Raw genomic sequence first — 195772 nt, 5'->3', positions numbered from 1 at the left:
AGATGCTTTTAATAGAATTGATATTTGAGCACTATTTTTAATTTTTGAAGAAACAAAATTCGAGAATTCAGTACTTTCGAAAATAGATTTACTTGTTTTTAAACTAATATTTGTACATAAAAATATTCCTTTTTTATAATTCTCTATAAAAAGATCAATTTTTTAATGTCTTCTTGTACTTGTGATTGTGTAGTGTTAGGTGTTGTTTTCACTTCTACCATTAACTCCTGCTCATTAAAGCTTCCTGGTTCATGAATTAAAAAATCTGGAATATAAATTTTCTTTAAGCTAGTTACTCCTGATTTTTTGAGCGTTTCTCTCCATTCTATAGGAATTTTTTTTGACCAACTCTGCTTGTAAAATTGCTTTTCCTTTAAATTTTCTATCTTCCATAAGTATGCGGATTTGATGATAGAGTTCATAGCAAAATACACGCTCATAGTAATTTTCAGATTGGATTAAAAATGCTTCTCTTTGTTTTTGTGTATATTTTTGTGATATAAGTTCTTTTTCTATAGTTTTTCTCCAATTGTTAGAAACGTAATAAGATAATTCAACTTGTTCTAGTGCATCCATCAGTAATGTTTCGTACATTTGTGAGTTCATTTTTAATCACCTCGAAGTATAATCATATTAATAATAATTTAGTAAATCTAAAGTTAAACCGAATCTTAAAGTCGATTATAGCGAACCGATTTCATCGATTTTTAAGACTGAATAGGGTTTGATCGTATTCGGTCAGCACGTTGTTCAGTGTATCCATAAAGTCTGCGCTTATTGCTTCAAGAAGCAAAACTTTTGTTGATTTTTTAAACTTGATTTGTCTGGAAGTCGGATCAACACTAATATTGGCTAAATGGCGTTGCTCTAATCCGATTTGTTTCAAGGCTTGCATCATACGGATTCCCAGACTATTGCTGAATTTAGTCACTTTGCGTTCAATTTCGGTCATTTGAAAGATTCACCTCCTACCAAGATCATTTGACTACTATAACAATCATACACTAGCAAAATGAAAATGCGTCCTTATACCCTCCCCCTATAACCAGCCATACCTTCTTCGTCTAAACGCTTCTACCTCCAACGGTGCTACAATAAAGTGCATTCAATCGTTTCGATCTCACGCAATCACATATTCAATCCCAACACGCATACACCCAAGGAGGACCACCCCCATGACCGATAAATTCCAAATCGTAGGCAGCTTGCTGCGCCCTGACGATCTTCTCAAATACAAAACGCAAATCGAACACCGCGACGATATCCAGTATCCGTTTTACCAAGAGTTCGACGGCTACGAGCAGTGCGAAGCGAAAGCGATCGACTCCGTCGTACAGGACCAAATCAAACACGACCTCTCAATCATCACGGACGGAGAATATTCCAAGTCCATGTGGCATCTCGACTTCGTGTGGGGCTTCGGCGGCATCGAGCGCTATATCGCCGATCACGGGTACTTTTTCCGCGACGTCGACGGCACTTCCAAGTACGAGACGCGCAAAGACATCGGGCTGCGCATCACGGGCGAACTGGGCGGCAAAAACCACCACTTCATCAAATCGTTCAAGCAGCTCAAAAACAGCGCGGGCGACCGCGAAACGAAGCTTTGCGTACCGTCTCCGTCCCATATCTTCGGCGAACTGTCGTGGTCGGACAATATCGGCGGCACGGATTCCGTATACAAAGACGCGACAGAACTGAAAGCCGGACTCGTCAAAGCGTACAAAGAGTTCGTGCAGGACTTCGCGGACGCGGGCGGGGAAATCCTGCAATTCGACGACTGCCTGTGGGAGCTGTTCGCCGACGATAACCCGAACTCCCCGTACACGGGCGAAAATATCAACCAAGAGCAGGTACAGGCGCTCGCGGCCGAATTTATCGACATCAACAACACGGTGATCGACTTCGGGCACGAACTGGGTCTGAAAATGTGGACGCACAACTGCCGCGGCAACTACGATTCGCGCAATATGGGCGGCGGTTCGTACGTGAAGATCGCGAACCTGTTCCTGAAGCAGCTCAAATACGACCGTTTCTTCCTGGAGTGGGACGACGAGCGCGCAGGTTCCCTGGAAGCGCTCGAAGTGTTCAAAGACCGCCCGGACACAGAGATCGTACTCGGCTTGCTGTCTTCCAAAACGAGCACCCTCGACGACGAAGAGCGCGTACTGCGCCTGCTCGACGAAGCATCGAATATCATCGACAAAGACCGTCTGCTGCTGTCCCACCAATGCGGCTTCGCGTCTTGCGACGGCGGCAACGAACTGAGCCAAGCCGAACAATGGGCGAAGATTGACCAGGGACAAAAGATCGCGAAGCAATATTGGGCGAAATAAAATAGGTAAAGCCAAACAGACCCCGAGCATTTCGATGCTCGCAGGGTCTGTTTTTTTGATTGAGAAATGAGTTCGAAGCCGGTTTCTCGCATTCACGGCGCCTGAGAAACCGGAACGCAATGGGCTTCGATCATCGAGGCTAACTGCTGAAAATTAAATCGATGGCTTACCCTATGCACCGTAAAATCTTTAGTTATTTTTGCTTCGATATAGCTTTTTCCGTATAATAATAGGCTAACGCAAACTGCTTTAGGAGGACATCATGGACTTTATCCGCAACCATCTTCAAGGCTACGGCATGAGCGACCTGATGGTCGCGTACCTGTCCAATATCATCATGGTGCTATTCATCGCCGCAGTCTCCGTTATCGCCAATCTAATCACCAAAAAGATCGTATTGAACGTTATCGCCCGAATCGTCCGTAGAGAACGGCATAAATGGGGCGTGATCGTGCTGGAGAAAAACGTGCTGCACAAGCTGTCGCATCTCGTGCCGGCGGTCATCATCTATTTTTCCGCATGGTCTTTTCCTGCTTACCAAATTCTGATCGAACGTCTGGCGGCAGTCTATATGATCGTCGTGACCATCATGGCGCTGAACGCGCTGCTTAACGCTTTCGACGAGATTTACCGTTCGTTCGAAGTGTCCAAGATTCGCCCGATCCGGGGCTATATCCAAGTCATCAAGATCGTGCTGTTTATCATCGGCGGCATTCTGATCGTAGCCGGATTGATCGGGCAGAACCCTCTCATTATTCTCAGCGGCCTGGGCGCTTTGTCGGCGGTGCTGATGCTGGTGTTCAAAGACTCCATTTTGGGTCTGGTAGCGGGCGTGCAGCTTTCGTCCAACGATATGGTGCGCGTAGGCGATTGGATCGAAATGCCCAATTACAACGCCGACGGCGACGTTATCGACATCACGCTCAATACGGTCAAAGTCATGAATTTCGACAAAACGATCACGATGATTCCGAGCTACGCCCTGATTTCCGATTCGTTCCGCAACTGGAGAAGCATGCAGATGTCCGGCGGCAGACGGATCAAGCGCAGCATTCAGATCGATACGAGCAGCATCTCTTTTTGCACGGAACAGATGATCGGGGAGTTCCAAAAGATCCATTACCTGTCCGATTATCTCGCGACGCGAACGAACGAGATCGAAGAATACAACCGCAAACACCAGATCAACCGGGAAAGCCGGGTGAACGGGCGCCAACTGACAAATGTGGGCGTATTCCGGGAATATATCACACAGTATCTGCGCCACCATCCGGGCATCCATCAGCAGATGACGCTCATGGTCAGACAGCTTGCGCCCGGAGACAACGGACTGCCGCTGGAAATCTATGCGTTCAGCAGCGATACGGCGTGGAGCGTGTACGAGACGGTGCAGGCGGATATTTTCGACCATATTTTCGCTGTCGCTCCGATGTTCGGCCTGCGCATTTTCCAGAATCCGACGGGACACGATATCGTGCGGGTTAACGAAAACGGCAAAGCGGCCAAACCGACCGATTTCGATTCGGAAGCGGGATGACCGGGGTATCGCGTTGAAAAGGTCAATTTTCGGTGCAGCGTTCCGCCAGATTCCGATTCTCGAAAAGCCCCGGTTTCCGTTTGGAAATCGAGGCTTTTTTTGCTGAAAACGTTCAAAATTCGATTCGAAACCTTCGCTTCAAAAACGCTTTTCGCTTGTCTGAAGACTCGATTTATTCAAGAAAATAAAAAAAATACGGTTTTATTTTCAACGCGACGAATTTCCAGCAAAAGCGAGTATACAAGTGTATACAACCGTATATACAAGTTCTTTTTTTCTCAACCTTTCCTGGAAACCTGCTAAAATCGCTTTATCCGTTTGTCAATAAAACCAGCCTTTGTTAACCTATATATCGTTGTTAACTTGATGGGTGTCAGCTATTCATTCGTCAAATGTCGTCCGATATTCCGCGGAATCGTCAAGCACAATAGCTTGTCAATGCAAAAACGATTGTAAAGAGGGGATTACAAATGATGAACAAAACAAAAAAATGGATGACTCTGGGCAGTTTGGCTGCCGTATTGGCGTTGGGCGCTTGTTCGTCCTCGAACCCGAGCACAAGCGCGGAAAGTCAAACGGTCGGAGAGCGGTTGAACTACACGATTACCGGTACCGATCCGGGAGCGGGCCTGATGCGTTTGAGCGCGCAGGCGATCGAAGACTACGACCTGTCCGAATGGAAACTGTCGGAAAGCTCCGCTGCCGCGATGACCGCCGCATTGGACAAGGCTTACAAAAAAGAAGAACCGATCGTTATCACGGCTTGGACGCCGCACTGGATGTTCAATACCTACGATCTGAAATATCTGGAAGACCCGAAAAAAACTTACGGCGAACCGGAAGAGATTCATACAATCGCGCGTCTCGGACTGGAAAAAGACCATCCGACGGCTTACGCGTTTTTGGATCGCTTTAACTGGACGGCCGACGATATGGGCGAAGTCATGATCTCGATTCAGGACGGCAAAAGCCCGGAACAAGCCGCAGCGGAATGGGTGGACGGCCACGAGGCGGAAGTGAACGCTTGGACCGAAGGGTTGCAGCCCGTGCAGGGGGACGACTTTACGCTTGCGTTCGTCGCTTGGGATTCCGAGATCGCCAGTACCAACGTTGTGGCGCATGTGCTAAGCGAAAAGCTGGGGTATAACGCCAAAACGTTGCAGGTCGAGATCGGCCCGATGTGGATCGGCGTCGCCGACGGCAGCGTGGACGCCATCGTCGCCGCCTGGCTGCCGATCACGCACGAAAACTATTGGGAGCAGTACAAAAACAAAGTCGAAGACCTCGGCGCGAACATGGTCGACGTCAAATCCGGCCTGGCCGTACCGACTTATATGGAAGACGTCAATTCGATCGAAGATTTGAAGTCTTAAACGTAGTTTGAACGAATCGACGGGCTTTCTCGGCAACCAAGTAGAGCCAGGTGAAGTCAAGCCAAGTCGAGTTCAAAAAGCTTCTATTTGAATAATCTTAAGATGAAAAATAAAATAAGTACGGATATGCACTTAATTTCTTGAAATTCTTCTATTTGAGAAGAATAGGTGCGAATATGCACTTAATTTCTCCGATTCCTGATCTTTTACGCGATCTTTCTTCAAATAAGTGCATATTCGCACTTATCTGAAGATTTGGAAGCCAATCGGAATAAATAAGTGGATTTGAGCACTTATTTCAACGCATCATCGGAAGCTTTTCGAAGCGTCGGTCATGGTGTACCGTTTGCTTGAATAGTCGAATTTGATTCGGTAATACAAACGAAATGCGGCAGTCATGCGAGAATTCGCGCGACTGCCGCATTTTTGCGAAAACAGCATAATCGTCTGACGTCGGCCTCAAATCTTCTACAATTTCGTCAAAAAGTTTCTAAACTTCCTCCGATCTTGGCTCTATGCCCTGTATGCGTATACAAAAATGTGGCATATTGGAGTAGCAACGGCTTTTTCCATCGTAAGTCAGACAAGCTAGCAGGCGGACAGCTCCGCTTCCCTAACTCTTCAACCCTGCTTTAACATACCCCTTATATCCAGGAGGAATTTCGCAATGACGAATGAATTCAACCCAGCTTTGCTCGAAACGCCTGAAATCCGCTCTGCGCTGAAGTTGCTTTACGGCGAAGCGCAGCTTGCCCAGCAAACGGCGCGTTACCGAAATGTGCTGGACACCTACGCCCAAACCTACGGAGCCGAGTCGGTCAAACTGTTCAGCGCGCCGGGACGGACGGAAATCGGCGGCAACCATACGGATCATAACCACGGCAAAGTGCTGACCGGCAGCATCGACCTCGACACCATCGCGGCTGCGGACCAGACGGACGATAACGTGATCACGCTGCGCTCGGAAGGTTACGAGAAGCAGTATGCGATCAACCTCGATCAGTTGGACATCAGCGCCGAAGACGACGGAACGGCGGGTCTGATCCGCGGCATCGCTTCCGGTTTTGTAGAAAAAGGCTACCGCATCGGCGGCTTCCATGCTTATGTATCGAGTAACGTGTACAGCGCGTCGGGACTTAGCTCGTCGGCTTCGTTCGAGATGCTGATTTGCACGATCCTCAACACCTTTTATAATGAAGGAAAGCTCAACGCGGTACAGATGGGCAAGATCGGCAAATACGCGGAAAACAAGTTCTGGAACAAGCCGTCCGGCTTGCTGGATCAGATCGCGTGCGCGCACGGCGGCTTGATCTCGATCGACTTCGAAAACCCGGAGGAGCCGCATATCGAAAAGGTTACGTACCGCTTTGACCAAGACGGCTACTCGCTCGTGATCGTCAATACGGGCGGCAACCATGCGGATCTGACAGAAGACTACGCGGCCGTGCCGGAAGAGATGTTCGCCGTCGCCGAGCTGCTCGGGACGACCTATTGCCGCGGGACGTCGCCGGATGAATTGTACGCCCGCCTGCCGGAAATCCGCGAACAAGCAGGCGACCGTGCCGTGTTGCGCGCGCTGCATTTTTTCGAAGAGAACGATCGCGTAGACGGCCAACTGGCAGCGCTCCGCAACAATGATCTTCAGGCGTTTCTCCCGCTGATTACGGAGTCCGGCAATTCGTCGTGGAAATGGCTGCAAAACGTCTACCGTCCGTCGGTGACGCGTCAGCAGGAAGTCGCGATCGCGCTGGCGATTACGGAACGTTACATCAAGCAGTTTGGAAAAGGGGCTTGCCGCGTGCACGGAGGAGGCTTCGCGGGCGTGATTCTGGCGATTCTGCCTCAAGCTGCCGTTCCGGCGTATCAAGAACTGATCCAAAGCACGCTAGGCACGGAATCGCTGGAAATCCAGGTTCGCGCGCACGGTGCCGTTTGCCTGGATGACGTGAAGTAAAAAGGAGTTTACCGAGATGAGTTTGAGCGCAAGCCGCAAAAACGTCCCGCAAGATGTCGTGATCGAGCAGGTAACGAAAAATTTCGTATGCCGCACCTTGTGGAGCGAAGGCCGACCTTGCTTGGAATACACGAGCGAGGAGCAACTGCGGGAGATCGAAACATATGTGCGAACACAGTTCGATTGGGATCTGTACGACGTGTTTTTTACCGCCGTGCCGACGTTGGATGACGAATAGATAGAGCAGTGGCACCCGATCGAATAGACGCTGCTTATATCCATATCCCCTTAAAAAAAGAACAAGAAAAACGAGCCGCGGAAGAAATTCTGACGGCTCGTTTTTTTGCGACGGCTTCGTGCATCTTCGTACGCCGTTACGGTCGATCTGCCTTTACAATCGCGCCGTGCCGTTTACCGCTGGTCAGATTTTTTCCACCAGAACATCGTTCCGATCGCGCCGATCCCGAACAGCAGAATCAGCATCGCGTAACTGGCTGTTCCGAGCGGAAAAGAAGAAGCCCCGGAGTGGCTCATCGACAGATGCAGCGCCGGGATCGACCAGGGCAGATACGCGCCGAGCGCGGTCGGTCCGGCGGTCAAAGCGACCATCAGCGTGGTAAAAGCGTACGCGATCGGAACGAGATAGCCGCGCGAGATGCCGGCCAGCAGCGCGACCGGCGAGCAGAGCAGCAGATGGAACGCGGCGATAAGCAGCAGTCCGCCGAGCTGGTCGGCGACAATGCGCCACGACAAGCCGGGAATGCCGATCAACAGACCGAGCAGCAGCGAGAAGCCGAAGATCGTAAGCGTCGCGATCACGCACCAACCGGCGATCGCGACGCTTTTGGCGATTACGATTGTTGTGCGGGAGATTGGAAGCGCCAGCAGATCTTTCACTGTGCGATCCGTGTACTCTCGTCCGAATACCCAAGCGGTCAGCGTGCCGAACCCCATCAGGCCGAAAACGGAAGCGAACAAAAACGTCATATTGCCCAAATGTTCGTTCCAATCCGCACCGCCGGAACGGATACCGGTGACGAACAACAGAAAAACCAACATCCCCCACAGCACCGGCGAACGGCTCAATTTTCGATTTTCCACATACACGGCATTCCATAACGACCTCATGACAAAGTTCCTCCTTATGATCGACATTAGTGGCTGACCATTTGCAAAAAGTACGATTCCAGACCTTCTTCGTGCACAGTCAGCTCCGACAGCGGGAGATCTGCGCCGACCAGCAGCTTGGCTATATGTTCCGGTTGCCGGATCGCCGATTCGTCCGCAATCTCGATCCTGCCGTCGTCCGCGATTTGCGTCGCGTAACCGGATTGCCTCAGCAGCTCGCTTGCCTGTTCTCCTTTTTCCAGAACCTTAACCGTCAGGCGCTTGCGCCGGAGCTGTTCGAATTGTTGCGAGCTAATCTCCTGAAGCAGCGCGCCGCCGTGGATAATGCCGATCCGGGACGCCAGCTTGGACATTTCCTCCAAAATATGACTGGAAATAAACACGGTCACGCCTTCTTCTTTCGCCAAATGCCGCAGCAGTTCCCGAATATGCACGATGCCTGCCGGGTCCAGCGCATTGGTCGGTTCGTCGAGAATAAGAACGGAAGGGTTATGGATCATCGCTTTGGCGAGACCGAGCTTCTGCGCGTTGCCGAGCGAGAGGTTTTTGGCTTTGGTATCGGCGTAGCGGACAAGTTGCAGTCGGTCCATGACGGCTTCGGTCGATTTTTTTTCCGGCAGTCCGCGCAGCTTGGCGATCAGCCTCAGATTTTCCCGCACCGTGAAATTCGGGTACGCATACGGCGTCTCGACCATGTACCCGACTTGCTGCCACAGATCGGGATCGGCTCCGATCACGCTCCGGCCGTTGATATACGCTTCGCCGGAAGTCGGCTTAATCATACCCAGCAGCATACGGATCGTGGTTGTTTTTCCGGCTCCGTTCAGACCCAAAAAGCCGTAAATTTCTCCCCGGTACACATTCAGCGAGATACTTTGCAAAACCGAATAGTCGCCGTATCGTTTGGTCAGGGATTCCGTGCGAATGATCTCTTGCATCGTCGATTCTCCTTGTTTGTCATTTTGTTTTACTGAACGATCGTTGAGTGAATTTGTTAAAAAAAGAAGCACCGAAGTGCCTGTAGATCTATGGATCGCAGTTATCTTATTTCGCCCATAATCCCGCGTAAAATTCGGCCAGTTTGACCGCTTCTTCTTGCTGCACTTCATCGTCCCTGAGCAGCTTCTGAATAATCGTAAACACGATATGCGCCAAAAACTGCGAGGAAGCGAGCGAGAAATCCATGTCCCGAACCTCGCCTTGCTTTGCGCGCCGCGATAGATAGTCGGACATCGCTTCGAACGGAAGGGTGGTCAGGCCGTCGAGCGCTTTTTTTTGTTCGTCGTTCAATAGCGAGCGTTCGCGGATCAGAATTCGGAAATAGTCTTGGTCTTCTGTCAGTCTTTGCGCCAAGCCGAGGATCAGTTCAGTCAGCGCGTCGGTCAGGGCAAGATTCGGTTTCGCGAAAATCTGTTGAAAAACAAGCACGATGCCGCCGATCCGTTCTTCTTGCGCCGTTTGCAGCACCGTCGTCAAAATTTCGAATTTGCCGCCGGGAAAATAGTGGTACGTCAACGCGTCCGCCATGCCGATCGCTTTGTTCAGCTCCCGCATAGACACGGCATGATACCCTTTTTCCGCAAAAAGCTGTTTGGCTGCATGAAGAATCTGCTGCTTGCGCTGAGCGGCTTGAAGATCCCGGCTGGTCATGCGTTTACCGGTTTGTTTATAGTCCATAAGCATATCCTCATTTCGCTAAACGTTCGTTGAGCCAATAGTAAATCCTTTTGAAGTCCGAGTCAACCGCGAATTTTGCTCCGACTCATCCAAAGTGCTATCGTAAAATCATACGAGAAGAGGGCTTTTTCCCATGACAACGAATATTCCGAACATCAAATTGAACGACGGGCTTGAGATTCCGGCGATCGGTCTTGGCACGTATTCCATGAATGGGTTTGCGGGCACGGAGTCGATCAAAAGCGGCATCGAAGCCGGCTATCGGCTGATCGACTCGGCGTTCAACTACGAAAACGAAGGCGCGGTCGGCCGGGCGGTACGCGAAGCTTCCGTTCCCCGCGAACAGCTGCGAGTCTGCTCGAAGCTGCCGGGACGCCATCATGCTTACGATCAAGCTCTGGTCACGATCGAAGAATCGCTGCTGCGGACCGGGCTGGATTATTTCGATATGTACATCGTCCATTGGCCGAATCCGAAGCAAGGCAAATACGTCGAAGCGTGGCAGGCCCTGATCGAAGCGAAAAAGCGCGGTTACGTGCGTTCGATCGGCGTCAGCAACTTTTTGCCGGAGCATCTGGACGTAATCGTGAACGAAACGGGCGTCGCGCCGAGCCTCAACCAGGTGGAGTTGCATCCGTATTTCGAACAGGCGCTTCAGCGCGAAGCCAACGCCAAGCACGGAACGGTCACCGAATCGTGGAGCCCGCTCGGACGCGGCAAAGGCGAAGGCGTGCTGGAAGATGCGGCGGTGAAAGCGATCGCGGCTGAATATGGCAAAACGCCGACCCAGGTGGTGCTTCGCTGGCATACCCAACTGGGCGCGATTCCGATTCCGAAAGCGGGTTCGTTGAAGCACCAGCAGGAGAATCTGGATATTTTCGATTTCGAACTGACGGCGGAGCAGATGCAGACGATCTCGGCGTTCAGCAAAGATAATCGGCGGTTATGGGGGCAAGATCCGGCGGAGTATGAGGAGTTTTGATGTTTTGAATATGGTGTATACTCGGAAAATCCAAGAATCGATCTTGGATTTTTTTTGTTTGAGAAAATTTAAAAGTTAACCAGATAGCCTTGAAACTTGAATCAACAATTACCGTACTCCTTATGATATCAATATTATCATTATTTAATTTTAGAATCGAAATTTGGAAAAGGAGGCTTTTTTATTATAGATCTCGTTTTTGAAAATGCACAAATGTTATTTAAGGCTTTCGTCTGTATTGTAGCCGTAGCGATTATGATGCAAGTCCTTCGTTTTTTCATCATCATTATTATTACTCCAAAAATGAAAGAGAGTTTATTGGAATTTAAGCATTCTTCAATTTTCGATCTTTTTTTAAAAGTTATTCTGCCTATAGGTCTTATAGTGATATTAGTTTCTATTCAGCAAAAGTTCTCATGGATTGATTTGGGTAAAGAAGAAAATCGGTTGTCTCTTGTTATTGCATTGCTTACTCTATATGGAATACTATACGCATTTATTCAATTTACTATCAGCTATGCTCAACAAAATAGTCAGGATCAGTATTGGGGAAGAAGCATAGCTAAAGGTCCGTTTATAAAAAGCTTGAATTTACAAGTTTTTAAATCAGAATTTTTTAGCTTTTTGTTAGGGTACGTTTCGATTTTTGTTTTGCTACAGGGAAGCTTGTCTTCTTTTGAATTTTTAGACTTTTTGCCAGATCGATTTCTGGAAAGTTTTTGGGAAGTAAGTTTCTTGATCGTTTTTTCTCTTTGCGTATATGTATTTATCAAAGGCCTTCAAGGTCTGCAAATGATGTTAATTATGCCTTTGGAAAAAAGACCGAAATTGTACAATGATATTGAAACGCAAGTGACTGCGCGATATATTAAATTGTTTAAAGATTGCCTGCGAGACGGGGACCAAAATTATTTTGTTGAAGTTCTATTTCAAGACATAGAGAAAATAGAGGCAAAAGAGAAGCATGTCATGTTGACACATATCATGGAAGGAATATTGGGATCCAATATTTTTTACAAAAAACCAGCAAGAAAGATACTTTGGTTCGAAGATAATGGGTACGCAAAAGAAATGAGAAAGACAGCTTCATTTGTTCTCAGATTGGAGCGCACTTTTTTTGAAAGAATCGAAAAATGTTCATTCTCTATTGAATTTAAAGACTTAGTAGGTTTGTATATTAAAAGTCATAAAATCGTAGATAATCTTTTAGAGCTTCAATTGCAAAGGGATAAAAACTTGAATTATTTCGCAGAATTAAAGGAAACATATCAGGACCATAGGAGAAACGTGTCTTCGAATAATTTCACTTATTTTGTTATTCCTTCGGCAGTTATAAATCAAATTAAGGTAATTGAAGAAATCGAATACCTTCATGAACAAATGAAAAAGACAAAGGGCTATAAAATTTTCTTGAAACTTTGTGGTGTTGAAGATTCCAAATTAAACGAGCAAGAAAATGAATTTTTAGAAGCTTATAAAGAGTATTGGTGTTCGATTTTACAAGCCTATCAGCCTTATGTTGATGAACTGACCTCTCAAAGATATAATTTTTTGTTTTCGCGATGGGATGATGATCCTTATTCAAGAAATGCTGAAAAAGACAAGGAGAACGAAGAATACAGGTTTTTGAAAGAAGAAACGTATTGGTTTGCTATAGATTTAGCTCCTTCTTCAGCAAATAAAAAATATATCTCATTCCTTATGAATAAGTTGGGGTACGCTTACAAAGTATCTATGATTTTTAATCATATGTTATACACTGAATCTAATTGGGGTTGGAAGAAGGAAGTTCTTTATTTTTATAAAATGATTCAAAGCCATACTTATAATGGATTGTTGAGAAATGATGAAAAAATGATTCTTTTTGTACATGAGAAAATTCAAAATAAACGTAGTAATATTGGGCATAGAATTGATTTAAATCTTGTTCAATGGATTTTTGATCATATTGCAATCGAGAAATTAAAGCCTACTATTTTAAAAGATTTAGCAGATGACTCTAGAAGAAAGTATATGTCGTATCCGTTATTACTAAAATTCAAATTTGTTTTTTTACAAAGTCGTAGTTATTTTTTCGATTTTTATAAAGAAGTTGAACATTATACATTTGAACAGAGTGATTATGTAGAAGATTGGAGAATATCTACCTTATGCGAGCTGATTGAAACTCCGGATCTATTAAAAGAAGGATTCTTTAAACAACATATTTATCAGCTTTGCAAAAGAGATTCTTTTAACTTTTCTCTTATCGATTTAAATCGAAGTTTTGAGGTTTTTTACATTAATCCGCATTTGAATGTATCTGTAGAAAATTTTGAAGATATCATTCATACTTTCGCTGGAGATGGAATTATTGAATTTTTAATTTTGAATTTGCACAAAGAAAACTATTTTTATTTAATGCATGGCCAAAACAGATTAGACTTCAGAGAAAAAATCGAAAGAATTATAGATCGCAAAGGATTATCAGTTAGAGATTATGTTCAAGAAATCACTAACCGGGCTCGTGAAATATCCGATGTTCGAGTAATGTCTCCGCGTATTACTTTTATTATCGAAAAAAAGTTAGAAACCATTCTTTATGGTCATGTGTAACCCAACCCCGCTCCCCTCCGTATAACCCGTTAACGATTCACACCACGACTAAAACCTAAGGGGAATGACTATGAGTTTGCCATCATCGATCGAACAGCCCGAATTCGAGCGAACGCCGGAAACGTTGGAAGAGCGGGCACGCGAAGCGTATCGAAGGTCGGAGTTGCGCGCGGAACAGTATTTGCAGGAATTGACGGAGCGCGTGCGGAGCGGAAGGTATGCGGACGAGTTGACGGAAGATTTTCGCGTGTGGAAAAGAAGCCATATCCGCCCGTGGCCTGCGCGACTGTTCGGCGGCCGATCCGGCTCGCAGCCGCGTGATTACGATCGTTATATCCAGTGGATGGACCACGCGGGCAAGCTGGACGATTATCTGGAACGCAGCGTGTCGTATTTGTACCTGCGGGATTTGGGACACGCGCTGGACAACGCCGATACGCAAAGCCGCGTTCGGCGGACGGCGGGCAGTCTCAAGCGTTCGCTTCTGAACGGGGAGCGCCACGAAGGCATGCCGACGGACGGGTTCGATACGGCCGGACTGTACCGCTGGGGCCAGCAGGAGCATATCGAAGACACGGTCATCTGGATGATCGCCAAAATGAAGCGCGTGTCCGAGAACATCCCGGAAGGCATGAACGCGGAACAAGCGCAACGCAAACTGCTGAAGATTATCGCGGGCGTGGTGCTGCATGCTCGGGAAGAGATGGACGAGCAGACGCCGCAGGCAGAACGTTCGCGCCGGATGGACGAAGCGGTGCGGCTCGGCTATTCGTACGGACTTACGTATCCGTTCGTCGACGATCTGCTCGATTCGACGCTGCTCACCGGAGAAGAGAAAGCGAGTTACTCCGATCTGATCCGTAGCGCTTTGCTGACCGGGACCGTGCCGGAATGGGATGCGTGGAGCGGGGCGTTCGAAAGCGGCCATTCCGAGAACTTCGCGCTGATCCGCTATATTCACAGCGAGCTGGGCGAAGCGTTCGAGTATATCAAAGGACGGCAAGCGGGCGGAGGCGGCAGCGTCTTTTTCGAGCAGGCGTACGTCTTTTTCGAATCGCAAGACGTGGACCGGAACAAACGGCTGGACGCCGATACGTATACGGCCAGCCAACTGTACGTCCCCGTTATCCTCAAATCTTCCGGCTCCCGCCTGATCGCGCGTTCGGTCGGGCAAGCGGACGAAGACGGCGGCTTTGAGCGGAGAACGTTTTACTACGGGATCTACAACCAGCTTGCCGACGACTTCGCGGACCTGTTCGACGATCTGGATGCGGGAGCGGTGACGCCGTATACGTATTATTGGAAATACCGCGCCGGGCGCCCGGATTTGCCGAACCCGTTCGAGATGTACTGGGGCGTGATCGCGTATCTGATTCGGGAAGTGTACGGCGGCGATCCCAACACGCGGGAAGTGCTGCTCGACCGGGCGATCAACGGGTTGAAAAGAGCGCGTCAGCGATTGGGCATTCCTCGTTACGAAGAGCTGATGGATATGCTCACTTCGGGCATGCCGGAACTGAACGCGATCGTCCAGCAGATGGTGAACAAAGCCGAAGACGTCGAGTTTTTCGACAAGCTGCTGCGCGACCGGATGCTGACCGAGATGAAAAAGGACCGGGAAGACCGCGAACGGTTCCGTGCGCTGCTCGGCGAAGTTCGCGAAGAAGTCGACCAAGCGCTGCCGATCGCGAACGACTCGCCTGTTCCGTCTGTCGGGGACTCGCTGATCGAAGCGGCGAATTACAGTCTGGCAGGCTCTGGAAAAAGATTGCGGCCGGTTCTGGCGAGGTTGGTGGCGACGGAAGGCTACGGGTTGGATAAAAACGCCGTGCGCCCGATGCTTACGTCGCTGGAATATCTGCATACCGCCTCGCTGATCTTCGACGATCTTCCGTCGCAGGATAACGCGGATACGCGGCGGGGGCGTCAGACGCTGCATGCCCGTTACGACAGCGCGACGGCCGAATTATCGGGTCTGCTGCTGATCCAACAAGGCGTGCGCGAACAATCGTCTTTGCAAGGGTTTAAAGCCGAGACGGTATTGGCGCTCATGCACTACTCGGCGCGCAAAGCGGAAGAATTGTGCATGGGGCAGGCTTTGGATCTCAAATCGCGCGGACAGGAGCTGAGCCTGGAGCGGTTGAACGAGATTTGTTTTTACAAAACGGGCGTGGCGTTCGAAGCATGCCTCATCATGCCGGCGATGCTCGCGAACGCGCCGGAAGCCGAACTTGAGTCGATGAAAAAGTTCGCGTATCATGCGGGCATCGCGTTCCAGATTCGGGACGACCTGCTCGACGCGGAAGGCGAAGCGCTGAATCTCGGCAAACCGGCGGGACAGGACGAAGCCAACGGAAGTTCGACGTTCGTGACGGTACTGGGCCTCGGCGGCGCGAAGCGGGAGATGTGGAACCATTATTGCGAAGCGTCGGACGCGGTGCGGGAACTGCCGGAAAGTTTGCGGTTTTTGAAGCATTTGCTGGATTATTTGGTGCAACGGGAGCGATAAGACATCCATGCTGGAGGATTTTTCAGAAGAAGTCATGGCAGAAGTTTCATTAAAAAGAGCCGTTCAGTTCCCGACTGACGGCTTTTTTCGATGCGTAATCGAACATGTTATTTGTTTTCTTCCGCATAAGGTTCTCCAAGTGCTTCGTCATCTTCGGCGTAATACCACTGACGGTAGACAGGATCGGCGTTTTTTTCGTTGTTCGCGTGCAGTTCAAAGCGACTTAAGGATTCGGGATTTTCGGTGCGAAAAACAACGGAAAAGTTCGGATGTCCGCTCGAAAAATACTTGGCGATCTTCGGGCTTTGAATGATTTCTTCATCGAACTGATCGCTCATCAGAAACCGCCGACTGTCTTCAAAAAGGTTCTCTTTATCTTTTTCGTCAAGCGGCTCTTTGAACACATAGGTCATTCGGAAGGTCAAAGGTTCGAAGGCAAGCGTCATTTTTTCGATGGCAGGATAATCCTGCTTCACTTGCTCGCTGAAATCGTCTACTTGTTGGCCGGATATCGCGATTGTTTTGGAGCAGCCTGTCGTTAATGCAATCGTGATAAGAATGAGGGAAAGAAGTCCGAGTGCTTGGATCCAGGAACGGCGCATACGCGATCCTCCTTACTTATTTAAAATACATGAATCCGCCTCCGAGGGATTTGAGCCTTGTTATAGCTTCGAAGTGTGTTCTGTAATTGATGCTTCTACGGTCTCCCCACGTCGAAACGGCAATCCACCGATTATCGTTGACGTCTCTGTAATACTTTGTAATCGTCATCCAGTGCCATTCATACTCATAATCCGTAAATTTGGACAGATTTAACGTTGCGACCGGAGAATTGAGGCTTAACCCTTTTTTGATATAGGCGGCGGTATTATCTAAAGTGAAGGCCGAATTGTCGCGAACACCGGAAAGCTGTACGTTTTTGTCTTTTGCGTATTTCTCGATGCTGGATGCGAAATCGTGTACGGAAGTTTCTCCGAAAGCGCCTGGATTGATGTAACTGTACATGACATCCATGTGAGCCATAAAATCGCTTTTGGAAGTAGCGACTCCGCTGTATAAGTTGCGATAAGCAGAAGGGTTAGTGATCTTAGCCAGATAAGTCGTTAAATTGGCTGCTGCAACAGGACCGCACCCTCTGTCATATTTAGTCGGATTGACAGGTTTCCACCAACCTTGATCTCCTCCATAACTGTAAGTACCCGAACCGAGATCCACCGGAACGAACCTTTGCTGACTGGCCTCGACCGTAAGCGCATAATCTTCTTTCGTTACGGCTGCCGCTGCCATAAGAGAATTTGTATTCGAACCTTCATCCAGAACTCGCTGCATCCGCTGTTCGTTTTGAGGAGTTTTTAATTCTTGATACTGTTGTTGCAGTTGAAGCTTTTGTTCATTGACCGCTTGGGTTACGTCTTCGACCGATTCGAAATCGTCTTCCAACTGAAGATATCGTTCTTCTTGTCCCTGATCCGCTTGAATCATATACGTCATCGGAGGAACGAAAACAAGCTTGGACGAAGTGCTTTTATCGAAAAAAGCGATCGAAGGGGGCGATAGGCGATCGCGAATCAATTGTACGACTTGATCGTCAATAAAAATATCATAAGCATCATAACTATCTCGCAACGCTCCAATCGAGATGTAACCGATTTCCTCATTGTTTGAAAGCAAAGGAACCATATACGCAATCACATTGTTTTCCAAATCATATAGCGGAATTTGATTGGAGGAAGGAGTCAGGGTCAGGCCTTTCGTTTGCCAATCATCTTTGAGGTAGCCATTGATATGCATATCGGCAATCTTAAGAATTTCTTCCGGGGTCAAAGCGTTGTTTAAGATAGCGGCAGAGCTTTCAACACCTGACTGCAAACCTTTTGAATCAAGCTGTTCTGCATAAGAAGCGTTGATGCTTGAAGATAAAACAAGCATGGATAAGGCCAAACCTATCAATACTTTTTTTAAAAGAAACATTAAAGCACTCCCTCTACATTTATTTTTGGTTCTTTATATAAAAGAAACGTTTCAAATCTTTTTTCGTTTTGGAAAAATTTATTTTCAATCGTTTTTCGATCCTCCAATGATAGAATCCTCGCTCGCGCTTCGTATTATACAATGTCGGTATCGACATCGGCACAAGGAAGGAGACGTGCGTCGGGTGGAACAAGAGCAAGAGCATAGAAGAGATGAATGGGAACAAAAAATCGTACAGCGTATCCGCAATAGGGACGAGCAGGCGCTCCGCGAAATGATCGACCATTACGGCGGACTGCTGAAAGCGATCGTATACCGGCATCTGCCCGGCAGTTTGCAAGATCGCGAGGAGTGTCTGGACGATGTGCTGATTGCGGTATGGAATCATATTGCATCGTTTGATCAGGAGCGGAATTCCTTTAAGCAGTGGATCGCGGCCGTCGCGAAATATCGGGCAATTGACTACAGACGCAGATGGGTCAAAGAAAACGAGCGGCGCGCGGCAGGAGAACCGGATACGCATAGGCTGCACGATACCCGGCACGACGAAGCTTCGCTTCGCAGCGAAACGGATGAGGTATTGGCGCATTTGCCGGAGCAAGAACGCAGGCTGTTCGAGCAGTATTATCTGGACGGCGTGCCGGTTCGGGAAATAGCGCAGGAACATCAGGTCAAAGAATCCTGGATTCATAACAAACTTTCGCGCGGAAGAAAAAAATTGAAAAAGATCGGGATCTCGCGAAACGGGGTGGAACACGAATGAGCTTATACGACGAATTGAATGATTTGCGGATAGATCTGGCGGAATACGAAGCGGAAGCGTTGACGGAACAGCAGCGAAGCGATTGGGAAAGCCGGGTCAAAAGCAAACTGCATGCCGACGCAAAAACGTTCGAAAAAAGAAAATGGAGCCAAGCTGGGTGGCTGGTTCCGGCTGTAGCCGCGCTGCTGCTTGTGATCGGAGCGACGTTGCCGTCCGGTCAGGAAGCGATGGCCAGGCTGCCGTTCATGGCGGGACTGATCGAGCGCTTCACAGGTCAGGGAGACGGAGTGGATTACTCGCCTTACAAGACGCAAATCGGAGAAACGAGGGTCAACGAATACGGGGAATTGACGTTGAAAGAATTGATTATGGATACGGATCAATTGATGATCGCGTTGACGTTCAAGCCGGCGGAAGGCGTTCATTTTAACGGAAACGTCTATTTGAACGAGCACATCGAGATCAACGGCATAACGGACGGCGTGCTGATGCAGAGCCACAAAAGCGTCAAAGAAGCGGACGGAACCTACACGATTTACGAAGATCTTGCGGTCCGGGAAATGCCGGAAAGCGAAAATATCCGCATCTTCATGCGGTACGACCGGATTTTTACAAACAGTAGCGCTTCGCCTTTGATCAAGCTGGACGATCCGTGGATTTTTGAAGTCGATACGTCGCGTCAAGCGATTCTAAGCGATACCGAAACCGTCGGCATGGACAAAAAGGCAACGTTGGTCAACGGCGAGCAGATCCTTATAAAAAAAGTCGTCGTCAGTCCGGTATCCACGCGCGTCTATTTCCAAGTCCTCAAAGAAGCCGCTGCGGATTCGGACTATACGATGTACGGATTCCGGCTGATCGCCGAAAGCGGTAAAGAAGTCGAACAAATCGATTCTTCGGGGGGATCGGACACGTATTCGTATTCCCGTTTTCCCAAAATCGACTTGCAAAGCGAAAAGTACACGCTGATTCCTTACGATTTTGCGAAAAACAAAGAGTTGAGCGAAGGCATCCCGATCAAACGACGCCTTTTCGCCGATCCGCTCGGCGTCTCGAATCGAATCGAAAAAAATTAACGCCGAAAAACCTTGCCGGGGCAAACCCGAGCAAGGTTTTTTCGCGAACAAACGGGTCAGGCTCGTATCCGTGATTCTGCGGGAACGAGCGCTTTGTGAAGCACGGGGGAAGAAAGCGAGATCAGCGTTTTGAAATGCCCGTAAGGCATAGCCTCGTTTTCGAAAATTTCGATTTCGCGATTGGATTCGACCGCGATTTTGATCAGGTAACACGCTTCGCCTGTCACGCGGTGGCACTCGACGACTCTCGGGTTTTGGCGGCAAAACTCCACGAACTCGGTACATTGGAGCGTACTGAACAAAATAAAAGCGGTCGTCGGTTTGCCGATCTTTTCGCCCGACAACACCGTTCGATACTGTTCGATCACTCCTTGTTCTTCCAACCGCCGAACGCGCTCCGTCACGGCGGGTTGCGATAAGCCTACGCGTTTTCCCAGTTCCGTCATCGACAAGCGCGCGTCTTCCTGCAACTGAACCAGTATTTCTTTATCCACGTTATCCATGCCGCACCTCCTCTTCGCAACCAATCTAGCTTTTCTTGCAGACAGTCAGAAAAATTCTAACGATTTACGGTATAAACGTCAATTATGCGGATACACTTTTATTTTTAATTTATTATGAACAAAAAACCTTGCTTTTACAGCTTTCAAGGCGTATATACAGTGAGTTTGCCATGTAAAAGCAAGGTGGGATTATCTAAAATGAACAAGCACGAATATTGAAGGAAAGGCGTGAAAACATGAGAGTCCGATTGCCCGAAAAATGGGAAGAAACCCCGGCATCGAAAAAAACGTCTCCCGCGGATCGATTGCCCTGGATCAATTTGGCGGCGCTGGCGTTGGCAGGATTTCTGGCTATCATGGCCGAAGCTGTCCCAGCAGGATTATTGATTCCGATAGGAGCCGATCTACGCATTTCAAAAGGCGGGGCAGGACAACTCGTTACCGCTTACGCGCTCGGATCGCTGCTGTGCGCCATTCCGATCATGCGAGCCGCGTCGGCCTGGGATCGAAAAAAGCTGCTTATGTTAGGAATGTTCGTTTTATCCGCGGCAAATGCCGTCACGGCCTTGTCTTCTTCTTATGCCGTCATTTTGGCAGCGCGTTTTTGCGCGGGCGTCGCGGCTGCTTTGTTATGGGGAATGCTTGCCGGCTATACCCGATTCATGGTCGCCGAGCATTTGCGCGGCCGTGCGCTAGCTGTCGCGATGAGCGGCACGCCGTTGGCACTCGCGTTCGGCGTACCGCTCGGAACGTTCATCGGAGGATTATGGGGTTGGCGCGCGGTGTTCGGCATTATTTCGCTGATCGCGCTGCTGCTTGCCGCATGGATAAGCCGGAAGTTTGCTTCGGTACCGGGACAGCCCTCGAATGCTCCGCTATCGCTCCGTCAGGCTTTCGTCACGCCCGGCGTTCGTCCGATATTGATCACGGTCGTCGCTTGGATGCTGGCGCATAATATTTTGTATACCTATATCGCTCCTTACCTGGCTTTGTCCGGGCTGGACGGCCGCGTGGACCGGCTGCTGCTGCTGTTCGGCTCTTGCGCGATACTCGGAATCTGGCTGATCGGGATAGGCATCGACCGAAGATTGCGGCAGCTTGTCCTGTCGAGTTTGGCGGGATTTGCTTTATCGGCTCTCGCGCTCGGTATTTGGTCCGATCGTCCCGTCGTCGTGAGCGTCGCGATTGCGGCATGGGGAATCACGTTCGGCGGAGCGGCCACGTTACTGCAAACGGCAGCCGCGGAAGCGGCCGGCTCTGCGGTCGATCTGGTCCAAGCCATGTTGGTTACGGCTTGGAATCTGGCAATCGGAAGCGGCGGAGTCGTCGGGGCGCTGCTGCTGCAAACCGGCGGGGCAGAGCGGCTTCCGACGGTTTGCGTACTCGTCGCGCTCGGCGGTTTGCTGACGGCCGCGACAGCGCGAACACACGGTTTTCCGCTTCGGTCGAAGGGATAAAGCTTTACTTCATCCCCTTTTATTCTTTATAGTGGAGAAAGATGCGCGGTGTGCTCCTGAACTTTACGAAATGGTTTTCGGAAAGCGCGATCAACGATAATTCGGATCGACGCACACAAAGAAACATACGCGTGCCGGAAACACCACACACACAGAATTCGGGAGGGAATATTTTGAGCCAAACAAATGTCGGAGGACCTCTGAAAGGCTTTGCGGAATTCAGCAGAAAGGTAGCCGCTCAAGGCGCCGTGCTGCTTCAAAACGAAAACGAGGCGCTGCCGATCCGGGAAAGCGAAAATGTCGCGATCTTCGGACGCGTGCAGCTTAACTATTACCGTAGCGGCACGGGATCGGGCGGCAGCGTGCATGTGTCGCATACGACCAATCTGCTGGACGGGCTGCGGAGCAAACCTTCGGTGCAAGTGAACGAAGAACTGGCGTCCGTGTACGCGAAATGGATCGAGGAAAACCCGTTCGACAACGGCGGAGGCGGCTGGGCGGCGGAACCGTGGCACCAGAAAGAAATGCCTTTGACGGACGAACGGGTCGCAAGCGCGCGCTCGAACTCGTCCAAAGCGATCGTCGTGATCGGCCGCACGGCGGGCGAAGACCAGGATAACGCGGACGCGCCGGGCAGCTACCGTTTGACGCCGGAAGAGTTGGATATGCTCACTCAAGTCACCAACCATTTCGAAAAAACGATCGTCGTCCTGAACGTCTCGAACATCGTGGACATGAGCTGGGTCAAAGAATCTTCGTACAAGCATCCGATCGCGGCGGTCGTCTATGCGTGGCACGGCGGAATGGAAGGCGGCAACGCGATCGCGGACGTGCTCTCCGGCGACGTGACGCCGAGCGGCAAGCTGACCGATACCATCGCGTATTCGATCGACGATTATCCGTCCACGGGCAACTACGGCAACGAATTCAGAAGCGCGTATGAAGAAGACATTTACGTCGGATATCGGTACTTCGAAACGTTTCTACCGGAAAAAGTTCAGTACGAATTCGGTTTCGGCTTGTCGTACACCACGTTCAGCCAAACGCCGGAAGCCGCAACCGCGATTCAAAAAGACGGCGCGGAATGGATCGAAGTCGGCGTAACGGTCACGAATACGGGCGATACGTTCGAAGGCAAAGAAGTCGTGCAATTGTATGTCGAAGCGCCTCAAGGACGTCTGGGACAACCGGTGCTGAAACTCGTCACGTTCGGCAAAACGAAATCGCTCAAACCGGGCGAATCGGAGCGTCTGACGTTGAGCTTCCCGGTCGACAAATTGGCTTCGTACGACGATTCCGGCGTGACGGGCCATGCGCACGCTTACGTGCTGGAAGAAGGCACGTACCTGCTGCATGTCGGTTCGAGCGCCAAGCAGACCGCGACGGTACAAGTGGACGGCGCCGACGGCTACATCGTGAACGAACTTCGCGTCGTGGCGCAGTTCGAAGAAGCGATGGCTCCGGTGGAAGAGTTTTCCCGTATCAAGCCGGGTACGCGCAACGAGAACGGCACGTACGAGCTGGTCAACGAAGGCGTGCCGACCCGCAAAGTGGACATGGCGCAGCGGATTCAAGATCGTTTGCCGAAATCGCTGGCCGAGACCGGAGACCGGGGCATCAAGCTTCAGGATGTCAAAAACGGTACGGCGTCGATGGACGACTTCGTGGCACAGCTTAGCAACGACGAATTGGCGACGCTGGTACGCGGCGAAGGCATGAGCAGCCCGCTCGTCACGTCAGGCACGGCGTCCGCGTTCGGCGGCGTCAGCGACGCGCTGCTCGGTTACGGCATTCCGGTCGCGTGTACGGCGGACGGCCCTTCCGGTATCCGGATGGACAGCGGCGGCCAGGCGACCCAAGTGTCGATCGGCACGCTGCTCGCGGCGACATGGGATACAGCACTCGTTGAAGAATTGTACGTGCTGGAAGGACAGGAGCTGCTGCTGAACAACGTGGACGCGCTGCTCGGACCGGGTCTGAACATCCGTCGCAGTCCGCTGAACGGACGCAACTTCGAATACTTCTCGGAAGATCCGATCATCTCGGGCGAATTTGCGGCAGCCTGCGTGCGCGGCATTATGAAAGGCGGCTCGAACGCGACGCTGAAGCATTTTGCCTGCAACAACCAAGAGCAGTATCGCAGCAAAGTCAACGCGGTCGTGTCCGAACGCGCTTTGCGCGAGATTTATCTGAAAGGCTTCGAGATCGCGGTCCGCGAAGGCGGCGCTAATTCGATCATGACTTCGTACAACCCGATCAACGGCCACTGGGCGGCGTCGAACTACGATCTCAATACGACGATTCTGCGCGGCGAATGGGGCTTCGACGGCATCGTCATGACCGACTGGTGGGCGATCATGAACGATTCGGTGAACGGCGGCGAAGCGGATCGCAAAAACACCAACTTCATGGTACGCGCGCAAAACGATCTGTACATGGTCGTGATGAACTACGGCGCGGAGACCAACATCTGGGGCGACAACACGATCGAATCATTGGAAAATGGTACGGTCACGCGCGGAGAACTGCAACGCAGCGCGAAAAATATTTGCAGCTTCATCATGAACGCTCCGGTCTTCTCCAGAGAACGCACGGAAGAGAAGATCGAGAAGTTCGCCGCTGACGTATCGCTGACTGCGACGGAAGCGGTCTCGATCGCCGCGGAAGGCGAAGCGACGCCGATCACCGACGGAATCGTCGCGTTGAACGTCGAGCAAGCAGGCGTTTACCGCGTCGCTGTCAACGTGATGTCGCCGGAGCCGGAACTCGCGCAAAGCGCCTGCAACCTGCTGCTGAACGGCAAAGTGCTGACCACCGTGCAGATGAACGGAACGCAAGGCCGTTGGCTGAAGCAGCGTCTGGTTACGATCGAGCTTGAAAAAGGCAGCTACAAACTCGAAGTCGAGTTCACGAAGCCGGGTCTGCAACTGGGCGCGGTGGAGTTTAAAGCAGTTTAACGGTTTAACAGGTTGAGTTGGATCAGATTTCGACTTTTGACTTATAAAGTCTAACGTTTAACTTCCGGCTTCTAGGCCGTGTACGCAAACTCAACGACGTGCATCTTGAGCTGTCTTTTCGCCCTCTTCGGCGTCATTTTCCTTTGATGTGCCCCGGCACACCTTCAGAAAAATTCCTTGCTGAGAACGAAAATCCAGCTCAATCTGCTCCCGGCGGAGTTTGCGTACACGCCCTAATAACTTCTAACTTTTAAATTCTAATGTTTGTTTGAAACAGAATGCGTATTAAAAAACGACCTCTTTTTCCGCGTACATGCGGACTTTGGGGTCGTTTTTGATTTCCGGCTTTTTGAAAAGGGCATGGCGGCGTTGTTGCCGCAATCATTCCTGCCTTTAAGCAACAATTCGGAGCGAATTTCGCACAAACTCGCATCATTCCTGCATATGAGCAACAATTTCGGCCCAAACAGGTCTATTTTATAGATTTCGCGCGCAATTGTTGCTTTTTCGCAGGAATGATCAGTCGATCGACCTGAAGCTCTCTGCATTCTTGCTCGCTAGTCGCTAGTGCAGCCCCGTCCCGCCTGTCAGATAGCGGTCGACCTCCCGCGCAGCTTCGCGGCCTTCGCGGATCGCCCAGGCCACCAGGCTTTGCCCGCGGCGCATATCGCCCGCCGCAAAGATGCCTTCGGCGCTGGTGGCGTACAAGAACGCCACTGGATCACTGCTGCCCGGCCCTCCCAGGCCGGCCGGGCTGGAAGACGCGCCGAATGGAAGGCGCGTCACTCCGCGTCCCGCTCCGCCTGCCTCGGCCGAGCTTGCGCCGAAGCTCGTCGCCCCGCGAGCCCGCCAAGCCGCCGCTTCGCCGCGGCTGGCCCATTCCCGGCCGTGCCCGCCGGTGTGCACGTTGGAGCGCGCATCGCTCTCCAACTCCAGCTGCTGAAGCAGCAGCTGCTCAGGCCCGGTGAAGCCAAGTGCCAGCAGTACCAGCTGCGCCGGGAATACTTCCTCGCTACCGGGCACTTCGTACGGCATCGGCCTGCCGTCAGGTCCGGATCGCCATTCGATCCGGACCGTCTGCACGCCGCAGACGGATTCGCCCGTCTCGCTCAGGAATCGCTTGGCGGACGTCATGTAACGCCGAGGGTCCTGACCCTGCACCGCTTCGGCTTCGCGCTGCCCGTAATCGGTTTTTTTTACCCGCGGATACTCGGGCCACGGATTGTCCGCAGGCCGCGCCGAAGGCGGCTCCGGCATAATCTCCAACTGCACGACGCTGCGGCAGCCCTGGCGCAGCGCCGTCGCCACGCAGTCCGTGCCCGTATCGCCGCCGCCGATCACGACCACGTCGCGTCCCGCGGCGGACAGTTCTTTTTTCGCTGTGAACGCGGAATAGCGTTCGCGATTCGTCGCGCCGTTATTGAGGTCGAGAGTCCGGCGGGTGGCCTGCTTCGCAGGGCCGTCGTCGTTCGTCCGTTTCTCGCCGCTATCGGCGTACGATCCGCTGTCGCTAAGCATCTTCTTCGTGCTTGCCGTCAAATAATCCATCGCCTGATGAATGCCATCCAATCCGCGCCCTTCGATCGTCAATTCCCGGGCCGCTGTCGCTCCGCCCGCCAACACGATCGCGTCATGATGCGCGCGAACCTGCCATACAGGGATATCCCGTCCCACTTCGGTATTGGTGACGAAAACGATCCCTTCCGCCTCCAGTAAATCCACCCGTCGTTGAACCGTCTTTTTTTCCAGCTTCATATTCGGAATCCCGTAGGTCAGCAATCCGCCGATCCGATCGGCCCGTTCGTAGACCGTTACCGTATGACCGGCTTTGTTCAACTGCGCGGCGCAAGCCAATCCGGCAGGACCGGAGCCGATCACGGCGACTTTCCGGCCTGTACGCCGCAGCGGCGGCTCGGGGACGATCCAGCCTTCTTCGAAGCCGCGGTCCACGATCGATTTTTCCAGCGACTTAATCGTTACCGGACTGCCGATCAGCCCGCCGGTACAGGAGCCTTCGCACGGAGCGGGACAGACCCGTCCGGTAAACTCCGGGAAATTATTTCGTTTATGCAGCCGATCCAGTGCATTTCGCCAATCGCCCCGAAACACCAGATCGTTCCACTCCGGAATCAGATTGTTGAGCGGGCAACCCGCGGCCATTCCCGACAAGATCCGTCCGGCGTGACAGTAGGGCGTGCCGCAATCCATGCAGCGTGCCGCTTGTTGGCGCAGATGCTCCCCGTCCATTTTTTCGGCAAACTCATTCCAATGTTCGATCCGTTCAAGTGCCCCGTCTTCGCTTGGCGTCACGCGTGAATAATCCAGAAAGCCCGTCGCTTTTCCCATATCTGCAAACCTCCGATGGATAGAGTCAAAGTATCTTCCGCGTCTGCCCGATGCTTCATTCATGCTGTAAAGGGAGAAAGGATGAGCCGGACATCGACCGTCAGTATTTTAAAATCAACCTTTCCGCTATTTTCTGCGCTCGCGCATTGTTTACCTATGAAATGTATTCAGATTATCAGTTGTATCCGTGAACCGTCATGAAGTAAGTCACGTTGAAGAGAATGGAAGTGATGAAATTTTGAGAATAAGTTCGTTTATACACGTATTGGATTTGAAACTTGCTGTTTAGGGCGTGTACGCAAACTCAGGCGACGTGCATCTTGAGCTGCCTTTTCGCCCTCCTCTACGTCACTTTCCCTTGACGTGCCCCGGCATGCCTTCGGAAAAGTTCCTTGATGAGAACGAAAATTCGGCAAAATCTGCTTCCATCGAGGTTTGAAGACACGCCCTAGAGAAAATAGATATGGATATACATTTAATTTCTCGATCTTATAGGTTTTTACGCGATCTTTCTTAAAATAAGTGTACGAGAGCACTTATTTCGATACCCTTTGCCGAACCAGGAGTTCGACGCCGCTGGATACGTTCACACCCTTGCGCATGGATCTGCTGGGTCCGTGAGTAGCTTTATAAGCCCGGACATAATCTCCCAAAAAACTTTTTTCAATATCGAAATGCGATAACGATTGATACGGATCGCGCGTTAATAGACGGGAGCAATCACAATCCAGATCAAATTCGGGAAAAAGAACAACGAAAAGAGGGTTTCACATGAACACCAAACAGACAAACAAACGAAAAAACACGACGATTATCGGCTTGAGTATCGGATTTCTGTTGTTCGGAGGAACGGCCGCAGCTTCTTCATCGGGGCTAATCGGACAAAAAGTGACGGCGCTGCTGGCGGTGGAGCGCGGCGGAACGCCGGTTGCCGAAGCGATCGCCGTGCAAGGCAAAGCTTATGTGCCGGTTCGCTCGTTGCAAGAAATCGCCGGCGTGAAATATTCGTTGACGGAAAACGGCACGATCAGCTTATCGGAGTCGCCGGATACGATCTCCGGGCAGCTCAAACAGCAAAAACTACGAGCGGAAAGTCTGAAGCGCAGTATAGAATCAACCGAGCAGTCGATCAACAAAGTGCGTATCTTGATGGGAGAAAAGCTCCAAGAGCCGGAAAATGAAACTACGCTTCAAACCGTGATCGACATGGAAAAAAGTCTGGCCGAGGATCATGCCGAGTATGATCGAACGCAAACGGTGATCTCGGTGCTTGAGCAATTGGAAGCCGAACGGAAATCGGCGAATCGTTAACGCTGTTCGATATTGATGTCAGGTAAAATCCCACTGCTTAATTTCGATTTGCAAAAGCCTTGCCAAACGGGGACGCCTCGCGCTTCCGGTTCAAGGCTTTTTTTGCGTATGTAATTTAGGGTTGAAGTTGTACGTACAACACGATATGATTAATCAAAGAATTATATATAACAAATTAATTAACTATTATATTAACTTAAATCAGAAATCTATTACTGATAGGAGAATATTCATGACCTCTTTCCGCGATCAACTCATTGCATGGTACAAGTTTGACGAGTCTTCGACGATCGGGCGGGACCATTCCGGCCGAGAGCAGGATGCGAGACCTTCAGGAAGTCAGCTTCCAGTCGTCTCTAACGTTGCGGGCCGACCTGCGGTAACGTTCGGCGGGGGCCGCAGCGGGTCCTCTTACCTGGAGCTGCCTAGCAATTTGCTCAAAGATGTAAGCGATCACACCGGGGTGACGGTAAGTGCCTGGGTTCGCTTTGACGCAGGCACCAGCGTGTGGGAACGGATATGCGACTTTGGCAAAAGCGAAGGTGCCGCTTCCTTGTTCCTGACCCGTGCCATGCGCGCAACGCTGTCCGCGAGCGGCGATCTGGTTGCCGATCCGGGACGCGGATTCGTGCGCGGCGAATGGATGCACGTGGCAATGAGCGTCATCGGGACGGAAGGCGGAACGCTCAGCAGCGCAGGTCCGATCGTGTACGTCAACGGCGAAGCGGCGGCCGACGGCTCGATCAGCCAGACGTCGAGCGGGAATTATGCGCAGCTCCGTCGTTGGTTCGATACTTTTGCGGAAGAAGGCAACTACACCCGCAACTATATCGGACGTTCGCAGTTTGCGGCGGACGATGATTTCGCGGGTTCGATCTCCGATTTCCGCGTTTACTCAGCAGGACTATCGGCCGACGAAGTGATCGAAGTCATGTGCGAATCGTTGACGGATGAAGAAATCGTACGCTTGGCGGCGGATAAGTATCTGGCGTTCCCGACAAGCATTTTGACTAGCGATGTGTCTTTGCCGACGTCTCTGATGGGTGGGAAAGTCGACGTGAGCTGGACCTCCGATCAACCGGAAGCCGTATCGGACGAAGGCAAAGTATGGCCGCAAGGCGTAGGAGAGCCGCAAGCCGCAACGTTAACCGCCATGTTAACCGTAGGCAACCGACAGGTGGAGCGCAGCTTCGACGTTTCCGTGCTTCCCGCCGAACTTCCGCCGTATACGATCACGGTGCACGGCGGCGAACAGATTGCAGGCGTGGTGGACGTTAGCGAAGTGATGTACGGACTTTTTTACGAGGATATCAACAATGCGGCCGACGGCGGAATTTATGCGGAAATGGTGCAAAACCGTTCGTTTGAAGCTTTCGAATTCGATACCTACTCCCATGCTTCCGGCGCTTGCGGCTGCTCGACCGGACGCAATCGCCAGCCGCTGCTGTGGTGGTACGGCGATATCGATCAGATGACGCCGCAGAATGCGGATACGCTCGGACAATTCCTCGGTTCCTCCGACCCGGACGTGAACAGCTATTATGTCACCGTAGCGGACGGCGCGACGATCTATAACCGAGGATTCAACGATACCAACGGCGGCTACGCAATGAATATCCGTCAGGGTGCCAAGTACGACTTCACGGTCTGGGCCAAAGCCGAGCAAGAAGGGGTTATCACGCTGCAACTGCAAGATCCGTCAGGCGAAGCCGCAAGTGAGATCGTTACCGTGAAGATCGAAGGCGGCGGTACGTGGAAAAAGTACGGCATCCCGTATCCGGCAGGCGGCGTTACGACTTCTACATTGGCGCTTACCGGTTCGCAAAACGTTCTCGGCCAGCTTGCGCTGACCTTCGAAGGCGAGATTTCGATCGAGCTGGTGTCGCTTACGCCGCGAGACGTATGGGGAGCGGACGAAGAACCGGATTCCCCGTCCGCGCACGCCAATTACGTCGGCAATCCCAACTACCGCCTGCGCCGCGATCTGGTCGAAGCACTGGCGGGTCTGCATCCGAAGTTCTTGCGTTTCCCCGGCGGCTGCATTTCCGAAGGTTCGTTTATTTGGGACAATGTGTACGATTGGAAAGACTCCGTGGACACGGTCGAGCTGCGCAAAGAAAACTTCAACGTCTGGGGCTATATGATGACGATGGGCCTCGGTTACATGGAGTATTTCCAATTGGCCGAAGACCTGAACGCGACTCCGCTTCCGGTCATGGCGTGCGGCGTGCTATGTCAGGCCCGTTCCGACTATGCGCATCCGGCTGGTGGCGAGCTGCGCGAAACGTACATCCAAAACTTCACGGATTTGATCGACTTCGCGATCAGCATGGACTTTGAAGGCAATGAATGGGCCGACATGCGCCGGAAAATGGGTCACGAAGCGCCGTTCGACCTGCGTTACCTGGGCGTGGGCAACGAGAACTGGGGCAACGAGTTTTTCGCCAACTTCGAAGTGTTCAAGACGCGGATCGACGAGTATATGGAAAAACACTACCCGGAGCATGAGCTATACGTCATCTCAACGGTTGGCGCGCAGGCCGACGACGACGCGTATCAACAAGGATGGAAGTTCCTGAGCGGCAATCTGGAAGGCTCGGCAGAGGTAGAGTTTGCGGATCGGGACAAGGTGATTGCGGAACAGGTGAGCTGGTACGCCAAGCAGCCGAATTACATGGACACGATCGCCGACGAGCATTATTACCGTTCGAACGATTATCTACTGAACAACGTCGATCGCTACAATTACTACTTCCGTGCGCAACAGGAGGACGGCAGTATCGATTGGCGCGAGACTTCGAAAGTATTCGTCGGCGAATACGCGTCCACGGATAAAAATACGCTGGCGGGCGCGGTGGCGGAAGCGGCGATCATGACCGGATTCGAAAACAACGCGGACGTCGTGCGTCTGGCCGCTTACGCGCCGCTGTTCAACAAAGTGCTGACCGACGGCACCTACCGCTGGACGCCGGACTGCATCTGGTTCGACGACGAAAGCGTCTGGTTCACGCCGAACTATTACGTGCAGCAGATGTACGCGAAATACCTGGGCGACAAGGTGCTGCCGACCTCGTTCTCGACATACCGTGGCGGCAAGCCGACAGATCTGATTCCTCGCGGAGGGATCGAGATTGCGGCGGAAGACGCGGAGATCGCGGTGAAAAGCGTGAAAGTGATTTCGAACGCCGACGGCAAAGTGCTGTTGGATTTTGATTTCAGGGAAAACGTGTTCGATACGGGCAGTTCGAATGCGCGCGAAGATTGGGAGACGCCGTGGGAATTGATCCCAGGGTCGGCCGACTATCGTATCACTGAAAAAGACGGTCTCATTTTGCGGGCGGAAGGAAGCGGATTGAGCGGCCTGTATCTGCTGAACCCGGAATGGACGAATTATACGGTAGAAGTGAACGCCAAGCGTCTGTCCGGTAACGGCGGTTTTTACGTCGGCGTCGGCCTGACCGACATCACGCCGGATAACAAAGACGTGCTGGAATACGCGATTGGCTACGGCGGCAGCGCAACTGGCGTGAAGGTGCACAAGCAGGGGATCGAAGGCTACACGCTCGGCGATTATTCATCCAGCACGGCAGCAGGCAATCTGCGCGCAGCCAGCTATGAAGCGCTTGAAGACGGCCGCGACTATGCCATCACCGTCAACTATGGCGGCCGCGACGGTCGTCATCTGATCTGCTCCTATGCCGATCCGGCAAGCGATTGGACCAGCAAAGTGCTGGATTACAAGCTGGAAGCCTACAACCGCGACGTCTTCCACTCGGTAACGGCAGATGCGCGGCATGTCTATATCAAGCTGGTGAACGCGGACGGCGTGGAGAAACAGACGCGTCTGAATCTCGATGGATTGAACCTCTCCGCCGAAGCCAAGCTCGTGACGCTGACAGGCGACGCTTCGCTGCTTAACGTGCCGAACGTGAATAAGAAAAACGCGGAGCAGGTTGTGCCGGTGGAGAGCGGGTTTATGCTTGAAGCCGCGACGTCAGGCCGCACGGCGGTGCTGAACCTGCCCGCGAATTCGGTGAGCGTGGCGGTGTTGGATCTTATCGGCTAAAAGGTCGGCGCCGGTGAGAGTTTTCCGCTAACCGGAATACGCGCGATAGAAGGTTAGGCAAGGTCGCGCGCAGAAATCCCGGCCGCTCCTCGGTTTTTCCTATATGATGTTCAAGCGCGTCAAAAAGAGCTGTCTCCGAGCCGGAACGCAACCCGGCGCGGGCAGCTCTTTTTCATGTATGTTGGACAGTCTGTTCCAGCTTAAATAAATGCTCAAATGCAACTAATTTGCTCGGATTCCGTCGTTTCGAACAAATAGGTGCGCAGATGCAACTAATTCCGGCTTTTTTCGCGATTTCGCGTTTGGGGCATCGAATAAGTGCATCTGCGCACTTATTTTCTTTTTCGCCCCGATTTTTCGCAAAATAATTGCAATTCCGCACTTGTTTCGTCGTCCTCATTTTCCCCGCTCTCGGAAAAAGACCTTTTTGGCTCCGGCGGCATCGTTTTGGGTTTCTTTTTCATATAAACGCGCTGGCCGAGACGTCCGAAATGTTGCTTCGTTTTGTTCCAGCGAGCCTTTTTCCTCTGCAAAACGGGATCTTGATCCTCATGCTCCCGAATCGCTTCCATCTCTTGTGCGTACAACTCCTCACTCTCGCTGGTCGAAGGAAGAAACGGCTCATGGTTGTAGTCGGTTCGGCGTCCGTAGCGCAGCATGTCGGATATGATCTTGCCGTTATTGGGCTTGCCGTTGGTGGTGCGCATCGGTACGATATCGAACAAGGCGTAATAAAACGCATAAAACACCAGCCGATCCCAAAACGTCTCCCGCCAGTCGATGATCCCGTTGGCCAGCAGCATATTGATCACGAACGCCAGCGTTAAATTCGCTAGGATCGGCCCCGCATACAGGCAGATATAAGCAAAGCGGCTTTCCCGTTTCAATTCGTCGTACGAGAACCAACTGTACAGATGATAATAGCGACGCACGTCGAGGATGCCGATTTTGAACAACCGCGGCCCGGAACCGAGCGTGATCCGCGGATTCACCGCACCGAACAACACACTGCCGAGCAGATACCCCGCTTCCCGGAAAAACACGACGACAGGCAAAATGATAAACGCCGATACGATCAACGAGAGCAGGTCGGACAGTCCGAACATCTTCTCCACTCCTTTTCGTGACAAAAGCTTGTATCCATAACCGGTCTAAAGGGTAAAATACCCGATCACCCATCTTATGAAAAAAAGTGCCGCACGATTCCGTCTGTTTTGTTCGCAAACGATGTTCAGATCGTTCGCGAATCAACGTTAGCGGTTCGGCAGCACTTTTTTCTTGTCACTTCAATCCCGACGAGCGCAGTAATCACATAAGCTGGGAATCTGCATATTCACCTGATCCATCCCGCCAACTTCCCACTCCGATCATACGCTCCACGATAAATTTCGGACGCGCTTTGGTTTCCAGATACGTTTTGCCGATATACTCGCCGATCACGCCGATGCCAAGCAATTGCAGCCCGCCGATCGCCCAGACCGAGATCGCGATCGTCGTCCAGCCCGGCACGGTGCGACCCGCGAAATGGAGAGACAGGAAGTATCCCAACATGACGAGACTCACCGCGAAAATCAAAAAGCCCAGCGTCGTGATCATCCGGATCGGCTTGATGCTGAACGAGGTTATGCCTTCGAGGGCGAACGACAGCATTTTTTTCAGCGGATACTTGGATTCTCCCGCGAACCGTTCGTTGCGTTCATATTCGACGACAGCGGACGGATAGCCGATCAACGGCACGATGCCGCGCAAAAACAGGTTCGTTTCGCCGAATTCGGCAAGTCCTTCCAGCGCGCGGCGGCTCATCAGGCGATAGTCCGCATGGTTGTAGACCAACTCGGCACCCATCAGACGCATCAGCTTGTAAAAGCTTTGGGCCGTCGTGCGCTTGAACCAGGAGTCCTTTTCCCGCATGCGGCGCACGCCGTACACGATGTCGAACCCTTCGTCATGCCGCGCAACGAATGCGTCGATCGCATCGATATCGTCCTGCAAGTCGGCATCGAGGGAAATGACGGCATCCGCATGTGCTTTGACCTGCATCAGACCGGCCAGCAGCGCATGCTGGTGTCCGCGATTGCGTGCCAGATGGATGCCTGCAAACAAAGCGTCCGACGCATGCAGCTGCTCGATTAGGGTCCAGGTCCCGTCCTTCGAGCCGTCGTTGACGAACACGATCCGGCTGTCGGAAGAGATGCGGCCGCTTTGGATAAGCATGTTCATTTTCTTCTTCAGTTGCTTGGCGGTCTCGCCCAGCACCTCCTCTTCGTTAAAGCAGGGAATGACCAGATACAGCTTATTCACGACGACTTCCTCCTGTGAGTGTTCCGTTTTTCGATCAATCTTGATCTCTTATCCACCACGGTACACCTCCGGCATCGTCCGTGCAACACAACCGACAAAGGGTGCAGCCAAAAACCTTTTCGATAAGATGATGTAGAATAAAATGAATATAAAAGTTAATTTAATTTGAATATATCAAAGAAAATGCGATTAAAACTGAACCAATAGGCTTATTTAGTTAATATTTTTGTTATTTATTTTTAAAAATATGAAGGAGAACGAAACGTTATGGCGAAAAGGATAGATGCAACATTCCAATTTCAAAGGAGGAACCGACTATCATGAAGCAAGGCAAGTTCATTCGCAGCTCTTCGCTGTTATTGTCTCTTGTATTACTCGCTCCGCTGGCGTCCGGCTGTGGAAGCGAAGTCAGTGCGGCGGCATCCGACACACCACCGACCTTCTCGAACGTCTCTGTCCATGATCCCTCGATTGTCAAAGACGGCGATACGTATTATGTATTCGGCTCGCATATCGCGGCCGCAAAATCCACGGACCTCATGAACTGGACTTCTTTTGCAAACGGTTACACGACGCCTGGCAATACGTTGTACAGCGATCTATCGAAAAATCTGGCCGGCTCGTTCGAATGGGCGGGCGAAAACGACTCCGACAGCAAAGGCGGATTCTCCGTCTGGGCACCGGATGTGTTCTGGAACAAAGACTATGTGAACAAAAACGGCTCCAAAGGCGCGTATATGATCTATTACAGCGCTTCTTCCACGTATATCCGTTCGGCGATCGGGTACGCGGTGTCGCAAAATATCGAAGGTCCGTACGAATACGGCGGCACGGTCGTCTACTCCGGCTTTACGGAAAACGAAGCGTACGACGCCAACAGCACGGTCAACAAAAAATGGACGAACACGGGTATCGACGAACTGATCGGCGCAGGCAAGCTGAGCGGCGAAAATGAAAACTGGTTCAACGCGGACGGTTCGTACAACAACCAACAGTACCCGAACGCGATCGACGCGGCGTTGTCCTATGATACGAAAGGCAAGCTGTGGATGACGTACGGCTCGTGGTCGGGCGGCATTTTCCTGCTGGAGATCGACAAAAAGACCGGCGAACCGATCTTCCCGGGCAAAGACGGCACTACGAAAGACGGGCGTATGATCGACCGTTACTTCGGCACCAAAATCGCGGGCGGCTACGGCAAGTCCGGCGAAGGCCCGTACATCGAATACAACAAAAGCACGAAATATTATTACCTGTACGAAACGTACGGCGGACTCGGCGCGAGCGGCGGCTACAATATGCGCGTCTACCGTTCGAAAAATATCGACGGCCCGTACACCGATTCGCTCGGTCAAAACGCGGTGCTGCCTGCCGGAACGGAAAACACCGAATACGGCAACAAGCTGATCGGCAACTTCCTGTTCGAGCGCGAAGCGGGCGATCCGGGCACGGGCATCGGCTACGGCTATCTGTCGGCGGGCCATAACTCGGTCTACACGGATAGCAAGACGGGGCAGATGCTGCTGGTGTTCCATACGCGTTTCCCGCAGCAAGGCGAGACGCATGAGCTGCGCATCCATCAGATGTTTATGAACAAAGACGGCTGGCCGGTGGTGGCGCCTTACCGCTACGCAGGCGAGAAGCTGTCCACGGTGAAAAAGGATGATATCGCGGGCGATTACGCCTACGTGAATCATGGCAAAGCCTATTCCGGCGATATCGAAGAAACGCAGTTTATCCGTCTGAACGCGAACGGCACGGTCAGCGGCGTTTTGGAAGGAAAATGGCGCAAAAACGCAAGCAATCAGGCGAAAATCACGATCGGCAAAAACGAGTTCGACGGCGTATTCCTGCGTCAGTGGGACCCGGTTTCGCAGTCGAACGTTATGACCTTTACCGCGGTGTCCGGCTCCGGCGAAACGGCTTGGGGCACGCGTCTGGCCGATCTGAGCGACGAGCAGGTCGTCGCGAATGTCGTATCGGGCTTAACTTTGGGCGATACGAGCAAAGTGACGGCCGACCTGACGCTGCCCGCGACGGGAAGCCGCCATGCGCAGATCACATGGAGCAGTTCGAACGAGAACGTCGTGTCGGCTGAAGGCAAAGTGACCCGGCCGGAAGAAGGACAGCCTGCCGCGACGGCTACGCTGACCGCGAAGATCGTCAAAGGCAGCGCGCAAAAGACGGTAACCTTCGAAGTGACGGTGCTGCCTTACGCGAGCGCGAGCCTGACGGCGCATTACGCGTTCGAAAATGACCTGACCGACGGCGAAGGCGCGTTCGCGGCGGGCGGCGCCATCGGCGACCGCATCGGCAAAGAAGGCGGGAGCCTGAGTTACGCGGCGGGCAAAAACGGTCAAGCGTTGGTGTTCGACGGCGTTTCCGGCGTGAAGCTGCCGGACAACCTGATCCAAAGCGCTTCGTATTCGGTGTCGCTCTGGGTGAAACCGGAGCAGTTGAACACGTACACGACGACGTTCTTCGGAGCGAAAGACGACGCGCATTGGCTCAGCCTGATCCCGAAAGGCCCGGTCGAAGACCAGACGATGCTTTGGTCCGGCAACGCGAACTGGTACGATGGCGTGACGGGCGTCAAAATTCCGGCCGGCCAATGGTCGCATCTGGCGTTCTCCGTCGACGAAGGGACGCTGACCGTTTATGTGAACGGCGAGCGCAAATTCTCGGGAACCGGCTTCCCGGACCTGTTCGCCGCAGGCGCAACCGGCACGTTCGCGCTGGGCGTGAACTGGTGGGACGCGCCGTTCAAAGGGCAGCTCGACGAGCTGCGCGTGTACGAAGGGGCGCTGACGCCGACGCAGGCGGCGGAGTTGGCGGAGTAGGACAAGGCGTCAAGCCATGCTCCGTAGAAGGGATAGGAGCGATGTGGAAATTGATTATAAGATTGGGGAGTCTAGGCCGTTTTGCCGGCTTTTTTAGCGGGAGAAGGGCTTTTTTTTGCGCTTTTTTTAAAAAATAAACCAATCTACCCAGGGGGTAGTGTTCACACAATCGTAACCGTTGTATGCTTGCAAAAAAGCAAGCTATTTGTTCAAAACGGAGGGACGAGCAGTGAAAGAAAAAAGAGTATGGAACGGCGCAATTCGCATACTGCTGGTACTGATTCTGATATCAGGGACTTTATTGGCGAATTTCGCGGCGCCGCGAAACGCGGAGGCTTCGTCTTCGGATGAACCTTATTTGGGTGAGATTCGATTGTTTCCTTATGGATTTGTTCCGAAAGGGTGGGCTTACAGCGACGGACGTATTCTTCAAGTTAACTCTAATTTAGCATTGTATGCTTTGATAGGGGAGAAGTACGGCGGTGGCGGAGGTCAAACATTTGCTTTACCGGATTTGCGCGGTGCTTCTCCGACCCCAGGTACCGCATACTGTATTGCTTTGACTGGTCTATGGCCTAGTGAAGGCTCTTCAAATTCCGATATAGCAGCAGGTGCGTTCACGGGAGAAGTAAAATTATTTCCTTATGGAAGAAAAGACTTGATTCCCGCAGGCTGGCGATTGGCCGATGGACAAGCGTTGAGCCAAACGGAATATCCGGCTTTGTATGCTACGATCGGTAATCGGTACGGAGCGACGGAATCGCATTTTCAGTTACCTGATTTACCTGCTCCCATATTAAACAAGGAATTTTCGAATAGCGAAAAACTTCGCTACATGGTAGCGGTAAAGGGAGAAGACGACCCTGATCAAATCTGGGACTATTTCGGAGCATTAACCTCGTCGCTGTCTGCTTCCCCTCCAAATAAAAATATGCGTATTGCAGAAGGGAAAACGCTGTACAATACATCCCAATATCAAGCTCTTGCCAGTCTGTTATGGAACCGGTTCGGCGGTGATGGCATGACTACTTTTTCTTTGCCGGATTTGAGTTACAGTAAAAATAATATGTATTATTATGTTAATTTTATAGGCGTTTATCCTCAGCGTGACGGAGATGCTCCTTACGAAACGTACGCGGTAAACGACAACTACGAAATGTCTGCGAATCGAACGCTGTCTATCGAATTTTCAGAAGGCCTTCTTGCCAACGACCGCTATGCCAATTCGGTTTACGTAATAAGTCCGCAGCACGGTAGATTCATATTTTGGCAAGGTAATGGTTCGTTTACGTACGTTCCGGACAAAGGTTTTATCGGTCAAGACTCTTTCAAGTATCATGCGATCGGACAAAGAGGCGTGACTTCTACGGCTACCGTCACGATTCAAGTCAAACCGGCACCGCCGGAAATTACGGGTGTGACGCAAGGCGCGATGTACAACAAAGACGTCAAGCCTGCTTTTACGGATGGTACAGCGTTGTTGAACGGGCAGCCTTTTCAAAACGAAAGTACAGTGTCAGGCGAAGGCTTCTATACATTGACCGTGACTAACGCTCAAGGCACCGCGACCGTTTCGTTCACGATCGACAAAACGCCTCCCGTCATTACAGGGGTTACGAACGGCGAAACGTACGGTAACGTTCCTTCGATCACGTTCAACGAAGGGACGGCGAAGTTGAACAAGGAAGCGTTCAGCAGCGGCAGTCCGGTATCGGCGGAAGGCCAGTATGAACTGGTCGTGACCGACCAAGCGGGTAACGTCTCCAAAGTATCTTTCACGGTCAATACGACTATGAACGTATCGTTCGATACCGACGGCGGAACGTCGATCGTACCGCAGAAGATCGGGTACGGCGGGAAATTAACCAAACCTGTTCAGCCGACTAGGGAAGGCTATACTTTTTTGAATTGGTACGAAGATGCCGAGCGCGCGACCGTGTTCGACTTCGATACGAAAACGATCATCCGCGATACGGTTTTGTATGCGGCGTGGACGATCAATCGCTACGACGTTTCTTTCGAAACGAACGGAGCGGGAACGATTCCTGCGCAGGACGTGACTTACGAATCCAAAGCGTTGAAGCCTGACGATCCGCAAAAAACGGGTTACTCGTTCGGCGGCTGGTACGCGAATTCCGAGTTGACTCAGCCTTTCGATTTCGCTGCGACGCCGATTCGCGCCGATACGAAACTGTACGCCAAATGGACGATCAACCGCTACGCGGTAACGTTCGAGAGCCAAGGCGGGACGCCGATCGACGCGCAGAATATCGATTACGGGCAACACGCGGACGAGCCGACAAGCAAGCCGACGCGAACCGGATATGCGTTCGGCGGCTGGTACGCCGACTCCGCCGGAACCCAACTGTTCGATTTTGCGGGAACGCCGATCGAAGCCGCCACGACGTTATACGCGAAATGGACGATCAATACGTACCGGGTGACGTTCGATAGCCGCGAAGGCACGAAGATCGCTGACCGGAATATCGAACACGGGCAAAAAATCGCCGTACCGGAGCCACAGCCGACGCGGGTCGGCTATGCGTTCGGAGGCTGGTACGAAGACGAAACGTTGCAGCAGCCTTTCGATTTTTCGGGAACGGAAATTACGGGCGACAAGACGCTGTACGCCAAATGGACGATCAACACGTATACGGTGGCGTTCACTACGGGCGAAGGCAGTAGTGCGGTTAATTCTCAGTATCCGAAGCACGGCGACAAGCTGCAAAAGCCTGACGATCCTCTGCGGACCGGGTATACCTTCGCGAAATGGCATATGAACGTCGCTTTGACGCAGCCGTTCGATTTTGAGCAGATGAGAGTGACGGACAATCTGATCCTGCATGCGGAATGGACGATCAATTCGTATCCGGTGACGTTCGACAGCGGCGGCGGAACGCCGGTCGATACGCAAAACATCGATTACCGGAAAACGGCGTCGGAACCGAAAAACAAACCGACGCGAACCGGGTATACATTCGACCGTTGGTATGCGGATGCCGACTTGACAGAGCCGTTCGACTTTGCGAAAACGCCGATTCAAAACGCTACGACGTTATACGCCAAATGGACGATCAACCGTTATGCCGTGACGTTCGATACCGGAAACGGGACGTCGGTTCCGGCACAAACGGTGGACTACGGCGGGAAGGCGGCCGAACCGGCAGAGACTCCGACCCGAACCGGCCATACGTTTGAAGGATGGTACGCCGATGCTTCGTTCCATGGCCGATTCGACTTTGACGCGCCGATCGAACAAGCGACGACGGTGTACGCGAAATGGAGCGCGAATACGTACACGGTCACGTTTATGGGCGATGAGGCGCATCCGTGGAGTACCCAACCGGTCATATACGGCGAACAAGCGCTGAAGCCGCTTGATCCGACCCGGCCGAACTACGCGTTCGCAGGCTGGTATAGCGACGAGAGATTGACGTCGTTATTCGATTTTATCCAAACGGCGATTACCGAAGATTTGACTCTGTACGCCAAATGGGCGGATAACCGCGCGCCGCAGGTCGAACTGAGCAGCACGGCGGGAAATCCGACGAATCGTTCGTTCGAAGTGATCGCAGCGTTCGACGAGGATGTTACCGGATTCGACGATCGCAAAGTCGAGGTGACAGGCGGCGTTGCGGGAGCGGCGCGGACGGTAAGCGAGAACGTATACGCATTCGACGTGACGCCGATCGAGCAAGGTCCGGTGACGGTCACACTGCAAAAAGGAACCGTTGTAGACGCGGCGGGCAACGAAAGCACGGCTTCGCAACCGTTAAGCCGGATCTACGACGTCACCGCGCCGACGCTGACGTTGAACGGCGCGGCGCGCATGGCGGTCGCGCTGGATTCGACCTTCGTTGATCCCGGCGCGACCGCGCAAGACGGGCAAGGCGGCGATTTGACGGGAGCGATCGCGGTGACGGGCGACGTGTATACCGATGCGCCCAACACATACGAGCTGACGTACCGGGTCAGCGATCCGGCGGAAAATGTCTCGACCGTCACGCGCTCCGTGTACGTGATCGCTCCGCCGACCGTCCTGCTGAATGGCGATGCGGCGATCACGATCGAAGAAGGTACGGCGTTCGCCGATCCGGGCGCTACGGCGTCGGATACGTTCCACGGCGACCTGAGCGATCTGATCGTCACGGAAGGCGGCGTGGATTCCGGTACGCCGGGCGTGTACAAGCTCAAATACACCGTCACGAATTCGATCGGGCAAAGCGCGCAAGCGGAACGCCAGGTCACCGTAACGAAAAAAGCGGAACCGCCGATCGTCGAGCCTCCGGTGACGCAACCTCCGGTCTCGAATCCGCCGACGGAAACTCCGGTCGCGCAGACACCTACGGTCGTCTCGCCGACCGTACCGACGCCTTCCGTTACGGCTTCTTCGACCAACGGTAGCCTGACGCTCGCGGCGGGACAAGCCGGAGCCGTCAGCCTGGGTAACGAGGTTCGGCTGCGAATTCCGGCAGGCGCGACGAATCAACCGATGCAGATTCGCATGAACGCGTTGACCGCGGCCAATAACGGCCTGACCGCCGACGCCAAGTCGCTGAGCACGGTGTATCAGCTTACCAAGACCATGCCGGGCAACTTCCTGCGTCCGGTCAGTCTGACGCTCTCGTTCGATTCGTCGAAACTGGCAGACGGCGAACAAGCCGTCGTCTTTTACCAAAACGAAGACGGCAGCCCGTGGGTACGGATGGAAGGCGGCATGATCGAACAGGGCCTTACCGTCCTAGGCGCAACCGATTCGGCGAGCGCCGTCATCACCGTGGACACGGATCACTTCACGCGCTTCGCGGTGCTGGCGGTTCGGGAAGCGGAGTCTTCTCCGGCGATCGACTTCGCCGATCTACACGGGCATTGGGCCGAAGCGGCGGTAAATGTCGCCGTTGCCAAAGGCTTCGTGCACGGCTACGGTGACGGAACGTTCCGTCCTGCGGCGCCGGTCACGCGCGCGGAATTCGCCGCGATGCTGGCGGGCGCGCTCAAGCTGCCTGCGGCGTCCGGCTCGCCGGACTTCGCGGACGCCGCGAAGATCGGCGTCTGGGCCAAGCCTGCCGTCGCGAGCGCGGCGGAGGCAGGCCTGATTCACGGCTACGGTGACGGAACGTTCCGTCCGAATGCCGTCGTGACCCGGGCCGAGATGGCGGTGATGCTCGCCGCGGCGCTCGGTTTGCCCGCCTTCGGCGGGGAAGCGGCGTTCTCCGACGCCGCTTCGATCCCGGCCTGGGCGCTCGGCGCGGCCGAAGCGCTGCGCGCAAGCGGCCGGATGCAAGGCAAATCCGGCAACCGCTTCGATGCGGGCGGCCAAGCCAGCCGCGCCGAAACGGTGCAACTGCTGGTGAACGCGGTCGGCACGGATTGACGCAAGCGGAAAAAGCGGGAGCGATCGAAGCTCCCGCTTTTTCTTTTTGTAAACATCAAAAAAATGCTTGCCATCTTCGCGCAAGCATGATATATTATTTCTTGTGCTCGCGAGATAATCGCGAACATCAAGATATGCGGTCGTGGCGGAATTGGCAGACGCGCACGGTTCAGGTCCGTGTGGGCTTACCCCCGTGGAGGTTCGAGTCCTCTCGACCGCATCTTATATTGCCATTAAGGCCCGAGTTTCTGACTTTGATCAGAGGCTCGGGTCTTTTTTCGCATACCGAAACGTTGAAGCGACCCAAAAAAATTTAGCGATCGGAAGAAAGTTGTCACGTTTGGGAGGAGCAAATGGTCTTTAGAGGTAAAGGCATCTTTTGCCTGGGAAGGAGAAAAAGCCATGCCGACTAACGCAGCCTCGCAGTCGATGCGGGAACAAGAGACGGACAAAGCCCGAAATACGCAACGGGACAAGACCGGTTCGAACCGGGCGGAACGCTCCGATTCCATGCTGCCTGCGGAAGAGTGGTACATCCGATACCGCAAGTATGCGTTCGCGATCGCGTACCGCATGTTGGGATCGGCGGAAAGCGCGGAAGACGCGGTGCAGGATTGCTTCGCGGAACTGCATCGGCGCAAGCCGCAGCATGTCGAACATATCAAAAGCTATATCGCCCGCATGATCACGAACGCTTGCCTCAATATGCTGAACTCGGCCCGCTACCGGAAAGAAACGTATCTCGGCGAATGGCTGCCGGAGCCGATCGGCGGCGAAGACGGCGATCCCGAAGCGGTTGCGGAGCGGCGGGATATGTTAAGCTATGCTTATTTGGTGCTGCTGGACCGGCTTTCGCCCGCTGAACGTGCCGTGTTCGTGCTGCGCGAAGCTTTCCAATACGATTACGCGGCCATCGCCGGAATGACGGACCGAACCGAAGCCGGATGCCGCCAAATTTACAGCCGGGTCAAGCGCTCGCTTCAGGCCGAACCCGCCGTAACTGCTGCTCCTTCGCGCCGAAGCGCGGATTTCCGTGAAGCTCGCGCCGGATTGCTGCATCGCTTCGCCGAAGCTTTCGCCGCGCATGATGTCGACGGCATGCTGCAATTGCTCGCCGAGCAGCCCGTTTTCACCGCCGACGGCGGAGGCCGGGAGCTGCGTACGATCGCGCGCCCGATGGTCGGCCGCAAAGGCGTGCTGGCGTTGCTTACGTCCCGCCGCGTTTTCGCGAGTCTGCGTCAGTGGGAATATGCTTTCGAACCGATCGGCGGCGAACCGCAACTCGTTTTCCGTCACCGGGATCGGGTCATGGCGACGTTATGTTTTTCGCTGGATGAATCCGCCGAAGGCGACCTTCGTATTCGCGATCTGTTCCTGATGCTGGCCGACGAAAAATTGAGCCGTATCTGACCGTAAGCCGCACAGTTGCCTATAAGCTTTGACAGATCGTTATAGCACCTAAAATTCCGAAAAGAACTTGCCCACAGAATTCGTGGCAGGTTCTTTTTTTATGCTTAGACTCTTGACAGTTAGAACTCTAACAATTATAGTAATCGCATAGTTAGAAATCTAATAGTTATACACTCAAACAAAGGAGCACTATGTATGTCTGACAACAAACAACAAGAAGCAGCGCCGAACGAAAATTTTCAAGAAGTCGACGAACGTCAACGCGTAGCCACCCCCTACTCCAATCTGTTTCGCGATATCGCGATCCGGATGCGTCCTTCGGCGGACAATCGGCTGACGGAACTGGGTCTAAGCCCTCAGCAAGGCCAGATGCTCGGTTACATTTACATGTTCCAGGAGCGCGGCATCATCCAAAACGACTTGGCCAAGCGCTTCAGCCGGACAAATGCGAGTATCACCAGCATGCTGCAAGGCCTGGAGAAAAAAGGTTACGTCAGACGTGTCGTACCCGAAGGCAACGAACGCAAAAAGATGGTCTATGTTACCGAACAAGCCGCGCCGCTGATCGCCGAGTTCGATAACGTCTTTCTTGAACTGGAGCATCGGGTAACAGCCGGCCTCACACCGGAAGAAGCCGACACTCTGCTCCATCTGCTGGAGAAAGTCCGCGATAACCTGTAAAAACAACGCGTGGAATCGGCCCGTTCAACCATTCGATGCAACTTCCGACAGGATGCCATGAATGATGGATCGGAGCGCCGAGCCCACCGTTTCTCGAATATACATGAATAATTGCGCAAGTAATCATTTTAGATTAACACCATCCAAATTCAAACGGAGGCATTCGCCATGAGCACGACAGAAACCACAGAAGCTACAAATGACAAAAAATCCAACCAATACTACCTGGAAAAATCGCCGATCGGCCGCGCCGTCGCGCATCTCTCGATCCCGATGATGCTCGGCATGTCCGTCGGCACGGTCTATAACGTCATCAACGCCTACTTTATCGGACTGCTGCACAATACGTCGATGCTGTCCGCGATCACGCTTGGGCTACCGATCTTCACCGTACTGATGGCGGCAGGCAATGTGTTCGGCGTCGGCGCAGGCACCTTTATCACTCGGCTTGTCGGAGGCGGAACACCCGAAAAAGGGAAAAAGATCGCCGGTTACGCCTTTTACGGAAGCCTGATCGCCGGACTGCTGATCGCGTTGATTTCTTTCCTGTTTATCGTTCCTTTGGTTAACGGACTCGGCGCGGACGCGTCTACCCACGACTACACCAAGATCTACGCCATGACGCTGATCGGCGGCGGCTTCGTGATCGTCATGAACTTCACGCTGGAACAGCTTGTCCGTTCGGAAGGCGCCTCCAGACAGTCGATGTACGGCATTTTTATCAGCACGGGGCTGAGCCTGATTCTTGATCCGCTGCTTATTCTCGGACTGGATATGCACGTCATGGGGGCTGCTCTCGCCATGATTCTGGCTAATGCGGGTTCGGCGCTTTACTACGTTTACTTTTTACAGAAGAAAAGCGATCACTTGCGAGGCTTCATGAGCCACTTCCGCCTGTCGATCCGCGATCAGTTGGAAGTCTACAAGATCGGCGTGTCCGAGCTGTTCCAGTCCGCGTTCATGATCGTAACGACGCTGCTGTTCAACCATTATATGATCGAATACGGTTCGCAGGTGCTGGCCGGGGCGGGCATTGGACTTCGTATCGTGCAGATTCCGGAATTCCTCGCGATGGGACTGTTTATCGGCATGATTCCGTTCTTTGCTTTTAACTACGCCGGTTCGAACATCGCTCGTTTCAAAGCCGGATTCAAAGCCGCGGCAGGCATCATCGGCGGCGTGGCGGCTGTGTTTGTCGGGCTGGTCTATCTGCTGCGGGAACCTGTGTTGCGATTGTTCTCCGCTGATCCCGCCGTGCTTGAAGTCGGATCGTACATTCTCGGCGCGATGCTGATTTCTGCGCTGTTCAACGGCTTTACCGGACTGTTCCTCACGTTGTTCCAGGCTTCCGGTCAAGGCACGCCGACGATGATCATGTCGATCACGCAGGGCGTGCTGTATATTCCGACGATCATCATCCTGCACGCGTCGTTCGGTCTGCACGGCGTGATCTGGTCGATGACCGTGACGGAGCTGATTACCTGCCTGCTCGGACTGATTCTCTTCATCCCGTTCAGCCGCAAACTCAATGCCCGCCAAGTGGAGCCGGAAGTTCTTCCGGCTTAACGGGTTCGTACGCCGTCTGATTTGCTGCGGCTAAAAGCAACCTCGGCATCGCCTTGTCTTTTCCAATGAATCGTGATATATTGGCGGACGTGGCGGAACTGACAGAACTGACATAGGGTCGAAAATGGCTGTAACAAGCCTATTCGGTACTTGAGTCGCACCCGCAAAGATTGAACGGAACGATTACGATAGTCAGCCACGCTCTCCGGTCTAACCAACCGCGCAGGGCGTTTTTTGTTTTGCGTCGAGAGATTCAAAGTCGGATATTTAGCATTTTCATATTTAAAATTCAGGGAAAAAGAAGGGTTGGAGATGGCAGAAAGCGGCATACGAACGAAGTGGGGAAGCAGGTTGCTTGAGAAGTATTTATCGGGCAGATCGATTGATTACCGGCAGATTATCGCGCTATTTATTCCTCTGTTGGTCGATCAGATCTTTATCGTGGGGTTGAACCTGATCAATACGGCCATGATTAGCTCGGCAGGGGTGGACGCGGTCAGCGCGGTCAATATGGTGGACTCGCTCAACGTGTTCCTGCTCAGCATTTTCGTGGCGGTCGCAACAGGCGGTACGGTCGTCGTGGCGCAGTACAAAGGCAGCGGCAATTCGATTATGGTATCCAAAGCGACGGCAGGCTCGGCTTCGGCCGTATCGCTGCTCGCGGCGGTGATCGGGATTACCATGATCGTGTCCCACAACCCGTTGCTGAACGTGCTGTTCGGATCGGCGGAACCTGCGGTGATGGAGCTGGCGCGCACGTACATCATCGGCAGCGGGTTGTCTTACTTAGGACTCGCGTTCGTCGAAGCGGTCTGCGGCGCGCTGCGCGGCATCGGCCGTTCCCGGGCTTCGCTCGCGCTGTCGCTCGTCATGAACCTTCCGTATGTCGGGCTTAACCTGCTGTTTATCAACGTGCTCGATATGGGCGTGTTCGGCATGACGTTGTCGGTCAATATTTCGCGTTATTTTGCGGCGGCGTGCGCGGTGTATTACCTGATCAAGATCGATGCCGAGCTGCGGATACGCATCGGGGACTTTTTCACGGTCGGCTTCGATATGCTCAAACGGATCTTCACCATCGGCATGCCGTTCGCGGCGGAACAGATGTTTTTCAACGGCGGCAAAATTCTGACCCAGATCTTTATCGTCAGCATGGGCACGTACGCGATCGCGACGAATGCGATCAGCGGCGCGTTGGCGGGCGTGATGCAGATTCCGGCCAATGCGCTGTCGCTTACGCTGATCACCGTCGTCGGCCAATGTATGGGACGCCGGGACGTGAAAGACGCGAAAAAATTGACCAAATCGTTCGTGATTCTGGGCTCTTTTTTCTACGTGATCATGGGGCTGCTTATTCTGCCGTTATTCCATCCGCTGATCGGAATGTTCAATCCTCCGGCGGAGATCGTGGACGACATCTTCCTGATCGTGCTGATCAATACGATCGCGCAGATCCCGCTCTGGTCGATCAGCTTCATGATTCCGTCGGCGCTGCGTGCGGCAGGGGATGCCAAGTTCACGTCGCTGATCTCCATGCTGTCGATGTGGCTGTTCCGCGTCGTGCTCGGTTATCTCCTCGGCATCGTGCTGAACATGGGCATCCTCGGCGTCTGGCTGGCGATGAACGCCGAATGGGCGGTTCGCGGCGGCATCTTCATCTGGCGGTTCGCGGGAAGGAAATGGTATCGGCATAAATTGATTTAAGAAAACGGATCGCATCAACGAATCACATGATCGGATACGGAAAAACAGCCATGCGGAGAGATCGCGACGATCTTTCGGCATGGCTTTTTGGTACGGTCGGATATAATGAATCAGACAACGATTTCGGACGCATGGCTTTCTGAGGCCATGCCGCGTTCGAATCGTCCCATTATTCTCTGCGAAAAGAGGAACCGCCATGACGCGCAAAATAACGCCGCCGCAAATCCGGCCGGAACGGCTGGAACCGGAAACGGATCTCTATATCGAATCGAGGAGCGAAATCACGGATTGCTTGATTGAACAGACCGAGCTTGCCGGATTGGACGCCGATCGCGTTTCGTTCGACCGCACCCTGTTCCGACAAGTTACGATCGCCGAATCGACGCTGCGCGAAGCGGAATTTACGGATACGGTGTTCGAGCGCTGCGACTTTTCCAACGTGAATTTCGCGGACGCGTTTCTCAACCGGGTCACGTTCAAAGACTGCAAGCTGATCGGAACCGACTTCGGCGGCGGACGGATTCAACAGGCGCGGTTTACGGATTGCGTCGCGGACTACGCGAATTTCAGATTGGCGAAGTTCAAGTCCGTCCTGTTCGAGGATTGCTCGCTGACCGGGACGGATTATTACGCCGCGACCGTGCAGCAGTTCGGATTCCAAGACTGCAAGCTCGATCGCGCGAACCTCTCGGAAGTGAAGCTGAACGGCGTCGATCTAAGCACATGCGAATTCGATACGCTGATCGTGAACCCGGAAGATCTGCAAGGGTGCAAAATCGCGCCGAATCAGGCGTCTGTTTTCGTTGGCCTGCTGGGGTTGGTTATCAAGTGAGCGGCCAATCTTGCGAAAAAGCAAGAATTTAAGCCCGGACAGTCCTCGCCCAAATAAAAACCGCACCGCCTTCACCGATCTGTACAAAGGTGAATAGCGGTGCGGTTTTTTCATTAGAACAAGTCGTAATAGTAAGCTCCGTACACCGCGGCAGCTACCAGTACGATGCACATCAAGGTGAATAGCGTGATTTTCCATGGGCTGCGCGGAACCGTACCGGAGACGAGACCCGTTTGGGCATTGACCATGTATTGATAAGGTTTGCTTCGATACGAGTAGGCTGCGCTCCAAACAGGAAGCAGCAGATGCTTGTAGGTCAGACCGAAGTAGCGAGAATTGATGTTGAGTTGACTGATTTCGTCGCCGCCGATTTGCCGTTTAACCGAAGAATCGATCCAGGAATCAATTCGGCTTCGTGCCCGGCGCCAGCCTGCATTGCGACCGATGGTATAACGCTCGGCGACGTAGCCACTCAAGTATTCCGGCTGATACTCGCGAAGCTGACTCAAATTAAAGTTGCTCAGTTCCTTAAGCAGACTCTCGTCGTAGCGGTTCGATGCCGGAATCAATACGTCATTGTACCACTGGGCATAGCTTCCGCTGACTGAGGTCCATACCGTATAGCGAACCTGAACGGTATAGGTTTCCGTTTTGCCGTCGACGGTGCGTGTACGCGTCTCCGTTCGGTAATGGTAATCGCCGCGCTGCGCCGTATATGAAGAAGCGGTATCGGCATCGAATGTCCAGTAGGGAATGTACACCCCGCGCAGAGCCGAATCGACATGGCCGTTTTTAAAAGCATTCGGCACAAACCAGCGTTTCTTTTTCCAGTCGCGGAACGAAGTGAGGGCCTGCTCCATGGATAGTTTGAACGGAATGATGGTCTCGGGTCGAATGCTGCCGGCGTTTTGCCGATTGATGACTTTAGCTGATGCGCAGAACGGACAGATCCCGGCGGTTACGGCTTCCGGAACGATAAATTCACCGCTGCAACTGTCGCAGTGCAGGGTGAATTGCCGTAGTCCCCAGTCCGTGTTGCCGACCAGATGGTCGTCAGGTTCGGATGGATCAAAAGCATGCTCTATCGGCACATGTCCAGCATTCGCAATATCTTCTTCGCGACCGCAGTACAAGCATTTCAGCGTTTGAGTGGCCGAATCGAATCGCATGGAAGCTCCACAACCTTGACAAGGAAACGATTCGGCAGATCCGGAGGTATCCGGTGTACGGGGAAGAGGCATGTTCATCGTCGCCTATACTCTCGTGCCGCATTCGGAGCAGAATTTGACTGCTTCGGCTAGCTTGGCACCACATTCCGAGCAGAACTTTTTGACACCGGGAGTCGGAGCATTGGTCTGATCCTGAGCGTTCGGATTAGAAGTGGAAGCTCCTGCTGGATCTGACGAATCTGAGATTTCCGTTCTGGGGTTGGCACCGTTCTGCGCTCCCGATGTTTGAGGATTCATCATCTGCCCCATCATCTGAGCCATTGCCATTCCCGCGCCGAGACCGGCTCCCGTGCCTGCTGCGCCGCCGCTTGGATTATTTGCCGCTTCGCGAATCGCTTCGGCGGTCTGATACTTCATATATTGGTCGAGATCGCCCGCGATGCCCATCGAGGAACGGCGGTCGATCGCCTGTTCGACTTCGGGCGGTAGCGACAGATTTTCAATGCGCAGCATCGACAGCGACAATCCCATGGCATTGAAATGCGTCTGAATTCTCGCCGAAGCTTCGTTGCTCAACTCTTCAAGAGAAGAAGCCAGATCGACGACAGGAATCTTCGACTCGCCGATCAGATCGCTGACGCCGGTCACGATGATCGACTTCAGGAAATCCGCGATCCGCTGCGGGTTGAAGTCGGAATTCGTGCCGAACAGCTCGCGCAGGAAGGCGGCCGGATCATTGACGCGGATCGCATAACTGCCGAATCCGCGCATGCGTACCGGGCCGAACTCCGGATCGCGCATGATGAACGGATTGGTGGTTCCCCAGCGCAGATTCGTAAAATTAGCCGTGCTGACGAAAAACACATCCGCTTTGAACGGAGAATGGAAGCCGTGCGGCCAGGATTTGAGCGCGGTCAACAGCGGCATGTTTTGCGTAGAAAGCGTATAGGTGCCCGGTCCATATATGTCGGCCAGCTTGCCCTCATTGACGAAGACCGCAGCCTGCGACTCTCGTACGACCAGTTTAGCCCCCATTTTGATCGCGTTATCGTAGGCCGGAAACCGGTACACCATTGACCCTTGGCTGCCCATTCCTTCCATCCACTCGATGACTTCAATAAATTGCCCCTTTAGAAAAGAAAAAAAGCCCATTCCATGTCTCCCCCTGCTTCTCGGATTATTCACGTAAGCTTTATAAAGCAAGCCTACTAATCACCTTCATTATAGCGTAATTTCCTGTTTCATCATGTAAAAAAATAACGAATAAAGTCCATGCAGGAATGAGTTTGCGACATCTGGAAGGCTCAATATTTTGCAACAACGTATGTGATTCTTTTATCTGGATTATGCTTGGCTTCGGTTGAGCACGGCAGGAAGTCAGCAGCGACACGGCACTCTCGCTTTTTTATAGTAGAATATAGAAAAAGAAAAGCTTGGCTGGAGGGAGAAATCTTTATGTACCATTTCATTTTCGATATCGACGACACGGTCTACGACCAGATCATTCCGTTTAAAAAAGCGTTCGACCGAAACTTCGCGCAGTATGCCGGATTGTCGCTGGACGAGCTGTATCGGCATAACCGCCATTTCAGCGATGAAGTCTTCGAGCAGACCGTGCGCGGCGAGATGACGCTGGAGGATATGCACGCTTACCGGATCACGGAAGCTTTTCGCGCGATGGGCATTGATATTTCAAGAGAAGAAGCACTGCAATTCCAGCAAGATTACGCGGCGGCGCAAGGAGAGCTTGAGCCAACGCCGGATATGCGGGCAGCACTGGATTATTGTCGGGATCAGGGACTGAAGTTCGGCGTCATCACCAACGGTCCGGCGAAGCATCAGCGTAAAAAAGTGCAGCAGCTCGGCATCTACGACTGGATCAAGTACGAGAACGTCGTCGTATCCGGCGAACTGGCGTTTATGAAGCCGGATGTGCGGATTTTCCGTCACACGGAGCAACTGCTGGGGATCGAAGCGGAGCAAACGTATTATATCGGCGACTCCTACGCGAACGATATCGTCGGCGCGCACGGCGCAGGGTGGAAGTCGATCTGGATCAACCGCCGCGGCGCGCAGATTCCGGAAAATGGCGTTCAACCGAATGTGACGCTTAATAGTGAAGATTCGATTACGGCGGTTATTCGGGAGTTGTGCGAAAGTCGCGAACGATCGGAGCGAACGTGAAAAATGCCTACTCGAACCGTTGTACGAAAAAATGTTGAGGTTTTGAACACTTTTTGCGCATAAATCGGCCTTGTTTGAGAAAATGTGAGCATAAAGTCAACATTTTTATCAAAAATAAGCCGAAATCCGCGGTAAGCTCGAAAAATATGCACGAAAAGTCAACATTCTGCTTCAAGTCGCTAAAAATCCGGAAAAATGTGAGCGTCACGTCAACATTTTCCGGATTTTTTATGCGATCTGGCATATTGGTTTCGTTATGCTTGCCGAAAAGCCGTTCATCCTCGGCGATAGGCGGCTTTTCGGCGTGGCGTTTATTGGAATGTTCAACCTGCTTGATCTATTCGAAGTGCTCGCTCCGCGCCCGCTCGGCTACTTGCCGGCTTCCGCGTTGCCTGCAACCGCTTGAGTCGCTTTGCGTCCGCTTTTCCGCCCTGTCGTGACAGGAGCGGCGGTCGCCGGAGCCTCCGCTTCGACTTTGCCCGCGAGATCGCTTTGCGTTTCCGCGTCGTCGTCGACGCTGCGAGCTGCCCGCTTCTCCGCGATCTCCCGCTCTTGCTCCTGATTCTCCAGCACCGAAGTCAACAGCGCCAAAGCCAATCCTTGACCCCAGCCCTGCGCCCATTTGCGGTCGATGCCGAGGTAGCCTTCAATATCGTTCATGACCGCGGTACCGCCGGAGACGTTCAGCACGCGCCCTTTGTCGGTGATGTTCGCGACCACGCCTTCCAGCGCTTTTTGCACGTATTTGCCATGCAGCGGGTTGCCCTGGGTGATCATGGCGGCGGCGATCCCGGCGGTGGCGGACACCTCGCCGTAGGCGCCCGGATGATCGAGGATCGTGCCCCAGAGGCCGTCGTCTTGTTGCAGCTTTTTGATCGCCGCCAGTTGGTCGCGCAGCGAGCTCCAGATGTGCATCATCGGCGGATAGAGATAAGCTTCGGGCAAGCCTTTGGCCGCTCTGGACATCGTGTACGCGCCCCAGGCATTCGCCCGCGCCCAATGCAGACCGGACATATGATCTTGCTTGATGTTGTTGTAGCCGTGGTACCACAGACCGTTTTCTTCATCCTGCAAGTAGTTGATATGCCACAGATACTGATGCAGCGCGTCGTCGATCAGGTCTTTGCGCTCCAGCATCACGCCTGCGCGCAGCAGGAAATAAGCGGCCATGAACAGCGTATCCGCCCAGGCCTGCTCGGGGAAATCGTTTTTCGCCGACACCGTATGCTGAAGCACCCGATCGCCGAAGCGAAGCGCGTCTTTTTCCAAATACTCGATTTTGCTCAGGATCAGGTCCAGGTATTTCTGTTCCTTCGTCTCGGCGTACAGCGTCAGCAGCATATGGCCCATCGCGCAGGCATTGACCGTCCAGACCGGAGGCAAGCCTGCTTCGGTATATTCGTCCACCCACGCGATCATGCGCTCCAGATAACGTCGGTTGCCCGTCGCTTCGTACGCCCGGCTTACCCCGTAATACGCGACGCCGCACGGCCAGTCCCAGGTGAGATCCATATCGAGGGTGTAGTCGGCCACGCGTTCGATCAGGACGTTCAAATCCAACTTTTCCGTGTTTAATTTCATTCGCTTTTCGCTCCGTTTTCGTCAAATTTGAGTGAGGATTCGTCAGTGATGTAAGCGTTCTTATATGCGAATATCGTAGCACAATGAACTGTACATATTTTGCGGTTTTATCTGAAATCTTCTCGGATCTTGCGCTCTTGGCGAAGTTGATTATAATGGAAGAAAAGTGCACACCGGAGGAAGGAACGCGTCTATGGATGAGCTGTATTACGACAACGGCAACGAGACTTTTTTGGTGCATTACCGCAACGGGCCGAGCTACCGGATGACGACCAGCCATTTTCATACGACGTACGAGTTTTTTTATATGATGGACGGACAACGGACGTTTTTTATCAAAGACCGTACGCTCGTGATCGAAGCCGGGGATATCGTGGTCGTCGCGCCGAATGTGCTGCACCGGACCACGAGCGCGGAGACGCCGGATTACGAGCGCTTGGTCGTCAACGTGCACGAGAGATACCTGACCGCCGACGGAGCCGCACGGGCCGAGGTGCTGCGTCCGTTGTTCGAGCGGGATTATCTTCTTTTGAAAAAAGGGACGTATGTGTCTGCCGCGATCGACGCTTTGGCGGAACAGATGGTGCGCGAGGTGCAGGAGGAGCGGCCGGGGTACGAAGAGTATGCGCGGGCGCTGACCGTTCAACTGCTCATCTCCTGCTGTCGCCAGCTTCCGGTGGGCGGTGACGAGCAGCCTGCGGCTTTGAGCCCCATGCACGAGCGGATCTTCGAAGTGGTGCGGTATATCAACGAGCATTATATGGAGGAATTGACGTTGGAACGGCTGGCGGAACGGCTGTACGTGAGTCCGTATACCATCAGCCGTTCTTTTAAAGAAGCGACGGGGTTTACGTTCGTGGAATACGTGAACAGCGTGCGGGTAAAAGAAGCGATTGCGCTGCTGCTCGGGACGTCGCTCAAGGTGAATGTGATTGCGCGAAAAGTAGGGTTTGGCAGCGTGACGCATTTTGGGCGGGTGTTCAAGGAAGTGACGGGGCGCGCGCCGCTTTTTTACCGGAAAAGAGGGTAGGTCGCTCGAAACGATAAGCTGGACATCCGGCAGACAGTCGTTTATAATAATCAACTGTAATCGTATAACTTCCAAGGGGAGTCGGAATTGGCCGACCGAGAGTGTGTCCCGCAAGACGCAGACCCTTTGACCTGATCTGGATCATGCCAGCGTAGGGATGGAGAGTAGCGGCTATGCTTTTAGGGCATACGTCCGATTCTTTCCGTTTGTATGCGTCCAGATGACTGGGCGTTTTTTTATTGCTCGAAAAAGGCGTGCGGGATTTCCAATTACATAAGTTCCAAGGGGAGTCGGAATTGGCCGACCGAGAGTGTGTCCCGCAAGACGCAGACCCTTCGACCTGATCTGGATCATGCCAGCGTAGGGATGGAGGGGGAAGCGGTAAGACTTCGGTTAAGGCCTATTCTTTTTCTATCTGCATGCGTCCGGACATCCGGGCGCTTTTTCTTTTGCCCGTGTATTCGTATGACGGTGATTGTTATTGAAAAAGGAGAGAACGAGATGAAAAACAGCAAGCGTGCAGGATTATCTTGGTTGATGATCTGTGTTCTGGCACTCGGAGGATGCAGCGAAAAGATTTCGGAGCAGGGCGTGGAAAACCAAAGATTAAGAACGATTAAAGTGGTTTTGGATTGGACGCCGAACACGAATCATACTGGCCTTTATGTTGCGGCAAATCAAGGGTTTTACGAAGCGGAAGGTCTTCAGGTGGAAATTATTCAGCCTGGAATGGCGGGTGCGGATATGATCGTAGCCGCGAACGAAGCGCCTTTCGGTGTGTATTTTCAAGAAGGAGTGACTCAAGCCAGAACGCAGAACGTGCCGCTTGTTTCGATTGCTGCGGTTATTCAACACAATACGTCGGGATTTGCGGCCCCTGTCGATCGCCATATCCAATCTCCCGAAGACTTCGAAGGTCGGTCCTACGGATCTTGGGGATCGGAAACGGAAGCGGCCGTGATGCAATCTATTATGGAAGAGGCCGGAGCGGATGTATCGAAGGTGAGTCAAGTCAATATCGGAGATTCCGATTTCTTTGCTGCAATGAAGCGAGGGGTAGACTTTTCGTGGATTTTCTATGGATGGATCGGAATCGAAGCTGAATTGCGCAATGAGCCGATCGACATGATGTACGTGAAGGATTATGCCGAAGAATTGGATTATTATACGCCGGTGATCATCACCAACGAGACTACGATTCAAGACGACCCGGAACTCGTGCGTTCATTCATGAAAGCGACGACCGAAGGCTATCTATATACGATCGAACATCCAGAAGAAGCGGCGAATATCTTATTGCAGGCAGAACCGGAACTGGATCAGGATTTGGTCGTCGCCAGTCAAAAATGGTTGAGTTCCCGATATCAGGACGATGCTCCGCGCTGGGGTGAACAAAAAGAAGAAGTCTGGCAAAATTACGCGGATTGGATGTACAACAAACATTTGCTGGATCGAAAACTCGACGTTTCCAAAGCGTATACCAATATCTTTTTGCCCAAATAAATAAAAAAGCGACAAGGAGGAACCTTTGTGTCATTCATGCAAAAAACGATACAGCGCGCGATGCCGTTCTGGGAGGCTTGCGTCGAAACGCCTTTTATTCAAGAGATGAAGTCCGGGCGTCTTCCTATGGACAAGTTCAAACATTATATTATTCAAGACAGTATTTTTCTCAAGCATTATGCTCGTGTCTGCGGAAAGGCAATGTACCATGCTTCTTCTTTTCGCGATATTCAATTTTTATATTCGATTCTCCGGTTTGTCGAAGAAAACGAGAGTTCGATTCGAGTGATCTATTTAAAAAAGTTGGGGTTAAACGATGAAGAGATTAACGTGTTGCAGCCTGCGCACGCCAATCGAAATTCGATTCGTTTTCTGCTGAATATGGCGGAACAAGGAGACACGGATCGAATCTTGATGGCTCTTCTGCCTTGCTTGTTAAGTTATAGCCATATTTTTCGAACGATCGCGGCCGCAAAAGAAATCGAACAGTCCGACTACAAAGACTTCATCATCGATTATGCGGACGAGGGTTATGCGCAAGACTGTTTGTCTTGGATTGCTTTTGTCGACGAACGATTCAGCGATTGGCCTGAAGACAAACAAAACGAATTAGCCACCATTTTTGAAGAGGCCAGTTCGCTAGAAGTGGACTTTTGGCACATGGCCTATCAAGGATAAGTACAGTGAGCGCAGACACTCGGCATCTGGATGGAAACGGGGTAAAATAAAAGAGTATTCACAAATACGGGAGGAAGATGAATTATGCGCCTACAAATGGACGATTACACGGAAAATCAAATCAAAGCCAAAATCGGCGAACGCCCCGGCACGTTGCGGCTCGTCTACGATACGATCAACTGCGGCTGCAACGGCGTGGTGACGCTTCAGATCGCGGACAAACCGTGGGACACGGACATCGCGGTGGAGTCGGAGCCGTTCGAAGTATGGACCGACCGCCAGCAGGAGCAGCAGTTCGATCCGGTCATGAAGCTCGAAGCGGACCGCGATTACCCGTCGTTCAAGCTATCCAGCGACGGAGCGGTGTTCAGCCGGAACATGCGGGTGACGGACGTGCGGGAAGCGTAAACGTCATAGGAAAAAGAAGACCGGCGTTCGCCCTAAGAGGACGAGCGTCGGTCTTTTTGTTGGGCATGCCATGTCGGAAATGCTTCCGTTCAGCGTATAAGCTGATATAACATCCAGCCCGTAACCACTACGATCGCCGCGATTGTCGCGAAAATCTTTATCCTGCTGCGCGGCACGTCCCCGGCGACCGTGCCGTTTTGCCCGTTCACGAGACCGATGAAGCGCCGTCCGCGATGTTCGTGTTCAAAAGCGTAAAAAGGCAACAGCACGCGTCGAAAGCGAGGTCCCGCGTAATCCGTTTGAATCTTCAGATCGCGCACGGAATCGCCGCCGATTTTGCGCGTGATTGCGATTTTCAACAAAAGTCCGATCCGCGTTCTTCCGTTTTCCCAACCTTGAGAAAAAGACACATCCGACGCCGCAAGCACGCAGCCGCGCGTATATTCCGGAAGACACGGAGTAAGCGCCGAAAGATCGAAGCCGGCCGATTTTTCTAGCAAAGACGTATCGAAACGTCCGGAGGCGGAAACATGCAGCGCTTCGAAAATCTGTTCGTGAGTGCCGTCTACCGCATGGTAGTTCGTCACCCTGGTGCTTTCCGTATACGTTTCGGTGTTGCCGTCCGAGTCGGTTCGGGTATTGGTAGTCTCGCTTGTGCTGTCATCGCCGCGTTCTCCTTTGTACGTCGACTGGGTGCCCATCGAAAACGACCAGAACGGCAGATAAATCGGTGTCGGAGAGCGATGACTCGTGCCGCGAACGAAGAAATGAGGCGTAAACCGTCTGCTGCCGCGCCAAAGACGGTATTGTTCTTCGGCCTGCGCACCGGAGAGCGAGAACGGAATTAGCGCATCGGCCCAAGGCTGTGCGTGATTAGGCAAATCCGGCGTATCTTGCGGTCTGGCCGGGTCGAAGCGATGTTCGGCTGGGAGGTGCATGCAATCATCCTTTTCAAAAATAGTGGGATCGTAAGCTATACCCGAATCTGCACTTCATATACCGCTTCCTCCGAGTGCTCGGTCAGCGAAATATCGACTTGAATAATGCTCCATGCGCCGCTTTTGGCTTCCAGTCCTTCGGCATGCAGGTAGCGAAGCAGCTTCTCCAATCCGTCTACGTAATCTTCGAAATCATGCCCCGTATAACGCGTGCAGACGTAATCTCCGGCGGGAGCTTCCTGCGCCCCGGCGCTTCGCCGACTTTGAACGAAAGTAAAGATTGCGCTCGCACTTGCGATTTCAGAGGGGCTTAGAGGAAAGGCAAGAGCCGAAGGCTCCACAAAAAAGCCGAACTGGTTACCTGCAAGAAACGGAAGGGTATCATGCAATCTTTTTTCCAATTCCAAAAATCCGTAAGATACCGCCTCTTTATTTTGCATATCGACCTGATCCGGCAGCACCCAGAATTTGCGTTTGGGCAGCTTGCGGACGATAAAGTCGGACTCCGCATAATCGGTCTGAAAAGACTGAATATGCTGAATCCGGCTTTTCAACGTGCGCGAAATACGCTTGAGATCCGCAGCCTGACGATCGATCCGCTGCACGGCTTGCTTCAGCAATCCGATCGATTGATCGAGATGGCGATTCTGCATAAATGCACGTATCTCCTCAATCGAAAATCCGACCCGCCGAAGCTCCACGATCGTGCCGAGCACTTCGGATTGCAGAATGGAGTAGTAGCGATACCCGTTGTCCGGATCGGTGTACAGTGGACGGAAAAGTTCGATTTTATCGTAATAACGCAGCGTATCGGCAGGGACGTCGCAGTATTCGGACATCTCGCCGATCGTTAATTTTTCTTCCAGCACTCGATCTCCTCCTTGAACAAATCCGTTCGAAAAATCCGCTTGACCTTGGAGCCGCTCCAACCTTTACGCTTAATGTGTACCTCGTCGACGGGAAAAAATCAAGGAGGCTTCACCTCATGGCAAACGCAAAACGCTGGCTGATCCTGGCGATCGTGTCCAGTGCTTTATTTTTGATCGTAATCGATATGACCGTGCTTTATACCGCGCTTCCGACTTTAACGAGAGCGTTGTCGGCGAACGCGTCGGAAAAACTATGGATCGTCAACGCCTATCCGCTCGTCATGGCCGGCCTACTGCCGTCTATGGGCGTGCTCGGAGATCGGCTTGGACATAAAAGACTGTTTAACGTGGGCTTGAGCGTATTCGGCGTGGCTTCGCTGATCGCGGCGCTTTCGCCGGTTCCGCTTGTGCTGATCTCGGCCCGCGTGCTGCTCGCCGTCGGCGCCGCGATGATGATGCCGGCAACGCTGTCGATTATACGGCTTACGTTTACGGATGAAAAGCAGCGGATGCTGGCGATCGGAATGTGGGCGTCGGTGTCGTCGGGCGGAGCGGGACTGGGACCGTTGGTCGGCGGATTTTTGCTGGAGCATTTCTACTGGGGATCGGTGTTCCTGATCAATATCCCGGTCGTGGTCGTCGCGCTGATCGCGTCGCTTCGGTTCGTGCCGCAAACGAAATCCGCCGCGCGCCGAAAATGGGACTTCGCTTCGTCCGCGCTTATTATGCTGGGGCTGACCGGCGTGCTGTACGCCGTCAAAGAAATCGCCAAGCCGGATGGCTCGATCGCGATAGCTGTGCTGGCTGTCATCGTCGGCGCCGTTGCTTTGATCGTATTCGCCAAACGTCAGAAAACGAGCACCGCACCGCTGATCGATTTTAGTTTGTTCCGCAACGGACGCTTCAGCGCCGGAGCGATCACCGCGCTGCTGGCCTCGTTCGCGCTCATCGGATTGGAATACGTGCTCACGCAGCGGCTTCAACTGGTGATGGAACTGTCTCCGCTTCAAGCCGGGTTGTTCATTTTGCCGTTGCCGATCGCCGCTTTCCTGGCCGGTCCGCTTATGGGCAGCCTGCTGCATCGGATAGACTTGATCAAAGTCCTGCTGTTGTCGCTGCTGCTTGCGGGAAGCGGAATGGCGGCGTATCTGCTGCTGTTCGACTCCGGCCGGATCTGGCAGGTAGTCTGCATGATTGTGATCGGCTTCGGTCTGGGAGCGGGCATGTCTTCGGCATCCAGCGCGATCATGAATCAAGCTCCGGCGGAAAAGGCAGGCATGGCCGCTTCGATCGAGGAGGTGTCGTTCGAACTCGGCGGCGCGGTCGGGATTGCTGTACTGGGCAGCCTGGCGTCGTTCGCGTATACGGCTTCGCTGTCGCTTCCCGAGACGCTGCGCGATGCAAAAGGCGCGACGGACAGCCTGGACGGCGCATTGATCGCGGCCGAGCGTCTACCTCAAGCGAGCGGAGAACTGCTGGTTCGTTTGGCGAAAGAAGCCTTCGAGCAGTCGTTCTCGGTCGTGTTGGCTTCGGGGGCGGTTGTGTTGATCGGAGCTGCTCTGCTTATAAAAAGAATCGGTCACAAAGCGTCTTCGTCGGCGAAAAACATTCATTCGTAAAAAAACAGGAATCGTCCGCTTATTGCGACGATTCCTGTTTTTGATTGCCGTAGCGTTCCAGTCTGGCAACCCACTCATCGGGCAAATCGACCTCGCTTTGTAGCGAGCCGCCGCCCGGAATATGAACACCTTTGGCAGCAAGTCGTTCGACTTGCGAAGCCAAGCGATCAGAAAAGCTGGGGTCAAGAACTTTAGGGTCCAGCATCACCATAAATAACCCCGCGCCAGGCGATTCGCTTCCTTCGTCAAAAGCAGGCGCGTCCAACGACCAGTTTGCGCCGGTTACGCCTGCGGCGAGCACTTCGACCATCAGCGCGATATTGGCACCGCGCGATCCGCCGAAGGCCAGCAACGCACCCTTGATCGCTTCGCGCGAATCCGTCGTATGCTGACCCCGCTCATCAACGGCCCAGCCTTCGGGAATCGAATCTCCCCGTTCTGCGGCTCCCCGTACCTTCACGAATGCCGTAGCGCTGGAAGCTTGGTCGAAGACCAGCGGAGCTTTACCTTGAGTTGGCGCGGCAAAAGCAAAAGGATTGGTACCGTACACCGCTTCGGCGCTGCGTCCTGCGGCCAACAAAGCAGGTCCGTTGGTGGCAGCCAACGCGATCAAGCCTTGTTCGGCCATTTTGCGCGCGTAATAGCCCAGCTCGCCAGCCGTGTAGCTATCAGTGACGGAAAACACGGTCACGCCGTAGCTTTTGGTTCTGGCGAGCAATTCTTCGAAAGCCTGATCCAAACAGAGTTGAGCAATTCCGCCTTTCGCGTCGGCCTGCACGATCGCGGGCGCCGGATAAGAGAGTTCAGGCTCTGCCGTCCCCGAAATCCGACCGCTCAACAAGCCTTCCAAGTAGTCGAAAAGGTGCGCGAACCCTACCGAATGCCGACCGTGCCGCTCGGCAGAGATCGTAGCTTCGGCCAAAGCATTCGCCGCGGCCGGAGCTGCTCCGACCGCAAGACAGGCGCGAACTGCGAGGTCTTTTGCTTCATCAAGTGAATATTGTATGGAGACTCATCCTTTCCTGAGGCATTTAAAACCAATGAATAGTATTATGGTATAGGAAAATGGATCAAGCAAGTTTGAAGGAAAGGAGGAGGTTTATATGCAGTGGTATTCGCGCGTTCTCCATATCGTAGGACTGCTTATCGCGATATTCATGCTTTTTATAGTCGAAGATCGAAGTCTATCTACTAATATTTTTGGTACAGTCATTATGATTATGAGTCTATACGGCATATATGTAAGTTGGCGGAAACCGTATCAAAGCGACTCAGAACAAAATCAAAGACATGAATCCGACTGAAATAAAAAATCAAGGGACAGTTTCAAAGCCTTTATAGGGCAGAGACAGTCCCTTTTATAGTTACTATCGATAATTGGTTTCCATGAAAACGAAAAAATACTGTAGAAGTTCAACTTGTCGAGAAAATCTAATCTTTTTCTCGGGGTTTTCTCGCTTCCCGCGCCCATGTAACTTTCTCGACAACTCGCCCTTATTTTATTTTGAAAACAAATTTCGATCACCTATCCACAAAAAACAAGTGAAATCAAAGAATCAATACGTGGACAAACCAGAGGATCATAAATTAATATATAAGGGAGTCATTAACAAAAGCAATTTTGTAAGCGTTACCAAAAAGTTAATCAAGCTATTCATGATCGGAGGCGACCCTTTGAAACGTTTCCCGATGACCCTACAGTTGGCCTGCATTTTATTCATCGTGATGGTCATTCCTGTCAGTATTCTGACTTGGTATAGCAGTGAACAGGGTTTGCGCAATTCCGAGCGAGAGATCGCGGAGTCGTCACTCGCCGAACTGGTTGCCAGCCGAAGGCTGAACGAGAGCGCGCTCAACAGCCTGTCGCAAGACACGGTTCGTTTGTCGGCTACGGGGACGTTTGACCGGATCCGTCCGTTTCCTACCTACGAAGCATTGAGCGCCGACTATGGCAATATTAGCCGCGCGATGGCGATCATGCGGGAGTTGACCAACCTCAACCGCCGGGCGGAAGGGGTGGCCTCGTCTTTTTTCTATCTGGAAGATTCGGATTATGTGGTATCGACCGACCGAAGCATCACGACCTTGAGCCGATACGAATCAATGGACTGGCTTGAAGACGCGCTGGAGGAACAACGGGGCATCGAAGGGATCTGGTATCCGCGCAAACTGGAATCCGGCGTACCCGTCGTTTCCTACGTGCTTCCGCTGAGCCGATTATCGACAACGACGAGGGGAACGATCGTCGTCAATTTGCGCGAGAGCCAGTTGGAGGACTATTTGTCGTCTTCGAACGAAGCGAGTACGGACTATGCGCTGATCGACTCCAAAAACACCGTGATCTCCCATGCCGACAAAAGCCTGCTGCTGCAAAATGCCGACGTGCTGCCTTTTTTTAACCAGCTGAAGCAAAAAGTCTCGGTAGATGGCTATTCGTTTGGCGAAACGGGTGGAGATCGGGTGCTATATGCCTGGACGCATTCCGAGCCGTTCGGCTGGACGCATCTCAGTACGTATTCCGTGCAGGAATTGTTAACCCGAACCCATACGCAGCAACGGGGGATCATCGTGCTGACCGTCATCGTGATCTTTATCGGCACCTTCGCCACCTTGCTTCTGGCCGCATGGTTCTCCAAGCCGGCCCGTGAGTTGGTACGTACGCTGACGCTGCGCGGTTATCTGGGCGTGCCCGGTCAGAATGAATTCGCGTTTTTGGAAACGGCGTTCCGCCGCATGCAGGGTGAAGAAACCAAGTTGCACGAACTGCTGCGGGAGCGGGAACGGGATGCACGCAGCTTGACCGTTCAACGGTTATTGCGGGGAGAGGTGGACGAAGCGGCTTCTTATGTGTTCCCGTATACGTATCTGCTTGTCGCCGCGATCTCGATCGACGGCTATCGCGGCTATTCCAGCAAGCATAATTCCGAGACCCGAAGCTACCACCGCCATCTGCTGAACATGTACTGTGACAGTTTGTTTGAAGATGGGTTGATCGGACAGTTTTTATATCGGGGAGAAGGCTATTTTACGCTTGTTCTGAACGATAGCCACGAAGAAAGCGACCAGCGGAATAAGGAAATCCATGCGTATATCGAGCGGATTCGGGAAAAAGCGACCGAGCTGCTGGAACATACCGTCACCATCGGCGTCAGCCAGCGCGCCAAACGAACGACAAGTATCCCGGATCTGGCCGCGGAAGCGCTGGAAGCGGTCAAAAAGCGCATGATCGCGGGCAGCGGAGGCATTCATTACTACCGGGCGGAAGAAAATCGCGAAATGAAGTATCTGTATCCCGATTGCAGCGAGCGGCGGATTCTCAACTTTCTTGATGCAGGCGATCTGGACAAAATGGATGCGGAGCTGGAGCGAATCGCTGAGGAGATCCGCTCTGCCGACTATATTTCCCACGATAACATTCTGTTCATTTATAACCAGTTGGTCGGCGTGACGATCAAGCATCTTCAGGAAACCGACAGCCGCGCCGCCCGAACCGTAGCGGGAAAAGGCAGCGTCTATTCGACAATCGCTTCACTGGACACGTTGAACGACTTGCAGACGTATATCCATGATTTTTATGCCGGGATCGTCGGAGCGATGAAGCCGGCAAACGAAGAAAGCCAGTCTCACGCCGATCGGATCATGAATTATTTGCGCGAGCATTATTGCGAGGATGTCGTATTCGAGGATATGGCGAAGGAGATCGGAATCAGCTACTCGTATATGCGAAAAATCGTGTACGAAATGAACGGTTCCAGCCTGATTGACTCGCTCAACAAACTCCGAATCGAGAAAGCCAAGCAGTTGCTGCTGGAAAACGAACGGACGATTACGGAGATTGCGGCCGCTGTCGGCTACGAAAACGCACGCAGCTTCAACCGCTTTTTCCATAAATACGAGGGGATGGCGCCGAGCGTCTACAAAGCCCAGTATCGCACGTCTTGAGACCTGCTTTTACTTCCTGAATTCACGTTTCCCCAGGTGTCATTTTTGATTCTCACCTCCAGAAATGATTGGTTCAACCCTTATTTTCCCTGGAAAACCGGGGGTTCGATCAAAAATGACCGCCAGCATCAACACTCGTCGTTTACCGATCCCGGAAGCCGCGGCTATGATGGGCACATGTCCGGCGACGGATCGAAAAAAGGAAGACGGGAGGTGGAAAGGTGAAGGGAATCAGTATCGCCAAAAGCAAAAATGAAACCGCTTTACTGAAAGAGAGCCGTTACGGTCCTCTCTATTATCTGCGACGCGATTGGCAATTGTACGTGCTGCTGCTGCTTCCGCTGGTGCTGGTGTTGCTGTTCAAATACACGCCGCTCGCGGGACTGGTCCTCGCCTTTAAAGATTACAAGATCGCGAAAGGGTTCTGGGGAAGCGAATGGGTCGGCATGGAAGTGTTTCAGGAATTGTTCGCCAAGCCGGATTTCGCGAGAGCCGTGCGCAATACGCTGTTATTGAACATTCTGGATCTGCTGTTCAGTTTCACGGTGCCGATCTTCCTCGCCCTGCTGCTGCACGAGGTCAAGAATATTCTATTCAAGCGGGTCAATCAAACGCTGCTTTATCTGCCGCACTTCTTGTCCTGGGTCATCATCGGGGCGATGGCGTACCAATTGCTCGGCGAAGGCAACGGGATGATCAACAACCTGCTCGCCACGCTGGGTGCGGATCGGGTGCCGTTTCTCCAGCAGGATACGAATTGGCTGATCAGTTATCTGTTAATCGGCATCTGGCAAAGCATGGGCTGGGGCACGATCATTTACCTGGCTGCCATGAGCAGCATCAACCCGGAGATGTACGAAGCCGCAACCGTGGATGGAGCCAGCCGTTGGCGCAAGATGTGGAACATCACGCTGCCTTCGATCCGTCCAACCATTGTCACATTGCTTATCATGAGTCTGGGCGGCGTTATGGGCGGTTCGTTCGAACGGATCTTCTCGCTGCTTAACCGGGCTACAACCGAGTTTACGACCACCATTCCGGTACTCGTGTATCGGTGGGGGATCGAAGGCGGAGACATCAGCCGCGCGACCGCATTGGGACTGTTCCAGGCGCTGATCGGTCTGGTGCTCGTACTGGCTGCCGACCGGATCGCCAAAAAAATGGGCGAAGACGGCCTGCTGTAAAGGAGGAAAAAGATGAAAGCCGTAAGCAACGCTCCGGTCGGCAGCAAAAAACGCTTTGATGTCTGGGGATTTATCATCCACGCGGCGCTGGTCGTCGTTTCCCTGGTCTGTTTGCTGCCGTATCTGCATATTGTCGCCAAGTCGTTCAGCGAAGATGCTTATGTCATCGCGAACAAAGTCTATCTGCTGCCGAAAGGCTTCTCGATCGAGGCCTATACGAAAATTTTCGCCGACGCCAGCATTTTGCGCTCTCTCTATGTATCTGTGATCGTGACCGTACTGTTCACCATACTGGGGATGATCGTGACGATCTGTGCGGCGTATCCGCTGTCGCGCCGACAATTGAAAGGCCGCTCGACGCTGACGTTCATTTTCTTGTTCACCATGTATTTCAGCGGCGGGATTATCCCGGAATATATGCTTATCAACAACCTGGGCATGCTGGATACGCTATGGTCGCTCATATTGCCGTTATCGTTCAGCGCATTCAACTTATTGATCATGAAAACGACGTTTACCCACAGCGTGCCGGTCAGCCTGGAGGAATCCGCGCGGATCGACGGAGCCGGTCACTTCCGAATCCTCTGGAGTATCGTGCTTCCGCTGTCCAAACCCATTTTGGCAACCCTGTCGCTTTTTTACGCGGTAGGCCGCTGGAATGCTTATCAGGACGCACTGTTTTACATCAAGCACAATGTCGATCTGCGTCCGCTGCAATTGAAGTTGTATTACCTGATCGTTCAGGCGAGCGAAAGCTTCCAGTTGGAAGCGACGCAAGTGACGCTCAGCAATCCGGAGGTCATGAAAGCCGCCGTCGTCGTGTTCGCCACGCTTCCGATCATCTGTATCTATCCATTCGTGCAGAAATATTTCGTTCAAGGCACGATGCTCGGCGCGGTAAAGGAATAATACGGTTTTTACACACAAAGGGGGACTGGGAATGGGTCAAAAGAAAAAAGCTTCGTTATGGGTAACCGGACTTGCTCTTGTCGGTTTGTTGGCCGGATGTACGGGCGGCGGTGGCGGCACAAGCAATGAAGCAGGCGGCTCCGCGACGAACGAAGGCGATACGCCGACGGCTGCTGCGGAAGGCTTCGCGGATTACTCGAACGGGTTTCCAGAAAAGGTTCAGCTGGATATTCCCGTGTACGAGCGCGCTTTCGAAGGCTGGAACGTCACGGACAACTATTATACCCGGTGGATTCAAAAAGAATTCGGCGACAAGTATAATGTAAGCGTTAACTTCGTGCCGATTACCCGTGCTAGCGAAGTGACCGATTTCGAGCAGTTGCTGGCTTCGCGCAAAGCGCCGGATATCATTTTCCACTACGATATGCCGCAGGCTTTGGCTTATTACGGCGAAGAAGTGCTGCAAGAGCTGAACCACGATGAAATCAAAAACTACGCGCCTACATACTGGGCGAATCTGGGCGAGACGATCGAGCAATACGGCACGATCGACGAGAAACCGACCTTCTTCTTCGCTTCGCGTCCGAACGTGGACAACTTTACCACCATCATCCGCAAAGACTGGGTAGAAAAGGTGGGCATGAAGATGGAAGACCTGACTTCGCTCGAAAAGTACAACGAAATGCTGGTGAAATGGAAAGAAGCGGGTCTCGGCACCACGGGCGGCAGCCTGATCCAGAACTCGTTCAACTTCAACTATCCGTTCCGCGATTGGCCGTTCGACGAGAAGTACCGCGCGCTGTATTCCGATCTGTCCGTGGCGGACCTGACGACGGCGGACACGGAACGTTATCTGCGCAACTTGAACTATCAGTACAACAACGGCCTGATCGACCGCGAGTTCTACCTGCGTTCCGACGAGCCGAAGATCAAAGCGGAATTCGTGGCCGGTAAAACAGGCACGTTCGGCACGTACTTGACCAACAATACGGACGTGATCGCCGCCACGCTCAAAAACAATCCGGATGCCGAGTTCGCTATCATGCCTCCGTACGCGGGCGTGCCGGAAGGCCGCGAACCGCAAGGCCGCGCATACTGGCCGTTCGGCTTCATCATGGGCATCAACTACGAATCGACCGATATGGAACGCGCGGCGGTATGGATGTACTTGGAATGGATGAGCCAACCGGACAACCTGTTCTTCCTGCAAAACGGCGTCGAAGGCGAAAACTACACGCTGGACAAAGAAGGCGTTGCCGTGCGCGATCCCGACTTCAAAGGCGAGTCGGTGCTGGCGCAAAACAACAACAAAGACTATTGGGCGCTCGTGACGGAAACGGCGCAATATCCGGACCCGGCAACGACGCTGGCCGCCAACAAACGCAACTGGTCGCCGCCGGGCCACGAATACCTGGCGGACGACATGATCAAGTATTACGACGAAGTCGAAGAATTCCGCACGCCGGACGCGCTGTATACGGTCGTACTGGACAGCGTCAACGATTACAAAGCCGATCTGAACGTTTTGTTCCAGGAGCTGTACCTGAAGATCGCGCTCGCGCCGGAAGATCAATTCGACCAACTGTACGAGGAAGCGAAAACGCAATACCTCAACGCAGGCTATCAAGAGATTCTGGATGAGAAACAGAAAGCGATCGACGCGGGGCAGTATAAGTAACGATAACGGGTGGGGCCGTTTCGCAAGCAAGGTGCAAAAATGGGGAGGAAGCGCGAGAAATTGCGCTCCTCCCTGTTCGTGATGAACGGGAAGAAACGGAGGGATTTATGCCAATGTCAGCGAGAACGGAAGAGTTGTACGGATATTTATTTGTCCATTTTATAGGGGAAAGCGACTTGAATGGGGAGCAGGTCTATTTTGCTTTGAGTAAGGACGGGATGCAGTGGAAGGATCTCAATCGGGAGCAGCCTGTGTTGACATCTTCGGTCGGTGAACGCGGCGTACGCGATCCCTACTTGCTGCGCGGCGCGGACGGAGACCGCTTTTACCTATTGGCGACGGATCTCAGCATCTACGGACGCGGAGGCTGGGGCTTGGCCGAAGCGACGCTGACCGGCAGCCGGTCGCTCGTGATCTGGGAATCGGCGGACTTGCTGAACTGGTCGGAGCCTCGACTGGTCGGGCTTGCGCCGGAAGAAGCAGGCTGTGCTTGGGCACCGGAAGCAATCTACGACGAGGAAAGCGGAGACTATCTGGTTTTCTGGGCTTCAAGCCGGGATGCGCAAAGCGGCGGCGAACGTGGCTTGCATATCTACAGTAGCCGCACCGTGGATTTTCGAACGTTCACGCCTGCCGAACCTTATATCTCGCGCGGGGAAAATGCGAGCATTATCGATACCACGATCATTCGGGTCGGCAATCGGTATTACCGGGCTTCCGGCGACGGACAGATCACGATCGAACGCGGCAGCCGTCTGGACGGCGAGTGGGAGAAGCTATCGACGCTGGAATCGCTGGGTCTGAAGTTGACGGGAAAAGACGCGGAAGGCCCGCAGTTTTTTAAAAGGAACGGCGAGGAAAAGTGGGTGCTGCTGGTGGATCGCTACTCGACGCAAGGCGGATACCTGCCGATCCTCACTACGGATATCGGCGACACGACAGGAACGGCCTGGCGGATCGCCGAGCCGGGCGAGTATGACTTTGGCGCGTTGAAAAAAAGGCACGGTTCGGTGCTGCCGATTACGCAGAAGGAGTATGAAGCGGTGGAGAAGCGCTGGGCTGCGGAGGCGGACGAGACAAATATCGTGCGGAACGGGTAAGAAGCAAGAAAAAGCGGGAGGATCAGAGCTTGGCTCGATTCTTCCGCTTTTTTTATCGTGGCAAGGCTAAGTGTGCGATTAACGCCGAAACGATATCGCCAAAACCAAAAAAGATATAACGGATCGTATGTCCGTTACATCCCTTTTTATCGCGTTTGGTTGAGCGTAACGGACCGTAGCGACGCTTAGCCGTTGAGATCGTAGCCGAAAGGGCGGAATCCGTGTTGTTTTCGTCTTTAAGCGTCGCTACGATCCGTTAAAAACGAGAAGCGTTCGATTTTTCGCGCTAAGGTGCAGCTCGATCCGTTAAATCCGAGCTGTATTCAAATATGCGGTGTTGTGCGGTGTTCAGCAGCTCGCGAAGCGTTCTTTTATTCGATCCACTGAATTACCGAATCGTATTCCCGTCTGTTTTTGATCCGGCTCGGTTCATCGACCCGGTAACCGAAAGCGGCCATCACGGAAGCCTGATACGATCCATCTTCAAGCAATCCTTCGTTGTCGAGAATTTCATTCACTTTTTCATAATTGAAGCCTTCGATCGGGCAGGAGTCGATGCCGATCTGGGCGGCGGCCGTCAGCATATTGCCGAGCGCGATATACGTTTGCTTGCTGGCCCAGTCGAACAGCGCGCGGTCGTTTTCGAATAATCGCAGGTCGTTTTCCTGGAAATTCCGATAAGCTTGGGTCATTCGCAGAAGCGTGTCGCTTGGAACCTTTTTGGTGTCGGTCATCAGCTGCTGGACATAATCGCTATCGGTCCGGGCGTTGCTTTTGGCGAGAATAATCACGAAATGGCTGGCGGTGGGCAGTTGTCCTTGGGCACCGAAGCTGACGGCTTTGATCTTTTCCCGTAATTCTTTATTTTGAACGATCAAAAATTTCCACGGTTCATAGCCGAGAGAGCTGGGAGAAAGTCTGGCCGTTTCCAGGATGAAATTGAAGTCGTCGTCGCTGATCTTTTTCGAGGGATCAAAAGATTTCGTGGCGTGTCTGTCATTGAAGGCTTGCAAGATATCTTTCTTTTTTTCTATTGTATTCATGAGGATCGACCACGCTTTCTGTTTACTAGTATCGTCGACGTATATAGTACTATAGAGATATCGAAGCCGAGAAGTACGCACAATTTTGTGGGATAGTATCTATTTTGATCCTGAGAGAATGGGGTTTTGATCTATGGAACCGTGTAAAAAAGAATCCGCGACCCCGTACACTTGTCCTGTGGCGGTTACGGTGGACGTGATCGGAGGAAAATGGAAAGGGATCGTGTTGTACCATTTGATCGAAGGGCCTGTGCGGTTCAACGAGCTGAGAAGAATGATGCCCGAAACGACGCAGCGAATCCTCACTTTGCAGTTGCGGGAGTTGGAACGGGACGGCGTGGTTCACCGGGAAATTTATCGTCAGGTTCCTCCCAAAGTGGAGTATTCCCTGACCGAATTCGGCCGTACGCTGATCCCGATCATCAATCTGATGCGCAGTTGGGGCATGGAGCATGAGCGCGAAATTTTGGATCGGCGCAATCCGTAAGGAGGAGACGGCAAAATGAACCGGAAAGCCGGAGAATGCGAGACGTCGCCGCAAACGCAAAGCGCGGAGCGAACAACCCCTTTGTACGTCACAGATGAAGCAGACGGGAGGGGAAACGAAAACCGGGAAGAGTCCGAGACGGCTCCCGGCCCCTGCGAACCAAACGCGGCGGGCATCGACCTGAACTGCGATCTCGGCGAAAGCTTCGGAGCGTATACGCTGGGACGGGATGCCGAGATTTTGCCGTTTGTGACATCGGCGAATATTGCTTGCGGCTTCCATGCGGGCGACCCGTCGGTGATGCAGCGAACCGTAAAGCTGGCATTGGAAGCGGGGGTCGCGATCGGTGCGCATCCGGGCCTGCCCGACTTAGCCGGGTTCGGTCGGAGAAACCTCGACGTCTCGGCGGGCGAAGTCTATGCCATGACGATGTACCAGATCGGGGCGTTGAACGCGTTCGTGCGCGCGGAAGGCGGAACGTTAAAGCATGTCAAACCGCATGGAGCTTTGTATAATATGGCGGCTGCCCGGGCCGATCTGGCGGAAGCGATCGCCGAAGCCGTTTACCGGGTCAATCCGGCTTTGACGTTATTCGGCTTGGCGAAAAGCGAGCTGACCCGTGCGGCCGAGCGAATCGGCTTGCGTGCCGCGCATGAGGCGTTTGCGGATCGAGGATATCGGGCGGACGGTTCGCTGATCAAGCGAGGACTTCCCGGCGCCTTGATTGCCGATGCCGGGACGGCGGCGAAGCGAGTGGTTCGGCTTGCGCTTGAAGGCCGCGTGTCCACGCCGGACGGCGAGGACATCGAGCTGCGCGCCGACACGATCTGTTTGCATGGAGACGGCGAGCATGCGTTGGCGTTCGCACGCCATATCGTGGAGGCTTGCCAGGCAGCGGGAGTCGCCGTGAAGCCTTTTGAATGAAATCGCGGTAGCGGTACAACATATTGCCGGGAGGTGAACGGGATGGACGGGAAGGAACAAGCGGGGACGGTGAAACCGATAGGGGATTCGTTGGCGGAGAAGCCTCATGCCGTGCATCTGCCATTGATAGAGCCGCTTGGCGAAACGGCAATTCGGGCCGTATTCGGTACGGATATTTCGCCGGAAACCAATAGCAAGGTTCGCAAGCTAACCGATTATCTGGAACGTCAACCGCTACCGGGGATGATTGAAGCGGTGCCGTCTTTTGCGGTCGTGACGATTTTTTACGATCCGTTGAAGGCTGCGCAGCAATGGCCCGGTGTTGGACACGGCACGGTTATGCAGAGCATGGCGGAATTGCTTCGGAGTCTTCTCCTGACGGACATTGTTGAAAAAGAAAGCACTTCGCGCGTGATCGAGATTCCGGTGCTGTACGGCGAAGAGTACGGGTCGGATTTGAACTTCGTTGCCCGGCATGCCGGGATGAGCGAAGAAGAAGTGATCGCTATTCATGCGGCGCGGGAATATCCGGTATATATGATCGGCTTTGCGCCCGGTTTTCCTTACTTGGGCGGCATGGACCCGCGGATTGCGGCGCCCCGGCTTGAGACGCCGCGCTTATCCGTTCCGGCGGGAACCGTTGGAATCGCGGGCGCTCAGACCGGCGTATATCCCTTGGCTACGCCCGGCGGCTGGCGGATGATCGGGCGGACGCCGACCGCGCTGTTCCGGCCGGAACGGATTCCGCCGAGCTTGCTGCGGGCGGGGGACCGGGTTCGATTTCGGTCGATTTTGAGGGAAGAATATGACCATTTGGCGAATAGTATGGCCGATGAAGCAAAAGGCTTCTTAACAGCTCGCGAAAAAGGCTTTTCGATCGAAAGGAAGAAGGGTCGAAAAGAGCATGAGCGAACATCGGATGGAGTGGGGCGGGGAGACAACGAAGACTACAGGGAACGGGATACTTCGATCCTGTCGGTTACGGTATTAAAACCCGGTCTGCTGACCACGCTGCAAGACCTCGGTCGTCCCGGTTATCAGCAGTACGGCGTCACCGCCGGAGGCGCGATGGATGCCTATGCGCTGCGTGCGGCCAATCTAATGGCAGGCAATGCCGAAGGCGAGGCCGCGTTGGAGATCACGCTGGCCGGACCTGCGCTGCGCTTCGAGCGCGAGACGCTGATCGCGCTCACCGGCGCCGATCTGGCGCCTTCGGTCGGCGGCGTGCCGCTGCCGATGTGGCGGCCCGTCCGTATCCGGGCCGGGGCCGTGCTGGAATTCGGCCCTCCGCGCGCAGGTTGCCGCGCGTACCTCGCGCTGTCCGGCGGCTTCGCCGCGCCCGCGGCGCTGGGCAGCCGCGGCACCGATCTTCGAGCCGGCCTGGGCGGGCTCGAAGGCCGGGCGCTTCGCGCCGGCGACGTCCTGCATGCGCGGACGTCGGCAAGCACGGCGCGCACAGCCGAGCGCGCCTTCGGCCCGCTGCGCGGCATCGCGCCCGGGGCGGACTTCGCCGCCGCGGCGTGGCACGCCGCGCACGGCTACGTCGCAGGCCGCCCGGATTGGGGCGACCTGCATCGTTCCGGCTCCACGCAGCCGGAAGGACCGCCGACGGCTTCGCGATCGTCCGTCGCCGCTTCGGCCGCCGCCGATTCCGTTGCCGTCCGCTTCACGCGCGGCTCGCATTTCGCCCTGTTCGACGCGCCGAGCCGCGAAGCGCTGCTGACCGCAGCTTTTCGCGTCACTCCGCAGTCCGACCGCATGGGCTGCCGCCTTTCAGGTCCCGCTCTGCGTTTGGAGCAGCCGCAGGAGCTAATCTCCGAAGCCGTCGCTCCGGGAACTGTCCAGGTTCCTGCCGACGGCAATCCGATCGTGTTGACCGCAGACCGGCAGACCACGGGCGGTTATCCGCGTATCGCGCAGATCATATCCGCAGATCTGCGACAGATCGCTCAACTCCGTCCCGGGCAGGCATTATCCTTCGCGGAAGTGTCTTTGCGAGAAGCGGAAAGGCGATATATCGAGCAAGAACGGGAGCTGGCCCGCCTTCGCATCGCACTGCGTTTAGGGAGAAACGGCTAGGGCGTGTCTTCAAACCTGCCAATGTGCATCTTTTGCCGCCTTTTCGTCCTCTGCGGATATCGACTTGAAGCGTGTCGCTATCCACCAATGGCTTCGTCACTTTCCCTTGACGTGCCCCGGCACGCCTTCGAAAAAGTTCCTTGCCGAGAACGAAAATTCGGCCAAATCTGCTTCCATCGAGGTTTGAAGACACGCCCTAGTACTCTGTATCAGGTCAAATAGTGGGTTTACGTTTGGCCGAAACGCACACGGGTCTAGTGCGTTTCGGACGAGCGTAACCTTACCTTCTATTGATACAGAGTACTAGGGCTCTGTACCAGATGGAGGTCTCTTTTTTCGAATGTGTGCAAAACGTCAACAATTCCGGTTCCATATCGTGCTTTTCTCGCAAATGCTGAGGTTTCGGCAACATTTTTGCCTACTTCCTGCTCGAATCGGCGATAAAAAGCAAATTTGTTGACTTTTTATCAGCATTTTTAAAAATGAGCCGTTAAAAGTCGTAAAATGTGTGCAAAATGTCATCAATCCAAGACAAGCTACGAGTACTTTGACCGCATCCAATCCAAGGTTTGCGTTCATCGGAAACACGTACGGTTCAAGCGGGTTTTCGAGGAGCGTAACCTAACATCTTGAGCGGTCATGGTACTATTCTAAAACGAAAAGTGCCCAGCCTATGCCCTACGGCTTCAAACAAGCATTCCGCGTCGAGGTTTGAAGACATGCCCTAGGCGCTATTCCGGCAAGCTCGATTCCACACACGCTCGAAATGACGTTAAAACATACGTAAGATCGAGTCTTTGACTATCCGCTTGTCTTTTTTCCCAACCAGCAAGAGAGAAAATCTATTGACAGACGAATGCTGTCGAATTATAGTGGAAACCATATTTACGTAATGTCGACCATTAAAGTCGGTTATAACGAAATTTGAACGTTGCCCGGTTGCGATGGACAAATTTTTTTGCCCAATGAAATGGTTTAAGGTCTATACCTTATATCTTTTTGGATTAAAGTGTTGAAGGAGACGCTTCGGGAAGGATGTGGAACGGTGCTGATCAAGCCTGCAATGAATCTGGAGCAGGTATCACCCAAGAAAGTCAGCGATTTTATCTTTGATCGGCTGGAAGAAGCCATCATCTTGAAGGAGTTCATGAGCGATGAGCAGCTTCCGGCGGAGCGGGATCTGGCGACGATCTTCAATGCCAGCCGGATCACCGTACGCGAAGCATTGGCCCGTCTGGAATCGCTCGGCCTGGTCGAAAAGCGCGTCGGCGCCAAAGGCGGCACCTTCGTGCTTCCGATTACGCGCAACTCGCATCTGCGCAATCGCGACGAGATGCGTCGGAATTGGGATTCGATGATCGAAGTCTTCGAATATCGGATGGTCGTTGAGCCGGGAGCCGCTTATCTAGCCGCGCAGCGTATCGGAAAAGCAGAGCTTCAAGAGCTGCGCAATTACGTGGCGGCCAGCATCGAACCGGACTGTACCCGCGAAGCCTTCCGCTCGATTGACGTCCGTATCCATCTCAGCGTCGCCCGGGCTTCCGGCAATGTGTACTTCGACCACGCGGTCCGGCAAATCCGAACCAAGATCAACCCGGCGCTCGATCTGATGCCCTACAGCGATCGCGTCAAAGCGAACAACTACGAGGCTCACCGCGACCTGATCGCCGCCCTCGAAGCCGGCGACGCCGAGCGTTCAAGGGACATCATGTACCGGCATATCGAACACTCCGCCGAAGCCATCCGAGCCCGCGTTTTCGCCGACGAAAGCTTCGAAGATTAACAGGACGCGCAGCGCACCCGAGGATCAGCAACCTCCTTGCCTATACGCCCTCGCACCGCCCCTTTGCCGGAAAAGGAGACGTCCACCGCCTCTTTTTCCGGCAAAGGGATTACTGCAATCTAATTCACACTAAATTCATCAACATACTTACAAGAATTGTTTTGGACAAAGTTGCGTCAACGCGTCTACCCGGACAACATACCTTGAAATATTTAAAAGCAAAGCGCCATCAGTTATTACGAAGCCCAAATCCCGGCGAGTAAGCCTTGCCCACTTGTACACCCCGGAAAGCCCTATTCTTTGACAGGAAAGCCCAGGCGAAGGGAGAAATTCAGTGAACTACAGGCTTTCGCAGAAAGCCTGCGGTAACATACGTTGAGATGTTGGCCTTTGAGTTCGGAAAACTTCCTGCTTAAATTTCATTCGGTTTTCCGAGCGAGACAGCGCCTTGTGAAGCATTTCGAAGAAATGCACTTCGGAAGCATATGCTTGTAATTTCTCCCGTAGCCCCAGCTTTCCCAAAAAAACGAATAGGCCTTTCCCCCACTCATTAAGGAGGACTTAACTCATGAAAAGCGGACTTATCAAAACATTCGCAGCCTTACTCACAGCAGCATTGGTCGTAACCGGCTGCGGAGGCGGAGGTAACGCAACCACTTCCACCGATACCGGCACAACGACTGCCGCGCCGGCAACATCCGACGGCACGCTCACCATCGCCAACGGTACCGATATCGAAAGCTTCGACCCGCAAAACAATAACAATACAGCGAGCGAAGCGATTCTCGTCAACGTATTCGATTACCTGCTCAAAAACGATAACGAAGGCAACAAAGTTCCGGCTCTCGCCACGTCATGGGAGCAAACGGCAGACAACGTCTGGCAGTTCAAACTGCGCGACGACGTGAAGTTCCACAACGGCGATCCGTTTACCGCGGCCGACGTGAAATACACGTTCGAACGTCTGGCAACCGACGAAGCGCTCAAGCAGCATTCGTATTTCAAAACGATCGAAGAAGTGCGCGTCGTCGACGACTACACCGCCGAATTCGTGACAACGGGACCCGATCCGCTGCTGCTGAACCGTTTGTCGAAGATGGGCGCGGGCATCCTGCCTTCGAAATATATCGAAGAAAACGGCCTCGACGCTTTCCTCAAAAATCCGATCGGCACAGGCGCCTACAAGTTCAAATCGTGGGCGAAAGACGACCGCGTTGTTCTCGAAAAGAACGACGACTATTTCGACGGCGCGCCGAAATGGAACGAAGTCGTTTTCCGCGTCGTTCCCGAAGCGTCGACTCGCGTATCCGAGCTGCTGACTGGCGGCGTGGACATCGTATCCGGCGTTCCGTCGACCGATATCGAGCGCATCGAACAAACCGAAAACCTGTCGGTCGAGACCACTCCGATCAAGCGCGTGCTGCAACTAATCGTGCGCCAGACCGAAGGCACGGCGACGGCCGATCCGAAAGTACGCGAAGCGATCGACCTGGCAATCGACAAGAAAGCCATCGTGGACAGCATCGCGGGCGGCAACGGCGTGCTGACTCGCACATCCGTCACGCCGGGCAACTTCGGTTCGGACGAGAGTCTGTACGAGCAATCGCTGTACGATCTGGAAAAAGCCAAAGCCTTGCTGCAAGAAGCGGGCTACGGCGACAAAGGGCCTGAACTTTCGCTGTCTTCGTCCAGCCAATACAAAGAGTATGCCGAAGTCGTGTCCGCGATGCTCACGGCTGCCGGATTCACTGTTAATCTCGACATTTTGGAGCCAAGCGCGTTCAGCGAAAAAATGACGTCCAAAACGTTCGGCGAACTGTACATGATCGGCATCGGCAACTCGATGAACGACGCGTCGAACAACTACAACCGTTTCCTGGCTTCCGAAGCCGCAGGCGAAACCGACTACAACAATGCCGAAGTCGAAAAGCTGCTGCAATCGGCACTCGTGAACATGGACGAAGATTCCCGCGCCGACGAGTACAAACAAGTGCAGCAGATTCTGGCCGAAGAACGTCCGGCGATCTATCTGTTCCAAATGAAAGGCGTCTACGGCGTCAACGCAAGCGTAGACTTCGCGCCGCGTCAGGACGAAATGTTCTACGCGCAAGACATCGCGCCTGCCCAATAAAAAAAGGAAGCGAAGGCGACGCCCTTTACGCAGGTCTTCACGCAGGCCGTCCCGCGATTCCTTTTATGAGATCAGCAAGTTTGTCCTTTGCGCTCGGCCGATACAAACGGCCGAATCCGCAAAGGACCCTTGCGTTTCTGCGCGTATCTGTGACCAAGCAACGTTAACTAAAGCTTTGTTGCCCGGTAAACGTTTCACGCATGGGAATCAACGCTTTCTCGCGACCTCATGCTCATGCGGAATGTAGATGTACCCATTATTCGTTTCCCAGGCGGCCGGCTGCTCACACTCCGGCCGCTTGCTTGCGAATTTGGATGATGCTTTTTAAACGACTTTCGATTCTACTTTGGCAAGGAGGGATAAGCCGTGGGCAAATATCTCGTCAAATCGCTGCTGCAAATGATTCCGGTACTGCTGCTGATCTCGCTGATCGTGTTCATTCTGGTGCGCGTGACCGGCGATCCGGTCGCGCTGATGCTGCCGGAGTCGGCAACCGAAGCAGACCGGGCGACGCTGACGCGGGAGTTGGGATTGGATCTTCCGCTGTATCAGCAGTACGGTATCTTTTTGACCAACGCGATCCAAGGCGACTTCGGCACATCGTTCCGCTACGGCGAATCGGCGCTGCCGCTGGTGCTGGAACGTCTTCCGGCGAGCTTTGAACTGGCGTTCGCCGCGATGGCGCTGGCTGTCGTGATCGCGATTCCGCTCGGCATCTGGTCGGCGGTCAAACGCAATACCTTTATAGATGTTTTTATATCCGGTATCTCGGTACTGGGCAAAGCCATGCCGAACTTCTGGATGGGCATCATGCTGATCTTGCTGTTTTCCGTCATGTTGGGCTGGTTCCCCGTATCGGGACGAGGCGGACTCACGCATCTGATCCTGCCCGCGATCACGCTCGGCGTCAGCCTGGCGGCCCAGATGACGCGGCTGATCCGCTCCAACATGCTGGAAATCCTGAATCAGGACTATATCCGGACCGCCCGTAGTAAAGGCATCTTTGAAATGTTCGTCATCGGCAAGCACGCTTTTCGCAACGGACTGATTCCTGTGGTAACGATCATGAGTCTGCAATTTACCAGCCTGATCGGCGGCACGCTGATTACCGAGACCGTGTTCGCGTGGCCGGGGTTGGGACAATTGCTCGTATCCGCGGTCAACACGCATGATATGGCGATCGTGCAGGCGGCGGTGTTCGTGATCGCGATCTTCGTCATTTTAATGAACATTTTGACGGATCTGGTCTACCGGCTGCTCGATCCGCGCATCAAATACAGTTAAGAAGAAGAAGGAGGAGACGCTGTGGCGACTTCTACAGAAAGCGGCGCGGGGACGCTCCCGGTTCCGCCGAACAAGCGAACGGAAGCACGCGGGTTGAAAAAAGGGCTCCGGCAACTGCTCCGCAGCAAAACGGGTACGCTCGGCGCGGTCATCGTGTTGATCGTATGTCTGATCGCGATCTTCGCTCCGCTGCTGGCGACGCATGATCCGAACGCCGTGGCTCCGATCGATCGGCTGAAGCCTCCGGCTTGGCTGGAAGGCGGCAGCGGCGATTACTTGCTCGGCACCGACAACTTGGGACGCGATATTTGGAGCCGGATCGTCTACGGTTCGCAGGTGTCGCTGATCGTCGGGATCGGAGCCGTGCTCGTGTCCGGCGCGATCGGCGCGGTACTCGGCGTAACGGCGGCGTATTACGGACGCTGGGTCGACGCTGTCATTATGCGCTTGGCCGATTCGCTGCTGGCAATCCCGACCATTTTGCTCATGCTGGTCGTGCTGGCGGTCGTCGGACCGGGCATGTGGACGCTGATCTTTGTGATCGGGGCGACCAACTGGGTCTCGTACGCGCGCGTCGTGCGCGGCGAGGTGCTGAGTCTGAAAGAACGGGATTTCGTCAAATCGGCCCGCATGATCGGCGCACGCAGCGGACGGATCATTTTCCGGCATATTTTGCCCAATGTTATGTCTTCCTTTATCGTTTTGTCCGGCATGAACGTGGCGACGACGATCATTATGGAGGCATCGCTCAGCTTTCTCGGACTCGGTATCACGACGCCGGATGTCTCTTGGGGCGGCATGTTGAGCGACGGCCGTCAATACGTTGCCACAAGCTGGTGGGTCGCGACGTTCCCCGGCATGGCGATCACGATCACGGTGCTGGGCGTCATTTTCCTCGGCGATTGGCTGCGCGACGTGCTGGACCCCCGGATGAAGCTGAAAAACGGATGATGCCGCGTCACCGTACCGGCATCCTTTTCCGAAAACCAAAACGATGCTCATTAAGAAAGGCGGTGATCGAATGAGCTTGCTTGAAGTCAAAGAACTGAAAACGTTTTTCAACACGGCCGAAGGCACGGTTCCTTCCGTCAACGGAGTCAGCTTCTCGGTCGAAGCCGGGGAAACGCTGGCGATCGTCGGCGAGTCCGGCTGCGGCAAAAGCGTCACGTCGCTGTCGATCATGCAGTTGGTGTCCGACCCGGGCGAGATCGTGGGCGGCGAGGTGCGTTTTGAAGGGAAAGACTTGTTGACTCTGCCTAAAAAAGAAATGCGCAAATATAGAGGGAACGAAATTTCGATGATTTTTCAGGAGCCGATGAGTTCCCTCAACCCCGTGTTCACGATCGGCAATCAGGTAGGCGAGGTGCTGCGGCGACATAAAGGCTTGAGTCGCGGCGAAGCGAAAAAGCAGGCGGTCGAGATGCTGAAAAGAGTCGGCATTCCGCGCGCGGAGCAAATTGCGGGCAATTTCCCGCACCAGCTTTCCGGCGGTATGCGCCAGCGCGTCATGATCGCGATCGCGCTGGCCTGCCGGCCGAAGCTGCTGATCGCCGACGAGCCGACCACCGCGCTCGACGTGACGATCCAGGCGCAGATTTTGGATCTGATCGGCAAGCTGAGCGAAGAAGAAAATACGGGCGTGATCCTTATCACGCACGATCTGGGCGTTGTCGCCGAGATGGCCGACCGCGTCGTGGTGATGTATGCGGGCGAAGTAGTCGAAGAAGCGCCTGTGTACGAGCTGTTCGAGCGCCCCGGCCATCCGTACACGATCGGCCTGATGGGCTCTCTTCCGAAAATGAGCGAGCAGCGCGACCGGCTGGACTCGATTCCCGGCGCGGTTCCGAATTTGCTGGACATGCCTCCGGGCTGCCCGTTCCACCCGCGTTGCCCGTTTGCGATCGAAGCGTGCACGCAAACCAAGCCTGCGCTGGACGAACAACAACCGGGCCATTACGTGCGCTGCTTGCGTGCCGGGGAGGTGGGGTAAGATGAGCGGTTTCAAAAAAAGCGGAGAGCACCCAGCCGAGCAATCGGAAAAGGAACAATTCGTGATCGGCGAAACGGAGATGACTTTGGCAACCGCGGCGAAGCCGGACGAGCTTATGCTTTCTTCGTCCGAGGCTGCGGCGGCTAAGGAGGCGCAGGTGTCGGGAAACGCTGGGACGTCGAAAACAAGCGCCGCCGCTCCTTTGCTGCAAGTGCGCGGTCTCAAAAAGCATTTTCCCGTAGCGAAAGGTTGGTTTTCCCGCAAAAACGACTACGTTCGCGCGGTCGACGGACTGGATTTCGACGTGATGCCGGGCGAGACGCTGGGTATCGTGGGCGAATCCGGCTGCGGCAAATCGACGGCGGGACAGATGATCGTGCAACTGCTGGAACCGACCGACGGACAGGTTATTTTCGACGGCACGGATCTGGCTTCGCTCAGCGGCGAACAGGTTCGGCGCGCGCGGCGCGACCTTCAGCTCGTGTTCCAGGACCCGTACTCGTCGCTCAATCCGCGCATGACCGTCTACGATCTGGTCGCCGAGCCGCTGATCGTGCACGGGCTGGCTTCGGGCAAGGCGCTCAAAGCCGAGGTTATGCGCCTGCTGGAAGCGGTCGGCCTCGGCCCGCAGCACGCGGCCCGTTATCCGCACGAATTCAGCGGCGGCCAACGGCAGCGGATCGGCATCGCCCGGGCGCTTGCGCTCAAGCCGAAGATGATCGTCTGCGACGAACCGGTCTCCGCGCTCGACGTGTCGATCCAGGCACAGGTGCTGAACCTGCTCAAAGACTTGCAGGAGCAGTTCGAACTCACGTACATCTTTATCGCGCACGGGTTGCCGTCGGTCAAACATATCAGCGATCGGATCGCGGTCATGTACCTCGGCAAAATCGTCGAGATCGGCTCGCGCGAAGATTTGTTCGCGTCGCCGAAGCATCCGTACACGGAAGCGCTGCTCGATGCCGTTCCGGTGCCGGACCCGCGCCTACGCCGCAAACGCGAACCGCTGTCCGGCGAACTGCCAAGCCCGGTGAACCCGCCGTCCGGCTGCGCTTTTCATCCGCGTTGTCCGTATGCGCAGGACATCTGCCGCCAGCAGGCGCCGGCGTTGGAGCAGAAGGCAGAAGGTCAATCGGCGGCGTGCCATTTTCCGAGGCATATGGATGAAGCGAGCACGGCGTCTCGTTGAGGAATAGAGTTTTTCAAATGTAAAGGTAGCTTGTAGCTTGGGGACGCTTGCGAACGCGAACGAGTTGCGGCAAGCGCTCCGTATCTTTTTTGAAAGGGGAATGGCTTGATGAGTGATCTGAATCAGATCGGGAATATCGGAGAAGCTTCCGGCGATAAACGTATCAAACTATCGATCCCGGTCGGCATGCTGCTGGAAAACTGCCGCAGCGGCGGATTTTCGGACGACGAGATTGCGGATATGCTGAATGCCCGCGATTACTCGAAGCTGCCGGAACGCGTGCGCGAGCCGGAGATGGAATTCGCCGAACGCTTCGCGACCGCGGAAGAGATGGGCGAAGACTGGGAACGCGCGCTGCGCGAAGGCTATACGTTCAAGTTCTTGCATGTCGGCGCGCTGCGTCGTTTGCTGCTTTTCCGGCACGGTCTGGTCGTGGAGCGGGATTACGTGCAGGACGAGCTGGATCTGCGCGGCGTGCCGTTGACGACGGAAGAAGCCGAGCAATTGCAAGCCACGATCGTGCGGCAGTGGGCGGTGGAGCCGGAGCAGGGCGAAGGGGCGAAGCCGGGGACGTATCGGATCGGGTTGAAGTTTCGGGATTGAGCATGACGCATGACAAGCTGACTGATTATTTTTGTGCAAAAGGCGCTGCTTCCGTATTGAGACGGGATCATCGCTTTTTTGTTTCCATAAAATAAAAGCTGCAACCTTAATCGGCGCAGCTTGATCACGTATTCAAATATCTTTTCAATTCTTCATAAAAGTTTTCTCGGGTTCCGGCTAAAACCACAACCACGATTTCGCCTTCTTCATTTTCTTCAAGCCGATAGGCTAATTCGTAATTCGTACCTTTATAAAATACATCGTATCCGTAAATACCTTTGAGATCACCGCTTTTCGGTGAGCCGCAGAAAGGGTCCGTTCGAATCGCTGTGATTGCTTCAAGGTATAAAATCTTCAGGGGCTTTTCGACTAGTTTTTTAAAATAACGTGCGGCAGGAGGCAGATACGCGATAGGTAACATCTAATCCTCCATCACGTCACCGAACAACTCTTCGGTTTGGTCTTTTTTGTGGTCGAGAGCAGCTTGCTTGGAGTCGGCGATGATACGTTGAACGGCTTTGGGCATCTGCGCTTGCTTTTCGCGAAATTTAGCCAATAATTCGTCTCCTGCATATCCTTCGTGGATAAGATCGGCGAGAATCAAATCCGCAAATTGATCGCTTCCTGTTTGTTCTCGAACCGGGCGGATGATTATGACGTTGTCTTGTACAGAAAATTCGACTTCGTCTTTAATTTGGAGTTGTTCAAAGAATTTTTGCGGAATCGTGATTTGTCTTTTGCCTGATACACGACCGCGTTTCCATTCTGCGGTTATCATGGCTTGGCGGTTTATACTCATCGTAAGTTCTCCTTTTGTTATGAAGTCATGGAATCAAAGAATCTTTGATTTTTCTTTCTTTATTATACATGAAAATTGAAGGCTAGTGAAGAAGTAAGTCGTGAATATGAATAACTAGATATATAAATTGTTGGCCGAGCCGATGTTGAACAAGGGGTGGCGTTTACGCCGGAGGGCTTGCTTCCGCCCGGCGTGTTGACGATTGATGCACGGGTGCAGTAGGTGTATGAGCATTTTTTGAATCAGCCCAACGATCTACATAAAAATATTGCGCTTAGCGATCTGGTGCACGCGAAGGCGCTTTGGTTTAATCAGGTACTATTTAGCTTATAATTTTCAAATTGATATCACCAAACTTTTAATAAAAAACCATTCCCTACCTTATTAAATAACGGTTATCATTTTTATAACGTTATAATCTGACTAAACTCGTTATTTGAAGAAAGGAATGCTTTATGGAAGAAGAACAGTATCTAGTAATTGTTGACGGTCAAGATAAGACTATCGAAATTTTATCTTGTAAATCTGTAGGTAGAAACTTGCAGATTATTTATAAAAGCAACACTAAGAAATCTTTTAATTACCCTTCGGCTAGAGCCATAATGCTTGAATCTCCTAATATCATTGAAATCGAAGAAAATCAGACTGTTTATATGCAAAATATACGGACAGTAGGCGTAAAAAGAGTGATGGACTTCCAAAGCCATGTTAGATTTGTTTTCGAGGATAATAGCCGACAAGTACATGTTGCTAAAGGACTTGAGATAAAAAAGAAAGAGGCTTCCACAAATGCGATTGAGCATACCGTTCGATATTGGCAGACTATTGCTGAAGAGTTGCGTCTTCCTGATAGTCGCGGTGAAGAGCAGTCTTTTTTAAGAAAACAAATGCGTCATTTAAATTCTATTAATCAAGAGAGTCCTTTGTTCACCTACTTGTTAAAAAGCCCAGTCTTTTCAGGTTCCAATGAAGAATATGAATCTATTTTTCCTTTTCGATTTAATTTGAGTCAGTATGAAGCTGTGAAGCAAGCCTTAAATAGCTCTATCTCTGTAATTGAGGGCCCGCCCGGAACAGGGAAAACACAGACAATTCTTAATATTTTAGCTAACTTAGTTATTAAGAATCAGAGTGTTGCAGTTGTTTCAAGCAACAATGCTGCTGTGCAAAATGTAAAAGAAAAATTAGAGGCTGCTGGATATGGATTTCTTGTCGCTTCTTTAGGCAATCTGGAAAATCAAAAGAAATTTTTCGGTGCACTACCAAGCATTTCATTTGATGCCTACCAAGAATTAGCAGAGAACGAGGATATTAATAAGTTAAATAAGCGGCTTCACGAAATTTCAATTCAAATTCGTCGACTGATGGAATTAGAAAACGAAAGAGCTCTTCTTAAACAAAAAGTTGAAGGTTATCGATTAGAGTATAAGCACTTTCAAAACTATTTTGAAAAACAGGATATTGAACAAATTGGGAAGCTCTCGTTTTATCAGCAAACTTCCGACAATGTTTTGAAGTTTCTTGTAGAAAGTAAAATATCGAGCGAGCGAGGAAAGTCTGATAGCTGGATAAGAAAATTCAAATTGGTGCTATTTCATGGGTTCACCAACTTTAAAAAACTTAAGCAAAACGAGATGGATATTCTATTAGAGTATCAGCTGGCTTTTTACGAATTGAAAATCGAAGAATTAAACAGAAAAATCATAGAGATTAGCCAACGATTGAAAACAGAGAATTTTAAAAATCTAACCAACGAACATCAAAATATATCTGAGAAAATCTTTAAAATTCGTCTACTACAAAAATACGAGAAACACGAACGAGTAGAGGAAGAGTTAAAAAAATACAAGCAAAATTTAAACCGCTTTATTCAAACTTATCCTATAGTACTCAGTACAGCGCAATCACTTTTGAGTTGTACTAATCCTAATTTTCTTTTTGATTACGTTATTATTGATGAGTCGTCACAAGTTAATTTGCTTGAAGGAGCACTTGCGCTATCTTGCTGTAAGAATGTAATCATTGTAGGAGATACTCGACAGTTGCCACAAATCGTAGATCGTAAACTTGAGCAAAAGTTTGCTGAAATAGGAAAGAAAGTTGATCCGGCCTTTCGATATTTTGATCATAGCTTGTTAACTTCAGTACTTGAAATTTATGCGGAATCTGTTCCGAGAACGATGCTTAGAGAACATTATAGATGTCATCCCCGTATTATCGAATTTTGTAATGCAAAATACTATTCAGGAGAGTTAATTGCTTTTACGGAAAGTAAAGAAGAGGATATCCCATTGCTTATTTATCGAACTGCACAAGGTAATCATATGAGAGAAGTGACTAGAGGAAAAGGTGTAGGCAAGTTTAATAGAAGAGAGCTTGATGTAATCGAAAAGGAAGTCCTTGTTGACTTGGACCAGGCTGCGCGGAAGAATGCCGATCTTGGCTTTGTTACACCTTACCGAAAACAAGCCGATCACGCAAACGGACAATTTGATGAAGAAATCGAGTCTGATACCGTACACAAATATCAAGGCCGTGAAAAAGGTACAATGATCATGTCAACCGTAATCGACAAGACCAAACAGGGTAACATGGGATTGAAGTTCGTTAATGATCCACAAATGCTGAATGTTGCTGTATCACGGGCACAGAATACATTCATTTTAGTTACCGGACATGAGATGTTCTTAGAAAAAAGAAGTGAAGTCGGCGATTTAATCCGATATATGGAGTACAACACAATGGATGAACATGTTGTCGAAAGTCAAATTGTTTCTGTGTTTGACCTATTGTATAAGGATTACTCAGAAAGATTAAATTCTCTTGAGTCCAGACTGCATGGAAAATCCCGTTTTAAGTCGGAGAAAATCATGAACACGTTATTGTCAGAAATTCTTGCAGAAGACGAGTACCTTATACTGGAGTACACAGAGCAGGTTTACTTGAAAAATTTGTTTGAAAATGTGCAGAAATTAAAAAAAGATGAACAGCAATACATCAAAAATAGAGCTTCAGTTGATTTTGTTATTTATCATAAGCTAGACAAGAAGCCGTTACTGGCTATTGAAGTCGATGGATTTGCAAGCCACGATAATAATCCGTCGCAACTTTTGAAAGATAAAATGAAGGACCGCATTTTTGAAAGTTATTCTTTAATGTTAAAAAGATATAAAACAAATGAGATTTGCGATGAAGCTTCAATTCGAGCACTATTGAATAGAGCTTTTGAGACATACGAAATGAAGAAGGGAGAAACATAATTTGTTTAACATCCTGAAATCTCTCTGCATAGCTGCAAGCATAACTGGGGTTACTGCATCATTGTCTGCCTATACTTCGCTTATACAAGCGAATGAAGCTACAGGAGCAGAAACCATCGTCGAGATACCGTTATTATCTGCATCTATCTCCACACCAGCTGAATCCTCAGCCTCTCCGGCTTCCCCCGCCTCGAACGCCGGCACGTCGTCGCCCGCCGCTGCGCGGGCGGACGCCAAGCCCTATTACTACGTCGCGCCGGGCGGCAGCGACACCACCGGCACGGGCTCCAAAAGCAGCCCGTGGAAGACCGTGCAGCGCGCAGCCGATGCCGCCATGAAGACCGGCGGCACCGTCTACCTGCGCGGCGGCGTTTACAGCCAGCAATTGAAGCTGGCCGGAACCCCGGGCGCCGCCGGTTCCGCGGCGCGCCTCACCGTCGCGAGCTATCCGTCGGAGACGGCGGTGCTCGACGGCAAGGGCCTGTCCGTCCAAGACACCGGCAGTCTGGTAGAGCTGCATAACGCCAGCCGCGTCACCGTCCGCGGCCTGGAACTGCGCAACTACAAGACCGCCGCTTCCGGCAGCGTGCCGATCGGCATCTATGTCCACGGCTCGGGCGCAGGCGTCCGGCTGCTGGACAACAAAGTCCACGATATCGGCAACACGTCTTCGCCGAAAGGCAGCGATCTTGCAGGCCGGGACGCCCACGGCATCGCCGTATACGGCACGGAAGCTCCGGCTTCGATCTCCGACCTGACGATCTCGGGCAACGAAGTGTGCAACCTCACGCTCGGATCGAGCGAAGCGCTGGTCTTGAACGGCAACGTCGAGAAGTTCACGGTGGCGAACAACCATGTCCACGACAACGACAATATCGGGATCGACGTCATCGGCTTCGAAGGCACATCGCCGAACGCGAAGTACGATCAGGCGCGCGACGGCGCGATCGCAGGCAATCTCGTTACCGGCAGCACGTCCGTGCGCAATCCGTCTTACGGCCGCAAAGTGCCGAACGGCAGCTATTCCGCGGGCGGCATCTATATCGACGGCGGCCGGGATCTTATCGTCGAACGCAATCGGAGCGAAAGCAACGATATCGGTATCGAGATCGCTTCCGAGCATGGCGGACGTTCTACCTCGGGCATCGTCGTGCGCAGCAATCTGGTCGTACGCAACGCGCTGACCGGCATCGCGATGGGTGGCTACGACGAAGAACGCGGCTCGACCACGGGCAGCACGATCACCGGAAATACGGTAGCTTACAACGATACGCTGGAATGGGGAACCGGACAGCTATATATCCAGTTCGATACCCGCGACAACGTGATCCGCAACAACATTTTCGCCGCTTCCGGTTCCAATGTGCTGATCGACAACGAATACACCGAGAACACGCGCAACACGATCGACCATAATCTGTACTTCGCGCCCGATAAGAACGCAGCCGTATGGATTTGGAAAGGCAAAACCTACACCGGCTTCGCCGCTTACCGCAAAGGCAGCGGCAACGACGCCGACTCGCTGTTTGCCGATCCGCAGTTCGTTGATGCAAACAGCGATTACCGCCTGAAATCCGGTTCTCCCGCTTCCGCATCCGGCACGCCCGACAAAATCTTATCCGCCGCACCGGATCTGGACGGCAAGCCGCGCGGAAAGTCCGCAACCGGCAAGCCCAGCCGAGGCGCTTACGAATAAACGTTTTCGATCCGCGAGCGCCATCTTCCGTCCCGATTCATTTCACGCAACACAGACAATAAACGCTCGCCAGTCCCACGGGTCGGAAACTTCGATTCCCGGTACAGCGAGCAGCGGAGGGAGAAATTCAGCGAAAGACGCTTTTGAACTCGGAAAATATCCGATAACCTTTCTATCGGCTTTTCCGGGCGGGACAGCGCGTTGAGCGAATGGCTCCCGCCGCGCCAGACTTCTCCAACCAACAGGACGTTTCCGCCGCCCGCACCGCCGAATAACGACTTTAACAAAAAGACCCCTGGAGGAACACACCATGACAAAAGGAATCGATTCTCTCGATACGTTGGCAGCCGTCATCCCTTTGCTCAAAGCAGCGCTCCCGGTTGAAGTCTCTATTGCGTTATGCGACAACGAACAGTTTACGGCTTATTGGCCGGGCGCCACGATCGACTTGAACATCAAAGCCGGGCAGCGGCTGCAAGAAGGCGAGCCTTTGCTAATGGCGATCCGCAACGACGAACCGCTGCGCGCCGAAGTGCCTGCGGAGTTTTACGGATTCGCGTTTACCGGAACCGCTACGCCCGTAAAAGACCCGAAAGGTCGCGTTATCGGGGGCATCGCGGTGCAGGTGCGCAGGCATAGCGAGTTGATCGATATTGCCGACCGGATCGCGGGAGCCTTGTCCAATGCCAACGAACGCATCACGCAGATCGCCGAAGGTTCGGGCGGTTTGGCCGACGCATCTGGCGAATTGTTGGAGCTGTCCAAGCAAGCCGAGCAGAATGCCTACGGGGCGGACGGCGTCGTGCGGATGATCAAGGAAGTCGCGGACCAGACCCATATGCTCGGCATCAACGCGGCGATCGAAGCGGCGCATGCGGGCGAGAAAGGCGCGGGCTTCGGCATCGTCGCTTCCGAGATCCGCAAGCTGTCCGGTCAGACGGTGACGTCGACGAACAGCATCCGCGACACGCTGGGCACTTTCAAAAAGCTGACGGCGCAAATGAGCGATTCGATCGAACGGGTGGCCGAAACGGGGCAGAATCAGGCGCAGTCCACCGAGCAGTTGTCGTCGATGATCGAAGAAATCCGCGAGATGGCGCTTAAGCTGAACGAGTTTGCGAAGCAGCTGTAAGGAACCCTTTTCAAACGCAAAAACTCCCGGAACGACGGCGCTCAAGCGTCCGTTGCTGCGGGAGTTTTGCATGCAGTCGTATTAGATTCGAAGTCACCCTTTTACCGGAAAACCAGGTCCTGACAGCACCCGGTTCACCAGTTCGCCCATCCCGTCCCACGACTCTTTCATGAGGAAATCGTTTTGCAGCGGAAGGTTCCACGGACGCGGGATACCGATGGTGCGTTTGCCTGCGTCGCGCGCGGCCAGCAGATTATGCGGACCGTCGTCGATCAGCAGATCGAATTCCAGCAGGTATTTGCGCTTGGCGACGAAGAAATTTTCGAACGGGATAAACGGCATATGCTGCTGAAGCCAGTTCCATTTTTCCGGTACCGCCGAAGGACGGGCCGCCGTGACAATGATGACGTCGTGCTCTTCGCTGATGCGGCGCACTTCCTCGATCGTATGCTCGTCGAAAATTTCGAGTTCTTCGTACAGCTTGGGCCGACCGAAAAAAATCTCCTCGTTGCAGTCCGGGTGCCAGATGCTGCTTAGATCGAAACTGCTCACCTGGTCGATGCTCAATTGAAGATCCGGGTACGCGGCGTTATGGTAATGAATGGCCTTCGGCACCAGATGACAGATCGTGTCGTCCATGTCGATGGCTACGATTTTTTTGCTCATGACATTCTCTCCTATTGCTTGAAAAAGCGTTGTTGATTTCCTGAAAACGCGGATATCTGCATTGTAACGAACTTGACGCGGAATGGCAAAAAAATGGACTTTAGCGAACGGGATCGGCTTGCTTTTTGCAGGGAAAACGGGTATGAACAATGGAGCGCAACATAAGCGGAATACGCAGCACAAAGAATTGGAGGAACGGATTATGACATCACCCGAACAGCGCAATCCGCAAAACGGAAATCCCGGCGGCGGGCCGAAGCGAAGTCTGCTCTCGATTATCGCGACCGTCGCGGTATTGGGACTGCTTCTTTTTACCGGGCCGGGGCGGGAGCTGCTGGGCAACCTGCTGGATCAGGGCGGAACGGCGACGCAGAGCGATAACACCGCACAGGATGGGCCGACGCAAACGGCAACGCAGGAAGAAACAGCGACTTCGGTCGACGGGCGCGTCAAAGCTTCCGTGGAGCGGACCGTCGACGGGGATACGTTTATCGCGATCCTGGAAGACGGCAGCCGCGAGCGGGTGCGTATGCTGCTGCTCGACACGCCGGAAACCAAAAAGGAAGGGACTCCGGTGCAGCCTTTCGGCCCGGAAGCGAGCGAGTATACGAAAAAGCTGCTGGGCGGCCAACAAGTTGAGCTGGAGTTCGACGAGGAGCAGCGGGATCAGTACGGCCGGATGCTCGCTTACGTGTATCTGAACGGCGAAATGGTCAACGAAAAGCTGCTGGAGCAAGGCTTGGCACGCGTCGTGGTGTATCAGCCGAACGATAAGTATATCGACGGGTTCCGCGAGATTCAAAATAGGGCCAAGCAGCAAAAGCTGGGCGTGTGGAGTATCGAAGGATACGCGGATAATCGCGGCTTCCACCCGGAAGTCGCCGAGTGATTTCGATCTTGGTCGGAGCACTGGACGGGATAGATGGCTGTTTTGCATGCCGGATGGGCAGCCCTGCGGTTGTCTATTTGTGACTTTGAGGTGCTTAGGGAACTTTGAAGTGCGTACTGTTCAGTTTCTTTTCGGACGGACAAAATGGAACAGAGCCGAAGGTCGGCGCCATTTTGGAAAAACGGAAGGAGCATGAACATGAACGCGACAGAAAAGGATAACGCGAAAGAAAAGGACAACCTCAACGAAAAGGAACAGAAAACGGCGCTGGTGATCGGCACGAACGGCGTGATCGGGCGCAATCTGATCGACCATCTGGCGACGCTGCCGGATTGGAACGTGATCGGCGTTTCCCGGCGCGGCGGGGAGGCGTTTGCGAACGTACGTTATATTTCGGCGGATCTGCTCGATGCGGACGCCGCGCGGGAAGCGCTCGGCGGCTTGAGCGAAGTGACGCATCTGTTTTACGCCGCTTATCAAGACCGTCCGACCTGGGCGGAGCTGGTGGCGCCGAATCTGGCGATGCTGGTCAACGCGGTCGATGCCGTCGAACCGGCGGCGCGTTGTCTTCGGCATATCAGCTTGATGCAAGGCTACAAAGTCTACGGCGCGCATCTGGGTCCGTTCAAAACGCCCGCCAAAGAAAGCGACGACCGCCATATGCCGCCGGAATTCAATATCGACCAGCAGCGGTTTTTGGAACGCCGGTCGCAAGCGGGGAGCTGGACCTGGTCGGCGCTGCGTCCGTCGGTCGTTTGCGGCTTCGCGCTCGGCAACCCGATGAATCTGGCGACGGTCATCGCCGTTTACGCTTCGATCTCCAAAGAACTCGGCGTTCCGCTGCGTTTTCCCGGCAAGCCCGGCGCATACCATAGTCTGCTTGAGATGACGGACGCCGGATTGCTTGCGCGGGCGACCGTCTGGGCCGCCACCGATCCGCGCTGCGCGAACCAGGCGTTCAATATCTCTAACGGCGATCTGTTCCGCTGGAATCAGCTATGGCCGAAGATCGCCGCTTATTTCGGGCTGGAAGCGTCCGATCCTCTTCCGATGCCGCTGAGCGAAGTCATGGCGGACAAAGAACCGTTGTGGAACGATATGGTGAAGCGCTACGGTCTTGCCGACCCTACTTATGCGGAAGTGTCCTCTTGGGGCTTCGGCGATTTCGTGTTCGGTTGGGATTACGACTTTTTTGCCGACGGCAGCAAAGCGCGGCGTTTGGGCTTTCATGAATTCGTCGATACGGAAAAGATGTTTTTCGAGATCTTCGACGATTTCCGGCTGCGCGGCATCATTCCGGCTTGACGGACGAAGCGAAAGGATCGGAAGAGTCGCGGGCATCAGGGTGAGCGGCCGGTACCGGAGAAGAAGCGGACGACGCGGACGGCGAACCGGCCGCCAACGAAGAACCGGGCGAAACGATCGCCGCGCGATCGCCGTAAGTCTGTTCGACGTGCTGTTCGCCCCAGCGGCAAAGCGCGTGGAGGATATTTTTGAGGCTCCAGCCGTAATCCGTCAGCTCGTATTCCACTTTCGGCGGAACGGTAGGGTGCGGAATGCGGCGCACGATCCCGTCGCGTTCCAGTTCTTTGAGCTGTTGGGTAAGCACTTTTTGCGTGATTGCGGAGGGCAGCAGCTTCATCAGCTCGCCGTTGCGCTTTTTCCCGAACGTCAGCACGAACAGGATCACCGGTTTCCATTTGCCGCCGATCACTTCGAGCGTCGCTTCGACAGCGGTGTTGTACGTTTTCACAGGTTGCATTGCAGGTTCCTCCTTCGGAATTCGATCGCGATCGGGTCGGCCGATAGACGTGTCTTCTGATTGTACCTCTTGCGAAGGGCGATGCCCAGACAAGGGAAGATTCGCCGTAGAGTCTTTTTGAAGCGGAAAGCGGGGATCGAAATAAAAACTTCCGGCGATCGCGGCAAACTTGACCCCCGACCCCCGTTGTGTATAATGGAAGGAACAATCATATGAACGAATGTTTTCTAGGGTTCCGCAGCCGTGCAGGTTGGACAGGTCCGAGAGAAAACTCACGGTTATGCCGTGCCACGGAGGGAAAAAAGCCCGGGAGATGAACTGCGATCGCGCAGTTTATTCTCCCGGGCTTTTTTGCGTTCATATGCGTTGAAAAAAACAAGAGGAGCGAAAAAAGATGAACGAGAAAACGAACAAAAAGATGAACGGAATTTGGATGTCCGTCGTGATTGCCGCGTTGTTCGAAGTCGGGTGGGTGATCGGGTTGAAACATGCGTCGGGCGTATGGGAATGGGCGGCGACGGCGGTCGCGATCGGGGTCAGCTTCACGCTGATGATCGCCGCGTCGCGCACGCTGCCGGTGGGAACCGTCTACGCGGTGTTCGTCGGTTTGGGCACGGCCGGCACGGTAATCGCGGAGATTGCGTTGTTCGGAGCCGATATCCAATGGGCCAAACTTCTGATGATCGGCACGCTGCTGCTGGGCGTCGTCGGCTTGAAGCTGCTGAGCGCAAGCAATCCTCAACAAAAGAAAGGAGTCTGACGAAACATGAACTGGACATTTTTGATTTTGGCGGGAATTTTCGAGATGGTTGGCGTGCTGATGATCAACAAACTGAACAAGGATCGCGATCTAAAAGCTTTTTCGCTGATGGCAGGCGGCTTCGGTTTGAGCTTCGTTTTCCTGACGCTGGCGATGGACACTCTTCCGATGGGTACCGCTTACGCGGTCTGGACCGGCATAGGCGCCTCCGGCGGCGCGATTCTCGGCATGATTTTTTACGGGGAATCGAAAAATTGGCTGAGGGTGTTGTGTATCGCTTTGGTGCTGGGTTCGGCGGTCGGATTAAAGCTGGTGAGCGGGTAAGGGGAGGTGCGTGTAGGTAAGTAGGTGAGTGAGCGGGAATGTAAGTCAGTAGGTGCGTAAGTACAGAGTCAGCGAGGAAAAAGGACCTTTCCGGAAGTCTGCGATCGAAAAAACCGGCTTCGGAAAGGTCCTTTTTCGACGTTTCGCGAAGATTTGATCGTTTCCGGGGATCGCCAACTGAAATAGGTGCGGATATGCACTTAATTTCCGAAATCAGGATCGTTTTTTTGAAATAAGTGCGGATATGCAATTAAATTCTGCTTTTCGTGTTCGTTTGGAGGGTTTGCTTTTAAATAGTTGCATTTGCGCACTTATTTCTGGATTCGGGGTCAATTCGTGAAGATTAGTTGCATTTGCGCACTTAAATATGCTGTAGCCTGGCCGAAAGCAAAAAAACGGCTCTGCCCTGTACCTGCGTACGAAGGGAGAAACCGTTTTGCGTCAAAAAATCAAGATTGCGGCTGGACTTGCTCTTGCTCTACCTTAATCCAGCGGGTCGCCCAGCCTTGAATATCGTCCATAACAGGAGCCAAATCCCGCCCCATATCCGTCAACGAATATTCGATCCGCACCGGCTTCTCCGGGTATACGGTGCGAAGCACGATGCCTTCTTCTTCCAGTTCTTTCAGTCGTTCCGACAGCACTTTGCCGCTCAGGTTGGACAAGGAGCTTTCGATGTCCACGAAACGGCGGGGGCCGTCCATCAATCTATAGATGATCAGGGTCGTCCAGCGTTTGCTAAGGACTTCGATCGCTTTCTCGAATCTGGGGCACAGTTGGGTCAGCTCTGCGGCCAATGGTATCACTCTCCATTATATATTTTATTGTTATCTAATTAACGATAATAAACCGATCTATAAAAGATAAGCCCGAAATTCCAGGCGCTGAAAGGGTTGCGTCTGCGTTGTTGCTTCTTCAGTATACATGTGGTGATTAAAATAAACAAGCTTACAATTCGTAATAATTAATACTTGACTATGATGTATTAAATAAATATACTTGGTTACATAAAGTAATTTTGTGAGTTAGTCGTCTTGACTACGCGAGCAAAGCGCGCGTTCAAGACGACGAAGTTCGAAGCAAGCCCAGCGCCGCTTCGAACTTCTCTACGAGGTCTTGGCTACGCAAGCCCAGCGCCGCTTCGAACCTACTCTTGGAACGCGAACGAAATCGGAGGACAGAAAGATGGAACGACATACGGAGATTTGTATCGCGGGTGGAGGCCCGGCCGGCACTTTGCTGGCGTGCCTGCTGGCCCGTCGCGGAGCGGACGTTGTGCTGGTCGAGAAACAACCGGTACCCGGACCGTCGTTCCGCGGAGAAATTATAAATGGCGACGGCGAACGCGTACTGAAAAAGCACGGCATCCTGAGCAAAATGAATCCGGAAGCGATGTTGCCGTTGGTCCGGCTTGAATATTGGGACCGCCGCCAAGTCGTCAAAACGATTCTGCCAGATACAGTGGACGGCAATGTGGGCATTCATATTCCGCAAGCGGATTTGCTCCATGCCTTATTGGACGAAGCCAAGCAATATCCAAACTTCACGTATATGCCGGGCACAATGGTACGCGGTTTGCTGCAAGGTGAGGATGGCCGCTACACAGGCGTAAAAGTCCGTACTTCGGAAGGCCGCGACCTGGAGATTCACAGCAATATAGTTGTCGGAGCAGACGGTCGGTATTCCTCGGTACGCAAATACGCGGGAATCCCGGTGAGCGCCGAAGGACACGGCTACGATCTGCTGTGGGCGAGAATTCCTGCGCCGGAAGGCTGGGAGCCGGTGATGTGTTCCACTATACAGAACGGCCAGCAGCTTCATCTGTTCACGCAGGCCCGCGGCTATGTGCAGGTCGGCTGGAATATTGAAGAAGACTCGTACAAAGAGCTGCGCAAGCGTCCGTTTGAAGAATTGACGCAGACTCTGATTGATGCTTTTCCAAAGCTTGAAACGAGCGTGCGGAAGCATATCACATCCTGGCAGGACTTCGTTTTACTGGACATTTTCAGCAGCAAGTCGGAGCGTTGGGCGCAGCCCGGTCTGGTGTTGATCGGCGACGCCGCGCATACGATGACGCCTACAGGAGCTTTTGGCCTGAACGAAGCGTTATGCGACGCGGACGTATTGCATGAAGAGCTGTTGACGTGTCTGGAACGCAGGCAGGATACCAGCGAGCCGTTGGATCGATTGGAACAACGCCGTCGCGGCGATGTAGAGCGCAGACAGCGCGAGCAGGTTGATATGGAATTAAGTTATGCTCAAAATTTTAATATTTAACATTCAAAGCGACGATAATATACAGATAGACATTACAATGAAAAGCATTGCCTAAATAAACGTAACCCAAAAATGATCCGAATTGACTTGGGCTGCGAACGTATAAGTAGCCAGGATGCGGAACCGACAGGTTCTGTGTCCGTTTTATCGAGAAACCGTACACGGTCCGCCACAGGAAAGTAGCTTGTTTTAGAGAGAAAGACGCATGACATACAAGTGCCTGCTTGGCGGCTTGCCCGACTTAACCAATACGAAAATAAGGATGTGCCATCATGGTGAACAACAGTGCAGCTTCCATACTCAAAAACAGCATTCATAATATCCCGTCTCCTCAAAACGCCGAAGAAGGCTATGTGCTGGTCGGTCCGATCAAGCTGCCTGTTAACCTGGAAGGCGAAACGATCGTATTCCGCTGGTACAGCTGGATGAAGCAACCCGAAGGCGGAGAGAACATGTCGGCCGAGGAACTGATTCGCAGCCTGCCGACGATGAATCTGGCCGAAGGCCAGCAATCCAGCGTGCTCGTTTACGGTGATTTCGAAAATTCGCCGGACGCGCTGATCCGTATGCACAGCATCTGCCACACCGGCGATATTTTCGGCAGCAAACGATGCGATTGCGGCTACCAGTTGCACCAGTCGATGAAAATGATCGCGGAACATGGTTCGGGTGCGCTCTTTTACCTGGCAAACCACGAAGGACGCGGCATCGGCCTGTTCAGCAAAGCAATGGCGTACATTCTGCAAGAACAAGGCATGGACACCGTGGAAGCGAATCTGGCACTCGGCTTCGAAGACGACACTCGCAACTACGACGGCGCGATCGGCGTGTTGAAATTCCTGCGCGAGCAACCGGTAACTCTGATCACGAACAATCCTCGCAAGCTGGAAGCGTTGAGAGCAGCGGGTATGAACGTGTCCGGACGTACGCCTCTGTGGGGAGACGTATCCGAGTTTAACGAGAAATACCTGCGTACCAAGGTCAATCGTTCCGGTCACTTCGCGACGCAAAATCCGATCGAAGGCTTGTCGGAGCTGCCGACGGCCGAAGGAGGAGACTGACGAAGCATGAGCGAAGAACGGTCTATCCATGAAAAATACATGCGGCTTGCGCTGGAAAATGCGCGTGCCGCGAAAGGCCAGACGGCACCGAATCCGCTCGTGGGTTCGGTCATCGTCAACGACGGTCGGATTGTCGGTATCGGCGCGCATTTGAAGCCGGGCGAGCCGCACGCGGAGATCCATGCGCTGCGGATGGCCGGAGAGCATGCCAAAGGCGGCACGATCTACGTGACGTTGGAGCCTTGCTCCCACCACGGTCGCACGGGCCCGTGCGCGGAGGCGGTGGTCAAGGCGGGTTTGGCGCGCGTGGTAGTCGCCGCGCCCGATCCGAACCCGCTCGTCGCGGGACGCGGGATCAAGATTTTGCGGGATGCGGGCATCGAAGTGATCGAAGGCGTGCTGCGCGGGGAATCCGAACGTTTGAATGAAGTGTTCAACCGCTATATCGTGAGCAAACGTCCGTTTGTTACCGTGAAATCGGCTACTACATTGGACGGCAAAATCGCGACGCGCACGAGCAGCAGCCGCTGGATCACCTCCGCCGAAGCCCGCGAGGATGTGCACCAACTGCGGCACGAGAGCGGCGCGATTCTGGTTGGCGTACAGACCATTCTGCATGACGATTCGCAGCTCAACACCCGTTTGCCGAACGGCCGCAACCCGCTGCGCGTCGTGCTCGACAGCACGCTGCGTATTCCGGAAGATGCACGCGTCGTAACGGACGGTGAAGCGCCGACTTGGATATTTACCGGATCGAACGCCGATGCGGCCAAGCGACAACGGCTGGAAGCGGCGGGCGTGCGCGTGATCGAGACGACAGGCGAGCGAGTGGATCTGGAGCAGGTGCTGGATACGCTGGGAGAAAGCGAAATCTCGTCGTTGCTGGTCGAAGGCGGCGGACAGGTCATCGCTTCGTTCGTGGAGCAGGGCCTTGCGGATAAGCTGGTGCTGTACATGGCGCCGAAGCTTGTAGGCGGGAAGGACGCTCCGACCTTTATCGAAGGCTTGGGAATCGCGGATATGAACGATGCGGTCGGATTGACCGGACTTCGAGTCGAGCAGCTGGGCCCGGATTTGAAATTCGAAGCGTATTTTCCAAAGCGTTAAAACTGAGGTAAGCTACGATTGCGAGATTTCGCCTACGGGATCAACCTTAATTTGCTTCGATATACAAAAAACCGGCTTCTCCAAAAAGAGAGCCGGTTTTTTGACGTGGTTGACGCGTCGAAGATGATCAATCTTGCGAATAAGCAGAAATGCTAGTTCTTTTCCACTTCCGCTTCCCGCCGCTTCCAGCTCGTTTTCCCGTCGTCTTCGACGATCGCAATCGCGGCGTCCGCGATATCCGGGTCGGTGGTGAGATGCTGCTGGATACGGATCTTGATATCGTCGGCGTCGCCGAGCGTCAGGCCGGTGCGCAGTTCCACGACCGCGTCGACATGGTAATAACGGCCTTCCTGAATGATACGCATGCTTTCGATATCCCGTACGTCCGCGTCTCCGAGAATAGCGGCAGATACTTTGTCTTCGACGTCCTGCGGCGCCGATACCCCGATCAGACCGATCATGTTATCGTAGCCGACACGGAACGCGACCGCGATCATCAGGAAGCCGATCAGCGTCGTCGCCATGCCGTCGATCAAAGCGAAGTTCGTCAGCGATACGACAACGACGGCAATCAGGGCGAAAAAGGCGCCCAGCACGGCCACGATGTCTTCATAGAACACGAGACGCGTCGGAGGAGCGGCGCGGCCGACGTTTTTGAACGCCGCCGGCAACAAAGCCAATCCGCTTGCTTTGGGCGCGCGCGCTTCTTTCAGAATTTCTTTCGACGCTTTGATCAAAATCGCGCCGTCCACCAAGATGTTCAGCAGCAGCACGCCGACATTGATCCAAAAGCCTCCCGCCGCTTCCCCTGGGTGCTGAAGCAGATGGATGCCTTCGTGGATCGTCTCGTAAGCCATGATCGTGACGACGATCACGGCGATCATGCAGAAAATGTTGATAACGCGCCCGAACCCTACCGGGAACCGGCGGCTTGGCCGCTTTTCCGACAGCACGCTGCCGACGAATACGAAGCCCTGGTTCACGGCATCCGCCAGCGAGTGCATCGCCGAAGCGAACATCGCGCCGCTGCCGGTGAACAAAGCAGCCCCGCCTTTGGCGGCCGCGAGTACCGCGTTGCCTGCCATAGCCACGGCGGAAGACGTATTTCCTTTTTTGATCAGCGATCCTAATGTTTCTTTCTGCCCGTTATCGGACGGATGGGCTTCAGCCACGAACGACGCCTCCTTGAAATTCAGGTTGGATAAAAAACGATGCACGCTATGTAGTCACTTGCGTCTTGCTCTTGTTGGTCGGTCAAGCCGGCAACTATAGCATATGTACCCGGAATCGGCGGTTCGGAACAGGTCCGCTGCGTCGATTCCGGCAAGATGTCCGCTTTCGCGTTTGTTTTTCGCAGCGGATTTAAGACCGGTTCCCGTATTCTTCCGTGTACCAGTCGATAATTTTGCGCGCGATACTGACCTTCGGCGGGATATTCGGCAGCTCGCCTGGACCGAACCAGTCCGCGTGCTCGATCTCTTCGCCGTCGACCGCGATTTCGCCGCCCGCGTATTCCGCCACGAATCCGATCATCAGCGAATGGGGAAACGGCCATTGTTGGCTGCCGAAATAGCGAATCTCGCCCAACTCGATGCCGACTTCCTCCATCGTTTCGCGTCGAACACAATCCTCCAGCGTCTCGCCAGGCTCCGCAAAGCCCGCAATCAGACCGTACATATTGTCCGGGAAATGCGGCGCATGGGCAAGCAGAATTTTCCCGTCCTTCAAAATTGCGGTGATGACGGCGGGAGAAAGACGCGGGTAATGGCTGAGGCCGCAATTCGGACAGACTTTGGCCCGGTCACGATCCGCCAACGCCAGCGTCGTGCCGCAGCGTCCGCAGAATCGATGGGTATCGTCCCAATTCAAAATTTGAAGCGCACGTCCGGCCAGGTGGAACAGATCTTCATCCAGACGGTCATATAACGGTCGCAACGGTAAAAAGTCGTATCCGTTTGGCGCTTTCGTTTCTTCCGGTGCTTCGGCCGTATAACAAGGCGCGCCTTCCAACGTACCGAGATACAGCGAGCGGATAGGTGTGAAGCTGAGCTCTTCAACCTGGGTCGCCACGGGTAGCGCAGCCAAGCCTTCTTGTTCATTCAGCAGCAGCTTTCCGGTATCCGCGAGAAAGACGAACCAATAAGCAGGCTGATCCGTAGGCTCCGCGTACAGTGCGGGCATGTAGCGATCGTAAATGCTGGGTTTCGATTTTGGCATGGAAGCAGAACCTTTCGGAGTGGAATCGTAACCTCTTTATTATGAAAGGATGACTCGCCGGGGGCAAGGGGGTACAATCATCCTAGAAGAACCGGACGGCGAAGCCAAAGCTGCTCCGGCCAAAAGGAGGCGTTTCCCCATGAATCAACCTTTGACGTTAGGCGATACGTTCAAGCAAGCCGAATATCGGACAGCCGGTAACGGGCCGCGCGACGTGAACGTGCTGCTTGAAGCGCTGCAAGGCGTAAGCGGCGATACGCCTAGCGATATGTACGGACGCGGCGAGACGATCGAAAAATTCGAACGCAAGCTGGCGGACATGCTGGGCAAAGAATCGGCTGTTTTTTTTCCGAGCGGTACGATGGCCCAACAGATCGCGCTGCGCATCTGGAGCGATCGCAAAGGCAGTCAAAGCGTCGCTTACCATCCGCTCTGCCATTTGGAGATTCACGAGCAGGACGGCTTGAAGGAGCTGCATCATCTGGAACCGATTTTGCTGGCGGACGAGGATCGGTTGATCGCGCTGGACGATGTGAAAAAGCTGCCGGAAAACGTCGCTTGCTTGCTGCTGGAGCTGCCTCAGCGCGAAATCGGCGGCGAATTGCCGGATTACGCAGAGATCGAAAAGATTTCGGCTTACTGTCGGGAAAAAGGCATCGCGCTGCATCTCGACGGAGCCAGACTGTTCGAGATTTTGCCTTACTATGGGAAAACGGCGGAGCAGGTCAGCGCGTTATTCGATAGCGTGTATGTGTCGTTTTACAAAGGAATCGGCGGAATCGCGGGTGCGATGCTGCTCGGCGACGCCGACCTGGCCCAGCAATCGAAAGTGTGGAAAAGACGGCACGGCGGCGATCTGATCAGCTTATATCCGTACATTCTGAGTTCAGAGTATTATCTCGATCTTCGCTTGCCGAAGATGGCGCAGTATTACGAGGAGGCAAAAGAACTGGCGGCGTTGTACAACGAGCAGCCGAACATTCGCACAAGGCCGGAAGTACCGGTGTCGAATATGTTCCATTTGCACTTGAGCGGTCTGTCTGCCGAAGCGGCCGCGCCGATTATCGCAAGCGTGCAAGCACAGACAGGCGTTGCATTGGTTGCTTACCTAAAAGAAATCGGCGACACTGCCTGTGCGACAGAGATTGCGATCGGCGATCTATACGAGTCGGTGCCAAAGGAAAAGCTGCGTGAGGCGATCCGGCTGTTGGGCCGACGGCTTTCAGACGCACAAGGATAGAGGGTAGGATTCGGACAAGCCAAGCATCGGAAACGGACAAAAGAAAGCCATCGCGGACAGGTTAATCACCTGCTTGCGATGGCTTTTGCATGATCTTAACCTTTACCACTCGAATTGTAGCTGTTGATCATAGAGAGGAAGCTGAGCCTTTTTTCTCCTTCATCCCCTGTTTCCAGCATCAGATCCGCGATAACCCGGAAGTCTTCCGGCGTGATCTCGAACTGCCCGAAGCGAAAAGCCTGACCCCAGCTGCGGCGGCCTTTGGTGAAGGATAATCGTTCAAGCAAACCCGCGATGCGCACCGGCTTTGCAGGCAGATAGTGCATGTCTCGCCGATACGGAATAAAGGTGTCGCTCATCTTGTAGCGGTACACCCGATCGTCGGCAACCTGTCCGATCGCCGTAAAAGCTTGCAGCGGCGCGCCGCTATTCATGTCCGTGCGCGGCGAATAATAGATCAGCCAATCGCCGGGCTTCATCCGGTTCAACGATTGGGCTTTGCCGTGACAGGTCTGCGCGATGCCTTGTTCGATAGCGTGATCGACATGGGAAGCGGAGACGACGCCGACCCAATAGCGAAGTCCGGGAAGCACGAGATCGGCCGAAGGCGAGATCGGGGAACTTGTATTTGTCATGGAGAATCCTCCTGTAGATGCGAGATGTTTGCCTCCATAGTATAGAGAAGTGCTACTGACAACTTAGTGTCAGTAGTCAGTTTGCCGAGAAAGTTACGTTGATGCGAGAAGCAAGAAGACTGCGAGAGAAATTCGTTCAATCCGCTGTCTCACTTGGAAAACTAGAATGAAATTTGAGTGGTTGTTTTCCAAGTTCAAAGGCGTCTTTCACTGAATTTCTCTCTCCGTCTTCTCGCTTCCAGTTACGTTTGATTTTCTCGACACATTGCCAACTAACACCTTATTGTCAGTAGTTTTTTTACATCAAAAGTCGGAACTCTTCCCGGTAAATCCGCTCCACGTTTTCCAATACGCGCTTTGCCTGATCGGCGAATTTCAACTGCACGATACCCTGCTTATCAATTAACACGCCTGCTTCGCTGTTATATTGCCCGAATGCCGCATCATGCAGACGTCCCGCTCCTTGGCTTGGCGGCGCGAAGAAGAATCGCATCAAGTAATTGACGGGGAAGGGTAGGCCGGATTTTTTGCCTTTACGAATCGTATTGTTTGGCCCGGGATCGGCGCTGCGCAGCAGAATGCCGTCTTTGGCTTCGCCCGGAGCCAGTGCTTGCGTCCAGAGGGACATCGCGAGTTTGGTGTCGGCATAAGCTCCGGTTAATTGCTTGAAACGCTCGGGACGCGCAAGGTTGTCGGCGTTGAACGTTTTTGTATAGTTGAACGCGTTCGAAGAAGTGCCGATAACGGTCTTGAGCGAACCGCGCAGCAGCAACTCCTTCAGCTCGCGGTAAAGGATATAGGGCACGACCGTTTGCAGCTCGTAATGCATTTCGCGCCCTTGCGGAGAAAAGCGCAGCTCAGGCAGGCTTCCGCCCGCGTTGTTGAACAGAACGCCGATCGACGTTTCGGTCGCCTGAATCTTTTGAAGTGCGGCAGCCAGTTGCGTGAAATCGGTCAATTCCGCGGTGTAAACCCGAAGCCGGCCTTCGCGAATCGCACCAGCCGTAATCTCATCTTCCGTAGAAAAAGCAGAGCGAATCAATGCCGCGACATGCCAGCCTTCCGTCAAAAGACGGCGTGTTAATTCCAAGCCGATGCCGTTATTGGCACCTGTAATCAAAGCCGTGCGTGCAGCCGGATAGGTAACGGATAAAGTGTTCATGGGCAAGCCTCCAATGTGTGAATAGCGAGAGTATCTCGCGGATTGGAGACAGTGTATAACTTGGAGCCGGCTCCAAGTCAAACCCTAAATTCGAAGTTCTTGACTTGGAGTTGACTCCAAGCAGTATACTTTATTCAAACAATGCGAGCGATAAGCCATAAGCGAAGGAGCGATCACCGTGGCAAAGCAAGAACTTGAATACATGAAAATGACGCCTAGAGCCGATACGGCCAATGTCGAAACCATGGGATATACGATCAAGCAAACATCGGAGTTGACCGGGCTTCCGGAAGATACCATTCGGTATTACGAAAAGATCGGCCTGCTGCCGAGAGCGAAGCGGCGCGCCAACAGTCATCGAATCTATGCGCCGGAAGACGTGCAGACCATGAAACTGATCGTGTGTTTGAAAAAAACGGGCATGTCGCTCGACGAGATGAAGCCGTACCTCGACATGTCCCGTCAAGGCGATCTGGCCGCGACGCCGGAAGCCTTCGAGCGCATCCGAGAGTACCGCGCGAACGTGCTGGAGCAGATCTCCTCGCTGCAAACGGTCGTCGATTTTATCGATCTCAAGCTCGCGCAAGGCACGCTGATGAACAAACAGGACTGCGACGCCGATCCGCAGGAAGGACCGGGGCTTCCCGCGAAGCGGGATCGTCGGTTTCGGTAAGCTTCTGTACGATCCTGATGCTGGATGCAATAGATGCAGTAGTTTGCAGCAGCCAAAAGACCGGACAGAGAATTTCTCTGCCCGGTCTTATTTTCATTCATTTAGGCCGTTACATTTACTTCACTTCAATGATCAAAGCCGCCTCGAAATATTCTCCCGGCTCCAATCCTACCGCCAGTTCTTTATCTTTCAGCTCGCCGTCGAATTTGTCCGCGTCCGCCAAGCCGTGCCAAGGCTCGATGCAGATAAACGGCGCGTTTTTCGGCTGCCACACGCCCAGGTACGGGAAGTTCTCGTAAGCCACGCTAACGCTGTGCGCGCTTTTTTCGTTTTTCAACGTCACGCGGTCCGACTTCACGTCACGGAAGATCATGGCGCCTTCCTCGAATTGCGCGCGCGTCAGCGGCAGCACGGTTCCTTTTTCCAACACGATCTCGGACTTGTCCGGAATCTGGATATTGCCACCCGTCACGAAAAAGCGCTCCAGCGTTTCTTCCTGATCGAACTCCAGCACGTAATCCTCGAACGCCCCGTCGCCGCCGATCGGACAGTTGAACGCGGGATGCGTGCCAAGCTGGAAGTAGATCGTTTTATCGTCGTTATTGTCTACCCTATACTGGATACGCAGGTTCGAACCGTCCAACGTATACGTGAGCGTGAGCGCGAATTTGTACGGGTACATCGCCAGCGTCTGCTCGTCCGCGGACAGATGGAACACGGCGCGCGTTTCTTCTGCTTCAACCAGACGGAACTCGCGGTTGCGCGCGAAGCCGTGGTTTTTCAGCGTATATTCTCCGCCTTCCGTCCGCATCACGCCGTCATACACCGATCCGACGATCGGGAAAAGCACGGGCGAGCGTCCTGTCCAAAACTCCGCGTCGCCGCTCCACATATATTCGCGTCCCGTGTCTTTGCGTTTGAAGCTGATCAATTCAGCGCCGAGCGGCCGGATCTCGACCGTGGCGGACTCGCTGTTCAAAATGGCATTCATGGGCTTTTTCCCTCCGGTAAATGGATTGTGGAACGATTTCTGTGTTTAGTGTAGCAAAAAAGCGTTCGCCGAAGAAAGGTTCCCGCAGGCGAGACGGTATCGAATTAGCTATAATGAAGAAAAAGGGAGGCGATGGCATGAGCAACGACATCGAGCAAGGCCAAGTATCGGCGGAAATCCGCTACGTACCCAATGAAGAAGGGCCGACCCTCGGGTTGTCCGCTTCGTCCGGCGCGAAGGTGATCGAGCAGGACGGTTTGTTTTTCAAAGACCATAACCGAAGCGGAGTGCTGGAGCCTTACAAAGACTGGCGGCTGTCCGCCGAAGAACGTGCCCAAGACCTCGCTTCCCGCATGACGCCGGAGCAGATCGCGGGACTCATGCTGTACAGCCGCCACCAGTCGATCCCGGCAGGCAGTACCCATTGGATGTCTTCTACATATAACGGCAAGTCCTACGAAGACAGCGGCGCGAAGCCGTGGGATCTGACCGACGAACAGCGGGACTTTTTGGAAAAAGACCATCTGCGCCATATCCTGGTGACCACGGTGGAGAGTCCGGGAGTCGCCGCGCGCTGGAACAATCTCGTGCAGGCGTACGCGGAATCGGTCGGCTTGGGCATACCGGCGAACAATAGCTCGGACCCGCGCCACGGTTCGGATTCCAGCTCGGAGTTCAATGCGGGTTCCGGCGGGAAAATCTCGATGTGGCCGGAAACGCTGGGCCTCGCCGCGACTTTCGATCCGCAGCTTGTGCGCCGTTTCGGCGAGATCGCGGCCAAAGAATACCGGGCGCTCGGCCTGACCACGGCGCTGTCGCCGCAGGTGGATATCGCCACCGATCCGCGCTGGTTCCGGTTCAACGGCACGTTCGGCGAAGATCCGCATTTGTCGACCGATCTCGGCCGCGCTTACATCGACGGGTTCCAGACTTCGGACGGCGAAGACGAGATCGCGAACGGCTGGGGCCGTACCAGCGTCAATGCGATGGTCAAGCATTGGCCGGGCGGCGGCTCGGGCGAAAGCGGACGCGACGCGCATTATGCCAGCGGCAAATACGCGGTGTATCCGGGCGGACGGTTCGACGAGCATCTGAAGCCGTTTACGGAAGGCGCGTTCAAGCTGCACGGCGCGACCGGGCAGGCTTCGGCGGTCATGCCGTACTACACCGTGTCGTGGGAGCAGGATACCGCAAACGGCGAGAATGTCGGCAACGCCTACAGCAAATATCTCATCACCGATCTGCTGCGCGAAAAGTACGGTTACGACGGCGTAGTCTGCACGGATTGGCTGATTACGGCGGACGAAAACGGGGAAAAAGATTCGTTTTTGAGCGGCAAGCCGTGGGGCGTTGAGCACTTGAGCGTCGCGGAACGTCATTACAAACTGCTGTTGGCGGGCGTGGATCAGTTCGGCGGCAACAACGAAGCGGGTCCGGTACTGGAAGCGTACGAGATGGGCGTAAAAGAGCACGGCGAGAAGTGGATGCGTGCGCGTTTCGAGCGTTCGGCGACTCGGCTGCTGGTCAATATGTTCCGGCTGGGGTTGTTCGAGAATCCTTACGTGCAGCCGGAAGAGAGCGAACAAACCGTGGGGCAACCGGATTATATGCGGGAAGGGTACGAAGCGCAGTTGAAGTCGGTCGTCCTGCTGAAAAACAAAGGCGGCGTGCTTCCGTTAGGCGTCCGGGCTCCGTTTGAGCACTCCCGAGACGAAAACTCTGCGGCTGAGCCTTCCGTGAGCGAACCGTCTGCTGTCGAACAGTCTTCTATGGCTCAACCGTCTTCCTTTTCGCGAAAAAAAGTCTTTGTCCCGCGCCGTTATATCGCTCCGGGCCGCGACTGGTTCGGCAATCCGACACCGGAAAAAACGGTCGATCCGCTGAATCGGAACGTCGCCGCGAAATATTTCGACGTGACGGACGATCCGGCAGCAGCCGATTTCGCTCTGGTCTGTATCGAAAACCCGGATTCGGGCATGGGCTACAGCCGCGAAGACGCGGAGGCAGGAGGCAACGGCTATGTGCCGATCAGCTTGCAGTATCGCCCTTATACGGCAGGGATCGGACGCGAGGTCAGCCTGGCGGGCGACCCTCGTTCCAGCGACGTGCTCAACCGTTCGTATCTGGGCAAATCGGTACGTACGCGCAACGAGTCGGATCTGGATCTGGTGCTCGATACCCGTGCGCAAATGGGCGAAAAGCCGGTGATCGTATCCATGCTGCTGTCCAACCCGGCGATCGTGTCGGAGTTCGAGCAGGCGGCAGATGCCATACTGGTCAACTTCGGTTTGCAGGATCAGGCACTGCTGCAGATTTTGTGCGGCGAAGCCGAACCGTCCGGCCTGCTCCCGATGCAGATGCCGGCGGACATGGACACCGTGGAACGGCAAGCGGAAGACGTGCCGCGCGATATGGTCTGCCACGTCGATACGGAAGGGAATACGTACGACTTCGCGTATGGGTTGAACTTCGGCGGCCTGATCGACGACGAGCGGGTACGGAAGTATCGGTGAGATGCGTGTCTAGCTTGAGCGTCTGGTTAAATAGGGGGAAACAGGGGCGCAACCGCAGGACATGAGAGCTAGAGGCGCAAAACAAGCTACTAGGTCCGCACGTTGCCGAAAAAGCAAGCTAGGATACGTTTGGCCCGGTCAGTCTAGGCTACATTGACAGATAAGCAGCCTAGACTACCTTTTGCCGAACTCATTGCCGGATTTTATTCCTCTACGTTGCCAAATCGTCAATCTAATAGAGCGCAATAGCACGTATTCTCTCTGTAGATTGCTTAAAAAGCAGCGTAGCCTCTCCAAGCACTCCAATCCAAATGCAGCAATGCAAATGCAGCAATCCGAAAGGAGCGATCCTATGAGCCGCGAAAAATTGACCTTTGCCATGGGCTGCTTTTGGGGACCGCAAGATCGCTTTTCCCGTATTCCCGGCGTAACGCGCACGGAAGTCGGTTATTCGGGCGGCGAAGCCGAAAGCCCGACCCACCGCCAGTTGAACGGCCATTCGGAAGTCGTCGAGATCGAATTCGATCCGGATCAAGTCACGCTGGAAGAATTGCTGGAACGGTTCTGGAGCAGTCATAACCCGTCGACGATCGAAGGCTACAAGCCCGAAGATTCCCGCTACCGTTCTCTTTTGTTTTACCGGAACGAGCAGCAGCGAGCGGTCATGGAACGCGTGCAGCGAAAAATGACCGAACAAGGACTCTCCAGCCAGGCAACAGACCTGCAAGCCGTTCAACCGTTCTATCCTGCGGAAGAAAAGCATCAATATTACGAAGAAAAACAGCGGAAAAAGAAATTCGGTTTCGGACGCCTTTGAACTCGTGAAGCGGCAAGCTTTATCGGCGGGACAGCGTCTATAGCGAATTTCTTTGTCCGCCCGCGACCGTAACGAATAGGACTTTCCCGCCATCTGCGTTACAATCGGAGCATAAGGAGAGGAGGGTATCCGCATGAACCATTTTGACAAAGGCCTCGACTGCTATCGCCGAAAAGATTTCCCGAACGCCGATTTTCATTTCAAAAAAGCGTTGATCGAACAAGGCTTGCAGGCGGAAACCCTGGATTACCTGGCCCGCTGCCGCTTGATGCTGGGCGACTCCCGGGGAGCGTCGGAGCTGCTTGACCAGGCTATGAAAATGAAGCCGACCTGGGAAAAGCCGTACGAAGGCAAAGCCCGGCTGTATGCCGACAGAGGCGAATACGAGCAAGCCGAAGCGTTGGCGCGCCGCTCGCTGATGCTGAACGCCGAACACGCGGACGGCTGGGCGATCCTGGGCTATGTGTGCGAACGCACGGTAAGGCTCAAAGAAGCCAAATCCTGCTATCTGCGTGCGCTCGAACTTAACCCAAAGCTGGAAGAAGCGCATATTCATCTCGCCGTCGTCTACTACCAGACATGGGAGCCGTATTCGAAATGCCTGGGGCAATTGGATCGGGTGCTCGAACTCAATCCCCGCTCGACGGAAGCATTGTTCAATAAAGGCTTGATCTACAAAGATCTGCGCCGTTACGGCGCGAGCAAAACGGCGTTCGAGAAGCTGCTGGCGATCGATCCGCAAGACCGGGAAGCGAATCTGGAACTGGCGGAGCTGTATAAAAGGGACCGCCAATACAGCAAAGCGGAACAATGCTTGAGCCGCGCCCGGACGCGCAACTCCAACTCGTACGACGGACGAGGCGGCGGCTTGAATTGACGGCAAGCGCGGAAAGGAGCACATAATGAACGAACGCGAAAATAAGGAAGCGCCGAAGCCGATGTCGCCTGATCCGGCTGCGCCCGAGCCGCAGCTTCGGTTGGAAGCGGAACAGGCGAAGGGCTTAGCGGCCGAAGCCGATCCGGCCGCCCTCGGAATAGAGACGCGGCGGATCGAATACGGAAGCGACGAGTATCGGCTATCGCTTGCGCTGCGCGACGGCGTGCTGCGCAAGCCGCTCGGCCGCAGCATCGCGGACGACGATCTGTCCGGCGACGCCGAAGCGCTGCTGCTCGCGGCTTTCGCCGGAGAGCGCCTGGTCGGCACGCTGATGCTGCGAACCAAAAGCGGCAACTTGCTTCAAATGAAGCAGGTCGCCGTGGACGAATCGCTGCGCGGCATAAATATCGGCCGAAAATTGGTCGTATACGCGGAGGCGGAAGCGGCACGCCAAGGTTGCTTCGAGATGATGCTGCACGCCCGCGAAGTCGCGGTTGCCTTTTACGAAAAGCTGGGATATGCGCGCGACAGCGAAGTCTTCGAAGAAATGGGTATTCCGCATTACGTGATGCGCAAAAAGTTGTTATAGAAATGTAGTCTCGCCTTTTCGACGGATCATGTCAATAACGACTCAAGTCAAAAACCGCAGCCTTCCCGACGGAAGGCTGCGGTTCTTTTGCGTTACAATCGGTTACTCCAAATACCCTTTCACCAAACCCGTTTTCAACGGTTTCGGCTGCTCGCAGTTCGATTTCAACTCCACGTAGCTGCCACTGTCCGAACTTTCGTGGAACGCGTGCATGATCTCTAGCACGTGATTGGTCAACTCGCCGTTTGCGCGCGGAGTGCCGCCGTTCAGCACGCAGTTCGCCATATCGGACACGCCGATGCCCCGGCTGTTTTCGGCATATTGGTGGACGACGGGAATTTCTTTGAACTCCGTCGCGCCGGCGGGGCGCAGAGAGATCGGGCCGCCGAAGTTGTTCGGGTCCGGCACAAGCAACGTCCCTTGCGTGCCGTAGATTTCGATCGGCGGCAGCGTGCTGCTCCAGACGTCGAAGCTCGTAATCATCGTCGCGACCGCGCCGCTTCGGAACCGCAGCGTACCCGCGATATGCGTCGGCACTTCCACGTCGATCTTCTCGCCGAACTGCGGCTGGCTGGTAATCGTGCGTTGCTCGAACGATTTGGCGGTCATGCCGGCTACCGTCTGCGCGGGACCGAGCAGCGAAACGAGCGCCGTCAGGTAATACGGTCCCATATCGAACATCGGGCCGCCGCCCGCCTGATAATAGAAGGAAGGATTCGGATGCCAGCTTTCGTGACCGTGACCGAGCATGAACGCCGTCGCCGCGACAGGTTGGCCGATATAACCGTCGTCGATCAGCTTGCGGCACGTTTGCAGTCCCGCGCCGAGAAACGTATCCGGCGCGCCGCCGAGCAGCAATCCTTTTTCCCGCGCCAATTCGACCAGCTCGTGCCCCTGTTCCGGGAGCAGCGACAGCGGTTTTTCCACATAGACGTGTTTGCCGTGTTCCAGCGCCAGTTTGCAAAACTTGAAATGGTCGCCGGGCGTCGTCAGGTTCACGATGATTTCGACGTCCGGGCTGTTCAATACTTGCTCGGCCGTCCATTGGTTGGGAACGCCGTGCTTTTCCGCCGCCGCTTGCATCCGTTCTTCGCTGATATCCGACACCGCGAACACTTCCGTATTGGCGAACGTGCGCGTCAGATTTTCCAGATAGATGCCGCTGATATTGCCGCAGCCGATAATGCCGATCTTCACTTTCCGCATTCCGATTTCCGCCTCTCTGATCTGATTTCGCCTGCAAAAAAGGTTTATTTCGCCGCCCACAGCATCCCGCGCCGCATCAGTTCTTGCGCTTCGGGTATATCGAAAATGTTCGCCTGATGGCCGAGCGAGTTGTAGAACACTTTGCCCGCGCCCCAGCGCTTGGTGTACACGACGGGCATCACGATCTCGCCGTTGGCGGAATGCGGGCCTTCGCTGATCCGGAACGTCGTCGTAGCGAGCACGTCCACGACGGGATCGACGTGCAGGTAATACTGCTCCGACTTCACCGTAAAGTCCGGGATGCCTTCGATCAGAGGGCTGGACGAAGGACGCTTCATGCGCACTTCGTACTCCACGCCGTCGTTGAACGGGTGCGCTACCCATTGCGATCCGGTCAAAAATTGCCATTCGACGCTGTTACGGAACGAATCGCACATCCCGCCGTGGCAGCCTGCCATGCCGACGCCGGATTCGACCGCTTTGAGCACGGGCTGGAGCTGTTCGTTGCTGATCTCGCCCATCGTCCATACCGGCACGATCAGATCCAGCTTCAGCAAACGTTCTTCGTCCAAAAAAGCGTCCAGCGTATACGAAATCTCCGCCTCGAAACCTTCTCGGCGCAGAATATCAGCGAAAATATCGGCGACTTCTTTCGGCTGATGGCCGTCCCACCCACCGCTTACGATCAAAGCTTGCTTACTCATTTCATCAGACTCCCATCCTGTAGGTTGAATAGAATACGCGCTTGACGTTTACCCCCACATTGTACGGGAAAGCGTTCTCTTTTTCGCGTCATTTTTGTTGTGGAAGTGGACGATTTTTGCTAAAGTCTAGCCATATCGAACAGCGATAGGAGCGAGGCTCATGCGTGCTTTTCACGAAAATCGGATTTACGGCAGCGGACTGCCCGTACAGATCTCCCGCGTGCGCAACATGAACTTTTTGGCGCATTGGCATCACGATCTGGAATTCGTTTACGTGCGGGAAGGCTGTATTCAGATCGGGATCAATTCGGAAACGAGACTGTTGACGCAAGGCGAGTTCGCTTTTTGCGGCAGCGGGGATATTCATTACTACGATAGCGGGAAAACGGAGTCCGAAGTGCTGATGATTATTTTCAATCCGCGCCTGATCGGCAGCCCGGCGGGGTGGCCGGAGGAGGGAGGCGTGCTGTCTTCGTTTATTCCGTATGCCCGGCAAGCCGACGCGTCTGCGTTCGAGCGGCAGGCGCTGCAAGATCTGGCGTCGGTCATGGAGCGGATCAGGGAAGAAGGAGAACGGAGGGCCGAGCAATCGGATACGGTGATCACCGGATTGCTGCATATGCTGTGCGGCTTGACGCTGCGTTACGTGCCGGCAGGCGCGGCGGAACCGAAACGCAGCGCGCGTTCGGCCGCCCATCTCAAAACCATGCAGGAGCTGCTGGAGTATCTGGAACGTCATTGCGAACTGCCGCTGACGCTGCAAGACGGAGCGGACCGGGCGCGGATGAGCGTGTTCCATTTTTCCCGCTTTTTCAAAAACGTGACCGGCATGAATTACAATACCTACATTAACGAGCTGCGGATCGCCCGCGCGGAACGGCTGATCGCCGAAAGCCAACATAAGCTGATCGACATTGCGCTGGAATGCGGCTTCGGCAATGTGCGCACGTTCAATCGGGTGTTCCGGCAGCTTCGGGGATGTGCGCCGTCGCAGATGAGGGGGAAGCGATGAGAGAGGAAACGTAGGGGGCTGCGGGAGAAATTCGTTCAATGCGCTGTCTCACCCGGAAATGGATTGGAATTTTCAGTAGAAGATTTCCGGGTTCAAAGGCGTCTTTCACTGAATTTCTCCCTCCGCTTCCTTTGTTTCATTCGCTTCGCTTGGAATAGGGGGTAGAAGAGAAAAGAGAAAAGAGATTAAAAATCGGCGTCTTTTCGGGGGCGGCGATTTTTTTGGCATAAAATTCGGATTTTTAAAATCGTTTTGGGCGGTTGGATCGTCTGTAGTGTGAGTCTGGGGCGGAAGAGGGCTAAAAGAAAAGAAAACGAGCAGGATAAAATGAGAAAAAAAAGAATTTGAGGAAAAATCAAAAAAATGCGAACCGTTCGGGAAAGTTAACCGTCCCTTTTACAGAATGTGCGGAAAGAGCGCGTCAACAAAGCCCGATCGGCGCCGCGCATCATACACACTTTCAGGAGGTAGCGACGATGAAGTCTCGATTCAAACCGGCCGTTTTCGGCATGGCGATGGTGGTAGGGTTGACCGGCTTGGGAGCGGGAAGCGCTTTGGCGGCTCCGTCGACGAGCGAGTTGGATTGGAAATACGACGTACCGTACGGATACGATCTGGGTAGTTCGTTCGCGGAAGGCATTTTTGCGGGAGATAACTTGTATGTGTACAACAGAGGAACCAGCGACAATGTCGTGATTCAGGCGTTCGACCAGGATCAAGGCGACAAAGAGAACTGGGGCTACGACTTTAAAGGCACGGCCAAAGGGCTGACAAGCGGCGATAGCATCACGTACGACCAAGAAGGCAATTCTTACTTTTTACGCAAAAAGGCGGGCGACAAACAGTACAAGCTGGAAGCGGTGGACGCGAACGGCAAGCTGAAATGGTCGAATCCCGTGCCCGGCGAAGGCGGCAAGTCGATCGTTCCGGATTCCGTGATCGCCAAAAGCGTCGTGGGCGAAAGCGGCAAACAGTTGCATGTGCTCGGTAACGGCGATATTGTGGTCAGCCATCAGACATTCCCCAAAACCGGAGAAGTCTATCAAACGTTCTATACGTTCGGCAAAGACGGCAAAGTAAAAAGCACGAAAAAAATAAAAGGGTCCGAGTTCGGGAGCAAAGGCGGAGCGTTAGTCTTCCTGCCGGATGACAAGCTGATCAATACCGCGTCGAAATTCCAATTGTTCAAAAGCCTCAATGATCTGAAAAAGCCGATCGTGGAATATACGCTGCCGAAATGGACTTCGATCGACTTGGGCTTCGCCAATTCGGATTCTATCCATTCCATCTTTTCGTTCGGCGGCGGCGAAACATTGATCGGATTCCGCGTGGACGATTACAGCCAAACCAGTCAAAAGCCGGGCGGCTCCGACGAGATCGATATCAGCAACCTCAAAACGTCGAAATCGCTGATCCTGTTCGATGCCAAAGGCCAAAAGACATGGGAACGCAACTTGGCGAAAAACGCGGTCGTTCTGCCGACGGCAAACGGATTCGTGCTGCAAACCGGCAACAAACTTGAACTGTATGGCAAAGACAACAAGCTGAAAACAAGCAAAACGCTCGAAGGCAGCGCGCTCAAACTGTCGCAAGCCGAAAACACGGACGAGATCGTGGTGACGGACGCAAAAGCGGGAACGTTCCTGTCGCTGAATCCCAAAGACCTGAGCGTCAAATACGAACTGGATCTGAGCGAAACCGCAGCGGTGAAATCGACCTATGCGTTCCTGTATGAAGGCGCCGGCGAGCTGTACGTGCACGCGGTGGATGATAACGTGAACAAAACGGTTTCGCATTATAGCTTGAAATAACTTTATATTCGGCCCGATCTTGAGTCGGAGCTGAAAATATGGATTCGACTGTACTTTTCAATCTTTTTGAGACTGATGAAATTTAAAATATCTGTTTACGGATAAAATCAGAGGAGGAATATCATTATGAAAAAGACATTCAGACCCGCAGTATTGAGCATGGCCGTCGCGTTGGGCATTACCGGGGTAAGCGCCGGAGGAGCCTACGCGGCACCGTCGGCAAATCCGTCGACAAGTCAGTTGGATTGGTCGTATAAAGTACCGGACCAGTTGGATCTCGCCAGCACTTTCCGATTCGGCACGTTCGCCGGAGACAATCTGTATCTTCAGGCCGTCGACGGACACAACTCGCAAATCGTGCAGGCGTTCGACCAGGAGAACGGCGGCAAAGACAACTGGACGTACGACTTCCAGGGCGACGCGAAGCAACTGACCAGCGGAGGTTACGCGATTCAGGACAAAAACGGCAATTCCTATTACGTGCGGAAAAAAGACGGAGAACAAACCTACAAGCTGGAAGCGGTCGACGCGAACGGCAAATTGAAATGGAACAAAGACGTGGGCAGCAAAGCGATCGAAAGATTGCAGGTGCTCCATAACGGCGACATCGTGGTCAGCGGCAGCGTCGCGCCTACCAAAACGGTCAATAGCCATCAGGTCTTCTACGTATTCGGAGCGGACGGCAAAGTGAAAAATACCCAAAAAATCGACGGATCGGAAATCAATAACTCAGGCGCTTACATCAAACTGCTTCCGAACGGTCAAGTGTTGGCGATCTCTCCGAAGCTGCAACTGTTCAAAAGCTTGAATGATCTCAAAAAACCGATTCTCGAATACGAACTGCCGGAATGGAATTCGATCGACTTCGATGTCCGTGGCGGTAACTTTGGAGAAGCCGTCTACTCGCTGAGCGGAGGCAATACTTTGGTCGTGCTGCGCGAAGAAGACTACAGCGCCGTACCGTTCAAAGAAGGCGCGCAAGAAATCGACCTGAGCATCGTGAAGCAAAGCAAGTCGGTTGTGCTGTTCGATGCCAACGGCAAAAAGAAATGGGAACGCGAGCTTTGGCAAGACGCCGCCATCGTGCCGACCGCAGACGGATTCGTTTTGCAAAAAGACAATAAAATCGAACTGTACGGCCAAGACAATAAGCTGAAAACCAGCAAAACGGTCGAAGGCGACGACGTATGGTTGGCCAAAGCCAAAACGACGGACGAAATCGTGCTGACCAGCAAAGAAGCGGGCACGTTCCAAGCTTTGGACCCGAAAGACCTGAGCGTGAAGTACGAGATCGACATGAAAGAAACCGCCGGAGAAAAAGCCGACTATTCGTTCCTGTACGAAGGCGACGGCGAACTGTACGTGCATACGATGGACTGGAACGTCAACAAGTCGATCTCCCATTACAGCTTGAAATAATCGCTTATCCGGTTCGACTGTAAAAATAATCCGTTTGACCGTTCTTTTAAATCTTTTTAAAGGTTTAAAAGTCTTAAATATATTTTTAAAGATAAAATTAGAGGAGGAATAACAAATGAAAAAAAGATTTAAACCTTTGATGCTCAGCATGGCGATGGCGGTAGGCGTAGGCGCGAGTCTGAACGCGGGAAGCGCGGCTGCCGCTACCAATCCGACCGACAAACTCCCGACGGCCGATTGGAAATACGACGTTCCCGCAGGGCATGATCTCGGCTGGGTATTCGATTCCGGCAACGTCACCAAAGACCGGTTATACGTCACGCTGTTCAGCGAGAAGGAAGGCGGACTGCAAACGCAATCGTTCGATCGCAAAAACGGCGCGAGCAACTGGGTTTACGATTTCCAGGGCGGTGCTGAAAATGTGAACATTTTCAGTTCGCAGGTCGTATCAAGAACGAACGGAGACGTGTATTTCGTAGGCAAAAAAGACAACGAAAAATCGCAGAAGCTGTATGCGGTAAGTTCGAGCGGCAAACTCAAATGGAGCAAAGCAATCGAAACCGGCTTGACCGGATCGCTGGAAGTTTTGTCTAACGGTGATCTTCTGCTAAGCAGCATTTCGTCGGACCAAAAAACGACGCACGTATACCAATTCGCCAACGACGGCAAATTGAAGAAAAAAGATACCGTAGACGGAAGCCAAAACCTATCTGTGCTGTCTAACGGCGAGGTCGTGAACACGACGAACAAAAAGATTGAATGGTACAAAAACGTCAATACGCTGAAAAGCCCGACCCTTTCTTACAAATTGCCGGAAAACACGACCGTAGCCAGCAATTTCAGATCGTGGGGCGGAAGCAGCAAAGTGGCCCCGGCCGTGTATCCGTTCAACGGAGGCAATCTGGTCGGACTGGTCAAAGAAGAATTGCCGGAACGAAAAACTCCGGGCGTCGAAATTCTCGATCCGTCGATCGACAACCGCGAGTTCACGTATGTGCTGTTCGACGCCAAAGGCAAAAAGGTATGGGAGCGTAAAATCCCTAAAGGCGCCTTCGTGATTACCGCCGGCGAAAACCTGCTGGTCAAAGACGGTTTGAAACTGGAACTGTACGGTCCGGACAACAAGCTGAAAGCAAGCAAAACGTTCGAAGAAAAAGACTTCCTCGTCTACAAAGCGCCGAACGAAGAAATCGCGGCGTTCGACAAAGTAAGCGGAGAGTTTTATGCGCTTAGCCCGAAAGACCTGAGCGTGAACCATCACGTTTCGCTCGATCCTTCGACGAACGGCAAAGCCAAATACGGCTTCCTGTACGGCGGAGAAGGCAAACTGTACGTTCACGACACGCAAGGCGAAAATCAGAATACTGTATCGGCGTATACCTTGAAGTAATATCCGGTTGATTCCGAAACCAAGACGGTGACGGGTCTAAACGGAAGTCAGGTTTGCGTTCGTCCGGGATTTCGCAGCTAACCCCCGCATGCGCGACATTCCGGGCGGAAACGGACCGAAACCGTACGCGTTGCGCACTCTCGCAGCCCCGAATCACAGCGAGACAAGCGACCGTTAGCTTGACCCGGTGAAATGTAAGGCTTGACGATGTATCGGTAGATACGAAAATGCGTGATTTGCCGAATTTTCCCCTCGTTCGTTCGGCAGAAAACCAAATAAAAGGATGCAAAACGGATGGTTGGTAAAAAAAACGCTGCGGCTCGGCCCGCAGCGTTTTTTGCGTATAAAGGAAAAGCGGCATGATCGGGGATTCAAGCAAGGAATCGGCGTATGCTCAAAAAAGAGCGCAGTACGAGTCTGCGCGATCCATGAGCGCGTCCGACGAAGGGCGCTCGATCGCGGCGGCGATGTAGAGCTGCCGCAGCATGTCGTCCGGCTGCGGATTGCCGCCGGACAGGTCTGCGCCGACGAACGGGGTCGGCGCTTCTTCGCGCTCGGCGACCAGCGTCGCCGCCGCGCCGCGCACCGCGCGCAGCACCGCGTCCGGCGCGTAGCGGACCGGCGGGTGCGGCGCATAGCCGCCGGCAAGGTCTCGGCTGTTCATTGCCGAGACGATATGCGCGTCGGAGCCGTGCGCCGACGTCCGGGCGGCGATGCCGCCCAGCAGGCCGGCCGCGCCGAGGCCGAGCAGCAGCCGCGCGCCGGCGCGGCGCGCTTCCAGCGCCACGAGCAGGTCGGCCAGCGCGCCGCGAAGCAGCGCGTACTGCGCGGCATGCCGCTCGCGGGCGCCCCAGCGGTCGGCGGATACCGCTGCCGACGCTTCTTCCGGCGTCAGGCCGCGCAGCCGGCCGAAGCAGGCGCTCCAGCGCACCAGATCCGCCGGGGCGAAGCCTGCGGAGATCAGGCAGACGCCGAATCCGGCGGCGGTTCCGCACGACAGCTTGAGCAGGCCGTAACGGCGCACGGTTTTGCGCGGCTCGTTTTCCCGTGCTTCCTCTACTACGTCAAACGCGAACATCTCGATACCCGACAACTTTCTTTCGTTCATTCTGCCTGTTCTCCTCCTTGGCTCAGCCTGTATTTTGCATCGCAATGCAGCCGTTCCTTCCGCCGACAGCAGTGTCGGCATCCGGCAGCCTATCGCGTTCCTCTACATCAATCGGCATTTCGGTCCGGGATTTGAATAGAAAAAGCCCCACCCCAAAAAGTTTTTTGCGCAACGGTGAACGCTCTTTGCCGCGTGGCGACCGATAGCCGCTTTTTGCAGAAACGTTGACGCATCCGACGCCGACAGAACGCAAGAACTGCTGCCGGAAATTCTGTGGCTCACTCCTCTTTTTTCACCTGAGCCGCATGATCGAACCGTGCCACTACCAACAGATCCATATGGCGTGCGGTCCGCAGCAGTCTTCGGGTCAACGAACCGAATAGCAGCCGGTACAGCCTGGATCGCCGCGACTGGCCGACGATCAGCTGCGTGCAGCGTTTTGCGTTGGCGCGCATCAGTAGCTCTTCGTGCAGCCGCCTCGCGGATACCCGTTCGCCGAGATCGAAGCTGCCGCCGAGCCGCCGGGTCAGGCGCCGAAGCTGCTCGATCCGTTCCTGCTCTTGTTCGATCGGGCATTCGCCGTCGGGGATGTAGCAGACATGCCACGGAGCTTTGAGCCGGTACGCGATCCGAAAACCGCGCCGGATCAGCCGTTCGGCGTTATCGCTCAGCGTGACCGCGACGAAGATGACTTCTTCGCGCCGCCACGGCCCGCGCAGCGACGTTTTGCGTTCCCACGATTCCAACCGCTCGTCCACGTCGTCCGCGATCTCGCGCAGCGCCAGTTCCCGCAGCGCGATTAAATTCCCCGTTTTGAAAAAGTTGCCGAGCGCCTGATCCACCTTTTCCCGCGCATAGATCCGTCCGGCCCGCATCCGTTCCTGCAACGCTTTGGGCGTGACGTCGATCAATTCCACTTCGTCCGCGAGACTCAGCAGCGAATCCGGCACCGTTTCCCGTACGCGCACGCCCGTCAGTTGTTCAACGTTGTCGTTGAGGCTTTCCAAATGCTGCACGTTAAGCGTGGAAATGACGGAAATGCCCGCGTTCAGCAAACGGATCACGTCTTCGTAACGCTTTTTGCGGACGCTGCCCGGCACGTTCGTATGCGCCAGTTCGTCCACCAGCACGACTTCGGGGTCGCGGGCGATGATGGCGTCGGTATCCATTTCCTGAAGCTGTGCGCCTTTGTACGATACGACGGCGCGAGGCACCAACTCCAGCTCGTTCACCTGTTCCTGCGTTTCTTTGCGTCCGTGCGTTTCCAGCAGTCCGATCACGACGTCGATATTCTTTTTGCGCAAAATATTGCCTTCCCGCAGCATCGTATACGTTTTGCCGACGCCGGGAGCGGCTCCGATATATACTTTGAACCGTCCGCGCCGAATCTCCTCGATTTTGCGTCCCGCCTGTTCTTCGCTCAAGCGCCGATACGGGCCTGCCGGGTCTTGCAGCGGCTCTTTGCGTTTGGTCGGCAAGATGCGCTCGCCGCCGCCCGCCGAACGATCCGCGACGACGAACATGTCCACGTTACGCATACATTTGACCATTTCCGCGACGATCGATCCTTTGAAAAATTCCTGCGACCGCGTCTGGTTCGAATGCCCGATCACGATCCGCGACACGTTTTGTTCCAGCGCCAGACGGACCAGCGTAGGCGGAATATCGCGCCGCGAGCGGATTTTGATCTCGTGCAGCGTCGCGCCGATTTTTTCGCACAGCTTGCGGATCGAACGGCGGAACTCTTCGCGCTCCGGCCCGAGCTTTTCGCCCGGATTGACGAACGTGACGACCGACAATTCGCCGCCGAGCCGCTGCGCGATCTGCTGGCCGCGGCGGATATGGATCGAGCCGTTCCAATGGTACTGCGCCGATACGAGGATATGCTCGGCCGTGCCGGAAGCGCCTACGTAGCCTTGTTCGTCGCGGTATTTGAGCAGCGTGCCGTTGACGCCTTCGGCGACCAGCCGCAGCGTCAGTTCGCGCAGCACGCCGATATTGCCCCGGCTGAACAACGTTTTGTCCGGCACGTTTTTGAGCAATCCTTCTTCGATCCGCGCCAACAGCGCTTCGGGCGTGACGTCGATCAGCCGCACCTCGTCCGCCAATTCCAGCGTGTCGGCAGGAACGGTTTCGTTCACTTCGATCCCGATCAGCTTGCGTGCCATTTCCGTGATTCCCTGAAGCTCGTACACGTTGACGGTAGCGATTACGCTGATGCCTTTTTCTAGTAAACCGCGAATGTCGTCAAGCCGAGTTGCGTTCACAGCGCCGGGACGGTTGCGATGCGCCAGCCCGTCGGTCAGCAGCACTTCGGGATTGCGCGCCAGAATGGCGTCGAGATCCAGGTCTTTGCGTTCGCTGCCGTCGGCGTGCCGCCAATGGATGCTCGGTACGCGCTCCAATCCTTCAAGCTGCTCCATCGTTTCCGGGCGCTGCATGGTGGACACGGCGCAGAGCACGACATCGACGCCTTGGCTTTTCAACGTTTGGCCGTCGCGCAGCATATGGTACGTTTTGCCGGAACCGGAGATGGCTCCGATGATGATCTTGAGCCGTCCGGTGTAGAGCGCGTGGATCGACTTCAGAATTTCTTCCGGCGATTTGCGTTTAAAGTCGGGCATGGACGTTCTTCCTTTCGTTTGAAGCGGACAGGCGTGTCGCGGGACGTCGGGAAACGGCGAAATAACGAAATAGTGAAATAATGAAATTGCCGCCAGCGGTTGTCTATGCTCTAAAGGATCGCATGTCCGTTACAAGCCCGATTCGGTGGCATGCGGAAATGTAACGGATCGTACAGACGCTTAGCTGCGAAAAAGCGGGAAAAAGGGCGCGAAAACGCTCTGTTTTATCGGTTAAGCGTCACCTCGATCCGTTAAAAATCCGAAAGCGTCAAATACGTACGCTAAGCGTCATCTCGATCCGTTAGATTCGGCAGCGGCATATTCGGAGGGTCAGAGCGACTTTTATCGGAGCAACGGAAAGCGCGTCTGCCCGCCTCGGCGGTCAGCTTATGGACGTCGTTTTGCACACGCAGCTTGCATGGACGCGTCGGACCGCGACATTCGTCCCCGATTCGTTCAAGACGAGCCGGCTCAACGAGATGCCTGCACCGCCAGATTCAGCTCCAGCACATTGACGGCCGGTTCGCCGAACAGTCCGAGCGAGCGGCCTTGCGTATGGTCCTTAATCAGCTGTTGCAGCTTGTCCGCCGCGATGCCGGTTGCCGCGCTGACGCGCGGAACCTGCGCTTCGGCGGAAGCGGGGCTGATATGCGGATCGAGGCCGGAGCCGGAATTGGTGATAAGGTCGATCGGAAGCTCCGAGACCGGAACGTCCGGGTTTTGGGACTGCCAATCGGCAATCGACTGCTCGGCGCGGGTCAGCAGTTCCGGGTTGGACGGCGCATAGTTGGGCGTGCCGGAGCCGTTGGCGTCGTAGTCGATACTCGATACGCGTCCGTGGAAATAACCGGGATCGGTGAAGCTTTGGCCGATCAGCGAAGAGCCAATCACTTGGCCTTCGGCGTTCTTGACCAGGCTGCCGTTCGCTTTGTCCGGCGCGGCGGCCTGAGCCACGGCCCAGACGGCGATATTGTAAATAATGCAGCAGACGATGGCCACGGAAAAGGTAGTACGCAGCGTCATCCAGATGATTCGCATAAGTAAGTTCCTCCATTTTATAAAAAGACGGTTGATACAAAGCGGCGCTCCACCGAGCGGAAATCCGCAGGTCAGATGAACACCTGAACTGCCAGGTCGATCAGCTTGATCCCGACGAACGGCGCGACCAGGCCGCCGAAGCCGTAGATCAGCAGGTTTTTTCCGAGCAGGCGGCTGGTGCTCATCGGCTTGTAGGCGACGCCTTTCATCGCCAGCGGAATCAGCAGCGGGATAATGATCGCGTTGAAGATCAACGCGGACAAGATCGCCGACAGCGGCGAATCGAGCCGCATGATATTCAACGTCTGCATCTGCGGGATGGCGACCATGAACATCGCCGGGATGATGGCGAAATATTTGGCGACGTCGTTGGCGATGCTGAACGTGGTCAGCGCGCCGCGCGTCATGAGAAGCTGTTTGCCGATCGCGACCACTTCGATGATCTTCGACGGGTCGGAATCCAGATCGACCATGTTAGCCGCTTCTTTGGCGGCGACCGTGCCGCTGTTCATGGCGATGCCGACATCGGCTTGCGCCAGCGCGGGCGCGTCGTTCGTTCCATCGCCGGTCATGGCGACGAGCTTGCCTTCCGCCTGCTCGCGGCGGATGACGGCGATCTTGTCTTCGGGTTTGCTTTCGGCGATAAAGTCGTCCACGCCCGCTTCGCGGGCGATAGTCGCCGCCGTCAGCGGGTTGTCGCCGGTACACATGATGGTCTTGATGCCCATGCGGCGCATCTGTTCGAACCGTTCGCGCATGCCGGGCTTCACGGTGTCTTTGAGATGGATCAAGCCGTAGATCCGGTTGTCAACGGCTACGGCCAGCGGCGTGCCGCCCGCCGTGGCGATCGCGTTGCTGCCTTCGTCCAGATCGGCCGGGATCGTTCCGCCTTGCGAGCGGACCCACTGCTTCACGGAGTCCACGGCGCCTTTGCGCACCTGGCGCCCGTCCGGCAGATCGATGCCGCTCATGCGCGTCTCGGCCTGAAACTCGATAAATTCGCCGCCTTCGCCGAGCTTTTCGTCGTATGGCAAACCGTTCTTTTTCATCAATTCCAGTACGGAGCGGCCTTCCGGCGTTTCGTCTTTGAGCGAGCTGATCGCGGCCCAGTAGGCGATTTCTTCTTCGCGGATCGCTTTGACTGGAACGAATTCGCTCGCCATCCGGTTGCCGAACGTGATCGTACCCGTTTTGTCGAGAATGATCGTGTTGATATCGCCGGACGCTTCGACCGCTTTGCCGGACATGGCGAGTACGTTGAATTGCGTGACCCGGTCCATGCCCGCGATCCCGATCGCGGACAGCAGGCCGCCGATCGTAGTCGGGATCAGGCAGACCAGCAGGGCGATCAGGATCGGGATTTCCATCTGAATGCCGAGAAAGTCTGATAGGAACGGCAGCGTGACGACCACGATCAGGAAGATCAGCGTCAGGCTGACCAGTACCGTATTGAGTGCGATTTCGTTCGGCGTTTTTTGGCGCTTGGCGCCTTCGACGAGCGAGATCATGCGATCCAGGAACGATTCGCCGGGATCGGCGGAGATCCGTACTTTGATCCGGTCGCTGACGACTTTCGTGCCGCCGGTCACGGAGCTGAAGTCGCCGCCGGCTTCTTTGATAACCGGAGCGGATTCGCCCGTGATCGCCGATTCGTCGACGGAAGCCAGTCCTTCGACCACTTCGCCGTCGCCGGGAATGAGTTCGCCCGCTTCCACGACGACGAAGTCGCCTTTGCGCAGCTCCGAAGCCGGCACGGTTTTGACCGCGCCGCTGCTCGATACTTTGTTGGCGCTGATATCCTGCTTCGTTTTTTTGAGCGAATCGGCCTGTGCTTTGCCCCGCCCTTCGGCCAGCGCTTCGGCGAAGTTCGCGAACAGCAGCGTCAGCAGCAAGATGACCGTCGTGACGATATTGAACCAGCGCGGCACGGTGCCGCCGAACGCGTCCGGCGCGAAGCACAGCAGCAGCGTGACCAGAAAACCGATCTCGACGACGAACATGACCGGGTTGCGCATCATGATACGCGGGTCGAGTTTCACGAACGACTCCCGCAAAGCGGCGCTCGCGATCTCGCCGCTCAGCATGGTCTTTTTCTTATCCATAAATCAGCGTCTCCATTCGTTGTGTAAGGTGTATAAACGTTCCGGTTATAACGTCAATTGTTCCGCGATCGGGCCCAGCACCAGTGCCGGGAAGAAGGTCAGCGCGCCGACGATCAGCACGACGCCGACGAATACCGCGCCGAACATCGCCGTATCCGTACGGAACGTGCCGGACGATTCGGGAATCGGCTTTTTGGCAGCCAGCGACCCGGCCACGGCCAGCAGCGTCACCATCGAAATGTAGCGGCCGAGGAACATGACGATCCCGGTCGAGACGTTCCAGAACGTCGTCGCGTCGCCCAATCCTTCGAACCCGGAGCCGTTGTTGGCCGCGCTCGACGTGTATTCGTACAACGCTTGCGTCAGCCCGTGGAAGCCGGGATTGGAGATCGTGTCCGGATTCGTCGCCAGCGCGATCGCCGTCGGCACGAGAATCAGAAACGGCTGCACAAGAAGGGTGACGGCGATCAGCTTCATTTCTTTGCCTTCGATCTTGCGTTCGAGGAATTCCGGCGTGCGCCCGACCATCAGGCCGGACAGGAACACGGCGATGATCGCGTACATCAGCACGTTGACGAAGCCCACGCCCATCCCGCCGAATACGGTGTTGAGCATCATGTTCGCCAGCGGAACCAGTCCGCCGATCGGGGTCAGCGTATCGTGCATCGTATTGACCGCGCCCGTCTCGGCGGCGGTGGTGATCACGGAGTAGAACGCCGATTGCGCTTCGCCGAAGCGGACTTCCTTGCCTTCCATCGAACCTTGTTCATGCTGGATGCCGAGCTGGTTCAGCACCGGATTGCCCGCGCTTTCCGCCGTGAGCGAGATACTCGTCATGATGATGAGCATCATGAGCATGGACACGAACAGCACGCGTCCCTGCTTGATCGAACCGGCCATTTTGCCGTAAGCGAAAGGCAGTGCCGACGTCACCAGCAGCATCAGCAGGATTTGCAGCAGATTGCTCAGGCCGCTCGGGTTTTCAAAAGGGTGCGCCGAGTTGACGCCGAGAAAGCCGCCGCCGTTGTTGCCGACTTCTTTGATGGCGAGGAACGAAGCGATCGGCCCGCGGGCGATCGTCTGCTGCGCGCCTTCGAGCGTGGTGGCGGTAGCGGCCGGTTCGAACGTTTGCGGTACGCCCATGAACACGAACAGCAGCGCCGAGACGAACGCAACCGGCAGCAGCACGCGGGTCAACGAACGGATCAGGTCGACGAAAAAGTTGCCTGCCGCCCGGCCCGTCAATCCGCGGATAAACGCCATGACGAGCGCAAGGCCCGTCGCGGGCGACACGAACATCGCGAATACCAGCACGCTGGCCTGCGACAGATACGAGACGCCGCTTTCGCCGCTGTAATGCTGAAGATCCGTATTGGTCATGAAGCTGATCGCGGTGTTGAAAGCGAAAGACGGCTCCATATTGGCGATGCCCGCCGGATTCAGCGGCAGCATGCCTTGAAAACGCAGCACCAGGTACACGATCAAGACCATGACGGCGTTGCTTCCGATCAGCGACGCCGCATACATTTTCCAACTTTGATTTTCTTCGCGAATGCCGTTGATTTTGTAAATGAGCCGTTCGAACGGGCCGTAAATCCGGTTCAGCCGGTTCGGCGCGTAATCGAACGCCGCCGCCAGGTACAGGCCGACCGGCTTCGCCAGAAGCACGACGATCAGCAGGGTGACGAATATTGCGAGGATACTGATTGTGGTCACGAAATTCCCTCCATAATTAGAACTTTTCCGGGTTAATCAAGGCGTAGCACAGATACAAAAACAACAAAGCGACAACGGCTGCGAGCACGGCGATCATCGGTCGTCACTTCCTTCCGCGACGACCTTGCCGGACCAAAGCGATAGCCCCAGCACGGCCAATGTCATCAATGCGATCAGGCCAAGCATCAAAATATCGGTCATGTTAACCTTCCTTCAACTGTAAAATGGGATATCGCGTACCGCTGAAGCTTCGCGATTCATGTGACGTATCTTAGCCCCGAAGCAGACAGGTGTAAAACGTTATAAAGGCGCGAAACGGGCATTTTTGAACCTTTTCGGCTATTTGAACGGAAAAAAGATTTGTATGATTCCGTTTAGTATTGAATACGCCGGTTATCTCGATTTTTTATTGATTTTTACGCTATTTTTACACCTTTTCACCAGATATTTATGCTTTTTTTATAGGCTTTGGAAGGGCGGATTTGGCTATTTTCGCGCCCGGTGATTTATACTGGACACACAGAAGGAAATCAGGGCCGTCGGCCGGGCAGGAGAGCGGAAGTGAGCGACTTGGAGAGAAACGGGCTGCGCAGAGGCAAATTGACGTTGTTTATGGGAGCCGCGCCCGGCGCGGGCAAGACCCAGGCCATGCTCCGTGCGGCGATTCGCGAGGCGGCGGCAGGAACAGGGGTGTGCTGCGCGGTATCCGGAGCAGAAGCCCGGTATCCCGATACGCGGGCGCTGCTACGGAGCTCGGGACTTCCCGGAGCGCCGGAGCGCGGAGGAGAGTTGGACGTCGAGCAGCTGTTGGAGATGAAGCCCGGACTTGTGGTGGTGGATAGGCTGGAAGCTCGCAATTCGCCGCAAACGCTGCGCGATAAACGGTATATGGATGTCGAAGCGCTGCTGTTGAACGGAATTGATGTCTATGCGGCGCTGAATGTGGGGCATGTGGAGAGTTTGAACGCACTGGCAAGCCGGATACTCGGACAACCGCTGCCGGAGACGGTACCGGATGCTTTCGTCGAGCAAGCCGATACGCTGCGCATCGCCGATGCCCCGCCGGAGGAGATGATCCGCCGCAGCGGTCAAAGCCCGTCGGAAGTCGGTGCGTTGTCCGCGATGCGCGAAATGCTGTTCCGATATGCCGCCGAGCGTACGGACAGCCGTCTCGACGATTATTTGCATGGCCGACGCACAGCGGGAGGAGGAATCGCGGGTCCCTGGCCGGTTGCGGAAAAGGTGATGGTGGCGATCGGCCCGGCGCCTTCGACGGAGGAACTGCTTCGAATCGGAAGGCGTACGGCGGCAGCGCTTAAAACAGGCTGGTTCGCGGTCTATGTGCGTGTTCCGGAAGGCGCTGTGGATACGGGAGTTCAGCGACAGGCAGATCCCGAACGGAACTTACAACTGGCAAAAGAACTGGGCGCGCAGGTCAGCGTGATCGAGGGACGGGATGTAGCGGTTGAGCTATTGCGCTTCGCGGAGCAGCATCATGTGAAGCAGTTGCTGGTCGGTGAAAGTATTCGCCCCCGCTTCGGTATACGCTGGGGCGCTACGCTGGCCGAAAAATTGGTTCGGGCGAGCCGGGACGTTCATATACGGGTCGTGCCGAGTAGGGGACAGCGCGAGGATTCCTTGCCGGATCGCAGTTTGCAGCATCCTCGCCCAAGCTTGAGTCTGAAGTCGGGAATGCTGCCGCGAGGGTCCGTTTATGGACTCATCACGCTGTTGACCGCCGTTCTGACTCTAGTGATGAGCCGATACGCGGAAGAGTTGGAGATCGTGAATATCGCATTGATCTATCTGTTCCCCGTGCTGCTTAGCGCCGTCTACGGCGGACTTCGCCCGGCCCTTTTCGCGGCAGGCATCGGGGTATTGGCACTGGATTTCTTCTTCGTCGCGCCGCAGTTGAGCTTTACGGTCTCGGATCTGCGTTATCTGATTTCGTTCGGCGTCTACCTGTCGGTAGCGGGCCTGACCGCAAGCATGGCCGAACGGCTCAAGCGCCAAGCCGTGCAAGCCCATCAGCGCGAAGCCCATACCGCCTCGCTGTACGCGTTCAGTCAGCAGATTGGCGCCGTCTCGGACGTATCTTCGCTGCTGGATGGCGTGACCAAGCAATTGTCGCAAACGATCGGGGCCGAGACGGCGGTCTATTTGCCGGACGAATCCGGTTCGCTCCGCCGCGTGCATGTCTCGTCGGCTGAAGCGATCGAAGGCGGCGAGCGTGTTCGTGAAGAAGAAGTCGTAGTGCGCATGGTTTACGAAGAAGGCGAAGAAGCCGGACGGGGTTCGCGTACGCTGCGCGAGCTGCCGGGACGTTATTTGCCGCTTCGGACAGAAGACCGGACTTACGGAGTATTGGTGGTTCGTTTGGCTCAAGACGACCAAAAACCGAAAAAAACGCTCACCGGCGAACAGCAGCGGCTGCTTGCGGCGTTATGTGGCCTGGCTGCTGCGGCGATTGCGCGGTTCAAGTTGGCCGAAGAGGCCAAGCTGGCGCATCTGACCGCCGAATCGGAACGCCTGCGGTCGGCCATTCTCGATTCGGTGTCGCATGAGCTGCGTACGCCCCTGGCTGCGGTGATCGGCTCGGCGACCGGATTGATCGAGAATGACGAACTTTTTTCCAAGCAGGACCGTATGGAGTTACTGGAGACGATTCGCAGCGGGGCCATGCGCATGAGCCGTCTGGTGCAGAATCTGCTCGGTATGGTGCGACTGGAGAGCGGCATGCTGCAATTGCGGCGGGAATGGTGCGATATCCAGGATCTGATCGGCGTGTCGCTGGCCCAGATCCGGGATATTCGCGGTCGCCGCAAGCTTACCGTGAATCTGCCTGACGACCTGCCGATGGTGCGCGGGGACGAGGTGCTGCTGGAGCAGGTGCTGGGCAACGTGTTGGGCAATGCGATCAAGTACAGCCCGGATGGCAGCGAGATCGTCATCGAAGCGCGCGCAACCGGGAACCGGCTGGTGCTGAGCGTTACGGATGAAGGACCCGGACTGCCATCGGGCGAAGAGCAGCGCGTATTCGAAAAGTTTTACCGCTCCGACTCGACCCGGCACGTATCCGGCACGGGACTGGGTCTGGCGATCTGCAAAGGGATTGTTGACCTGCATGGCGGAGAGATATCGCTGGCGTCCAGAACGGATGGGAAAAATGGGGCGATCGTCCTGATCTTTTTGCCCTTGCCTGAGCGTACGGGGATGAACGGACAATCGTCGAATCCGGCGGTAAACGACGAAAAGAGCCGATAAAGAAAGGAGTGACGCACATGACGAACGAAACGGCGGCAGGAGCGCGGATCTTGGTCGTGGATGATGAACCGCAGATTCGGAAGCTGTTAAAAGTCACGCTTGCCGCGCACGGTTACGCCGTACATGAAGCGGAGACCGGGCAAGAAGGCGTGTTGCAGGCTTCGATGGTCCATCCCGATCTGATTGTGCTGGACCTGGGTCTGCCGGATCTGACCGGAATGGAAGTATTGGAGCGTATCCGGGACTGGTCGGGCATCCCTGTCATTGTGCTCACGGCGAAAGACCGGGAAGAGGACAAGATTGCCGCTCTGGACGCAGGAGCCGATGATTATGTGACCAAGCCGTTTGGCATGGGTGAGTTGGTGGCGCGCATTCGCGTGGCTTTGCGTCACACGGCCAAATCGGCAGAAGAACCAGTGATTCGCAGCGGAACGCTGACGATCGATCTGGCCCAGCGCATCGTCGAATCAGGCGGGGAGCGGATCAAGCTGACGCCGACGGAATACGATCTGCTCAAGGCTTTGGCGTCCAACGCGGGCAAGGTCGTGACGCAGCGCCAGCTTCTCCAGCAAGTGTGGGGAAACCAGCATGACGAGGGAGATAGCCATTATCTGCGGATCTACATCGGGCATCTGCGTAAAAAGTTGGAGGAAGATCCTTCCCAGCCGCGCCTGATCGTAACCGAACCTGGAGTTGGATACCGTTTCCTTGCTCAGGAATGATATAATAAGAAACGTTTCAACGTTTAATACTGCAAAGCGGAATAGGGTGATGGGGATTTGGACGCTTTGGATGTAAAGATTCTTAGTTTGTTGCAGCAAAACGCAAGGATGAACGTCACTTCGTTGTCGCAGGAACTGGCGCTTAGCCGTCCCAGCGTAGCGGAACGTCTTCATCGGCTCGAAGAGCGGGGAGTGATCGAGGGCTATACGGCTCGCGTCTCTCCGCAGGCGGTCGGGCGGGATACCCGGCTCGTCATCCAGATTTCGGACCTTCGGGTCACGCCGAAGCAGTTCGAAGAATGGGCACAGGGGGAATCGGATATCGTCGAATGTCATCGCGTGACGGGAACTGCAAGTCATTTTCTTCAGGCCACCGTTGCGGGAACGCAGGGATTGCGCGAGTTGGTCGACCGGCTGATGGATTTCGGCAATGTGCAAACATCTGTCGTGCTGTCTTCGCCCGTGGCGAACCGGCCGATTTTGCCGCCGGAAGAATCGATGAATTGAACGGTCATCCGGATCTACGGAGAACAGTCGAAATCGGCCGACAAAAAGAATTTGCTATTGTGATTGTTGTGTCGCTTGGCTGTTTGAGACGGAACGGATGAAAAGGAAAGTCGAAGTTTGGCTCGAAAGAGTCGGCTTCGGCTTTTCTTTTGCCTGCTTTCAAATGTCTTCTTTTCGGGGTATGGTACACTGAAGTCATAGATTCGCTGGTACCTTGTCAAGGCTGGCGGAAATTCAAGGATACGGGTGATCATCATGAAGTTGCTAACGCTGAATACCCATGCCTGGCATGAGGACGAGCAGGAGAAGAAGATTTCGCAATTGGCGGACTTCATTAATGAACGGGGCTTTGACGCGATTGCGTTGCAAGAGGTCAATCAGTTGGCGACAGCCGAACAAGCAGGAGCAGAACGCTTGACCCAATACGCGGAGGCAGAGCCCGGTGTCATCGTTCGAGCGGATAATTATGCCCTGCTGCTACTGGAACAGTTGGATACGCCTTATTATTGGACCTGGCTGCCGACGCACGGCGCTTACCACGGCCGTTATGACGAGGGGGTAGCCGTGCTGACACGCGAGCCGATTACGGATACGGTATATGGTTATGTCTCGGGTCTTCGCGATTATTTGAATTACAAGACTCGCCGGTTGCTTGGAGTAAAGACGACTGTTGGCGGACCGGATTCGGAGCCGATCTGGCTGTGCAGCGCCCATTGCGGCTGGTGGCACGACGAGGAAGAACCGTTCCGTCCGCAGTGGGATCGGGCGGAAGCCCTGCTTAAGCCTCTGCGCGATGCCGGAGAGAAGGTTTTCCTGCTGGGTGACCTGAACAACGTGGCGCAGATTCGCGGCGAAGGCTACGATTATGTGATGCGGCACGGTTGGTGCGATCTGTACACGTCCGCGTTGGAAAAAGACGAAGGCTCGACGGTACTCAAAGCAATCGGCGGCTGGGAAAATAATAAGCAGCCGCTGCGAATCGACTACATTCTGTCCAGCAGCCACATTACGGCGAAGAAGTCCGAGGTTGTTTTGGATGGTAAAAACGGCCCGGTTGTATCCGATCATTTTGGGGTTGCGGCGGAAGTGTGAGCATGGACGTACGAATTGGAACGTGATAAACAAACTCCTACAAATAATCACGTATATCCAGTTATTGTTTTCGGATTTTATTTTCAGTGCAAATAAAAAAAATTATAGCCGATTCTTTTTCTAATAGCTCTGCAATTGAGAATAAGAGGATGTCTGGCGTGCAATTTGCCAGGTATTTTTAATTCAAATCGGTTCTCAAAAATCATCAAGCTATCCTTCTATTGCTAAGCCATTGTTAATTTTAAGAGCTATGATACGATAAAAGCGAGCTAGTTAGATAAAATGCTATCTTTTCATATAGCGCTAATTGATTAGAGATTAGAATCTGTCTGTTAACTCTAGGCGGAATAATGCATCTCCAATGGCTCAAAATAAATGCGGAAAGGTGAAATCACTTTGTTTCCAATTAACGAACCCAATTTAGATAGAATTGTACGACCTCTAAACATGAAGCAGATCGATGGGTATTCAATACCAGATGTGTTTGATGCATACAAAATGATGTTTTGGAATCTTCATGACGTAACTTCTATTTTGAAAGCCTATAATATGGTGCAATGGAGCAAGTACATTGATCATTGGTCACGCACGCATGGTCAAAGATTTACTACGCCTTATCAACGCGGAGAAATTCTGATGGTGGATCTTGGTGCCATGAATTACGGCTTTGAGCTCGCCTATTCACATCCAGTGGTAGTGTTATATTCAACACTAGATATGCTGTTTGTTATACCGGGTAGTTCCAAGAGATTTGGATGTGGGAAAAAAGATACCATTGATGCTACTAGTGCTAATGATGGATTCAATAAAAATACGGGACTTTTATTGAATCATATGCGATGGATTCATAAGAATAGAGTAAAACAAACAACTGGAACACTGACTAGTTCACGAATACTTGAAAAAATCGAAAAATATAACCTAACATTGAATGAAGAATACCACAAAGAAGTTGCAGATCGAGCTCGGGTGACTAGACAATTAAGAGCAGATAAGTTTAATCTTGCTCAGCAAGTCGAGCAACAAAAGCAAGAAATTCTAAACAAACAATCTGAAATTAGTGAGAGTCAATTAGAGCTTGAAAATTATAAAAAAGGTATGGTAGAGGGTCTTGAAAAATTAAAAGAGCAGACATCAGATGAAACTGCCTTAGAGTTGATCAACTTGCTATTGTTGCAAAAGAATTGAATGCCTTTGTATTTTTTTTGACAAAATTAATTTAAAGTGATATAGTAAAACTAAGCAGATGAGGCTGCAAAACAGCTAAACATCGAAATGGCCCGAAGAGGGTAACCAAGAACAAAGAGAATCCGCTCAAAAAAGCGGGTTCTTTTTTTATTAATTTTAGCATTTCAAAATATATCTTCTGTGCCAAGAAGATTAAATTAAATAATTTGCGACATTGTGATTCTGAAGAAGGATTCAGATTTATTTATAGTCTTAAAAAGACGACTCAGCAGATCAAGTATTTCTGCTGAGTCGTCTTTTTTTACTTTGAGTCTCAGTGCCTGATCTTCATTTGCTTTTCGCCAACAAATACAGGAAATACGGCGTGACCGCGATCGTAATCACCACGCCTGTCGGAATATCCGCGCCCAGACTGACCGTTCGGGTAAACGTATCGGCAGCCAAAATGATCAGTGCGCCGACAAGGCCCGATACGGGCAGCAGTACCTTATGATTGGGACCGACCAGGCGCTTGGCGATATGCGGAGCAATCATTCCGACGAAGAAAAAATTGCCGCCGAGCGCTACGCTGCCCGCCGACAAGGCTACGGCTGCGAGTGCAAGCCCGATGAATTCCCGTCTGTAAGGCAATCCCAAACCATGCGCGGTCTGGGTGTTCAGGTTCAGTACGTTTAACGTCCGAGCCTTATACAGCACATAAAGCCCAATCAGCAGCGTCCAGGGCAGCAGGATCGCGAGATATTTCCAATCCGCTCCCCATAGACTGCCCGCCTGCCAACGCAGCGCAAAATCATACTGCTTCGAATCGAGCCGCAGCGTCATCAGCAGCGACAGCGCGCCGTATCCGCTGCCGACCGCGACGCCCGTCAAAATCAGAGCGGTCGGCGAGATTTCCCGGCCTTTGCGATAAGCGAGCAAGAAGATGATCCCTGCCGCCGTCAGCCCGCCTACGAATGCCAGCGCCGGAAGCAGCAAAGGGAGCGACGACATCGGAACAAGTCCCTGCGCGGCAAAGATCGAAATATAAGCAAGCACGAACAGACCGGAGCCGGAGCTGATTCCGAGCGTGCCCGGACTTGCCAGGTCGTTTCGAAGCAAGCTCTGCATAATGCAGCCCGACAGTGCCATGCCGAAACCGACCAGAATCGCCAGCACGATCCGCGGCAGCCGGAAGTCGAACACGACGAGCTTTTGCTTATCCGTGCCCTGGCCTGCAAGAACTTGAAGCACTTCGATAGGCGAGACGTTCATTTTGCCGACATTCATGCTGAGCAGTGCAATCAAGATCACGAGCATGGACAAAATACCGGCCATAATCACACCGGACGACACTTTGGCTCCGGCAAAAGGATGCTTGCGAAGGATTCGGATCATGCGAACTCCCTCCTCTGCTTGCGTACGAGATAGAGAAAATACGGCACGCCGACCAAGGCGAAAATAATGCCAAGCGGCGTCTCGTAGGGCCGATTGATCATACGTCCGAGCAGATCGGCCGCGACCAGGAAGATGCCTCCGTACATCATTGATGCCGGAATGATAAACCGATAATCGACCCCGACCAGATAACGAACGATATGCGGCACGACAAGCCCGACGAAGCTGATCGGTCCGACAATGACGGTAGCCAGCCCGGTCAACACCAGCACGACGACCGTAGCCGAGCCTATGACACGTCCCGCATTCAGACCAAGTCCGCCCGCCAACTCTTCGCCAAAGCTAAGGATGGTGATTGACGGTGAGATGGCGATCGACCAGAGCAGTCCGACCAGAAACAGCGGCGCCGTATAGGCGAGCTGTTGCCAGGTGACGGTAGCGGTGCCTCCGGCGGTCCAAAAGTCCAGACTTTGACCAATATTGAAGCGAATCGCCAGATAGGTGCTGAATGAACTGAACAGCATCGAGATCGAGATTCCCGCCAAGACCAGCTTTTGCGGAGTCATGCCCCTTTTACCGATCGCAGCCAGATAATACGTCAATCCGGTTGCGAGCGCGGCGCCCAGGCAAGAGTACAGAATCGTCTCCGTATAGGTACGCTGCGGCAAAAAAGACATGCAAAGAGCAATCGCGAACGTTGATCCGGCGCTGATGCCGAGCAGTCCCGAATCGGCCAACGGATTTCGCGTCGTGCCTTGCATAACGGCCCCGCAAACAGCCAAACCGCAGCCGACCATAAGGTCAGCTACGGTCCGGGGCAGCCGGAAGGTGCGGATAATCTGATGTTCTTCGAGCGCAGGGTTAAAATGAAAGATCGAGCCCCATGCCAGGCTTAGGCTCATATCCGCGGCTCCGAACGAGATCGAAGCCGCAAAAGCGAGTAGCAGCAGCGCAAGACCGACGGTCATCACAATCGTAAAACGAACGGCGCTTCCGCGTTCATTCGAGGTCGGAGCGTTATCCGAGAATACCGCCGAATGGCTTTTTTCCATATCGCAACGTCCGTTATTCGACTTCCAGCAAGCGGCCGACGATGTAATCGAGTTGGCCCGTCATGCTGGCTACGTCGTCATAGTAGAACAAGCCGAGGTAGTTCGCCGGAATTTCGATAACGTGACCGTTTTGCACGGCCGGAATGCTTTTCCAGATATCGGATTTGGCATATTCGGAATCATAGTCTTCCTGAAGGAACCACAGCACGTAATCGCCGAAGTATTGCGAAGCGACTTCATACGACAGGGAGCCGCGGCCTTCGCCGGATTCCTCGATCAGTTTCTCCAGCTTCTCCGGTTTGCTCAGGCCGAGATAGTCATACAGCAGCGTGCCGCCGCGCGACCCGCTTTCGTAATAAATGCCGTACGATTCGCGTCCCCAGTCTTCCAGGATGCTGAACGTTTTGCCTTCAAAAGCACCCGATCCCAGCTTTTCTTTGGCATCGGCCAGCTTGTCGTTGAACGTGTCGATCGCCGTTTGGGCTTCGGTTTCGCGGCCGAGTGCTTCGCCGAAGAATTCGAGCCGGTCGAGAGCGGTTTTCCCGTCTGCACTGCCTTCGCCATACACGAGAACCGGTGCGATTTTGGAGAATTTCTCGTAATCCTGCGGGTCGTATGTAATGATCAGGTCGGGATCGTAAGCGAGCAGGTCTTCCTGTTCCCATTTATCAATAACCGGAATCTTCGAGAGCTGGTCATAATAAGGCATCGTTTCCTGCGCCCAGCCGCTGATCGCGACCGGCTCGACGCCGAGCATCAACGGTTCGATCACGTACCAGTTGACGATGACGCGCTGCGGGTTGGCGGGAATTTCCACATCGCCCATCTCTGTTTTGACGATGCGGGTTCCGGATTGTTCGGCTGCTGTCGTATCGGTTGCTGCTTCGTCTGTTTGGGCTGCCGGTTCGGTCGAGCCTGCCGCCGCAGCGGTTTCCTGGGTTGTTTCTTGAGTTTGCGAAGCCGTCGAGCTGCCGTTGCCGCAGCCTGCGAGCAGCAACAACACCATAACCAGCGCCAACATAGGCAGAGCGCGGCCCAAAAGTTTATTTCTGTTCAATTCCTTTTCCCCCTCGGTATGTATAAGTCCGGTCGCGGGAAGCGTACCGGCTTGTCGTAAAAGATAATGATAATCATTATCATAAAAAGGATTTTAGAATTCCATCCGGAATTTGTCAACCGCTCCGGTCACATTTTCGGAATAACGGGACTTTGGGCGGAAGCGGAAAATCACTCATTGAAGCGGCATAGGGCGTGCGGGATTTTGAAGCGGATATTCAGGGAGGAAAAGGACGTTTGTCGCGGAAACCCATACAAAAATCCCGCTCTCGAAAGTCTCGAAAGCGGGAGCGGGACGACCGTTTGCGCAAAAAGGCTAGGACTCGCGCGGAAGGCTCGGGCGGTACATGCCGATCGAAGCCGGAGCCGTGTCGACAAAGCCGAAGTGTCGATACAGCGCGTCCGCAGGCGTGTCGGCGATCAGGCTGACGAATGAGCGAGGAGGGACGTTGGCGTCCAGGTATTTTTCGATCTCGGCCATGATTTGTTTGCCGAGACCGCGCCGCTGCATGGAAGGATGCACAACGATATCGGAGATGAGGTAGGCGCATCCGCCGTCGCCGAGCACGCGTCCCATGCCGACGAGCTTGCCTTCTTCGCGTAAGGTTACGGAGAACAGCGAGTTTGGCAGACCCGTGCGTGCGGCTTCGAGCGTGCGGGGACTCATGCCTGCCACGACGCGGAGTTCGATATACTCCTCCGGCTGCGGGATTTCGTGGGCAAGAGTCAGTTTGGAGCGTTGTTCGTGATCGTTCATGTAGGTCTCCTTCGCGGGCGTACTGATTTTAGGGTGAACAGCGTAGCAGAACGGAGCGTACGCTCTTGTGATCGTGTGCCTTCTGCGGAAACGGATGTGCGGAAAGCTATCGGTGTACGATGCGCATTCCGGGTATGATGTGTTGGGCTTTTATTTTTATTTGCCGCAAGCAACAGCGAGTACGGATGCGCAAGTCTCCATAATTAAGGGGTCCAGCCGATTTGGCTCACGTCGCAGGGAATGTTGACGATATGCGCAGATTTTAACATGATTTTTGCCGATTTTGAAAAAATGCTGACTAAATGTGCATATTTTTGAGTGAAATCGGTTGTTTAGGCGGATTGAGAGCGAAAATGTTGACGTGATGCACACATTTTACTCGAAACGATCTTTTTATTGCAAAAATGTGTTCGAAACGTCAACATTTGCGGACAGCGACGACAGCGACGACAGCGACGACAGCGACGACAGCGACGACAGCGACGACAGCGACGACAGCGACGGAGAAAAGGGCGGCGCGGCTGGCGCGTCCGATAAAGAAACGTGCCCGCCGCGTCCGTTCGGCCTGATCAGCCTTGTCTCAGCGTAAACAGGTCGCGCAGCGCGGTATCCGACAGCTCGGTGATCCAGCCTTCCGAGCCGGCGATCACGCTGTCGCTGAGCTGCTGTTTGCTTTCCAGCATATCGTCGATCCGCTCTTCCAGCGTGCCGATCGAAATGAATTTGTGCACCTGGACGTCTTTGGTCTGGCCCATCCGGTACGCCCGGTCGGTCGCCTGGTTCTCGACGGCCGGGTTCCACCAGCGGTCCACGTGGAAAACATGGTTGGCCGCCGTCAGGTTAAGGCCGACGCCGCCCGCTTTGAGCGACAGGATGAACACAGCGGTCGTCTCGCCCGCAGGCTGTTCTTTCGCCTGGAACTGCTCGATCATGCGCTCGCGCACAGTGCGCGGCGTGCTGCCGTTGAGGTACAGCACGTTCTCGCCGAGTTCTTCGCCCAGCACGCGCTGCATCATTTCGCCCATGCCGATGTACTGGGTGAAGATCAGGCAGCGCTCGCCTTCGGCGCGCAGCTCTTTGACCATCGCGACGAGCCGCGACAGCTTGGCCGACTGCTCGATCAGCGTATCGAGATCCGGCGTATCGTCCGGATCGGCCGCGCCGTCGGCTCCGGCGGTCAGCGCCGGATGGTCGCACAGGCGCTTGAGCTGCGTGAGCGCCGACAGGATCGCGCCTTTGCGCTTCATGCCTTCAAGCTGCGGCATTTCTTTGAGCAATTGCTTGACGACCTGCTCGTAGAGCACGCTTTGTTCCGGCGTGAGGTGGATATACGTTTTCATCTCGTTTTTTTCCGGCAGGTCGAGCTGGATATTCGGGTCTTTCTTTTTGCGGCGCAGCATGAACGGCTTGACCAGTTTTTGCAGCTCGACGATTTTGTCTTCGCTTTGTTCTTTTTCGATCGGGTTCGCGAAGCGTTCCTGGAACGATTTCGGTCCGCCGAGATAGCCGGGGACCATAAAGTCGTAGATCGACCATAGCTCGGCCAAGCGGTTCTCGATCGGCGTGCCGGTCAGCGCGATCTTGTGCAGCGCGCGGAAGCTGCGGATCGCGGTGGACTGTTTGGTCTGCGCGTTCTTGATCGTTTGGGCTTCGTCGAGGCAGATGGTCAGCCAGTCGAAGCCGCGCAGCAGGTCTTGGTCGAGCGCCGACGTGGCGTAGGACGTCAGTACGACGTCGGCGTCCGAGGCCGCGGCGGCGAACGCTTCGCCGGTTCGCCGGTTGCCGCCGTAGTGCAGCATGACGCGCAGGTCGGGCGCGAAGCGCGCGATTTCCTTCTGCCAGTTGCCGAGCAACGAAGTCGGGCAGATGATCAAGGAAGCTTCCAGCGGATAGGAACCAAGGCGGATGATGCCGTCGTCCTTGGGCAGCCATGCGGGAGCGGCGGATGGGCCGCCCGGCGCGGCAGCATTCGCCGCGGCGCTAGCGCTGGCGCCGCGAGCGCCGCCGGAAGCATAGCGGCCGGGATCGCCGCCGCGCAGCGGCTGCCCGGCCGCGAAAGCTTCGGCGCGGCTTTCTTTGACGTGCAGCAGATACGAGATGAGCTGCACGGTTTTGCCGAGGCCCATATCGTCGGCCAGGCAGGCGCCCAGCCCCAGGCGGCGCAGGAACGCCAGCCAGCCGAAGCCTTCGCGCTGGTAATTGCGCAGCTCGGCGCGCAGGCCGCGCGGGATCTCGACTTCCGGCCAGGCTTCTTTTTGGCCGAGCTGGTCGATCAGTGCGGAGAGATGGCCGCTGAGCTGGACTTCGATCTCCAGCCGGGCCTGAAGTTCCGCTTTGGCATGATCTTCGTCTTCGCCTTCCTGTTCTTCTTTTTTCAGCAATTGAAGCTGAATGATATCCTGGAACGACAAGCCGCTGCGCTTGTCCAATCCGTTCATCGCCCGGCTGATCTGCGTCAGCAGCGCCGGATCGAGCGCGACCCATTCGCCGCGGAACTGCACCAGCCGCTCGTTGCGTGCGGCAAGCTCCATATATTCTTCCTCGCTGAACTCGGCGTCGCCGATCGCGATCCGCCAATCGAAGTTGAGCACGGAATCGAGGCCAAAAACGGATTTGCCGCCTTTTTTGCCGTCGCCTTCTTCTTCGTTGACCCGCGCTTTGAGCTTGGGTTTCTTTTTGCTGGCGGCCTGCCACCAGGCCGGAAGCAGTACCCGCCAGCCGTTATCCAGCAGCCTCGGGCTGTCTTTCGTCAGGAACTGCCAAGCGGCAGGTCCGCTCATGCCGCGTCCCAGGATGTCCGTGCCCGGCTCCACGCGGGAAGTCGGCAGCCCGGTCCGCAGGCTTTTGAGCCATTCCGCGCTGCGTTCGCGCACATGCTTGTCCCAGGCGTCCGGCCATTTGCCGGCCGCGATTCCCGTGTCCGAGAGCGTGATCGGCGACAGCGACGTCTCGTCTTTTTTATCTTGCAAAGCCAGTTCCAACCGCCAATCGGCGCTGTCTTCGTCCGGCTCCAGAAAGCGGACGACCGGACGGAAAGGCATGGAGTCCTCCCTCCAGCCGACCGCGACCAGCCAGGCGTCTTCGTCCAGTCCGGCCGCGGACGCGCCGCGGTCGAACAATCGCGGATGTTCGCGCCGCAGGTCCAGTGCCGCATGTTCCGTGCCGTAGCGGCGCTGGAATACGGCTGCCGAATACGCGGCGCGCAGCCCGGCGAGGAACGTTTCTTCGGCCGTAACCTCGTCTTCATCCCGCCCGCCGAACATCGCTTCCTCGTACGCTTCTTCGTTGCTTTGCTTTTTCCGCGCATCCTGCGCTTCGGCTTCCGCGTTCGCCGCCTGAAGCTTTCCCCGGTCCAGCGCCGCCAGCACCGAAGCATATTGCCGTTCTTTCAGCGCATGCCGGTCCCATTTCCATTGCAGCTTGCCCGAGCGGTAAGCGCCGAAATCCGGTTTGAACGCGCGCTTGGCGATGCTTGCCGCGAGTGCCGGGGCATGGCGCGCCAGCAGCTCCGCGTCTCCGTCGAAGCTCCAGTCGATCGATTTTAACAACGGTCGGTCCGCGAAAAACGACAGCACCATTTCCGCAGGCAGCAGCACAAGTTCCATATCGCCGCTGTTTTGAATCTCCAAGTCTGTCCCATAAAACGACTCTGCGTGCCGCGCGAACAACAATTGCTTGAAATACAACCCCGGTACCGCTCCGTACGTCGGCTTGGTTCCATAGATCAGGGCATCGCCGTACTCGCTAAGCACGGCATGCACCGTAACCGTCTCCATCACTGCGTTCATAGCATCAGCTTTCCTTTCTTCAGTTCTTCCTGAAGCGCGCGAAGCCGTCCGTAACGGGCGTTAAAAGAAGCCATAAAAACGTCCCACCGCTCTTCGCGCTTCAGTTTTTTATACAATTTCTCCAATCGCTTGAGCAGCTTTGCCGCCCGTTTGTAGCCGTCGCGGTTGCGCTGCTCCACGAACCGTTCGACCGCCTGGTGGTAAAAAGGCAGCAATTGCTCGGGCGCGTTTTTTTCGATCGGGGCGAGGTCCGTCACTTTGAAGTTGGCAGGCTCGGCGCCCGTCGACAGTTGGACATCCATCCAATCGTCCCAGCGTTCGTGCTCCAATAACTTGGCTTCGTAAAAGTCCGACGCATACGGGAGCATTCCGCCAAGCGTTTTCCACATGATCGCTTCGGCCTCCGGCCGCTGTATCAGCATCTTATCCCATAGCCGGCCGTAATCGGCCAGACCGGCACGCGCGCGCTCCAACAGGGGACCGAAAGTTTCCAACCAGCCGATCAACCGATCCCATTCTTGGCTTTCTTCGAGCGGAACAAGGAAGTCGGGCAGCTTTTTGAGAGAAAAATAGGGCTTGTCCGCGGCTTCGTTCAGCAGGATCTTGGCTTTGTCGTCCTGTTTCAAGCAGAACCGGCTCCAGGCGTTGGCTCCGAGCCAGGCTTGCCGATTCAAAGAACGTCCGAGTTCGCGCTCTTCGTCCATCAGATATTGAAGCTCGGACTCGTAGACATCGTCGCGTTCGGCCGGGCTTGTGGCTTGCAGGGGAGCGGCCCAAGCGCGAAGCAGCGAATAATAGGCTTGCGAAAAAGCGCTCTGCTCGCGGTCTTCGGTCAGCATCTGCCGCCGAGCCAGCCGGATCGTCTCGTTCAAACGTTCATTCACCTGGGCATCTTCGCGATCAGCCAGCGGCGCAGCCAGACAGGCTTGCATCGCGGCGGACGTGTCGGATACGGCCAGATGCGCATAATATCCGGTCGAAGAAGACATCATCGTTTTCAAAACGAACAGATGCGCGTTCAAGCGATACAACTGCTCGATGCCCGGTCTGAAAGGAGGCATATGCTCGAAAATCCCGGCCAACGTCAGCTCGGCGAACTTGGGATTGCGGGTTCGTCCAGCCAAAGCGGCAGCGGCTTGTTCGAAGCGACGGTGCCAAGCCGAGATGCCGGAAGAAGCGAGCAGGGAAGCTTGTTCGATGCTGGCTTCCCGGGCTTGTTCTTCCTCGGTGACGTCTGACGCGCTTGTCATCCGGTCGTTCCGATCTTCCGCATGGGCGGTCCGGCCGTTCGCAGCACCCATAGCCCGACTCGGCTGCTTTCCCGTATCCGTCTGTTCGCGGTTTCCTTTGCCCGTCCCCGAAGATCCGTCTTCCGGGACTTGAGCCGCTTTTGCGGAAGAGGCGGCCGCAGCGTTTGCCAGCGCCGAGACCGGACGCCCGTGCAGCCTGGCCAGTTTCATGAGAGCGGCGGCTTGGTGGCGGCAAGGCTTCCGGTCCGTGCAGTCGCAGCTTCCTCCGGCGGGAAAATCCAAAGCAAGCTCGACCCGGCGAATCCCGTCGCTTTCTTTGATTTCGGCTTCGAGACGTCGCTCTTCGGATAAGGCCAACTGCTGAACGCCGCCGATCCGCTCCAGCATAAAGCCTCTTTTTAACGTCAGGTCGTCATAAGCTTCCGCGACTCCCTGCACGAGTGTATTCCATTGTTCGTCGGTGAATGCTATATTTCCGTCCATGCCGTTATCGTCTCCCGTTCCTCTCCCGTAAGGGCAGTGATTGCAATGTCCGCCTATTATAACACGGGTAAGCGAACGTCTGTACCCGGTGTGTGCACGCGTTTCTTTGCAAGCAAAAAAGACTCTCCGGAAAATAAGCGCTGTACCGCGGACATTTCTTTATACGGAAGACGCAGCATCCAGGCTCCCGAAAACGATTCTAATCTTTGTGTACGCCCACGGTGGATAAAAAAATTCACAAAAAACGTATGCAATATATTGCATGAAGGTTTTTGAAGGTCTATAATGAACGAATCTTGTCATGACAATGTTAGCTATGAAGGAGGCCGTTATGCCGATTCCAGCAGGATTTTCTACACCCAACCGACTCTCGGCGAAACAGCGCGCCTTCCAGCAATTGCAGGAATGGATCATCGACGGAACGCTGAGGCCGGGCGAAAAATTGAACGACGCGGAGCTTGCGGGCGCGCTTGGAGTGAGTCGTACGCCTGTACGCGAAGCGCTTCAGCTTTTGAACGCAGAAGGCTTCGTCGAGATGAACCCGGGCGTATCCACGCAAGTGACCGAAGTGGATGGCGAGGATATCACGAAGATTTTGCCGCCGCTTGCCGCGCTGCAATCGTTGGCTTCCGAGCTTGTAGCCACGACGATTGCGCCCGAGCAGATCGAAGAGCTGCGCCGGCTCAATGCGGAGTTTGGCGAAGCGCTGGGCAAAGGCGATACCGCCTATGCGCTGAAGCTTGACGAAGAATTCCACGGGGCGATTGTCGAGCTGACGGAGAATTCGTACATTTCCAATACGATCTCCATGTTCCAGGCGCATGTCCGCCGTTTGTTTTTCCACAACTCGATCATTCTGACGCAGGATTCGATCGAGGATCACGAACTGCTGCTTCAGGCTTTTGAACGAGGCGATCGTGAGGAAGCCAGATTGATTTCCCGTCGAAATTGGCTGCGTGCGGTTGATATTTACCATGCCAAATCCATATCGAGACTTTAATAAATCATTTACCGTTTCACTGAGAGGTTGACCGCATGGGCACTTTGACTTTGACAAGGTACTCACTCGGCTTCGCATCAGGTGTTACAACTGGAGGATCTATCATTATGTCGAAAAAAGCGCCTTTGTCGTTTGTCATCATACTCGGGGCCATGTTGTTCGCTCTGTTTTTCGGAGCAGGCAATCTGATCTTCCCGCCGATGCTCGGCCAGATGGCCGGATCGAATGTTTGGTCCGCTAACGCGGGCTTCCTGGTAACGGGAGTCGGTCTGCCGTTGATCGCCGTCGCTTCGTTCGTGTTCTCGGGCGAGCGCGATCTACGGGGCATCTCCAATCGGGTAAACCCGACGTTCGGACTTATTTTCACCATCGTATTGTACTTGGCGATCGGTCCATTTTTCGCCATGCCGAGAACGGGCAGCGTCTCGTTCGAGATCGGCGTGAAGCCGCTGCTGCCCGCCGCCGACTCGCACCATCTGGCTTTGGCAATCTTCACGGTTATCTTTTTTGGCCTCGCGTGCCTGCTGTCGCTGAATCCGACGCGGATCATCGACGTCGTGGGCCGGGTGCTTACTCCGCTTAAGCTGACCTTTATCGGGGTGCTCGTGGCTGCCGCGCTGATCTACCCGATCGCCAAGTTCGAAGCCCCGGATGCGAGCTACGCGGCGAATGCCTTTTTCAAAGGTTTCCAGGAAGGGTATCTCACGCTGGACGCACTCGCTGCGGTCATTTTCGGGATCATCATCGTCGGCGCTTTGAAGGACCGCGGCGTAGAAGGACGCGGAGCGCTGATGAGCGCTTGCGCCAAAGCTATCCTGATCGCGGCCGTTCTGCTCGCCTTCATCTATACGTCGCTGGCCTACATGGGCGCGTCGAGCGTCGGCAAGCTGGGCGTGCTCGGCAACGGCGCCGACGTGCTGGCCGCGGTATCGTCGCATTACTTCGGCGCTTACGGCTCCGTTTTGCTCGGCCTGATGATCACGGTAGCCTGCATGACGACCTGCGTGGGCTTGATCACGTCCTGCTCGGCGTTTTTCCACGGACTTTTCCCCAAGCTGTCTTATAAAAAGATCGCGATCGCTTTGGCGGTCTTCAGCGCGCTCGTGGCGAATATCGGTCTGAACGGACTGATCAAAGTATCCGTGCCGGTGCTGATGATGCTGTATCCGCTGGTGATCGCGCTGGTGATTCTGACTTTCCTGCACCCGCTGTTCAAAGGCCGGAAAGAAGTGTATCAAGGCGTGATGCTGCTGACGTTCCTGGTCAGTTTGTTCGACGGGATCAAAGCGGCGGGCATTGAATTGACTTCGGTCGAGCGTCTGTTTGCCGAAATTTTGCCGCTGTACGGCGTAGGCCTGGGATGGCTGCTGCCCGCGATTGTCGGAGGCATCGGCGGATTGCTCGTCGCCAGATTTACCGGCAAGCCGGAAAGATTGACGGCGCGCGAAGGTTCATCGGAACAATCTTCGAAACCGGCGACGCGCGTCAACTCGGACAAAGGCACTTCCGCAGGAGATTGATCGGCATCCGTTGCGCGAATATCGGACAAAACTTTTCAAAACCGGAACCGGCTTTTGTCGGGCTTCCGGTTTTTTTTGTTGTGTTCGGCGATCGAAATTTCAAATTTGATCTATTCCCAATGGGAAACGTTGCACAATGGGCAATGAAATGATATAGTCATTTTCAGAAGTTCGAATCAAAGTTTCAGCAAAAGAATGAAAAACGTCAGCGGGGAAAGGAGCGGAGCATGAACAAACAAAGCTTGCGGGATATGAAAAAAGAAGAAACGTGGCATGTGCTCGCCCGCACGTCGTTCGAATTGGCTTTGGAAAAAGGGCTAGACGGCTTCACGATCGAGGATGTGGTGCAGCGCGCGCATTATTCGAGAAGAACGTTCGCCAACCATTTTTCCTGCAAAGAAGAAGCGGTGGCGATGGCGGTCGTTTCTTTGAGCAGCGTAAACGGAGAGGAGCAGCGCGAAAACGTGTTGAAAGAAGTCGATTCGATTCCGGAAAGCTCGCCGGTCGAAGCGCTTCAACATTGGCTGCGCATGAATTTCACGGCCAACCTGCTGCGCAAACTGCGCGAGCTGGTCACGTTGTCCAAGTCGTATCCGACGCTGGAGCCTTACGTGCTCAACGTGCTGCACCGTCTTCAGGACGCGGCCCATATCGAATTGAAACGGGTCTGCGGGGAGCGTTATCCGCAAGGGTATCCGCATCTGCTGGCCGGAGCGGTATTCGGCGCGGTGCTGTCGATCCTCGAAGGCGAGATCAAAGTGCGGCTGCCGGGCGAAGAATCGCGCGAAGAAGCCGACGCGATCACGTTCGACGCGTTTTTGGAAATGACGTTCGGCTATTTGAAAAACGGATTTTGAGGAGAGAAAAATAAGTGTCCAAATTTTTGTACAGATTAGGCAAAACGGCTTATAGCAAGCCCTGGTTGTTTATCGGGGGATGGGTTGTCGTTCTGGCGATCGTGATCTCGATGCTTGGCATCAACGGAGTCAGCGTCAGCTCGGAAATGAAGCTGGAAGGCACGGAGTCGCAAAAGGTGCTCGACCAGTTGGCGGAAGTTCAACCGGAAGCTTCGGGCGGGCAAGGCAGCGTCGTGTTCGTCGCCCCCGAAGGCGAAAGTCTGAATACGCCTGAACGCCTCGCGGCGATTCAGGAAGCCGTCAACGAAGTGTACGGACTGGATCAGGTGTTGAACGCGCCCGAATTGGCCGCGCAAGCGATGGCGCAGGCTCAAGCGGCGCAAGGCGCAGCAGGCGCGGGCGATACGTCGGCTGGAGCGGCTCAAGGCGCCGAAGGCGCGGCGCAGCAGGGCGCAGAAGGTGCGGCCGGAACCGACGCCGATGCCCAGCAGGGCGCGGGAATGGCCGAGCCGGGCGCGGCGGGAACCGATGCCGATGCCCAGCAAGGAGCCGGCGCGGCGCAGGAAGGCGCAGCCGGAACCGATCCAACCGCAGGAGCGGACGCTGCTGCCCAGCAGGGCGCGGCGGCAGGTTCGATGGAGTTGCCGCCGTACACGCAGCTCGTCGTGGACGGCGCGCCGGTGATCGGCGTGACCATCGCGAACGACGGCAGCGCGGCGTTGTTCCAATTCCAATTTACGGTACAGCAATCGGCAATCTCGGATGAAGTCAAAGAATCCGTCGTCAGCACGGTTGAAGACGTCGCGAATCAAACGGGCATTCAAGCTTTGCCAAGCGAATCGCTGTTGCCGCTCGATATTCCGATCGGCACGAACGAAGTGTACGGCCTGGTCGTCGCCGTGATCGTCCTGATCATGACGCTCGGCTCCGTCGTCAGCGCAGGTCTGCCTCTGGTCGTCGCGCTGTTCGGCGTTGGCATCGGGGTGGGTGGCGCGTATGCGCTCTCGACCTACCTGAGCATGAGTTCGATCACGCCGGTATTGGCATTGATGGTTGGTCTTGCGGTCGGGATCGACTACGCGCTGTTTATCATCAACCGCCAGCGCCGCCTGATCTTCGATCAGGGACTGAGCGCGAAAGAAGCGGCCAGCCGTTCCATCGGTACCGCAGGCAGCGCCGTGTTCTTCGCGGGTCTGACCGTGATTATCGCGCTTTGCGGTCTGCTTGTCATCGGTATCACGTTCCTCAGCACGATGGCGTTGGTCGCTTCGGTGACGGTGCTGCTTAACGTGCTGATCGCGCTCACGCTGCTGCCGGCGTTGCTCGGCCTGATCGGCGAGCGTATCTGCTCCCGCAAAGCACGTGACAAAGAAGCGGCAAACCAGGCTTCCCGTGCGCAAAAGCAAGCGAAAGCGCGCTGGATTCACGGCGTGATCAAGTTCCGGTGGCCAGTGATCCTGCTGATCGTCGTGATTCTTGGCGTAGCGGCAATTCCGGCTTTGAAAATGGATCTGGCGATCCCGTCGGCGGCTTCGGCCGATTTGGATACCTCCAAGCGTCAAAGTTATGATGCCATCTCGAAAAGCTTCGGCGAAGGCTTCAACGGTACGCTGCTAATCGTTGCCGAATCGCCAAACGGCGAAGACGTGACGCCGCAAACGCTGGGGGCGCTCACGCAGGGCATCCAGCAAGTCGATAACGTCTCTGTCGTATCGCCTCTGGGGATCAGCGAAAACGGCAAGTTGGCCTTGTTCAGCGTGATTCCGAAAACGGGTCCGAACGATGAAGCGACCAAAGACTTGGTGACGACGCTGCGCGACGAAAATGCCGCTTTGTCCGCCGACAACGGCGTCACGCTGGGCGTTACCGGCATGACGGCGGTCAACATCGACATGTCGGCGAAACTGGCGGAGGTATTCCCGATCTACGTCGGCATCATCGTGGTGCTGTCGCTGATCATCCTGCTGCTCGTGTTCCGCTCGATCGTTGTGCCGATCAAAGCGACGGTCGGCTTCCTGCTCAGTATTCTGGCGACGTTCGGCCTGACGACGGCCGTGTTCCAATGGGGCTGGCTGCATGACCTGTTCGCGTTCGATACGGCGGGGCCGATCTTGAGCTTCATGCCGATCATGGTTACGGGTATTCTGTACGGCCTGGCGATGGACTATCAAGTGTTCCTCGTTTCGTCCATGCGCGAATCGTATGTGCACGGGCATCGCGGCAACGACAGCGTGATCCACGGTTACGGCCAGGCCAGCCGCGTCGTGTTGGCGGCCGCGGTCATCATGGTCGCCGTGTTCGCGGGCTTCATCTTCACGCATGACATCATGATCAAACAGATCGGTTTCGCGTTGGCGATCGGCATCCTGATCGACGCGTTCGTTATCCGCATGACGCTCGTACCGGCCGTTATGTCGCTGTTCGGCGACAAAGCCTGGGCGCTGCCGAAATGGCTGGATCGCATCTTGCCGAACCTGGACGTCGAAGGAGATAAATTGATCGAAGAGTTGAAGGCGCAGGAAGCGGCCGAAGCTGCGAAAGGGCGTTAATTGTTGTTCATTCATGTAAAATAATCACAAGCGAAGGCTCCTGTCGATAAAAAAGATACTGGAAAAGTTCTGTAAGTAGATAAAATGAAAACACGAGCTCATAGAATTGATTCTACAGCTCGTGTTTTCGTTTTTAGTCTTATTTACTTTCTCAAAATATCTTTTTGAGGATGTTTTATTATCTTCATGATAAAAAGGGGTTTGCGCATAGGATTGTGTTTTACAAGATCAATTTTTAAAATTGTTATACAGCAAGTATGTCTTAAGTATTACGATTTTTATAAGCATCTGTTTTTCTTAAGATAATATGAGTTAAAATCGCGAAAATAATGAATGTGAGATATTTGTAATCATTGAACGTGAAGTATACAACCACACTAAGCAATAAGTAAATTATACCCAAGAAAATAAAATTACTATTAAGCTTATTTAATACATACATTATTGCTCCTGCTATGATTCCCATAATAACAATTTGCATAAAAATAATAATCATTAATTTCCTCCTTTGATTAAATTAATTTATAATGGTTAATGTTAAATATACCAAAAAAAGGAGAGTGTTGTATGTCTATTAAAAAAAATATGCTTTACGGATCCTTGGTTTTGATGTTTTTGTCTCTACTAGTTATTTACCCAAAACTATCTCTAGCTGATACTTTTAGTGATGATTTTGCTGAAAACAGTAAGTATACTGAAATCTCAGAGAGAATGCGTGAAGATGGAGCTTCTGAAGAAGATATTCAAAATGTAATTACCAAACTCAAAAAAGGAGAAGTCTTAGACTCGGAAAAACCTGTATCAAGTAACAAAACGATTAGTCCTTTTTCATTGCAAGAAACGAATGAAGTTCAGCCGGAATTAGCAGCAACTCTGGATAATCCTGTGGCAGTTCAAAGATTTCCTGATGGATCTTATAAAAAAGTAGGTATAGAGCTTGAGAAATCGGAAATTAGTGTTATGTCCAATACAACAAGTCTTTACTTCAATGTATATGGTACAAGTCCAACAGCAAGAGCTTCTTACAATACCTCTGCCGTAATTGATACACATCTAGGAGCTAGTTATATTACAGGTGTATCGGGTATTAATATTATTGCTTACGGGGGAAACTTCCTTAATGAAAAGCTCAGCATTATAAGAGCTACCGAAATAAGAAGTAAAAGTATTCCAGCAATAGCTGAGTTGTACTTTAAGGAAACAAACTTTGTAGGGACTAATGCTTCAAGACGTTTGACGGTTGAAATCGGTGATCACATTGCAGATCGCTATGGAATAAAAGTCAAATACGACGACCCTAATGCTGCTACCGCAGGCTATAAATAATCTCGAAATACAAAAAAAAGAACTGGTGTGCCGGTTCTTTTTTTATTGATTTTAAAAAGAATATACCTAATGGATTTGTTGAGGAATCAAATAACTTGAACTTAAGAATCTTGTGAATTTTAAATGAAAATTATCTTTATTAAGAGTATTGATTGGAATTTTAGACGTATTATTCAAATATTTTATTTCAAGACAACCAGCACAACGGATCATTCACTATTGTTCAAAACTCGACCATCCCCGCCTCCTCCATAAACCGCGACAGCGCGGCGCTTTTGTACGTATCCCGCCGTTTGATAAACATCGTAGGCACGACCCGGTAAGGGTCTTCCAGCGGATAGGCGTTCAACCGGCCTTCCATCCTCGACTCGATCATCGACATCGGGAGCACGGTAACGCCCAGCCCGTATTCGACGCATTTCAGGACGCCTTCCAGCGTGCCGTACTCCATCACTTTCATCGGGGCGTATCCGTTGTCGTCCAACCAGCGCTGCCAGCGTCCCAAATAAATACAATGTTCGAACGAAGAAAGCAGCGGCCGGTCCAGAATCGACGCCAACGCGAAAGGTTCTTGCGAATAACCGGTAATCAACACAAGCGACTCTTCCAGCACCGGATATTCGATAATGTCGGGATGCCGAACAGGCCCGTCCACGAACGCTCCGTCCACTTTGTAAGCGAGAATGTCTTCGATCTGATCTACCGTGGGCGCCATGTACATGCTTAATTCCACCTGCGGGAACTTGTCATGGTAACGGGCGAAAATAAGCGGCAAATGCGTGGACGCCGTCGATTCCATCGCGCCGATGCGAAGCGGTCCGCGCGGCTCCGAAGAAGGATTGACGGCTTCGACGGCTTCTTCGAAATCGTTTAACAGCTTGTTGGCATACCGCAAAAATTCGCGTCCGGCAGGCGTCAACGATACTTTTTTGTGCGACCGCTGCAGCAATGCGACGCCCAATTCTTTTTCGAGACGCTGGATTCTGGCGGTCACGTTGGACTGCACGTAATTCAATTTTTCTGCCGCTTTGGTGATGTTTTGTTCGAGCGCTACAGCTTTGAAGATTTCCAAAGATTTGATGTCCATGCCGGTTTGGCTCCTTTTGCATCGCGAAATGTGATAGTGAACGTATATTTTTATGATTTTACGCGATGCAACGCGAAGTGTAAACTTGAGGATACCAAGCAAGTCAATACAAACAAAAGGCGGGATACGCGTGGATTACCGAGCGATCAATTTGAACGAAAAATTTTCTTTGCTGCATGAACAATGGTCTCCGCGAGTGATCGGCGAGATGAACGATTACCAATTCAAGATCGTCAAGATCGAAGGCCATTTCGTCTGGCATGTGCATCACGATACGGATGAAGTATTCGTGGTTATCGAAGGCGAGATGGCTATTGATTTTCGCGACGGTCAGGTCAAGCTTGCGCAAGGCGAGGTGTTCATCGTTCCCAAAGGCGTCGAGCACAAGCCGTTCGCCGAACGCGAATGCCGCGTGATGTTGGTCGAGCCGAGAGGGGTGCTGAACACCGGCGATACGCAATCGGATCGCACCGCTGCGAATGATGTCTGGATTTAATTAAGTCGTAGGCGCAAACTCAGCCTGATCTGCTCCCGGCGGAGTTTGCGTGCATGCTTTAGCAGGTTTGCTGCCCTTTTTATCGAAGTTCTTCTATACCGAAAATGGTCATGCCATAATCGGATTCGGAATTTCGAGGAGGACGCGCCCATGAACCTGAGCAAAGGCCAAAAAGCCGATCTCACGAAAGGACGTGACGTGCGGGAGTTGAAGCTGGAACTTGGCTGGACGACTGCTTTTGCGGATATCGAGATCGACGGCGCGGCTTTTTTGTTGTCGGACCGGGATATTTGCGAAGAAGACGCGGATTTCGTGTTTTACGGTCAGCCTGTCCACGCCAGCGGCGCCGTGCGGCATGAAGGCAAAGAAGGCCGGCGCGAGACGCTGACCGTGCTGCCGCGATCCATTCCGGATCGCGTGCACAAGATCGCGCTGACGCTGACGATCCACGAAGGAGAGGAGAACGGACGCTTTTTCCGCGACGTCTCCGACATCTACGTCCGGGCGCTGGACGCGCACAGCGGGCAAGAACTGCTTCGGTACGGCTTCGGCGAAGAGCTGGATCGGGAAACGGCGATCGTCGCGGCGGAACTGTACCGGCATAACGGCGAATGGAAGTTGGCGGCGATCGGCAGCGGCTACGACGGAGGGCTTGAAGCGTTATGCCGAAGTTACGGTCTGGACGTGGCGGAAAACGAACAGTCGTCCGAACCTGCGCCGCCTGAAACCGCCGCTTCCCCGGAAGCTGCCGTGCCTGTGCAAACGACGCCGAAAGGGCCTTTGAGTGAACCGATGCCTACGCCCGCCGACGTGCCGTCTGCGGTTTCGCCGAAGATCGAACTGTCCAAGCCGTCCGCGTCGTCGGTCGTGCTGCAGAAGATCGAATTATCCAAGCCGGGCAGCATCTCGATCCGCAAATCCGCGTCCGCGTTGGCGATGCTGGTCTGGGAAAATCCGCGCAAAGACCTTGACCTGTACGGTTTCTATGTCACCAAAAGCGGCGAATGCGGCAAAGTGTATTACAAAAACCGCGGTTCCGGCAAGCGCGCGCCTTATATCGAGCTGGATCAGGATGCGCGGGGCGCGGGTCAGGAAACGATCAGCATCTACCGGACCGATGAACTGAAATACGTATTGTTTTGCGCGTACAGCGCCGTGTCGAACGGCTTCGGCAGCTTCAAAGCGATGAAAGCCCGCGCCGTGGTCGACAACGGGGAAGGCCAACGCGTCGAGACGTGGCTGCAAAAGAAAAACGCGTTCGCGTATTGGGTCGCGATCGCCAAAATCGACTTTACCGGCGAAGACTCGATGGAGGTTAGCCAAGTCGAGACGTATTCCAAAAGCGGAGTCGAAAATTCGCCGCTGCTCTATGAGGACGGACGGTTCGAGATGAACGTGGGACCGATCGAATTCAAAGACCGCTGACCGTCGACGCAGGCGGTGTGTTGCGCGGCGACAACCCCAACAGAAAAGACCTTTCCCCGAAATAGGCCCGGAGGAAGGTCTTTTTTTCAATGCTTGCCGCTTTCGAGTATCGCGCCGTACAGAAAAATCGCTTTCAAGTTTGTTCCGAATAACCGACTCGCGATACAATCAAGACGACAACCAACACGAAGGAGTGACTTTCATGATCAAATGGGGAATTCTTGGCGCGGGCAATATCGCGCATCGCTTTGCCGCCGCCGTAGTGCACGAGCCGAACAGCACGCTATATGCGGTCAGCGGGCGAGACGAGGGTAAGCTGAAAGCTTTTACCGCAAAAAATCCGGCCGACAAGCTCTATCTCTCGCATGACGAGCTGCTGGCCGATCCGGATATCGACGCGGTCTATTTGGCGCTGCCGCACCAATTGCATCATGAATGGGCGATTCAAGCGATCCATGCGGGCAAAGCCGTCCTGTGCGAAAAACCGGCATCGCTCAACGCGCGGGAAATGCGGGAGATCGCCGAAGCGGCCCGCAGCCGAAACGTGCTGTTCATGGAGGCCATGAAGCAGCGGTTCGTGCCGCTGTACCGGGAACTGCGGCGCCGGGTGGATGCGGGCGAGATCGGCAAGATCGCTTCGGTCTACGCGAGTTTTTGCAACGAAATACCGCAAGGCATGACCACCTACCATGTACAGCCCGGCTATGGCGGTTCGCTGCTGGATGTCGGTACATACTGCGCGAGCTGGATCGAAGATTTTGCGCCCGGCAGCATCGAATTGCAAACGGTAGCCGCCAATCAGCAGGATTCCGTCGACTACTATATCGACGCCGAGCTGCAAGCGGGCGGCGTCAAAGCGAGGCTGGAATGCGCGTTCGACCGGCAAAAAGAACGCGTCGCGGTGCTGCAAGGCGAGACCGGGCGCATCGTTGTCCATGATCTGCACCGTCCGGTAAGCATGAGCCTCTATCGCGACGGACAGGAGCCGGAGCAGATCGAAGTCCCGTACGAGATCGACGATTTTTACAGCGAAGTGCATCATTTTGCGGAATGTTTGCAGCAGGGACGCACGGAGAGCGACATCATGCCGTTATCCGCTTCCCTGCGCTGCGCCGAAATTCTGGACGCCGTTCGCGCCGGGCTGACTTATACGCCGGAGTGCCTGGATGTGTTGGCCGAGCAGGAGGAACTTCTTCAATATGAAGCGTTCGGATCGAAAGAAGCGTTGGAGCTGGGGAATACGATCGTGGAATTGGCCGGTGAGTACGACCGCGAGATTGCCGTGTCGATCTTCCGGGAAAGCGACGAATTGGTCATTTTCCAATACATCATGGACAGCAAAGCGGCTCGAAACGTCGGCTATATGGAAGGAAAACGCAGAGCGGCTTTGCTGACGGGACATTCCAGCGTCTGGATGCACGTCGATCATGAATTGAACGGAGCATGGAGCGAAGCCATGGCGAATATTCCGCACTACGTGCCGTCAGGCGGGGCTTTCCCGATTCGCGTCAACGGGGAATGGGCGGCGACGCTTTCTTTGAGCGGACTTCGCGAAGGACGGGATCATGAACTGGTCATTCGCGCGTTAAGCCGGGTATTGAAACGCGAAGTTCCGGCGTTCCCGTGCGCGACGATCTGATCACGGCGTTCATCTTCTCGTCCCGGACGCGTAAGCTTCCGGCGTTACGCCGATCACGGCTTTGAAGTCTTTGATAAAATGCGCCTGATCGTGGTAGCCCAGATCATGCGACAGATGCAGCAGGTTGGGGCCCGCTTGCCCGGCGCCTCGTTCCAACGCTTCGGCCGCTTCCTGGATGCGGTGCAACCGGATCACCCATTTGGGACCGAGGCCGATCCGTCGGCTGAACAGCCGTTGAAGCGTGCGTTTTTCCGTTTGCGTATTTTCGCATAACGCGTCGACTTTGGTCAGTTCCCGATCTTCGGCGATCGCGGCAATGATCCGATGCAGCAGCTCCGTTTCGGTATCTTTTTCCGGGCAAACTTCCAGCAGCAAACGGTCGAGAAGGTCGCATAATCCGGCGTTATCCGTCGCGGTCAAGGCTTGTTCCAGCGCTGCGGACGTCGTGTTGAGGAAGACCTCGACTGGAAGCGGACATCCTGCCGATTCCGACAGCGATTTGCGGTAAAACGGATAAAAGCCTCCGGGCCGAAATTTCACGCCGAATACTTTGCCTTTTTCTTGAAGAAGATAGGAAAAGCGCGCAGCCGACGGCATATAACAAGCGGTGCGGCCCGGCTCGATCACGAGATTGGCGCAAGGATTCGGCACGACTTCCTGTCGATACGGCTCGCTCCCCCTCAGATCCCATTCGACGGTCCAATAATGGCGGACAAAGCTTGCCAGTTCCGGCGCGGGATCGTAGCGAAGCAGGCGGAAATGCGTTTTGCCGATCTCCGGATTGAGCACGCCGAGGCGAGGTTCGGACGAATCGAAAAAAGGGGAGCGCGGAGCGTGGATGTTTGACGTTACGCTGTGTTGGGCCTGTTCCTTTTCCGAAAAGCGATTCATGGAGGCCTCCTGTCTCGTATTCGAAAGGTTGTCGCGTTTTTACAATGCGAATACATGTTCCTTAAGTTAAGCTGATTGTAACACGGAAGCCGCAACGACGCGAGACGGCAATCCAGCATGAGCGGCGTTCCGTTCGACGACAAGGAGGGTATGATCATGAAGCTGGAATACGAGATCTATATCGGGGCCGAACCGGAAAAAGTCTGGGAAGCGCTGGTATCGCCGGAAGGCACGAAAGCCGCCTTTTTCGGATCGGAGCTGAAGTCTTCGTTTGCGGTCGGCGCTCCGTTCGAGTATGTGGGTCCGGGCAATGACGGCGACGCGACGGTGCATGTGTACGGAACTATCGAAGCTTATGAACCCGGGAAAAAGTTGGCTTATGTCGAACATCCGGGACCGTCTTACCGCGAGCGGCATGCCGAGCTGACGAGCCGGGTAACGTTCGAATTGGAAAAAGCGGGCACGACGACCAAGCTGACGCTGATCAACGACGAGTGGAGCGAGAACCATCCGGCTGCCGATAACGCGAGAGGAGCCTGGCCGATGGTCATCAGTTCGATCAAGAGCTGGTGCGAGACAGGCAGAACGCTCGATTTCGGGTGGTAAAAAAGGAACGCGCGCAGCAAGCAAAAGCATACAGGGAAGCCCGGCTATCGGCCGGGCTTTTCGGCGTTCCCCGGACATGCGAGGACGCCTTACAAAGATTCTCGATACCCGCTATACAAAAACGTGATTTTTACGAATTTGCATGTCGGGGTATAATGGGAAGATAGGCTTTTCGGGCATGTACCGGTTTCATAAGAAATGAGGAATGCGTAATGAGTGAAAGCAATGAATGAACAAACCGCGACGAATATCGCTCCGACCTGGCTTCGTATCGCGATTGCGGCGCTGGTCTCGCTGGCGGGCGCGCTGCTGTTTCAGGCGCTGAACCTTCCGGTTCCCTGGTTGCTCGGACCGATGCTCGCGTCGCTGATCGGCTCCAATCTGCTGCGCAAGCGGCTGTATGTCTGGCCGTCGCCGATGCGTAACGGAGCGCTGATCCTGATCGGGTACACGATCGGGCTTGCGCTCACCGGCGAAGCTTTGCGGCGTATGGGCACGCAGGTGCCGTACATGATCTTGATGACCTTTTTGCTTCTGTTGTTATGCGCGGGCATCTCGTTCGTGATCGGCAAACTGTCCGGCACGGATTTCAAAACTTCGCTGCTCGGCAGCGTGCCCGGCGGATTGTCGCAAATGGTCGTGTTGGCCGAAGAAACGAAAGGCGTCGATCTGACGCTGGTGACGGTCAATCAGGTCATGCGGCTGCTGCTGATTATCGTCGGCATTCCGCTGATGATCTACAGTCCGCTTTTGGCCGGGCAGACCGGCGAAGCGACAGCGGTCGCGGCGGCGCAGACGATTCCGTGGAGCGGCTTGTTCCCGAATATGTTCGTCTACGGGCCGTTATGCGTCGGACTGGCTTTGCTGGGCAAAAAAGTCCGTTTTCCGACAGCGTTCCTGCTGTGTCCGGCATTCGGCACCGCGCTGCTGCAAGCGACAGGCTTCCATGCGCCGGCCTTGCCGCATATGTTGACTGCCGCGGCGCAGCTTGCGCTCGGCACGTACGTCGGCACGCTGCTCAAGCCGGCGCAGATCCAAAACAAAGTCCGCACGCTGTCGCTGTCCCTGCTCAGCGGATTGCTGCTGATCGCCGGCGCTTTCGGTTTGACCGTGTTGTTGACGCGTTTGCAGCCTGTGACGGCGCCGACGGCACTGCTCAGTCTGGCGCCGGGCGGCATGGATCAGATGGGCGTGATCGCCCACTCGATCGGAGCGGATCTGTCGATCGTGTCGGGGTATCAGTTGTTCCGGACGTTCTTTATTTTCTTCGCGATTCCTTCGCTGCTGCGGCTGTTGTTCAAATATACGGATCGGAGAGAATCGGCGCGAAAAGATTCGATGAAAAAAACGGCATCCGCCGAAAAATCCGGATCTTGAAAACACGAATAGCTTGAATCATTGTCTAAAACGAGGAGCGTGCCAGATGCAGAAAAGCGATCCAAAGAGGTATCCGAACGAGATTGAAGATATTCGCAGCAGAATCGATAAGCGATATGCCGATAAGAGGTTCCGAATGTTGTTCTACGATGTCGAGAACAATATTCCGGACGATATGCTCGACCTTGCACGCGAAGTGCCGGAAGAACTGCAAGAGGAAGACGACGGCGAGTGGAAATTTTGGAAGCCTGTGACCTCGACGATTACGGAAGAAGAGTTGACTGCGCTTGAATCGCGCTTGAAGGCTGCTTTTCCGCCGGGATTTCGCGCATTGCTGCAAGCCTATCATCTGGTGAGCTGGACGTCTGCCGGAATAAGCAACGGTCAGGGCGGTTATGTAGGAGGCTGCCTGTCCTTTACGCTACCTGCGCTCACAACGACATCGAGGCTATCCGAATTGGAGCGACACGCCGCAGAAGATTGGGGACCGCTGATTGCGGCAGGTTATCTTCCGTTTGCAGTCGGTGAAGATGGTCAAGGGCCGGTCTGCTTCGATTTGGAAAAAAGAGACGACGCTGGAGACTGTCCGGTGATCTGGATCTTGCATGACGATCTGTTCGATCTCGGCGAAGCCGGCGTATCCATACGGGCAAAGGTAGAAACGCACGTGAGGCAGATCGCTGATTCGTTCGAGGATATGAAGGCGATTTTGCTCGGCGGGGAAGAGGTTTTGAGTGTTTGAGATCCGGTAAAAAGGTCAAAAGGACTGTCCGAAAGCCGTAACTTCACGGCAGGACAGTCCTTTTGCATACGAATGATAGGATATGCCTTATGCCGTTGCTTTGGCTTGAGCCATCGCCGCAGAGCGCTTATTCCCTCTGTAAATCAAGTACAGCGCCAATGCCATAAACCCGAGTGCCAAGATACGTTTGCCATCGAGATGAATTTCCAGGCTGTTAAACCAACCGAAATGGTCGATCAGCATCCCGGCGATCAACTGTCCCGCGATCCCCGAAATATTGGCCGCGATAACGCCGATTTTCGGAACGGCGATCACCGTAAACAGCAAATACACCGTGCCCAGAAAAGCCGCGCTCAATTGCCACTTCGGTGCGTCGAACAAAGCGCCCAAGTTCCCGTTTCCGAAAAACAACAAGTAAAGCGCCAGAAACAGCGTGCCGGTCACGAAGGTCAGCAGCGTCGTTTCGAGCGAACCCGCTTTGCGGCCCAGCGTTCCGTTGATCGACGACTGTGCGCTGAGCGTGATGCCGCCGAGCAGCGTAAACAAAATCATGAATGATCCCATAGAAGCCTCCTTTTAGTTGATCAGCAGCAGCGCGGCGATCATGGCGACGACCGCGAATATTTTTTCTTTATTGACCGGCGTCGGTTCGCTGCCGAGCCAACCGTAATGTTCGATCACCATGCTCATAACCATTTGGCCGATAATGACCGCAACCATCGTGACACCTACGCCGACGAAAGGCACGCTGATCACGATCGAAGTCAGATAAACGACGCCCAGCAGACCGCCGATCAGCGACCAGCGCGGCGCGCGCCGGATTTGGGCCATTTCTCCTTTTCCGAAAAACAGCCATAGCAAGCCGACGATTATCGTGCCCGCCGCGAAGTTGTAAAAGCTCGTTTCGACCTGTCCGATCGACTTGCCGAGTTCGGCGTAAATCGCCCCTTCGAAGCTGAGAGCGGCACCGGCCAAAAGAGCCAGCAGATAGTAAATGGGGCGCATGTCATTTCTCCTTTTCTGTATAACGGAATATCTAAAATAATCGATATAAAAGCCGGATAAACACGATTTTCCCCTGCACGCACGGCAGTCGGCCGCCCGGGTCCATAGCGCGGACGGCACATTTTAGATGTTCGTTCTAATCTCTTCGGCCAAAGCTTGAATCGTGTCTTCGTTCCGACGATAGTACGTCCATTGCCCATAGCGGAAAGACTCCAGTAACCCTGCTTTTTGCATCATGTTCAGATAACTGGATACCGTGGATTGGGATAAACCGGCTTTTTCCTGGATATCTCCGACACATACGCCGCCTACGAAATTTACGCCTTTTGGAATATGTGCGCCTTGTGCGGGGAAGTTCTTATCCGGTTCTTTTAACCAAAGCAGCATATTCAATCGAGTCTCATTGGCTAAAGCTTTGAAAATATCGATATTTTTCATAGCGCTATTGTATATCGGGATTTCTCGATATGTCAACCGGAGTTGATCATGGAGCAGAACAGGTCAAGCGCGGTTTTTCGCTTTACGCTTTACGTATCGCAGCTTCCTTTTCCGTTTGAGCGCCAATCGGGGCCGCGTCTTGCAGCACTTTTTTCCATGTCAGATAGACCTTCCACGCTGCTCCGTCATCCAGCAAAGGCTTCGCCGTATAGATCCCTTCCTCGACCGAATTCACGTTTCCCGCCAAGTGCAGACGAACCGCGGTATTCAGCAGCGTCTGATTATAATAAGCCATATGTCCGCCGCCTTGCAGAACCGCTTCGAGCATGTCCAGCTGCTTTCGCCCGGTCCAGGCGGATTCTTCTTCGGGCAATTCCGTATCCATACCGTACATTTCGGGGTCGAGCAGATCCAATTCGGAGCGCCCCTGTTCGACGGTATGGATACGGGTCGGCCGATGGATAAACACATCCTCCGAACCTTCTACACCCTGCACGATCAACGCTTTCCGATAGCCGAGCCTTGCGACCAGTCTTGCCAGCCGATCGATCACCGTATTATGGAACACGCTCAGTACGAGATAAGGCGAGCAGGAGTAATCGATCAGCTTTTCCGCCGTATTCAACAGTGTGCGCATGCCCAGCTCTTCGCGGATGCCGTGCAATTGGCCGAGCGGCGGGCACCATTTGGCAGAATCGGCAAACAGCACGCCGCCTTGTCCGCCCATGCCCATTGTCGCGCTGTGATCCGCCGCCGAGATAGCGGATGCTCGGCTTAACGCAATCGGATCGATGCCGGCAGCACGTAAAATGTCATGCAGCACCACACCGTACTTCGGCGGCAGCGGCGCGGAACCGTGCAGCGTAACCGGAACCCCCGCTGCCGCCACAACAAAAGCTGTCGGCAGCGAAGCCCAAAAGGTCTTTTGCCGACCGTCATACGGGCCTGCAAAGTCGATGCCCGGCTTGCGGCATTCCCGGTAAGCCTGTCTCCGGCATACGGACACGAATGCCTCCAATTCCTCGGCACTTTCCAATTTCAGCCGCTCCGCGATCAGAAAAGCACCGGTCTGGGCCGGAGTGGAACGTCCGCCGAGGATCGCTTCCGCGGCCTCCAACGATTCCCCGTAGTTCAAATCCCGTGCGCCGCGTTTGCCGCGGGCGACTTCTTTTAACAGATCGATCATGGCTGGGCCTCCTCAGGATGGTTCATGCAGCAATTGATAGACTTTCACGATGGATGTGGCGACGTCGACCATGCGTTTACGTTCGTTCATGGCCTGTTTGCGCAGCAGATCATAAGCCTCGGATTCGGAAATTTTTTTCGTTTTGGACAAAATGCTTTTCGCCATATCGATCCATTTGCGTTCTTCCAATCTGGCGAGCAGTTTTTCCCGTTCTTTGGTCCATTGAACCCGTTCGTAGCAGCGTCTGGAGCTAAAATGCAAAATCCAGTGGATCTCCGACGGCTGCATATGAGGGGAAAGGACGCCGTCGATCCGCACATCGTCTTCGCAGGCGGACACCGACAGAGTAGCCGTCTCGGATGTACACCACCAGAGGACAGGGACAGTCTTGCGTGACATGAGTACGTCCGCCCAGTCGTTCATTTCGGTGATAGGAAGAGCAAGCACGGCAGCGTCCGTCTCGCCTACCCGCTCGAAGGCTTCGTCGCGAGTGCAGGCCGATTCGATGATATAGCCACATTCGCCAAGCAATCGGACAGGGTCGTTTTCGTGCATCGCCAAACCGGAAGGTGGATCGGAAGAATGGTGCACGATCAGTAAGCTGTGCATGAACGACGCTCCTTCTGCTGTAGAATCCGTTCGTTAAAAAGTATCAGGGTAATTAGCCGACAACTCCTGTACTTATTTTTATTTGTGTTAATTTTTATAACATGAATCTCGATGATTTGTCGATTATTTTAAAATCACAAAAATTAAATGTCAAAATTGTTGACACATAAATCATATTCCGGTATAGTCGGACTCAAGAAATGACGCGGATACAACGATGTGTCCGACTGAAGCGGCAATGGCGCCTGCTCACCTCAAACAGCAACGGGAAAAGCTAGTTTTCCGAAGCGGGTGAAGCGGGTTGTTTGTGTTTTCCGATACTCCCCTCTGATCTTGAAAGGAGCGATTCCGTATGGCAAACAAACGCAAAAAATTGGTGCTCGTCGGCAACGGCATGGCCGGTGTGCGTACGATCGAACATTTGCTCAAGCTGGCGCCGGACCTGTACGACATTACGATATTCGGTGCGGAACCGCATCCGAACTACAATCGCATCATGCTGTCGTCCGTGTTGGCAGGCGGCGCCAGTATGGAAGAGATCGTGATCAACGATCTGGACTGGTATCGGGAAAACGGCATCACGCTGCATCTCGGCCAGGCCGTATCGAAGATCGACAGCGACAATCGCCGGGTGTACGCCGAAGGCGGCATCGAAGTCGATTACGACGAGCTGATCATGGCAACCGGCTCCAACGCGTTCATCCTGCCCATTCCCGGCGCGGACAAAGAAGGCGTCATCGGCTTCCGCGATATCAAAGACTGCGTCGCCATGCAGGAAGCATCCCGCAAGCACGCGAAAGCGGCGGTGATCGGCGGCGGATTGCTGGGACTCGAAGCGGCGCGCGGCCTGCTCAATCTGGGCATGGACGTCACCGTTATTCATATCAACGAATATCTGATGGAACGCCAGCTCGACCGTCCCGCTTCCCTGATGCTGCAAAAAGAGCTGGAAGCCCAAGGCATGAAGTTCCTGCTCAAAAAGCAAACGGAAGCCGTGCTCGGCAAGCAGCGCGCCAAAGGCTTGTTGTTCAAAGACGGCAGCATGCTCGAAGCGGATCTTGTCGTTATGGCAGTCGGTATCCGTCCGAACGTCGTTTTGGCGGAGCGTAGCGGACTCGCCGTAGAGCGCGGAATTATCGTGGACGATTACATGCGGACCAACGTGCCGGGCATCTACTCGGTCGGCGAATGCGCGCAGCACCGGGGCATCGCTTACGGATTGGTCGCGCCGCTGTACGAGCAGGGCGCGGTATTGGCGAAAAGCCTTGCAGGCGTTCCGGTCGACGGATACGCAGGCTCGGTCACGTCGACCAAACTGAAAGTCTCGGGCGTCGACGTGTTCTCGGGCGGAATCTTCGTCGAACCGGAAGGCGCTCGGGCGCTTCGGTATCAGGACGAAATCGAAGGCGTATATAAGAAGCTTGTCATTATGGAAAACAAACTGATCGGAGCCGTGCTGTTCGGCGAGACGGGGGAAGGCGCTTCATTGTTTTCCCTGATTAAAAGCGGTGAAAATATCGCGGGACGCGAAAAAGAGCTGCTGCTCGGCTTGCCCGCCGACGCTCTTGCGTCCGGCAGTGGTGGAGGTAGCACGGCGCGGCTGGAAGCCATGCCGGTCGACGAAATCGTCTGCGGCTGCAACGGCGTCTCCAAAGGCGATATCGTGTCCGCGATCGAAGGCGGCTGTACCAGCCTTGGCCAGATCAAAGGCTGCACGAAAGCCTCGGCTTCTTGCGGTGGCTGTAAGCCATTAGTCGAAGGGCTACTGCAAATCTATGCGGGCGACGACGTCGTGACGGTCAAAGAAGGCATCTGCGGATGCACTGCCTTGAGCCGCGACGAGATCGTAGCCGAGATCAAGCGCATGGGGCTCAAAACGGTCAAAGAAGTCATGAACGTGCTCGAATGGAACAACGACGAAGGCTGCTCCAAATGCCGTCCTTCGCTGAACTATTACCTCGGCATGCTGTTCCCGGCGGAATACAAAGACGAGAAAGAATCCCGTTTCGCCAACGAACGCTACCATGCGAATATTCAAAAAGACGGCACGTATTCGGTCATCCCGCGTATCTACGGCGGCGTCACCTCCCCGACCGAACTGAAGCGGATCGCCGAAGTCGCGGAGAAATTCGACGTTCCGTTGGTCAAGTTCACGGGCGGACAGCGTTTGGATCTGCTCGGCGTGAAAAAAGAAGACCTGCCCGGCGTCTGGGAAGCGCTCGACATGCCTTCCGGCCACGGCTACGGCAAAGCGCTCCGCACCGTCAAAACCTGCGTCGGCTCCACCTTCTGCCGCTTTGGCACGCAGGACGCGATGGGCATGGGCGTACGCCTGGAAAAAGCGTTCGAGCGCATGAACGCGCCCGCCAAAGTCAAACTCGCCGTTTCCGGCTGCCCGCGCAACTGCGCGGAAGCGACCGTCAAAGACTTCGGCGTCGTCGCCGTGGACGGGGGCTGGGAACTGCATGTCGGCGGTAACGCGGGCATCCATGTCCGCGCAACCGATCTGCTGTGCTTCGTCAAAACAGACGACGAAGTGGAAGAATGGGCCAGCGCGTTCCTGCAATACTACCGCGAAAACGCGACCTGGAACGAGCGCACCGCCCCGTGGGTCGAACGCGTCGGCCTCGATCATGTCAAGCAAGTGCTCAGCGACGAAGCCGAACGCAAAGCGTTGCATCTGAGATTGCGCGACACGCTGGACCGCACCGTCGATCCCTGGAAACAAATCGTCAACGAACCGGAACTGCGTAAAAACTTCGAACGTCTCCCGGCCGCCGAAGTGCTGTCCGTATCGTCAACCGACCGCAACGGAAGCAAAGAGGAGGAATCCGCATGAGCCCACAAATCAAAGTAGGCAAGCTCACCGATATCGACCCGTTAGGCTCGCGCCGCCTCAACGTCAACGGTCTCGAAATCGCCCTTTTCCGCCTTTCCGACGGCGAGATCCTGGCCGTCGAAAACCGCTGCCCCCACAAGGGCGGCGTGCTCTCCGAAGGCATGGTATGCGGCCCGGTCGTCCACTGCCCTCTGCACGATTGGCGTATCGACCTCCGTAGCGGCGAAGCCCTCGACCCCGACAAAGGCTGTATCGAGACCTTCCCCGCCGAAGTCCAAGCCGACGGCACGATCTACTTGACCTTACCGGCATCCCTACTCTGCACCCCCGACGCCGACACCCATATCGCCTAATCCGAGTCGTTCCAGATATTCAATTCAGCTTTCGGCTAAGTACGATGCCTATTATCTGAACCAGATTCATGTAAGCCTTAGTTAAGGTTTGGACCGAGCGCGATGCTGAAAAAGGCACCTACTCACCAAACCCAATCTTTAAGAACTGAGAACTAAGAATGAGGAATCCAAAACAGCTTGCAGCCTGTCCCAAATTCCAACCCTACCCACTACCCAGCAGATCGTAAGCGTAGGGAGAAATTCAGTGAAAGACGCCTTTGAACTCGGAAAACATCCTTATTTAAATCCAATCCAGTTTTCCGGGTGAAACAGCGTCTTGAACGAATTTCTCCCGAAGCGCCACAATATGCTCCCCACCCCCCATTTCAGAAAGCGAGGAACCCACATGGATTACGTCAAACCGACCGAAGTGCTCCAAACGATGATCGACACCGGCAAAACCAAAGCCGAACTGACCACCGCACAACTGTTGATCCGCGGTGGACTGGCCGGAGCAATCCTCGCTTGCGCGACCACCCTGGCGATGACCGCTTCCGCTCAAACCGGTATTCCAATGGTAGGCGCCATCTTGTTCCCGGTCGGTTTCGTCATTATCGTACTGCTCGGTCTAGAACTGGTCACCGGCAGCTTTGCCTTGATCCCGCTGGCCGTACTGGAGAAAAAAACAACCGTCTCCGCGATGCTCAAAAACTACTTCTGGGTCATCGTCGGCCATCTGATCGGCTGCGGTCTATATGCCCTGGCGTATGTGCTCGTCGCGACCAAAGCCGGCACCGACATGTCCAATCCGTTAATCGCAACCATCGTCAGCACAACCGAAGCCAAAACGCTCGCTTACCAAGCGTTCGGCGCATCCGGCATGCTGCTCGTATTCGTTAAAGCCATTCTCTGCAATTGGATGGTTACGCTCGGCGCGGTCATGGCCATGACGTCCAAATCGACAAGCGGCAAAATCGCCGCGATGTGGTTGCCGATCCTGATCTTTTTCGGACAAGGCTTCGAGCACACCGTCGTCAATATGTTCGTGATCCCGACAGGCATGCTGCTGGGCGCGAACGTAAACGGCATGGACTGGTTGGTCTGGAGCGGCATCCCGGTGTTGCTCGGCAATTTCGTCGGAGGTGCTTTGTTTACCGGACTGCTGATTTATTGGGGACTCAAGCAAGGTCGAAGCAAGCTGGCTCCCGTGGCATCCGCGGAAACCGACAAAGAACCAGCGCGTCTGCCTGCTTTGGAGAAAAGCGTATGAGCCGGGGCCGGGGTAAAATTTCAATCGTCGGCGCGGGTCCGGGCGATCCGGAACTGATTACGGTCAAAGCGCTGCGTCGTCTGGAACAGGCGGATGTCGTATTGTACGATCGGTTGGTCAGCGACAAGCTGCTTGGGCATTGTCCAGCGGGCACGCTCAAAATCTACTGCGGCAAGGCTCCCGGACGCCATGCGCTGACGCAAAGCGAGATCGACCGTCTGATCGTGGATTACGCGAAAGTCGGCCATCGTGTGGTGCGGCTGAAGGGTGGCGATCCGTTCGTGTTCGGGCGTGGCGGAGAAGAGGCGTTGGCCGCATCGAGGGCAGGGATCGAATTTGAGATCGTGCCCGGCGTCACCTCGGCTTCCGGAGCGTCCGCATCGGCCAGCATTCCGCTCACGCACCGAGGCACGGCCGCTTCGTTCGCTGTCGTCACAGGAAGTCGCTGCGGTGAAGCCGAAGAGCCGGTACGCTGGGATTTGCTTGCACAGGGCGTGGATACATTAGCGATCTATATGGGGGTCTCTCGCCTGGAAGAAATCAGCAGCGAGCTGATTCGCCACGGCCGCGATGCCGATATGCCTGCTGCCTTGATCGAAAATGCGACAACGGAAGCCGAACGCGTGATTACCGGAACTTTGGGCAGCATCTCACGACTTGCAGTTACGATGAAAGTGGGCAATCCGGCCATGCTGCTTATCGGCGATACGGTAGGCATGCGAGAGATGTTGCGACCGTCGGAATGGGAAAATCGACATATCGTTTAAACAGGCTGTGCCCAAAGACCTCACACTTCGCATTGAAGCGAAACCGAGGTCTTTTTTTACATATGAGTATTAAAATAAATGCAGATATGCAATTAATTCGCTCCGGTTTATCAAAAATGAAGAAATAAGTGCTCAAGTGCAGTTAGTGGAGCCAAAAAAGTATCCAAAGCTCAAATCGTTCCAATTTAATTGCACCACAGCACTTATTTGTTCCAAACTGCGAAATACAAGCCTATTAATTGCATATCAGCACTTATTTGATTTTTCAAATCAATCCAAATCTCCAGCAACGGGACCTGCTTATACAACCTTATCCTTTCAAAAAAACAAACACTTGTTCCCACCTCTTTTTCCCGTTATACTAAAGGCGACGTGCATCCCCCAAAAAGAGGAGAAAATAACATGACCGAAGCTTTGCAAATCCGTGATCACTTGCTGACCGAACTTGAAACAGGCGTGCGTACCGGCGAAGCGTTGATCCGTCTGATCCGTCCGGAAGACTGGAATTACCGCCCGCAAGACGATATGCGCTCGCTACCTGAATTGGTTCGTCATTTTGCTTTGGTGCCGCGGAGCGATCTGAAGATCATGCAGGAAGGCAATGCCGAAGAAGTGGGCGCGGTCGAGAGCAGCCTGGACAACGAATCCGACCCTGAACGTCTGGCTGCCGCTTTGCGCGAAAGCTTCGAACAGTACAAGGCGTACATCACTTCGTTGAGCCTTGAAGATCTTATGACGCGCTCCACCAAAGCGTTCTACGCCGAGTCCGGACACACCCAGATTCAATGGCAGATCGAGACATTGACCCATCTGTTCCACCACCGCTCCCAGTTATACAACTATCTCAAGCAACAGGGACATGAGCTTCATTTTTCGATGTTGTATATGTAAGGCTCTGGGCATGAGAAGCCGTGCTATTGGAGCATGGCTTCTGCTTCGAAAGGCACTTTTTTACCCGGAAGGACGCGTGTATGTTTTTGAAGAAGCTCAAGTTGATGGCAGAAGAGATGAATCGCTAATCTTCGATGTGCCGCCCTGACCGATCTCCGTTGCCGAAGCGGAGTTTTTTTGTATTTCACGATCAGGGCTTGCCATTCTTGAATAATTCGCTATAATCATTAGTAATTGATCAATCACTAATTTTGAAAGCAAGGAGAATTCAATGGCTAGAAAACCCGCATCCGTGAATCGAAAAGAAGAGATCGTGTCTGCTGCTGTGGAGGTGTTTGCCGAGGTCGGCTATTATCCTGCAACAACCGCAAAGGTCGCCGAACGTGCAGGTATCTCGCAGCCGTATATATTTCGCTTTTTTGCGACGAAGGAAGATTTGTTGGCCGAAGCGCTTGTCGTATCTTTCCGTCGCATGGTCGAAGCGTTCACCGCTGTGATCGGTCAGGCCGAAACAGAGACGCTCGAACCGGAATTGGTAGGCGCTTATATACGCATTATGGAGAGCCACCGGAGTGAAATCCTGCTACAAATGCAAGCGCAAGCGATGGTAGAACCCCGTATTGTCGGCATTATGCAGGAAGGATTCCGCGAGGTACGCACATTGATCGAAGGCGCCTTTCGGCAGGCCGGGATTGATAAACCCAAGCAACGAACCCTTATATTTTTGGCACGCGGCATGCTTTGCAATATCTCCATGTCGCTCGATTTACCGGATTTGATGGAGGAAGAGGACGTCTAAGACGGCTCTTTTTTCTTAACATTAATAATTGATCAATCAATAATTAATTAAACAGGAGATGAATCAGATGAAAAAGGCATTGGTACTTGGAGCAACAGGCGGAACGGGGAAAGTGATTGCGCAAGAACTGGTAGGGAGAGGTATTCAAGTCGTACTGTTTGGGCGCACCGTCGAAAAGTTGGAGGCATTAAAAGCAGAGTTGGGCGGTTCGGATTTGGTGCGGCTGTATGCAGGGGATGTGTTTAATGCCGTTCATGTGGCTGAAGCGGCGCAAGGTACGCAGGTCATTTTCCATGCCGCATCGGTTCCTTATCACGAGATGGAGGAAAAATTGCTGCCGATGGCGCGTGCTGTATTGGCTGGAGCGGAACAGGCGGGAGCGAAGGTTGTGGCAGTCGACGGCATTTACCCTTACGGCAAACGGATATCGGCGCAGCCAATCCGAGAAGACTTTCCCAAACAGCCGCATACCCGAAAAGGACGCACCAAGCTTGAATTTGAGCAGTTACTGTTCGATCCCCGCTACGACGGCGTAGCGAAATTGATTGTGCGATTGCCCGATTATTACGGTCCGTCCATGAATCAGGCTTCTTATCTGGGGAAGACCTTTGAAGATATTGCGGCGGGCAAGCCCACTGTTTTTATCGGAAGCCAAAAAGTACCGCGCGAGTTCGTCTATCTGCCGGATGCAGGCAAGATGATCGTGGAGCTGGCTTTGAGAGAAGAGGCGTACGGGCAAAACTGGCATATTCCGTCAGCGGGGCCGATCGCTGGATACCGCTTGGTCGAGCTAGCGCAGAAATCGGCGGGTAGCGGAAAACCTGTCATTTCGTTAGGCCGAGCCTCGCTGTCGCTGTTGGGAGTGTTCGTGCCTGTAATGAAGGAAATCGTGGAGATGCTGTATTTAACGGAAAAGCCTTTGCTGCTGAGCGGAGCCAAGTATGAAGCGTTGATCGGGCCTATGCCGGTTACGCCATACGAACAAGGCGTCGCACGGACTATAGAAGCGATGCAAGGACGAGCGATTGAACGCGAAAGTAAATAAATAGTTTTGGACAGCACAAAAAGCGCGGCGGAATGTCGCGCTTTTTGAATATCCATAGAAAAAAAGCAGGGCAGAAAAGGTTACGTTTTGTCACCCGAAAGACCGTAGCTAGCCCGATAAAGAGTATCCGCTGCCCATTGGCCGTCGGTCCACTTTTTGTTGGCGCTGGCACGTGCCGAAGCTGCCGTACCCGGCTGCGGACGTCCGCCTGTACGCGGGCGTTTGCTGTCTGCTGCGTTGCGCGGGCCGTTTTGCGGCTTTTTCGCTGCCCGGTTACGGTTGGCTTCGCTGCCCGCTCCCGCTTGAGTCGAGGCCGGCTTATTGCTGTTTGCGCGTGCCGGTTGTCCGGCAGGGCGGTTTTTCGCTGTCTGTTGCGGCTTGGCATCGGCTTTTGCAGGAGCCTTGGTAGCGGGAGCTGTTTGAGCTTGGCCTGTCGCTTGCGGAGCATTGATTTTAGCTGCCGGTTTTTTCGGTGCGTTCGGACGAGTTGGGGCTTTGTCTGCTGGAGACTTCGCCGTAGCTTTGTTTCCGTTTTGCGGAGCTTTGGCCTTTGGCGTATTTTTGGCACCGTTTGGCTGGGTTTGAGCTTGACCTTGTGCAGACTGCGCGCCTCCGCGGCGGCCGCGTCCTTGCTGCTGGCCTTTTTGCGCAGCTTGCGGCGTCGCAGGTGTCTCGCCCGTCATCGGGTAGGCGTGGTCCGTGACTTCAGGAATACTTTTGCCAATCAGCTTCTGAATATCTTTCAGGTATGGCAGCTCTTCCGTTTCGCAGAACGAGATCGAGATTCCGTCACGTCCGGCGCGACCGGTACGGCCGATCCGGTGAACGTACGTCTCCGGAATATTCGGCAGATTGAAGTTAATGACATGCGACAGCTCGTCGATATCAATGCCGCGCGCGGCGATATCCGTAGCAACGAGAACGCGGGTCGTGCCGTTTTTGAAATTGTTCAATGCCGTTTGGCGAGCGTTTTGCGACTTGTCGCCGTGAATCGCCAGCGCCGAGATGCCGGCACGGTCCAGCAGACGAGCAACGCGGTTCGCGCCGTGCTTGGTCCGGGTGAAGACGAGCGCCGATTCGATGGAAGTATCTTTCAAAATGTCATTTAGCAGCTTCTGTTTATTTGGCTTATCGACCAGATAGACGGCTTGGCGAATACGATCAACGGTCGAAGAGACCGGAGTGATTTCCACTTTGGCCGGGTTGACCAGCAGCGAGTCGACGAGGTCGGCGATTTCCTGCGGCATGGTTGCCGAGAAGAACAGCGTTTGTTTCTTGGCCGGAACTCTAGCGATGATTTTTTGAACATCACGAATAAAGCCCATATCGAGCATACGGTCGGCTTCGTCGAGCACCAGGATTTCGATGGAGTCCAGATTGACGTGCTTTTGGTTCATCAGATCGAGCAAACGCCCTGGCGTCGCGATCAAGATATCCGTGCCGCGCTTCAGCTCGCGTTCTTGCGGAGTCTGCGAGACGCCGCCTACGATGACTTGGCTGCGCAGATCGGTATAACGTGCGTAAGCCCGGATATTATCGTAGATTTGAATCGCCAGTTCACGCGTCGGAGTCAGAATCAGCGAGCGAATCGGACGTTTTCCCGCAGTTGCCGGATTGGCGTTAGCGGACAGGCGTTGAATGATCGGAAGCGAGAAAGCAGCCGTTTTACCGGTTCCGGTCTGGGCACAGCCGAGCACGTCGCGACCTTCCAGGGCAACGGGAATGGCTTGCTGTTGAATCGGCGTTGGCGATGTATAGTTTTCCTTTTGCAGGGCTTTGAGGATCGAAGGGATCAGGTTCAAATCGTTAAATGTCATGATGGCTCCTTTTTATATGAAAAAAATCTATGGGATTCCGTGCCTTGGATACAGGCGCGGGAAAAGTTCGTTGGAAAATGACAGAGTGATGCAACTTACAACTTTAACATACAATCGAAGATTTAAACAGAGTCCTTTCGAGGAAATGAGCCGGAATCGCAATGTTCTTTTTCTGAATGATCGGATGCTTTTGATCGGTATCATGGTTTATAGTGAAGTTAATTGGCTTGCCGACTGGCTATTGCCAAAATTTTGACCGGAAGACGTTGTGAGTTTGCACCGTGAGGCCGGAACATCGAAGGAGGAACTCGCAATGTTGTTTAAAACGGCTGCACCCAATCCCGTCGCTTCGCTGCTTGAAGCAAGTCGGGAGCTTAGAAAATGGGCCGAACAAGGCATGATCGGCGGCAAATTGGATATACAGAATGCTTCGGACGAAGTACGCGAGGTTGCGGACAATCTCAATGTAGTGCTTGAACTCGCCCGCTTGCAGACGGAGGATGCCGAGCTTCGGTTGAATTTGGTTTCGAAAGCGATCGAGGTCGGACTGTGGGATATGACGGTCATCGCGGGCGATCCGGTTAACCCGAACAACACTTTTATGTGGAGCGATGATTTCCGTCGGATGTTGGGCTACTCGGGCGAGCATGATTTTCCGAATATTCTCGATAGTTGGGCTTCCCGCCTGCACCCGGACGAACAAGAAAAAGTAGTCGGCATTTTGGCGTCCCATCTGAACGATCATTCGGGCAAAACGCCTTACGATGTCCAGTACCGCCTGTTGTTGAAAAACGGCGACTATCGCTGGTTCCGCGCAACGGGCACGACGACGCGCGATGAGAGCGGCGTTCCGCTGCGCGTTGTCGGGGCTTTGTTCGATATCCATGAACGAAAGCTGCGCGAGGACGAGCTGGACGGTCTGGTGACGCGCTATGATCTGATCAATCAGGCGCTGACGGAATCGCCGTGGGACATGACGGTCATCGCGGGCGATCCGGTCAATCCGCGCAACGATATCTGGTTCTCCGATCAATTCCGCCGGATGTTGGGGTATCAGAGCGTGGAAGAACTTCCGAACGTGCTCGACAGTTGGGCCGCGAGGCTTCATCCGGAAGACGCCGAATCGGCGCAGCAAGGGCTTGCGGACTATTTGAATGATTACAGCGGCCGCGCCGATCTGGATATGGATTACCGCCTCCGCCACAAAGACGGGCAATATCGGTGGTACAAAGCGAGCGGGGCGACCGTTCGCAACGAAGCAGGCGTGCCTCTTCGGTTGGCCGGAACGTTGCGCGAGATCACGTTGGAAAAAAACAAGGAAGAACTGGTGGACCGGGTAGGCGAAAAAATCGCGATGTTGTCCCGGGCGATCGAAGAAATCGTGTCCGGCATCGATTCGATCTCGGAAGGCGCCCAAGCGATCGTCAGCATGCAAAACAAATCGACCAAAGCGGCCAACCGTGCCAAGCACAGTGCCGACGAGACGCAGAATATTTCCAGCTTCATCAAGGAAGTGGCGGAGCAGACCAATCTGCTTGGCTTAAATGCGGCGATCGAAGCGGCGCGCGCCGGCGAATCCGGCCGCGGATTTTCGGTCGTGGCCGACGAAGTGCGCAAGCTTGCGGTCAACAGCGCGGAAGCGACCGGCAATATCGGAAGCAGCTTGAACGAGATGAAAGAACAGATCGACCGGATTTTGAGCAATATCGGGGCAATGGCCGAATTGACCGGAGCGCAGGCAGCGATGACGCAGCAGGTTAATGCCGCGATCGTCGAAGTGCGCGCCCAAGCCGGTGAACTGGTGGAATTTACGGAAACGCTGAGATAGGTTTGGATAGGAAAATAATTCGCTTCAAACGCCTTCGGGCGTTTTTTTTGTGCCGTTTTTCAGTTATAGTGAAAGGAATACAGTTACTTACTCCGCGTAGCGGGAGGTGCGGAAATGGCAAGCGGCAATCGGAATTTTTTCAGTAATTTTGCTGAGGCGGCTGAACATGTCGTGGATTTGCTCAGCGATCGCATCAAGGCCGCTTCCATTATGGTCGTATCCAGCGCAGGACCGGTCAGCACGGTCATCAAGGTGTTTAACCGAGACAAGATCATCGTTACCGAAGGACAGCAGATTTCGTTTGACCCGGCTTATTTCACCAATTGGACCGGATCGCATTGGGACGTGCCGGTCGTGATTCCGCAGACTTCCAAGCATCCGTTGACCCGGCCTCAATCCCAGACGCGCGTCGGTACGGAAGCGTCGGGCGAATACGGATTGATCGGATTTCCGATCTCGTATTCGGACGGTCAAAAATTCGGCGGATTGGCTGCTCTGGGCGCCGAAGGCGCTTTCTCCGACGCCGATCTGGAACTAGTCACGTCGATGGCGCTGTTCCTGTCCTACATAGCGGAGTTGGAACGCAAAAATGCCGATGGCGCGCAAGATTTGCACCGGGTCGTCGAAGACAAAAAAGGCGTGGAAGAACTCGCGGAGACGTACCGCGGAGAAGCGCAGGCCGCTCGCCAATCCACGCAGCAAAAAGCGGATTTCCTGGCGTTCATGACGCACGAGATCCGCAACTCGCTCAACGGTAGCATCGCGATGTCGGATCTGCTGGCGACGACCTCGCTTTCGCAGGAACAGCAGCAGTATTTGGATATGGTTCGTTCGAGCAACGCTTTTTTATTGACGCTGGCGAACAACATTTTGGACTATAGCAAGCTGGAAGCCGGCAAGCAAAGCGTCGACGTATCGTTGTTCGACCCGGCTTCGACGATCGAAGACGTGGCTTCCCTGATGGCTCCGCGCGCGATCGAAAAGCATGTGGAGCTGATTCTGGACGTGGAAGACGGGCTTCCGGTATTCGTGCAGGGAGACGTCGGCAAGCTGCGCCAGATTTTGCTCAACCTGCTCGGCAATGCCGTGAAGTTCACGCATGCGGGCCAGATTCTTCTGTCGATCCGGCAGTCTCCGCGCAGCATGGAAGGGGAGATCCGGCTTGAACTCGTCGTGCGCGATACCGGCATCGGCATCACGGCGAGCAAGTTGGATAGTCTTTTTCAAACTTATCATCAGGTGCACGAGACGGGCGGCGGGCAAAACTACGGCGGCACGGGGCTTGGGCTTGCGATCACGCGCAACCTGATCGAGCTGATGGGCGGACAGATCAGCGTCAGCAGCGAACCGGGGCTGGGCACCGAATTTTTCGTCAGCTTGCCTTTCGCTCCTTATGCCGATTTTGATCTGGGGGCGTCTGCGCCGCTGCGTCTGGACGGGTTGCGCGTGCTGAGCGTCGACGACAACGTATCGGCTTTGTCGGTGCTCGAACGGTTGCTGAGCGGATGGGGAGTTTATTCGATCGGCGTCCGTACGACGGAAGAAGTGCTCAAGCAGTTGAAAAACGATCAGTTCGATCTGGTGCTGCTCGATGTTCATTTTATCGATTTGGCTCGGCAAATCGCGGCGTTGCCGTCCGCTCCGCCCGTCGCTTTGCTGGCTCCGCTAGGCACCGTGCCGGATTTGCAAAATTTGGACGACGTGCGCTTTACCGTATTCAAGCCGCTGCGCAGACTGCAATTGTACAGCGCTTTGTCGGCGATCAAGTAAGGCGGCCGCCGAACGGGAAGCTTGAAGGGGTCGGTCGCGAAGGCGGAACGTTCGACCGAACGGAAAAGACTGCTTTCAAGCCAATTAAGGCGTTGAAAACAGTCTTTTTTATATCGCTATTGATTTGTTTTTCTTTACTATCAGATCAGGGTTACGCTGGGCTGAAATGGGCACCTTTCAAAATGGTTTCATCCGGAGGCTTCGTACAGCGGTTAGATACGAAATCGTATGCCTGCGTAACCTTGCGACGGCTTGGCGCGGAGAGACGTTTGCGTAGAGCAAGATTTGTTGAAATAAGTACGCTTTTGCACTTATTTCGTCCGATTTGCTCTCGAATTTTCAAATAGGTGCGAATCTGCACTTATTTGAAGAAAAATCGCGTAAAAGAGTCTGAGACCGAGAAATTAAGTGTAGATTCGCACTTAATTTCTCCAAATCGCAAAATAAGAAAGAAATAAGTGCATATACGCACTTATTTCGGAATTCTCGATCAAAACACATCACGATCCGGGCTTTTTGGGCTTGGAATTTTCCGTAAGTTCGCCTATAAGTGTACAGCGTTCGCGTATTTGCTTACCTGCCTATCCGCGTAAACAATCATCGACGCGATTCAATGCGATTTGATTCAATTTAATTCAATTCGCATGCAATCACGCCGCCGTACCTAGCCTACTTACTAATTCGAGAAGTAAAGTTGCAGCCCGTCCGCGATCGCTTTGGCGGCGTTCTTTTGGTACTCGGTGCTGGAGATCGTTGCTTCGTCCGACGCGTTGGACAGGAAGCCCATTTCGAGCAGGACGGCCGGGACGCTATTTTCGCGGATGACTTTGAAGTTGCCAAAGGCCAGTCCGTTGCTGCGGATACCGGTGCCGCCTTTAAGAGGGGCTTCCATGGCGCGGGCGAGTCCCAAATCCTTCGACTCCGAATAGAAGCAGACCAGCGTCCCGTTGGAAGAAGCGCTCAAGGCCGAATTGTAGTGGATGCTGACGAATGCGTCTGCGCCCAGCGAAGGAGCCAGTTGCGCGCGGGAAGCCAATGAAGGGCGCTGTCCGTTCTCGGTCCGGGTCATTTCGACGCGGGCACCGCGCGACACGAGGTAGTCGCGCACGTACATTGCCGTTTGCAAATTCAATTCTTGCTCGACCAAACCGTAAGTGGTGCCGATCGTGCCGGGATCGTTGCCGCCGTGGCCGGGATCGAGCACGATCAGTTTGCCTTGCAGGCTGCCCGATTGAATATCGGACGTGCTGGCTTTCGGACTTTGGGCGGCCGCCGTGCTGACGTTGACGGCTTTTTGCGTTTGCACGGCCGCTTTGACCGTGGCGCTGCCTCCGCCTTGCAGATACTTGGTGGAGATCCAGCCGTAAGCGCCGTAAGACGTCTGAATGCGCGACCAGCCGCTTTGCTGATCCAGCACGGTTACGGCGTCGTTGCGGTTCGCCGAACCGAGCAGGTCGTGGCTTTTGCCGGGACCGCTGCGGATAATAACGGAATTGGCTGTTACCAGCGCTTTGTTGCCGGTCGAGACGCTGCTGGAAGCGGCGAGCGTTCCGACGGAGACGGAAGTCGCGGAAGAAGAAGCCGTCCGAACGGTCGCCGAAGCGGAAGAACCGTTTTCCCGTTTCAGGTAATAACCGGCTACCCAGCCTGACGTCGAAGCATTCTTCACTTTGAGCCAGCCCAGATTTTCGTCCGTGACCGTGACGACGTCGCCGCTGCGCAGCGAGCCGACGATCGGAGTATCGGGACCGGCCGTGCTGCGCACATTCAGCGAATCGGTGTAGACTTTGGCTTGATAGGCGTTATCCGCATGGGCTTCGCCGGGAGCGACCGCCAATACGGCGGCGCCGATCCCGGCTGCCAACGTCAACGAAGCCAGACCTTTATGGCGAAACGCGGAAATCGGCGCACCGGCCGTACTTGCGTTCACCTGAGTATCCCGTTTGATCTTTATCGGGCGTTTGATTTCATTCATATATGTACCTCCGCATCGTTCGTTTTCGTGATGGATGGATTGCAAAAAAATGAATTTGCAAAAGTCAGTATCGTCGATGTCCATAGTTTCATTTGATAGTACCCGTTTTTGCTCAAAAAGATGCGGTTTTCGGCAAAAATGAGTCGATATACTCAAAAAAAAGCATGTAAAAAAGGAGAAAGATTCGACTAGCTTCATGTAATGGGAAGTGTTGGTCGGATTTTTTGCTTGTCCAAAACAAAAAGTCCTACCGGCATAAAGCCGATAGGACTCGAAAGTCTGCGTGCACGGATACATCGAAGATCCGAACTTAGACTTGTTGAACTTTCATGACATTCGTGTTGCCCGTTTGGCCGATCGGAATGCCCGCGGACAGAACGACGGTATCGCCGGTTTTGATATAGCCCGCTTCGAGCGCGTTGTTGATCGCCACTTCGAACATTTCGTCGGTCGTCGTGACCGTTTCGCCTTTGACCGGAAGCACGCCGTACAGCAGGCTCATTTTCGGCAGCGTTTTTTCGTGTTGCGATACCGCGATGATCGGAGCTTTCGGGCGGTATTTGGAGATCATGCGCGCCGTGAAGCCGGATTCGGTCGAAATAATCAGCGCAGCCGCGTCGAGAACGAGCGAAGCGTTAACGGAGCTTTGGCTGACCACTTCGGTGATGTCGTTCGAGTGCAGGGCGCGTTTGCTGTTGAACTGCACATCGTAGTCGATCATCGTTTCGGCTTTGGCCGCGACGGCCGCCATCGTGCGAACCGACTCCAGTGGGTATTTGCCCGCAGCGGATTCGCCGGATAACATGACGCAGTCCGCGCCTTGCAGCACCGCGTTCGCCACGTCGCTGACTTCGGAACGCGTAGGGCGCGGGTTGACCTGCATCGACTCCAGCATGTGCGTTGCCACGATAACCGGCTTGCCGGCCAGGTTACATTTGTCGATCATCAGCTTTTGCGCGGCAGGAACGTCTTGTACCGGCACTTCAACACCCAGATCGCCGCGCGCGACCATGATGCCGTCGGAAGCTTCGATGATATCGTCGAGATTGTCCATGCCTTCTTCGTTTTCGATCTTGGAGATGATCTGAACGTGGTCGGCTCCGTTTTCGGTAAGGATACGGCGGATCTCGCGAATGTCTTCGCCTTTGCGCACGAAGGAAGCCGCGATAATTTCAACGTTTTCGCTCAGGCCGTAGTTGATATGCATCACGTCGCGTTCCGTTACGCCCGGCAGGCTTGTTTTGACGCCTGGCAGGTTAACGCCTTTGCGGGGTTTCAAGCGGCCACCGTTCAAGATCGTGCAGTAAATTTCGCCGCCTTCGATTTTCAGAACGTCCAGCGCGATCAGGCCGTCGTCGATCAGGATGCGGTCCCCGGCTTTGACGTCTTCGTTCAGCTTCGGATAGTTGACGCCGATACGGTCCGCCGTGCCGAGCACGTCCGGTTCGGTCGTGAGGATCAGTTCGCTGCCCGCTTCCAGTTGCACGAATTCGTCCTGGAACTTACCGATACGCACTTCCGGTCCTTTGATGTCCATCATGATCGGCACGAAAGTGTTCAGCTCCGCCGCGGCTTGACGGACTTTGCGAATACGCTCGCTATGGTCGGCCGGTTCGCCGTGCGCCATGTTCAGGCGGGCAACGGTCATACCGGATGTAATCATTTCTTTCAGCATTTCGACAGTATCGCAAGCAGGTCCCATGGTACATACAATCTTCGTTTTCATAGTCGGTAAAAGCCTCCTCGGGTTTTCTTGAGCTTGGGGGTTGTTGTTCCTCCCGAAGCTTGAAGATCATCGCGTGCTCGGCGTCGGGAAGATCAGTACGTCATTCGCCGAATGCTGCCTGATCAACGCTTGATTCAGAGGATTACGGTCGGCTGAAACGCAGATGCTTTTTTCGGTGCGTTTCAACCGGGCGTAACCTTACTTACTAGCGTTGACCAGGGAATAGACGGAGACAACGTACTGGATTCGCTCTTTTATTGTATACCCGTTATTCACGGATTGATTGGCGCTTACAACAACCTTTTAACGTTATTGTAACGCCGGGGCAAGCAGGATGAAATGACATATAGTACAATGTAGGAAACATAGTACGATGGGGTGAAAACGCGTATGCCAAAAGTGGAAGACGTGCATCAGGACAACGGGGCGGAATGGTACGAACAAGCCGAGACGGGAAAAGATTGTTATTTGCTTACACTGGCGACATACGGAAAATGTATCTACTGGGTGGACGGAGAACGAAATATTATGGAACGCGGCGATGTGCTGCTGATTCCGGCGCATACCCCCTATTACGGGAAAAGCGTACCGACGCTCACCCATACGAAAACGGTCGTCGGCTTCACGGTATCGGCGGAAGATGCGGGCGCGCTGCCTTTGCTTCGACATGATCGAGCTTATAAAAGGCGGTTGGGGCGCTACGAGTCGGTTCACGAACGAATTCGTATTTTACGTGAACAATGGAATGATCGGCCGTCGTACTATGAGCTAATGGCGCAGTCGATTCTCACGGAGCTGTTGATCGACATCAGCCGGGAATTCGATCGCGGCTTGATTCAGAGCGAGAAGCAGCGACATGTCGAGCATATGAAGCGTCATGTGGAGCGGCATTATCGGGAAAAGATTACGAAAGAAGTGCTCGGCGAGGTCATCAACCGCACGCCGAACTACGCCGCTTCGCTATTCAAGGAAGTGACCGGACGTACGATCAGCGAATGCGTGCATCGGCAACGGATGAAGCGCGCCGTCTATATGCTGGAAGAGTCCAGACTGAACGCGGCGGAGATCGCGGAGTTTCTGGGTTACAAAGACGTCTCGTACTTTTACCGGATGTTCAAAAAGATCACGGGCGGCTCGCCTTCGGCGTTGTTGAAAGATCGGCGGGATTAAAAGGACAATGCAGATGAAGCTGGCAGTTCGGCGATCGGATTCGTGCTTGAGCCGTATAACGTTCAAACAAAGGCAGAAATACAGTTAATTCGAACATATGGGATTTGAAAAACAAATACCTGCATATCTCCATTTATTTAGAGGCAGACAGCGTGATTTAGCGTAAAAAGCCTTATTTAAATGGAGATATGCTTTTATTTTATCTAAAAGAGCGGAAACGGGAAAAACAACTGGATATTTGCAGGTATTAAGCTGCCGGGTGCGGGCGTATGACAAGCTGTTTGTATCTTGCCAACGCTAAAGGCAAGATTACGTCCGCCTAAAATGCACCCAAAGCGTGTGCGTTTCAGGCGAACGTCAACCTCTGATTGAGAGCGGGTAAGCTCCTAAAGTTCCGGCTGCTCGCGGTAAGCCGTCGGCGATAGGCCGCAGACTCGCTTGAACATTTTGGAGAACAGGAACGGGTCCGGGTAGCCGACGGATCTCGCGACGTCGCTGACGGAAAGCGACGGATTGCGCAGCAGTTCCCGCGCGCGGCGCATGCGGTATTGCAGCAGGAAGGTCTGGAGCGGAACGCCATAGGCGTTCTTGAACAGGCTCGACAGATACGTCCGGTCGAGCCCCACGGCGCTGGCGATATCTTCCGCGCCGAGCTTGCGGCTATAGCCGTTCTCGATCACGGCGGCCGCTTTAGACAAATGCGCCTCCCTCGCTGGGGGAGGCGTATTGGCGCGCGCCGTTTGCTTCGGCGCGCTGGCGACCAGCGCAGCCAGCAGGCGGTACACTTCCGCCTGCGCCAGCAGGTCGCCGCCGGGCTGCCGGCGTGCCTCCAGCAGCCCGGCGTAAAAGCGCTCGAACGGCGACACGTCCGCCGCCGCGTATACCGGAGAACCGGCCGACAGCCCGGCCCGCTCAAGCAGCGCGCGGACATGCAGTCCGCGCAGCCCGATCCAGGCGTAGACCCACGGATCGTCGGGGTCCGCCTCGTAATGCACGAGCGTATCGGGCGCGATCAGGAAGCCTTGCCCGGCCGCGAGCGGATACTCGCGGCCTTCGGAGCGGAAAATGCCTTTGCCGCTATAAATGTAATGCAAAATGAAAGCATCGCGCAGCCCCGGCCCCCAGAAATGGGCGGGCGCGCACTCCTCGCGCCCGTAGAACAGCAGCGAAAGCTCGCTCTGCATGCGGGTCTCCTCGGGCGTATGCGTGAATTGTTCGGCGGGCATGGATGTTGCTCCTTTCGGTATCCAAATCAGGATCGGCACAGCAAGCAAGCAAGCGTAAAATTATGAGCAGAAGCAGAAGCAGAAGCAGAAGCAGAAGCAGAAGCAGAAGCAGAAGCAGAAGCAGAAGCGTCCGTAAAAGCGAGCCGAAAGTGCGACGCACCGAATATTGACTTTTCGTCAGCATTTCTGCGCATTTTCCGGAAAAATAGAGCAAATGTTGACCATATGCACATACTTTCGCTGAAAAACGTCGATTTAAAGCCAATTCAGAAGAAAATGTGAGCGAAAGTCAACATTTTTGCTGAAGGAGCGAATTCGGATCGAAAATGTGAGCGTTTGGTCAACATTTCCGATTCGTTTTTTTGCCAAACCGCCTCATCAGATCGAAACTTCTTTTGAAACGGCAGATTGAACGGCAACTATTCAGTAACCCTTCCAATTCATTTGCCGACTTCGACCGAACCCGCTCCCGCGAAACGACCCGAAGCCGGTTAAACCGTCCGACTTTCGATCCTCTTCATTCAAAGTCGCTTATGGGAGTTTGACGAAACTATCATATCTTGCATTATAACAAACAATCCTTCCATTACTCCATGTCTTCCTGTAAGCGTTACCGTTATAGTGGAGACATCCAATAATCACCAACAAGGAGGCGGAAGGAAATGAATAAAATTACTTTTATCGGCGCGGGGAGTACGGTTTTCGTACGGAACGTTTTGGGTGACATCATGCTGACTCCGGCGCTTCAAGGGTTCGAGCTGGCGCTGTTCGATATCAATCCGCAGCGGTTGCACGAGTCCGAGACCTTGCTTCGTGCCATGAAAAATACGGCGAACAGCCAATGCGAGATCCAATCATACACGGATCGCAAACAAGCGCTGCAAGGCGCGAAATACGTCATCAACGCGATCCAGGTCGGCGGCTACGATCCGTGCACGATCACCGACTTCGAAGTGCCGAAAAAGTACGGACTGCGGCAAACGATCGCGGATACGCTGGGGATCGGTGGCATTTTCCGCAATCTGCGCACCATCCCGGTCATGCTGGACATCGCCGCCGATATGCGCGAAGTCTGCCCGGACGCCTGGTTCCTGAACTATACCAACCCGATGGCGGTGCTCACGAACGTGATGAACACGGCGGGCGGCATCAAAACGGTCGGCCTGTGCCACAGCGTGCAGCAGTGCGTGCCGGGGCTGTTCGAAAATCTGGGCATGGACGCGACGAACGTTCGGGCCAAGATCGCGGGCATCAATCATATGGCGTGGCTGCTCGAAGTGACGCGCGACGGCGAAGACCTGTACCCGGAAATCAAACGCCGCGCGGCCGAAAAACAAAAAGAAAAGCATCACGATATGGTGCGTTACGAGCTGATGAACCGGTTCGGCTTTTACGTCACGGAATCGTCCGAGCATAACGCCGAATACCATCCGTACTTTATCAAAAAGAACTATCCCGAACTGATCGAACGTTTCAATATTCCGCTGGACGAGTATCCGCGCCGCTGCGTGAACCAGATCCGCGAATGGGGCGAAGTGCGCGACGGCTTGATGCAAAGCGAATCGTTGGCGCATACGCGCAGCATCGAATACGCTTCGCATATTCTCGAAGCGATGGAGACGGACAAGCCGATCAAGATCGCGGGCAACGTGATGAACAACGGCCTGATCACGAATCTTCCGCAGGACGCGTGCGTCGAAGTGCCGTGCCTGGTCGATGCTTCGGGCGTGAATCCGACCTATGTCGGCGCGCTGCCTCCGCAGCTTGCGGCGCTCAACCAGACCAATATCAATACGCAGCGACTGACGATCGAAGCGGCTCTGACGGGAAAAAGGGAGCATGTCTACCACGCCGCGCTGCTCGATCCGCACACCGCGGCCGAACTGTCGATCGACGATATCGTAGCGCTGTGCGACGACCTGATCGAAGCGCACGGCGATTGGCTGCCGCAGTTCGGCGATCGCCGCGAAACGGCATCCGCGATTCGGTAAAAAGCGAAAAGCCTGCCCCTGCGCAGGCTTTTTTGCTTTTTCCGACTGATTTTCCGCAACGTCTTTGGTAAACTAGGGTCAAATCTACAGAAGGCTTTTGTTCGAACCGACCCGTCTTCACAAATCAATCCGGAAACGAGGACCCTATCCACATGAACATCGGCAAAAAAATGTCCCTGTCCCTCCTGGCGATCTTGCTGCTGTTGCCGCTGCTGGCTGCTCCCGGCACGAACGCCGTCGAAGCGGCGTCCGCAAGCGCCTCGGCCAAAAACAAAACCGTCATCGGCGTCTCGGTCGCCACGCTGTGGAAATCGCCGGGCATCGCGCGCAAGCTGGATGCCCCTTCGCTGACCGCGCCTGCCGACCCGGCCGCCTGGACCGCCGCGATGAACACGACCGAAAAGCGCAGATGGCTCACCGGCAAGACCGAGACGCAAGCGCTGTACGGGCGCGAAGTCAAAATCGTGCAAACGAAAGGAAGCTGGTCGCAGGTCGTCGTCACCGATCAGTCCACGTTCAAAAGCCGCTACGGCTATCCCGGCTGGCTGCCCACGGCGCAGTTGAAATCCGTGCCCGCCACCGAATGGTCGCGCACCTCGGGCAAAGAAGCAATCGTGAGCGCCAAGACCGCGACCCTGTTCAAAACGGACGGCAAAAGCAAACTGCTCGAGCTGAGTTTCGGCACGCGTCTTCCGGTAACGTCGGAGAACGGCGAATGGGTCGAGGTGCGGACGCCGCAGCACGGCATCGCCCGCTTGTCCGCCGCGGACGTGAAGATCGCGACGATCGGCAAAACGGACACGCAGCCGACCGGGCAGCAGTTGGTGGAGACGGGCAAAATGTTCCTCGGGCTTCCTTACTTATGGGCGGGAACGTCGGCGTACGGTTTCGACTGCTCCGGCTTTACGGGCGCGATCTACGCGTATTACGGCATTTCGCTTCCGCGCGACGCGTCGGAGCAGGCCGTAGCGGGTAAAGCCGTAACAAAGGCGGATTTGCAGCCGGGTGACTTGATGTTTTTCGCGCATAACAACGGCAAAGGCAGCGTGCACCACGTCGCGATGTATATCGGAGACGGCAAAATGATGCACTCGCCCAAAGCGGGCAAAACGGTCGAGATCATCCCGATTTCCACGGCCGGTTACGCCAACGAGTTTTCGGGCGCCAGACGTTATTTGAACGATTAAATTAAAATTTTACGGAAAAAGAAACCGAATTTCGCGTACTCCGTAAAAGAAAGCATGAAAAGTCGCGATGATTTCTTTTCACAGGCGCAAACGAAGGGATCGGCCGATTCGTACTTCGTATCCGCGTCCCATTTCATGATAAAAGGAGAGGTTGCATATGAAAATTTCTAAAATTTTGTTGTTGGTCGGCGCGGTGTTCGAACTGCTGCTGGCGATTCCGGTGTTGGGCGGCGCTTTCGTGATCGGAACCGGTTATACGGCGCTCGGCTTTATGTTTGTGTATCATTTGGTCACGTTGGTGTTTGCGGCCCGCGAACGCGTGCCGGTGTACGGACCGATCGTAGGTATGGTCACGGCAGCGCTGGCATGGATTCCGATTTTGGGCTGGATCATGCATTTGGCGAGCGGCATCGTGTTGTTGTTCAACGCGTTGAGCGGGCAGCAGCGCATCAATTCCGATCGTTCGGACGCGCAACGCCGTTTCTACTAAGATTGCCAAACGAACATTACCGAACGAAGATCGCCAAACGCTTCTCCACACGGAGAAGCGTTTTTTTGCGCGGATATGAATAAACTCACAGGAGGCAAGCGCGGAATATGGCACACTGGAAGTATAAAATGTAAAAATTTTCATAACGAAATTTGCAGCTATTCGAAAGGATGACCGTCCCATGTCCCGTTTCTTTTTTCGCTATACGTTACAAAACAAATCGCTGCGGCTGATTGTGGGCGTCACGGCGGGCTTGTCCGCGTTGATGCTGCTGGTGGCGCTGTTCTCATACAACCATTACCGCAAAGCGCTGGATCAGGAGATCAATACGCCGAATGTCGAGCTGCTCCAGATCAACGCGGACGTGACCAACAGGGAAGTTCGGGCGGCCGACAACGGCGCGGTGGACGCGTCGTTTCATGCTTCGGTGATCGCGCTGCTGAACGCTTCGGCGTCCGATCAAGCGTCTTTGGCGGGTGCGGCGCTCGATTATTTGAAAACGTTATCGCTGCAATCGGACATCCGGGGCATCGCCGTGGTCGATTTCGCGCACGGCTCGGTGCTGTCCAGCGATTACGGGTACCGAGCGGATTGGAACGCGGCGCCGGATCGCGGATGGACGCCGTGGATACGCGAAGCGGAAAACAAGCCGCTGCTGCTCAAACGCCGCACGGCCGAACCGGACGGCGCGCCGCCGCTCGAACTGCTGTCGATCGTTCGTCCGGTGTCGGATCAAGGGCGGGTCGTCGGCGCGGTCGTGGTCGATCTCGATTATGACGCGTTGTTTTCCAAAATGTATCTGCATCCGAACACGTACCAATACGTCTACGATCTCGACGGCCATCTGATCTATCCCAAGCTGGACAATCCGCTGCCGCGCGGCGAGATGGACAACGTGCTGGCGCAGCTCGACGTGCGGCCGTTCGAATACGTCAAAGTCGACGGACGCGATTATTTGGCGAATCAGGCTTTTTCGGACGTGACGGGGTGGCGGATGATCTCGCTTGTCCCGATGGACGTGCTGCTCAAAAACGCCAAAACCGCGCGCAACGCCATGCTGTCGCTGGCCGTGATCTCGGTGCTGGCGGGCGGCGCGGCGGTGAGTTTTTACAGTTTTGCCGCTTTTCGTCCGCTGAAGCGGATACGCAGTCTGGTCGCTAGCGAAAGCGGCGGCGGATTATCCGCGCCCCGCACGCTGGACGAATTGGAGCCGGTGATCGGCAAGCTGATGGGCGATTTGTCCGGCGGCGCTTTGGCGGCAACGGCCGGGCTGCCCGAGCTGCGTTCCAAATACGTGCAGGATCTGTTGGGCAGCCGGATCGGAGCGCGCGAGATGCGGGCGAAATGGGAAAGCCATTTTCGCGATTGGACGGCGGAAGGACTGTATATCGCCGTTTTTTCGATCGACCGCTACCGGGAATGGGCGGATCGGTACGACGAGGAAGATCGGCGGCTGCTGCATTACGCGATGGAAAATATTGCGCTGGAGCGGCTCGGCGGCGCCTGGCGGACAGCCGGGACGAGGCGGGAGCGCGACAGCCTGATCCTGCTCATGCAGCCCGTCGATGCCGAATCGCCGCCGATCGACGACAGCGCTGCGGATATTTTGCGGGCGCTGCACGAGTTTCTCGGCGTATCGGCTTCGTCCGGGCGGAGCGGTCCGTTCACGGGCGCTTCCGGCTTGCCTCACGCTTACGAACAGGCTTGCGCGGCGTTAAACGAACGGCTGTACGCGGGGTACGGACAGGTACATGCGTATACATCGGAACGGACGGACCGTCGCGCAAGCCGGGATGACGGAAAATGGATCGCCGATCTCGAAACGTCGCTGACGGCGGGCGAAGAAGCACAAGCCGCGGAACTTATTTCCGGCTGGCTGGACGATTTGTCGCCAGACAACGCCGATCCGAACGATGTCTATGCGACGGCGGATACGTTGATTCGGCGCCTGATCGCTTTTTTCCCGCAAACGAACAAGCCGCTGCCGACCGAGCTGGCCGATTATACGCGCCGTCAAGCGGATACGATGAGTCTGGATGATCTGGGCAAACTGCTGACGCGCCAAACGAAAGCTATTGCTGCGTCGTTCGCCGAACGCACATTGTCCAAAGAACATCGCATGGCGGAAGAAATGAAGGCCTATATGCGCGACAATCTGGCTGCGAATATCGGGGTGCAGGACGTGGCGCAGCAAGTCGGGATGGGCATCTCTTCGGTCAGCTCCATGTTCAAAGACGCCACGGGACAGACCGTATACGAGTACCTGACGCAGATTCGGATGGAAGCGGCCTGCGGGCTGCTCGAAAGCGGAGGATTGAAGATCGCCGAGATCGCGCTGCGCACGGGGTATCAGAATGAGAACAGCTTTATCCGGGCTTTTCGCAAGCACAAAGGGCTGACGCCGGGCAAATACCGGGAACTATGCCGATCCTCCGGCGGATATGCAGATGCTCCAAAGCTTGAAAAAACCGTTTTTGCGGACCGAACGGACGAATGAACGATTGCCGGAAAAGAGCGCGCGGACCTACACTGACATCAGCGGCCCGCACCGGAGCTTTCCGAACCGAACGTTCACTCTCCCGAAAAAATAGAATTGTGAATTTTTTCTCAAATGGATGGGGTGAAAAAGATGGACCGACTGAAAAGCAAAAAAGCGGGATACGCCGCGGCGGCCGTGTTGCTGGTATTGGCGGTGATCGGATCGGGCGTCGCGTTCAAAGGCATGTGGTTCGGACAAAACGGCACGGTTCGCGAATCCGAAAAAACGTTTCCCAACCGACCGATTACGCTGATCGTGCCGTATTCGGCCGGAGGAGGCACCGACACGATGGCGCGGGCGCTGGCCGAAGCCGCGCAGCGGCAGTTGGGTCAGCCGATCACGGTCGTCAACCGGACCGGAGGAGGCGGCGCGGTCGGATTGATGGAAGGCGCGGAAGCCAGAGCGGACGGATACACCGTGACGTTCATGGTATCCGAGCTGACCATCTTGCCGCATCTGGGGCTGCTGCCGATCACGTACCGCGACTTCAAGCCGATCGCGCAAACGAGTTTCGATCCGTCGGCGATCACCGTCCGGGCGGACGCGAAATGGCAAAACGCGGCCGAGTTTTTGGCCGACGCCAAAGCGCATCCGGGCGAGATCAAGATGGGCAACGCCGGAACCGGCAGTATCTGGCATTTGGCCGCCGTCACGCTGGAGCAGGGAACGGGCGCCGAATTCCGCCATATCCCGTACGAAGGCGCGGGCCCGGCCGTCTCGGCGCTGCTGAGCGGCTTCGTCGACGCGGTGCCCGTCAGTCCGGCGGAAGTCAAAAGCGACGTGGACGCGGGCAAGCTGCGCACGCTCGTCGTCAACGCCGACGAACGTTCGGCGGCGCTGCCGGACGTGCCGACGCTGGAAGAAGCGACGGGGATGCGTACCGATTTCGCGGGTACGTTTCGCGGGTTGGCCGTTCCGGCAGGCACGCCGGACGATACGGCCGCTATTCTTGAACGCGCTTTCATGCAAGCGGCGCAGGATGAGGAGTTTCAAAGCAAGATGAACGAAAGCGGTTTGGGGCTGCTTGTTCGCGGAGGCGAAGACTTCAAGCGGTTGTTGCAGCAAAGTCACGACCGATTTGCCGAGATGATTCCGGAGCTGGGACTGAGCCGGAATTGACGGCGAAGCGGAACATCCGATACCGAGGAAGGTGCTTACTATGAAAATCAAGCAAACCATCGACAAAATTCCCGGCGGCATGATGCTGATTCCGCTGTTTCTGGGAGCGCTGATTCATACGTTGTGGGGAGAGGCCGGGGAGTATTTCGGTTCGTTCACCAAAGGATTGATGACCGGTACCGTGCCGATTCTAGCCGTCTGGTTTTTCTGCATGGGGGCTTCGATCGACGTGCGGGCGACCGGAACGGTGCTGCGTAAATCCGGCACGCTGGTCTTGACCAAGATCGCCGTCGCCTGGGTCGTCGCGTTGATCGCGATGCAGTTCCTGCCGGTCGGCGGGATCGAAAAAGGAATCTTCGCCGGGCTGTCGGTGCTGGCTTTGATCTCGGCGATGGATATGACCAACGGCGGGCTGTACGCTTCGATCATGCAGCAGTACGGAACCAAAGAAGAAGCGGGCGCTTTCGTACTGATGTCTCTGGAATCCGGCCCGCTGATGACCATGATTATTCTGGGCAGCACGGGTATGGCCGTATTCGAGCCGCATACGTTCGTCGGCGCGGTGCTTCCGTTCCTTGTCGGCTTCGCGCTAGGCAATATCGACCATGATCTGCGCGCTTATTTCGGCAAAGCGACGCAAACGCTGATCCCGTTTTTCGGCTTCGCATTGGGCAGTTCGATCGATCTGACCGTGATCTGGCAAACCGGGCTGCTCGGCATCATGCTGGGCCTGACGGTCATCGTCGTGACCGGCATCCCGCTGATGCTGGCCGACCGCTTTATCGGCGGCGGCAACGGCACCGCCGGCCTGGCCGCTTCCAGCACCGCCGGAGCCGCGGTCGCCAATCCGATGATCGTCGCCACGATGAAGCCGGAATTCATGCCCGCCGCCGAAGCCGCGACGGCGCTGGTCGCGGCCTCGATCATCGTCACCTCCATCCTGGTGCCGATCCTGACCGCTTATTGGTCCGGCTACGTGGCCCGCAAAAAAGGCATCCGGCCGGGCATCGCACCGGCCGCAGGCGCGATTTCCGCGCCGCCGTCTTCGGCCAGCGACAAGCCGAAAACGGTGTAAGGCGTAGACGCGGGCAAATGCGTCAAAGCGCTACGCAGCCGGTGTGAAGCGCGGATCGCGGATCGCCTGTTCGGCATCCGCCAACCCGAAAAGATCTCGTTCCCCGCTTTGCGGTGGGGACGGGATCTTTTTATCGGCAATTGAAAAAATAAGTGCGCATATGCACTTATTTTTCGCCAATCGCCCGTCCTGAGGGAAATAAGTGCTCAGATACAATTATTTCGAGCAAAAAGAAGCTATAGGATCGAAAAATCAGCAAATAGTTGAATTTTCGCACTTATTTGCTCCAAATCGCGAGATATGAAGAAAATAAGAGTATTCTGGCACTTATTTTTCGCGGAATAGAGTATTTTTCTTGGGTTGACAGGGAAAAGAGAGCGGACGCGACCTCATGAAGTATTTCGCAGCATGTTCCCGACTCGGTTTGCTCGAATCAAGCACTTCTAGTTGCTATTCCCGCGTCACGTTGCTCGAACCCTGAGCTACAGACGGCTGTTCCCGCATAGTTTTCTTCGAACCTCGGGCTACAGAACGCTATTCCCGCGCCACTTTGTTCAAACCGCGAATTACAGACTGCTTTTTCCGCTTCGTCCTATCGAAATCAGGTGTCTCTACGCCTTTCCCTACTCATCAAATTCCGCTCTCGATCTTCCGCCGTCAACTCTCCATTCCCCCTCACCATCGCGACCTCTATTCTCCATGTTCGATCTCAACGCTCCGTCTTCCACCCACATCGAAAAAAAGCCGCCCCGCAGCCGAATAACGGCTTTGAAGGCGACTCTTTTTCCAACCTTATTGCAAGACTCTTCTGCTTCCCGACGCTCTCGGACAAGCCGCGCAGCCGAAGATCGCTCCGAGCCTTTACGACAACGGTTGTCCGTCGAACGCTTTGATCTCTAGCGGAGCCGTCAGGTACTCTTTTGCCGTAGCGGCGAATGCCGTGAAATGCTCGCTGTTGTTGTGCAGGCCAACGGCTTCCTGATCGCGCCATACTTCGACCATCGTATAGACGTTTTCTTGGGAAACGGCTTTGTGCAGATCGTACGCGATATTGCCTTCTTCGGCTTGCGAAGCTGCGATCAGGCCGGACAGGTTCGCGACGAAATCGGCTTCTTTGGCCGGATTAACGTGAAAAGTAGCGTGAATGATAATCATGTCTGCATGCTCCTTATATGAATCTCGCCGCTGCGTATGAAAAAGTAAAAGCCGTATTCATTTGTACGCGACGGCGGATAGGGGATGTTCTTAGTGCCACTCTGTCGTGCGAGCTACGTCCAGACGCGAAGAAGAGTGACCTTCTTTGGCTGCTTTGCCGATCGAGATCAGCATAACCGGAACGTGACGGGCTGGATCGAAGCCGAAAGCTTCGGTTACTTTTTCTTTGTCGTAGCCGCCGATCGGGTTGGTGTCATAGCCGTGTGCGCGAGCAACCAGCATGAATTGCATCGACACCAGACCTGCGTCGATCAGGACGGAATCGCGTTTCATTTCAGTCGGCATGCCGTTCAGCAGCGGGAGGTACGAAGCGAGCTGCTGGTCTTTGATTTCTTGCGGCATATAGCCCAGTTCAACGGCTTTGGTGAAGATTTCGTCCGCGTATTCCGTGAAGTTCAGATCGCCGAACACGGCCAGAACGGCCGAAGACGTCTGTACTTGGTTGCCGTTGAATTTAGCCAGCGGAAGCAGTTTGGCTTTGGCTTCGTCGCTTTCGATCACGGCAAAACGCCAAGGCTGCATGTTCACGGACGAAGGAGCAAGAGTCGCTTCTTCCAGCATTTGCGTCATTTCTTCGCGGCTGATTTTGACGGAGGAATCATAGTAACGAACGGAACGACGGCTTTTCAGAACTTCCAGGAAATCTTGGGTTTTTTGTACACTGCTCATGGGATGGCAGCTCCTTTTCAAATAGATTGGGTTGTGCTTGTTGAGAGGCTTGAGCGTATGCGCAAGTTCGCCTATTGTTCGCGACTCGCGCACACGTCATAATTGCGACGAATTTATTGATCGGCGCAATAGATTAAAGGGTATCGGCGTTGCGCTGCATCCGTTCCAGCATATTGGCCAGCCTTTCGCGTTCCTCGGCATCGAAGCCATGAAACAGATCTTCGATCAGACGCGACTTTTCCTGCACAAAACCTTCGATATGCTCACGTCCGCGTTCAGTGAGGTGGACCAAAGTAACCCGGTTATCGTCAGGGCAATTACGCCGACTCACGAAGTCTTTGGCTTCGAGCTGCTTAAGGTGACGAGTAACGGCGGCACCGTCGATCCCGAGCGATTTTTGAAGGGCGGTTTGGCCTACCTCTTCAGCGGCAAACAATTCTTGCAGCAATCGGAAACGAGTCGCGCTAATCCCTGCACAGCCGGAAAAAGCCGTGCTGATCCGATTGTTTAACAATTGCAGTCTCTCCAGAATGGACGTCTCAGGCGTGACCGGACACATTCGCAGCCTCCCCTTTCTTGATAGAATGATTGATGGGTCAAACATTGATCTGTCAATTAATATAACGGGTCTGCTGAAAAAAAGCAAGTACCTTATTAAAAAATCTTGCGAATCCAGTGAAACCATGCCATTATTTGGGCGTATATCCGCTTAGATAACAGGCGACGATTCATTGACAGTACGTTGCTCCTACATACTTGCGCTTGAACGAGACAACGTACAACGCGTCCAGGCCTTCCGCAAATGAAGCATTTCAAAATCGAGAGGAGTCCACATCATGCAAGATTACAATCAAAACCCGTACAACCCGAACCCGCAAGGCGACCCGAATTCGCGAGACGTCGAGGAAAACAAAACGATCGCGGCACTGTCTTACATTCTGTTCTTCCTGCCTTTGCTGGCCGCCCGCAATTCGCGCTTCGCGATGTATCATGCGAACCAGGGATTACTGCTTCTGTTGGCGATCATAGCCGGTAACATCGTGCTCAGCCTGATCCCTTTCATCGGCTGGATCGTGATGCCGTTCTTCAATATCGCGGTAATCGTCTACATCATCATCGGTATCATGAACGCGGTAAACGGCAAAGTTCAACCTCTGCCGTTCATGCCTAAAATCGATATTCTGAAGTAATCCTCGATAGCTGGTATAGTAAAAGGAAAAGCTATTCGCCGCATGTCGAGCGCGGACACGGCGGATAGATGCAGGAGGATCTTCATGAGCGAGAATCAACAGGCGGACACGACCGCCAAGCAGGTAGCCGAATGGATGGTGGAAGAAATTCGTTTCCGCGGCATCCTGAGACAGGAAGAAGCGATCGCCCACGTTCGCGAACATTTCGGGGAAGCATTCATTTTCGTCAACGAGAATGGCAATGCTTCGCTGGAAAAAGAAGTGAAAAAGGAATTCCGTAAACTGCATCGCGGGCAGATTGCCTGGGATCGGGACGGTTTTATGTGGGGATGGATCGGGTAGGGTTACGAAGAAAGCCGCTGGGGGTTCCCGGCGGCTTTTTGTTTTGGCTTGGAAAACGTCTGGGCTGCGCGGTGCGGTACGTGGGAGCATGGGGCGCCGGGGGAGTACGTGAAATCGCGTGTTGCAATGGGGAGGCTGGATTGGAAGTAGATCAGAGGACGCTTCCCCATTGCAAAGGCTTCTTTCACGCACTCCCCTCTGCCCATCGGTACGTTTGGCGGGGGCGGGACGTTTTTCAAACCAAAGTGAAAAAGTCGGCGGGAAAAAGCTGATTCTTCGTGGGGAGTGAATGGGGAGAGGGAACTAAGAACTAAGAACATACACTGAGTTTTATCAGGGCAGGTTCCTTGATGACCAATGGATCGAGTTTGTTTAAGGTCGCATCTGAACGCGAAAAAGGATTTTCGATGGCTCGAAAATCCTTTTTTTCGGTAGGCGTTATTTGATTTAAGATATCCACATGGGCTTCCCAGCGGACGAAGATGGGTTTTGGATGTCATTGTAGCCATAGATACAGATTGTAGCGAATGAGAATGGATCAGGTTCGAAATCATTGAACTCGGCATTACTGAATCGAAAACACTTCTTTTTTCAGCAACTCTTCCGGTTTTTGCGCGATCGGGTCGCTGTGGAAGTAGTCGCGGATCACGCCGTCTTTGACATAGTTGGCGATCGAGACCATGATCATGCCTTGATCCAGGGCGAGATAGGCTTTGGCGACGTCGCCGGTTTCCATGTTGACGGAATCGTACAAGCCGTATTTGCCTGACATGTTGAGTTTTTTCAGCGCTTTGATGTTTTCGCGAGCTTCTTTCGGCGCGTAGTCCAGAGCCAAGAAGGTCGCATGGGCGGTTACGGTGGCGCCGTCTTTATAGCCCGAGATGCCGAGCGGCGTTGCGGCGAATTCGCTGTATCCGTCGACGGTCGCGGAAGGCGAGAAGCCCCAGGCCGGATAGCCTTTTTCTTTGGCGAAAGCGATCTGTAGATCGACGTGGCGCTGGTTGTTCAAGCCCAAGGCTTGCGTACCCAGATCTTTTTCTTTGATCACGATGCCGGGCATCAGCGCTTCGAACATGCTGCCGCCCCAGCTCGGAACGAACTTTTGGCCTTGATAGGTATAGCTGCCTTCGAATACATCCACGCCGTCGTAATTTACGGTTTTGCCTTCGGGAATTTGAGATTGCCAATCCCATTCTTGCGGCATTGTGCGGTACATTTTCCACCAGTGATCCTGCGGAACGTCGCCTTTGCCGATGGCGATATAGCTGGCGACGCGCGGTTCGGTGTAGAACGTGCCGTAATGATGCTCCGTCAACTCGCCTTTGGCAACGTCGTAACCGCCGCGGAATTGACCGACTTCGGGATCATATAAGGTCGTATAGTTCATGTCATCCACAAGCTTGCTCGTTTGCGCGTTCAATTCCGGATAAGCCTGACCGACCACGATCAGTCCGGCGGACATCCATCCGTTATCGACTTGGGAGATAAACTGTCCCCAGTCTTTTTTGACCGTCGCATCCTCCGTGTTGTACCAGTTGTAGAATAGGCCGTTCCATTTATCCATCTTTTCCAGCGTAGACAGTGTCGTTTGCAGGCGGGAAACGGCTTCTTTTTTCGTAATCAGATTCATTTCATGCGCGGAAACGGTGCTCATCATGTACATGGCGATATTGGTCGGCGAAGTACGCTTGGCTTCTTCCGCGTCTTTGGCATTTTTGCCGTTCATTCGAACTTCGTCAGACGTTAATCCTGTTTTCTCGTCCGTAAAGTCTTTAAAATACTTGTATGTCTTTTTAGATAACGCTTTCAATTCAGAAGTGAACCCAGCGGGTTTATTTGCGGTTTGAGCGGAAGCGATCGGCGACAACGACAAATGGGCGAGCAGGCAAAAAGCAAAAACAAAGCTGAACATCGTTACTTTTTTCACGGCGTTTCTCCTTTCTAAATTGGAAATCGAAACGTTTCGTGGGCAATCATAACCTAATAACCCCTTCCTTTAGAATTTAAACGCTTTTCAAACAATTAAAGTGTAGAAGAAGAATGCGGATGTAGGTTTCGGTGGCTTTTTGGTTCGGAAAATGCC

Annotated in this window: 153 protein-coding genes, 1 tRNA gene, 1 pseudogene and 3 riboswitches; of the genes and pseudogenes, 98 read left to right on the top strand and 57 right to left on the bottom strand. The window is 54.1% G+C overall.

The features are described from left to right. Nucleotides 1-288: 288 nt before the first annotated feature. Together WKI47_RS18785 and WKI47_RS18780 are read right to left on the bottom strand one after the other, a co-directional pair. On the bottom strand, nucleotides 289-606 hold the full coding sequence (locus WKI47_RS18785; protein ID WP_340228706.1) for a hypothetical protein: 318 nt from the start codon (nucleotides 604-606) through the stop codon (nucleotides 289-291). 91 nt (nucleotides 607-697) lie between these two features. After that, nucleotides 698-952, bottom strand: a complete 255-nt coding sequence (locus tag WKI47_RS18780) for an AbrB family transcriptional regulator (RefSeq protein ID WP_340228705.1) — start codon at nucleotides 950-952, stop codon at nucleotides 698-700. A 223-nt stretch (nucleotides 953-1175) separates the two neighbouring features. On the opposite strand from WKI47_RS18780, the gene WKI47_RS18775 reads away from it, so the two are divergent. From WKI47_RS18775 to WKI47_RS18755, 5 genes are all read left to right on the top strand, one after another. Then, the gene (locus tag WKI47_RS18775; protein WP_340228704.1) at nucleotides 1176-2336 is read left to right on the top strand and encodes a cobalamin-independent methionine synthase II family protein; all 1161 of its coding nucleotides are present in this window, start codon (nucleotides 1176-1178) and stop codon (nucleotides 2334-2336) included. A gap of 262 nt (nucleotides 2337-2598) precedes the next feature. Next, a complete protein-coding gene (locus tag WKI47_RS18770; RefSeq protein ID WP_340228703.1) occupies nucleotides 2599-3873 on the top strand; it encodes a mechanosensitive ion channel family protein in 1275 nt (424 codons plus the stop codon). Between the two features lie 470 nt (nucleotides 3874-4343). Next, nucleotides 4344-5246, top strand: a complete 903-nt coding sequence (locus WKI47_RS18765) for a glycine betaine ABC transporter substrate-binding protein (protein WP_425355484.1) — start codon at nucleotides 4344-4346, stop codon at nucleotides 5244-5246. A 667-nt stretch (nucleotides 5247-5913) separates the two neighbouring features. Then, nucleotides 5914-7200, top strand: a complete 1287-nt coding sequence (locus tag WKI47_RS18760) for a galactokinase (RefSeq protein ID WP_340228702.1) — start codon at nucleotides 5914-5916, stop codon at nucleotides 7198-7200. 16 nt (nucleotides 7201-7216) lie between these two features. Further along, complete coding sequence (locus WKI47_RS18755) at nucleotides 7217-7438, top strand: hypothetical protein (RefSeq protein WP_340228701.1); 222 nt, start codon at nucleotides 7217-7219, stop codon at nucleotides 7436-7438. A gap of 173 nt (nucleotides 7439-7611) precedes the next feature. On the opposite strand, the gene WKI47_RS18750 is transcribed toward WKI47_RS18755, so the two are convergent. The 3 genes from WKI47_RS18750 to WKI47_RS18740 form a co-directional block, all read right to left on the bottom strand. Continuing rightward, a complete protein-coding gene (locus WKI47_RS18750; protein WP_340228700.1) occupies nucleotides 7612-8328 on the bottom strand; it encodes an ABC transporter permease in 717 nt (238 codons plus the stop codon). 26 nt (nucleotides 8329-8354) lie between these two features. Then, the gene (locus tag WKI47_RS18745; RefSeq protein WP_340228699.1) at nucleotides 8355-9266 is read right to left on the bottom strand and encodes an ABC transporter ATP-binding protein; all 912 of its coding nucleotides are present in this window, start codon (nucleotides 9264-9266) and stop codon (nucleotides 8355-8357) included. Nucleotides 9267-9372: 106 nt separating this feature from the next. After that, nucleotides 9373-10005 (bottom strand): helix-turn-helix domain-containing protein, encoded by a 633-nt coding sequence (locus WKI47_RS18740; protein ID WP_340228698.1) that lies wholly within the window; start codon nucleotides 10003-10005, stop codon nucleotides 9373-9375. A 133-nt stretch (nucleotides 10006-10138) separates the two neighbouring features. Here WKI47_RS18740 and WKI47_RS18735 point away from each other — a divergent pair, with 133 nt between their 5' ends. From WKI47_RS18735 to WKI47_RS18725, 3 genes are all read left to right on the top strand, one after another. Further along, a complete protein-coding gene (locus WKI47_RS18735; protein ID WP_340228697.1) occupies nucleotides 10139-10987 on the top strand; it encodes an aldo/keto reductase in 849 nt (282 codons plus the stop codon). 318 nt (nucleotides 10988-11305) lie between these two features. Continuing rightward, nucleotides 11306-13582, top strand: a complete 2277-nt coding sequence (locus tag WKI47_RS18730; RefSeq protein WP_340228696.1) for a hypothetical protein — start codon at nucleotides 11306-11308, stop codon at nucleotides 13580-13582. 70 nt (nucleotides 13583-13652) lie between these two features. Beyond that, nucleotides 13653-16091: a polyprenyl synthetase family protein gene (locus tag WKI47_RS18725; protein ID WP_340228695.1), complete on the top strand. Its 2439-nt coding sequence runs from the start codon at nucleotides 13653-13655 to the stop codon at nucleotides 16089-16091. 107 nt (nucleotides 16092-16198) lie between these two features. On the opposite strand, the gene WKI47_RS18720 is transcribed toward WKI47_RS18725, so the two are convergent. Beyond that, on the bottom strand, nucleotides 16199-16693 hold the full coding sequence (locus WKI47_RS18720) for a hypothetical protein (RefSeq protein ID WP_340228694.1): 495 nt from the start codon (nucleotides 16691-16693) through the stop codon (nucleotides 16199-16201). 16 nt (nucleotides 16694-16709) lie between these two features. Then, a complete protein-coding gene (locus WKI47_RS18715; RefSeq protein ID WP_340228693.1) occupies nucleotides 16710-18062 on the bottom strand; it encodes a hypothetical protein in 1353 nt (450 codons plus the stop codon). Nucleotides 18063-18246: 184 nt separating this feature from the next. On the opposite strand from WKI47_RS18715, the gene WKI47_RS18710 reads away from it, so the two are divergent. Continuing rightward, nucleotides 18247-18825: a sigma-70 family RNA polymerase sigma factor gene (locus WKI47_RS18710; RefSeq protein ID WP_340228692.1), complete on the top strand. Its 579-nt coding sequence runs from the start codon at nucleotides 18247-18249 to the stop codon at nucleotides 18823-18825. Beyond that, nucleotides 18822-19901 (top strand): DUF4179 domain-containing protein, encoded by a 1080-nt coding sequence (locus WKI47_RS18705; RefSeq protein ID WP_340228691.1) that lies wholly within the window; start codon nucleotides 18822-18824, stop codon nucleotides 19899-19901. Before WKI47_RS18710 ends, WKI47_RS18705 begins: the two co-directional genes overlap by 4 nt. Before the next feature lie 56 nt (nucleotides 19902-19957). On the opposite strand, the gene WKI47_RS18700 is transcribed toward WKI47_RS18705, so the two are convergent. Next, on the bottom strand, nucleotides 19958-20404 hold the full coding sequence (locus tag WKI47_RS18700; protein WP_340228690.1) for an Lrp/AsnC family transcriptional regulator: 447 nt from the start codon (nucleotides 20402-20404) through the stop codon (nucleotides 19958-19960). A 236-nt stretch (nucleotides 20405-20640) separates the two neighbouring features. Here WKI47_RS18700 and WKI47_RS18695 point away from each other — a divergent pair, with 236 nt between their 5' ends. Further along, nucleotides 20641-21861: an MFS transporter gene (locus WKI47_RS18695; RefSeq protein ID WP_340228689.1), complete on the top strand. Its 1221-nt coding sequence runs from the start codon at nucleotides 20641-20643 to the stop codon at nucleotides 21859-21861. Nucleotides 21862-22034: 173 nt separating this feature from the next. Further along, nucleotides 22035-24818: a glycoside hydrolase family 3 C-terminal domain-containing protein gene (locus tag WKI47_RS18690; RefSeq protein WP_340228688.1), complete on the top strand. Its 2784-nt coding sequence runs from the start codon at nucleotides 22035-22037 to the stop codon at nucleotides 24816-24818. Nucleotides 24819-25382: 564 nt separating this feature from the next. On the opposite strand, the gene WKI47_RS18685 is transcribed toward WKI47_RS18690, so the two are convergent. Beyond that, nucleotides 25383-27164 (bottom strand): glutamate synthase subunit beta, encoded by a 1782-nt coding sequence (locus WKI47_RS18685; protein ID WP_340228687.1) that lies wholly within the window; start codon nucleotides 27162-27164, stop codon nucleotides 25383-25385. A gap of 771 nt (nucleotides 27165-27935) precedes the next feature. Here WKI47_RS18685 and WKI47_RS18680 point away from each other — a divergent pair. Together WKI47_RS18680 and WKI47_RS18675 are read left to right on the top strand one after the other, a co-directional pair. Beyond that, nucleotides 27936-28475, top strand: a complete 540-nt coding sequence (locus WKI47_RS18680) for a hypothetical protein (RefSeq protein WP_340228686.1) — start codon at nucleotides 27936-27938, stop codon at nucleotides 28473-28475. 232 nt (nucleotides 28476-28707) lie between these two features. Continuing rightward, nucleotides 28708-32541 (top strand): alpha-L-arabinofuranosidase C-terminal domain-containing protein, encoded by a 3834-nt coding sequence (locus WKI47_RS18675; protein ID WP_340228685.1) that lies wholly within the window; start codon nucleotides 28708-28710, stop codon nucleotides 32539-32541. A 332-nt stretch (nucleotides 32542-32873) separates the two neighbouring features. Here WKI47_RS18675 and WKI47_RS18670 read toward each other — a convergent pair whose 3' ends face one another. Further along, entirely contained in the window at nucleotides 32874-33647 is a 774-nt protein-coding gene (locus WKI47_RS18670; protein ID WP_340228684.1) for a hypothetical protein, read from the bottom strand. A gap of 202 nt (nucleotides 33648-33849) precedes the next feature. Continuing rightward, nucleotides 33850-34842 (bottom strand): glycosyltransferase family 2 protein, encoded by a 993-nt coding sequence (locus WKI47_RS18665; protein ID WP_340228683.1) that lies wholly within the window; start codon nucleotides 34840-34842, stop codon nucleotides 33850-33852. 320 nt (nucleotides 34843-35162) lie between these two features. Here WKI47_RS18665 and WKI47_RS18660 point away from each other — a divergent pair, with 320 nt between their 5' ends. The 8 genes from WKI47_RS18660 to WKI47_RS18625 all read left to right on the top strand — a co-directional run bounded on the left by WKI47_RS18660 (nucleotide 35163) and on the right by WKI47_RS18625 (nucleotide 49249). Next, nucleotides 35163-37682, top strand: a complete 2520-nt coding sequence (locus tag WKI47_RS18660) for a LamG-like jellyroll fold domain-containing protein (protein ID WP_340228682.1) — start codon at nucleotides 35163-35165, stop codon at nucleotides 37680-37682. A 229-nt stretch (nucleotides 37683-37911) separates the two neighbouring features. Beyond that, nucleotides 37912-43056, top strand: coding sequence for an InlB B-repeat-containing protein (locus WKI47_RS18655; RefSeq protein ID WP_340228681.1), 5145 nt, complete (start codon nucleotides 37912-37914; stop codon nucleotides 43054-43056). Between the two features lie 136 nt (nucleotides 43057-43192). Further along, nucleotides 43193-43276 (top strand) — tRNA-Leu (locus WKI47_RS18650). Nucleotides 43277-43458: 182 nt separating this feature from the next. Continuing rightward, the gene (locus tag WKI47_RS18645; protein ID WP_340228680.1) at nucleotides 43459-44466 is read left to right on the top strand and encodes a sigma-70 family RNA polymerase sigma factor; all 1008 of its coding nucleotides are present in this window, start codon (nucleotides 43459-43461) and stop codon (nucleotides 44464-44466) included. A gap of 195 nt (nucleotides 44467-44661) precedes the next feature. Beyond that, the gene (locus tag WKI47_RS18640; RefSeq protein WP_340228679.1) at nucleotides 44662-45147 is read left to right on the top strand and encodes a MarR family winged helix-turn-helix transcriptional regulator; all 486 of its coding nucleotides are present in this window, start codon (nucleotides 44662-44664) and stop codon (nucleotides 45145-45147) included. Nucleotides 45148-45315: 168 nt separating this feature from the next. Then, complete coding sequence (locus WKI47_RS18635) at nucleotides 45316-46713, top strand: MATE family efflux transporter (RefSeq protein WP_340228677.1); 1398 nt, start codon at nucleotides 45316-45318, stop codon at nucleotides 46711-46713. Between the two features lie 312 nt (nucleotides 46714-47025). Then, on the top strand, nucleotides 47026-48417 hold the full coding sequence (locus WKI47_RS18630; RefSeq protein WP_340228676.1) for an MATE family efflux transporter: 1392 nt from the start codon (nucleotides 47026-47028) through the stop codon (nucleotides 48415-48417). A gap of 196 nt (nucleotides 48418-48613) precedes the next feature. Further along, a complete protein-coding gene (locus tag WKI47_RS18625; RefSeq protein WP_340228675.1) occupies nucleotides 48614-49249 on the top strand; it encodes a pentapeptide repeat-containing protein in 636 nt (211 codons plus the stop codon). Between the two features lie 113 nt (nucleotides 49250-49362). Here the strand turns inward: WKI47_RS18625 and WKI47_RS18620 are convergent, their stop codons facing one another. Both WKI47_RS18620 and WKI47_RS18615 read right to left on the bottom strand, forming a co-directional pair. Then, a complete protein-coding gene (locus tag WKI47_RS18620; RefSeq protein WP_340228674.1) occupies nucleotides 49363-50418 on the bottom strand; it encodes a hypothetical protein in 1056 nt (351 codons plus the stop codon). 84 nt (nucleotides 50419-50502) lie between these two features. Then, on the bottom strand, nucleotides 50503-51570 hold the full coding sequence (locus WKI47_RS18615; protein WP_340228673.1) for an SPFH domain-containing protein: 1068 nt from the start codon (nucleotides 51568-51570) through the stop codon (nucleotides 50503-50505). A gap of 303 nt (nucleotides 51571-51873) precedes the next feature. Between WKI47_RS18615 and WKI47_RS18610 the strand changes: the two genes are divergently transcribed. Then, nucleotides 51874-52602, top strand: coding sequence for an HAD family hydrolase (locus WKI47_RS18610; protein WP_340228672.1), 729 nt, complete (start codon nucleotides 51874-51876; stop codon nucleotides 52600-52602). Between the two features lie 369 nt (nucleotides 52603-52971). Here WKI47_RS18610 and WKI47_RS18605 read toward each other — a convergent pair whose 3' ends face one another. After that, a complete protein-coding gene (locus WKI47_RS18605; RefSeq protein WP_425355483.1) occupies nucleotides 52972-54183 on the bottom strand; it encodes a glycoside hydrolase family 88/105 protein in 1212 nt (403 codons plus the stop codon). A 193-nt stretch (nucleotides 54184-54376) separates the two neighbouring features. Between WKI47_RS18605 and WKI47_RS18600 the strand changes: the two genes are divergently transcribed. The 4 genes from WKI47_RS18600 (at nucleotide 54377) to WKI47_RS18585 (ending at nucleotide 57802) form a co-directional block, all read left to right on the top strand. After that, nucleotides 54377-55213, top strand: a complete 837-nt coding sequence (locus WKI47_RS18600) for an AraC family transcriptional regulator (RefSeq protein ID WP_340228671.1) — start codon at nucleotides 54377-54379, stop codon at nucleotides 55211-55213. Between the two features lie 64 nt (nucleotides 55214-55277). Then, nucleotides 55278-55388, top strand: a riboswitch (TPP riboswitch). 98 nt (nucleotides 55389-55486) lie between these two features. Continuing rightward, a riboswitch (TPP riboswitch) is annotated at nucleotides 55487-55597 on the top strand. A 117-nt stretch (nucleotides 55598-55714) separates the two neighbouring features. After that, nucleotides 55715-56716 (top strand): ABC transporter substrate-binding protein, encoded by a 1002-nt coding sequence (locus tag WKI47_RS18595; protein ID WP_340228670.1) that lies wholly within the window; start codon nucleotides 55715-55717, stop codon nucleotides 56714-56716. Nucleotides 56717-56752: 36 nt separating this feature from the next. Then, the gene (gene tenA / locus WKI47_RS18590) at nucleotides 56753-57394 is read left to right on the top strand and encodes a thiaminase II (protein ID WP_340228715.1); all 642 of its coding nucleotides are present in this window, start codon (nucleotides 56753-56755) and stop codon (nucleotides 57392-57394) included. 84 nt (nucleotides 57395-57478) lie between these two features. After that, on the top strand, nucleotides 57479-57802 hold the full coding sequence (locus WKI47_RS18585; RefSeq protein ID WP_340228669.1) for an iron-sulfur cluster biosynthesis family protein: 324 nt from the start codon (nucleotides 57479-57481) through the stop codon (nucleotides 57800-57802). 89 nt (nucleotides 57803-57891) lie between these two features. Here the strand turns inward: WKI47_RS18585 and WKI47_RS18580 are convergent, their stop codons facing one another. Together WKI47_RS18580 and WKI47_RS18575 are read right to left on the bottom strand one after the other, a co-directional pair. After that, on the bottom strand, nucleotides 57892-58740 hold the full coding sequence (locus WKI47_RS18580) for a hypothetical protein (RefSeq protein WP_340228668.1): 849 nt from the start codon (nucleotides 58738-58740) through the stop codon (nucleotides 57892-57894). A gap of 35 nt (nucleotides 58741-58775) precedes the next feature. Further along, complete coding sequence (locus WKI47_RS18575; protein WP_340228667.1) at nucleotides 58776-59609, bottom strand: helix-turn-helix domain-containing protein; 834 nt, start codon at nucleotides 59607-59609, stop codon at nucleotides 58776-58778. A 116-nt stretch (nucleotides 59610-59725) separates the two neighbouring features. Here WKI47_RS18575 and WKI47_RS18570 point away from each other — a divergent pair, with 116 nt between their 5' ends. Further along, the gene (locus WKI47_RS18570; protein ID WP_340228666.1) at nucleotides 59726-61228 is read left to right on the top strand and encodes an MFS transporter; all 1503 of its coding nucleotides are present in this window, start codon (nucleotides 59726-59728) and stop codon (nucleotides 61226-61228) included. A 19-nt stretch (nucleotides 61229-61247) separates the two neighbouring features. Here the strand turns inward: WKI47_RS18570 and WKI47_RS18565 are convergent, their stop codons facing one another. Continuing rightward, the gene (locus WKI47_RS18565) at nucleotides 61248-62234 is read right to left on the bottom strand and encodes an Ldh family oxidoreductase (RefSeq protein WP_340228714.1); all 987 of its coding nucleotides are present in this window, start codon (nucleotides 62232-62234) and stop codon (nucleotides 61248-61250) included. A gap of 668 nt (nucleotides 62235-62902) precedes the next feature. Here WKI47_RS18565 and WKI47_RS18560 point away from each other — a divergent pair. The 5 genes from WKI47_RS18560 to WKI47_RS18540 all read left to right on the top strand — a co-directional run bounded on the left by WKI47_RS18560 (nucleotide 62903) and on the right by WKI47_RS18540 (nucleotide 70041). After that, nucleotides 62903-65170, top strand: coding sequence for an AraC family transcriptional regulator (locus WKI47_RS18560; protein WP_340228665.1), 2268 nt, complete (start codon nucleotides 62903-62905; stop codon nucleotides 65168-65170). Between the two features lie 221 nt (nucleotides 65171-65391). Continuing rightward, the gene (locus tag WKI47_RS18555; protein ID WP_340228664.1) at nucleotides 65392-66354 is read left to right on the top strand and encodes an ABC transporter permease; all 963 of its coding nucleotides are present in this window, start codon (nucleotides 65392-65394) and stop codon (nucleotides 66352-66354) included. A 12-nt stretch (nucleotides 66355-66366) separates the two neighbouring features. Next, on the top strand, nucleotides 66367-67263 hold the full coding sequence (locus tag WKI47_RS18550) for a carbohydrate ABC transporter permease (protein WP_340228663.1): 897 nt from the start codon (nucleotides 66367-66369) through the stop codon (nucleotides 67261-67263). A 31-nt stretch (nucleotides 67264-67294) separates the two neighbouring features. Then, nucleotides 67295-68941, top strand: a complete 1647-nt coding sequence (locus WKI47_RS18545) for an ABC transporter substrate-binding protein (RefSeq protein WP_340228662.1) — start codon at nucleotides 67295-67297, stop codon at nucleotides 68939-68941. A 113-nt stretch (nucleotides 68942-69054) separates the two neighbouring features. Then, nucleotides 69055-70041 (top strand): glycoside hydrolase family 43 protein, encoded by a 987-nt coding sequence (locus WKI47_RS18540; protein WP_340228661.1) that lies wholly within the window; start codon nucleotides 69055-69057, stop codon nucleotides 70039-70041. A 371-nt stretch (nucleotides 70042-70412) separates the two neighbouring features. Here the strand turns inward: WKI47_RS18540 and WKI47_RS18535 are convergent, their stop codons facing one another. Beyond that, the gene (locus tag WKI47_RS18535; RefSeq protein ID WP_340228660.1) at nucleotides 70413-71084 is read right to left on the bottom strand and encodes an NAD(P)H-dependent oxidoreductase; all 672 of its coding nucleotides are present in this window, start codon (nucleotides 71082-71084) and stop codon (nucleotides 70413-70415) included. A gap of 133 nt (nucleotides 71085-71217) precedes the next feature. Here WKI47_RS18535 and WKI47_RS18530 point away from each other — a divergent pair, with 133 nt between their 5' ends. The 10 genes from WKI47_RS18530 to WKI47_RS18485 all read left to right on the top strand — a co-directional run bounded on the left by WKI47_RS18530 (nucleotide 71218) and on the right by WKI47_RS18485 (nucleotide 83554). Next, on the top strand, nucleotides 71218-71571 hold the full coding sequence (locus WKI47_RS18530) for a helix-turn-helix domain-containing protein (RefSeq protein ID WP_340228659.1): 354 nt from the start codon (nucleotides 71218-71220) through the stop codon (nucleotides 71569-71571). Nucleotides 71572-71586: 15 nt separating this feature from the next. Next, complete coding sequence (locus WKI47_RS18525; protein ID WP_340228658.1) at nucleotides 71587-72495, top strand: 5-oxoprolinase subunit PxpA; 909 nt, start codon at nucleotides 71587-71589, stop codon at nucleotides 72493-72495. 42 nt (nucleotides 72496-72537) lie between these two features. Continuing rightward, entirely contained in the window at nucleotides 72538-74574 is a 2037-nt protein-coding gene (gene pxpB / locus WKI47_RS18520) for a 5-oxoprolinase subunit PxpB (protein WP_340228657.1), read from the top strand. Between the two features lie 1045 nt (nucleotides 74575-75619). Continuing rightward, nucleotides 75620-76357 (top strand): FadR/GntR family transcriptional regulator, encoded by a 738-nt coding sequence (locus WKI47_RS18515; protein WP_340228656.1) that lies wholly within the window; start codon nucleotides 75620-75622, stop codon nucleotides 76355-76357. A gap of 568 nt (nucleotides 76358-76925) precedes the next feature. Continuing rightward, the gene (locus WKI47_RS18510; protein ID WP_340228655.1) at nucleotides 76926-78488 is read left to right on the top strand and encodes an ABC transporter substrate-binding protein; all 1563 of its coding nucleotides are present in this window, start codon (nucleotides 76926-76928) and stop codon (nucleotides 78486-78488) included. 366 nt (nucleotides 78489-78854) lie between these two features. Continuing rightward, nucleotides 78855-79772 carry an ABC transporter permease gene (locus WKI47_RS18505; protein WP_340228654.1) on the top strand — a complete coding sequence of 306 codons (918 nt, stop codon included), beginning with the start codon at nucleotides 78855-78857 and terminating at the stop codon, nucleotides 79770-79772. Nucleotides 79773-79865: 93 nt separating this feature from the next. Next, nucleotides 79866-80723, top strand: coding sequence for an ABC transporter permease (locus tag WKI47_RS18500; RefSeq protein WP_340228713.1), 858 nt, complete (start codon nucleotides 79866-79868; stop codon nucleotides 80721-80723). A gap of 70 nt (nucleotides 80724-80793) precedes the next feature. After that, nucleotides 80794-81762: an ABC transporter ATP-binding protein gene (locus WKI47_RS18495; RefSeq protein ID WP_340228653.1), complete on the top strand. Its 969-nt coding sequence runs from the start codon at nucleotides 80794-80796 to the stop codon at nucleotides 81760-81762. 1 nt (nucleotide 81763) lies between these two features. Beyond that, nucleotides 81764-82951: a dipeptide ABC transporter ATP-binding protein gene (locus WKI47_RS18490; protein ID WP_340228652.1), complete on the top strand. Its 1188-nt coding sequence runs from the start codon at nucleotides 81764-81766 to the stop codon at nucleotides 82949-82951. Nucleotides 82952-83059: 108 nt separating this feature from the next. Further along, nucleotides 83060-83554 (top strand): hypothetical protein, encoded by a 495-nt coding sequence (locus WKI47_RS18485; RefSeq protein WP_340228651.1) that lies wholly within the window; start codon nucleotides 83060-83062, stop codon nucleotides 83552-83554. 124 nt (nucleotides 83555-83678) lie between these two features. Here the strand turns inward: WKI47_RS18485 and WKI47_RS18480 are convergent, their stop codons facing one another. Next, complete coding sequence (locus WKI47_RS18480; protein ID WP_340228650.1) at nucleotides 83679-83975, bottom strand: type II toxin-antitoxin system RelE/ParE family toxin; 297 nt, start codon at nucleotides 83973-83975, stop codon at nucleotides 83679-83681. After that, a complete protein-coding gene (locus tag WKI47_RS18475) occupies nucleotides 83976-84353 on the bottom strand; it encodes an AbrB/MazE/SpoVT family DNA-binding domain-containing protein (RefSeq protein ID WP_340228649.1) in 378 nt (125 codons plus the stop codon). A 455-nt stretch (nucleotides 84354-84808) separates the two neighbouring features. On the opposite strand from WKI47_RS18475, the gene WKI47_RS18470 reads away from it, so the two are divergent. The 3 genes from WKI47_RS18470 (at nucleotide 84809) to WKI47_RS18460 (ending at nucleotide 90441) form a co-directional block, all read left to right on the top strand. After that, complete coding sequence (locus WKI47_RS18470; RefSeq protein WP_340228648.1) at nucleotides 84809-87613, top strand: AAA domain-containing protein; 2805 nt, start codon at nucleotides 84809-84811, stop codon at nucleotides 87611-87613. A gap of 61 nt (nucleotides 87614-87674) precedes the next feature. Further along, nucleotides 87675-89309, top strand: a complete 1635-nt coding sequence (locus tag WKI47_RS18465; protein WP_340228647.1) for a right-handed parallel beta-helix repeat-containing protein — start codon at nucleotides 87675-87677, stop codon at nucleotides 89307-89309. A 310-nt stretch (nucleotides 89310-89619) separates the two neighbouring features. Beyond that, nucleotides 89620-90441 (top strand): methyl-accepting chemotaxis protein, encoded by an 822-nt coding sequence (locus WKI47_RS18460; RefSeq protein ID WP_340228646.1) that lies wholly within the window; start codon nucleotides 89620-89622, stop codon nucleotides 90439-90441. A 93-nt stretch (nucleotides 90442-90534) separates the two neighbouring features. Here WKI47_RS18460 and WKI47_RS18455 read toward each other — a convergent pair whose 3' ends face one another. Then, entirely contained in the window at nucleotides 90535-91107 is a 573-nt protein-coding gene (locus tag WKI47_RS18455) for a 5' nucleotidase, NT5C type (RefSeq protein ID WP_340228645.1), read from the bottom strand. Between the two features lie 202 nt (nucleotides 91108-91309). Here WKI47_RS18455 and WKI47_RS18450 point away from each other — a divergent pair, with 202 nt between their 5' ends. Together WKI47_RS18450 and WKI47_RS18445 are read left to right on the top strand one after the other, a co-directional pair. Then, nucleotides 91310-91996, top strand: a complete 687-nt coding sequence (locus tag WKI47_RS18450; RefSeq protein ID WP_340228644.1) for a thermonuclease family protein — start codon at nucleotides 91310-91312, stop codon at nucleotides 91994-91996. A 198-nt stretch (nucleotides 91997-92194) separates the two neighbouring features. After that, nucleotides 92195-93301: an SDR family oxidoreductase gene (locus WKI47_RS18445; protein WP_340228643.1), complete on the top strand. Its 1107-nt coding sequence runs from the start codon at nucleotides 92195-92197 to the stop codon at nucleotides 93299-93301. Between the two features lie 112 nt (nucleotides 93302-93413). On the opposite strand, the pseudogene WKI47_RS18440 reads toward WKI47_RS18445, so the two are convergent. Further along, a pseudogene (locus WKI47_RS18440) lies at nucleotides 93414-93758 on the bottom strand (winged helix-turn-helix transcriptional regulator); the annotation flags it as partial. 216 nt (nucleotides 93759-93974) lie between these two features. Beyond that, a riboswitch (guanidine-I (ykkC/yxkD leader) is annotated at nucleotides 93975-94073 on the top strand. A gap of 103 nt (nucleotides 94074-94176) precedes the next feature. Here WKI47_RS18440 and WKI47_RS18435 point away from each other — a divergent pair. Next, on the top strand, nucleotides 94177-94518 hold the full coding sequence (locus WKI47_RS18435) for a DMT family transporter (protein ID WP_340228712.1): 342 nt from the start codon (nucleotides 94177-94179) through the stop codon (nucleotides 94516-94518). Nucleotides 94519-94524: 6 nt separating this feature from the next. After that, nucleotides 94525-94842 (top strand): multidrug efflux SMR transporter, encoded by a 318-nt coding sequence (locus WKI47_RS18430; RefSeq protein ID WP_340228640.1) that lies wholly within the window; start codon nucleotides 94525-94527, stop codon nucleotides 94840-94842. A gap of 449 nt (nucleotides 94843-95291) precedes the next feature. On the opposite strand, the gene WKI47_RS18425 is transcribed toward WKI47_RS18430, so the two are convergent. Next, a complete protein-coding gene (locus WKI47_RS18425; protein ID WP_340228639.1) occupies nucleotides 95292-95639 on the bottom strand; it encodes a helix-turn-helix domain-containing protein in 348 nt (115 codons plus the stop codon). Nucleotides 95640-96027: 388 nt separating this feature from the next. Here WKI47_RS18425 and WKI47_RS18420 point away from each other — a divergent pair, with 388 nt between their 5' ends. From WKI47_RS18420 to ribD, 3 genes are all read left to right on the top strand, one after another. After that, complete coding sequence (locus WKI47_RS18420) at nucleotides 96028-97119, top strand: FAD-dependent monooxygenase (RefSeq protein WP_340228638.1); 1092 nt, start codon at nucleotides 96028-96030, stop codon at nucleotides 97117-97119. 272 nt (nucleotides 97120-97391) lie between these two features. Continuing rightward, nucleotides 97392-98180 (top strand): GTP cyclohydrolase II, encoded by a 789-nt coding sequence (locus WKI47_RS18415; protein ID WP_340228637.1) that lies wholly within the window; start codon nucleotides 97392-97394, stop codon nucleotides 98178-98180. Between the two features lie 6 nt (nucleotides 98181-98186). Next, nucleotides 98187-99287 (top strand): bifunctional diaminohydroxyphosphoribosylaminopyrimidine deaminase/5-amino-6-(5-phosphoribosylamino)uracil reductase RibD, encoded by a 1101-nt coding sequence (ribD, locus tag WKI47_RS18410; RefSeq protein ID WP_340228636.1) that lies wholly within the window; start codon nucleotides 98187-98189, stop codon nucleotides 99285-99287. 152 nt (nucleotides 99288-99439) lie between these two features. On the opposite strand, the gene WKI47_RS18405 is transcribed toward ribD, so the two are convergent. After that, complete coding sequence (locus WKI47_RS18405) at nucleotides 99440-100372, bottom strand: cation diffusion facilitator family transporter (protein ID WP_340228711.1); 933 nt, start codon at nucleotides 100370-100372, stop codon at nucleotides 99440-99442. Nucleotides 100373-100649: 277 nt separating this feature from the next. Further along, complete coding sequence (gene nudC / locus WKI47_RS18400) at nucleotides 100650-101504, bottom strand: NAD(+) diphosphatase (protein WP_340228635.1); 855 nt, start codon at nucleotides 101502-101504, stop codon at nucleotides 100650-100652. Between the two features lie 139 nt (nucleotides 101505-101643). Between nudC and WKI47_RS18395 the strand changes: the two genes are divergently transcribed. Continuing rightward, nucleotides 101644-102744, top strand: coding sequence for a threonine aldolase family protein (locus WKI47_RS18395; RefSeq protein WP_340228634.1), 1101 nt, complete (start codon nucleotides 101644-101646; stop codon nucleotides 102742-102744). A 95-nt stretch (nucleotides 102745-102839) separates the two neighbouring features. On the opposite strand, the gene WKI47_RS18390 is transcribed toward WKI47_RS18395, so the two are convergent. Both WKI47_RS18390 and WKI47_RS18385 read right to left on the bottom strand, forming a co-directional pair. Next, nucleotides 102840-103379, bottom strand: a complete 540-nt coding sequence (locus WKI47_RS18390; protein WP_340228633.1) for an EVE domain-containing protein — start codon at nucleotides 103377-103379, stop codon at nucleotides 102840-102842. 298 nt (nucleotides 103380-103677) lie between these two features. Continuing rightward, a complete protein-coding gene (locus WKI47_RS18385; RefSeq protein WP_340228632.1) occupies nucleotides 103678-104541 on the bottom strand; it encodes an SDR family NAD(P)-dependent oxidoreductase in 864 nt (287 codons plus the stop codon). A 178-nt stretch (nucleotides 104542-104719) separates the two neighbouring features. On the opposite strand from WKI47_RS18385, the gene WKI47_RS18380 reads away from it, so the two are divergent. After that, on the top strand, nucleotides 104720-105214 hold the full coding sequence (locus WKI47_RS18380) for a MerR family transcriptional regulator (RefSeq protein WP_340228631.1): 495 nt from the start codon (nucleotides 104720-104722) through the stop codon (nucleotides 105212-105214). Nucleotides 105215-105329: 115 nt separating this feature from the next. Here the strand turns inward: WKI47_RS18380 and WKI47_RS18375 are convergent, their stop codons facing one another. After that, nucleotides 105330-106205, bottom strand: coding sequence for an aldose 1-epimerase family protein (locus WKI47_RS18375; protein ID WP_340228630.1), 876 nt, complete (start codon nucleotides 106203-106205; stop codon nucleotides 105330-105332). A 137-nt stretch (nucleotides 106206-106342) separates the two neighbouring features. Between WKI47_RS18375 and WKI47_RS18370 the strand changes: the two genes are divergently transcribed. The 4 genes from WKI47_RS18370 (at nucleotide 106343) to WKI47_RS18355 (ending at nucleotide 111001) form a co-directional block, all read left to right on the top strand. Continuing rightward, nucleotides 106343-108718: a glycoside hydrolase family 3 protein gene (locus WKI47_RS18370; protein ID WP_340228629.1), complete on the top strand. Its 2376-nt coding sequence runs from the start codon at nucleotides 106343-106345 to the stop codon at nucleotides 108716-108718. A 352-nt stretch (nucleotides 108719-109070) separates the two neighbouring features. Next, a complete protein-coding gene (gene msrA / locus WKI47_RS18365) occupies nucleotides 109071-109535 on the top strand; it encodes a peptide-methionine (S)-S-oxide reductase MsrA (protein WP_340228628.1) in 465 nt (154 codons plus the stop codon). A 133-nt stretch (nucleotides 109536-109668) separates the two neighbouring features. Continuing rightward, nucleotides 109669-110412, top strand: coding sequence for a tetratricopeptide repeat protein (locus tag WKI47_RS18360; protein ID WP_340228627.1), 744 nt, complete (start codon nucleotides 109669-109671; stop codon nucleotides 110410-110412). Nucleotides 110413-110437: 25 nt separating this feature from the next. Further along, on the top strand, nucleotides 110438-111001 hold the full coding sequence (locus WKI47_RS18355; RefSeq protein ID WP_340228626.1) for a GNAT family N-acetyltransferase: 564 nt from the start codon (nucleotides 110438-110440) through the stop codon (nucleotides 110999-111001). Nucleotides 111002-111103: 102 nt separating this feature from the next. Here WKI47_RS18355 and WKI47_RS18350 read toward each other — a convergent pair whose 3' ends face one another. Continuing rightward, entirely contained in the window at nucleotides 111104-112207 is a 1104-nt protein-coding gene (locus WKI47_RS18350) for a Gfo/Idh/MocA family oxidoreductase (protein ID WP_340228625.1), read from the bottom strand. 44 nt (nucleotides 112208-112251) lie between these two features. Then, nucleotides 112252-112911 carry a ThuA domain-containing protein gene (locus tag WKI47_RS18345; RefSeq protein WP_340228624.1) on the bottom strand — a complete coding sequence of 220 codons (660 nt, stop codon included), beginning with the start codon at nucleotides 112909-112911 and terminating at the stop codon, nucleotides 112252-112254. A 160-nt stretch (nucleotides 112912-113071) separates the two neighbouring features. On the opposite strand from WKI47_RS18345, the gene WKI47_RS18340 reads away from it, so the two are divergent. The 4 genes from WKI47_RS18340 (at nucleotide 113072) to WKI47_RS18325 (ending at nucleotide 118543) form a co-directional block, all read left to right on the top strand. Then, nucleotides 113072-113923, top strand: coding sequence for an AraC family transcriptional regulator (locus tag WKI47_RS18340; RefSeq protein ID WP_340228623.1), 852 nt, complete (start codon nucleotides 113072-113074; stop codon nucleotides 113921-113923). A 476-nt stretch (nucleotides 113924-114399) separates the two neighbouring features. Then, nucleotides 114400-115734 carry a hypothetical protein gene (locus WKI47_RS18335; RefSeq protein WP_340228622.1) on the top strand — a complete coding sequence of 445 codons (1335 nt, stop codon included), beginning with the start codon at nucleotides 114400-114402 and terminating at the stop codon, nucleotides 115732-115734. 126 nt (nucleotides 115735-115860) lie between these two features. Continuing rightward, nucleotides 115861-117153 carry a hypothetical protein gene (locus WKI47_RS18330; RefSeq protein ID WP_340228621.1) on the top strand — a complete coding sequence of 431 codons (1293 nt, stop codon included), beginning with the start codon at nucleotides 115861-115863 and terminating at the stop codon, nucleotides 117151-117153. Between the two features lie 115 nt (nucleotides 117154-117268). Then, entirely contained in the window at nucleotides 117269-118543 is a 1275-nt protein-coding gene (locus tag WKI47_RS18325; protein WP_340228620.1) for a hypothetical protein, read from the top strand. Between the two features lie 394 nt (nucleotides 118544-118937). Here WKI47_RS18325 and WKI47_RS18320 read toward each other — a convergent pair whose 3' ends face one another. From WKI47_RS18320 to kdpF, 6 genes are all read right to left on the bottom strand, one after another. After that, nucleotides 118938-119651, bottom strand: coding sequence for a hypothetical protein (locus WKI47_RS18320; RefSeq protein WP_340228619.1), 714 nt, complete (start codon nucleotides 119649-119651; stop codon nucleotides 118938-118940). Nucleotides 119652-119929: 278 nt separating this feature from the next. Next, nucleotides 119930-122275, bottom strand: a complete 2346-nt coding sequence (locus WKI47_RS18315; RefSeq protein WP_340228618.1) for a universal stress protein — start codon at nucleotides 122273-122275, stop codon at nucleotides 119930-119932. A 471-nt stretch (nucleotides 122276-122746) separates the two neighbouring features. Continuing rightward, on the bottom strand, nucleotides 122747-123313 hold the full coding sequence (kdpC, locus tag WKI47_RS18310; protein ID WP_340228617.1) for a potassium-transporting ATPase subunit KdpC: 567 nt from the start codon (nucleotides 123311-123313) through the stop codon (nucleotides 122747-122749). A gap of 71 nt (nucleotides 123314-123384) precedes the next feature. Continuing rightward, entirely contained in the window at nucleotides 123385-125415 is a 2031-nt protein-coding gene (gene kdpB / locus WKI47_RS18305; RefSeq protein WP_340228616.1) for a potassium-transporting ATPase subunit KdpB, read from the bottom strand. A 45-nt stretch (nucleotides 125416-125460) separates the two neighbouring features. After that, entirely contained in the window at nucleotides 125461-127122 is a 1662-nt protein-coding gene (gene kdpA, locus WKI47_RS18300) for a potassium-transporting ATPase subunit KdpA (RefSeq protein ID WP_340228710.1), read from the bottom strand. A gap of 25 nt (nucleotides 127123-127147) precedes the next feature. Next, on the bottom strand, nucleotides 127148-127228 hold the full coding sequence (gene kdpF / locus WKI47_RS26225) for a K(+)-transporting ATPase subunit F (RefSeq protein WP_425355487.1): 81 nt from the start codon (nucleotides 127226-127228) through the stop codon (nucleotides 127148-127150). A gap of 464 nt (nucleotides 127229-127692) precedes the next feature. Here kdpF and WKI47_RS18290 point away from each other — a divergent pair, with 464 nt between their 5' ends. From WKI47_RS18290 to WKI47_RS18270, 5 genes are all read left to right on the top strand, one after another. Further along, nucleotides 127693-130395 carry an ATP-binding protein gene (locus WKI47_RS18290; protein WP_340228614.1) on the top strand — a complete coding sequence of 901 codons (2703 nt, stop codon included), beginning with the start codon at nucleotides 127693-127695 and terminating at the stop codon, nucleotides 130393-130395. Between the two features lie 17 nt (nucleotides 130396-130412). After that, on the top strand, nucleotides 130413-131117 hold the full coding sequence (locus tag WKI47_RS18285; RefSeq protein ID WP_340228613.1) for a response regulator: 705 nt from the start codon (nucleotides 130413-130415) through the stop codon (nucleotides 131115-131117). Nucleotides 131118-131174: 57 nt separating this feature from the next. Then, complete coding sequence (locus WKI47_RS18280) at nucleotides 131175-131624, top strand: Lrp/AsnC family transcriptional regulator (RefSeq protein WP_340228612.1); 450 nt, start codon at nucleotides 131175-131177, stop codon at nucleotides 131622-131624. A 255-nt stretch (nucleotides 131625-131879) separates the two neighbouring features. Continuing rightward, complete coding sequence (locus WKI47_RS18275) at nucleotides 131880-132716, top strand: endonuclease/exonuclease/phosphatase family protein (RefSeq protein WP_340228611.1); 837 nt, start codon at nucleotides 131880-131882, stop codon at nucleotides 132714-132716. Nucleotides 132717-133163: 447 nt separating this feature from the next. Next, on the top strand, nucleotides 133164-133904 hold the full coding sequence (locus WKI47_RS18270) for a hypothetical protein (protein ID WP_340228610.1): 741 nt from the start codon (nucleotides 133164-133166) through the stop codon (nucleotides 133902-133904). A gap of 327 nt (nucleotides 133905-134231) precedes the next feature. On the opposite strand, the gene WKI47_RS18265 is transcribed toward WKI47_RS18270, so the two are convergent. From WKI47_RS18265 to WKI47_RS18250, 4 genes are all read right to left on the bottom strand, one after another. Further along, on the bottom strand, nucleotides 134232-135218 hold the full coding sequence (locus WKI47_RS18265) for a FecCD family ABC transporter permease (protein ID WP_425355486.1): 987 nt from the start codon (nucleotides 135216-135218) through the stop codon (nucleotides 134232-134234). A 56-nt stretch (nucleotides 135219-135274) separates the two neighbouring features. Continuing rightward, on the bottom strand, nucleotides 135275-136330 hold the full coding sequence (locus WKI47_RS18260) for a FecCD family ABC transporter permease (RefSeq protein ID WP_425355482.1): 1056 nt from the start codon (nucleotides 136328-136330) through the stop codon (nucleotides 135275-135277). A 13-nt stretch (nucleotides 136331-136343) separates the two neighbouring features. Further along, on the bottom strand, nucleotides 136344-137387 hold the full coding sequence (locus tag WKI47_RS18255; RefSeq protein ID WP_340228608.1) for an ABC transporter substrate-binding protein: 1044 nt from the start codon (nucleotides 137385-137387) through the stop codon (nucleotides 136344-136346). A gap of 315 nt (nucleotides 137388-137702) precedes the next feature. After that, nucleotides 137703-138143, bottom strand: coding sequence for a GNAT family N-acetyltransferase (locus tag WKI47_RS18250; protein ID WP_340228607.1), 441 nt, complete (start codon nucleotides 138141-138143; stop codon nucleotides 137703-137705). Between the two features lie 361 nt (nucleotides 138144-138504). On the opposite strand from WKI47_RS18250, the gene WKI47_RS18245 reads away from it, so the two are divergent. Then, complete coding sequence (locus WKI47_RS18245; RefSeq protein WP_340228606.1) at nucleotides 138505-138732, top strand: hypothetical protein; 228 nt, start codon at nucleotides 138505-138507, stop codon at nucleotides 138730-138732. Here the strand turns inward: WKI47_RS18245 and WKI47_RS18240 are convergent. Further along, entirely contained in the window at nucleotides 138713-141931 is a 3219-nt protein-coding gene (locus WKI47_RS18240) for a DEAD/DEAH box helicase (RefSeq protein ID WP_340228605.1), read from the bottom strand. The two genes, WKI47_RS18245 and WKI47_RS18240, sit on opposite strands and share 20 nt — an antisense overlap. Further along, a complete protein-coding gene (locus WKI47_RS18235) occupies nucleotides 141928-143664 on the bottom strand; it encodes a hypothetical protein (protein ID WP_340228604.1) in 1737 nt (578 codons plus the stop codon). The genes WKI47_RS18240 and WKI47_RS18235 overlap by 4 nt, the downstream gene beginning before the upstream one ends. A gap of 331 nt (nucleotides 143665-143995) precedes the next feature. On the opposite strand from WKI47_RS18235, the gene WKI47_RS18230 reads away from it, so the two are divergent. The 5 genes from WKI47_RS18230 (at nucleotide 143996) to WKI47_RS18210 (ending at nucleotide 150916) form a co-directional block, all read left to right on the top strand. Further along, entirely contained in the window at nucleotides 143996-144664 is a 669-nt protein-coding gene (locus WKI47_RS18230) for a GntR family transcriptional regulator (protein WP_340228603.1), read from the top strand. Nucleotides 144665-144771: 107 nt separating this feature from the next. Beyond that, on the top strand, nucleotides 144772-146184 hold the full coding sequence (gene brnQ, locus WKI47_RS18225; protein ID WP_340228602.1) for a branched-chain amino acid transport system II carrier protein: 1413 nt from the start codon (nucleotides 144772-144774) through the stop codon (nucleotides 146182-146184). 227 nt (nucleotides 146185-146411) lie between these two features. Then, nucleotides 146412-147041: a TetR/AcrR family transcriptional regulator gene (locus WKI47_RS18220; protein ID WP_340228601.1), complete on the top strand. Its 630-nt coding sequence runs from the start codon at nucleotides 146412-146414 to the stop codon at nucleotides 147039-147041. A gap of 14 nt (nucleotides 147042-147055) precedes the next feature. After that, nucleotides 147056-149590: an MMPL family transporter gene (locus WKI47_RS18215; protein ID WP_340228600.1), complete on the top strand. Its 2535-nt coding sequence runs from the start codon at nucleotides 147056-147058 to the stop codon at nucleotides 149588-149590. Between the two features lie 567 nt (nucleotides 149591-150157). Beyond that, nucleotides 150158-150916 carry a hypothetical protein gene (locus WKI47_RS18210; protein ID WP_340228599.1) on the top strand — a complete coding sequence of 253 codons (759 nt, stop codon included), beginning with the start codon at nucleotides 150158-150160 and terminating at the stop codon, nucleotides 150914-150916. A gap of 223 nt (nucleotides 150917-151139) precedes the next feature. On the opposite strand, the gene WKI47_RS18205 is transcribed toward WKI47_RS18210, so the two are convergent. Continuing rightward, nucleotides 151140-152003, bottom strand: coding sequence for a LysR family transcriptional regulator (locus WKI47_RS18205; RefSeq protein ID WP_340228598.1), 864 nt, complete (start codon nucleotides 152001-152003; stop codon nucleotides 151140-151142). A 130-nt stretch (nucleotides 152004-152133) separates the two neighbouring features. Here WKI47_RS18205 and WKI47_RS18200 point away from each other — a divergent pair, with 130 nt between their 5' ends. From WKI47_RS18200 to WKI47_RS18190, 3 genes are all read left to right on the top strand, one after another. Further along, entirely contained in the window at nucleotides 152134-152499 is a 366-nt protein-coding gene (locus tag WKI47_RS18200; protein ID WP_340228597.1) for a cupin domain-containing protein, read from the top strand. A gap of 150 nt (nucleotides 152500-152649) precedes the next feature. Then, on the top strand, nucleotides 152650-153924 hold the full coding sequence (locus WKI47_RS18195; protein ID WP_340228596.1) for a TerD family protein: 1275 nt from the start codon (nucleotides 152650-152652) through the stop codon (nucleotides 153922-153924). A 202-nt stretch (nucleotides 153925-154126) separates the two neighbouring features. After that, complete coding sequence (locus tag WKI47_RS18190) at nucleotides 154127-155563, top strand: Gfo/Idh/MocA family oxidoreductase (RefSeq protein WP_340228595.1); 1437 nt, start codon at nucleotides 154127-154129, stop codon at nucleotides 155561-155563. A gap of 9 nt (nucleotides 155564-155572) precedes the next feature. On the opposite strand, the gene WKI47_RS18185 is transcribed toward WKI47_RS18190, so the two are convergent. Further along, nucleotides 155573-156454 (bottom strand): helix-turn-helix domain-containing protein, encoded by an 882-nt coding sequence (locus WKI47_RS18185; protein ID WP_340228594.1) that lies wholly within the window; start codon nucleotides 156452-156454, stop codon nucleotides 155573-155575. 156 nt (nucleotides 156455-156610) lie between these two features. On the opposite strand from WKI47_RS18185, the gene WKI47_RS18180 reads away from it, so the two are divergent. The 3 genes from WKI47_RS18180 (at nucleotide 156611) to WKI47_RS18170 (ending at nucleotide 159179) form a co-directional block, all read left to right on the top strand. After that, the gene (locus WKI47_RS18180; RefSeq protein WP_340228593.1) at nucleotides 156611-157060 is read left to right on the top strand and encodes an SRPBCC family protein; all 450 of its coding nucleotides are present in this window, start codon (nucleotides 156611-156613) and stop codon (nucleotides 157058-157060) included. A gap of 225 nt (nucleotides 157061-157285) precedes the next feature. Next, nucleotides 157286-158437, top strand: coding sequence for an AbrB family transcriptional regulator (locus WKI47_RS18175; RefSeq protein ID WP_340228708.1), 1152 nt, complete (start codon nucleotides 157286-157288; stop codon nucleotides 158435-158437). 136 nt (nucleotides 158438-158573) lie between these two features. Continuing rightward, complete coding sequence (locus WKI47_RS18170) at nucleotides 158574-159179, top strand: SMI1/KNR4 family protein (RefSeq protein ID WP_340228592.1); 606 nt, start codon at nucleotides 158574-158576, stop codon at nucleotides 159177-159179. Nucleotides 159180-159266: 87 nt separating this feature from the next. Here the strand turns inward: WKI47_RS18170 and WKI47_RS18165 are convergent, their stop codons facing one another. From WKI47_RS18165 to WKI47_RS18145, 5 genes are all read right to left on the bottom strand, one after another. Continuing rightward, a complete protein-coding gene (locus tag WKI47_RS18165) occupies nucleotides 159267-159743 on the bottom strand; it encodes a DMT family transporter (RefSeq protein ID WP_340228591.1) in 477 nt (158 codons plus the stop codon). A 12-nt stretch (nucleotides 159744-159755) separates the two neighbouring features. Next, the gene (locus WKI47_RS18160; protein ID WP_340228590.1) at nucleotides 159756-160184 is read right to left on the bottom strand and encodes a DMT family transporter; all 429 of its coding nucleotides are present in this window, start codon (nucleotides 160182-160184) and stop codon (nucleotides 159756-159758) included. Nucleotides 160185-160307: 123 nt separating this feature from the next. Further along, nucleotides 160308-160622, bottom strand: a complete 315-nt coding sequence (locus WKI47_RS18155; protein WP_340228589.1) for a metalloregulator ArsR/SmtB family transcription factor — start codon at nucleotides 160620-160622, stop codon at nucleotides 160308-160310. Nucleotides 160623-160704: 82 nt separating this feature from the next. Next, nucleotides 160705-161808, bottom strand: a complete 1104-nt coding sequence (locus WKI47_RS18150) for an anthranilate phosphoribosyltransferase (protein ID WP_340228588.1) — start codon at nucleotides 161806-161808, stop codon at nucleotides 160705-160707. 12 nt (nucleotides 161809-161820) lie between these two features. Continuing rightward, on the bottom strand, nucleotides 161821-162417 hold the full coding sequence (locus WKI47_RS18145) for an ANTAR domain-containing response regulator (RefSeq protein WP_340228587.1): 597 nt from the start codon (nucleotides 162415-162417) through the stop codon (nucleotides 161821-161823). Between the two features lie 352 nt (nucleotides 162418-162769). On the opposite strand from WKI47_RS18145, the gene nirB reads away from it, so the two are divergent. The 7 genes from nirB (at nucleotide 162770) to WKI47_RS18110 (ending at nucleotide 170360) form a co-directional block, all read left to right on the top strand. Then, nucleotides 162770-165256, top strand: a complete 2487-nt coding sequence (nirB, locus tag WKI47_RS18140; RefSeq protein ID WP_340228586.1) for a nitrite reductase large subunit NirB — start codon at nucleotides 162770-162772, stop codon at nucleotides 165254-165256. After that, on the top strand, nucleotides 165253-165609 hold the full coding sequence (nirD, locus tag WKI47_RS18135; RefSeq protein ID WP_340228585.1) for a nitrite reductase small subunit NirD: 357 nt from the start codon (nucleotides 165253-165255) through the stop codon (nucleotides 165607-165609). The genes nirB and nirD overlap by 4 nt, the downstream gene beginning before the upstream one ends. Before the next feature lie 385 nt (nucleotides 165610-165994). Continuing rightward, on the top strand, nucleotides 165995-166858 hold the full coding sequence (locus WKI47_RS18130; protein WP_340228584.1) for a formate/nitrite transporter family protein: 864 nt from the start codon (nucleotides 165995-165997) through the stop codon (nucleotides 166856-166858). Continuing rightward, a complete protein-coding gene (gene cobA / locus WKI47_RS18125) occupies nucleotides 166855-167625 on the top strand; it encodes a uroporphyrinogen-III C-methyltransferase (RefSeq protein WP_340228583.1) in 771 nt (256 codons plus the stop codon). The genes WKI47_RS18130 and cobA overlap by 4 nt, the downstream gene beginning before the upstream one ends. A gap of 402 nt (nucleotides 167626-168027) precedes the next feature. Then, nucleotides 168028-168516, top strand: a complete 489-nt coding sequence (locus WKI47_RS18120; protein ID WP_340228582.1) for a DinB family protein — start codon at nucleotides 168028-168030, stop codon at nucleotides 168514-168516. Between the two features lie 271 nt (nucleotides 168517-168787). Continuing rightward, nucleotides 168788-169315 (top strand): helix-turn-helix domain-containing protein, encoded by a 528-nt coding sequence (locus tag WKI47_RS18115; protein ID WP_340228581.1) that lies wholly within the window; start codon nucleotides 168788-168790, stop codon nucleotides 169313-169315. Nucleotides 169316-169382: 67 nt separating this feature from the next. Next, a complete protein-coding gene (locus WKI47_RS18110) occupies nucleotides 169383-170360 on the top strand; it encodes an SDR family NAD(P)-dependent oxidoreductase (RefSeq protein ID WP_340228580.1) in 978 nt (325 codons plus the stop codon). Nucleotides 170361-170440: 80 nt separating this feature from the next. Here the strand turns inward: WKI47_RS18110 and WKI47_RS18105 are convergent, their stop codons facing one another. Further along, nucleotides 170441-172177, bottom strand: a complete 1737-nt coding sequence (locus WKI47_RS18105; RefSeq protein WP_425355481.1) for a DEAD/DEAH box helicase — start codon at nucleotides 172175-172177, stop codon at nucleotides 170441-170443. A 313-nt stretch (nucleotides 172178-172490) separates the two neighbouring features. Here WKI47_RS18105 and WKI47_RS18100 point away from each other — a divergent pair, with 313 nt between their 5' ends. Next, the gene (locus WKI47_RS18100) at nucleotides 172491-174005 is read left to right on the top strand and encodes a methyl-accepting chemotaxis protein (RefSeq protein WP_340228579.1); all 1515 of its coding nucleotides are present in this window, start codon (nucleotides 172491-172493) and stop codon (nucleotides 174003-174005) included. Between the two features lie 114 nt (nucleotides 174006-174119). Then, nucleotides 174120-175775: an ATP-binding response regulator gene (locus WKI47_RS18095; protein ID WP_340228578.1), complete on the top strand. Its 1656-nt coding sequence runs from the start codon at nucleotides 174120-174122 to the stop codon at nucleotides 175773-175775. Between the two features lie 676 nt (nucleotides 175776-176451). Here the strand turns inward: WKI47_RS18095 and WKI47_RS18090 are convergent. Both WKI47_RS18090 and pyk read right to left on the bottom strand, forming a co-directional pair. Then, nucleotides 176452-177750 (bottom strand): N-acetylmuramoyl-L-alanine amidase, encoded by a 1299-nt coding sequence (locus tag WKI47_RS18090; protein WP_340228577.1) that lies wholly within the window; start codon nucleotides 177748-177750, stop codon nucleotides 176452-176454. Nucleotides 177751-178060: 310 nt separating this feature from the next. Next, the gene (gene pyk / locus WKI47_RS18085; protein WP_340228576.1) at nucleotides 178061-179476 is read right to left on the bottom strand and encodes a pyruvate kinase; all 1416 of its coding nucleotides are present in this window, start codon (nucleotides 179474-179476) and stop codon (nucleotides 178061-178063) included. Between the two features lie 390 nt (nucleotides 179477-179866). On the opposite strand from pyk, the gene WKI47_RS18080 reads away from it, so the two are divergent. Then, complete coding sequence (locus WKI47_RS18080) at nucleotides 179867-180646, top strand: helix-turn-helix domain-containing protein (RefSeq protein WP_340228575.1); 780 nt, start codon at nucleotides 179867-179869, stop codon at nucleotides 180644-180646. 386 nt (nucleotides 180647-181032) lie between these two features. Here the strand turns inward: WKI47_RS18080 and WKI47_RS18075 are convergent, their stop codons facing one another. After that, nucleotides 181033-181830, bottom strand: coding sequence for an AraC family transcriptional regulator (locus WKI47_RS18075; protein WP_340228707.1), 798 nt, complete (start codon nucleotides 181828-181830; stop codon nucleotides 181033-181035). A gap of 704 nt (nucleotides 181831-182534) precedes the next feature. Here WKI47_RS18075 and WKI47_RS18070 point away from each other — a divergent pair. The 6 genes from WKI47_RS18070 to kdgT all read left to right on the top strand — a co-directional run bounded on the left by WKI47_RS18070 (nucleotide 182535) and on the right by kdgT (nucleotide 190273). Next, nucleotides 182535-183863 carry an alpha-glucosidase/alpha-galactosidase gene (locus WKI47_RS18070; protein WP_340228574.1) on the top strand — a complete coding sequence of 443 codons (1329 nt, stop codon included), beginning with the start codon at nucleotides 182535-182537 and terminating at the stop codon, nucleotides 183861-183863. 152 nt (nucleotides 183864-184015) lie between these two features. Next, nucleotides 184016-185050, top strand: a complete 1035-nt coding sequence (locus WKI47_RS18065) for a C40 family peptidase (RefSeq protein ID WP_340228573.1) — start codon at nucleotides 184016-184018, stop codon at nucleotides 185048-185050. Between the two features lie 157 nt (nucleotides 185051-185207). Further along, complete coding sequence (locus WKI47_RS18060) at nucleotides 185208-185540, top strand: hypothetical protein (RefSeq protein ID WP_340228572.1); 333 nt, start codon at nucleotides 185208-185210, stop codon at nucleotides 185538-185540. A gap of 181 nt (nucleotides 185541-185721) precedes the next feature. After that, nucleotides 185722-188037 carry an AraC family transcriptional regulator gene (locus WKI47_RS18055; RefSeq protein WP_340228571.1) on the top strand — a complete coding sequence of 772 codons (2316 nt, stop codon included), beginning with the start codon at nucleotides 185722-185724 and terminating at the stop codon, nucleotides 188035-188037. Nucleotides 188038-188262: 225 nt separating this feature from the next. Next, the gene (locus WKI47_RS18050) at nucleotides 188263-189198 is read left to right on the top strand and encodes a tripartite tricarboxylate transporter substrate binding protein (protein ID WP_425355485.1); all 936 of its coding nucleotides are present in this window, start codon (nucleotides 188263-188265) and stop codon (nucleotides 189196-189198) included. A 40-nt stretch (nucleotides 189199-189238) separates the two neighbouring features. Beyond that, nucleotides 189239-190273 carry a 2-keto-3-deoxygluconate transporter gene (gene kdgT, locus WKI47_RS18045; RefSeq protein WP_340228569.1) on the top strand — a complete coding sequence of 345 codons (1035 nt, stop codon included), beginning with the start codon at nucleotides 189239-189241 and terminating at the stop codon, nucleotides 190271-190273. A gap of 861 nt (nucleotides 190274-191134) precedes the next feature. On the opposite strand, the gene WKI47_RS18040 is transcribed toward kdgT, so the two are convergent. The 3 genes from WKI47_RS18040 to WKI47_RS18030 form a co-directional block, all read right to left on the bottom strand. Beyond that, entirely contained in the window at nucleotides 191135-191428 is a 294-nt protein-coding gene (locus tag WKI47_RS18040; RefSeq protein WP_340228568.1) for a putative quinol monooxygenase, read from the bottom strand. A gap of 90 nt (nucleotides 191429-191518) precedes the next feature. Next, nucleotides 191519-192157: a nitroreductase family protein gene (locus WKI47_RS18035; RefSeq protein WP_340228567.1), complete on the bottom strand. Its 639-nt coding sequence runs from the start codon at nucleotides 192155-192157 to the stop codon at nucleotides 191519-191521. 133 nt (nucleotides 192158-192290) lie between these two features. Beyond that, nucleotides 192291-192716: a MarR family transcriptional regulator gene (locus WKI47_RS18030; protein ID WP_340228566.1), complete on the bottom strand. Its 426-nt coding sequence runs from the start codon at nucleotides 192714-192716 to the stop codon at nucleotides 192291-192293. Nucleotides 192717-192993: 277 nt separating this feature from the next. Here WKI47_RS18030 and WKI47_RS18025 point away from each other — a divergent pair, with 277 nt between their 5' ends. Both WKI47_RS18025 and WKI47_RS18020 read left to right on the top strand, forming a co-directional pair. Beyond that, entirely contained in the window at nucleotides 192994-193347 is a 354-nt protein-coding gene (locus tag WKI47_RS18025) for a hypothetical protein (protein ID WP_340228565.1), read from the top strand. Between the two features lie 84 nt (nucleotides 193348-193431). Beyond that, a complete protein-coding gene (locus WKI47_RS18020; RefSeq protein WP_340228564.1) occupies nucleotides 193432-193689 on the top strand; it encodes a DUF6953 family protein in 258 nt (85 codons plus the stop codon). 565 nt (nucleotides 193690-194254) lie between these two features. Here the strand turns inward: WKI47_RS18020 and WKI47_RS18015 are convergent. Next, nucleotides 194255-195616, bottom strand: a complete 1362-nt coding sequence (locus tag WKI47_RS18015) for a glucoamylase family protein (RefSeq protein WP_340228563.1) — start codon at nucleotides 195614-195616, stop codon at nucleotides 194255-194257. Nucleotides 195617-195772 lie beyond the last annotated feature (156 nt).

Source organism: Saccharibacillus sacchari (assembly GCF_037722395.1).
In the GTDB taxonomy this organism is placed as follows: Bacteria; Bacillota; Bacilli; order Paenibacillales; family Paenibacillaceae; genus Saccharibacillus; species Saccharibacillus sacchari_A.
This window is presented reverse-complemented; position numbering and strand designations above follow the sequence as displayed.

Bases quoted from the DNA above. Each gene is read 5' to 3' on its own strand.
- WKI47_RS18240 (WP_340228605.1), bottom strand. From the start codon at position 141,931: ATGAACGCAGTGATGGAGACGGTTACGGTGCATGCCGTGCTTAGCGAG.
- WKI47_RS18320 (WP_340228619.1), bottom strand. From the start codon at position 119,651: ATGAACGAAAGAAAGTTGTCGGGTATCGAGATGTTCGCGTTTGACGTA.
- msrA (WP_340228628.1), top strand. From the start codon at position 109,071: ATGAGCCGCGAAAAATTGACCTTTGCCATGGGCTGCTTTTGGGGACCG.
- WKI47_RS18740 (WP_340228698.1), bottom strand. From the start codon at position 10,005: ATGGACTATAAACAAACCGGTAAACGCATGACCAGCCGGGATCTTCAA.
- WKI47_RS18210 (WP_340228599.1), top strand. From the start codon at position 150,158: ATGTCTATTAAAAAAAATATGCTTTACGGATCCTTGGTTTTGATGTTT.
- WKI47_RS18390 (WP_340228633.1), bottom strand. From the start codon at position 103,379: ATGACAAATACAAGTTCCCCGATCTCGCCTTCGGCCGATCTCGTGCTT.
- WKI47_RS18115 (WP_340228581.1), top strand. From the start codon at position 168,788: ATGGCTAGAAAACCCGCATCCGTGAATCGAAAAGAAGAGATCGTGTCT.
- WKI47_RS18110 (WP_340228580.1), top strand. From the start codon at position 169,383: ATGAAAAAGGCATTGGTACTTGGAGCAACAGGCGGAACGGGGAAAGTG.
- kdpB (WP_340228616.1), bottom strand. From the start codon at position 125,415: ATGGATAAGAAAAAGACCATGCTGAGCGGCGAGATCGCGAGCGCCGCT.
- kdpF (WP_425355487.1), bottom strand. From the start codon at position 127,228: ATGATCGCCGTGCTCGCAGCCGTTGTCGCTTTGTTGTTTTTGTATCTG.
- WKI47_RS18080 (WP_340228575.1), top strand. From the start codon at position 179,867: ATGCCAAAAGTGGAAGACGTGCATCAGGACAACGGGGCGGAATGGTAC.
- WKI47_RS18175 (WP_340228708.1), top strand. From the start codon at position 157,286: ATGAATGAACAAACCGCGACGAATATCGCTCCGACCTGGCTTCGTATC.
- WKI47_RS18645 (WP_340228680.1), top strand. From the start codon at position 43,459: ATGCCGACTAACGCAGCCTCGCAGTCGATGCGGGAACAAGAGACGGAC.
- WKI47_RS18185 (WP_340228594.1), bottom strand. From the start codon at position 156,454: ATGAATCGCTTTTCGGAAAAGGAACAGGCCCAACACAGCGTAACGTCA.
- WKI47_RS18455 (WP_340228645.1), bottom strand. From the start codon at position 91,107: ATGAGCAAAAAAATCGTAGCCATCGACATGGACGACACGATCTGTCAT.
- WKI47_RS18065 (WP_340228573.1), top strand. From the start codon at position 184,016: ATGAACATCGGCAAAAAAATGTCCCTGTCCCTCCTGGCGATCTTGCTG.
- WKI47_RS18090 (WP_340228577.1), bottom strand. From the start codon at position 177,750: ATGAATGAAATCAAACGCCCGATAAAGATCAAACGGGATACTCAGGTG.
- WKI47_RS18770 (WP_340228703.1), top strand. From the start codon at position 2,599: ATGGACTTTATCCGCAACCATCTTCAAGGCTACGGCATGAGCGACCTG.
- WKI47_RS18405 (WP_340228711.1), bottom strand. From the start codon at position 100,372: ATGGCAGGCAACGCGGTACTCGCGGCCGCCAAAGGCGGGGCTGCTTTG.
- WKI47_RS18705 (WP_340228691.1), top strand. From the start codon at position 18,822: ATGAGCTTATACGACGAATTGAATGATTTGCGGATAGATCTGGCGGAA.
- WKI47_RS18700 (WP_340228690.1), bottom strand. From the start codon at position 20,404: ATGGATAACGTGGATAAAGAAATACTGGTTCAGTTGCAGGAAGACGCG.
- WKI47_RS18635 (WP_340228677.1), top strand. From the start codon at position 45,316: ATGAGCACGACAGAAACCACAGAAGCTACAAATGACAAAAAATCCAAC.
- WKI47_RS18360 (WP_340228627.1), top strand. From the start codon at position 109,669: ATGAACCATTTTGACAAAGGCCTCGACTGCTATCGCCGAAAAGATTTC.
- WKI47_RS18750 (WP_340228700.1), bottom strand. From the start codon at position 8,328: ATGAGGTCGTTATGGAATGCCGTGTATGTGGAAAATCGAAAATTGAGC.
- WKI47_RS18060 (WP_340228572.1), top strand. From the start codon at position 185,208: ATGAAAATTTCTAAAATTTTGTTGTTGGTCGGCGCGGTGTTCGAACTG.
- WKI47_RS18230 (WP_340228603.1), top strand. From the start codon at position 143,996: ATGCCGATTCCAGCAGGATTTTCTACACCCAACCGACTCTCGGCGAAA.
- WKI47_RS18145 (WP_340228587.1), bottom strand. From the start codon at position 162,417: ATGCACAGCTTACTGATCGTGCACCATTCTTCCGATCCACCTTCCGGT.
- WKI47_RS18050 (WP_425355485.1), top strand. From the start codon at position 188,263: ATGTGGTTCGGACAAAACGGCACGGTTCGCGAATCCGAAAAAACGTTT.
- WKI47_RS18625 (WP_340228675.1), top strand. From the start codon at position 48,614: ATGACGCGCAAAATAACGCCGCCGCAAATCCGGCCGGAACGGCTGGAA.
- WKI47_RS18580 (WP_340228668.1), bottom strand. From the start codon at position 58,740: ATGCACCTCCCAGCCGAACATCGCTTCGACCCGGCCAGACCGCAAGAT.
- pxpB (WP_340228657.1), top strand. From the start codon at position 72,538: ATGGACGGGAAGGAACAAGCGGGGACGGTGAAACCGATAGGGGATTCG.
- WKI47_RS18025 (WP_340228565.1), top strand. From the start codon at position 192,994: ATGCAAGATTACAATCAAAACCCGTACAACCCGAACCCGCAAGGCGAC.
- WKI47_RS18735 (WP_340228697.1), top strand. From the start codon at position 10,139: ATGACAACGAATATTCCGAACATCAAATTGAACGACGGGCTTGAGATT.
- WKI47_RS18445 (WP_340228643.1), top strand. From the start codon at position 92,195: ATGAACGCGACAGAAAAGGATAACGCGAAAGAAAAGGACAACCTCAAC.
- WKI47_RS18490 (WP_340228652.1), top strand. From the start codon at position 81,764: ATGAGCGGTTTCAAAAAAAGCGGAGAGCACCCAGCCGAGCAATCGGAA.
- WKI47_RS18370 (WP_340228629.1), top strand. From the start codon at position 106,343: ATGAGCAACGACATCGAGCAAGGCCAAGTATCGGCGGAAATCCGCTAC.
- WKI47_RS18235 (WP_340228604.1), bottom strand. From the start codon at position 143,664: ATGGACGGAAATATAGCATTCACCGACGAACAATGGAATACACTCGTG.
- WKI47_RS18150 (WP_340228588.1), bottom strand. From the start codon at position 161,808: ATGATCGATCTGTTAAAAGAAGTCGCCCGCGGCAAACGCGGCGCACGG.
- WKI47_RS18755 (WP_340228701.1), top strand. From the start codon at position 7,217: ATGAGTTTGAGCGCAAGCCGCAAAAACGTCCCGCAAGATGTCGTGATC.
- WKI47_RS18355 (WP_340228626.1), top strand. From the start codon at position 110,438: ATGAACGAACGCGAAAATAAGGAAGCGCCGAAGCCGATGTCGCCTGAT.
- WKI47_RS18020 (WP_340228564.1), top strand. From the start codon at position 193,432: ATGAGCGAGAATCAACAGGCGGACACGACCGCCAAGCAGGTAGCCGAA.
- WKI47_RS18785 (WP_340228706.1), bottom strand. From the start codon at position 606: ATGAACTCACAAATGTACGAAACATTACTGATGGATGCACTAGAACAA.
- WKI47_RS18600 (WP_340228671.1), top strand. From the start codon at position 54,377: ATGGATGAGCTGTATTACGACAACGGCAACGAGACTTTTTTGGTGCAT.
- WKI47_RS18495 (WP_340228653.1), top strand. From the start codon at position 80,794: ATGAGCTTGCTTGAAGTCAAAGAACTGAAAACGTTTTTCAACACGGCC.
- WKI47_RS18775 (WP_340228704.1), top strand. From the start codon at position 1,176: ATGACCGATAAATTCCAAATCGTAGGCAGCTTGCTGCGCCCTGACGAT.
- WKI47_RS18535 (WP_340228660.1), bottom strand. From the start codon at position 71,084: ATGAATACAATAGAAAAAAAGAAAGATATCTTGCAAGCCTTCAATGAC.
- WKI47_RS18610 (WP_340228672.1), top strand. From the start codon at position 51,874: ATGTACCATTTCATTTTCGATATCGACGACACGGTCTACGACCAGATC.
- WKI47_RS18695 (WP_340228689.1), top strand. From the start codon at position 20,641: ATGAGAGTCCGATTGCCCGAAAAATGGGAAGAAACCCCGGCATCGAAA.
- WKI47_RS18480 (WP_340228650.1), bottom strand. From the start codon at position 83,975: ATGTTACCTATCGCGTATCTGCCTCCTGCCGCACGTTATTTTAAAAAA.
- WKI47_RS18260 (WP_425355482.1), bottom strand. From the start codon at position 136,330: ATGGAAAAAAGCCATTCGGCGGTATTCTCGGATAACGCTCCGACCTCG.
- WKI47_RS18190 (WP_340228595.1), top strand. From the start codon at position 154,127: ATGATCAAATGGGGAATTCTTGGCGCGGGCAATATCGCGCATCGCTTT.
- WKI47_RS18205 (WP_340228598.1), bottom strand. From the start codon at position 152,003: ATGGACATCAAATCTTTGGAAATCTTCAAAGCTGTAGCGCTCGAACAA.
- WKI47_RS18195 (WP_340228596.1), top strand. From the start codon at position 152,650: ATGAACCTGAGCAAAGGCCAAAAAGCCGATCTCACGAAAGGACGTGAC.
- WKI47_RS18160 (WP_340228590.1), bottom strand. From the start codon at position 160,184: ATGCGCCCCATTTACTATCTGCTGGCTCTTTTGGCCGGTGCCGCTCTC.
- WKI47_RS18100 (WP_340228579.1), top strand. From the start codon at position 172,491: ATGTTGTTTAAAACGGCTGCACCCAATCCCGTCGCTTCGCTGCTTGAA.
- WKI47_RS18550 (WP_340228663.1), top strand. From the start codon at position 66,367: ATGAAAGCCGTAAGCAACGCTCCGGTCGGCAGCAAAAAACGCTTTGAT.
- WKI47_RS18620 (WP_340228674.1), bottom strand. From the start codon at position 50,418: ATGCGATTCGATTCGGCCACTCAAACGCTGAAATGCTTGTACTGCGGT.
- WKI47_RS18780 (WP_340228705.1), bottom strand. From the start codon at position 952: ATGACCGAAATTGAACGCAAAGTGACTAAATTCAGCAATAGTCTGGGA.
- WKI47_RS18165 (WP_340228591.1), bottom strand. From the start codon at position 159,743: ATGGGATCATTCATGATTTTGTTTACGCTGCTCGGCGGCATCACGCTC.
- WKI47_RS18105 (WP_425355481.1), bottom strand. From the start codon at position 172,177: ATGACATTTAACGATTTGAACCTGATCCCTTCGATCCTCAAAGCCCTG.
- WKI47_RS18745 (WP_340228699.1), bottom strand. From the start codon at position 9,266: ATGCAAGAGATCATTCGCACGGAATCCCTGACCAAACGATACGGCGAC.
- WKI47_RS18420 (WP_340228638.1), top strand. From the start codon at position 96,028: ATGGAACGACATACGGAGATTTGTATCGCGGGTGGAGGCCCGGCCGGC.
- WKI47_RS18570 (WP_340228666.1), top strand. From the start codon at position 59,726: ATGGCAAACGCAAAACGCTGGCTGATCCTGGCGATCGTGTCCAGTGCT.
- WKI47_RS18430 (WP_340228640.1), top strand. From the start codon at position 94,525: ATGAACTGGACATTTTTGATTTTGGCGGGAATTTTCGAGATGGTTGGC.
- WKI47_RS18130 (WP_340228584.1), top strand. From the start codon at position 165,995: ATGGATTACGTCAAACCGACCGAAGTGCTCCAAACGATGATCGACACC.
- brnQ (WP_340228602.1), top strand. From the start codon at position 144,772: ATGTCGAAAAAAGCGCCTTTGTCGTTTGTCATCATACTCGGGGCCATG.
- WKI47_RS18030 (WP_340228566.1), bottom strand. From the start codon at position 192,716: ATGTGTCCGGTCACGCCTGAGACGTCCATTCTGGAGAGACTGCAATTG.
- WKI47_RS18630 (WP_340228676.1), top strand. From the start codon at position 47,026: ATGGCAGAAAGCGGCATACGAACGAAGTGGGGAAGCAGGTTGCTTGAG.
- WKI47_RS18605 (WP_425355483.1), bottom strand. From the start codon at position 54,183: ATGAAATTAAACACGGAAAAGTTGGATTTGAACGTCCTGATCGAACGC.
- WKI47_RS18675 (WP_340228685.1), top strand. From the start codon at position 28,708: ATGACCTCTTTCCGCGATCAACTCATTGCATGGTACAAGTTTGACGAG.
- WKI47_RS18485 (WP_340228651.1), top strand. From the start codon at position 83,060: ATGAGTGATCTGAATCAGATCGGGAATATCGGAGAAGCTTCCGGCGAT.
- WKI47_RS18545 (WP_340228662.1), top strand. From the start codon at position 67,295: ATGGGTCAAAAGAAAAAAGCTTCGTTATGGGTAACCGGACTTGCTCTT.
- WKI47_RS18450 (WP_340228644.1), top strand. From the start codon at position 91,310: ATGACATCACCCGAACAGCGCAATCCGCAAAACGGAAATCCCGGCGGC.
- WKI47_RS18435 (WP_340228712.1), top strand. From the start codon at position 94,177: ATGAACGGAATTTGGATGTCCGTCGTGATTGCCGCGTTGTTCGAAGTC.
- WKI47_RS18155 (WP_340228589.1), bottom strand. From the start codon at position 160,622: ATGAAAAATATCGATATTTTCAAAGCTTTAGCCAATGAGACTCGATTG.
- WKI47_RS18460 (WP_340228646.1), top strand. From the start codon at position 89,620: ATGACAAAAGGAATCGATTCTCTCGATACGTTGGCAGCCGTCATCCCT.
- WKI47_RS18715 (WP_340228693.1), bottom strand. From the start codon at position 18,062: ATGTTTCTTTTAAAAAAAGTATTGATAGGTTTGGCCTTATCCATGCTT.
- WKI47_RS18375 (WP_340228630.1), bottom strand. From the start codon at position 106,205: ATGAATGCCATTTTGAACAGCGAGTCCGCCACGGTCGAGATCCGGCCG.
- WKI47_RS18340 (WP_340228623.1), top strand. From the start codon at position 113,072: ATGCGTGCTTTTCACGAAAATCGGATTTACGGCAGCGGACTGCCCGTA.
- WKI47_RS18350 (WP_340228625.1), bottom strand. From the start codon at position 112,207: ATGCGGAAAGTGAAGATCGGCATTATCGGCTGCGGCAATATCAGCGGC.
- kdgT (WP_340228569.1), top strand. From the start codon at position 189,239: ATGAAAATCAAGCAAACCATCGACAAAATTCCCGGCGGCATGATGCTG.
- WKI47_RS18055 (WP_340228571.1), top strand. From the start codon at position 185,722: ATGTCCCGTTTCTTTTTTCGCTATACGTTACAAAACAAATCGCTGCGG.
- nirB (WP_340228586.1), top strand. From the start codon at position 162,770: ATGGCAAACAAACGCAAAAAATTGGTGCTCGTCGGCAACGGCATGGCC.
- WKI47_RS18660 (WP_340228682.1), top strand. From the start codon at position 35,163: ATGAAGCAAGGCAAGTTCATTCGCAGCTCTTCGCTGTTATTGTCTCTT.
- WKI47_RS18285 (WP_340228613.1), top strand. From the start codon at position 130,413: ATGACGAACGAAACGGCGGCAGGAGCGCGGATCTTGGTCGTGGATGAT.
- nudC (WP_340228635.1), bottom strand. From the start codon at position 101,504: ATGCCAAAATCGAAACCCAGCATTTACGATCGCTACATGCCCGCACTG.
- WKI47_RS18095 (WP_340228578.1), top strand. From the start codon at position 174,120: ATGGCAAGCGGCAATCGGAATTTTTTCAGTAATTTTGCTGAGGCGGCT.
- WKI47_RS18275 (WP_340228611.1), top strand. From the start codon at position 131,880: ATGAAGTTGCTAACGCTGAATACCCATGCCTGGCATGAGGACGAGCAG.
- WKI47_RS18270 (WP_340228610.1), top strand. From the start codon at position 133,164: ATGAAGCAGATCGATGGGTATTCAATACCAGATGTGTTTGATGCATAC.
- WKI47_RS18170 (WP_340228592.1), top strand. From the start codon at position 158,574: ATGTTGTTCTACGATGTCGAGAACAATATTCCGGACGATATGCTCGAC.
- WKI47_RS18725 (WP_340228695.1), top strand. From the start codon at position 13,653: ATGAGTTTGCCATCATCGATCGAACAGCCCGAATTCGAGCGAACGCCG.
- WKI47_RS18670 (WP_340228684.1), bottom strand. From the start codon at position 33,647: ATGTTCGGACTGTCCGACCTGCTCTCGTTGATCGTATCGGCGTTTATC.
- tenA (WP_340228715.1), top strand. From the start codon at position 56,753: ATGCAAAAAACGATACAGCGCGCGATGCCGTTCTGGGAGGCTTGCGTC.
- WKI47_RS18180 (WP_340228593.1), top strand. From the start codon at position 156,611: ATGAAGCTGGAATACGAGATCTATATCGGGGCCGAACCGGAAAAAGTC.
- WKI47_RS18335 (WP_340228622.1), top strand. From the start codon at position 114,400: ATGAAGTCTCGATTCAAACCGGCCGTTTTCGGCATGGCGATGGTGGTA.
- WKI47_RS18510 (WP_340228655.1), top strand. From the start codon at position 76,926: ATGAAAAGCGGACTTATCAAAACATTCGCAGCCTTACTCACAGCAGCA.
- WKI47_RS18475 (WP_340228649.1), bottom strand. From the start codon at position 84,353: ATGAGTATAAACCGCCAAGCCATGATAACCGCAGAATGGAAACGCGGT.
- WKI47_RS18040 (WP_340228568.1), bottom strand. From the start codon at position 191,428: ATGATTATCATTCACGCTACTTTTCACGTTAATCCGGCCAAAGAAGCC.
- WKI47_RS18530 (WP_340228659.1), top strand. From the start codon at position 71,218: ATGGAACCGTGTAAAAAAGAATCCGCGACCCCGTACACTTGTCCTGTG.
- WKI47_RS18415 (WP_340228637.1), top strand. From the start codon at position 97,392: ATGGTGAACAACAGTGCAGCTTCCATACTCAAAAACAGCATTCATAAT.
- WKI47_RS18035 (WP_340228567.1), bottom strand. From the start codon at position 192,157: ATGAGCAGTGTACAAAAAACCCAAGATTTCCTGGAAGTTCTGAAAAGC.
- WKI47_RS18680 (WP_340228686.1), top strand. From the start codon at position 27,936: ATGAACACCAAACAGACAAACAAACGAAAAAACACGACGATTATCGGC.
- WKI47_RS18395 (WP_340228634.1), top strand. From the start codon at position 101,644: ATGAATCAACCTTTGACGTTAGGCGATACGTTCAAGCAAGCCGAATAT.
- WKI47_RS18685 (WP_340228687.1), bottom strand. From the start codon at position 27,164: ATGGGAAAAGCGACGGGCTTTCTGGATTATTCACGCGTGACGCCAAGC.
- WKI47_RS18315 (WP_340228618.1), bottom strand. From the start codon at position 122,275: ATGCCCGACTTTAAACGCAAATCGCCGGAAGAAATTCTGAAGTCGATC.
- WKI47_RS18595 (WP_340228670.1), top strand. From the start codon at position 55,715: ATGAAAAACAGCAAGCGTGCAGGATTATCTTGGTTGATGATCTGTGTT.
- WKI47_RS18325 (WP_340228620.1), top strand. From the start codon at position 117,269: ATGAAAAAAAGATTTAAACCTTTGATGCTCAGCATGGCGATGGCGGTA.
- WKI47_RS18250 (WP_340228607.1), bottom strand. From the start codon at position 138,143: ATGAACGATCACGAACAACGCTCCAAACTGACTCTTGCCCACGAAATC.
- WKI47_RS18615 (WP_340228673.1), bottom strand. From the start codon at position 51,570: ATGGGCTTTTTTTCTTTTCTAAAGGGGCAATTTATTGAAGTCATCGAG.
- WKI47_RS18330 (WP_340228621.1), top strand. From the start codon at position 115,861: ATGAAAAAGACATTCAGACCCGCAGTATTGAGCATGGCCGTCGCGTTG.
- ribD (WP_340228636.1), top strand. From the start codon at position 98,187: ATGAGCGAAGAACGGTCTATCCATGAAAAATACATGCGGCTTGCGCTG.
- WKI47_RS18220 (WP_340228601.1), top strand. From the start codon at position 146,412: ATGAACAAACAAAGCTTGCGGGATATGAAAAAAGAAGAAACGTGGCAT.
- WKI47_RS18070 (WP_340228574.1), top strand. From the start codon at position 182,535: ATGAATAAAATTACTTTTATCGGCGCGGGGAGTACGGTTTTCGTACGG.
- pyk (WP_340228576.1), bottom strand. From the start codon at position 179,476: ATGAAAACGAAGATTGTATGTACCATGGGACCTGCTTGCGATACTGTC.
- kdpC (WP_340228617.1), bottom strand. From the start codon at position 123,313: ATGCGAATCATCTGGATGACGCTGCGTACTACCTTTTCCGTGGCCATC.
- nirD (WP_340228585.1), top strand. From the start codon at position 165,253: ATGAGCCCACAAATCAAAGTAGGCAAGCTCACCGATATCGACCCGTTA.
- WKI47_RS18345 (WP_340228624.1), bottom strand. From the start codon at position 112,911: ATGAGTAAGCAAGCTTTGATCGTAAGCGGTGGGTGGGACGGCCATCAG.
- WKI47_RS18640 (WP_340228679.1), top strand. From the start codon at position 44,662: ATGTCTGACAACAAACAACAAGAAGCAGCGCCGAACGAAAATTTTCAA.
- WKI47_RS18470 (WP_340228648.1), top strand. From the start codon at position 84,809: ATGGAAGAAGAACAGTATCTAGTAATTGTTGACGGTCAAGATAAGACT.
- WKI47_RS18075 (WP_340228707.1), bottom strand. From the start codon at position 181,830: ATGCAGAGCGAGCTTTCGCTGCTGTTCTACGGGCGCGAGGAGTGCGCG.
- WKI47_RS18760 (WP_340228702.1), top strand. From the start codon at position 5,914: ATGACGAATGAATTCAACCCAGCTTTGCTCGAAACGCCTGAAATCCGC.
- WKI47_RS18765 (WP_425355484.1), top strand. From the start codon at position 4,344: ATGATGAACAAAACAAAAAAATGGATGACTCTGGGCAGTTTGGCTGCC.
- WKI47_RS18265 (WP_425355486.1), bottom strand. From the start codon at position 135,218: ATGGCCGGTATTTTGTCCATGCTCGTGATCTTGATTGCACTGCTCAGC.
- WKI47_RS18585 (WP_340228669.1), top strand. From the start codon at position 57,479: ATGCGCCTACAAATGGACGATTACACGGAAAATCAAATCAAAGCCAAA.
- WKI47_RS18720 (WP_340228694.1), bottom strand. From the start codon at position 16,693: ATGCGCCGTTCCTGGATCCAAGCACTCGGACTTCTTTCCCTCATTCTT.
- cobA (WP_340228583.1), top strand. From the start codon at position 166,855: ATGAGCCGGGGCCGGGGTAAAATTTCAATCGTCGGCGCGGGTCCGGGC.
- WKI47_RS18385 (WP_340228632.1), bottom strand. From the start codon at position 104,541: ATGAACACTTTATCCGTTACCTATCCGGCTGCACGCACGGCTTTGATT.
- WKI47_RS18120 (WP_340228582.1), top strand. From the start codon at position 168,028: ATGACCGAAGCTTTGCAAATCCGTGATCACTTGCTGACCGAACTTGAA.
- WKI47_RS18525 (WP_340228658.1), top strand. From the start codon at position 71,587: ATGAACCGGAAAGCCGGAGAATGCGAGACGTCGCCGCAAACGCAAAGC.
- WKI47_RS18540 (WP_340228661.1), top strand. From the start codon at position 69,055: ATGTCAGCGAGAACGGAAGAGTTGTACGGATATTTATTTGTCCATTTT.